This window comes from Sphingomonas sp. BL-S-25 (assembly GCF_055521555.1).
In genome coordinates this window covers 2,753,338-2,973,390 of the sequence record NZ_CM145486.1, presented here as the reverse complement: position 1 = coordinate 2,973,390, position 220,053 = coordinate 2,753,338, and the positions used below count along the sequence as shown (strand labels likewise).

Genomic DNA, 220,053 nt, shown 5'->3' with positions numbered 1-220,053 from the left:
CATAAAGGACGGCCGGGTCGTCCATGAAAGCTATCGCAACAACAGCGACCGGCGTACCCGCTTCATCGGCTGGTCGATGACCAAGTCGATCACCTCGGTCCTGGTCGGCTGCGCACTGGCCGAGGGGCGGATCCGGTCGCTCGACGATCCGATCACCGCCTATCTCCCCGAACTCAAGGGCGGGGGCTATGACGGCGTGTCGATCCGCCACATCCTTCAGATGCGGTCAGGCGTCGATTATGAGGAACGCTACGACTTCGACAATCCCGGCATCGCCGCGACCAATCACCTCGGCGCGCTGGTCAAGAACGTCACGCGCTTCGTCGATCCCGCGCGCACGGTGAAGCGGGTGCACGCGCCGGGTACGGTGTTCCAGTACAAGACGATCGACACCGCCGTGCTCGGCTGGCTGATCGAGCGCGTCAGCGGCGGCAGCACGATCGCTGCCTATGCGGCGCAGCGGCTGTGGGAACCGCTGGGCGCGGAGTCCGACGGCTTCTTCATCATGGACGGCCCGCCGGGTGTCGGCCGCGAGTTCAACGGCGCGGGCTATAACGCGACGCTGCGCGACTTCGGCCGGTTCGGGCTGATGATGCTGAACGGCGGCAAGGCGAACGGGCACCAGATCGTCTCGCCCGAATGGGTGGCGCAATCGACGCGGCCGACCGATCCGGCGGAGCGCGGGCCGCTGGGATACGGCATGCAATGGTGGACCTTGGGCAACGGCGCCTATTCGGCGATCGGGCTTCAGGGCCAATATGTCTTCGTCGACCCCAGGACGCGGACGGTGGTGGTGAAGCTCAGCTATTTCCCGCCGGGCAACCAGAGCGCCGACGAGGAGACGGTCGCGTTCCAGAAAGCAGCATCGGCCTGGTCGCCGCGCTGAGCGGCTGGCGCGCAAATCTGGTCGGGCCGAGCGTCGTGAAGCCCGACCGCAACCCGGATTGCAATCGATTTCTAACAGATATAACCTATAGCAATGAGTCGGTAACCGACCTTGTGCTCTTGGAGGGGAGAACATGATGGTTTCGCATCGCGCGTTCACGCTCGCACTGCTGTGCTGCACCGCCCTGGCAACACCGGCCATCGCCCAGGACGCCCCACCCCCTCCAGCCGAAAGCGACGAGATCGTCGTCACCGCGCAGCGGCGCGAGGAACGGCTACAGGACGTCGCCGCCGCCGCCACCGTGCTCAATTCCGACGGGTTGCGGGACAAGGGCGTGCAGCGGCTCGACGACCTGCAATATGCCGCGCCCGCGCTGTCGATCACCGATGCCGGGCTGACCCAGAGCGTCAACATCCGCGGCGTCGGCCTGGCCAGCGGGTCGCCGTCGGTCGCCAATGGCGTCGCGACCTATGTCGACGGCGTGTTTCAGCCACCGATCGTCTCGACCAACGGCTTTTACGACGTCGGATCGGTCGAGGTCTTCCGCGGACCGCAGGGCACGTTCGTCGGCTCCAACTCGACCGGCGGCGCGATCTTCATCAACAGCCGCAATCCCGTGCTTGGCAGCGTCGAGGGCTATGGCGAGGCAAGCGCGGGCAATTACAATGCGTTTGGCGTAGAGGGTGCGCTGAACCTGCCGGTCGGCGACACGCTCGCGCTGCGCGGGGCGCTGCGTTATCGCAAGCGCGATTCCTACTACACCGATATCGGCCCGCTGGGGAACGAACCCGGCCGGCTCGACGAGATCTCGGGGCGCGTCGGTGCGCTGTGGCAACCCGCCGACGCTTTCCGCGCGCTGCTGAAGGTCGAGCTGTCGGACCGCAGCACCGGCGGCTATGCCTATGCGCCCTTTGCGGGCTCGGCCTATGCCGCCTATCGCCCGCGCGACATCCGCACGATCGATTATGACAGCCCGACGCGCAACGACGAAAAGGCGCTGCAGGCGTCGCTCGAGCTGCGCTACGAATTTGGCGGCGGGACCACGCTGCGCTCGATCAGCGGCTATCAGAACAAGCGTGTCTGGAACCTCTATGATTCCGACGGGACCAACGCGGCGCGCTATTCGCCCGCCGACGCCGCCTTCCTTCAGGTGCAGACCTCCGACCAATATGTCCGCGAGCGCGTCTGGACGCAGGAGATCAACCTGATCTCATCCACCAGCGGCGCGCTCAGCTGGATCGTCGGCGGCTATTTCCAGCGCAACATCATCGATGTCGACATCACCGGCCGGTCGAACGGCTTTCCGACCGATATCGACATCCTGACGAAGAAGACGACCACCGGCATCTTCGCCCAGGCGACCTATCGCTTCTCGCCGAAGCTCGCGCTCGATGTCGGCGGCCGCTATTCGCATTATTCGGTCGACGGACCCGGCTCGGTCCGGATCGGCAACGGCATTCCCGGCTTCCCCGCCGGCGGGCTGGCGGTCGCGGACCTGTCGGGCGAGCATCAGGACGGGCGGGCGACCGGCAAGGTGTCGCTGAACTGGACGCCCGATACGAACAACCTGATCTATGGCTTCGTCGCACGCGGCTACAAGCCGGGCGGCTTCACCTCGCCCACCAACGCGTTCCGCCCCGAAACGGTGATCGATTACGAGATCGGGTGGAAATCGACCCTGGCCGGCGGCCATGTCCGCACCCAGCTCAGCGCCTTCTACTACGACTATAGCAACTTCCAGTTCGACATTCTCGACCCCGCCACCGGCCAGGTGAACCCGACCAATCTGGCCGACGCGACGATCAAGGGGATCGAGGCGCAGGTCCAGGCGCATCTGGGCGGCTTCACCTTCGATGCCGGTGCCGCCTATGTCGATTCCGCGCTGGGCAATGTCCAGTTCGTCGACCAGCGCGCGGTGTCGCGCGCCTTTCCGGGGGCGACCTTCGTGCCGCAATGCCCGACGGGCCAGCCGACCACCCTGCCCGGCTGCATCAACTACACGCCGTTCGTCCGCGACACCGATGGCGGGCCCAATCTGTTCTCGCCCAAATGGACGTTCAATGTCGGCGCGCAATATCGCTTCGATCTGGCGGGCGTCGAGGTCACGCCGCGGATCAACTATGCCTATGTCGGGCCGCAGTTCACCTATATCGGCTATTCCCCGATCAGCGATCGGATCGACGGCCGCGGCCTGTTGTCGGCGCGGATCACCGCGCGGACCGGCAAGGTCGAGTTCGAGCTCTATGGCACCAACCTGGCCAATGTCGACTATGTCAGCGGCCAGAGCGGCAACAATGAATTCTACGGCGCCCCGCGCGAATATGGCGTCCGCGCGCGGCTGGATTTCTAGTCCGCCATAGTGATGGAGCATATCTGATGGCCAAGCGGCTTTTCGGCCCCTCGCTGACCGCGCTGATGCTGGCGTCGAGCTGCGCCACGCCTGCCCCGGATCCCGCGCCGCGCAGCGCTGGACCTGCGGCTGCTGCGCCGGTCGCGGCGGGCGACTGCGCCGCGCTGGGTGCGGCCGGAATCGGCTGGCCCGATCCGACGATGCGGATCCTGTCGGCAAAGCCGGTCGCGGCGGGCGCGACGGTCGATGCCGGCTTCGGGGGCAAGAGCCCGCCGCTGCCCGCGCATTGCGAGGTCGACGGGATCCTGGCCGAACGCACCGGGCAGGACGGCCAGAGCTATGCGATCCGCTTCAAGATGCGGCTTCCCGCCGACTGGAACCGATGCTTCCTGTTCCAGGGCGGCGGCGGCACCAATGGCGAGATCGGCAATGCATTGGGCATGGTCGCGCCCGGCGCGCCGCCTGCGCTGGCGCAGGGCTTTGCCGTCATCAGCCAGGATTCGGGCCATTCCAACGCGATCAACGCCGATCCGGCGAAGGGCGGCGCGGTCGCCTTCGGCTTCGATGCGCAGGCGCGCGCCGATTACGGCCATGCGTCGCTGAAGCGCAGCTATGACGCGGCACGCACGATCCTGACCCGCTTCTATGGCGGCGATCCGGCGCATTCCTATTTCGTCGGCTGTTCCAAGGGCGGCCAGGAGGGCATGGCCTTTGCCCAGCGCTATCCGGAAGCGTTCGACGGGATCGTCGCCGCCGCGCCCGGCTTCTCGCTGCCCAAGGCGGCGGTGCAGGAGGCGTGGGACACGCGCACCTTCGCCGCGGTGGTGCGCCCGGCGGGCGGCGCGCCGATGTCCTTCGAGCGGCTGGCGGACAGCTTCACCGACGCCGACCTTGGCCTTGCGCGCGACGCGGTGCTGGCGGCGTGCGACGCCGATGACGGGCTGAAGGACGGCATCGTCGGCGCCTTCGCCCAATGCACCACGGCCAGGGTGCGCCCGCAATTCGCGGCGCGCCAGTGCAAAGCGGGCAAGACCGCCGGCTGCCTGAGCGCTGCGCAGATCGGCGCGCTCGAAACCTCGTTCGGCGGGGCGCGCACCAGCAAGGGCGAGCCGCTCTATGCCAGCTTCCCCTGGGACAGCGGCCTGGCCGATGCGGGCTGGCGCATCTGGAAGATCGGCTTTCCGGCGCAGGGCGGCCGGCCCGCGGCGCCGGCGATCAACGTCGCGATGGGCGCCGCGTCGCTGGCGACGATCTTCTCGACCCCGCCGCGGCTGCTGCCTCCGGGGCCGCAGGGCGGGTTCGACTATCAGATCGGCTATGACTTCGACCGCGATGCGAAGGCGATCTTCGCGACCGGCCCGGGATTCCCGCGCTCGGCCTGGGACGATATCGGCATGCGCTCGCCCGACATGCGGCGCTTCCAGGCGCATGGCGGGAAGATGATCGTGCCGCAGGGCGTGTCCGACCCGGTCTTCTCGATCAACGACACCATCGCCTGGTGGGGTGAGGTCGATGCGCGCAGCGGCGGCCGTGCCGCGTCCTTCGTCCGCCTGTTCCCGGTGCCCGGCATGGGCCACTGCGCCGGCGGCCCGGCGACCGACCAGTTCAACGCGCTCGACGCTTTGGTCCGCTGGGTCGAACAGGGCCAGGCGCCCGAGCGGATCGTGGCAACCGCCGGCCCCGCCTCACCCTGGCCCGGCCGCACCCGCCCGCTATGCCCCTACCCGCTGGTCGCCCGCCCGGTCGCGCCGGGCGAGGGGTCGGAGAAGGCGGAGGGGTTCGTCTGTAGGCGCTAGGTTGCGCGCCTAGTCATAATGCTCGGCCCCCTCGGCGGCGATCGTGACCCAGCTGTGGCTGCGGCTCTCGTAGACCGAGTATTGCGGGGCGGGGAAATCGGGGTCGGCAAAGGCGCCGATCGCGACTGCGGTCAGGCCGGGCATGCCCTCACTGGCATAGACGACGGTCGAGCCGCAGTCGGGACAGAAGCGGAAGGTCGCCGGCGTCCCGCTGTCGCCGGTCGTCGTCCAGGCCCGGGACTCGCCCGACAGCACCACCTGCGCGTCCGGCCAGCGCGCCTGCGCCGCGAACGAACTGCCGCTGCGCCGCTGGCAGTTCAGGCAGTGGCAGACCGAGATCCGCACGGGCTCGCCGGTGCAGGTGGCCCTGAACTGTCCGCAACGACAGGTGGCGATGCGCTGGGTGGCGGAGTCGGTCATGGGCGCGAGGGTGGCAGCGCCGAAGGGGCGGGGCAAGCGAAGGTCCACCGCCTCACGGCCGGGAGACGAGCCGGGCCCGGCTGAGCCGAATTACCTTTTCTCTTTGTGCCTTTGTGTCTTTGTGCGAGATTTTTGCCCGCCCGCCCGGAAAGGCTCGTGCGAGATTTTGCTCGCACAAAGACACAAAGCCACAAAGGTCGTGAAGAAGGGACCCCCTTCTCTTCGTAACTTCGTGGCTTCGTGTGATCCCCTAACCCGGCCTGCCGGCGCGCCTCGGCGAAGGGATGCTCACACGAAGACACGAAGCCACGAAGACCCGGTGCAAAGATGACGTAGATCCTGCGCTATCGCGCCATATGCCTTATTCCGCGCGCCACAGCTTCAGGTTGCGGAACAGCCCGCGTTCGTCGAGCGCCTCGAACATCTCCTCGGGGCCTTCGGGGTCGAGGATCTGGTGGTCGGCCAGCCATTCCTCGACCGAGCTCATGTCGGGCACCTCATAGTCGCGCAATGTGCAGCGACGGTCCTTGGCGTTCTTTCTGCCCGAGAAGCGCAGGCTCTCGATCGCGGCGATCAGCGAGCCCTTCGCCTCGATCGCCTTGGCCACCGCCGCCGCGGTCACGCCCAGATGCTCGGCGATCAGGTCGTTTCGGACCATCGCGATCGCGGCGCTGCAATCGGCATTGGCCGGCGCGCTGCAGTCGATCGCGACGTCGCATTCGGTGTCCAGCCGCATCGAGCGGTTGTTCATGTTCGACGATCCGACGCGCAGGATCATGTCGTCGACGATCATGATCTTGGCATGGACATAGATGGGCGTGCCGTCGCGCGTATAGGGGTGATAGAGGCGCAGCCGGTCGTGCACGTCGCGCGTGCGCAGCGCCTGGACCAGCCGCGCGCGCGCCGTGTCCATCGCCAGCGGCTCCAGCCAGCCCTCGGCCGTTTCCGGGTTGATCAGCACGATCTCCGGCCCGTCAGGCTCGTCCAGCCGCCGCGCGATCGCCTCGGCGATGCGGCGCGAGGCGAAATACTGGCTCTCGGCATAGATCCACCGCTTCGCCCGGGCGATCTGTTCGAGGTACAGCGCCTCGATCTCGGTCACCTCGCGCTGATCGTCCATCTTCGGCGCGGTGCGCGAGATGGTGACCTCGACATCCTCGAACTGCACCGGCAGGTCGTCGGGCCAGCATTCATGCTTGGCGCGGATCGCCTTCAGGCCCTCGCCCCCCGCCCGCTTCCACCGGTCGCGGGCATGGCGGCCCAGCGCCGCTGCCGCCGGTCCCTGCAGCGCGGTGCTCGCGTCGTGCCACGGATCGGACGGGGCGCCGCCTGGACGCACCCGATCGGGCTCGTCGTCGCGGTGGGCGCGCGTATCCCAGCGATCGGCGGTCATGTCGATCCCGCCGCAAAAGGCGAAGCTGTCGTCGATCACCACGATCTTCTGGTGATGCGAGGCGGCGGGCGGATGGTGCCCGTCCAGCATGACATGGATGCGCGGATGCGCGGCCCATTTGGCGACGGTAAGGATGGTCTTGCCGCGGAACAGCGACTTGAGCGCGCCCAGGTCCCAGCGCAGCAGATAGACGTCGAGATCGGGATTGCGCTCGACCAGCCAGTAGATCAGGTCGCCGACGCTGGTCGGGGCGCCCGACGCCTCGCCGTCATCGGGCTCCGGCCCCTCGCCGCGCACCAGTTCGATCCGGGCGTCGAAGTCCCAGCCGATCAGCATGATCCGCCGCCGCGCCTTCAGCATCGCCGCGCGCGCCAGGCGGAAATAATCCTCGGCGTCGACGATCACGCTTGCCTTGTCCGCCCGCGCCGCGCGCCAATAGCTGCGCTTCATCGGCGGCCTCGCCCGGTGCGAAGGGGACCAGGGCGGGAATCGGATGCGTCTGTCACGCCGCAGGCTGTACCCGCGGGCAGGCGCGGGTGACAACCATGCTCGACGCCCTCACCCGACGATCCGCTCCACCTTCGGCTCGGGCGACCCGGCCCAGGTCATGCGGTGGACGTCACCCTGCGCCACCGATTGGACCGCATGCGGAAACAGGGCCGCGATGCAGGTGCCGCCGGCCGCGCGGACCGAGGGGTAGAGGATGCCGTTCAGCCCGCGCGCCCGAGCCGCATCGGCCAGCGCATTGCCCGCGGGATAGCCGAGCCGCGGATCGGGATGGAGCGACGGGTGATCCGGATCCTGGCGCAGGTCGACGAACTCGCCGGCGAAGCTCGCGAACAGCTCCGCATAATCGACCACCGCCTCGAACACGCCGGTATCGGCCAGGAAGGCGGTGAGGTGATAGCCGACCTCCGCCAGGCAGGTCTCGACCGCCAGCGCGGCATACCAGGCGCCGCGGTCCGCCCCGTTGAAGCGGTTCGGCGCGCGCGGCCGGGCATAGGCGAAGGCGGCGTTGATGAAGACCGCGCCGGGCACGCCATAGACCAGCTCGTGCGAGGCGACATCGCCGCTGCCGCGCGCCTGCGCCATCAGCCGGCTGCTCGTCGCGCCCTCGATCTCGGCCAGCGCGGCCTGGTCCTCGGCATCGGCCAGCCCCAGCAGCACCGTCTCGCGCAGCCGCGCGGTCGACACCAGCCGCACCGTGCGCGGCAGCGCCTCGCGCGTGATCGTCAGCGCCTCGGCCACCGAGTCAGAGCCCGCCGCGGACCGCATCGACATGGCGCCGCGTCTCCAGCATCACCGGGATGCCGCCCTCGATCATCGCCTCGACCGGGCTGCGATGGCGGAACAGCGGCCCGCGATTGGGCAGCTTGGGCCAGCGATCGGCCATGGCATCGGCGAACAGCAGGTGCAGCCCCTTGTACACGCCGATCGCGGCGGAGGCGCGGGTCAGCTGGTCCTGAGACAATGGCTGTTCCTTCGCGCCGCGCTTGATCCGGTCCCAGCTGCTGTCGCTCACCCCCAGCAGCGCCGCCGCCTCGCCATTGGACAGCCCCCAATGCCGCGCGAGCGCACGATAGGCCTTCAGCGCCACCCCCGACAGCCGCGCGCGGTCTTCGGCGCGGGCAAAGCTCTGCACCTCCCCCGGGAGGGGCGGCAGTGCGGTAGGAAGGGCAGCGAGTTCGGCCATGGCGGCTTCCTTTCGGAGCCAATATGCGCGTCATATGGTGCGAGTTCAAGCGTCATTTGATGATCAAATTATTCCTCTCCCGGAGGGAGAGGGGGACCATGCGCAGCATGGTGGAGAGGGAATAGCCCCACACGGGACGCGCCTTTCCTGGACACCCCCTCTCCACCGCTTCGCGGTCCCCCTCTCCCTCCGGGAGAGGATTTTCCTTTTTAAATCATTGGCTTGGCGTAGCTTTCGGCAGAGGTGAGCCACGGCCCCACCGTGCGATCCAAAAAAATTTCACCACCCACCCAAGGATCTTCCCCGGACCCGCGTCGAAGGATGTGGCGGATATGTGGACCGCCGGATTCAAGGGAGAAGATCATGCCCCGCCTTCACCAGATTCTCGTCACCGGCGTCGCCCTCGCAGCGCTCGCCGCCTGTGCCGAAAGCGGCCGCGATACGCGGGTCGCCTCGACCGAAACCCCCGCGCCGGTCGTCGTCGCGGAGCCCAGTGCTGCGCCGCAGATTGCGGCAACCGAAGCCGAGCCGCCGAGCGATATCGTCGTGACCGGGATCCGTCATCCGAGCTCGGAATCGGCCGCGCCGGTTCGGTCGAGCAGCATCACCGTCCAAACCGTCGAGGCTCTGGCAACGGAGGAGGTCGTGGTTACCGGCACCAGCGTCGGGGGCAAGGCCGCGCCGGTAGGGCGCATGCGCGCGCCGGTGATGATGGCGCCGTCGGTGCGGTCGGCCTATATGCCCGACCGCCGCCTGCCGCCCTATTATCGCGACGAAGGCCGCGACCAATTCACCGCCTTTTCCGAGAACCCGTTCAAGGTGGCGAAGCAGGATCCGGTGTCGACCTTCTCGATCGATGTCGACACCGCCGCCTACAGCTTCGTCCGCGCCTCGCTGTCGCGCAACGTCCTGCCCCAGCCGGCGGCGGTGCGGACCGAGGAGATGGTCAATTATTTCCCCTATGACTATGCCGCGCCGCGCAGCACGGCGCAGCCCTTCGCGACCGACATCGCGCTCTACCCCAGCCCGTTCACGCCCGGCCGCCAGATGGTGCGGATTGCGATCAAAGGGCATGAGGTCCAGCGCGCCACGCGTCCGCCCGCGAACCTTGTGTTCCTGATCGACACGTCGGGATCGATGGACGAGCCGAACAAGCTGCCGCTGGTCAAGCAGTCGCTGGGCCTGTTGCTCGAGACGCTGGACGCGCGCGACAGTGTGGCGATCGTCGCCTATGCCGGGTTGGCCGGCACCGTGCTGGAGCCGACGCGCGGCAACGAGAAGGCCAAGATTCGCGCAGCGATCGACCGGCTGGGCGCGGGCGGCGGCACGGCGGGGGCCGAGGGCATCCGCCAGGCCTATGCGCTTGCCGAGCAGAATTTCGCCGCGGACAGCGTCAACCGGGTGATGCTGGCCACCGATGGCGACTTCAACATCGGCGTGCGCAATACCGACGAGCTGAAGGGCGTGATCGAGCGCGAGCGGACCAAGGGCATCTTCCTGTCGGTGCTCGGCTTCGGCATGGGCAATTACAACGACGCGCTGATGCAGGCGCTGGCGCAGAACGGCAATGGCACCGCCGCCTATATCGACACGATCGCCGAGGCGCGGAAGACGCTGGTCGAGGAAGCCAGCTCGACCCTGTTCCCGATCGCCAAGGACGTGAAGATCCAGGTCGAGTTCAACCCCGCCCGCGTCGCCGAATATCGCCTGATCGGGTACGAGACCCGCGCGCTGAACCGCGAGGATTTCGACAATGACAAGGTCGATGCCGGCGAGGTCGGATCGGGCCAGAGCGTGACCGCGATCTACGAGATCGTGCCGGTCGGCGGGCCGCTGGCCAACGGGACGTTGCGCTATGCCGGCGAGGTCGCGGCGCCCGCGTCTCGCGACGGCGAGCTGGGCTATGTGAAGATCCGCTACAAGCTGCCCAAGTCGGACACCAGCCGGCTGATCTCGACCCCGATCGAGGCACGCAGCGCGGTCGCCCGGTTCCAGGACGCGCCGCGCGAGGCACGGTTCGCCACCGCGGTGGCCGGCTTTGCCGAGCTGCTGCGCGGGGGCAAGCATAGCGGCGCACTCAGCTATGACGACGTCATCGCGATGGCGCTGGCGGCGCGCGGCGACGATCCGTTCGGCTATCGCGCGGGCTTTGTCGATCTGGTGCGCACGGCCAAGACCGCGCGGTCGCTGGCCGCGCGCTGAACTCCGGCGGGGGGGGTGAGCCGGGGCGGGACCGCCGCGCGCGCGTTGCGTGTTGCGCGCGGCGGTCCTGTTTCGGCCCGCGCTTCGCCTGGCACATCATGCCTTAGACGGGTCGGCAAATGCAGCTATAGGTTCGCTCCAATGTCCATACGCCGCCTTTTCCCCTCCCCCGCGCGCCGCATCGCTGCGCCCGCGGGAGCGGCGGAAGCGGTGCGGGTTGCGACGCGCCTTACCCGTCACCCCGGCCGCAGTGCCGGGGTCCACCGGGAAGCGCGTCCCGGAGCCGCAGGTCGGACGGCACGCTTTGGTCGGGCGGCGCTACTGGGCAAATTCCACGGGTCTACCGAGAGCGCTGGATGGAGGACGAGTGGACCCCGGCACTTCGGCCGGGGTGACGCTGAGAACTGGGGCCAGGCCATGCCCCCCCCAAGTGCGGCGACGTCCAAGGGGCGGACTACGACGCCCCCCACCACCCGTCACCCCGGCCGAAGTGCCGGGGTCCACCGGGAGGCGCATCCTGGAGCCGCAGGTGGGACGGCACGCTTTGGTCGGGCGGCGCTACTGGGCAAACGCCACGCATCTGCCGAGAGCGCAGGATGGAGGACAAGTGGACCCCGGCACTTCGGCCGGGGTGACGGGGTGTTTGGGGTCAGGCTGCGGCTGCCGATAGGGGCATCTGATGGCCGGTGACGAGGATCTCGGCACGCTGTTGCCGCAGCCGCCCGAGCCGCGGGCGGAGCGGCGCGAGGCTGCGCTGGCGGCGGCGATGCGGCGGTTCGACGGGCAGGCTGAGCCGGATACCGCGCCCGCTGAGACGGCACGGCCCGCCAATGACGATCGCCCCTGGTGGCGGCTGAGCGGGCCGCAGGCAGGCGTTGCGGCATCGATCCTGCTGGTGGCGATGGTCGGGATTCCGGTGACGCTGATGGCCCCGCGCGACGAAGTGGCGGAGCAGGTCGCGGCGAACCGCGCCCCTGCCCCCGTGCCACCGGCCGCCCCGGCCGCGCCGCAGCCTCGCCCCGCCCCGCGAACCGCCGACGCGCCGATGGCTCGGCCCGAGCAGAAGACCGCGGCACCGCCGAGCGTCGCCAGGCTCGCGCCCCCGCCACCACCGACGCGCGAGGAAGCGACCGTGCCGCCCGCCGCCGTCCCGATGCCCCCGCCCGAGACAGGGCCGGTCGCCGAGCCTCAGCCTGATCCCCGGGCCTTGGCTCGTCGCGCACCATCGCGCCCCATGCCGGCAAACGATGCACGTATGTCGGCGGCGCCCAACGCCGACAGCGCACAGGAAATCGTCGTCACCGGCCAGCGCGTGGCGCGCGGACGCGAGGAAATGTCCCCAAATGCAGTGAGCAGCGTCACCGCGCTCACCGTCGAAGACATTGCCCCCACACCCGCAACGCGGCGGGGCGACTGGAATGCCTGCACGGTCGACGACCCTGCGCGCAGCCTGCCGATTTGCCGCCGCGCGATCGACGCAGACGCCGGCGGGGCAAAGGGAGAGGCAGGCGCCGCGCTGGCCGAGGGCCTGAGGCGCGCATGGCAGGGCGAGTGGCGCCAGGCGATCGCCGCGTTCGACCGGGCGATCGCGCGCGATTCGCGCAATCCGCTCGCCTGGCTCAATCGCGGGCTGGCGCATTGGCGCAGCGGCAACCCGGGGCGCGCCCGCGCCGACCTGGACGAGGCGATCCGGCTGGCGCCGCGCACCGCACGCGGCTGGTATGCGCGCAGCCTGTTGCGGCGCGAGCAGGGCGATGCCGAGGGTGCGCGCCAGGATGCCGAACGGGCGATCCGGCTGAACGGCCGTTACCGGGCGCTGCTCGACTGATACGGCCGGCGACAAGGCGATCTTCGCCATGCGCCCCTTGAAACCATGATATAATGTATCATATTCGCAGCTCGCCCTGCCTTTCCCTCGCCTGCCCGACTGGACATCATGGTTCGACAATCCTGGCTGGACGGCGTCGCGACCGCGCTGTCGCTGACCTGCCTGATCCATTGCCTCGCCCTGCCGCTGCTGCTCGCCGCGCTGCCGGTGCTGGGCGCGGTGCTGCATTTGCCGGAAAGCTTTCACGGCTTCGTGCTGGCGGCAGCCGTTCCGGTCAGCCTGCTCGCGCTGCGATCGGGGCATCGGCGGCACGGGCGCAGCATCGTGCTGGGGCTGGCGATCTCGGGACTGTCGCTGATGGCGCTCGGCTATGCCGGGCCGGTCACGCCGCGCGGCGAGACGGTGCTGACGGTCGCGGGCAGCATCGCGGTGGCGATCGCGCACATCACCAACTGGCGCATCACCCGCAGCCGCGGCACCTGCACGGCGCCAGAAGCGGCATCCTCCGCCTCGCGCTGACGGGCAAAGCGCCCGCCAGCAACAAAAGCTTACCAAATCGCGCTTTGGGCGAAACATGCCCGCGCTATCTGGATCTCACCCGGGCGTCGCCTGCCAGCACCCAGTCGGCGTCCGGGACCATCCCCTTCAGCAGCAGCGCCGCTCGGTCACTTGCCCTTGGGCGGATCAAACGGACATTCGTCGACACCGTTCAGCGGCCGGCCGATCGCCGGGAACCACCGCGCGGTCGTGCCATTGAAATAGCAGACGCGCGCCGACATCCGGCCCGGATCGACCAGGATCGCCCAGTTGCGCGCGTCACAGGCATGGGCCTGGCATCCGACCGCGACGATCTCCGCCCCCAGGCGATAGATTGCGGGCGACGGGCTGTCATTCGCCTGCAGCACCCATTTGCGGACCTCGGCATCCTTCACCACGGCCTCGACCGCAGCGCGCACCTTCGGGTGATCGAGGAACGCGACGCCGTCGACCTTGTCGAACGGATATTTACCGACATAGCGCTCGATCGCCGGCGCCGCGGCCTGCGGAGCGATCGGAGCCGGGGCGGGCGCCTCGGCGATCGGCATCGCTGCCGCCATCTGCGTCAAGAGGATCGCGATCAGGTTCATGTTCTACTCCTGTCCAACGGGTCGGAACCTTCGGCGGCGGGAAGCCGTTCTCGGCCGATCGACCGGATATTGACACCGTTCAATTCGACCGCAAAGCATTACCGATAATGCAGCAGAGAGTTCCCGCCCGATGATCACGCTTGCCTTGGCCCTGCTGGCCGCAACCGGCCTGACCCCGATGACGACGCCCGTTCCGGACGCGGTGATGGCCGGCACGCATGCGGCAAATGCGCAGGGCAGCTGTCCCGGCGGCGACTTCGACAGCTTCGTCCAGGAATTCATCGCGTCTGCCGATGTGCGCAAGAGATACACGCCCGCGACGATCGAGGAGCGCAGCTTCGCCGCGCCGTCGCGCGCCGGCGCCACTCGCCCCGCAAATCCGGAGGCGTTCGAGATCACGACGGTCGACTATGCGTGGGCCGACCGGGCGTCGGTCCTGCGCTGGGAAAAGGACCAGACCCCCTTCACCGAATTCTCGATCGACATCAGCGAGCTGCCGGGCGGCGCGGGGCGGATCGAGTATCGGCCCGGCCTGTTCAAGGATGAGGGCGAAGGCGATGGCAGGACGCTGATCCGCCACACCGGCAAGCCGCGCGCCTATGTCTTCAACCGCGTCGGCGACTGCTGGCGGCTGGCGCAGTGGCTGAAGTGAGGCGGCAGCGTTCGGGGGTGGGGTCGTAGAATTCGCGCAGAGGCGCTGAGGCGCAGAGACGGCGGCCCTCCGCCGTCTACCCATCCTCCATCCAGGACATGCGATGGCGCAAACGGTCACCCGGTGCGATCCGCATCGTGCAACCTCACCGGGATGTGCCGCGCCGTGGACCCCGGCATTGCAGTGTTTAGACTGGAGACAAGGCGAACAGGTGTGCGGGGACATGGTGGACGGATATACCGCCAACTAGCGCAGATCGATCTGCGCTAGTTGGTGGTGGCGATAGCATAGGTCGAAGACACCATCGGTTTCGGTCGCGCGTAAGGCGACATACCGGCCGGCGAAGGCCTTGCAGGTGCTCAGATTGCGTCCCTTGAAGCTAACAGCGCCGTTTCCGCGTACCTTGCGGACATGGGCCTGGGGCTCATATTCCGGCGGAACGATGCGGCCCGGCATCGAGCGGGGACTTGGGCGGTAGCGCGCGGCCGGGGTTTGCAGACCAAGCGCCTCATGCGGTCGCCTGGTGTTGTAGACGTGACGCCAGGCGTCGAACGCCTTCTGCGCCTCGGCCAGGGTCTCGAAGATGCGCCCGTCCAGCACTTCGCCCTTGAGTGTCCGATGGAAGCGTTCGTCCTTGCCCTGCGTCTGCGGATGGTAAGGCCGGCCATGCGTCACCACCATGCCAAGGTCCATGAGCCAGACGGTGAGAACTGTATGACGCTCGCTGCTTCCCGCCGTTCCCCAAGGCGAACCATTGTCGGTCAGGATGCGTCGCGGCAGGCCATGGCGTTCGAACAGCCTCGTCAGATGAGCCTGCACCGTCGCCGTCCGCTCATTGTCGCACGCACCGATCGTCAGCGAGTAGCGGGAGTGGTCGTCGAGCACTGTCAACGGATGGCAGCGACCCTCGCGCATCGCGAAATGACCCTTGAAATCCATCTGCCACAGATCGTTCGGTTCGGCATGCTCGAAGCGCGTCCAGTGACGGACATCCCCGGCTCCTGGCCCATCGAGACGGCCATGGCGACGCAGGATGTCCGTGATCGTCGAGGCAGAGGGCACCTCGGCGACACCGTCATCCTGCAAGACACGCCTGATCTTGCGACCACCCCACTTCGGATGCTCGGCTCGCACCGCCAGGACCTGCGCCTCCAGATCCTTCGATGTCCGGTTCGGACTCCTCGTCGGGCAGCGAGACCGATCCGAAAGACCCGCTGCTCCTTCAACCCGATAGCGTCCAAGCCACTTGTAGCCAACGCTCGGGCTGATCCCGAACCGGCGGCATAACTCACGCCGATTACTGCCAGCCAAACCAGCCAAGCGGCAAAACTCTTCCCGCTCCGACATCCGCGAACACTCCTTGAACGGCATGGCTTTCCTCCATGCCCGATGTGTCCACCATGTCCCCGCACACCTGTCCACCATGTCTCCGGTCTGTACACTTGAGGGCAGGGGTGACGGTTTGACGCATCGCCACGCCTTATCCAGCATCATGGAACGCAAATGACCGACACCGCCTTCCCCGCCGACTGGCAAATCCCCGCGCATGACGCGGTCGTGCTCGCCGAGCGCCGCCACGATCACGTCCTCGTCATCCCCGTCATCAACGAGGGCGAGCGGATCCGCGGGCAGCTTCGCCGCGTTGCGGAGGCACAGCTGCCGGTCGATGTCGTCGTCGCCGATGGCGGATCTACCGATGGCTCGCTCGACCTCGACTTCCTGCGCAGCGTCGGCGTGCGCGCGCTGCTGACCAAGACCGGGCCGGGCAAGCTCAGTGCACAGTTGCGCATGGCCTATGGCTGGTGCCTGGCGCAGGGCTATGAGGGGATCGTCACGATCGACGGCAACGGCAAGGACGGGGTCGAGGCGGTCCGCACCATGGTCGAGAAGCTTCGCGCTGGCTTCGACTATGTCCAGGGATCGCGCTACGCGCCCGGCGGCGTTGCCGAAAACACGCCGCTCGAACGCACCCTCGCCAATCGCGGCATCCATGCCCCGCTGCTCAGCCTTGCGGCGGGCAAGCGCTACAGCGACACGACCAATGGCTTTCGCGGCTATTCCAGCCGCTATCTGCTCGACCCGCGCGTCGCGCCGTTCCGCGACGTCTTCATGCGCTACGAGTTGCTCTTCTACCTGACCACCCGCGCCAACCAGCTGGGCTATCGCAGCTGCGAGATCGGCGTGGTCCGCCGCTATCCCGCAGGCGAGCCGACCCCGACCAAGATTTCAGGCTCGGGTGCGAAGCTCGACGTGCTGAAGCAGACCTTCAACGCGGCGCTCGGCCGGTACAAGCCCGACGCGCGGTAGGAAGATGGCCCGCTGCTCGGCGCGGGACGAAGAAGGAAGCGCTTCGGGAAATCCGATGCACCGTCGCTTTTCGGGCTTCGGACGATTCGAGTTGTAACAATTCATTGCCATAGGGCTGCCAGGGCAAGGGTAACTCTGGGGTTCGCAGACATGGCGACGATCACCAGGCTTCCGTTCGGGCTGGATCCGGCGGACTTTTCTGCTTCGACTCCCTCGATTCCTGAGCGGATCACCGATCGGCGACGCTATCGCGCGATCTGGATTTCGGACGTCCATCTTGGCACGCGCGGTTGCGCTGCCGAACTGCTCATCGACTTTCTCGACCATGTCGACAGCGAGACGCTGTACCTGGTCGGCGACATCATCGACGGCTGGCGGCTGAAGAAGAAGCTCTACTGGCCGGCAACGCATAACGATATCGTCTGGCGCGTCTTGAAGCGGGCGAATCGCGGCACGCGGATCATCTATGTCCCCGGCAATCATGACGAGATGTTCCGCCAGTTCTCGGGCCTGAGCTTCGGCGGGGTGGAGATCCACCGCACCGCGATCCACGAGACCACCGACGGACGCCGCCTGCTGGTCATGCATGGCGACGAATTCGACGCGGTCATGCTGTCGCACCGCTGGCTCGCCTATCTGGGCGACGCTGCCTATGAAATGATGATGGCGCTCAACCGCGGGCTCAACTGGGCGCGGGCGCGGATGGGCCTGCCCTATTGGTCGATCAGCAAATACGCCAAGGCCAAGGTCAAGAATGCGGTCGAATTCATTTCCAAGTTCGAGGAGATCGTCGCGCGCGAAGCCGGCGCTCGAGGCGTCGACGGCGTCGTCGCTGGCCATATCCATGCTGCGGATATGCGGTCGATCCAGGGCGTTGAATACTATAATGATGGTGACTGGGTCGAAGGCTGCACGGCATTGGTCGAGCATTTCGACGGCCGGATGGAGATACTGCACTGGGCGGACGAAGTAGCGGCACGGGAGAGACCCAGGGAAGCGGAGGCGCGGGCGGCGGCCTGACCGAGCATCCGCCCGTGCGCATCGCCATCGTCACCGACGCTTGGGAACCCCAGGTCAACGGCGTGGTCCGCACCCTCCAGGCGGTCCGCGAGGTGCTCGAGGCGCATGGCCACAGCGTACTCGTAATCTCTCCCGACCTGTTCCGTTCGCTTCCCTGCCCGACCTATCCCGAGATCCGCCTGGCGCTGGCCAGCACCGGCAGCGTCGGCGCGATGCTGGAGGCGTTCCAGCCCAATGCGATCCACCTCGCGACCGAAGGACCGCTGTGCGTCGCCGCGCGGCGCTGGTGCCTGCGCCACGACCAGCCCTTCACCACTGCCTATCACACCCAGTTCCCCGACTATGTCTCGGCGCGGTCGGGCGTGCCGGCGGAATGGATCTGGCGCTATATTCGCTGGTTCCACGGCCCCAGCTACGCGATCCTGGCCTCGACCCCGTCGATCCGCCAGTCGCTGATCGACCACAAGCTGCCGCAGGTGAAGCATTGGGGTCGCGGCGTGGACCTGGCCAATTTCCGCGCCGGCCTGGCGCGGCATCCGGCCATGGCCGATCTCCCGCGGCCGCTTCAGCTCTATGTCGGCCGGGTCGCAGTCGAGAAGAACCTCGAAGCCTTTCTCAAGACCGATCATCCGGGCACCAGGGTGGTGATCGGCGATGGCCCGGCCCGCGCTTCGCTGGCCGCCCGCTATCCCGATGCGAAATTCCTGGGCGCGATGTTCGGCGAGGAACTGGCATCGGCCTATGGCACTGCCGATGTGTTCGTGTTCCCAAGCCGGACCGATACGTTCGGGCTGGTGATAATCGAGGCGCTGGCCTGCGGCACGCCGGTCGCCGCCTATCCCGTCACCGGGCCGATCGACATCGTTACGCCCGAAACCGGCGCGCTCGATACCGACCTGACCAGCGCGATCGCCGAGGCGCTGACGCGCGACCGCGATGCCTGTGCCCGATATGGCCGCAGCTTCACCTGGGAAGCCAGCGCGGCGCAGTTCCTGCACGCCCTGTGCCCGATCGGGGAAGAGGCGGAAGCAGCCTGACAGGGTCGAGCCGCCCAAAATCCTTGCCCCGGCGGGCAATGCAGACTAGATCGGTCCGCTAGACGGCCGCTCCGGAAGGGGCGGCCCTTATTGTTTTACGCTGTTTCGGAGACGTCCCGTGGCCCAGCCGCTGATGCCGCATGCGACCGCTTCCTGGCTGGTCGACAATACTTCGCTGTCGTTCGACCAGATCGCGGAATTCTGTGGCCTTCACATTCTCGAAGTCCAGGCGATTGCCGACGACACCGCCGCCACCAAGCTGACCGGCCGCGATCCCGTCCGCGCGCACGAACTGACGATGGACGAGATCGAGAAGGGTCAGGCCGATCCCAACTACAAGCTCAAGATGCTGAAGGGGCCCGAACAGGTCCGCCGCACCAAGGGCCCGCGCTACACCCCGGTGTCGAAGCGCCAGGACAAGCCGGACGGCATCGCCTGGATCCTGCGCCACCATCCGGAAATCTCGGACGGCGCGATCGGCAAGCTGATCGGCACCACCCGCACCACCATCGCCGCGATCCGCGATCGCAGCCACTGGAACATCGCCAACATCGTGCCGAAGGACCCGGTGACGCTTGGCCTGACCTCGCAGCGCGAGCTCGACGCGATCGTCGCCAAGGCTGCCAAGGCAGCCGGCATCGAGGCACAGCCGGACAGCCGCCTGGAAGGCGACCGCGAGGCACTGATCGAGCAGCTGCGCGCCGAGCGCGAAGCGGCCAGCCGCGGCGAAGAGGTCGAGGGCGAGACCGAAGGCGTGATCGACCACGCCAAGACCTATGGCTTCGTGGATCCGTTCAAGAAGTAAGCCGCGTCCCACGCGTCAGGCAAGGCAGCGGCCGGGGCATCGCCCCCGGCCGTTTCCATTTTAGGGACTCGCTTCGGTCGCCTCGTCCGGAAACAGCTCGGCATGGCGCGCCACGACCCGGGGCCATAACCGCTCCACGCCCGGCACCTCCAAGCCGAACCGATCGCGCAGCATCGCGACGAATGCCTGCTCGTCCGCCAGCCGTCGCATCGACTGGCCGCCTGCCCAGCGTTCCAGCAGGACCCGCCCGCGCAAGCTGACATGCCGGTCGCCCTGGCGCTGCTGAACCACAAGATTCTGGACGAACACCGAGCCAGCATCGGTCTGCTGCGTCAGGCACTGGCGTGAGAACAGATCTTCGTCGGCAGGATCGGCAAGGAAATCATAGCTGAACGGCTCGGCGGTGCCATAGCGTTCCTCGAACCGCCAATAGCCGTCCGGCTGCTGCGTCAGGGAAATGGCGAAGGGGGCCTGTTCCCCGGTCGCTGCCGCCAGTGTGATCGGCTCGGCCATCGATCCCCCGAACCCGACATCGACCAGCCAGGGCGCGCCGTCGATCGTCACGATCAGCGTCAGGTGATTGCCCAGCGCCGCATCGCCGCGCGCGATGCGCATGACGCCGCCCGAGACGCGCCGCACCTCGAAGCCGACCTCACCCAGCGCCCAGCCGAACAGGCCATTATTCTCATAGCACCAGCCGCCCCGCCGGCGCGTCACCAGCTTGTCGAAGATGCCCGGAAGCGCGGTGGAGCTGCGCACGCCCATCTGGACGTCGATATTCTCGAATGGGATCGCACCGACATGCGCATGCATCATCGCCGTCAGCGTCGCCAGATCGGGCGTCCGCGGCCCCGAATAGCCGATCCGTTCGAAATAGGCGTCGAGTTCCATGCCGCCGAGCCTGCCCCAATGCCGCGACGGCGTCCACGGCCTTGCAGGCGCTGCACCGGCGCACCACTCTAGCGCCATGACCAGGCTCAAGGACCGCTATCCGCTGTACCTCAACAACGAGGCGCACTTCCCCAATGCGGATCTGGAAGTGACCGACAAGTTCACCGGCGAGGTCGCGTTCCGCGTCGCGATGGCGACGCCCGATATCATCGATGCCGGCATTGCCGGGGCGGTCGCCGCGGCCGAGCCGATGGCGCGCCTGCCCAGCTATCGGCGCCAGGCGGTTCTGCAGCACTGCGTCGACCGCTTCACCGAACGCTCCGAAGAGCTCGCCTACGCCCTGTGCGTCGAGGCGGGCAAGCCGATCAAGGATTCGGAAGGCGAGGTCGCCCGCCTCATCGACACCTTCCGCATCGCCGCCGAGGAATCGGTTCGGATCACCGGCGAGGTCCAGCCGCTCGACATCTCGGCGCGGGCGAAGGGCTATCAGGGCATGTGGCGGCGCGTGCCGATCGGCCCGTGCAGCTTCATCTCGCCGTTCAATTTCCCGCTCAACCTCGCGGCGCACAAGGTCGCGCCCGCCATCGCCGCAGGCTGCCCGTTCGTGATGAAGCCCGCCAGCCGCACGCCGCTCGGCGCGATCATCATGGGCGAGGTGCTTGCCGAGACCGACCTGCCCAAGGGCGCCTTCTCGATCCTGCCGGCGCACCGCGAGGGCGCCGACCTGTTCACCACCGACGATCGGCTCAAGCTGCTCAGCTTCACCGGATCGGCTGCCGTCGGCTGGGACCTGAAGGCGAAGGCAGGCCGCAAGAAGGTCGTGCTCGAGCTGGGCGGCAACGCCGCAGTGATCGTCGACCGCGACGCCGATCTGGACGACGCGCTCGATCGGACGATCTTCGGCGCCTTCTACCAGTCGGGCCAGTCCTGCATCGGCGTTCAGCGCATCCTGATCCACCGCGAAATCTATGACCGCTTCCGCGACATGCTGGTGGCGAAGACGAAGACGCTGGTCGCCGGTGATCCCAAGGACCGCGACACCTTCATCGGGCCGATGATCTCCGAAAAGGAAGCGGCGCGCCTCGACGGCTGGATCCAGGATGCCGTCAGCGCCGGCGCGACCCTGTTGTGTGGCGGCAAGCGCGAGGGCGCGATGCTCGAGGCGACGCTGCTGGAAGGCGTGCCGAACGACACCAAGCTCAACCGCGAGGAAGCGTTCGGCCCCGCCGCCTTCCTGATCCCGTTCGACACGTTCGAGCAGGCATTACACATCGTCAACGACAGCAAGTTCGGCCTGCAGGCGGGCATCTTCACCCGCGACCTGTTCCAGGTCCTCGACGCCTGGGACCGGCTGGAGGTCGGCGGCGTGATCGTCAACGACGTGCCGAGCTACCGGGTCGACAACATGCCCTATGGCGGGGTGAAGGAATCGGGGCTGGGCCGCGAAGGCGTCCGCTTCGCGATTCAGGACATGACCGAGATCCGCAACCTGGTGATCCGCCGCCGCTAGGCGCTCAGCCGGCGTTGCGCTCGGCCGCCATGGCGCGGATCATCGGCTGCATCCGGGCATCGAACCGGCCGATCGGGGCCGCATCCTCGGCAAAGGCGAAGAAGCTGGTCAGCATCTCCCCGTGCCAGCGGTGCAGCGCGTAGCCGGGCCGATCGGCGACGACCAGCGCGCGCTGGTCCGGCGTGTCGATCGCCATCGGGCGCAGGTCCAGCGCGGCTCCCGGCGCCGTCGCCGGGCAGATGATCGCGGTCGCGCCGTGCCAGCTGCTGACGATCGGGCGATGGACATGACCGCTCAGGATCGCCCGCACCTGGCCATGGCCCTCGATCGCATCGGCGAAGCGGCGCACCCAGGCCTCCCGGCCATCGGTGCGGATCCACTCGATCCCGACATCGATCGGCGGATGATGCATCGCGATCAGGGTGGGCGTGTCGGGCGCCTCGTCCAGCCGGTCGCGCAGCCAGCTCGCCCGCGCCGCGCAAAAGGCGCCGCCGGTCCGGCCGGGCTCGGTCGTGTCGAGCATCAGGATGCGCAGCCCCGCAAGCCCGTCGACCGCATATTGGACGAAGCCGCCCGGCGTCGGCACATCGGGAAAGGCGCGCGACAGCGCGGTCCGGTCGTCATGATTGCCCGGCAGGACATGGCAGGGAAAGGGACAGCGCGCGAACAGGTCTCCAAGGCGGCGATAGCTGGCCGCGTCACCATGCTCGGTCAGGTCACCGGTGACCAGCATCAGGTCGGGCCGGTTCGGACCGTCGACGATCTCCTCCAGCACGCGCAGCAGGCGGGTCTCGTTATAGTCCTGCCCGACCGGTCCGAAGCCGAGATGGGTGTCGGTTATCTGCGCGATCAGCATGCCACGCCCTTTCTACGCCGGGAGGATGGCTCGGCCATCCCGGATTTAACCGCTATGGATGCATTGCGGAAGCTTCGCGATGTTGCAGCCAAGCCGAGGCGGCTTTATTCAACACGCGTGGCTGACAACGCGATCATCCATATCGTCGATGACGACGCGTCACTACGCGCGGCGCTCGAGAGTCTGTTCCGCTCGGTCGGCCTGCAGGCCCGCGGCCACGCCTCGGTCGCCGACTTCCTGGCGGCGGAGCGGGAGGACGCGCCCGGTTGCCTGGTGCTCGATGTCCGGATGCCGGGCATCAGCGGCCTGGATTTCCAGGACCGGCTCGACGAACTCGGCATCTCCCTCCCCGCGATCCTGATGAGCGGTCATGGCGACATCCCGATGAGTGTCCGTGCGATGAAGGCGGGCGCGGTCGATTTCCTGGTCAAGCCGTTCCGCGACCAGGACATGCTCGACGCAGTCGCGACCGCGGTGGAGCGCGACGCCCGCCGCCGCGCCGAGGCCAGCGACGACGCCGGCCTGCGTCAGCTATACGCGACCCTGTCGCCGCGCGAGCGGCAGGTGATGACGCTGGTCACCGCCGGCAAGCTCAACAAGCAGGTCGCCTATGATCTCGATCTCAGCGAAGTCACGGTAAAGATCCACCGCGGCGCCGCCATGCGCAAGATGGGCGCCCGCACGCTTCCCGATCTGGTTCGGATGGCCGGAAAACTGGGCCTCTCGAACGCCTGAGACCCGTAAAAGCCCCTAACACTATCGCGTTATATCGCTCGACGCCGGCAAGGCGCACAAGCGCGGCACAAGGCGACGGTCAAGCCGCCCAGTCGTACAGAAAGTCCGGTCGCGTGCCCGCCAAACCCCTGATCGCCATCGTCGAGGACGACGAGTCGCTTCGTCCCGCGCTGATCGGTTTCGTTCGCTCGCTCGGTTACGAGGGCGAAGGCTTCGTCTCCGCCGAAGCGTTCCTCGCCGGCGATGCATGCGCCCGTGCCGACTGCCTCGTGTCCGACTATCAACTGCCCGGCATCGACGGGATCGAACTGGCGACGCAGCTGCGCGGACGATTGCCGGTCATCCTGGTGACCGCACGGACCGAGCAGGGGATCGAGACGCGCGCAAAGGCGGCCGGGATCGGCCGGGTGTTGCGAAAGCCGTTCGACACCGATCTGCTCGAGGCCTGCCTGCGCCAGGCGCTGGACTCCTGAGCCGCCCTGACGGACAAGAACGGGCGTGGACACGCCGCCCGACATTCTCGACCTGGTGCATGAAAGCATCGTGACGCGCGATGCGCAGGGACGCGTCCTGTCCTGGAACCGCGCGAGCGAACAGCTTTACGGCATGGCGGCGGCAGACGCACTCGGCCGCGACTTTCAGGCCTTGGTCCAGACCCGGCATGAACGTCCGCTCGCCGAGCTCGAAACCGTCCTGCACGAACAGGGGCGCTGGGAGGGCGAGCTTGCCCGGACGACCGCGGGAGGCGAACCGCGCATCCTCGACGTTCGCTGGACGGTCGAGCGCGATGCGGCGGGCGGGGTGGTGCGGATCATCGAAACCGCGCGCGACATCACCGGTCGCAAGACCGCCGAGGACGCGCTGCGAATGAGCGAATATCGCTATCGCAACATGTTCCAGGCGATGGCGGTCGGTTTCTGGGAAGTCGACTTCACCGGCGTCGGTCAGATGCTGATCCCGCTGCGCGACCAGGGCGTGACCGACCTCCATGCCTATCTCCACGCCAACCGCGATTTCGTACGCGAGACGATGAACCACGCGGTCGTCGGCGACCTCAATCCCAAGGCGCTCGAACTGTTCGGAGCGACCGAAATGGATCAGATGCGCGGCCACCCGATCGCTGCCTTCTGGCCGCGCGAGAGCGAGCCCGTCTATATCGAGTCGCTGGTCGCGACGATGACGCGCCAGCCCTGGCTGGTGTCGGAAACGCGGCTGAACCGGCTCGACGGCAGCCAGTTCGACGCGCTGTTCACCGTCTCGCTGTCGCCCGAAAATCGCAAGCGGGGCGTGATGCTGATCGGCGTCATCGATGTGACCGCCCGCCGCGCGGCGGAAGCGGCGCTGCGCCGGGTCCAGTCCGAATTCGCCCATGCCGCGCGGGTCTCGATGCTGGGCGAGCTGACCGCCTCGATCGCGCATGAGGTCAACCAGCCCCTGGCGGCGATCGCCACCAGCGGGTCGGCCGCCTCACGCTGGCTGGCAAGCGATGAGCCGGATCTGGGCGAGGTTCGCGGGCTGGCCGAGCGGATCGTCGCCGATGCGCGCCGCGCCGGCGACATCATCGCCCGGGTGCGCGCGATGGCCGAACGACGCGATCCCGAACGCCTGGCGCTGTCGCTGAACTCGGTGGTCGAAGAGGCGCTGCTGTTCCTCGGCCATGAGCTTCAGGGGCGACTGGTGATGGTCGAGCGGCATCTGACGCCCGACCTGCCCGCCACGCTTGCCGACCGCACCCAGCTTCAGCAGGTGCTGGTCAACCTGACGGTCAACGCGATCCAGGCGATGGCGGAGGCCGGAACCGCCGACCCGCAGCTGCGGCTCGCCACTGCGGCCGGACCAGACGGCACGCTGATACTGACCGTCGAGGATAACGGCCCCGGCCTGGGCCCGACGCCCGGCGCGCTGTTCGAGAGCTTCTACACCACCAAGCCCAGCGGGATGGGCATGGGCCTGCCGATCTGCCGCAGCATCGTGGAGGCGCATGGCGGCACGATCACCGCGCGGAACGGCGATGTCGGCGCCAGGTTCATCGTCGTTCTGCCCGCCGTCGCCAAATCCCGATAAGCCCGACCGGCATCGCGCTCATACCATCGGATGAACCGGCCGACTGCGCGTAGAATATCGCGTCGAAGCGATGCGGATCACTCTGCGGACATGGACGGGATCAGCAGGATGACCGTCCGATCAGCGGAAGGTTGGATCCATGTCGAAGACCATCATGCTCATCCACGGCGCCTGGCTGAATTCGAAGAGCTGGGAAGGCTTCAAGGCGCGGTACGAGGCGCAAGGCTACCGCGTCGTCACACCCGACTGGCCCTATGACGACCGCGATCCCGCGCTGCTGCGCGCCAGTCCCGATCCCCGGCTGAAGTTTCTCGGTCAGCGTCAGATCATCGATCATTATCAGGATGTCATCCGCACCCTGCCGGAGGAGCCGATCCTGATCGGCCATTCGCTGGGCGCGGTCGTGGTCCAGCACCTGCTCGACCGCGGCCTGGGCGTCGCCGGCGTGGCGATCAACCCCGCCCCCACCCCGGGCGTCGGCCTGGGCCCGCATGCGATCCGCTCGGCACTGCCGGTGTTTCTCGATCCGCTGAGCTGGCGCAAGGCGAAGACGATGTCGCGGCACTTCTTCCGGACGCGTTTCGCCCAGACGGTGCCTGAGGATCAGGCGGATGCGATGTACGACCGATACATCGTGCCCACACCGGGGCGCGTCTATTGGAACGGCGTCGTCGGCAAGATCCCGATCGACTGGAAGAACCCGAAGCGCGCGCCGCTGCTGATGATCTCGGGCGAGATCGACCTGATCGCCGACGCATCGATGGTCCGGGCAATCTACGAAAAGCAGCGCCAGGCGCCGTCGCTGACCGAGTATCGCGAACTTGCCGGCCGTTCGCACTGGACCGGAATCGATCCGGGCTGGGAGGCAGTCGCCGACCTGGCGCTCGACTGGGCAGTCGAGAACGCCCGGCCCGCGCGCATACGCTCGATTTCCAGGGCGGCCTGACCCCCGGCCCGCCCTGCGCACGCCCGGACGGCAGCCCCCTCTTCGCCGTCCGGGCACTGTTTTACGATCGTACAGGAGACTGATCATGGCGTTCATCACGACCGACGATGGCACGAACCTCTTCTACAAGGATCACGGCAACGGACAGCCGGTGCTGTTCTCGCATGGCTGGCCGCTCAGCGCCGACGCCTGGGACGCGCAGATGGTGTTCATGGGCAGACACGGCTTCCGCGTCATCGCCCATGACCGCCGCAGCCATGGCCGGTCCGACCAGACGTGGGACGGCAATCATATGGACCGCTATGCCGACGACCTGGCCTCGCTGATCGAGCAGCTCGATCTGCGCGACATCATCCTGGTCGGCCATTCGACCGGCGGCGGCGAGATCACCCATTATGTCGGTCGCCACGGCACCGATCGCGTCGCAAAGATGGTGCTGGTGGGGGCGGTCCCGCCGCTGATGGTGAAGACCGATGCCAATCCGGAAGGTCTGCCGATCGAGGTGTTCGACGGCATCCGCAAGGGGACGTTCGACGACCGCTCGCAATTCTACCGCGACCTGTCGCTCCCCTTCTACGGCTATAACCGTGACGGCGCGACGATCTCCGACGGCGTGCGCGAGAGCTTCTGGCTGCAGGGGATGATGGGCGGGCTGAAGGGCCAGCTCGACTGCATCCACGAATTCTCGGAAGTCGATTACACCGCCGGGCTTCGGCGGATCGACGTGCCGACGCTGTTCATCCATGGCGACGACGACCAGATCGTGCCGATCGGTGCCGCGGCGCTGAAGGCGCATCCTCTGGTCCCCGGATCCGAACTGAAGATCTATCAGGGCGGCGCCCACGGGCTGACCGCGACCGAGCAGGATCGGTTCAACGCCGATCTGCTCGCCTTCGCCACCGCCGATATGCGCCAGCCGGTGGCGGCCTGAGACCGTCATGGCGGACATCGCCCTGATCCATGGCGCCTGGGTGACCATCGCCAGCTGGGACGCATTCCGCCGACCGTTCGAGGAAGCGGGCCATGTCGTGCACCTCCCGACATGGCCCGGCCTTGCCGGACGCAGCGCCGCGGAGATCAACGCGGCCCCGCCGCCCGGTTTCGGCGGCCTGACCGTCGGACGCATCGCCGACCATCTCCAGCAGCAGATTCCGCCCGGCGCGATCCTGCTCGGTCACAGCTTTGGCGGACTGCTGACCCAGATGCTGCTCGATCGCGGGGTCGGCCGCGCCGGGCTGGCGATCAACCCGGTGCCGATCGGCGGAATCGTGCCAAGCCCCGTCCCGATCGGCGCGATCCTGCCGATCGTGCTGCGGCCGGGGGGCTGGAACCGCTCCTATGCCTTTACCCGCGACCGCTGGTACCGTCGCTTCGCCAATGGCGCGCCGCGCGCCCAGTCCGATGACGCCTGGGACAGCTTCGTCATTCCTGCACCCGGCCGCATCTTCTATCAGGCGGCGACCGGCATCGGCACACGCATCGACTCGCGCCGACGCACCCAGCCGCTGCTGATCACCGGCAGCAGCCTCGACCGGCTGGTCACGCCCCATTTGTCGCGCGCCGCCTTCGCCATCCAGCGTCGCTCGGCGGCACGGACCGACTATCTCGACCTGGGCGCACGGTCGCACTTCCTGCTGAACGAGCCCGGCTGGGAGGATGTCGCGAAAGCCTGTCTCGATTGGATCGCCGCGCTGCGCTAAGGACGTGCGATGAGCGAGAAATTCGAACGCCACCGCCAGCCCTGGCGCCCCGACGAGATCCAGAAGCTGCACACGCTGGCGAAGAAGGGCATGGCGCTGAAGGCGATCGCCAAGGCGCTGACCCGCAGCGAGGAGTCGGTCAAGGATCGCGCCAAGCTCGACGGCCTGAACATCGCCAAGCTGCGCTGACACCCATAATCGGTGCCCGCACCCCGTTTCTATGATGCGATCATCCTCGGCGGCGGCGCCGCGGGGCTGATGTGCGCGGCGATCGCCGGCCAGCGCGGGCGGCGGGTGCTGCTGCTCGATCATGCCGACCGGGTAGGGAAGAAGATCCTGATCTCGGGTGGCGGGCGGTGCAACTTCACCAATATCGGCACCGCGCCCGATCGCTACCTGTCGCAGAACCCGCATTTCGCCAAGTCCGCGCTCAGCCGCTACACCGCACAGGACTTTCTCGACCTGGTCGAGCGCCACCGCATCGCCTGGCATGAAAAGACGCTGGGCCAGCTGTTCTGCGACGGATCGGCGCGGCAGGTCGTCGACATGCTGCTCGATGAGTGCGAGCGCGGATCGGTCGAGATCGTCACCGGGCGTTCGGTTGGCGAGATCGATCATGCCGATGGCCGGTTCCGCGTCGGCGATGCACAGGCACGGTCGCTGGTCATCGCCACCGGCGGGCCGTCGATCCCGAAGATGGGGGCAACCGGCTTCGCCTATGATCTCGCCCGCCGCTTCGGCCTGAAGGTCGTCGAGCCGCGCCCGGCGCTGGTCCCGCTGACGCTCAGCGGCGAGGAGGCGCTGTTCCGCGATCTCTCCGGCGTGTCGACCGACGTCGTCGCCGCCGCCGGCAAGGCGCGCTTCCGCGAGGCGGCGCTGTTCACCCATCGCGGCCTGTCCGGCCCCGCGATCCTCCAGGTGTCGAGCTATTGGCGACACGGCGAACCGATCGCCATCGACTTCCTCCCCGCTGCGGCACCGGGCTGGCTGATCGCCGCAAAGAAGGCCCGCCCGCGCACGACACTGCGCAAGCTGCTTGACGAAGCGCTGCCGGGCCGGCTGGCCGAGACGCTGGCCGATCGCTTAGGTCTGGCACAGGAACTCGCCAACAGCCCGGACCGCGCGCTGGCCGAGGCCGAGAAGCGCCTCGCCGCCTGGGCCTTCCGCCCCAATGGCACCGAGGGCTTCGCCAAGGCCGAGGTCACCGTCGGCGGCATCGACACCGCGGGGCTCAGCTCGCAGACGATGGAGGCCCGCAAGGTTCCCGGTCTCTACGCGATCGGCGAAGCGGTCGACGTGACCGGCTGGCTCGGCGGCTACAATTTCCAATGGGCCTGGGCCAGCGGCGTCGCCGCGGGTCAGGCGGTGTAACCTCCAAAAGCACCCTCTCCTCCCCAGGAGCCTGCGGCTCCGGGGGAGGAAACGGGGTCGCTGCGTGCCCTAAGGGAAAGTTCAGTCTTGCCCTTGCGCCTTCATGCGCCCATGTGGGCGGTTCCATGACATTCGAGTCCCTCCCCGCGCTTCTCGGCGAAGCGCTATCCGCGCGCGGCTATTCCGCGCCCACCCCCGTCCAGGCCGCCGTGCTCGAGCCCGAGGCAGTGGGCCGCGACCTCATCGTGTCCGCGCAGACGGGCTCCGGCAAGACCGTCGCCTTCGGCCTGGCCATGGCCGCCGAGCTGCTGCAGGGCGACCGCGTCGAGCCCAGCCGCGAGCCGCTGGCGCTGATCATCGCGCCGACCCGCGAACTGGCGCTGCAGGTCAGTCGCGAGCTGATGTGGCTGTACGGCAATGCCGGTGCGCGCATCGCGACCTGCGTCGGCGGGATGGACGCGTCGAAGGAGCGCCGCAACCTGAGCCACGGTGCGCATATCGTCGTCGGCACGCCGGGCCGCCTTCGCGACCATCTCGAGCGCGGCGCGCTCGACCTGTCGGCGCTGCGCGTCGCCGTGCTCGACGAAGCCGACGAGATGCTCGACATGGGCTTCCGCGAGGATCTGGAAGAGATTCTCGACGCGACCCCGTCCGAGCGCCGCACCCTGTTGTTCTCGGCAACGATGCCCAAGCCGATCGTCGCGCTTGCCCGCCGCTATCAGCGCGACGCACTGCGCATCTCGACCGTCGGCGAGGATCGCGGGCATGGCGACATCTCGTACCAGGCGGTGCCGGTCAGCCCGTCGGACATCGAGCATGTCGTGATCAACCTGCTGCGCTTCCACGAGGCGGAGACCGCGATCCTGTTCTGCGCCACGCGCGACAATGTCCGCCGGTTGCACGCGACGCTGGTCGAGCGCGGCTTTGCCGCGGTCGCCCTGTCGGGCGAGCATTCTCAGTCCGAGCGCAACCATGCGCTCCAGGCGCTGCGCGACCGCCGCGCCCGCGTCTGCGTCGCCACCGACGTGGCGGCCCGCGGCATCGATCTGCCGACGCTCAGCCTGGTGGTCCATGTCGAGCTGCCGCGCGATGCCGAGACGCTTCAGCACCGTTCGGGCCGCACCGGCCGCGCGGGCAAGAAGGGCACCGCCGTCCTGATCGTCCCCTATCCGCGGCGCCGCCGCGTCGAGCAGGTGCTGCGCGGCGCGCGCATCGCGTTCGAATGGATCGACCCGCCCACGCCGGAGACGATCCGCGCGCAGGACCGCGAGCGGCTGCTGACCACGTTGCTCGAGCCGATCGAGTATGACGAGGAAGATCGCGCACTGGGTGAGCGCCTGCTCGCCGAGCGCAGCCCCGAGGAGATCGCGGCAGCGCTGGTCCATTCCTATCGCGGCAAGCTGCCCGAGCCCGAGGAATTGCTCGAGCGCTCGCATTCGGACAATCGCGAAGAGCGCCAGTCGCTCCACCGCCCCGGCTTCGACCAGGTCAGCTGGTTCCGGATGGACATCGGCCGTCGCCAGAATGCCGATCCGCGCTGGATCCTGCCGCTGCTGTGCCGCCGCGGCCACATCACGAAGAACGAGATCGGCGCGATCCGCATCGGCCCCAGCGAGACCTATTTCCAGGTCCCGACCGCGATCGCCGCAAAGTTCAGCGCTGCGCTGCTGCGTACTGCGGACGAACATGGCGAGGACGAGAATGGCGTCCGCATCGAGCCGTCGGCCACCGGCCCCGGCGAGGATGGCGGCCGCCCGCAGCGCAACGGACCGAACCGGCCGAGCGGCAATCACCGGCCGCATCGCCCGTCCGGCCCCAGCCGCCCGGCCGGCGGCCCGCCGCGCCACCATGCCAAGCCGTTTCGCAAGGGTCCGCGCCCCCAGTGAGCCTGCGCGTCCTGGTCGATGCCGACGCCTGTCCGGTGAAGGAAGAGATCTACAAGGTCGCCTGGCGCCATGAGGTGCCCGTGACCCTGGTCGCGAACAGCTGGCTGCGAATCCCGCAGCATCCGCTGCTCGACCGGGTGACGGTCAGCGACGGGTTCGACGCGGCGGACGACTGGATCGCCGAGCAGTCGAGCCCGGACGCAGTGGTGATCACCGCGGACATCCTGCTGGCGGATCGCGCGCTGAAGGCCGGGGCGACGGTGCTCGCTCCCACCGGCAAGCCGTTCACCGCCAATTCGATCGGCAGCGCCATCGCGACGCGCGCGATCATGGCTGACCTGCGCGCCGGCGGCGAGCAACTGGGCGGCCCCGCTCCCTTCTCGAAGACCGACCGGTCGAGCTTCCTGCAGGCGCTCGACCGGACTCTGGTAGCGCTCAAGCGCCGCTGAGCGCGTCAGCCAAGGGCTCGCTACCGATAGCGGCGCTCAGGCAACCGCGGGCTTTTTCCGGAACGGCACCTTCCAGCTCGTATAGGTCGCCGCGCGCCACAGCCACTCGATCGGGCCGTACTGGAACCGAGCGAGCCACCATTTCGCGAGCAGGATCTGCGCGATGATCGCGGTGATGCCGACCCAGAAGCGGGTCGCCGCGTCCCAATCGTCATGCACGCCCAGGCCGAAGCCGTAGAAGACCGGCACGAAGACCGCCGACTGGGCGATGTAGAAGGTCAGCGTCAGCCGGCCCATCGGCGCGAAGACGCTCAGCAGACGCCGGCCCCAGCCCTGCCACAGGGCGATCAGCAGCAGCGCCCAGACGGCGGTCGCGGCCAGATCGAGCCAGACGCCGGTCAGCGTCCACAAGGCCCGCTGCGCGCCGGGATTATAGCCCATCGAGCCAGCCAGCAGGCGCAGCGGCTCGCGTGCGAAATACAATGCCAGCGTCAGTGCGACCGCCGCCGCCAACGCGATCGCCCGCCCCTTCCAGAAAGCGCCGGGCCGCTCGAAGAAGCCGATCCGACCCAGCACCATTCCGAGCAGGTAGAGGCCGAAGATCTGCGGCAGGCGGCCATATTCGATGAAGAACAGGAATTTCGGCACCTGGCCGGGCCACAGATTGACCCTGAGCACATCGAGCCATGTGCCCGAAATATAGACCGGCATCCCGGGATCGACCGACGACCCGGCCGCCTGATTGGCCCAGGCGGCACCGGCATTGGCGGCAAGGAACTGGACGATCAGCGTGGGCCCGAGGAAACAGAAGACCGCGAGCGCGATCAGCAGGCGGTTGTTCTTCACCCGGTGCGCCAGCAGCAGCAGGAAGCCCATCCCGGCCAGCACCATGATGATGTCGCCGCGATAGATCAGCCCGTGGAGATAGCCGATCCCGGCCAGCACCAGCAGCCGCCAGGCGAAGCGGCGAGTGAAGTCGACCCCGCGTTTGGCCGCCCGGTCCATGAGGATGAAGAAGCTGAACCCGAAGCACAGTGCCAGCAGGGTGAACGACTTGCCCATCAACAACAGATAGACCGCATCGACCAGCCGGCTCTTGTCGGGATGCGCCCAGTACAGCTCGTAGCTTTCCACCATATGGACGAGGAACAGCCCCGCCAGCGCGAATCCGCGCAGCACGTCGACCACGTCCAGCCGCGTGCTCGCGACCTGCGGAGTCACCGCCTGCTTTTCGCCATCCGTCATGCCTGCTCCCGAAACTGCTGCCGGCGCTTTAGACGGATGCGGCGCGATAACAAAACCCCCCGAAGCGTGCGGTCATCCTGCGATTTTCTGCAGTAACCAGCCCGATTTAACCCGATGTTACGATTGGTGCGCTAGCACCCCTGCCATGGGAGTCCGACTGATCCTGGCGATTGGCGCCTGGCTGTTCTGCGCCGGACTGCTGACGGCCGCGCCGGCAGCGGCGCAGCGGAACTCGGGGGAGGCGCTCCAGGTCTGCGTCCTGCGCGACAGCGGCGGGATGGATCCCGCCATACTGATCCGCCAGCCGGCGCGGTTCGACTGCGACACGCAGCAGCATCTGCTGGGGGCAGGCGACTTCTGGGTCATCAGCGAGGACATCGGCAACCGCACGCGCGCCGGCCAGCCGCTCGCCATTCGCTGGGCGAGCCTGTGGCAGTCGGGGATCGACATCCACCTGCTTCATGACGGCGGGCGGGTGACGACCGTCCGCAGCGACCGCCGCGGCATTGCGCCATGGCTTCAGCTGGGTGCGATCGCGGAACATGCGCTGGGTGACCCGGCGGCGCCGGTCACCCGCATTTTGTGGCATGTGCGCGGCGCGGCCAATATGCGCGGGATCATCCTCGGCCCGCGGCTCGCGACTCAGGCACAGAGTGTCCGAGCGAACCTGCTGATGGCGACGCTCTATGCCGGGTTCATGGGACTGTGCCTGGCCCTGCTGGTGTATAATCTGGCGCTGTGGGCCGCGATGCGGCACCGGTTCCAGCTCTGGTACAGCGCGATGACAGCCGGGCTGCTGGGCTATTGCGTGACCTCCTCCGGTGCGCTTGTCTGGCTGTTGCCCGACATCGCCAACAATGATCGAATCCGACTGAATTATCTGCTGCTGGGGGCGCTGGGCGCCGCCGCGATCATGTTCGCCCGAACCTTCTTCGAAAGCCGCATCTATCGCGGCTGGCTAGGCCGGACGGCAGAGGTGGTCGCGGCGCTGATGGCTGGGGCCGGAGTGATGTTCCTGCTGGCGCCGGAGGTGACGATCAGGATCGCGGACCAGATCTTCACCTGCGTGTTCACGGGGCTCGCGCTCGTCGTCCTGCCGACCCTCTGGCGGGCGTGGCGGTCGCGCAGCAACTATCTCTGGCTGTTCGCCATCGCCTGGGGCGCGCCGATCATCGCCGCGATCCTGCGCATGCTCGGCAACCTCCATCTGATCCCGTGGAGCTTCTGGCTCGACAATTCGACGATCTTCGCGATGGCAGCCGAGGCCCTGCTCTCCAGCGTTGCCATCGCCTACCGCATCCGCCTGCTCAGCCGCGAGCGCGACCGCGCGAGGGAGGGTGAGGAATATGCCCGTCGCCTGGCCGATATCGACCCGCTGACCGGACTGCTCAACCGCCGCGCGTTTCTGGAGCAGGCGATCGGCCGCCCGGGCGAACAGGTGCTGCAGATCGCCGATCTCGACCATTTCAAGCGGGTCAATGACACGCTGGGCCATGACGGCGGCGACGAGGTGCTGCGCGTCTTCGCCCGGCTGCTGCGCAATGCCGTCCCGACCGGCGCGCTGGTGGCGCGGATGGGGGGCGAGGAGTTCGCGATCCTCGCCAGCCCCGACGAAAAGGTCGAGGCTGAGACGATCCTTGCCCGCCTGCGCAGCACCCGCATGCCGTTCGGCGTCCGGGTCACCGCCAGCATCGGCACCTGCAGCGGTCCCTTGCAAACCGAGGCGGAGTGGAAGTCGCTCTATCGCGGTGCCGACCGCGCGCTGTTCGAGGCCAAATCGGCCGGACGCGACCGGGTCCGCGATGCCGCAAATCGCAAGGCGGCATAGTCGGCTTTGTTACGATCGCGCAATTTCGGACGGGTTGGTGCCTTGCGGGATAGCCTGCACAGGCGTATGCAACTTGCCATGGAAAGGGGCCGTCGAAAGTTCATCGTGATCGCGGTCGCCGCAGCGTTCCTGCTCGCGGCATGGTCCGCACCGTCCCATCAGGCGCGCATCGAAATCCTGACGCACGACCGTCAGGACGCGAACCCGCACAAGATGCAGGCTGCGGTCAACATCGGCATGATCGGCTTCTCCTTCCTCTATACCTGGACTTCGAAGCTCGGTCGCTGATCGACTTGCGGCCCCTGCCGTCGTTGCTTACACCTGTGTAAATGAGCGACCCCGAAACGGCCTGGCGCACCGCCTATCTCCACCCCGGTCCCTGGGACCAGGTCCTTCCGCCGCTGTCGATGGTCGACCTGTTCGAAGCCAGCGCCACCGCCCATCCCGATGCGCCGCTGCTCGATTTCCTGGGTCGCAAATACAGCTATGGCGAGACGATGGACGGGGCGAACCGCGTCGCCTGCGGCCTGAAGGCGATGGGCTATGGCCCGGGCGACCGGATCGGCCTGTTCCTCCCCAACGTCCCGCATTATGTCGCTGCCTATTACGGCATCCTGAAACTGGGCGCGACGGTGGTGAACTTCTCGCCGCTCTACACGGTCGACGAGCTGTCGCAGCAGGTGGCCGATTCGGGCACGAAGCTGCTCTTCACCATCTCGGCCACCGCCCTCCTCCCGACCGCGCTCGCGGTGCTGGAAAAGAGCCATCTCGAACGGCTTGTCGTCGGATCGGTCGCGGGGGCGCTGCCGACGGCCAAGTCGCTCTTCTACCGCCTGTTCCGCGGCAGCGAGGTGGCGCCGCGCCCGGCCGATCCGCGCATCTCGGCCTTCTCGGAGCTGATCCGCAACGACGGCCTCTGCGACTCGCCTGCGCTCGATCCCGAGCGTGACCTGGCGCTGATCCAATATACCGGCGGCACCACCGGCACGCCCAAGGGAGCGATGCTGACGCACCAGAATCTGTCGGCCAATGCCCGCCAGGTCGCCCGGCTCGATCCCGGCGCCGGCGAGGGCGTCGACCGGATCATGGGCGTGCTGCCCTTCTTCCACGTCTTCGCCAATACCTGCGTGCTGAACCGCACCGTCGTGACCGGCGGCGAGATCGTGATGCTGCCGCGCTTCAACGCCAAGCAGACGCTGGCCGCGCTGCGCCGCACCCGCCCGACCGCCCTTCCCGGCGTACCGACCATGTACCAGGCGCTGCTCGACACGCCGGGCATGGCCCGCGCCGATTTCCAGTCAGTCCGCTTCTGCATTTCGGGTGGCGCCCCGCTGGCGGCAGAACTCAAGGCGCGATTCGAGGATGCGACCGGCGCGCGCCTGGTCGAGGGCTATGGCCTGTCCGAAAGCTCGGGCGTGGTGTCGTGCAATCCCTATGAGGCGCTGAACAAGCCCGGTACGATCGGCCAGCCGATCCGGTCGACCCGCGTCCGTCTGGTCGACAAGGAGGATCCGACCCGCCCGGTGCCGCCGGGCGAGCCCGGCGAGCTGGTCGTGTCCGGCCCGCAGATCATGAAGGGCTATTGGAACCGACCCGATGCCGATGCCAAGGTGTTCGTCGACGATCATTGGCTGCGCACCGGCGACGTCGCGACGATCGACGAGGACGGTTTCATCCGCATCGTCGACCGGCTGAAGGACATGATCGCCGTCGGCGGCTTCAAGGTCTTCCCCAGCCAGATCGAGGCGGTGCTCTACCATCACCCGGCGGTGAAGGAGGCGCTCGTGATCGGCATTCCCGATCCCTATCATGGCGAGATGCCGCGGGCCTATGTCACGCTGCACGAGGATGCCACCGACACCGGCGAGGCGATCCGCGCCTGGCTCAATCCGCAACTCGGCAAGCATGAGCGGGTCGACGAGGTGGTGGTGCGCCTCAGCCTGCCCAAGACGATGATCGGCAAGCTGAGCCGCAAGGATCTGGTCGCCGAGGTCCTGCCCGCCTGAAACGGTCCATTAATGCGTCACCCGGTTGCAATCCCCCGCCCCGCTGCCGCATAGCGGCGCCATGGCAGAGGACGCGCAGATCGCCGGGCTTTCCTTCGAGGAAGCCCTGAAGGAACTCGAACGAATCGTGAGCCGCCTCGAAAGCGGCGAGGCGGCGCTGCAGGAGGCGATCGACCTGTACGAGCGCGGCGACCAGCTGCGCCGCAAATGTGCCGAGCGGCTCGACGCGGCCCAGGCGCGGATCGAGGCGATCCGCCTCGATTCCGAAGGGCGCCCCGCCGCCACCCAGCCCTTCTCCGCCGGTTGAGAGGCACCGCCATGGCCGAAGCAAGTCCCGCCCTGCTCACCGCGCTGCGGGAGGTTTCGGAGGAGATCGATCGCGAGTTCGACGCGCTGCTGCCGGTACCCGGCGACGCGCGCGCTAACCTGTACAAGGCGATGCGCCACGCGGCGATCGGCGGCGGCAAGCGGCTGCGCCCGTTGCTGGTGTCCGCGACCGCGCGGCTGTTCGGGGTCGATCGCGTGTGCATCGCCCGCACCGGAACCGCGATCGAGGCGATCCATGTCTATTCGCTTATCCATGACGACCTGCCGGCGATGGACGATGACGACATGCGCCGTGGCAAGCCGACCGTACACCGCGTCTTTGACGAGGCGACGGCGATCCTCGCCGGCGACTGCCTGCACGCGCTGGCGTTCGAGATCCTGGCCGAGGAGGAGACGCATGGCGACCCGTTCGTCCGCGTCGAGCTGATCGGTGCGCTCGCCCATGCCTCCGGCCCGTCCGGCATGGCCGGCGGCCAGATGATGGACCTGGAGGCGGAGAAGTCGAGCTTCGACCTGGCCACCGTCACCCGGCTTCAGGCGATGAAGACCGGCGCGCTGATCGCCTGCGCCGTCGAGATGGGCGCGATCCTCGGCCGGGTTCCGGTCGAGGGGCGTACGGGCCTGCGCGGCTATGCCCGCGATGTCGGCCTCGCCTTCCAGATCGCCGACGACCTGCTCGACGCCGAGGGTGACGAGGCGCTGGCGGGCAAGAAGCTGCGCAAGGACGGCGATGCCGGCAAGGAGACCTTCCTCAGCCTGCTGGGCGTCGACCGCGCCCGCGAACAGGCGCATCTGCTGGTCGACCAGGCGATCGAGCATCTCCACCCCTATGGTCCCGAAGCCGATGTGCTGCGCGACATCGCCCGCTATACGCTGGCGCGCGACAAGTGACCCCCCGGCGCGCCGTAGTCGGCGCGCTGGTCCTAGCCCTGCTCGGCGTGGCGATCTGGCAATGGGCCATATCCTGGCGGCCGAGCCCGAGCCTCTATCCGCGCCAGGGAATTGACGTCTCGCACCATCAGGGCGCGATCGACTGGGTCGCGGTCGCCGAGAGCGACCAGGTCCAGTTCGCCTATATCAAGGCGAGCGAAGGCAGCGACCATCGCGACCGCCGCTTCCTCGGCAACTGGGCGGCGGCCGGCGAGGCCGAGATCGCGCGCGGCGCCTATCATTTCTTCACCCTGTGCAGCCCGGGGGACACCCAGGCCGCCAACTTCATCGCCGCCGTGCCGAAGACGCCCGCCATGCTGCCGCCCGCGATCGACCTGGAGTTCGGCGGCAATTGCGCCGGCCGCCCCACGCCGGACGCGTTCCTGGTCGAGCTGATGGTCTTCATCCGCGCGGTCGAGGCGCATTATGGCCAGCGCGTCATCCTGTACCTGACGCGCGAGTTCGACGCAGGCTACCGCGTCAGCGCCCGGATCCCGCGCAAGCTGTGGCTGCGCGGCATCTTCTTCGAGCCCGACTGGGCCGCGCGCCCCTGGACCATGTGGCAGGCATCCAGCTTTCGCCGCGTGCCCGGCATCAGCGGCCGGGTGGACTGGAACGCGGCGCGCCCCTGACACGCCGTGCTTGACTCGGCGCCTTCGCAGCCGCAGCAATGCCGCCGTCGCGAGTGGCGGGGAGAGGCAGGCGAATGACCACGCGTATCGGTGTGTATCCGGGCACCTTCGATCCGATCACCCTGGGCCATATGGACATCATCCGGCGCGGCGCGAAGCTGGTCGACCGGCTGGTGATCGGGGTCACCACCAATCCGTCCAAGTCACCGATGTTCTCAGTCGAGGAGCGGATGGCGATGGTCGTGCGGGAGACTGCCGAGCTGGCCGGGCGGATCGAGGTGGTCAGCTTCGATTCGCTGCTGATGGACTTTGCCGAGCGCCAGGGCGCCAGCATGATCGTGCGCGGCCTGCGCGCGGTCGCCGATTTCGAATATGAGTATCAGATGGCGGGCATGAACCAGCAGCTGAACGACCGGATCGAGACGGTCTTCCTGATGGCCGACGTCTCGCTCCAGCCGATCGCCAGCCGCTTGGTCAAGGAAATCGCCGTCTATGGCGGCGACATCCGCAAGTTCGTCAGCCCCGAGGTGAAGGCCGACGTGGTCCGCCGTGTGGCGGAAACCGGACGCAAGGGCAGCTGAGCCACGCCGGCGGGCTTTGACCTGCCACAATCTTGCACTAGACCTGCGCGCGCACCCGATCTGGGAACTGGAGAGTCGATGCGTTTCGTTGCCACGATGGCCGCCATGGCCGTGATGTTCACTGCCCTGCCTGCCACCGCCCAGCAGGAGCCGGCCCCCGCGCCGGCCCAGACCGCACCGGCGGAACCTGCACCGGCTCAGCCCGCACCGACTCAACCCGCTCCGGCACCTGCGCCCACCCCGGCACCTGCGCCTGCCGCAGCGCCTCAAGCCGCCCCCGCGGCCGCGGCACCGGCCAAGCCTGCCGAGCCCGAGATCCGCACCGTGCCGATCGTCGTGCCCGCCGATCCCGAGAATACCTGGGTGCTCGACCTGTCGACCGGCGGCCGCGTGCTGGTCCGCCTGCGCCCCGATGCCGCGCCCCAGATGGTCGAGCGGATCAAGACGTTGACCCGTCGCGGTTTCTACAACAACACCATCTTCCACCGCGTGATCGACGCGCCGGAAAGCATGGCGCAGGGCGGTGACCCGCGCGGCAACGGCACCGGCGGCTCCGAGCTGCCGAACCTGCCCGCCGAGTTCAACAACCTGCCCCATGTCCGCGGCTCGGTCTCGGCTGCACGTGCGCAGGATCCGAACAGCGCGAACAGCCAGTTTTTCATCATGTTCGGCCCGCGCCTGGGCTTCGACCGCAACTATACCGTGTTCGGCCGCGTGGTCGGCGGCATGGAATGGGTCGACAAGATCGAGCGCGGCGAGCCGCCGGCGAACCCGAGCCGGATCGTCCACGCCTATATCCAGTCGGACAATCCCCCCGCCTATCAGAATGCGGCGCCGGCCCCGATGCAGCTGCCCGCGGGCGAGACCCCGGTAGTCCTGCCCGAGACTGCCCCGCGCAAGTGACGCGCGGGGGCATCGCCCCATGAACGTAGATCTGTTCGATTTCGACCTCCCGCCCGAGCGGATCGCGTTGCGGCCGGCAAGCCCGCGCGACTCCGCGCGGCTGCTGGTGCTGCACGGCGACGAGACGCGCGACGCGACCGTCGCCGACCTGCCCAAGCTGCTCCGCGCGGGCGACCTGCTGGTGTTCAACGACACCCGGGTCATTCCCGCCCAGCTCGAGGGGCGCCGCGGCGAGGCGAAGATCGGCGCGACGCTGCACAAGCGCGAGGGGCCGCGCCGCTGGCGCGCCTTCATCCGCAACGCCAAGCGGTTGCGCGACGGCGACACGATCGATTTCGGCCAGGGCGTCACCGCGACCGCGGGCGACCGCGCCGAGGATGGAAGCTTCGCGCTCGACTTTGCCGGCGACGAGCCGGTCGAGCTGCTGCTGGAGCGCTGTGGCCGGATGCCGCTGCCGCCCTATATCGCCTCGAAACGCCCGACCGACGCGCGCGACGCCGACGATTATCAGACGATGTTCGCCGACGAGCCCGGGGCGGTCGCCGCGCCGACGGCGGCGCTGCACTTCACGCCCGACCTGATCACCGCGCTCGACGCCGCCGGGATCGGCCATGCGACGCTGACGCTCCATGTCGGCGCAGGCACCTTCCTGCCGGTCAAGGCCGAGGATACAGACGAACACCGGATGCATGCCGAATGGGGCCGCATCGATGCGGCCACCGCCGACCGCCTCAATGCGGTGCGCGCCGCGGGCGGACGGGTCATCGCGGTCGGCACCACCAGCCTGCGCCTGATCGAGAGCGCCGCCGGCGAGGACGATGTGATCCGCCCGTTCGAGGGCGACACCTCGATCTTCATCACCCCCGGCTATCGCTTCAAGGGGATTGACGGACTCATCACCAACTTCCACCTGCCGCGCTCGACCCTGTTCATGCTGGTGTCGGCGCTGATGGGACTGGAGCGGATGCAGGCGGCCTATGCCCATGCGATCGCCGACGGCTATCGCTTCTATTCCTATGGCGATGGGTCACTGCTGCTGCCGTGACCGGCCGAACGACGCTCATCGCCCGATAAACGCCGCCAGTTCCTCGGGCGCGCCGGTCGGGAACGCCTGTTTCAGATGATCGAGGAACGCCGACACGCGCGCGCTCAGCAGCCTGCGCGAGGGATAAAGCGCCCATAAAGCGATATCCGGCGCATCGACATCGCCCCAGCGGATCAGCGTCCCCTCGGCCAGATCGCGGCTGACGAGCGACACCGGCAGCCGCGCCGCACCCACCCCGGTCCGGACGGCATCGCGCACCATGACCAGCGACGCCAGCCCCAGCACCGGCTCGACTGCGATCGAAGACGCGCCGTGTTCGCCGCGGATGGTCCAAACGGCGCGATCGAGGCCTGACCGCACCACCGCCGGGACAGTCGCTCCCTCCGCAGGTCGCGGCAGATCCGGACTGGCCACGACCACCAGCCGGTCGTGCAGGAAGGCGCGGCCGACCAGGCTTTCATCCGGATCGGGATTGACCCGGATCACTAGGTCATAGCCCTCCTCGACCATATCGACCGCGCGATCCTCGTTGGTGACCTCGAGCCGGACCTCGGGATAGCGGGCAGCGAACAGCGCCGCGATCTTGCCCATCGCGATCTGCGAGAAGAGCAGCGGGGCGCTGATCCGCAGCCGTCCGCGCGGGTTTTCGCCGCCCGAGGCGATCGCCGCCGCAGCTTCCTCCAGCTCGACGAGCAGGCGACCGGCGCGCTCGAACAATGCCCGCCCCTCCTCGGTCAGCCTGAGCGCCCGCCCGCCGCGCTCGAACAGCCTCAGCCCAAGGCTGGCCTCGAGTTCGGCGACCCGGCGCGACAGCGTCGCCTTCGGCCGGCCGGCCTCGCGCGAGGCGCGGCCAAAGCCACCATGGCGGGCGACGAGGGTAAAATCGGCAAGCGCGAGCAGATCCATGTGTTCCACCAGTGAGACAGTGCGTCCATATCTAGCGGCTTCCGGGCCGGATGTGGATCGCTCATTTTGCTCTGGACGGGCCCGATGCCCGCCCCAGCAAAGGACCAAGGACATGATCTATTCGACCGCCACCGTCGCCGTGAATCCCGAAGGCCAGACCCCGCTGACTCGCGAGCAGGTGTGGCGAGGTCTGGAGTTGAAGGCACGCGACGCGCGCCTGTTTCTCCCGGCTGGCCTGTGCACCCGCTGCGACGTGACCGAAGAGAGCGCGACCCATTTCGTGCGCGAGGCAACGATCGCCGGCGCCGATCTGCGCGAGATCATCACGCTCGAACGGGCACGCAGGGTCACCTTCTTCCAGGCGACGGGCCCGCGTGAGGGCGCGATCGTCAACGAGCTGTTCGAGGATGCAACAGGCGAGCTTCAGCTGCGCTTCTACTGCTATCTCGGCCTGCGCGACAAACTGCCCGGTGGGCCGGAGGAGCAGGCCGAACAGGCGCAGTTCGACGGCGACACCGGCTACCGCGCCGCCCTGCTCTCGACGCTTGCCCGCACCCGCGACCTGCTCGCCCAGGGCCGGCTGTAACCGCCGGCCCCTTCACCACATCCCATCAGGAGACATGACATGACCGACCTCTGGTCCCCCATCACCGTCGGCGCCATGCGCCTGCCGCATCGTCTGGCGATGGCGCCGATGACCCGCAGCCGCGCAAAGCCCGACGGCGCGCCCGGCGACCTCGCGCCGCTCTATTACCGCCAGCGCGCCACCATGGGCCTGCTGATCAGCGAGGGCACCCAGCCCTCGGACGATGGACAAGGCTATCTGGCCACGCCGGGCATCTACACCGATGCCCATGTCGCCGGCTGGCGCAGGGTTGCCGACGCCGTCCACGATGCGGGCGGGCATCTGTTCATCCAGTTGATGCATGTCGGTCGCCTCTCCCACCCCGACAACACGCCGCTTCATCGCGAGCCGGTTGCGCCATCGGCAATCGCGCCGGGCGTCGACATGTTCACCATGAACGGCATGCAGCCGATCCCCGAGCCACGCGCGCTGACGACTGCGGAGGTCGAAGCGACGATCTTGGACTTTGCCCATGCCGCCCGGCGCGCGGTCGAGGCGGGCGCCGACGGCGTCGAGGTGCATGGCGCCAATGGCTATCTGGTTCACCAGTTCCTCTCACCCGACGCTAATCATCGCACCGACGCCTATGGCGGATCGATGGAGGGACGCGCGCGGTTCGCGATCGAAGTGGTGCGCGCCATCGCCGATGCGATCGGCCCCGAGCGGACCGCCATCCGCCTGTCGCCGGGCCTGCCCACCAACGGCATCGCGGAAGGGGAGGCGAATGACGATCTCTATCGCCACCTGGCGACCGAGCTGGGGCGGATGGGGCTGGCCTATCTCCACCTGCTTCACGCCCGAAGCGACGCGCTGCTCGCCGATCTTCGCGCGCGGTTCGGCGGAGTCGTGATCGTCAATCGCCCGGGGCGGCAACGCGAGGACATCGGCTCCGATGTCGCCGCGGGACGCGCGGATATCGAGGCGCTGGGCGTGATGGCGCTGGCGAACCCGGATCTGGTCGACCGTCTGAAGACCGGCGCGCCGCTGAACGAGGTCAGGCCTGCCCTGTTCTATGCCGGGGGCGGCGCCGAAGGTTATACCGACTATCCGGATCTTGACGCGGCTTGATCACGCGCGGGTGGGTTGCTCCCACCCGCTGCCTTGCGTCAGCTACCAGGGAAGCGCCGGTTCCGGCAGGCGCGGCCCGGTGGGCTCGGCGGCATTCGGCCCGGCCCAAACCGGCGGCTGCACCGCGTGCGGGTCCTGACCGGAAACCGAAGCCGGCCGCAGCGACGACCAGTAATCCTTGGCGATCAGGTCGAGCGCATTATAGGCGACCCATGACGACGGCACCTGCCCGCGGCACAGAAGCTGCCACGCAGTCGTCGCCAGCGAGGGATCGGGCGCACCGGTGGGTGGGCGATAGGGGAGCCAGTAAGGTGCCAGGTCCGGCTGAAGCTCCACCCGGTCGATCGCGGCGAAGACGCCCTGCTCGTACAGGCGCAGACGTCCGCCGGCGCAATCCAACGCGATCCTCTGCACCCTGCCCAGTTTGAACCCGGTCTCGGTGAACTCCGGGGTCGGGCTGAACTCCCATACCCGGATCGACCGTGTACCGCCTTCCTCGCTCATGCTTTCCATGTCGAAGGCGATCGCGCCTTCGGCCCGCGCGCCGACCGCATAGTAGCGCACCGGCTCAGCGTCGCGGCCACGGGATTGCGCCGGCAGGGCGCCGACCGGCATCGACAGCGCCAGCACCCCGAGCAGGCGGGGAAGTTGCAGGGAGCCAAGCGCCGACAATGCCATGGATGCAGAGATGACATGGCCGGTTTGGCCGCGCAATCACCCCCTTGCAGCAAGCCACCCGCTATTGCTCGTTGCGCGGCGGCAACTGTCTTGCCAAGGTGGGTCACCTCTTCAGGGATGGACCGCCATGCGCCGACTCTTTCTCGCCGTCCTGCTCGCTGCCACCGCCCCCGTCGCCGCCCTTGCCCAGACGCCCAAGGAACAGCTGATGACCGCGCCCGCCGGTGCGCGCCATTACACGATCAGCTCGACCGCGGGGAAACATGGCGATGTCTGGTCCTGGACGCTGCCCGACGGTCGCATCGCCTATCGCATGTCGATGTCGCTGCGCGGCTGGGTGACCGAGACCGACCAGGTGACGACGCTGGACGCTCAGAAGCGCCCCGTGGCGATCGCGATCCGCGGCTTCACTGATGCCGGCGGCGCCGATGAACAGTTCAGCGTGGACGCAAACGGCATCGGCCGGTGGAAGACGTCGGTCGACGCCGGCTCCGCGCCGATCGCGGGCAAGCGCTACAACAGCTATGGCGGCCCCTGGCTGGCGGGCGAGAAGGACGTCGAGGCGCTGGTCGCCGCCGGCCCGGCGGGGATCGATCTGCTCCCCACCGGCCATGCCAGCCTGACCATCGGCAAGTCGGTGCAGATCGATGGGCCCGCGGGCAAGAAGACGGTCAAGCTGGCCTTCATCACCGGCTATGGCTTCTCGCCCTCCCCGGTGTGGCTCGACGAGAATAACCGCTTCTTCGGCAACGTCGGCGGCATCTCGCTGCTGCCCGAAGGCTATGAGCCGGTCGGCCCGAAGCTGAAGGACATCCAGGAACAGGCGACGGCGGACATGACGCGCGATATCGCGCACCGCTTCCTCAGCCCGGCCAACCGGACGCCGACGCTGATCGACAATGTCCTGCTCTTCGATTCGGTTGCCGGGACCTATCTGCCCGACCGCGCGGTGCTCATCGCCGACGGCAAGGTCGTCTCGGTCGGGGCCGCCGGCTCGCTGAAGGCGCCGGCCGGTGCGACGGTCGTCGATGGCCGCGGCAAGACGCTCCTCCCCGGCCTGTGGGATGCGCACCAGCATGTCGGCGACGACTGGAACCTGCTCCAGAACCTCGCCACCGGCATGACCAATTATCGCAGCCCCGGCTCGATGATCGACGAGGCACAGAGCATCCTGAAGCGCCGTGCCGCGGGTGACCTGCTCGCCCCCGACGGCAGGATCTCGGTGATCGTCGACCGAAAGGATCCGCTCGCCGCGCAGGGCGCGCTGACCGTCTCGTCCGAGGCCGAGGCGATCGAGGCGGTCCGCAAGGTGAAGGCGGCGGGCATGTGGGGCGTGAAATTCTACACCTCGATGAATCCCGCCTGGATCGCTCCCGCGGCGGCGGAAGCGCACAAGCTGGGCCTGTGGGTGCACGGCCATGTCCCCGCGGGCATGCGGCCGCTCGATGCGGTCCGCGCGGGCTATGACGAGGTCACCCATATCAACTTCATCATGATGCAGGCGATGCCGCAGTCGGTGGTCGACAAGGCGAACACCGCCGCGCGGCTGGAAGGACCGGCGCGCTACGGCAAGGATGTCGACCTGGATTCGCCCGAGCTGAAGGCATTCTATGCCGAGCTTGCCAAGCGCGGCACCGTGATCGACCCGACGCTGACCGTATGGGAACCGCTGATGACCTCGGACGGTACGGCGTTGCCGCCCGAATATGCGCCCTTTGCCGAGATCGCGCCGCCCTCGGTCGCGCGTGGGTGGAAGGTCTCGGGCTATCCGCTGTCCGAAGGGCTGACGCGCGAGGATTATCGCAAGAGCTTTCGCAAGATGGTCGATCTCGTCGGACGGCTGCACAAGGCGGGCGTACGGATCGTCGCGGGCACTGATGGCTATGGCCTCGAACTGGTGCGCGAACTCGAACTCTATCAGCAAGCCGGGCTGACCAATGAAGAGGCGCTGCAGACCGCGACGATCATCCCCGCGCGCATCACCGGCATGGACGGCGTCGCCGGCTCGATCGCGCCCGGCAAGAATGCCGACATCATCCTGGTCGACGGCGACGTGTCGAAGGACATCACCCGCCTGCGCCAGGTCGATCTCGTGTTCCTCGACGGCTATCGACTGAAGGGCGCGGAACTGCGTACCGCCAGCGGGCTGAGCGGGATGCCGAAGTAACCCGACGCTCAATTCGTCCGGGATCGGGCAGACGGTATGACGACGCTTCGCCAACTTCATTATCTCGTGACGCTGGCCGATGCGAAATCCTTCGTCGAGGCCGCGCGCATCGCCAACGTCTCGCAACCGACGCTCAGCCAGCAGATCAAGTCGCTCGAACAGCGGCTCGGCGTCACTCTGCTCGAACGCTCGACCTCCGGCGCGGTGCTTACGCCGATCGGGCGCACCATCGTCTCCAGGGCGCGGGCGGTGCTGGGCCAGGTGCGCGACATCGAATCGCTCGCGAAGAGCGCGACCGCCGGGCTGACGGGTACGCTGCGGCTGGGGACGACGCCGACGCTCGGGCCCTATCTGCTTTCGCCGATCATCGCCGATCTCCACCGATCGGCACCGGGACTGCGCCTCTATGTCCAGGAAGGCATTCCGGACACACAGGCGCTGGCCCTGTCGCGCGGCGATCTCGACATGATGCTTGGCCCGATGCCGATCGCCGGCGACGATCTGGAGATCGAGCCGCTGATGCGCGAGCCGCTCTATCTGGTGTCGGCGGTCGACGACATGCTGGCGACCGGCAGGCCGGTCACGCCTGCCGCGCTGGAAGGCCGCGCGTTGCTGTCGCTCGATCCCAGGCACAATCTCCACCGCCAGACTGTCATGATCGCGACGCGCTACGGCATGTCGCTGATGCCCGATTATGAGGGGACCAGCCTCGACAGCCTGCACCAGATGGTCGCGAGCGGACTGGGCCTCAGTGTGCTGCCGGCGCTGTACCTCGCCTCCGATGTCGGCGGATCGGCGGGGCTTGCGATCCTCGATGTGGTCGGATGGCGCGAACATCGATCGATCGCGCTTGCGCGTCGGCGGGGGTCGAGCATCGAGGCAGCCTTCGGCGTCATCGCCGAACAGCTGATCGGATCCGCGCGGCGCCTGCTTGGGCCCTCATCGCAACCCGCCTCCCCGCCCGACACCTCCCGCTCGACCTCGCCATAGTCTCAGCCTATGGCGGCACCGGGCGCCTTTCGATTGGGCGGGGCCGGTCGCCCCGCCTATCTCCGAACCACGACGCCGACCCCGATATCCGGGCGATCGGCGGGTCGCATAAGGAGACAAGAACGATGCTCGACAAATCGCTCTCGCGCCGCACACTGGTTGGCGGCGCCCTGACCGCAGCCGCGATCGGCGTAGCGCCTGCCGGGGCTCAGGACGCCGGCGGCGCCAAACAGGCGCTGGCGCCGGTCAAGGATGGCAAGTCGGCCCTTACCCCCGATCAGGCGCTCGAGTTGCTGATCCAGGGGAACCGCGCGTTTCTCCGGGACGAGCTTCCCGCTGTCGACCTCAGCCCGCGTCGCCGGCTTGATCTGGCCAAGGCCCAGGCACCGTTCGTCGCCTATATCTCCTGTTCGGACAGCCGCGTGCCGCCGGAACTGCTGTTCGGCCGAGGGCTCGGCGAGCTGTTCATCATCCGCAACGCCGGCAACACCATGGATTTGGTCGCGCAGGGCTCGCTCGAATTCGCGGTCGCCAAGCTCGGCGTGCCGCTGGTCGTCGTGATGGGTCACGAAAGCTGCGGCGCGGTCGAGGCGGCAATGGCGGTGGTGCGCGACAATGCCCGCTTCCCCGGCGCGATCGATCGCATGATCGAACCGATCGTGCCGGCGGTGCTCGAGGCACGCGGTCGCCCGGGCGATCCCGTCGCCAACGCGGTCAAGGCCAACGTGTCCCGCGTCGTGCGCACGCTTCGCACCGGCAGCGACATGCTGATGATGAAGCCCCAGGCAGAGGGCAAGCTGAAGGTGATCGGTGCTTATTACGAACTCGCCACCGGCCATGTCGACTTTTTCGACCGGCCCTGAATTGTTGAGAGGTTCCATGTTTCGAATTGCCGTCGGCACCCTTGCTCTGAGCTGCGCCAGCGCCGCCCCCGCCTTCGCCTCCGACGAAGACGAGCAGATCTGGGCCTCGGTCACCGCGACTGTCGCGGTGTCGGAGACGGTCGACGCTACGCTGGAGGTCCATGGCCGCCAGACCGACGACGTGTCGCGACTGGGCCAGGTCCTCGTCCGGCCCAGCCTGACACTGAAGCTCGGCAACGGCTGGTCCGCCGCGGTCGGCTATGCCTATGCTCATACCCGCTTTGCCGGCACGGCCGCCAATGACGAGCACCGCGCCTGGCAGCAAATCGCCTATAGCTTTCGCCAGGATCCGGAGACCGGCCTGGCGGTGACCGGCCGGACGCGCATGGAACAGCGCTTCCGGCCGGATGCGAGCGGCACCGGCTGGCGCCTGCGCCAGCAGCTTCGCGCGCAAATTCCCTTCTCGTCGGCGACCAAGGTCCGTGCGGTGATCTGGAACGAGACGTTCGTCGGATTGAACACGACCGAATGGGATCGACACCCGGGCGTCGATCAGGTGCGCACCTTCCTCGGCATCAGCGTGCCCGTCGCCAAGGGCATCACCGCGGAGCCCGGCTATCTCAACCAGACGATCTTCCGGATCGGCCCCGACCGGATCAACCATATTCTCGCGGTCAATCTGTTCGCCCGTTTCTGACTGGGACCAGCCCGCCGGCGAATAACTTCACCAGCGGCTGTGTCATCGCTGGTCTCTCAGGAGATAAAAAATCTGACACCGTTAATTTTCCATTTGGAAATCATTTTGGGTATATCGGCGCGACAAACTCGCCTGAAACCGCGCTCGTTTCGTCATCGACATGACATCATCGACGGCGAAAATTACGTAGGTTACCGGACTTGCCAAATCCACGCTGGTTGACGCGCGCCTGAGTTCGCGGTTTACCCCTGCAACGTATAAGTAACAGGGGCTTTTCATGACCAAATTGGCAAAGACTGGTGGCGGCGTATCGCGTCGTCTGCTTTCCGGCACTGCACTGGCAAGTGCCGCGGCCTGCGCACTGATTGCAACTCCGGCGTCTGCCCAGGAAGAATGCGGTCCCACGACCGAGGGAACGGTGACCTGCACCGCTGCAGACAATCCCTATCCCAATGGCATCTTCTATTCGTCGCCGGCCGTCGATCCGCTGCAGGATCCGGGCCTCGATCCCGACGCCCCGGTCTATGATCTGACGGTCAACCTGGGAACCGGCGTAGCGATCGATACGGGCGCGATCAATCCGGGCGTGGCCCTGATCGGCTTCAACGATGGCGCGGTAACGCTCAATTCGTTCGGCGATACCTCGATTACCGTCACCGGCACCGGCGCGCAGGGCGTGCTGGGCCTCACAAATTACGGCGACCTGACGATCAACACCGACAGCATCACGGCAACGGGCCGCGCGTCGGGCGGGATCAACGCCAACTCGAATCAGGGCAACATCACGATCGATGCCGACACGACGACGGTCACCGGCAACGGCTCGGCCGGGATCAGCGCCAATTCCTTTACCGGGAATGTCGACGTCACCGCGGGCACGGTGACCGCAGACGGTCTCGCGTCCAGCGGCATCGTCGCCTATTCGAACCAAGGCGATGTCACGATCAACGCCGGCACGGTCGCGACCACTGCTGATGGCGGCTATATCGGTATCAATTCCGCCGCGATCGAAGCAGTTTCGGTTCAGGGCACGACCAATGTCACGGTGGACTCGGTGTCGACGACCGGCGTCTATGCCGCCGGGATTAGCGCGTATTCCGGCGTGTCCGCCAACGTGACTGCCGACACGATCAGCACAACGGGTTACGCATCCTATGGCGCCATCGTGCAATCGCGCGGCGACGCCTCGCTGACCGTCGGCTCGATCTCTACTGCCGGCGATTATAGTACAGGCGCGTTCGTGCAGACGCTGAACGGGACCGCCAGCCTCACGTCCACGGGTTCGATAACGACGACCGGAGACAACTCCATTGGCGTATTCGTCGACAGCATCGCCGGCGACGCGACGGTAGTCGTGAACGACGTATCGACCACGGGCGACAATTCGACGGCCGTCTATGCCGATGGCGACATCGTCGACGTCACCATCAATGGCGACGTGTCGACCCAGGGTCTCGCATCATTTGGCGTCGACGCATTCGGGACCGACACGGTCACGGTTACGAACAACGGCACCATCACCACGGCCGGGGACGGCAGCATCGGTGTCCTGGTCACCGGCGTCAATGGCGCGGTGGTCGACGGTTCCGGGTCGGTCAGCACCAGCGGCGACAATGCGCGCGGCATCTCGATCCGCTCGGTGTTCGGCGATGCCGACGTCACCGTCGGCGATGTGACGACAACCGGCGCGAATTCGGCGGCGGTCGTCGCGACCAGCGATTTCGGCAATGTCTCGGTCACCAACACCGGGGCAATCGATACGTCCGGCGACGCGTCCGCCGGAATTCGGGCCGTGGCGTTCACCGGGAATGCGGCCGTCGCCAATAACGGAACGGTCACCACCACCGGCCTCGGCAGCACCGGCATCTATGCCGGTGCCTATGGCGACGTGACGGTAACGGGCGCCGGCTCGGTCGCGTCCAGCGGCGTCAGCATCGAAGCCTACAGCGTCGCGGGCAGCATCGACATCACCCATGGCGATATCGCCACGACCGAGGACGGTGCCTCGGGGATCGTCGCCGAGACGGGCAATTACAATTACGCCGCGGGGAACATCACGATCGATGTCGGCGACATCACCACGACCGGAGACAATGCCGACGGCATCAATGCCTCCGCGCTCAGCGGCGGTACGATCGACATCACTCACGGCGCGATCACGACCAGCGGGACCAACGCGTTCGGCGTCTTCGCCATTGGCGTCGACGACGTCAGCATCAGCGGAACCTCGGCCACTACGACGGGTGAAGACGCAGCAGGCGTCTATGGCGTCAGCCTGCTCGGCGACGTCACCATCGATGTCGGCACCGTCAGCACCGCTGGTGAATATGCGCCCGGCGTCGTCGGCGCCGCAGTGCTCGGCGGCGACGTCTCGATCACTGCGGGCACCATCACCACCACGGGCGACACATCGAAGGGTGCCTATGGCCTGTCACAATATGGCAGCACTGACATCACCGTCGGTAACGTCACCACCAGCGGCGACTATTCGATCGGCGTCGACGCCTATGCCTATTATGGCGCGTCGGTCACGGTGAACGGCACCGTCGCCACCAGCGGCGACTATGCTCCGGGCGTGAACGTCTATGCGGTCGGCCTCGGCGGGACCGACGTCGACAATAACGCGACCGTCGTCAACAACGGGGCGATCCGCACCAGCGGCATCGAATCCAACGGCATCACCGCCGAGGCGGCGTTTGGCGACGTCGTGATCAGCGGGACCGGGTCGGTCGCGACGACCGGCGACTTCTCTACCGGAATCCTGGCGCGCAGCACCTATGGCGCGGTCGACATCACCGCGGGCACCGTGACCACCACGGGCATTGCATCGGGGATCGACGCCTATGCCAGCGGCGGCGTTTCGGTCACCGTCGACACCGTCCGCACGGCGGGCGCGGATTCGAACGCGATCAACGCCGGCGGTTTCTACAGCGTCGACGTGACCGCGAACACGGTCTCGACCACGGGCGCCTCGGCCAACGGCATCGACGCGGTCAGCTTCGGCGGCGACGTCACCGTGGCAGCCGGCTCGGTGCTGGTCAGCGGCACCGACTCGACCGCGATCCGCGCACTCGGCTTTGGTGGCGGCACCAATGTCTCGGTCAGCGGCGCGGTTCGTTCGACCAGCGGCACCGCGATCGACATCCGCGCGGCGGGTGCCGGCGGTGCTGGCGGACCGGCGGTCGGGGATCCTGCCAATGACGGCATTGCCCGTGTGCTGGTCGGTGCCAATGGCTCGGTCCAGGGCGGCACCAACGCCATCACCACCGATGCGCTCAACGGGACGCAGATCACCAATCGCGGATCGATCATCGGCGGATCCGGCTATGCCATCGAGGCGAGCGGCGGCGCTGCCACGATCACCAACATCGGCAGCATCACCGGCCGGCTGTTGCTGACCGACAATGCCGATACGCTGACCAATTCGGGCATTTTCACCCTGATCGGCAACAGCGACTTCGGCGGCGGCAACGACCTGCTGACCAACAGCGGCACGGTCCGCTTCGGCAGCGCCGCGGGCGCGCAGGACATCACACTGCTCGGGCTGGAAAGCTTTGCCAACTCGGGTCTGGTCGATCTGCGCAACGGCGTCGCGGGCGACCGCCTCACGCTGGCTGCCTATACGGGCAGCGGCCCTGCCGCGCTCGGCCTGGACATCGCCTTCGGTGCCACGCCGACGGTCGATCGTCTGAACGTCACCACGGCGACGGGCAGCACGTCTGTGGTGCTCAATGCGGTCAACGGCCCGGCAACGCTGATCCCCACCACCACGCTGGTCCAGGCAAGTGCCGCATCGTCGGCGACTGCCTTCACCCTGTCGGCCGGATCGCAGTTCAACGGGCTGATCCAATATGACCTGGTCTATAACCCGACCAGCTTCGCCTATCAGCTGATCAGCGCACCGAACGCGACCGTCTATCGCCAGGCCAAGCTCGGCGAGGGCATCTCCACGCTGTGGAACCGCTCGGCGGATGCGATCACCGCGCATCTTGCCGCCGATCGTGACTCGGGCTGGGGCGCACCGACGGCCGACTCTGCGGGCCGCATCTGGCTCCAGATGTTCGGCGAAGTGAACAAGCGGGACGAGACGCGCAGCTTCGGCTTCGACGGCCTGGCCCAGAACGATGTCGACCTGGGGTATAAGCAGGACGTGTTCGGCGGCCAGATCGGCTTCGACCTGTATGGCACGCGCAGCGACACCGGCGGCTTCACCGTCGGCGTGTCAGGCGGCTATGCCAGCTCGGTCATGCACTTCGCGGGCAATGACCGGTTCCAGATCGATGCGGTCAACGGCACGCTGTACGCCGGATTCCGTGCCGGCGGCCTGTTCCTCAACGGCCTGGCCAAGTACGACTATGCCTGGATCAAGAACCGCGGCAACGCACCGGTTTCGACGTTCAACCTGGAAACCAAGGCGCAGACCTGGGGCGGCAAGGTCGAAGCGGGCTTCCGCTTCGGATCGAACAGCTTCTTCATCGAGCCGGCGGCCAGCATCGCCTATACCAGCACCGACATGGACCGGTATGGCGTGTATGGCGGCACCTTCGACTTTGACGACTTCACCGGCCTGCGCGGCAAGGCAGGCGCCCGGATCGGCGGCTCCACGCCGGTCGGCTCCTCCACGCTGGTCTTCTATGCCGGCGCGGCGGCGGTGCACGAGTTCAAGGGCGAGGACGGCCTTCTGTTCAGCAGTGGCGGCCAGACCGTCCGCCTGACCAACGACCGCCTGGGCACCTATGGCCAAGGCACGCTGGGCCTGAACATCGTCACCAGCAGCGGCGTCACCGGCTTCATCGAAGCGCATGGCGAGTATAATGACGAGTATAGCGGTGGCGGCGGTCGCGCCGGCATCCGCATCAAGTTCTGACCTTTGCACCTTTGGGGCCCTGCCCCTAACAACAGGGCTCGCGGCAACCACCGCGGGCCCTTTTGCTACCTGCAGCCACGATGGAAGTGGAACACGATATGACCACGGCACCCACGCCGGATCCGGCAGCCCCGAACGCTGCCGCCGACGCGCCGACGGCCGCCGCCGCCCGGCAGCCCGCGACCAACCTGACTGTCTCGCGCGGCTTTGCCGACTGGCTGCGCGCCAATCGCCTCAGCCTCGCTTTCACCTCCTACCAGACCGGCCAGCTGTTCCTGGTGGGCGTGATGCCCAACGGCACCGTGTCGTTCAATCAACAGAATTTCTCCCGCGCGATGGGCGTCTCGTACAAGCCCGGCCGGCTGTATCTCGGCGCGCTGCACCAGATCTGGCGGCTGGAAAACATGCTGCGCCCCGGCCAGGTGGGCAACCGCAACTTCGACATGGTGCTGGTGCCGCGCAACGCGCAGACGACCGGCGATGTCGACGTGCACGAGGTCGGCACCGACGAGGCCGGCCGCGTCATCTTCGTGAACACCAAATATAGCTGCCTGGCGACGCTTGACCTGAACGACAGCTTCCGTCCGATCTGGAAGCCGCCCTTCATCTCGAAACTGGCGCCCGAGGATCGCTGCCATCTGAACGGCATGGCGATGGACAAGGGCAAGCCGCGCTACGTCACCGCGGTCAGCCGCAGCGATATCCTGACCGGCTGGCGCGAACGCCGGCACGAGGGCGGCGTGCTGATCGATGTCGAGACCGACCGGATGGTCACCGACCAGCTGTCGATGCCGCACAGTCCGCGGGTCTTTGGCGATCATGTCCTGGCGCTCGATTCCGGGCGCGGCCAGATCATTCGCATCGACCCGGCGACCGGCGACCGGACCGACATCGCCTTCTGCCCCGGCTTCCTGCGCGGCATGTCGATCCATAACGGCCATGCGCTGGTCACGGTGTCGAAGCCGCGCAACGGCACCTTCGCCGGCCTGGCATTGGACGAGGCGATGCGCGCGCGAGATGCGGAGCCGTGGTGCGGCGTGCTGGTCGTCAACCTCGCCTCGGGCGATATCGTCGAGTGGATCAAGCTGGACGGCTTCATCACCGAATTGTTCGACGTCGCGGCGATGCCCGGTGTGGTCTGCCCGATGTCCATCGGTCCCGACACGCTCGAGATCCGCTCGACGATCAGTTTTAACCCTGAAATCGTCCCCTTGAACTAATGCTGCGCTCCGCGGCCATGCCGCGGAGCGTTTTCTTGTTCAACGGCGGGACTTTGGCAGGTCGAGCAGCCCGAGCGCCACGACATGATCGTTCCAGAACAACGCGCGCGACGCTTCGGGTAGCAACGCGTCGCGGGTCTCGCGCCATCGGCGGATCAGCGATTCCGGATCGGCGGGATGCCCGAAATCGGCCTGCACCTTGGCCTTGTCGAGATTGCCAAGTTTCGCCCAATGCATCGAACAGGGGATACGCGCGCGCTCCAGCGCCGCGCGAACCGCCTCGGCGCCCTTTTCCACCGTCGTCGATAGTGCGCGAAGGGCCGCAAGCAACTCGCCCGCCTGCGGCTCCGACGGATCGATCCCCGCCGCGGCGATCTCGCAGATCAGTCCCGACAGTCCGTCGATCTCGATCACCGCATTTTCCTCGAACCGGGTAAATGCCAGCGTCCCCGCCGCCCGCGAGACGAACCGCACCGAGAACACGAAGGAAGGTTCGAGATGCGAGACGGCGGTGCAGATCGCCGGGATTGCAGCGGACAGATCTTCGCGCGGGATCGCGAAGGAGGCGTTGTAGAGCGCACCCGGCTTGTCGCCTGTAATCTCGTCACCGTGCAGCGTGCCCCAGTCATAGCCCGGCCGCGCCGGATCCTCGGGATCGAACGGGTCCGAATTCGGCTCGAATTTCCCGAGCGCGCGATAATAGGCGAACGCGGAATGCTCATCCTGCAACAGTCTGCGCAGCACACGCTGCACCGCGTTGTCGGGATCGCCCCCCTCCGCGACCAGTGCCTCTCCCGAGGCGGACGCGCGGGTCGCCTCGCTGCGTGCCAGCCACTGGCCCAGCAGGCCGATCGCGTCCGCGGGCCGCACGATGTCCGCATCGCCCGGGGGAAGCAGCGCGCTCGCCGCGCGCGGCACGTACATCAGATGGGTTGCCTCGTCGTCGAACGGGGCATGGGGGTTGAGCGTGATCTCGTAAAAGACCGGCGACACTTGGCACTGCAGACGAACTGCCGCACGGTCGAACGCACCGTGCGCCAGCTCATCCAGCCAGGCCGCGTCCAGCTTCGCGCGCCGCCGCAGCAGCGCAAAGGTCTCGATCGGGACCATCTCGACCGCGACGCCATTGACGATCCCCATCGACCCCAGGTGAATCAGCGCATCCTCGAACCGATCGTCGTCGCGGATGACGCGCAGCGTGGCGTCCGGCACTTCCAGCCGTGCCGCACCCCGTGCGTTCAATACGGGACTGGACGCGCGTTCGATCCAGACGTGATCGGTGGCGCCGGTGATCAGGTGCATGCCGATCACCATGTTCTGGATCCCGCCATAGCCAAGCCGCGACCCATGACTGGCCGTGCCTGCCGACCCGGCGACGCTCGCGCCAAGATGAGTGCCGCTGGTCCTGATCGTGAGTCCCAGGGGCCTGCCCCAGTTCACCAGTTCGCGCAGCCGCGTACCCCCGCTGGTCAGCGCGATCCGGTCGGCCGGAACGGTGCAGGCCGGGTCGCGCTCCGCTTCCTCGAGGCCCGCGGTCCCTGTGAGCCCCTTGCAGGACAGTTGCGAATGGGGTGTCCCGATCAGCGGGCTGAAGCTCCAGGCGCACCCCGTCATTCCCGCCGGCGCGGGCATTCGCGGCCCTTCGGCGACGAGCATCGCCAAATGCCGCATCAATGGTGCCGCAGTCGCGGCGAAGCGCTCCAGCCCCGGCAGGCTGGCGACATCGGCCGCATCGACCTGACCCAGCCGGTCGATCGTCAGCGACGGGGTCGGATTGCCCGGGCTGCGGGTGCCCAGCGTCAGGTGATAGTTGGACCAGGCAACCGGTCCGTCATAGGCGATGGAAGGCATGCAGGACTCCTGTCAGAGAAAATGGCTTGGGAGATCAGCGGGAGCGAAAGCTGGTGTCGTCCAGCTCGATCCAGTCGAAGCTGCGCGCCTTTTCCCCACCCCAGGCGATCAGGCAGTGCATGAAGCGCGGATCGAACACCGCCTCTGGACGCGGCCCGCATCGGTCGGGATTGAGCGGTCCGTCGAATCCGTCGGCGGTCATCACCCGGATCGAACCCCTTGGATAGTTGAGGCGAAGCGCGGCGATCGACATCAGCTCGCTCTGGTTGACGATCGTCGAATAGCCGCGCAGCCCCACCCGGCCGATATCGGGTCGCGCATCGACCCTGGCCTCTCCCGTCGCCGGGTCGATCGCATCGCGAAAGACGATGGTCGGCCCGTTGCGGATCACATAAAGTTCGGGTGCCGATGCCCCGTTCGACGCCTTGTCGGCAAAGGCAAGGCGTTGCGCGACGCCCGCGTCGAACACCGAGCTGCGGACACCGCCGTCGAAATAGGTCTTTCCGTCGATCCGAACGGGCGTCAGCCGAACCGGGATCGAGCTCGACGCCAGCGTGACGCCTGCAACGCAGTCGGTCAGCGCCTCGATCCGGGCGGCACCCGGAGGTCCGTCGGCATAGACCGAACGCACCATGTCGCTGACCGCAACGACCTTCATGTCGCCGCTGCCCGCCTCGACCATGCCGATGAACAATGCCGGGCCGCCGGGCCGCGCCATCCGCTCGAAGGGAAGCGTCCCGCCCGAGCGATCGGTCAGATAGGCCATCAGCTTGGCGCGAAGCGGCCGGATGTCATATTGCGATCCCTTGCGCAGCAGGCCGAGCGTGGAATTGGCGCGGGCAAGCTCCGCCTCGTCGCCGATGCCATATTCGCGGACCATGCGGTCATAGTCGCCCGCCGCGACGAACAGCGCCTGCAGCGACCCCGTGCTGATCCCGGTGACTGCCGACCAGTCGCGAATGCCCTTTTCGCGCAGGAACCCGGCACCGAAGGCGCCCCAGCTTCCTCCGCCCGACAGCATCAGTGTCCGCCGGGGTCCGCCAGCCAGCCGCATCGGCCCGTCGCCAAGCGCCCGAACCAACGGATCGTCTGCCGTGACGCGCTCATAGGTCAGGCCCTGGCCCTCGATCAGCGCCTCGCCCTGATCATGGCCGGCATCGCGCTGCAGCTGTCTGAACAGCGGCGTCGGCTGATAGGTCGTCACATGCGGCGCCAGCATCGAGCCGCAGGTGAAGGTCATCGGTCGGGCGTCGAGATGGAGGCAGCCGCCCAGCCCCAGCGCCACCCCAGATGCGCACAGGGCGCGGACAATCCACATGGCCATGATCGTTCCTCGATCAGATTTCGCTGTCGCGCTTCCTGAGGTCGCCGCCGTCCGAAAAGCGTGAAAGTCCCCAGTTGCCCGGGGTCGATTTTCGAATAAGCTCGTCGTGGGGGAAGAGATGGAACGATACCGGCTCAATCTGGTCGGTCCGTTTGGCCTGTTCGCGCCTGATGGCCGGCGGATCGAAATCAGCAGTCAGAAGGGCATGGCGCTCTTCGCACTGGTCGTCGGCGCGCCGGGCGGCGTCCGGTCGCGGCGAAAACTGGAATCGATGCTGTGGGGCAGCCGGGGCCAGAAGCAGGCACAGGACAGCCTGCGTCGCGAGCTCTCCAATCTGCGCGCTTTGCTTGCCGCCAATGATGCCGGTCATCTGCTGATTACCGAGACGAAGCGCGTCGCGGTGGCGATCGACCGGATCGATGTCGACATCTTCGCGCTGGGCCTCGGACCGCCCGACCGGCGCACCCTGCGTACCGCCGATTTCCTCGAGGGGATCGACCTGCCCGACTGCGACGAATTCGAGGACTGGCTGCGCGACGAGCGAGAGCGGATCCGCGCGATGATCGAGCTGCACGTTCCCGAACCCGCCGCTGCCGCCAGCGCGAGCGAGGTTTTCGGCGGCACCGTCCCGCATGCCGAGGAGGCACTGGCCGAGGCCGCGCCCCGGCTGCCGCCCAAGCCGTCGCTTGCCGTCCTCCCGTTCCAGGTCGTCGGCGATGCCGGCAAGGCCTGGCTGGGCGCGGGCATAGCGGACGAGGTGAGCGTGTGCCTCAGCGCCTTTCCCCAGCTCTTCATCGTGTCGAGCAATGCCGCACGGCTGCTGGCCGAACAGGAGGTCGCCCGGCCCGAGATCGGACGGCGCCTTGGCGTGCGCTATCTGCTCGAGGGGTCGGTGCTGCGCGACGCCGACCAGTTGCGTGTCTCGGTCGCACTGATCGAAGCAGCGGGCGGCGAGCAGACTTGGGCAGGCTCTTTCATCGGCGAGGCCGATGGCAGCTTCACGCTCCAGAACCAGATCGCCGAGCGGATCGCGCCGCAAATCTGGTCGAAGGTGGATCATGCCGAGCGTCAGCGCGGCCTGCGGCGGATCGGGCCGGTTTCGGGCGACTATGAGCGCTACTGGCGCGCCAATGCCGTGTCGCGCAGCTGGGACCGCGAATCGATCGCGGAAGCGATCGCGCTCAGCATGGAGTTGGTCGAGTCCGACCCGACCTGTCCCTGGGCAACCTCGCTCGCCGCCTATTGCAACAGCATCGACTGGATGCTGCACCACAGCCCCGATCGCGAGGCGGTGCTCCGCCGCGCGATCCGCTATTATCAGGCGGCGATGCGCTACGGCCCCGACAATGTCGAGGCGCTGGGCTATTGCGCCGGCACGCTCGTCAACATCCGCGGCGACATGGACATGGCCGACCGGATCATCGCCAGCGCGCTGCACCTCCTCCCCTCGCATCAGCCGGCCCTGTTCTGGGGCGGCTGGGTCGATGTCGTGCGCGGCGAGCCGGCACGCGCCACCGAACGCTTCGAACTCGCGCTGCGGATCAATCCGGTCAGCGGCGTGCAGGGCCAGACGCTGACGGGCATCGGCTATGCCGCGCTCCAGCAGGGCGACCCGCACCGCGCGCTGCGCCTGCTGATCGAGGCCGACCGGGCGACGGCGGGCTTCCCGCCCACCCATCTCGGCTTGTGCGTTGCCGCGCAACTGGCCGGCCAGGACGCGCTGGCCACAAGTCTCGCGAGACCCCTCATCGACGGGGGTGGACGGCAGTTGATCGACATGCTGCGCCGCGAGCGGGACCAAATGTTATTCACCCGCGCGCTGGAGGCGGCGGCGAGCGACTGATCCGCCCATCGCCGCTCACCGACTTTTTTTCACGATTGCGCGACGCCGCCGTCACGCGAGGCAGGCGCCACGACACCTAATCGGGGGACCTCAGTTCACCGAAAGGACCCGTCATGGCCGAAGCCTGCCAAGCCGAAAGAGAAACGCTCCACTCCCTGGTCGAGGAGCTGGGCGGCGCCCTCTCCACCTCGATCAAGGCGATCAGCGACCGCTACCAGCCCGAATTCGATCGCATCAGCGATGATGCACCCGACGGCGGCGGCGTCGATGCGATGGTCAATCTCGAGATCGACGTCGACTGGGAGACGATCACCATCGCGCTCGACCTGCCCGAGGTGACGATGACGCTCCAGAGCTGGTCGCTCGACCTGCCCCAGGTGACGATGAAGGACAAGCGTATTGTCTTCCATACGCCCTCGGTGCGGATGGTGCGCAAGAAGATCGGACAGTATCCCCAGTTTCACGGCTTAAAGATCAAGTGGAAGAACATCTACGCCGACGTGCCCGAGACGTTCATGCAAAAGCACGAGATCGTCATGGGCATCCCGGAGGTCCGGATGGACCGGACCGAGATCAAGCTGGACGTGCCCGAATTCGCGATGCGCACCCAGCAGCTGAAGTTCGATGTGCCGCAGATCACGGTGAAGAGCATCAGCGTCGAGGCCGCCGAGCTGAAGGAGGATGCCGAGGACAAGGCAGCCGAGATGCAGTCCGAAATCGCTGCGACCAAGGAAACGCTGTTCGGCACCGCGCGCGAGCGGATCGCCGGATCGGCCAGCACCTATTTCACCTGCATGCGCACCCAGATCCAGATGAAGCGCGACGAGATCGCCGGCGCGTTCGAGCCTGGCATCGCCATGGCCCGCCAGGCGCTGAGCAAGCTCGAGGACGTCAAGGCCGGCGCCGAGGCCGAGGAGACGCGCGCGCGCCTCGCTGACCTGATCGCCAAGCGCGACGCGGCGACCGTTCAGTTCGATGCCGCGGTCCAGCGCATCGCAGACGAGGAAAAGACGATCGTCGAGGGCCTGCTGCGCAGCCTGCGCGGCGTCGCCTGAGCGTCATCCGGGAGAAGGATCATGCGCTACAAGGTCACTGCGCACGGACTATTCCTGCGCAAGGAGCCCCGTCAGGAGCCGGGCAACGAGCGGGCGGTGCTGCCCGAAGGCTGCGAGGTCGAGGTCCACGAACGCAGCGGCAAATGGTGCCGCGTCACCGGCAAACTCGATGGGGCATCGTTCGACGGCTGGGTGTCGGGCAAGTACCTAGCCCCGGCCGACACGGTGTCCTTCGCCACCGCGTCGCGCCTCGTCCCGGTCCATTGGCGGGAGGGCAATGCCGGCTCGACCCGCGCCGGTCCGGCTTCGGCCAGCCCGCTCGGCGAGGCAGGCATGCCGCGCAATGCGCCGCATGCCGTCGCCGCGCTCGACACGTTGATCGCCTGGCTTCAGGTCGAACAGAGCAAGCGTTATCGCCCCGGCGGCGGCAAGACCTATTGCAACATCTACGCCTATGACGTCGCCTATGCCTCGGGCGTCTATCTCCCGCGCGTGTGGTGGACCGACAAGGCCATCGCCGCGCTGGAGGCGGGCCAGAGCGTCGCTGCGCAATATGACGTGACGGTTCGCGAGATGAACGCGAACGCCATCCACAATTGGCTGATCGATTACGGCCCGCGTTTCGGCTGGAAGCGCAGCTTCTCGCTCACCGACCTTCAGGAGTGCGCCAATCGCGGGGGTATCGCGACGATCTGCGCGCGGCGCAAGGACCTCGCGCGGTCGGGCCATATCGTCATCATCGCGCCCGAGACGGCGTCGGTGAAGGCGCGACGCGATGCCGCCGGCCGGGTGACGATGCCGGTCCAGTCGCAGGCGGGCAGCGTCAATTTCTCGCGCGGCGTACCCGCATCGCCCTGGTGGTCCGATGCGCGGTTCAGCAGCTTCGTCCTCGCAACCAACGGCTGATATCGGGAGCGATTGTCATGGCAAGTTTCGCCACCAATTTGTCGAGGGCGCTTCAGGAACGCGCCACCGATCTCGCCGCGGCCGACGATCCCGCCAAGGTGCAGGAGATCGTCGCCGATGCCGAGCGGGAGGCGATAAGGCGCAGCGTCATTCCCAACACCTTCGTCTACAAGGCGACGGTCGTGGTGCTGGGGGGTCAGTGTCCTGGCGGTGATCGCCGCGCAGATGTGGATCGCGCTGGTCAAGACCCAGGGTGACATTCCCGACGGGCTGATCGCGATCGGATCGGCGGCAATCGGCGCGCTCGCCGGACTGCTTGCGCCGACCCCGTCGAAATAGCGGCGTATCGCGCGCGATTGGCCGCGACCCGCGCACGGTGTAGATCGTCCGGCGCCCTCCAGTGCCGGACGATCCCGTGACCGACCTGCCAGACGCCCCGCCCCGCCCTTCCCGCCGCCCGCGCGGCCGGCGGATCGCGCTCGCCGCGCTGCTGCTGGCGATCCTTGGTTTTGTGCTGATGCCGCAGGGCCGGCTTGCCTGTGCCGAACCCTATATCCCGCCCGAGCGCAGCCCCGATGGCGCATGGACGCTGACGCTGTGCCCCCGGCCGATGGTCTTCGCCATGCCCGGCGGGTCGAGCGACGCGCCAGGCTGGCTGGTGCTGCGCGATCGCCACGGCGCAATCCGCGGGGTCGCCGAACTCGAGATGCTCCAGCTCTACGGCGCGGCGGGGCCGGGCACCGAAACCGAGTGGGGCGCGAGCCGCGTGTCGCGCACCTTCGTCGTCGATCTGCCGCTGGTCGAGGCGTCGGGACCGGTAGACCGATGGCTGGTCGACCGGCTTTGGCGGCTGCGCGCGATGCTCGGCCTTACCCCCTCGAGCGACAGGCTGCGCTAGGCGCGCGACGGACCGCCGATGCAACCAAGCGAACCATGATAGGTTAAATGCGGTGCATAAAAGAGGGAGTACCGCATGATTTCCAGGACGCAGTCCACCGCGCTTTGCCTCGCGGTCGGGCTTTCGCTCGGCCTGTCCGCCTGCGGCGGCGGCGATGCCGGGTCCAACGCCGCGGCTGACAAGGGTGCCGCCACGCCGGCGGCCGGAGCCGCGGCAGGACCTGCCACGACGACCGAGACCGCCAGCGCCAATGTGCCGACCCTGGCCGAGGGCCCCGATGTCTGCTTCCGCGCCATCGCCAAGCATCTCGGCGCCGATACCAAGGTGTCCGAAATCTCGTCCTTCTTCAGCTCGGGCAGCGAGATCGACAGCAGCGACGACGAGCCCCAGGGCCAGATGACGCTCTGCACGGTGCAGTATCAGAACCCCAGCGATCCGCGGAAGCTGCTCGACACGACGCTCGACGTGAAGACGGGCACGTTCAGCGAGCCCCGGCCGGTCGAGATTTCGGTAATGGGCGGCGATGCGTCCAAGTTCAATCTCGAGGATCATCTGATCCCGCTGTCCCAGGTGAATGCCGCCGCCTTGAAGGGCGTGATGGACGGCGAGAAGCCGAAGCTGGACGGAGTCTATAGCCGCTATGCCTGGTCGGGCGTCCGCCTGTCCTCGCCCGACGCGTTCAGCAACAAGCACACGCTGCGCCTCGATGTGGAGGGCCGCCTGAAGTCCAACGACATCAAGGAAGACGGCTATGCCTCGGTCAGCACCGACGGCAAGACGATCACGACGAACCACCTGCTTCCGTAATCGGAAGATATGCGGATCACCGGGCGCCCGATGCGGCGCCCGGTGACACCGACCTTATTGAACCGGCAGCTTCGCCTCGGGCAGTGCCGCCAGCTGTTCCTTCGTCATCGTCGTCGACAGGTCGGTATCGGTCCCGCGGGTGACGACCGTCAGGCCGTTGATCGGCACCTGCACATGCCGCTCGGGATTGCTGTCCTCGACCTCGACGACCAGCCCCTCGACCGCGCCCGACGGGCCGCGGACGAGGCTGTTAACGTCGCCGAGCTCGACATTGTTTGCGCCGACCAGATTGGCGTCGAGCAGCTGGGCCTCGCTCAGGCCCAGCGCGACCGGGGTCGGGCCGGCGGCGGCGGCGTTCGCCTCGGCCCTGTCTTCCATGCGGTCGGCGGCGGCCTCATTGGCATTCTCGCCGCAGCCGGCAACCAGCACGGCCGGTGCGAGCGCGATCAGGATCTTGTTCAATTCAGCTCTCCGAACAGGGGATGATCGGGATCAACCGGGGGCGCGCCCATCCGTTCCCCCAGGCGTACCGCTCACTCCCATCCGGCGTCCGACATTACTGCGTCAATGCAGTGCCTTCGCTGCGCGGATCGGCGGCGCCCTGCCAGCGGTCGCCGATGCGCTGGACGGCGTTGACCTTGGACCCCAGCGACGCCTCGCGCGCATTGTGTCCCTTGGCGCGAAGCCCCGCGACGATCGCCCCGGTCCGCGCCGAGCGCTCCATCAGCACGGTGTTCCCGTCGAAGAACAGATTGGGCAGCGCGATCGCCTCGTCGGCGGACAGGCCGAAGTCGAGCACGCCGATCAGCGTCTTGGTCACATGCATGATGATGCGCGGGCCGCCTGCCGAACCCAGCGCCAGGATCGGACGATCCTGTGCGTCATAGACGATCGTCGGCGACATCGACGACAGCGGCCGTTTGCCCGCCTGCACCCTGTTCGCGACCGGCAGCCCGTCGCGGACCGGCGCCAGACTGAAATCGGTCAGCTCGTTGTTCAGCATCATGCCGTTCGCCATCAACTGGCTGCCCCAGATGTCCTCGATCGTCGAGGTCATCGCGACGACATTGCCCTCGGCATCCACGGCGGAGAAATGCGTCGTCCCTTTCTCGGTCGACTTGCTCGGCGTTCCGCGGGGCGCGGCGCCCGGCGGGGTACCGTGACGGACGGACGGCAGCGCGCGATCCATCCGGATCAGCCGCGATCGCTGCGCGAGATAGGCGGGATCGATCAGTCCGGTCAGCGGCACCGCGACGAAATCGGGGTCGCCAATATAGTGGCCGCGATCGGCATAGGACAGGCGCATCGCCTCGGCGATCACATGCCAGGCATCGGGCGAGTCGGGTCCCAGTTTCGCGAGGTCGAACCGCTCGATCATGCCGAGGATGCCGAACACGGTCGTCGCCCCCGACGAGGGCGGGCCCATGCCGCAGATCTTGTAGACGCGATAGCGGGTGCACACCGCATTGCGCGGCGTCGCGGTATAGCCGGCAAGATCATCCGCGGTGATCGCCGCGGGGTTCAGCCGCGATCCGCCGGCGGCGGCGATGATCGCTTCGGCATTGTCGCCGCGGTAGAAGGCAGCCGGCCCCTCGGCGGCGATCCGCTTCAGCAGCGCGGCCAGCTTCGGATTGCGCACCGTCGCGCCGACCGTGAGCGGTGTGCCGCCGGGCGCGTAGAGCGCCTGGGTCTCGGGGAAATCGCGCCACCGCTCGGCGGATCCGGCAATGAACCGCGCCATCATCGGCGAGACGGTATAGCCCTGCTCGGCATGGCGGATCGCCGGTTCGAACAGCCGCGCCCAGGGCAGCTTGCCCCAGCGGCGATGCGCTTCCTCGGCCAAGCGGATATTGCCGGGAATGCCGACCGACAGTCCGCCGGGATAGGCGCGGTCATAGGGCAAGGGCTTGCCGTCCGCGCCCAGGAACCGGTCGGGGCCTGCCGCCGCCGGCGCCCGCTCGCGCCCGTCGATCGTGTCGATCAGCCCACGCCGCGCATCGTGATGGACGAAGAAGCCGCCCCCGCCGATCCCGCTCGACTGCGGCTCCACCACGGTCAGCGTCAGCATCATCGCCAGCGCGGCGTCGGCGGCGCTCCCGCCGGCGCGCAGCATCTCGACGCCAGCCTCAGACGCGCGCGGATCGGCAGCCGACACCACGCCCTGCGCCCGCGCCGCCTGCAGCCCCGCGATCGTCAGGATCAGCAGCAACAGCGTCGCCAGCGCCATGCGCACCCGCGCCATCCGCTCGCCCCGCACCGATGCGTTTCGCCCTGTCATGCCGCTGTCCTCCCTGCCCGTCCTGCGCCCTCCCACCGGCCTGCAGCGGGTAGGGTTCTGAATCGATCCATGGTCGGGCGCCGCGCCGCCAGCCAGCGGTAATGTTTCGCAGGCGTCAAACCTGCGGTTATAGCCTGGCCCACATTCGCTTCCGCTTGCAGCGAGGGTCGGAGCGGCGCCTGTCCAAACCGGGCTCGTTCTGCCGGACCGCGACCAACCACCCCCGACCCCAACGTCCTTGACCGACCCCGCCCCCGCCCCGCAAAGCTGCCGCCGATCGACAGCACCAGGAGACAAGCGATGGACGCCGACCGCAGGGGAATGATGAAGTCAGTGGTCGCAGCCGGGATCGCCGGCGGCGCGGCGCTCGCCGCCACCCAGGCCGCCGCAGCGCCCGCAACCCGGGCCGCCAACGCCAGGCTGATCCATCACGTCTTCTTCTGGCTCAACAATGCCGGCTCCGCCGCCGATCGCGCCGAACTGATCGCCGGCCTGCGCACGCTCAAGCAGATCGAGGTGATCCGCGACCTCCATATCGGCGTCCCGGCCTCGACCGAACAGCGCGACGTCGTCGACAACAGCTATGACGTGTCCGAACTGATGTTCTTCGACAGCACCGCCGACCAGAAGACCTATCAGGACCATCCGATCCATCAGGCGTTCGTCGCCAAATGCAGCCATTTGTGGCGCAAAGTCGTGGTGTACGACACGATGGCGGTGTGAGCGGCCTGGCAAGGCGGCCCGCCCCTTTCTCCGCGCCGAATGGCGGTAAATGGGAGGAGTGCCGAGCATCGGCACCCTGGGACTTGGCAGCGCGACGCGATTGCGCGATCCTGTCGCGATGAAGGCGGCGGACTGTACCACCATCACCGTGCTTCCGCGTCGATGACGCGGAAAGCCGGGCAGGCGACCTAGCGGATCGCCTGCCTCCGCTCATCCGGAAGCTCCGGGTGAAGGGTTGCCGCGTCTGCGGCCCGCGAACTCATGGTAGCCATCACGCACAATGTCTTCGAAAGCCCGTTCAAGGGCATCACGCTCGATCGGATCGTGACCAATCCCAACATTCAGGTCGGGCGCTACAGCTATTATTCCGGCTTTTATCACGGTCATGGTTTCGATGACTGTGCCCGGTTCCTGACCCGGGACGAAGGGGCCGACCGTCTTGTCATCGGCTCATTCTGCTCGATCGGCTCGGGAGCGGCCTTCATCATGGCCGGAAATCAGGGGCATCGTACCGACTGGATCAGCACCTTTCCCTTTTTCTGGATGCCCGACGTCCCCGCTTTTTCCGGCGCACGCGATGGGTTCCGGCCCGCGGGCGATACCGTCATCGGCAACGATGTATGGATCGGATCGGAGGCGATCATCATGCCGGGCGTCAGGATCGGGGACGGCGCCGTGATCGGCACACGCGCCTTGGTCTCGAAAGACGTCGAGCCCTATGCGATCGTCGGCGGCAATCCCGCCAGCGTCATTCGCAAGCGGTTTGACGAAGGCCAGATCGAGCGCCTGCTCGAACTGCGCTGGTGGGACTGGAGCGACGACGATCTGGCCGATGCCATGCCGATCCTCACCAGCGGGGACATCGACGCGCTTCATCGCCACTGGCGATCGGTCATCGCCACCGTGGTGTAACGGGTCTCCCGCCTACTCCGCCTCGGCCCCGTCCTCGGCACCGTCGCGTCCCGCTTGAGGCATGACGAAGCGCACCAGGTCCACACACCCGCTCCGCCCGGCAGCCGACGGCGCCTGGCGCGCGCCCATGACGATCTCGCGCGCCCGGTCGCCAAAGGCAGCAGCGGGCTCGGCAGCCAGGACGCGGACATTGCCCGTCTGGCCCCAGGGCGCGACGTCATAGCCGATGACCGCCCATCCCTCGACCCGGCGCGTGGCGAAGCCTCGCGGAAAGACGAGCCGCGGCATCGAGAGCCAGGCGGTATCCGCCGCCGGGCACCGCGCATCGGCCGGAGTCAGCGCGGCCTTGTCCGGCGTCGCGGGCGCGGGCAGCGGCACCTCGCTGGTGCGCCAATAGGGATAGGTGCAGCCCTGCCGTGCCTCGGGCGCGAAGCGCGATCGCCGGACGCTGTCGACCGAGGCGCGATCCAGTGCGGCATTGCCGTCCGATTCGACGATCCTGACCCCGGTCGGCCGGCCCTGGCGGTCGATATCGAACCCGACCATCGCATAGGCCCGGCCACCCGGCTCGATCGGAATCGTCTCGAATGCCGGCATGGCGCGCATCCGTACCTTCGGCGACCCGGCACCGAGACAGTCGCTATCGGCCGGGTGGGCGCGGCGGAAGAACGCTTCCTCACCCCAGCCCCTGGAATGCGGCGAGACCAGATAGCGTCGCACCAGCGCGACAGGCACCTCGTCGGCGGTGAAAGCGCGCGCGGCAACGGTCATGCTGCACCGGTCCCGCGCCTGTCCCGCGGCAAAGCGCGACGCTGCCAGCGCGGGCACCAGGTCGGAGCCGGTATAATAGAACCGCCCTCCGCCCGTCATGGGTGCCGGAGTGACGATCGCCGCCTGGCTGATGCCAAGTGCCCGTCCCTGAGCATCGATGCGGAAATGCAACCGCATCGGCGTCACGCTCCAGCCCGGTTGCCCCTCGACCCGCACGGGGAAGGGCTGCTCCAGCCGCACCGGCTGGACCGCGGCGGGGCCAACCCCGTCATCGCACCGCACGGCCCCGGGGACGAGTTCTATGAGCATCGGTTGCGGAGCGACCGGTGGCGCGGGCGGCACCGAGATCGGCGGAACCGGTTGCGCGCGGGCGACAGCCGACACGAGACTCAGCGCGAGCGCGCTACAGGCAGGTCTGATCATGCACCAAACCTGCCCTGCCTCGGCCACCCCGCGCAACCGGATCGCTCCGCTTTGGCGCAGTCTCCGCCGTGCGGATCAGGATGTCAGGACTGCGTCGCGGCTTCCGACAGCTTGTACATCGCCTCGCCCATATAGGCGCGCAGCGTCGCACGGCTGAACTGGAACGCCTTTCCCTCGGGAAGGCACTGTTCCAGCATCGGCTGCAGCGCCCGAACTGCATCATCCTCCTTCTTCGAATAGGGTGTTGCGGTCAGCAGCGCGTGCACCGACTGCGGCGACTGGCGCGAGACGCAGTCGCCCAGCGCGCGGCCCGGCCGGTAAGACGCCGGCAGCGTGGCCAGATCTTCGGCGAACTCGCCTGCAAGCTGCAGCGGCGGCACCGCGGCGAGACCCGCCGGCGGCCCCCGCTTGCCGAAGTCGCGCCGGTACAGCGCCGGGTAGAGCGCCTCGCGATATGCTTCGGGCTGGATTCGCATGACCAGCTTCGACCGCTGCCGTGCCGCCGCCGCGTTCAGGCAGCTCAGATCCGCGGCCTTCAGTCCATTATCGTAGAAATCGGCGCTTCCAGGCACCGTACGCAGAAAGGTCGTCACCGGTGCGCGATAGGCCTTTCGCGCGACGACGCAGTCCGAATAACCGGCCAGCGCAATCTCCGCGTCCCGGGTGGGCAGCGTCTGTGCCGATGCGGTCCCCCCGACCAGCATCGCGGCAATCACGCAACAGGCAGATAGACCGACTCGCATCACGGCAATCCTCCCCGAACCTCTGTGTCGAGTGATGCTATCAGCGCTCCCGGGAACCTGTCGAGCGTCTCGGCACTTGATCGGGATCAACGCGGCCCCGCTCCGATCGGGCCAGCATCGCAACCGTCACAGGAGGCAGCCATGACGACCCCCGACACCCGATTGCTGATCACCCGCGACGGCGTTCGCCTCAACGTCCGCCCGGCGCGCGGCGACGACGAGGCCCGGCTTGCCGACTTCTTCGCCCGGGTGACACCCGAGGATCTGCGCTTTCGCTTCCTGACCGGCATCGGTGAGGTGAGCCGCGACCGCCTTGCCGCGATGACCCGCACCGACGACGATCGTACGCTCAGCCTGATCGCGCTGGACGACGACGGTTCGATCCTCGCCGCCGCGATGCTGGCGGGCGACGACGCGGGCGAGACCGCGGAGGCGGCGATCGCGCTGCGCGGCGACATGAAGCAGCGCGGCATCGGCTGGACGCTGCTCGACCACCTCGTCACTCAGGCGCGCGACCGCGGCTATCGCACGCTGGAGGCGATCGAGGACCGCGAGAATCGCACCGCAATCACGATCGAGCATGAGATGGGCTTCGAGCGTCACCCGATCGACAATGATCCGACGCTGGTGCGGCTCAGCAAGACGCTCGGCAACGGGTAATCCCTGCCCGACAAAGACCATAGGATGCGCGGGTGACGTGGCTCTGCCGGTGGCGCTGTCCGCTTTTGGCCGCCGGCAACCGATTTCGATATCTCGCCAAAGACCATTACCCGAACATTTGCGTGAACTTGCAATCGCTCCCGCAACGGCGCAACTGTTCGTACCGGCAGTCGCGCTCGACTTTGTTCGGTTGATGGCTTGGGGGGACACAGGATGCTCGTTTCACTGGTTGCGCTTGTCCTCGCTCAGGCGGCGCCGGACTCCTTCTCGGCGGCAACGCCGACCAATCTCGGCAATTGGCTGGAGGTTGACGAGTATCCGACCCGCGCGGCCGGTCTCGACCAGTAGGGAGTCACCCAGGCCGATATTTTCGTCGGCCCCGACGGGAAACCGCAGGCCTGCTATGTCGCGGTCAGCAGCGGCGTCACGGATCTGGACGCGCAGGCATGCGGCGCGGCAATGAAGCGCGGGCGGTTCAAGCCGGCGACCGATGACGCGGGCAATCCGACGAACGGGGTTTACCGGTTTCGTGCCATCTGGGTGATGGTCGACCGGACCCGACCGAAGCTGCCGGCGGACGTCACGCTGTCGGTGTCGAAGCTTCCCGAAGGCGGCACCTCCGCCCGCGTGACTCTCAAATATCTGGTGGACGAGACCGGGCGGATCACCCGCTGCGCGGTCAGCGACAGCAGCGGCTCGCCCAAATTCGACCAACTGGCCTGTCGCGCGATGCCGGCACGATACAGTTTCGCACCGGCCCGCGACGCCGCGGGCAAGGCCTGGCCGGTCGTCCGGACGCAATCGGTCGGGTTCGAACTCGACCACTGAGGCTGGATCGGCGCCGCGGCACCACTCACCGGATTTGCGGTTGCCATGCCGCCTGCCATCCTCGACACCGCCCTCCACGCATTCGCGTCGACGGCGCCCGCCGGCGGCGCTCCGGTTGAAAGGTTCTGTGTGTCGCTCGACGGTCCCCGCCTCGCCCCTTTGTCCGGCTCCAGTCCGGACGCGCTCGTCATCCTGATCCATGGCTATGGCTCGAATGGCGACGACCTGATCTCGCTGGCGCGGATGATCCAGCCGGTCCTGCCCGGTGCAGCCTTCGTCGCGCCCAATGCCCCGTCGCAACTGCCGCGCATGGCCGCGGCCTATCAATGGTGGCCGATCGAGACCTTCTCGATGGCCGAGCGCGCCGCCGGCGCCGCCGCGGCCGCGCCGGTGCTCGACGCCTTCATCACGCACGAGATGGATAAGGCGGGACTGACCGCCGACCGCGTCCTGCTCGTCGGGTTCAGCCAGGGCACGATGATGGCGCTCCATGTCGGCCTGCGCCGCGCCGAGCCCGTCGCCGGGATCATCGGCATGTCCGGCATGCTGGTCGCGCCCGAAGCGCTCGAGTCCGAAATCAGGAGCCGCCCGCCGGTCCTGCTGATCCACGGCACCCAGGACAATGTCGTCCCCTTCCGCTCGATGGACCTGGCCGAGAAACAACTGACAGCTGCCGGCCTCGCGGTCGAAACCCATGCCTCGCCCGGCATCGGCCACAGCGTCGACCAGAGCGGCCTCGCCGCCGCCGCCGCATTCGCGATGCGCGTGCTGGCGTAGATAAATCCTCCAACCGGCTAACCCCGATCAACGCCCGCGATAGGGCTCGCAGGCAATGCCGTCAGCGTCGCGGTCGAGCCATTCGCGATATCCCGGCTCGCCGCGGTAGATCGGCGCGGTCCCTGCCGCGCGAGCGGAGTCGCAGTTGCGCCATTCATCTCCGGCTTGGGGCGCCCGCCGCCGAACCACCCCCATTTCGATCGCGATCGAGCGAGCGGCCTCCGATAACCGCTGACGCCCGGTTTCAGTCGTAGCCGCGCTGCCGACACCCAACGTCAACCCACCAAGGGCAGCACCAGCAATCCAACTAATCACGCGTTTGCGAGCACGCCTCGCATCATTGGGCCGATAGTGCCGACCACGCCGGATCGGTGCTGCCCGAACCGTCTTTCGAAGACCCATCACCTATCTGCCTGTCGCAACTATTCTCGGCCCACGCTACCGCAAGTGCGTTAAGATATTCCACGCGATCCCTGAGCACCGGACGCTCGCTCGTCCTGCCACTCCAGTCGATGCCAAGGGGGACCTCGACGCAAAAAAATGGCACCACGCGCGAAGGGTCTCAGCAGGCTCGAAATACGAAAGGGCAAAGGCCATGAAGTTGTGGATGTTGGGTGTCGGAACACTCACGATGTTCGCCACCCCGGCCGCCGCTGCGCCCTGGTGGTATGCCGGGCGCGACGACCATTCGGCGGTGTTCGTCGATATCGGCTCGATCGAGCGCGACGGCGGGATCATACGCTTTGCCGCTCGCCAGGTCATCCGCCGCCCAGGGGACCCGGTCGCGATGACGCTCGACTTCGTGCAGGTCGATTGCGCGCGGTCGCGCATCGGCTGGGTCGGCATCCAGCGGTTCGGCGACGACGATCAGGTGATCGACACCTCGACGCGCGCCGACGCCGAACTCGCGCCGCCAACCACCGCGATCGATCGCGCCCAGCTCGACTTCGTCTGCGCCGATGCGGCCGCACGCGAGCGCGCCGGCTTCTTCCCGCTGCGGATCGACGATGCGGCCTTTACCGATGCGCTGCTCGGCACGACCGGCAACGGCATTTCGCCGCGCATGCTCCATGACCGGATGGCGGCGTCGCCCGAGACGCCGGTGATCCGGTCGACCGCGCCGCCGCCCGCGACCTTCGGAACGGTGCAGACCGTCGCGGTTGGCCAGCCGATCGTGCCGCCGCGCGACTATTCCAAAGGCACCCAGATCCCCGACCCGGCCGACTATCCCGCGATCGAGGTTGGCCGCATCTACGACATCGCCTTTCAGGGGATAAAGGGCGGCGAGATCCAGTTCGAGATCCGCGGCTATTCGATCGACGACCTCGTCCATCCCGGCTCGGGCCAGACCGATACGCTGCCGGTTGGCCAGCGCAGCATCACCATCCGCGACCTGGCGATCACCATCCGCAAGGCAACCCCGGACCAGCTCACCTATTCGGTCGCGATCCAGAAGGCGCCGCCACCCGAGCCGCCCTGTATCGAGGGTTGCGCCGAGGTCGTGGAGAGCGCGGCCCCGACCCCCTGATCGCGCCGCGCGGACAGGCTCGCGCACATCACCGCCGCCGCATCTCCGGCCACCGTTTTCAGGCTTCCCACGCGGAGCCAATCACCCGCCGGCGCGTCCTGCGCGGACACGCCATTTGATGGAGCAGCGACGATGAAGGCGATCCAGTCCAACGGCAGCTTAGGGCTCGACGGCCTGCGAGCGATCGACCTGCCCGACCCCGGCCAACCCGGCCCCGGCGAAATCCGCGTCCGCCTCCACGCCACTTCGCTCAACTTTCACGATCTCGGCGTCGTCACCGGCCGGATGGGCGCCGCCGACGGCCGCATCCCGATGTCCGACGGCGCCGGCGTGGTCGAGGCGGTGGGCAGCGGCGTCACCGAATTCGCAGCCGGCGATGCCGTCGTGTCCACCTTCTTCCCCGACTGGCTGGGCGGCGATCCGGTGCTCGATGATTTCTCGCGCACGCCTGGTGACGGGATCGACGGCTATGCCCGTGAGGCTGTGATCGCCCCGGCAACCGCCTTCACCCATGCGCCGGCCGGCTACAGCCATGCCGAGGCGGCGACGCTGACGACCGCCGGGCTCACCGCGTGGCGGGCGCTGATCGTCCATGGCGGGCTCAAGGCTGGCGACACCGTGCTGATCCTCGGCACCGGCGGCGTGTCGATCTTCGCGCTTCAGCTGGCCCGGGCGATGGGCGCGCGGGTGATCGTCACCTCCTCCTCGGACGAGAAGCTCGAACGGGCTCGCGCACTCGGCGCCGAACACGGCATCAACTACCGCGAGGTCGAGAATTGGGGCGCCCGCGTGCGCGACCTGACCGACGGCCGCGGCGTCGATCATGTGGTCGAGGTCGGCGGCCCGGGAACGCTGGCCCAGTCGATCCAGGCCGCGCGCGTCGCCGGCCATATCGCCCTGATCGGCGTCCTGACCGGCGCCGCCGGCCCGGTGCCCACCGCCGCGCTGATGGCCCGTCATCAGCGGCTGCACGGCCTGATCGTCGGCAGCCGCCGCCACCAGCAGGACTTTGTCCGCGCACTCGACGCGACCGGCATCCGCCCGGTCATCGACCAAAGCTTCCCGCTCGATGCCCTGGGCGACGCCTTCCGGCTCCAGGCCTCGGGCGGGCATTTCGGCAAGCTGGTGGCCGAATGGTAGGCGGCTGAGGCGAAGATCGGCCACCGGCCCCACGCGGACCCGGTCATTCGAGCAGAGGCGCGCCCGTGACGCTGATCGACCCGTCGCGCGCAAACGCAATGTGCGGTCTCGGCATCGGAAACGGGTCTCAGCGCTTCACGAGTTCGACGCGCCGGTTCCTCGCTCGGCCCTCTTCCGAGCCATTGTCGGCGATCGGCTTGTCCTGGCCATAGCCCCTGGCGACCAGGCGATCGGCGGCGATGCCCTGCGCCCGCAACGCGGCGACCACCGCCGCCGCGCGGCCTTGCGACAGCGTCACATTATGGGCCGCCGTGCCTGCGGTGTCGGTATGCCCCTGCACCTCGAGCTTCAGCGAGGGGTCGGCCTGGAGCAGCTTGACGATCTCGGCAATGACCGGCTGCGCCTCGGGGCGGATCGCGGCCTTGTCGGTATCGAAGTTCAGATAGAGTGCGACGTGACCCGCACTGTCGAGCCCGCGTTTCAGCTCGTCGGCAGGCACCAGCCTCACCTTCACCTCCAGCGCCTTCTTCTCGACGATGGTCAGCCAGTAATTCTTCGAATTGTCTTCCCAAGGATGATAGACCTCGACCCAGATCTGGCTGGTCGGGGTGCGCAGCATGTACACGCCCATCTGGTCTTCTTCATAGACATAGTTCGCCCGGAACCTCTTGTCCTGGAACATCAGCCTATTGTCTTTCAGCGGCTTGCCCGACCCCTCGTACACGGTGACGCCGCCCAGATCGTGGACCAGCTTCTCATAGGTCTTCTGCACCTGGAAGAAGGACGCGCTGCTGCCCTTGCCGCCAGTGATGATGGTGCGGCCCTCGACCGGGATCAGCTTGTGCCCGTCGAAGAATTCCCAGCGATCATAGGGAACGTCCTCCAGGAACCGGGCGCCGTCCGACGTCGGCATGATCTCTGGCCGGAACTTCTCATACCCGTCCATGATCCCGAAATAGGGCCAGGCGCCAAGCTTCGCATCGACGACCGGCGCCGTGTCCGGGTCGAAGCCCGGCTGCACGGCGACCTCCGCAGTCGGCGCAGCACTGGGGGTCGCGGCGGGCGCCGCGACCGCCTCGGTCGCGGCAACGTTCGCCAGCGCCTTGGGATCGGACTCGGGCGACTGCGACGAGCAGGCGGCAAGCGCGAGCAGGCTCAGCGCGGCGATATGGCGACTGGTCATGTGGATACCCCCTGTGCGGTCACGAGATCATGCAGGTTTCGCCGGCGAACAGGCCGATCACCCGTGCGCCCGGCCTGGTGCCGTCGAGAAAGCCCGAGGGTCCGTCCTCCCGGGTGAACATGACACCCAGCGACCCGTCATCGACCTCGGCATCCGGATAGGCCTTCATCACCGCGGTGCGGGTCGACCCGATCGCGATGCCGGCGGGCGTCTTCAATCGCGGATCGGCCGGCGGGTCGATCGACCAGCCCGAGAATTTCCCCTTCAGGAACTGCAGCGTCAGCCCGCCCTTGTAGCTGACCAGCACCATCGGCACGCCCTGCCCGCAATCGGGCGAGGTCTGGCTGGAGGTCGGTTTTCCCAGCGCAGCACTCACTGCCGCAGTCGCCGCCGCGCGCGAGATGCCGAACCGCAGCAGCTGCTGCCGGCCGGCGACCGTCCGCCCCAGCCCGTCGCCCCTCAGCACCCAAGGGGCACTCGGCCCCGGCACGGGTGCCGCGGCGGTCAGCGTCATCGCCAGCGCCGTCCCAATCAGGATCGCCCGCATCGCTCAGGCTCCCAGCGCGCGGGCAAGGGCGATCGCCGCTGCCTTCTGATCGGGGGCCCCGACCTTGTACAAGGTCAGTGCGAGGTACCGCCTGTCTCCCATGAACACGTAGAGGCCATGCAATTCCGGGTTCCACAACGCCGCCTTGCCGAGGCCGGAGACCGCTTCGGCAGCTGTGCTGGTGGCCATCCCCATCTCGCCGCGCATGCTCTCGACCTGCTCGGCGATGCTCGGAGTACCGTGGGAAATGCCGGTCCCGACGATCAGCATGTTCATCCCGCCAAAATTGAACGCGCATTGCGAAAAGCGGTCACCATTGCCGGCGCTGCCGTCGCGCACTGCGCTCAGTTCCGCGCTGTGGATCGTGACGCCCAGGCTGCGTTCGATCGCCGCCCGGTCGATATGCGCGCAGGCGTCGAGGACCGCCTCGCTGACCCCTACCTCGGTCGCACCTCCTGGTTGCGCCGCGGTGCCGGCCGTGTTGCCGGAGGCGCCCCCACCACATGCCGTCAGCATCGCCGCCAGCCCGATCGCCGCCATGATGCGTGTCATCCGACCCTCCTCGTCCACGCGCCAGAGGCGCTCCTGCATCCCTGAACGAGAAGCCGTCACACGATCGGACATGGGGGTTGCAAAAAGCCGGTACGCCGCGCGCAGCCCGCGGCGGTCAGCGCCTGCCTGGCCCAGGCGTGAGCATCACCATTGACGCGAGATCAGTCGACGCCAGCGAATCCGCTGCCAAGTTGTCGTCGATACCGCGATCAGCGTCTGGCCTGCGCCTCGGCGAGCAGGCCGACAAGCCCGCTGATCGTTTCGCGCAGCGCGTCGAGCTCGCCCGGATCGTGACCGCGAGACATGGTCGCAGGAACGCTGACCGCGCGGGCGCGCAGGTCGCGGCCGGCCTCGGTCAGCCGGACCTGGACCCGGCGCTCGTCGCTACGGTCGCGCTCGCGGCGGACGAGGCCCAGCGCTTCCATGCGCTTGAGCAGCGGCGTGACCGTGCCGCTGTCGAGATGCAGCCGCCGGCCGAGCGCGCCAACCGACAGGCCGTCGCCTTCCCACAGCACCAGCATCACCAGATATTGCGGATAGGTCAGCCCCAACTCGCCCAGAACCGGTGCGTAGAGGCGATTGATCAGGTTGCTCGCCGCATAGAATTGGAAGCAGAGCTGGCGATCGAGTGCCAGCGGATCGGCCTCGACTGCCGCTTCGGTTGCTGCCGGGCTCATGCCTCTCCACCCGCTTTAGTACCGGCTCGGCGCACCGCACCCGCAGCAAGCCCCGTCCGTTCGACACAATCTCGGGAGAAACATCGCATATCCATGACGATAGCCTGAAATCTCCACAAAGCCACTTGCAATAATATTGTACACAATCGAATTGCCTGCAAGGAACCTTCCGATGGGTTCAGGGCTTTTGATCGGCAGCGGCCTGCGGGTCGTTTGAACCCCTGACAGCAAGGTTGATCGATGCGGCAGCTGGCCGATCAGTTCTGGAACTTTCGCGGCAGCTTCAAGATCGGCGGCATCCTCGATGTCGGCACCCAGATGTCGCTGATCCGGCGCGCCAATGGCCGATATCTGCTGCTCGACAGCTATTCGGTCAGCGACGACGACAAGGCCGGCCTGCTGGCGCTGACCGACAATGGCGCCGCGATCGAGGCGATCATCAACGTCCACCCGTTCCACACGCTCCACTGCCAGGCGGCGCATCGCCTCCTCCCCCACGCGCGCCTGATCGGGACTCAGCGCCACCGCGATCAGGTGCCCGAACTCCCTTGGGAAACCGGCGTGATCGAGGACGCGGCGACCCAGGCCGAGTTCGCCGACGATCTGGCGTTCGCCGTTCCCGACGGGCTCCGGCTCGTTACCGGCGACGACAGCGTCCATGCCGCATCGGTGCTGGTGCGGCACCGCGCCAGCGGGATCGTCCATGTCGATGACACGCTCAACGTCCTGGCCGCGCCGGGGCTGCTGCGAAAGATCCTCCCACAGTCGCGCCTGCGCTTCCACCCGATGCTGGGCAAGGCGCTGGAGCCGCGTGCCGGCGCCGCCGATGCCTTTGCCGGCTGGGCGCGCGACCTTGCCGATCGCTGGTCCGGCACGCCGATCGTCTGCGCCGCCCATTCGGCGGTCCGCCGCCTGCCCGATCAGGGCTGGCGCAGCGAAGTCACAAGGGCGCTGTCCGACGTCGAAAAGACGCTCGCCGCCCATCGTTCGCGGCACGGCTGACCCGCCTGCCGCCCTCCCCCCCACGTCTCGCAAGGATCCCGATTTCATGAGCGATACCCAGTTCCAGACGATCAATCCGCTGACCGAGCAGGTGATCGAGACCTACAGCTACATGTCGGACGACGAAGCCGCCGGCATCGTACAGGCCAGCCATGACGCCTTTCTCGACTGGCGGCTGCGCAGCCTCGAGGATCGCGCCCAGGTCATCGCCGCCATCGGCCAGGGTCTGCGCGACGCGAAGGAGGACTTTGCCCAGTTGATGACGCGCGAAGTCGGCAAGCTGATCGGCGACAGCCGCGACGAGGTCGATCTGGTCGCCGCGATCTGCGACTATACCGCCAAGCACGGCCCCAAGGTCCTGGCCGACGAGACCCGCGAGGGCGGCGGCGCCACCGCCTATGTCACCCATGCCCCGCTCGGCGTGATCTACGGCATCCAGCCCTGGAACTTCCCCGCCTATCAGGCGGTGCGCTATTCGATCGCCAGCCTGATGGCGGGCAATGGCGTGCTGCTGAAACATGCCGAGAATTGCACCGGCAGCGGGCTGTTCCTGCGCGACCTGTTCGAACGCGCCGGCCTGCCCAAGGGCCTGTTCGGCGTGCTGATCATCACCCATGACCAGTCGGACAAGATCGTCGAGAACGACCTGGTGCGCGGCATCACCCTGACCGGCAGCGACCGCGCCGGCCGCGCCGTCGCGGTCAAGGCGGCCGAGGTGGTGAAGAAGACCGTGCTCGAGCTGGGCTCGAACGATGCCTATCTGGTGCTCGACGATGCCGATCTCGACCTGGCGGTGAAGACCTGCGTCGCCGGTCGCCTCTACAATAACGGCCAGACCTGCGTGAACGCCAAGCGCTTCATCGTCACCGACAGCAACTACGATGCCTTCGTGAAGGCCTATGCCGACAGCTTCGCGGCGATCCGCATCGGCGACCCGACCGACAGCGCGACCCAGCTCGGCCCGCTCGTCAGCCGCCGCCAGCGCGACCAGCTCCACAAACAGGTCGAGGAAAGCGTCGCCAAGGGCGCGCGCGTCCTCGTCGGCGGCGAGATCCCCGACCGCACCGGCTGGTTCTACCCCGCAACCGTCCTCGTCGATGTCGCCCCGGGCCAGCCCGCCCATGACGACGAGCTGTTCGGCCCGGCCGCCGCGATCATCCGCGCGAAGGATGACGAGGACGCGATGCGCATCGCCAATGGCAGCCGCTACGGCCTGGGCGGCGGTATCTTCAGCCGCGACGTCGACAAGGCGCGCGAGCTGGCCGCGAAGCATTTCGACACCGGCATGGTGTTCATCAACAGCTTCGACGTCGCCTCGCCCGACCTGCCCTTCGGCGGGGTCAAGAATTCGGGCTATGGCCGCGAGCACGGTCCGGAGGGGCTGAAGGAGTTCGTCAACGTCAAGTCGATCAAGATCGGCGGCGCATGATGGCAAAGGCGATGCAGTGCGACGTCGCGGTGATCGGGGCCGGCACCGCCGGCCTCGCTGCCGAGCGGGCGGCGCGGAAGAACGGGGCCTCGACGCTGCTCATCGACCCCGATTTCACCGGCACCACCTGCGCGACCGTCGGCTGCATGCCGTCCAAATTGCTGATCGCCGCGGCGAAGGAAGCGCATGCGATCGGCCGCGCCGACCTGTTCGGGATCGAGGTCCAGGGCGTGCGGATCGACGGGCCCGCCGTGCTCCGCCGCGTCCGCAGCGAGCGCGACCGCTTCGCCGCATTCACCCGCAAGTCGATCGAGCGCCTGCCCGATGGCGTCGCCATCCGCGCCCGCGCCGCGTTCGACGGCCCCAACCGGCTGGTGCTGGACGACGGCCGCACGATCGAGGCGCGAGCGATCGTCATCGCCACCGGTTCCGCCCCGGTCCTGCCCGATCCGTTCAAGGCGCTGGGCGATGCCGCGCTTACCAGCGACACCGTGTTCGAGCTTCCCGACCTGCCCAAGCGGCTGGCGGTGGTCGGCTCGGGCGCGATCGGGCTGGAGCTGGCCCAGGCCTTCGCCCATCTCGGCGTCGAGGTCGCGCTGTTCGACAAGGGCCGCCATCTCGCCAAGCTGCGCTGCCCCAGGGTCCACGCCACCTTGCGCGAGGTGCTGGAACGCGACCTCGCGCTGCACCTCGGCGTCCAGGTCACGCCCGAACCCGCCGAGCAGGGCGCCCGCCTCCACTGGACCGGCGACGACACCGGCGAGGCGGTCTTCGACAAGATCCTCGTCGCGGTCGGCCGCAAGCCGCAGCTCGGCGGCCTCGCGCTCGACAAGACCGGGCTCGAGCTCGACGACGACGGCGTGCCCCTGCACGACCGCGCGACGATGCGCTGCGGTGACAGCGCGATCTTCCTCGCAGGAGACGTCGCCGCCGACCTGCCGCTGCTGCACGAGGCCTCGCACGACGGCGCCATCGCCGGGCGCAACGCCGCCGCCTGGCCCGCGCCGATCAAGACGGATCGCAACACCGCCTTCAGCATCACCTTCACCGAACCCGCGCTCGCCACCATCGGCCAGGCCGAGGCCGATAGCGCGGTCACCGGCACCGCCGATTTCGGCGACCAGGGCCGCGCCCGGGTCGAGGGCCGCAACGAAGGCGTCCTCACCCTCTACGCCGCCGCCCCCCATGGCCGCCTGATCGGCGCCGACCTGATCGCGCCCGGCGGCGAGCATCTCGCGCACATGCTCGCCTGGGCGATCCAGCGCGGCCTCACCGCGACCGAGCTGCTCGAACTGCCCTTCTATCACCCGACGATCGAGGAGGGGCTGAAACAGGCGCTGCGCACCATCTGCCGCTCGACGCCGATCCCGCTGCCCCAGGACCAGGACAGCGGCACCCCGTCCGGCGCCTGACGCCGCTTCAGTCGTCGCTGCGCCGCTTGCAGACGTCAGGCTGCGGCGCCCCTCGCGGCGGACAGAAGCTGAACCCCGGCACCGCCGCGTCCACGTCCAGCTCGGGGCTGACCGTCAACCTGGCCACGTCCGCCGTCCTGCCCCCGCCAAAGCGCACGCCGCCATAATGGAGCACCGGCGCACCCGTCAGGTCGTTCAGGAACGGGAACGCCGCGCGAATGTCCGCCCGGTCGACCCATGCCGGCCGGTCGCCGATCGTGTAGTTGAACCGCATCACCGGCAACGGGTTCACGCTGCCATCGGTCTCCAGATAGACCCAGCCCAGCTTCGGCCGGCCATAGCAAAGCTCGACGACGCGCCGCTCCCCGAGCGTGCGAACCGACAGATAGGGTGCGGCGGCCCGCGTCGTGCGGAACACCGGATTGCGTACGCCCTCGGGCTGTTCGCCCGCGGGCACCCGCTCGATCAGCCCCGCCGCCAGCAGCGCCTGGACGCTCGGCAGCGTCGCCGGATCGCGATAGCTCTCGAACGGCTCGATCCCGCCCAACAGCGGCGCGCACGCCCGCTGCTTCGCCAGCTGCGCCGACACCGCCTTCGCCGCCGACCCGTCGTCCACCGCCCCCTGCGCCAGCCGGACCGGATCGGAATACCATTGCTTGATCGACCAGGCCCCGACCAGCGCCAGCGCCACCAGCACGGCCAACCCGACCCGCCGGGCAATGCCCCACGTCACCGTCCGCCAGCCCCGCCCGGCCACCACCTGATCACGCGCCTCGTCCATCGCCCCAGCCTACAGCGCGAACCCCGCCAGGCAAGCACTCACCCGCCCACCCGAAGCGCGGCGGCGATCATCCGCGCCAGCCGCTCGACATGCGCCCGGTCCGATCGCCCGCCCAGCACCGCCAGCCGCCAGTAGAGCGGCGCCCCGACCAGGTCCGCCGCGGTCTCGCGGTCCAGCGCCGCCGACACCTCGCTGCGCGCGATCGCCCGGTCGATCAGCGCATCCATCCGCTCGCGCCGCGCCCGCTGGAACGGCCGGATCGCCCGCTCCAGCGCCGGCGTCCGCCCGATCTCGGCATGAAGGTCGACCAAGATCCGCCGCACCATCGCATGGCGCAGCACCCGGCGGATCGCGAACAGCATCGCCGCCAGGTCCGCCTCCAGCGATCCCTGCTCACCCACATCGGTGATCGTCAGCCCGACCTGCGACAACAGGTCGCTCGCCATCGCGGCCTTGTCGGGCCAGCGCCGGTACAGCGCCGCCTTGCCCACCCCCGCACGCCGCGCCACCCGCTCCAGGCTCAGCCCGGCATAGCCCGTGCGCGCCCATTCCTCGAAGAAGGTCCGCGTCAGCCTGTCGGTCACGTCGCTGCGCATGACCGCCGCGCCGCTGGGAACGCGGGACCCGCTTCCGCGTTCGTCGGAACGGTTGCGTTCCATCGATGCGCTCCTATATCTCGGATGGAACGCGATCGTTCCGTCGAACCTTGGAGATAGGGAATGACAGACGAGATTGAAAGCTTTTCGGCGCTCCTGCGCCTGGCGCTGGGCGACCGCATCGCCGCGGACGCGACCAGCTTCCTCGACATGCTGGCCGACGACGCAGTGATGGACTTCCCCTATGCGCCCCCCGGCATGACCACCCGCCTCGACGGCAAGGCGGCGATCGCCCGCCATCTTCAGGATCTGGGCGGCCGGATCGCCTTCGACCGCATGGGCCGGCCCACCGTGTTCGCCACCACCGACCCCGATGTCACCCTGGTCGAGTTCGACGGCTTCGGCCGCGGCCTCTCGACCGACGAGCCCTATGACCAGCGCTATATCTCGATCATCCGCACCCGGGACGGACGCATCGTCCACTATCGCGACTACTGGAACCCGCTGGTCCTGCTGCGCGCGCTTCGCGGCGGCGCGGTCGTCGATGCGCTTGCCGGCGAGGGCGCCGATCATGGCTGATCGCATCCTGGTCACCGGCGGCACCGGCACCACCGGTTCGATCGTCGCCCGGCTGCTCGCCGATCGCGGCATCGACACGCGTATCGCCACCCGCAGCCCGAGCGCGCCCGACCAGATCCGCTTCGACTGGAGCGACACCGCGACCCACGCCGCCGCGCTCGACGGCGTCGACGCGCTCTACCTCGTCGCCCCCACCGACCGCAGCGACCATCTCCCCGTCATGCGCCCGCTGCTGGAACGGGCGCTCGATCGCGGCGTCGCCCGCTTCGTGCTGCTCAGCGCCTCGTCCCTCCCCATGGGCGGCCCGATGATGGGCCAGGTCCACGCATGGCTCCACGCCAACGCGCCCCGCTGGACCGCGCTGCGCCCGACCTGGTTCATGCAGAATTTCGTCACCCAGCATCTCCCCGCGATCCGCGACGAGGCCGCCATCTACTCCGCGACGCAGGACGGCCGCATCCCCTTCATCGACGCCGCAGACATCGCCGCGGTCGCGGTTCAGGCGCTGACCGACCCGGCGCTGGTGCCCGGCGATCGCCTGCTGACCGGCCCCGAGGCGCTGTCCTATGACGATGTGGCGCGGCACCTCTCCGCCGTCGCCCCGCACCCGGTCCGCCACATCCACCTGTCGGTCGACGATCTCGCCCGCCGCCACATGGCCCACGGCCTCCCCGCTCCCTATGCCGAGACGCTCGCCCGCATGGACGAAGCGATCGCGCAAGGATCGGAGGACCGCGTCTCCGCCCAGGTCGAACAGGTCACCGGCCGCCCGCCGACCCGCCTCGCCGACTTCCTCGCCGCCCACCGCGCTGCCTTCCACCAGCCCGCCGCCGCCTGAGCGCTTACGGTTTCGCCCGCACCGGCAGCCGGAACGGCGCGCCCAGCCGGTTGAACGCGTTCATCGCCGCGATCGCCAGCGTCAGGTCGACCAGATCCTTCGGCGCGAACGCCGCCGCCGCGGCGGAATAGGCCGCGTCCGACGCATGCGTTTCGGGCAGCAACGTGACCTCCTCCGCCCATGCCAGCGCCGCGCGATAGGGCTCGGGAAACAGATGCGGCACCTCCGCCCAGACGGGCACCAGCGCCACCTTCTCCGCCGCCATCGTCTTCATCAGGTCGCGCGTGTGCAGGTCGATGCAATGCGCGCACCCGTTGATCTGCGATACGCGCAGAAAGACCAGGTGAATCATCTCCTCGGGCAACCCGGTCTCGTGCATCAGATACTGGTGAATGCCGAACAACGCCTTGGCCCCCGCGGGCGCCACCTCATGCCAGGTCAGTCGAGCCGTCGAACCCATGATCTGCTCCTCGTCGCGCGCCGACCATCGGCGCCTCCAGGATCATGACGAGACAGCCCCCGCCGCTGTGACATGGCCCGCGGAAATTTTCCCGCCGATCCGCGTTCACGCCTCCAGCCCGCCCCGGGCACAGGCGGATCCTTGCGCACCCCCCGCGCAGGGTCCACAGCCTGGTCATCCACCCCGGCCCCGGCCGCCAAAGGAGCCCCCGATGCGTCCCCTGCTGAAGCCCCTTCTCCTGATCGCAACCGCACCGTCGCTCCTGCTCCCTGCCGCTACCCTCGCCGCGCCCGCCGCCGCACCCGCCCGCGTCGCCCCGGCGCCAGCCGCCCCAACCCTCGCGGACGCCCGCTTCGACCGTTTCTTCGACGCCTTCCGCCAGGCTGTCCTCGCGAACGACCGGCAAAAGGTCGCCGACATGGTCGCCCTCCCGTTCAAGGATTTCAGCGGCACCGAACCCGCCCGCTCCGCCACCACCCGCGCCGGGTTCCTCGCCCACTATGACGCGATCTTCACCCCGGACGTGATCGCCGCCATCCGCGACCGAAAGCTGCGCGCGTTCCAGCCTGGCGCCGACGACGGCGAAGCCCCCGGCCCGATCCGCAAGGGCGAAGTCCTGCTGGTGGTCGAGGACCTGACCCACCAGCTCATCTTCGCCCCCCGCGGCAACGGCTACGCGCTCAACCGCATCCCCTTCTACTCCTGACGCCGCGGCAGGGCGGCGACACGCCAGCCGCCCCCTGAGGTCAGGGCGGTTACCCCTCGCCCAATCCACCCCGTGCTCCGGCGAAGGCCGGAGCCCAGCCAGCTGAGCCCGCGCTAGTCGCGAAAGGCGAACGGCGCCCGGCCACCGCCCCGGCCTCGAAGACTGGTTCCATTCGGACCAGTCATCCGGATGGCGATTGCGCCCCGGCAAAAAGCTGCGCAACGATCGCGGAGAAGCAACGGTCGGGCCACCCGAACGCCGTTCGCGCCGAAGGGGGACCAGAACCGATGCACGCACTGCTGATTGCCTTGATCCTCGGCCAGGAAGCCCCCGCACCCTTCGCGCCGCCCTCGCCGACCAACGCGAAGGAATGGCTGGTCCCCGGCGACTATCCGCTTCGGCCCGCCATCCTGGACAAAACCGGCTTTACCGAGGCCGACATCTTCATCGGTGCCAATGGCAAGCCCCAGGCCTGCTACATCGCCTTCTCCAGCGGCTGGGAGGATTTCGACGGACAGGCCTGCGCCGCGGCGATGAAGCGCGGCAAGTTCAAACCGGCGACGGACGAAGCTGGCAAGCCGATGAACGGCATCTACCGCTTCACGGTCAGCTGGATCCTCGAAAAGAGCGACAGCAAACGGAAGTTTCCCGCGGACGTGTCCCTGACCGTATCGAAACTGCCGGGCGACCCCGACGCCCGCGTCACCCTCGACTATCTGGTCGACGAAACCGGCCGCATCACCCGATGCGCAGTCGCCAAGAGCAGCGGCTCACCCAAATTCGACGCCCTCGCCTGCCGCGCCATGCCCACCCGCTACACCTTCGCCCCGGCCCGCGACGCCGCAGGCAAGGCCTAGCCGGTGGCGCGGTCGCAGACGGTAGCGTTTGAGTTGGGGAAGTGAGGGGACGTCGGGCCGATTGCCCACTCAGTCTCGCAAAGCGGGGAACTAGCTTGCAAGATCGGCTCCCGCGTTGTCGTCAATCGACTGACAGGGATTGGGCCGGTTACGGACTGGCGGGTTTCGGGCGACGAAAGTGACATAGCTGCCGTTCCAGTCCGACAGCAGCTTTCGACCAGAATGCGACGTTCGTAGGCTGCGGCTCTAACGGCAGCTTTACCGCTTTACCCGACAGTTGACGTCCAGCACTTCCCAGCCAATGAATGGCGTCTGCCCTAAAGTGGGTCGGATTGCCGACCACCTGCTTCGAGGCAACTTAGGCCGGGAAGCGTAACCGTGGCGTGAAGGCCGCCTTGCGGTGGTAGCGAGCAGTCATACGAGTGCTCGTATGAGTGGTCAGATTGAGATTGTGGGGCGCGTTTCAGGCCGGCGGCGCTGGACGGTGGAGCAGAAGCTGCTGATCCTGGGCGATGCCTTTGGTCCTGGCGGTTCGGTGCGCGGGGCGATTGAGCGCCATGAGGTCAGCAGCGGATTGCTCTACACGTGGCGACGCCAGGCGATGTCTGGGGCGTTGGCGAGCCCGACCCGGCAACCGCAGCAGGTCAGTCTCGCCGAGGTCGAGGTCACCGAACCCGTGATACTGCCGCCGCCCTCGCGTGCATCGGGCGTGGGGCAGATCGCGATCGAGCTGCGGTCGGGCATCCGCATCACCGTCGATAGCGCGGTCGATGCGGAAGCGCTGTCGCGGGTGATCGCCGTGCTCGGGCGATGATCCCGCTTCCTGCGTCGGCCCGGGTGTACCTGGCGTGCGGCGCGACCGATATGCGGAAGGGGTTCGATGGCCTGGCGGTGCTGGTGCAGCAGGTGCTGGAGGCGAGCCCGCATTCAGGCGCGCTGTTCGCGTTCCGGGGCAAGCGCGGCGATCTGGTCAAGCTCTTGTGGTACGATGGCCAGGGGCTGTGCCTGTTCTCGAAGCGGATGGACCGGGGCCGGTTCGTGTGGCCGATGACGAAGACGGGCAAGGTGAGCCTCACGCCTGCGCAGCTGTCGATGCTGCTGGAGGGTATCGACTGGCGTCGGCCGGAACGCGCGGCAGCGCCGCTGCTGGCGGGATAAAAGCCTCGGATTCCCGTGGTTTTTGTGGCGTTGGACTGGCGCATCCGGTAAGGATTCATCGTGTCGGATCGAGCCTATTCTCCCATCGACAAGGATGCCCGGATCGCCGAGCTCGAAGCCGCTTTGGCCGCGCGTGACACGCTGATCGAGACGCTGCGGTTCCAGCTCGCCCAACTCAAGCGGATGGCATTCGGCCAGTCTTCGGAGAAGCTCGCGCTCCAGATCGAGCAGCTCGAGCTGGCACTCGAAGAGCTGGAAGGCGAGGCCGAGGCCGTTGCTGCCGGCAAGCCGGCGACGGCAACCCGCGGCGAACGTCCCGCGCCGATCCGCCGGCTTCCCGATCACCTTCCCCGCGTCGAACGCCGGATCGAGCCCGAAGCGGGAAGCTGCACCTGCCCCGATTGCGGCGGTACGCTGCGCCCGCTTGGGGAAGACAGCGACGAGATGCTCGACGTGGTGCCGGTACAGTGGCACGTGATCCGCACGCTGCGGCCCAAGTACAGCTGCCGGTCGTGCGAGCGGATCGTCCAGGCGCCGGCTCCGGCCAAGGCGGCCGCGCGCGGCAAGGCCAGCTTCGCCACGCTCGCCCATGTGGTGGTGAACAAGTTCGACCATCACCTGCCGCTCTACCGCCAGGCCGAGATGATGGCGGCGCAAGGGATCGAGATCGATCGCTCGACGCTGGCCGGATGGGCGGGCCAGGCCGCCCAGCTGCTCGATCCCATCGTCGCGCGCATCCGCGACGAAGGTCTCAAGGCCGGCAAGCTCCACGCCGACGACACGCCCGTGCCGATGCTGGTGCCCGGCAAGGGCAAGACCGCGCAGGCGCGGCTGTGGACCTATGTCGTCGACGACCGCGCATCGGGCGGCGTCGGGCCGGCGCTGGTCTGGTACCGGTTCACGCCCGACCGCAGCGGCATCCATCCGCAGACCGAGCTCAAGCGCTTTGCCGGTCTGCTCCAGGCCGATGGCTATGCCGGTTATGACCGGCTCTACGCGAACGGCCGGGTACGCGAGGTCGCCTGCTGGGCGCACTTCCGGCGCAAGATCTTCGAGTGCCACCAGACCAGCCCGACGCCGCTCACCGCGGACCTGCTCGAACGGATCGCCGGGCTCTACCGGGTCGAGGAGGCGATCCGGGGAAGCCCGCCCGATGTCCGCCGGCGGCACCGGCAGGAACGAAGCCGGCCGCAGATCGAGCAGCTGCGCGCCGCCATCGACGATGCGCTGTGCCGCCTGTCGCCCAGATCGGCAATGGCTAAGGCGCTCGCCTATGGCCGCAGACGCTGGGATGCGCTCACTCGCTTCCTCGACGAGGGCGCGGCGGAGATCGACAACAACATCGCCGAGCGCGCGATGCGCGCCGTCGCCATCGGACGCAAGAACTGGCTGTTCGCCGGCTCCAAGGCGGGCGGCGAGCGTGCCGCCGCGCTCTACTCGGTCATCGAGACGGCGAAGCTCAACGGCCTCGAGCCGCAGGCCTATATTGCCGACGTCATCGAGAAGATCGCCTCAGGCTGGCCGGCCTCGCGCTGGGACGAACTCATGCCCTGGAACTGGACAGCCGGCGGCACCCCAGTCAGCATGGCGGCATGACCGAGACCATCGCGCGCCTGCACGTCGCGCTCGCCGATACCAACCCGCTCATCTGGCGCCGCGTCGAGGTGCCCGTCGACGCCAACCTCAAGATGCTCCACGACGTCGTCCAGGGCGCGATGGGCTGGCTCGACTATCATCTCTGGGAGTTCGAGGCCGACGACAGGCGTTACGGGGTGCCCGACCCCGAGTGGAAGGACGACAGCCTGTTCGCGGCGAAGAACACCAAGCTCAAGACCCTGCTCGACCGCGGAGTCCGCCGCTTCCTCTACACCTACGACATGGGTGACAGCTGGGAGCACATCGTCACCGTCGAAGCGATAGAAGACGGGCAGCCCGCAACCAAATATCCCCGATATGTCGACGGCGAGCGCCGCGCTCCGCCTGAGGACTGCGGCGGTACGCCCGGGTTCGAGGCGTTCCTCGATGCCATCGCCAATCCCAAACACCCCGAGCACAAGGACGCCACCGAGTGGCACCGTGGCTGCTATGGCCACGCCTTCGATCCCGATACGATCGACGAACTCGACGCAAAGCTCGCTATCGGCGCCATCGCCAAACGACGCGCCGCCGGAAAAGCCTCACAGGCCAAGAAATCCGCCTGACAAGGCGGCCTTCAGGCCACGCTTACGGGAAGCGGACATTCGTTCAGGAGGACCGAGGAACCGCTAAGAACCGGTTTCGGGAGTTCAGGGCATCTACGAGCACTCCCGAATCAGGCGTAGGTTCAGCTACCGAGTTGCACTGGACGAGCCGGTGAGCTCTTACCCCTTCAGGTTTCCGCCCCGTCTAAGCCATTCATATTCATCAAGACCAACCCGCCCAAGAGCGCTGGCCATCTCACCTGCCGCTCGTTGCGCCTTGAGCTGATCTAGGTCTGCAATCCAAGTGTATTTCATTCCGCTAAGGTCCTCAAAGACGAACTTGCCAGTCTCCGGCTCGAACCCCGCAGTGATCTTTTGAGATTCGCCGTTCGGTTTGAAGCCGGCAAAATGTCGTGTGGAGGCTGCAGTCAGAAGGTTCATTCTCAGTTTTACGTGCTGCTTATTGTCCCGGACCACCAGCCAGAAGTCCTCACCCTGACCCGACGGTGTCAGCGTCGTGAAAGAGAAGAACGTATTCTTCTCAAGGCGAACGGTATCGCAGATGGGCTGAGTGCAAAGCATGTATGTGCCAAGCTCCGCGTTGTCAGGTCTCATCCACACGATCGAACCAATAGTGAGGTGAGGAGCCCACCCGGCAGGAGACGGGGTAAATCCCTCGGCCTCTCGCGCGTGCGAACTGAGACGAGCCAACTCGGAAGCCCTTTCCTGCTCGATGCCATCAGAGGGACCTTCAGTAAGGTACAGACCGCGGTGCAAGAGCTTGACCTTTTCATTCCCCTGAACCTTGGTCTTTGCGTCACCGTCAGTAAGGCTCGCTCTTGCGTCGTTGGCAGGGATGTGATGCTCGCCGAGGAAGGTCCCCAACGCACCCTTCTCATAGTGATCGAACCAGGCTGAAATTGTGCCGGGGCTGAGCACCTTATCCAGCTCGGGGTTTCGCGTGAGAAAACCCTTCATCTGGAGCAGTAGGACACTAAGCAGGAATTCGCCCGTGTCTGATGGTTCACGGAGAACCATGCGATGCCCTAGCAGAGCGGGATCGAGATTTTTCCGAAACAACGATAGAATATGATGCGTGCCATCACGAAGCGCTGCCACGGCCGACACTGCGAAAGCGGGCATCAATCCTTGCGTTTCTTTTGCGAACTCGGTGATCGCCAGCATTGGAAGATCAGCAACCTTGGTGCCCTCCTTTCCCCAACTCTTCTCCGCGAATACGATACGAGTCGAGCCGACCTTCAGGGTGGGCTGGGAGCCATCTAGTCGTTCGAACGCAAATTCTTCTGCCTGCAGGCGGCTCTCTAGGTCGCTCCGACGATCTATTAGGGGGATGGCACTGGTGTAGACGATCACGAGACGCATGCGACCATTCTGCTCGCGGTCCTGCCGGAGCAGATCGATGAGAGCGCGCTGAGACAGGTCAGCGTTGCCTTTACGAAGGAACCAGTCAAGAATGACGATGTCAGCGTTCGTGCAGGCCGTCGTCGCCCGCTGGACGATCGCGTCATCCTCATCCTTTTGCGCAGGCTTCAGGACGGCACAGATGATGCGATGATCGAGGAAAGCGTCGGCCAGCGGCTTCAGATCGACGTCGGACGATCGCTCCCCTTCGCCCGCGTTCGCGGACCGCACACCACCGGCTACCAGTTCAGCACTGGTATCCTGTTCACTCCGCCTGGGCTCGGCTGCCCCCGCCCCTAAAAAAACCGGCTCGCTTAACGGCTCATGTAGTGGCGGAATCTCACGATCGACGAAGGCTTCGTCGTCGATAAGGATTGCGGTGCGTAAGAAGTCCTTCGTCACTCCGAGGCAGATTGAAGGAAAGTCCAGAACCTCAGTCATCACCCCTCCGACGCTTCAATGGCCGGTGGCGTGATGAGGAACAGCGGGTGCTGTCCGGCTCCTACACGCGACAGGCGGATGTCCATCCCCTCTCTCTTGAGGGCCTCACGTGAGAGGTATAGCCCCATGCCACGCCCTCCCGGCTTGGTGGTTTCACCGAACTGAAAAATCCGTTCGGCATCGCGCTCATCGATGCCAGGACCTGTGTTGCCGATGAGAAAGCCTTCAGGCCCCGCATCCAAGGTGATCACCCGGTTTCCATCGCGAAGCGTGCCAAGCCAGTGGACGGCATTGTCCACCACGTTCACGAACACCGGCATCAGCGTGGAGGGATACGCCACCATGGTATGGGTCCGGAATTCGGAGGTGGCTAGCAATGTGACGGCATGCCGTTCCAGGCGGGGCTCAAAGATCGTTCTGACAAACTCCTCGATCTCGGACCCACTGACCTCAACACGGCTGCGACTTAGGCGCCGATTGAGCGGCACAAATAGCTGCAAATAGGACTCCAAGTGCTCAAAGCTAATCCGCAGGCGTGAGTACAAACCCTCGAGCGACTTGTTACGGTCGGCCCAAGGACGCAATGCATCCAACCCGCGGTTAATGTTCCGGACCTGTCCTGTAAACTCGTGCTGTACCAGTCCGAGTGCCATGCCAACCTGCGCGAGATCGGCATATTGATCGACTTGTGCCTTCAAGTCATCGTTTTCACTTTCCAGCGCGGCAGTAACGTCCACCGTAAGCATGTCATCGCCCAAAGCAGTGAGTATCGAGCTCAGCTGTACATCCAGACCCTGCATCAGGCGGAGCGAGCGTTCGCTGGTTTCCCTGATGTCCGAGATTAAGCGGTCCCTGCGCCGCTCGAGCTCCGCCGCATCGAGCTCCGCGACGTTGGTACGGGCCAGATCCGCCTTCACGGTTTCCACCCGACGACCGAGGCTCGTCCAGCTTGAATTTATCGTAGCCCTGATCTGCTTCTCGAATTCGATGAGCGCAGTCGACGTTGAGCGGCGAGCGCTGCCCACGGCTGAAAGCGCGGTCTCGCTCTCCTCCTCGACGGGCTGATCGAGACGAAGGCGGAGCTCAAACCGGACCTCTCCTGCTTCCGCCATCTCCCGCACCACCTCAGCAATGTGCTCACGAAGGGGCTCGACGTTATCGACCAGCTGACGCCTTCTCTCAGCGCCGTACGCTTCCCAGTCCTGCTTCTGGCGCTTGTTCAGCCCGAACGCCCTAGGTCGGGTAACCCCCATCGCCCCCTCGACGCCTGCGAGAGCGCTTCGTATCTCACTCTCGAGCCTTAGAAGTTGGTCGCCGGCTTCGACGGGATCGGGGTTGTTCTTGATAGCCGACACCCTGCGATTGAACTCCTCGCGGATGTCTTCGCAACGGTTTGAAAAGACACCGGCCCTCGCCTGTTCGAAGAACCTCTCCAGCGAGCGGTCGAATGTCCGGCGCAGGCCAGCCACCTGCTTTGCCCGCTTTTGAAGCAGTTCGTACTCGCGCTGCTTGATGGCGCGGATCTGGTTGAAATCCGTGGTGAGCCGCGCGTTTTCACGGAAGAAATCGGTCGCTAGCCGCTTGAAGAGTTCCTCAATTAGTGTCGCGAACTGCCGGTACGCGCGGTTCTGGCGGAAGCCCTCACGCCCCGCCTTCTCGACGAGGCTCCCGTTGTCGCGGTGGGTTATTTCCACCGCCCCGAACAGCCGTCGGTAGGAGAAGAACCAGTCCTTGGCGGCTAAGGTCCGCCGCCGTTCGATGTTGAGCCAGTCGTTATCGGAGTTGCCGTAGGGGAGGACACGGATGCCGTCGCGGTAGATGTAAAGACCACCAATACGATCGCATTTGTCAGTCAGTCTCTTCCACTCGTCCAAGGGCATGCGGGTGTCGCGGGCGGCGCCCTGGACGTAGGCAAAGTTGATCGCAAAGGGCCCGCACGCGGTGCCTCCCCGTAGGTCGGAGGGAGGTGCGACCACGAACTCGTGATCGACGGTGCCGTAGATCCGCACGGTACCTCGGAAGGTGCCAAACTCGTCGAAGGTACCCTCAACATGGTGATCTGCGGATCCGAACTCATCCGGTGTGAAGAAGCTGCGGGGTCCAATCAGGTCCTCACTTGAGCCATCTGCGCGGTGCTCCCAGAACTCGGCTGTGATCGGCGGAGCGGCCGCCTCACCCCGCATGGTGTTGCCAAATCCCAGAAGATAGCGTTCGAGCGAAGTCACCCCGTCCGCGCCGGTAATCGTTTGGTTGACGATGAGGTCCATGACCAGCTCGGGACTGGTTGGCTTCACAATGAAGTGGGTGCCGTAGGATCTTTCATCCAGCGCAGAAGGCCCCAACGCTGCGTAGATGGTGCCAGGATCGAAGGCGAAGGCATCAAGTTCGCGGCGGATGAAGCCTCTCGTCTCTCCGCCGATAACGTCATCGAGTTCATCCAGGTTGCGTGCTGCGGCGGCGATCAGACCAGCGATGTCCTCTTCGGTTGGTCTCCGACCGCCGGACAGAGTGAGCATCGGAATCTCAATACGATCCAGGTCTAACCCTGGCTGCTCGAACAACGACCAGTTTACGAACCCGAGAACGGGGTCGGGGTTCGCGTCCTTCCGGACGGCTCGACTGTAGACGAGCACCTGTGGCCCAATGGCAGCGATTGCGAGGCGCCCGATCCCCTTCTCACCGAGACTGGTCCGACGGGGAAGACCCTCGGGGCCGGTCCAAACCGCACGATTGGGATCGTTCTCAAAAACCTTGCTCTCGGTACCGAGCGTCAGCCACTTCGTCTCGAAGTCTTCGGCACTCATACCGAGCCCGTCGTCGCGCAGGAGCAGCAAATCCAACGAATGGATGTAGTCTACGCGGACGAGGTGCGCATAGGCGTCGTGAGCGTTTTTAAAGAGTTCGTGGATGGCAGTCGGTATGCCGGCGATCTGCTGGCGCCCCAGCATATCGACGGCGCGAGCCCTGACCCTAACCTTTGCCACTCAGTGCCTCTCCTGCTCGTCCCGCAGGTTCGCTGTGGCGACCAGGACGACACTCATCATCTCGCCAACCGAGAAATGCTCCAATAGTCGGATCACCGTCCAGTACCTAGCACACAGATGATTGTCGGTCGCTGCATCCCGTGACCCATCCCCTTCTAGCATTGCCGCCCACCAACTGCTGTTGAATGCAGAAACTCTCCCGTGCTCCGGGCAACCGTGCCAGAAACAACCGTCGATGAATACCGCCAAGCGGTGCCGGGGGAAGGCAATGCCAAAGGGAGCCGGGCTCGACCAAAACGGGTAGTGCATCCGCAAGCGCTCACCGAAACGATGAGGACATCGACGTAGGTCCAGCTCCAGGCAAGTGTCACGCGAGAGCTGTCGGCTCATCCTGCGGAAACTGCTGTTAGTTTGGTCAGCATTCGACCGACAGATCGAGCGCTGCCCGGAAACCACGGGCGAGCTCGGTGATCATCAATGGCGGGACCGCATTGCCGATCTGCCGGGCTAGCTGGGTCGAGTTCCCTATGAAGACGTACTCGTCCGGGAATGTCTGCAGCCGCGCCGCTTCTCGGGGTGTAATAGACCGATCCTGATCAGGGTGCGCGAAACGACCCTTGGTTACGTCGGTGCACCCTGTCGTGAGGGTCGGGGCGACGGTCGACCAAGACATGCGTCCGTACACATCTGGAAAGGAACCGTCTTCCGAATGGCAAGCCAGCCGTAGGGCGGGCGGAAGGCTGCGGCGACTGCCACCATCCCTTGGAATCGCCCGTAGCCGCTGGAGAGCCAATGGACTGTGCCGGCGGGCGCGGTGCAGCGGATCGGTCCGGGATTGCTCGCCTGGGCCGAGCGGGGAGAGATCGCCGATAGCCTCCAGCACCGATTTGCGCGGGGCAGAAAGGTCAAGCGCCTTGAACAACTCAACCGCCTCGCGGCAGCGGGAGGCCAGCATGATGCAACGTCGGCGTCGCTGGGGAACGCCGAAGTCTGCGGCATCCCTGACCAGAGGGCCCGAGAGGTGGTAGCCAAGCCCGGCCATCTGATCCGTGAGCTCATGGAGTATCGCCGAGTGCCGCGGGGAAGCCAGCCCAGGAACGTTCTCGAAGAATACGATGCGCGGTTGGATGAGCTCCAGCAGCGCAACCGAGCGCACAATCAGCTGATCGCGGCTGTCAGCTTTTCCACTCCTGTTCTGACTGCTGAAGGGCTGGCAGGGCGCACAGACGACCATCAGGTCTACCGGGGCATGTCCTATTGCCACTCCCAGTCGGGCACCGATGCCCTCGTCGCGGATGTCCTCCTCGAGCAGGACGACCTCAGGATGGTTCGCACGGTACGTTCTCGCCGCGACAGGGTCGTTGTCGACGGCTGCAAGGATTCTCCATCCCGCCACCTTGAGCCCGGCGGTCACGCCGCCCGAGCCACAAAAAAGATCAATTACCGTACCAGTCACGGCTGCATGACTTAGCCGGTCGTTGTCGCATTCGGGAATAGGTAAAATCGAGCAGTCCATTCTTCGTGAGCCAGCGACCTCTACGTCACCCCTTTCGACCGTAGGGTCGAGGTGCGCGTACCGATACTCGCTGGGCGATCTTTGAAGTTGCCCGCGGCAGTGTCGCTGCGGATCACGCTCAACCCGGATCCCGCCGGGGGAGAAAGGCGCTCGGCATGGGGCTGTCAGCCTGCCGCCCGTTCAATCAGCCGGGTCAGCTGTCATACAACCGCCGGTGCGAGACCGCGGCCACGTGCTTCGACTGCTGCCTGAGCCAGGAAATCCTCGATGGCGGCAACGGAGTGCTGACGACATAGGTTCTGGGCTTCGACTTTGGTGAGGCAGTCGAGTCCGTGCCCGAACTAGCGTGCCAGAGGTCTTCGAGGTCTTGGCCATATTCATCCCTTAGCATATCGGCCATGTCGACTAGAGCCGTCCAGCCGGCATGTTACCGCCCCGACCTCCGCAAGACCTCGATCACCCGCCCATCCGCGTCTGCCACCTGAAGCGAAACCCCGGACCCGCGGGTGGCGCTATCGAGAAACCACACCACGCCATCCTCGGTGTCCGCAACATCCCAGACTACCAGCGGCGTCTCCGCCCAGAAGCCATCCCCCGCCAGAGCCTCCCGCGCAATCTCCAGCACCTGCGCCTCCGTCAGCCGCGCCTCGGGCCGTTTCGGCGCGGGCGCGAAGCCGATCAGGCCGGCCGCCCAGTTCAGGAAACGCCGTGTCATCGCCGACAGCTTCTACGCCCGATCCGCCGAACCACCGACAGCAATCGCAAGCGCCGCAGCCCCGGCCGCCCCGCCGGCGATCAGCCCACCCGACCAACCCCCACCCCGTCCCTCACTCCGTATCCACCCGCACCACCACCGACAGCCCAGGCCGCAGCTGCTCCACCCCCGCCTGGCCCGGATCGATCGCGATGCGCACCGATACGCGCTGGGCGATCTTGATGAAGTTGCCCGCGGCGGTGTCGCTGCGGATCACGCTGAACTCGGATCCCGTCGCGGGGGAGATGCGCTCGACCTTGCCGGTCAGCTTGCGCCCGCCCAGCGCGTCGACGCTGAACGTCACGGGAAGGCCGACGCGGACATTCTTCATCTGCGTCTCCTTCAGGTTCGCGACCACCCACAGCTGATCGGGGACCAGCGTCGTCATCTGGGTGCCCACCGCCACCTGCTGGCCCTGGCGCACGGTCACCTCGCCCAGCCGGCCGTCGCGCGGGGCGCGGATGCGGGTATTGTCCAGGTCGATCTGCGCCAGCTTCAGCTTGGCCTGCGCATTCTCCACCGCCGCCTCCAGCGATCCGCGGCCCACCACCGCGCTGGTCACGCCGGTTTCGGCCACGCCTTCGGATGCGCGCGCCTGGGCCAGCGCCGCCTCGGCCGACAGGCGCGCGGCGCGCACCGTGTCCAGCTGGTTGCGCGTCACCCATCCTTCCTTGGCCAGCTTCTCGAACCGCGCCGCCTCGGACCGGGCACGCGCCAGCTCGGCCTCGGCGCCGGCGATCGTCGCCTTGCGCTGCGCCACGTCGCCGCGCGCGCTCGCCTGGGTCTGGCTGCTGTTGGCCAGCGCCACCTGTGCCGCGTGCAGGTCGGCGGTCGCCTGCTCCACCCGCTGGCGATAGATGCGGTCGTCGATCGTCGCCAGCACCTGGCCGGCGCGCACCGTCTCGTAATCCTGCACCGCCACCTTGGTGACATAGCCCGTCACCTGCGGGCTGATCACCGTCACCTGGCCGCGGACATAGGCATTCTCGGTCCGCTCGGTATCGCCGGCGAAGGGCGGCAGCTCCCAGGCGCGCAGCACCAGCAGCACGCCGGCCAGCGCGATCAGCACCAGCGCCACCCGCCATGCCAGCCGGCCATAGCGCCGCTCCTCGTCGGGCGTCTCGCGCTCGGGCCGGTCGGCCGCCGCCGGAGCCGCGGGCGCAGGGGCCACTGGCGGTGCCGGGGATGCAAGGGGCACCGGCGGCACTGCCTGTGCCACGGGCTCGGGTGCGGTTGTGGGTGTAGGCACGGGCGCGGGCACGGCCGCGGGCCTCTCCCCTGCCCCTGGCTGGGCGGGGGTCGGGGCCGGTGTCGCGGGCCGGGGTGCGGGCGCGGGCGCGGGAACGGGGTCGGTCGGTTCGCTCATGGTGTCAGTCCGTGGGTTTGGCCGCGGCCGGCGCGGGGCGCCGGCGCAGATGCTCGAACGCCATCCACACCGCGCCGATCGCGGCGATGACGGCAATCATCTGGAAGATATCGTTATAGGCGAGCGCCGCTGCCTGCTGCGCCACCTGCTGCTGGAGCAGGGCAAAGCCGCTCGCCTGGCGCAGCGCGGGGTCGCCGATCGTGTGGGCATAGGCGCCGCCCAGCTGCTGCAGCCGCTGCACCACCAACGGGTCGCCCGCGCCGATCGTCTCGGCCAGGTGGTTGGCATGTTCGCGCGCGCGGATCGTCTCGACGCTGCCGACCAGCGCCGATCCGGCCAGGCTGGCCAGGTTCTGCATGGTCGAGAAGGCGACGATGAAGCTCACCATATGCCGCGCGCCGCGCGCGATCAGCGGCCCGAAGCCGAGCAGCAGCGTCGGCCCGATGAACAATGCCGCGGCAAAGGCGAGCAGCGCCTGGCTCAGATACAGGTTCTGCGGCCGGGTCAGCACCGATGCCTGGCTGTCGATCGCAGCACCCACTGCGATCATCGTCAGCGCGATCGCGATCGGCAGGTACAGCCGCTGCAGATTGACCGTCAGCGCGCTGGCCAGCGTGCCCGCCGCGCTCGCGACCAGCACGATGGTGAACAGCCCGTGGAGCTGGTCCGGCCCCACCCCCATCGTCTGGAGGAATCCGACCGCGCCGGTCACCTGTTCGGACAGCACGATGCGCACCACCAGGATCGCGAACACCATCCGCGCAATGTCGCCGGTGGTCACCCATCTCAGGTCGATCAGCGGGCGCTTGCGGCCATGCTCGATCAGGAAGCTCGCGGACAGCAGCACGATCGCCCCGACCAGCGCCCATCCGATCCACGCCGCCTCGGTCCACCACAGCACCCGGCCCAGCCCCAGCACCGCGCACAACAGGCCGATGCCCGGCGCGAACAGCGCGACCGTCAGGAAGTCGAGCGGCTGGAACACCTTGAACCGCTCCGACAGCGGCAGCCGCAGCGCGAAGACCGCCGCCAGCGACAACAGCGCCAGCCCAAGCTCGAGCCAGTGCACCCCCTGCCAGCCATGGAATTCGATCAGCGCGGGCGAATAGAGCCGCGCCGCGGGCGCCGAGATGCCGGCCAGCCCCACCGCCAGGATCAGCCCCTTGATCCGGTGCGCCGGCGGGAAGACCTGCATCATGTACAATATGCCCAGCGTCGACAGTCCGGTGGCACAGATGCCCGCGATCGCGCGCGCCACCAGCAACGTCTCGAAATCGGGTGCCAGCAGGTGGCCCAGCGTCACCGCGACGAACGCGACCAGGATGATCTCGCTGAACAGCCTCAGCCCGAATTGCTGGCGAAACCGCACCAGGAGGAGGTTGGCGGTCGCGTTGGTCATCACGAACAGCACCGGCGCCCATGCCGCCTCGGCCTGGGTCACGCCGTAGCTGCCGGCCAGGCTCTGCTGGTTCGCCAGGATCACCGCCGCGCCCAGCCCGCCGGTCAGCGTCACCAGCGTGCCGACCGCGGCATAGGCCAGCCGCAGCCGCAGCGGATGGTCGGGCGTCGCCGGCGATCCCGCCAGCGTCGGCCGCTCATGCGGCTTCAGCGTGGCGACATAGGCCTCCCAGTCGTCCGGGCTGCGCGAACGGTCGCTCATCCGATCGTCCTCGACCGCGCATTGGTCCCGCCGCACCGCGCCTCGATCTCGCCCAGCACCCGCACCGCCGCCTCGACATCGGCCGGCGGCAAATCGCCCAGCAGCTCGATCCGCAGATCGGCCAGCGCCGCTTCCATCCGCTCGGCCAGGTCGAAGCCGCTATAGGTGATGTGCACCTCGTTCGCGCGCCGATCGCCCTCGACCCCGCGCCGGTAGACGAAGCCCAGCTTCTCGGCCTGGTCCAGCGTGCGGACCATCGCGCCGGGATTCACGCCGATCGCATCCGCCAGTTCCGACTGCCGCATCGCCGCCTGCTTGCGCCCCAGCAGCACCAGGACCAGCGCCAGCGGCAGCGCCAGGCCGAACCGCTCCAGCGCGCGCGTGATCTCCTGCGTCCAGGCCCGGCGCGCGGGCTGGAGCGAGCTGGTCAGCGCGAACAGGCTCGACTCGAGCGGGCTGGAACTAGGTTTCGACATGAAACGCATTTATGCCGCCATACGAGATAGTTCAATAGGCAATGATTGCCTATTGAATAGGATTTTTCTTACGGTCGGTTTCGGACCGGTTCGTGCAGAACGGTTCGCCACGCAATCGCCACACAGTAACGCTGTTAGGGTGGCGCAGTGTCCGCGATTCCGCCGGCCGCCACGGAGTTTCCCTGCCCGATGCGTCTCATCCCCCTCCTGGCCGGCCTCCTCCTCGCCGCGCCCGCGCTCGCGCAGACCACTCCCACCCCGCCCCCCGCCACCCCCCTCCCCGGCCAGCGCCCACCCCAGCCGACACCCACGATCATCGTCGAGCCTGTCGCAATGATGATCGCCGCCTTCGACCGCGACGGCGACGCCCGCGTCACCCGAGCGGAGTTCGAAGCCGGGCTCGAGGCAAGCTTCAAGGCGGTCGACACCGCCGGCCGCGGCTCGCTCAGCTATATCGGCTTCTCCGACTGGGCGCTGATGTGGCTCGGCGATCGCAACGCCCTGCCCGGCGCGTTCGAGGTCGATACCGATGGCGACAACCGCATCACCCTGGGCGAGCTGCGCGCGCGATTCACCTTGTTCTTCAATCGCTTCGATGCCGACAAGGACGGGGTGATCGTCCGCTCCGAACTGGTCACCGTGCGCACGCCGCAGGCGCTGCCCGATCGTGGCCAAGGCGGCCGCGGCGGCGGCCGGCGCCGCCTGCAATAAATGCGATCCATGTCCTAGCATCACCCGCCCCCGACCCGCTAAGACTCGCGCGATGGCAGCGCATCACGACCACAGCCACGCCCCCGCCGATTTCGGTCGGGCCTTCGCCATCGGCACGCTGCTCAACCTGGGCTTCGTCGCGATCGAGGGCGCGGCCGGCTTCATCTTCGACTCGGTCGCGCTCCTCGCCGATGCCGGGCACAATCTGTCCGACGTCCTCGGCCTGCTGATTGCCTGGGGCGCCGCCGAACTGGCCAAGCGCCCCGCCTCCGCGCGCTACACCTATGGCCTGCGCAACTCCTCGATCCTCGCCGCGCTCGCCAATGCGCTGCTGCTGCTGGTCGCGGTCGGCGCGATCTCGCTCGAGGCGGTCCAGCGGCTCGGCAACCCGCCGCCCGTCCCCGGCGGCACCGTCATGCTCGTCGCCGCGGCCGGCATCCTCGTCAACCTGACCACCGCCGTCCTGTTCATGCGGGGCCAGCACGACCTCAACGTCCGCGGCGCCTATCTCCACATGATGGCCGACGCCGCGGTCTCCGCCGGCGTGGTCATCGGCGGCGCCATCATGCTGGCGACCGAAGCGGCATGGATCGACCCGGTCATCAGCCTGGTGATCGTCGTCGTGATCCTGTGGAGCACCTGGGGCCTGGGCCGCGAATCGCTGCGCCTCGCGCTCAACGCCGTCCCGCCCGGCATCGATCCCGACCAGGTGCGCGCCGCGCTCGCCGCGCTTCCCGGCGTCACCCGCGTCCACGATCTCCACATCTGGCCGATGAGCACGACCGAGGCGGCGCTGACCGCGCACCTCGTCATGCCCGGCGGCCATCCCGGCGACGATTTCCTCACTGACCTCCAGCACCGGCTGGCGCACGACTTCCGCATCGACCACACCACCGTCCAGATCGAACTGGGCAACGGCGCCGAGTGCCGGCTGCACGGCGACGGCGCGGACTGCGCCTCGATCAAGGCCGCACCGCACGCGCACAGCCACGGCCACGGTCATGACCATCACGGACACAAGCATGACTGACCGCCCGCCGGTCCGTCTCGTCATCTTCGATTTCGACGGAACCCTGTCGGACAGCGGTGACTGGTTCCTGTCGGTGATCGACGACCTCGCACGCATGTTCCGCTTTCGCACCGTCGCGCCCGACGAGGTGAAGATGCTGCGCCACAAGACCTCGCGCGAGGTGATCGAGTATCTCGGCATCGCGCGGTGGAAGTTGCCGCTGCTCGCCTGGTATGTCCGCCGCCTGGTCGGCCGCAATGTCGGCCGGATCGAGCTGTTTCCCGGCACCCCCGACCTGCTCGAGCGGATCCGCGCGATGGGCATCCGCATCGCGCTGGTCACCTCGAATTCCGAGGCGAACGCTCGCGGCATCCTGGGCGCCAAGCATGCCGCACAGATCGAATGCTTCGCCTGCGGCTCGTCGCTGTTCGGCAAGGCGCCCAAGTTCCGCAAGGTGCTGCGCCGCCTCGGCGTCGACCCCGCCCACGCACTGGCGATCGGCGATGAGACGCGCGACGTCGATTCGGCGCGCGAGGTCGGCATGCAGGTCGGCTCGGTCCTGTGGGGCTATGCCGCCGAGGAAGCGCTGGCCGACGCCCGGCCCGACGCGCTGTTCCGCGAGCCGCAGGACATTCTCGACTATCTCGAACGCCAGCAAGCCGGCTGAGCCCCGCTCAGTCGAAGTGCAGCGCCAGCCAGACGGTGGCGCGATCCTTCGCGGTCCAGGTCACCCAATGCTTCTGCCCCGCCGCGATCCGCAGATGATCGCCCGGCCCCAGCTGGACCTCGGCCGAATCCTCGATCCGCAGCCCCGCGCGGCCTTCGAGCACGACCACCCATTCGTCGCGGTCCTGAACCATCGGCGCGTCCGCCGGCGTCGCCTGGCCGCGTGACACGATCCGCTCCAGCCGAAAGCCGGGCCGGGTCAGCAACTCAGCGAAATCCTCGTCCGGCTTCGCGGTTGGCAGCTTCGTCAGCAGGTTCGCGACCTCGGGCTTGAAGCGCGGCTTGGGCGGCGGCGCCGGTTTCGGCTTGGGCTTAGCAGCGGCTTTCTCGCTGGGCGCGGACGCTGCCTTCGCCTTCGGTTTCGCCGGAGCAGGCTTCGCCTTCGACCTCGCCGCCGGCCGCGCCTTGGTCGTCGCTTCCGACGTGCTCCAGGTCGCCCGGATCGCATCGCGCAGGAATCCCTCGATGTCGTCCGCGCTCGCGGTCATCGCGCCATCCGCGACCCCGAACACCGGCTGGCCGTCCGCGTCGTGCAGCGCATAGCAGCCGAAATCGCCGCCCGGTTTGCGGCGGCGCGACTTGACCAGGCGATAGCCGCGGTGCCGCGCCATCTCGCGCAGCGCCGCGTCGCGCGCCTTGCCCTCGTCCGGTTCGCTCCCGCCTGCCATGCCGCCTCCAACGCCTGCCCCCAAGTTGCGCTCCGCGCCCGAACGGGGCAAGGGCCGGCCATGGCTCCCCGCTTCGACTTCACCATCCACGCAACCGACGGCAAGGCGCGCCTCGGCGAAATCGCGATGCGCCGCGGCACGATCCGCACGCCGGCCTTCATGCCCGTCGGCACCGCCGCCACCGTCAAGGCGGTGAAGCCGCAGGACGTGCGCGCCAGCGGCGCCGACATCCTGCTCGGCAACACCTACCACCTGATGCTGCGCCCCAGTGCGGAGCGCGTCCACCGGCTGGGCGGGCTGCACAAGTTCATGGGCTGGGACCGGCCGATCCTGACCGACTCGGGCGGCTATCAGGTGATGAGCCTCTCCGAGCTGACCAAGCGCAATGAAGAGGGCGTCTCGTTCAAGTCGCACCTCGACGGCACGAGGCACATGATCAGCCCGGAGCGGTCGATGGAGATCCAGCGGCTGCTGGGATCGGACATCGTCATGGCGTTCGACGAGCTGGTCCCGACCACCTCGACCCGCGAGGTACGCGGTGCGGCGATGGAGCGGTCGATGCGATGGGCGAAGCGCTCGCGCGACGCGTTCGACGCGGGCGACGACCATGCCGAGAGCGCCGCGCTGTTCGGCATCCAGCAGGGCGCGCTCGACCAGGATCTGCGCAAGGAGAGCGCCGACGCGCTGCTCGACATCGGCTTCGACGGCTATGCGGTGGGCGGTCTGGCGGTGGGCGAAGGCCAGGAAGCGATGTTCGGCGTGCTCGACTTCGCGCCGGGCCAGCTCGACGCCACCAAGCCGCGCTATCTGATGGGCGTGGGCAAGCCCGACGACATCGTCGGCGCGGTCGAGCGCGGCATCGACATGTTCGATTGCGTGCTGCCGACCCGGTCGGGCCGCACCGGCCAGGCGTTCACCCGCACCGGCCCGATTAACATCCGCAACGCGCGCTTCGCCGAGGATACCGGCCCGCTGGATCCGGCATGCGCCTGCCCGGTCTGCGCGACGTCGAGCCGTGCCTATCTTCACCATCTGGTCCGCGCAGGCGAGATCCTGGGCGCGATGCTGATGACCGAGCATAATCTCTATTTCTACCAGGCGCTGATGGCAGACCTGCGCGCGGCGATCGGCGACGGCACGCTGACCCGCTTCGCAACCGCGTTCCGCGCCGACTACCTCGCCAAGCCGGACAGCTGAGCGCGCCTAAAGCTTGCGTTAACCATCGACCGCTTCGACGCGGTACAGCGGCAAATCCGGAGGCGTAATCCGCGGCTGGCGCCGAAAGTCATTTCTGCCCGGTGATCGTCGACGGGTGTCTGCCGCGCGCGCCCGTCCCTCATATATCGAGCGGAGCGTGCGATCGGTGTCCCAACGGCAAAGATGCCCGCCATCGCCGACCGGTCTATCCCGACCTGCCAGCCACGGCGTTCAAACCGGCTCTCCCAACCATCGTCAGCAGCCATCCCATCAGCACCGCCGCGACGATCGCTGACACGATGACGATGACCGGGACGAACGGGTCGATCCTGCCGCAGCCATCATCGATATAGCAGCTCGAAAACAAACGTTCGAAGGACAGCCACGCCCAGACAGGAGCGGATATAAGCGATATCGCGATGATCGGCTTATACATACCCGACATTATGACTTATCTCTCCGATCCATGTGATTGTCTTTCGACCCACGAGCCAGTTTGATCGTCATCTTGTTGCATATCGGTTGAAGCGAAGCCAGGAACTTCGAAAGATCATCACGGGCATCGGTCTGACGATCGCCCAGGCGCAGGCGCGCGCGACCGGCGGGGAGTTGGCGGTCAGCAATCATCCTGACGGAGGCCTGCTGGTCCTGTTGCGGCTGGCGAACTAGCCAAGCCGGTCTTCCCACTCCAGGTCGATCGCGGCGAGAACTCCTAGAGCGCATCCCCGGACCCTGAACGCAAAGGGCCCCGCCGTTGCTGGCGAGGCCCTCCTGCGTATCGCCCTGGGGCGAGATTAGCGGCGATAGCCGCCGCGGCGGTGGTCGCGATCGTTCTTCTGGATGCGGATGCGGCGCTCGAGGGCGTCGAAGCGGCGATCCAGGTCGCGACGCTCGGCCATGGTCAGACCGGGGCGCGAGGCGCGGTAGCGGTTCTCGAGACGCGAGATCTCGCGGAACTCGTTGCGCAGGCGGGCAGCCTCGGGGCGGGTCAGCGCGCCGGAGCGGATGCCCTGGTTGATGCGGTTCTCGATCCGGGCCTGGCGGGCATTGATGTTCTGCCATGCGCCGCCCTGGGCGTAGCCATAGCCCGGCGCGGGAGCCGCTGCCATGGCGGTGGCGGGGATGGCGGTGGCGGCGATGCCGAGGCCGGCGAGCATCAGGGTGAACTTCTTCATTGTGTGTCTCCTCACTCAATACTGAACCGCCTTTGCGGTCGAATGACGGTATCGAACGCCGATGTCGCGGACTTGTGCCGCGCGACCGGTTTTTCTGTCGCAAGGTGTGTCGGGAGCGAGCGCTTCGTTCAGCTTGATCCGCGAAACCCCGAGAATCCGCGCTTTGTGCGCCGACGCACCAACGCGCTGAATCATGTAACGATAGACCAGTTTGTATTTTAAACCTGTTGATGTATACTGGGAGTCGCTCGGTGCCGCGCCGATCGACTGCGCGATCCCGGGATATGGGAGACCGCAATGATCGAAACTGTCCGAAATCCCGCGACACAGCGGGTCCATGCGCTGGACGCGGTACGCGCCGGCGCACTGATGCTGGGGGTGGCGTTCCATGCCAGCCTGTCCTTCCTGCCCGGCCCGCAGATCTGGGTGGTGCGCGACGTGCCGAGCGACGCGGTGGCGACGTTCGGCTTCGTCACCCACCTGTTCCGCATGACCTTGTTCTTCGTCATCGCCGGCTATTTCGGCCGAATGCTGGTCGAGCGGCGCGGCGTCGGCGGGTTCGTGCGCAATCGCGCGACGCGCATCCTGGCGCCGCTGATCGCCTTCTGGCCGCTGATCATGGCGGGTCTCGTCGCCTGCTTCGTCTGGGGGGCCGCGACGATGAACGGCGGCACCCTGCCGGTGAACGCCCCGCCCCCGCCGCCAATGACGCTGGCAACCTTTCCGCTGACCCATTTGTGGTTCCTCTATGTGCTGCTGCTCTTCTACGCCGCGGCCCTGGCGATCCGTGGGCTGGCCGGAGCGGTCGATCGCCGGCATCGGCTCTCCGGACCGATCGACGCAGCGATGCGCGCGCTGGTCGCGACCCCGATCGGGCCGGTCGCGCTGGCTGCGCCGCTGGCGGTCGCGCTGACCGCATTGCCGGTCTGGTTCGGCTGGGGCGGGATCCCCACGCCCGACACCGGCTTCGTGCCCAATATGGCGGCGCTCACGGGGTATGGCGTCGCCTTCGGCTTCGGCTGGCTGCTGCAGCGCCAGGCAGTGCTGCTCGATTCGTTCAAGCGCTGGTGGCCGATCCATCTGGTGGCGGCCGCCCTGCTGACGATCGCCTGTATCGCCCTGCTCGGCCAGTCGTCACCGATCGTCCCGGTGGCCGGAAGGTCGCACAAGACGATCTATGCGATCTGCTATGCGCTGGCGGTGTGGAGCTGGACCTTCGGCCTGATCGGCGCGGCGCTTCGCTTCCTGACGCGGGAGCGGCCGGTGGTTCGCTATCTCGCCGATGCTTCCTACTGGGTCTATATCGTCCATCTGCCGGTGGTGATGGCGATGCAGGTGCTGGTGTTCGCGCTTCCCCTGCCGGCACTGATCAAATGGGCGCTCGTGGTTGCCGCGTCTTCCCTTATCCTGATCGCCAGCTATCACCTGCTGGTTCGTCACAGCTGGATCGGCGCGTGGCTGAACGGACGCAAGCTGCCCTGGCGTCGGCAGGCGGCGGCACTGGAGATGCAGACGGCATGAGGGACCCGACCGAACGCGCGCGCGACGACCTGGCCTTCGTGCGCGCGCTCGTCTCCGAAGGCGGCCAGGCGCAGGCGTCGCTGGGGCGCGCGCTGGTCGCCGGCGGCCTGTGCTACGGCCTGCAATGCATGGCACAGTGGCTGTTCGCGCTGGGCGTGCCCGCGCCCGACTGGCTTCAGCTTGCGGTCGGCGCGCTGCCCACGGTGATCTTCATCACGCTGCTGATCGTGTTGATGCAGCGCGACAAGGCGCAGAGCCAGCACGGCGTCGCGACCCGCGCGCTGAACGCCGCGTTCGGCGGTGCCGGCCTTGCCGCGATGACCACGTCGATCGTCTTCGGCTATGTGTCGTGGCGACTGCAGCAGTTCACCATCTTCCTGTTCCACCCGATGATGGTGTGCGTGGTTCAGGGTACCGTCTGGTACATCGCCTTCGCGATTCGGCGGCGCGGCTGGCTGGGGCTCGTGTCGGCGGGCTGGTTCGGGGCCGCGATCGGGCTGGGCCTGTTGCTGGGCAGCGGGGACGCCGCGCTGATCCACTGGTTCGTACTGCTGATGGGGCTTGCGCTGCTCGGCCTGATGGCGCTGCCCGGCTGGGTCCTGATGCGCACCGCCCGCGCACCCGCGCTCGGTTGACGACCCCGGCCATGTCCGCTTTCGATATCGGTCAGATCGACGACGTGATCCACGGGCGCATGCGCCTGGGGATCATGGCCTATCTGGCCGATGCCGAGGCCGCCGACTTCAACGAGCTGAAGGCGCTGCTCCAGGCGACGCAGGGTAATTTGTCGGTCCATCTGCGCAAGCTGGAGGATGCCGGCTATATCGAGATCGAGAAGAGCTTTGCCGGACGCAAGCCGCTGACCCGAGCGCGGATCACGCCGTCGGGGCGCGCGGCGTTCGCGGCATATCTCGAAGCGCTGGGGAAGCTGATCGGGTGAGATCCCCTTGCCCCCGGAGCCGCAGGCTCCCGGCGAGGAGATTAGGCAGGTTCGATCAGTCGCTTCGCCTGGGCGCGGGCTTCTTCGGTGATCTGGGCGCCCGACAGCATGCGGGCGATTTCCTCGCGGCGCTGGGCGGGGTCGAGCGGGGTGACGCCGGTGCGGGTGACGAAACCGTCATGGCTCTTCGCGATCAGCAGGTGGCGGGTGCCGCGGGCGGCGACCTGGGGGCTGTGCGTCACGACCAGCAACTGCGCAGTGCCGGCCAGGCGCGCGAGGCGATCGCCGATCGCGCTGGCGACCGCACCGCCGACGCCGCGATCGATCTCGTCGAAGATCAGCGTGCGGGCGCCGCCTTCCTCGGCCAGCGCGACCTTCATCGCCAGGATGAAGCGCGACAGTTCGCCGCCCGATGCGATCTTCATCAGCGGGGCGAAGGGTGCGCCGGGATTGGTCGATACCTCGAACTCGATCCGGTCCATGCCGGCGGCGCTCCACTGCGCCTCGGCCATCGGCTCGATCATGGTGCGGAAGCGCGCGGCGTCGAGCTTGAGCGGGCGCAATTCGGCCTCGACCGCGGCATCGAGCCGGACCGCGGCCTGGCGACGATGGTCGGACAGCGCCCGCGCCGCGTCGAGATAGGCGGCATGCGACTGGCGGACCGCCGCCTCCAGTTTGGCGATGCCCGCGCCACCGCTCTCAAGCCGGTCGAGCTTCGCGCCCAGTTCCTCGGCGAGCGCAGCCAGATCGTCGGGCTGGACCCGGTGCTTGCGCGCCACCCCGCGCAATTCGAACAGGCGCGCCTCGTCCGCCTCCAGCGCATTGGGATCGAAGGCAAGCGCCTCGGCGGTACGATCGACCGCGTCCTGCGCCTCGCTCGCCTCGTTCAGCGCGCGGTCGACCGCGGCCAGCGCTTCGGCAAGTGTCTCATGATCGTCGGATACGCGTTCCAGAATTCGCGCCGCCTGACGCAGCCGGGCAAGTGCGCCGTCTGATCCCTCGAGCAGTTCGGCGATCCCCTGAAGCTCGCCCGCGATCTTCTCCCCACGCTGCATCGTCGCGCGGCGATCGGCCAGTAGTTCCTCCTCGCCCGCCTCGGGCGCCAGCGCGCGCAGTTCGGCAACGGCATGTTCCAGCCATTCGCGATCGCGCTCGGCCGTGTCCTGCTCGGCCCGGGCAACCGCCAGCGCCTCCTGCGCATCGCGCCACGCGCGATGGGCAGCCGCAACCGCACCGGTATCGGCGCGCGCGAAACTGTCGAGCAGCGCGCGGTGGCCGCGCGGATTCAGCAGGCCACGATCGTCATGCTGGCCATGGATCTCGACCAGATGGACGCCCAGGTCGCGCAGCAGCCCGGCCGATGCCGGCTGGTCGTTGACGAAGGCGCGGCTGCCGCCATCCGCCTTGACGATGCGGCGGACGATCAGCGGCTCGCCGGCGTCGAAGTCCAGTCCGTTCTCGGCCATCAGCTCGGCAACGGCGCCGGTCGAGGGCAGGTCGAAACTGGCGGTGACGACTGCCTGGGTCGCACCCTGGCGGACCAGGCTGCTCTCTCCGCGTGCGCCGAGTGCCAGGCCGAGCGCGTCGAGCAGGATCGACTTGCCGGCGCCGGTCTCACCGGTCAGCACGCCCAGTCCCTCGCCGAATTCGAGGTCGAGCGCCTCGATCAGCACAACGTCGCGAATGGAAAGCGCGGTCAGCATGCCGCGCCTTCATACAGGAACGGGAAGGGAACGGAAGCTGCCTTGTGCGTGCCGGTGGCGTTACGGCTTGATACCGTAACGCGCATAATCCTCGTCGATCCGCGGCGACATCATCCGGGCTCCTCTCGGATCAGCGGGCATGGAAGAAGTCATGCAGTTGCTGCGCCATCGCCTTCGACACGCCGGGTGCGCGCTGCAGGTCCTCCAGGCTGGCGGCGCGGACGGCGCGGGCGGTGCCGAAATGCATCAGCAGCGCCTTCTTGCGCGCCGGGCCGATGCCCGGCACCTCGTCCAGCGGGCTGGCGCCGATCGCCTTGGTCCGCTTCGCCCGGTGCGCGCCGATCGCGAAGCGGTGCACCTCGTCGCGCAGCCGCTGGAGATAGAACAGCACCGGCGAGTTGACCGGCAGGGTGATTTCGCGGCCGTCCATCAGGTGGAACACCTCGCGCCCCTCGCGGCCATGATCCGGCCCCTTGGCGACGCCGACCAGGCAGACATCCTCGATCCCGAGAGTCTCGAGCACGCCCATGACCGCGTTGAGCTGGCCGCGGCCACCGTCGATCAGCACGAGATCCGGCCAGTCGCCCTGGGTCCGGTCGGGATCCTCGCTCTGCGCGCGGCTGAAGCGGCGCTCGAACACCTCGCGCATCATGCCGTAATCGTCGCCGGGGACGGTCTCGGCACGCTTGATGTTGAACTTGCGATACTGGTTCTTGATGAAGCCCTCGGGCCCGGCAACGACCATCGCCCCCAGCGCATTGGTGCCCTGGATATGACTGTTGTCATAGATCTCGATCCGCTGCGGCGGCTCGGGCAGTTCGAACAGGTCGGCGACCTCGGCCAGCAGTCGTGCCTGGGTCGTGCCCTCGGCCAGACGCCGGTCGAGCGCCTCGACTGCGTTGCGCTTGGCCTGGTCGAGCAGGCGGCGGCGCGGGCCGCGCTGGGGAACGCCGATCGCCACCTTGTGCCCTGCCCGTTCGGCCAGCGCCTCGGCGAGCAGCTTCGCATCCTCCAGGTCGCGGTCGACGAAGATCGTGCGCGGCGGCGGCACCTCTTCATAGAATTGCATCAGGAAGGCGGAGAACACCTCGTCCTCGGGCACGTCGTTGGTGTGCGCGGGAAAGAAACTGCGATGCCCCCAATTCTGGCCGCCGCGGATGAAGAAGGCCTGGATGCCCATCGTCCCGCTCTTGCAGGCGAGCGCGAAGATATCGGCGTCGCCGACGCCCTCGGCGTTGATCGCCTGGCTGCCCTGGATGAAGGTGAGCGCCTTCAGACGGTCGCGCAGCACCGCGGCCTGCTCGAAATCGAGTTGCTCCGCGGCAGTCTGCATCGCCTCGCCCAGCTTGGCCTGGACCTTGGTCGACTTGCCCTGGAGGAAATCTCGCGCGTCCTGCATCAGCTCGTCATAGCCGGCCGGATCGATGCGACCGACGCACGGCGCCGAACAGCGGCGGATCTGGTACAGCAGGCACGGTCGGTCGCGCGTCGCGAAGAAGCCGTCGGTGCAGGAGCGCAGCAGGAAAAGCTTCTGCAGCGCGTTGAGCGTCTTGCGCACCTGCCCTGCCCCGGCGAACGGACCGAAATAGTCGCCCTTCGCTCGCCGCGCGCCGCGATGGAGCTGGACGCGTGGATATTCATGATCGCGGCGCAGCAGAATGAAGGGGAAGCTTTTGTCGTCGCGCAGCAGGACATTGTAGGGCGGGCGATAGCGCTTGATCAGCTGAGCCTCGAGCAGCAGCGCCTCGGCCTCGCTGTTGGTGGTGACGATCGTCATGCCGCGCGTCTGCGCCACCATGCGCTGAAGCCGCTTCGACAGGCGCTGGACTTGGGTGTAGTTGTTAACCCGGTTCTTCAGCGCACGCGCCTTGCCGACATAGAGAACGTCGCCGCGAGCATCCTGCATGCGATAGACGCCGGGACGCGCCGGCAGCGTCTTCAGCACATTGCGAATCGCGGCGACGCCGGCGTCGAGATCGGGTGTCTCGCTGCCGCGCACCGCGTAGGTCGCCTTTTCCTCATTGAATCGATTGGGGGAATTGGGATCGGACATGCCCGGCTGATTTAGGCATGGACGCGCCCCACGGCCAGCGCCGCAGCGACTTTTCCGGCAGATCCCTATCCTCGGTGGCATGAGCCAACGAAAAAGGGGCGAGACGGCATCCCGTCTCGCCCCTTTTTTTCCAGGCCCGCCGAAGCGGATCGGAGGATCAGTTGATCCGACCGAGCCCGGCAATGGTTCGATCGACCAGCGCCTTGTCGGCGGCCGCGCCATGCTTCTCGGCGATGATCGCCGCGGCAGCGCGGGTCGCCGCGTCGGCAGCGCGGGCACGGACCTCGGCAATCGCCGTACGTTCGGCAGCGGCGATCTTGTCCTCGGCCATCTTGGCGCGGCGTGCGGTCAGGTCCTGCGCATCGGCTTCCGCCTTGGCGATCAGCGCTGCAGCTTCCTGGTCGGCATGCTGCAGCATCGCCTGGGCCTCGGCCTCGGCGCCGGCGATCTTCTTCGCATATTCGTCGCGCAGCGCCTCGGCTTCGGCGCGCAGCGCCTTGGCTTCGTCGAGCCGCGCACGGATCGCCGCGATCTGGCCGTCAAGCCCGCGGGTGATCAGACCCGGCACCTTCTTCCAGATCAGGATGCCGATGAACACCGCCATCGCGATCGAGACCCAGACGGTCGCATCGAGACCGAACACCGACGGATCGGGATGCTCCTCGCTCGGGCCACCATGCTGAATCGTGACGGCGTGCGCTCCGGTGTCAGGTACGGGCATGCCCTCGCCCTTCTTGGCCTCGCTCAGATTCTGCGCGACCGTATCGGCCGCAACCTGCGGATTAGCCATGGAGCACCGCCTTCACTGCCTGCTGCGCCTCGGCTGCGGTCACGGTCGTTCCGGCGAGGCGGGCGACGATGTCCTGAGCGGCTTCGGCTGCGACGGTTTCGATCTGCGCGGCAGCGGCGGCGCTTGCGTCCGCAATCTGTGCCTCGGCAGCCGCCACCTTTGCCTCGATCTGCGCATTGGCCGCGGCAAGCGTCTTCTCGCTTGCAGCCGCACCGGTCGCCCGGCCCTCGGCCACGCGCTTCTGGGCAGCTTCGCGCGCCGCATTCTCGCGAACGCGCCACGCTTCTTCCTGCGCATCGGCGGCAGCGCGGGCGGCTTCGGCGGCGGCCAGATCGTCGGCGACGGTCTTGTCGCGCTGATCCACCGTTGCCTGGACCTTGGGCGCCATGCCCCGGCCAATGACGAAGAAGACGATGCCGAACGTCAGCAGCAGCCAGAAGAGCTGCGACGCGAACGTCTCGGCGAGCTGTGAGATCTGAGGCATTTCTATCCTGTCTCGATGCGGGCCGGGACAAGCCCGGCCCGAACGGAGAATGTTAGGCGACGAAGATCAGGATCATCGCGACGACGAACGCGAGCAGACCGAGAAGCTCGGCGGCCGCGAAGCCGATGAACAGGCGGCCCTGCTGGCCGTCAGCCGCGCCCGGATTGCGCAGCGCGCCCTCGAGGAACGAGCCGAAGACATTGCCCACACCGATGGCAGCCATGCCGGCGCCGATTGCCGCGAGACCTGCACCGATCAGCTTTGCTGCTTCTGCGTCCATTTCAATTCACTCCTGCGTGTATTTCGGTTGGTAGATAATCTGGAAACTCAGTGCAGATGCTCGGCGTCGTGGATGTACAGCGACGTCAGCAGTGCAAAGACATAGGCCTGGATACCGGCGACCAGCACTTCAAGTGCGGAAACGCCGACCATCAGCACGAAGCTGGGAACGCCGACCACGCCGCCCCAGATCGGGCTGGCATTGGCCGAGTTGATGACGAAGCCCGCCAGCACCTTGAGAAGGATGTGCCCGGCGATCATCGCGACGAAGAGTCGCAGGCCGAGGCTGAACGGGCGGAAGAGGAACGACACCAGCTCGATCGGGAAGATGATCAGCACCATCGGCAGCGGCGTGCCCTTGGGCACGAACAGGCTGAAGAAGTGCAGGCCATGCTTCCAGAAGCCGACGATCAGGACGATCGAAAAGCTCATGATCGCCAGCGCACCGGTGACGGTGAAATGGCTGGTGAAGGTGAAGGGGTGGACGCCGAGGATGCCCAGCGGCAGCAGGCCGAGCAGGTTGGCGAACAGGATGAACATGAACAGCGAGAAGATGTAGGGGACGTACTTGCGTCCGCCATGGCCGATATTGTCGTCGACCAGCTTCACGACGAAGCCGGTGAAGTTCTCGACCAGCATCTGCCAGCGACCCGGCACCTGCTGCCGCTTCATGCCACCCAGCATGAAGGCCCACAGCACGATGACGGCCGCGACCATCCACAGCGCCGAATTGGTGAAGGCGATCTGATGGCCGGCAATGGAGAAGCCGTCCCAGATCGTCTGCACCTCGAACTGGTGCATCGGGTCGATCTTGCCTGATTCAGCAGCCACGTGCGATCCGTTCCGTCCTGTAACCAAAGCGCCCGAAGGTTACTTCGAGCGCTGGTTTGAAATCCTGATGATGTTCCTGAAAGCACTGGCGATTCCGAGGAAAAGCAGCACCAGCAGGAGCCATGGCGAGGTTCCCAGCCAATAGTCGAGCGCACCGCCGACCACGGCCCCTCCGACCATTCCCCCAATCAGTTCCGCCAGCACGCGGTTGCCGAGACGGTATCCGTCGTCGCCCTTGCCCCGTGCCTCGCCGGTCCTGACCGCTTCGTCCGACTTTGCCTGCCGCAGTCTCGCATCGAGCGAGTTGAGGCGGGCATCCTCCTGAAGGGGTTCCGATCCGGGCTCGTTCTCGGCCATTTCACTTCTCCACAAGCCGTTTCCGGCACGGGCCAAGCGCATGCGCCAAGCGGCGAGCCCGCCAAGGCACGCGCGCTTTAGGAAGGGGTGAAGGCCGAGTCAACAGCGCATGCCCCGTACGACCGGGTGCCGGCCCTGCCCGCAGCGACGAGCGCATGACGAACCGGAAAAGCTGAGATACATCCGACTCATGTCCGACGCCTCAGATAATAATGGCCATCGCGCGCGCCTGCGCCAGCGACTATTCGAGGGCGGACCGGACGCGCTGCTCGACCATGAACTGGTCGAGTATCTTCTGGCTCTGGCCATTCCGCGCCGCGACACCAAGCCGCTTGCCAAGCGCCTGTTGCAGGAATTTGGCGGCATTGGCGGGCTGTTCACGGCGGATGCGCAGGCGATCGCGCGGATCGAGGGTATGGGGGAAACCAGCGTCGCGGCGCTGAAGGCAGCGCAGGCGACCGCCCTGCGACTGTTGCGCGCGGAGGTGAAGGAGCAGCCGATCCTGTCGAACTGGCAGGCGCTGCTGGACTATCTGCGGGCGGACATGGCGCATCACACGATCGAGCGCGTACGCGTGCTGCATCTCAATTCACGCAATATGCTGATCCGCGACGAACTGATGAACGAGGGTTCGGTCGACGAAGCACCCGTCTATGTCCGCGAGGTGATCCGGCGCGCACTCGAGCTGGGATCGGCAGCACTGATCCTGGTGCACAACCACCCATCGGGCGACCCCTCCCCCAGCCGCGCCGATATCGACATTACCCGCGCAGTCGCGGCCGCCGCGAAACTGCTGAACATCGCGCTGCACGACCATATCGTGATCGGCCGCAACGGCCATGCGAGCCTGAGGGCGCAGGGCCTGATCTGAGCGATCGCAGACGATGCCCCTATAAAGAATGCGGCCGCCGGGGGAGATCCGGCGGCCGCATCGGAGAAAGTCGTTACCCCGTCAGGGCTGCGACATTAGGACCCGCTGGTCTTCGGGGTCAGGAATGCGGTCAGCTCGGTATTCGTCACCGTCGCATTCTTGTCCGAGTCCGCCTGAGCGAAGGCCTGGGTCAGCCACTGCTGGTTGGCCGGGGCCTCGGCCTGGAAGCTCGCATCCGACGCCTTGCGCAGTTCGTTCATCCAGGTGGCGAACTCGGTCTTGTCGAGCGTGCCGTTCTTGTCGGCATCGAACTTCGCGAATTCGGCATTCACCACCTGAGCGACCTGATCCTGACTGGTCGCGGGGCCCTGTGCGGGCTGCGCCTGGGCCGATTGTGCAGGCTGCGAACCCGGCTGTGCCGGCTGGCTGGGCTGCGCCGTTTCGGTCGCCGGCTGGGTCGGCTGCTGCGGGGTTGCCGGCTGAGCGGTCTGCGCCGGGGCCTGCTGACCCGTCACGTCCTGAGCAGGTGCAGTCGAAGTCGTCGTCTGCGCATCCTGAGTCGGCGCAGCAGTATCGGCAGCAGGCGCATCCTGAGCCAGCGCCGGTGAAGCAATTGCGACACTAGTTGCAAGAAGAATATACTTCAGCATTTCCTAATTCCTTTCGCGACTAATTAAATAGATCACGCCGCCGTTCGGTGGGGATCAATGAATGCTCGAACTATCAACTATTCACGATCTCGTAGGTTTCAAGGCTATAGTCACCTCGTCGTCAGATGCCTTCATTTCGTCGCATTTGGCTTGGCCTGTGACATTCAGGTCACGGCGTCAGTCCTGAAAATGAATGCGGCCGCCGGAGGATTCCGGCGGCCGCAATGGTGATCCTAGGATCGACCGGTCAGCGCGGCTTGCGCTTCTTCTTGTGATCGCCGTCCGAATGTTCGGGCGGGGCTGCCGCGGTATCTTCAACAGCCGATGGCTCGGATGGTGCCGGCTGCGTGGTTGCAGCAGCGTCCGCGCCCGGCGCGGGCGTCGCGACATCCGCGGGCGCAGTCTGCTCGGCAGGTGCGGTCGGCGCCTGTTGCTGAGCGGGTGCCGCCGTGTCGGCCGGCTCGGTCGACTGCGCAAACGCAGGAACGGCCATGACAAGCGCCGACGCGGTCAGAATGGATTTCAACATGATATGCTCCCGTAGCTCACATGCGCCTACCCCGACGCATGCCCATTACCCCTGCCGCAGTGTCGAACCAGGACGATAAGCCTGCCGTTCCCTGTTTCCCAGCCGGCTCGTCCTTGTTAGGGGGCGGCCGAACCGCGCACCGGTACGGGAGCGCGACGAACCGCCAACTTACCGAAAGGCCCGCCAATGGTTCCCCGCTATTCGCGTCCGGAAATGACCGCGATCTGGTCCCCCGAGACCCGCTTCAGCATCTGGTTCGAGATCGAGGCGCATGCGACCGACGCGCTCGCCGAACTGGGCGTCGTGCCTGAAAGCGCCGCAAAGGCGCTGTGGACCTGGTGGAACACCAAGCCGGCGATCGACGTCGCCGCGATCGACGCGATCGAGGCAGTGACCAAGCATGACGTGATCGCGTTTCTGACCTGGGTGGCGGAGAATGTCGGCGACGAGGCGCGGTTCATGCACCAGGGCATGACCAGCTCCGACGTGCTCGACACCTGCCTGGCGGTCCAGCTGGCGCGCGCCAGTGACATCCTGCTCGCCGATCTCGACGCACTGCTCGAGGTGCTGAAGCGCCGGGCGCTGGAGCATAAGCTGACCCCGACGATCGGCCGCAGCCACGGCATCCATGCGGAGCCGGTGACCTTCGGCCTGAAGCTTGCCGAGGCCTATGCCGAGTTCAAGCGCAACCGCGAGCGGCTGGTCGCCGCGCGTGCCGACATCGCGACCTGTGCGATCTCCGGTGCGGTCGGCACCTTCGCCAATATCGATCCGCGGGTGGAAGCGCATGTCGCGCAGAAGCTGGGCCTGTCGGTCGAGCCGGTATCGACCCAGGTGATCCCGCGCGATCGCCACGCGATGTTCTTCGCCACGCTCGGTGTGATCGCCAGCTCGATCGAGCGGCTGGCGGTCGAGGTTCGCCACCTGCAGCGCACCGAGGTGCTGGAAGCCGAGGAATATTTCTCGCCCGGCCAGAAGGGCTCGTCGGCGATGCCGCACAAGCGCAACCCGGTGCTGACCGAGAATCTGACCGGCCTGGCCCGCATGGTGCGCAGCGCGACCATCCCCGCAATGGAGAATGTCGCCCTGTGGCACGAGCGCGACATCAGCCACTCGTCAGTCGAGCGCTATATCGGTCCCGACGCGACGATCACGCTCGACTTCGCGCTGGCGCGGCTGACCGGAGTGATCGACAAGCTGCTCGTCTATCCCGAGCGGATGCAAAAGAATCTCGACCGGATGGGCGGGCTGGTCCACTCGCAGCGCGTGCTGCTGGCGCTGACCCAGGCGGGTGTGAGCCGCGAGGACAGCTATCGCCTGGTCCAGCGCAACGCGATGAAGGTGTGGGAATCGGACGGGCAATTGTCGCTGCTCGAACTGCTCAAGGCAGACGAGGAAGTGACCGCGGCGCTCTCCCCCGAGGAGATCGAGGCGCGGTTCGACCTCGACTATCATTTCAAGCATGTCGACACGATCTTCGACCGCGTCTTTGCATGATGCGACGGGGCGCCCATTGCACACCAGCGAAGGGGTGCCCCATCCCGCCGTCACGGAACGGTTTCGGCCCAACGATCATTTATGCGGCGTGATTTCCGTGATCTATCGTCCCCCCGCATGACATCCGCTCACTGCGCGCTGCGCGACGCAACCTCATCCGCGCACGAGCGCGTCGATGCCACATTCGGGCAATATGACCTTGCCGACCGGACGGGCTATGCCGCGTTTCTGCGTGCGCATGCGGAAGCGTTTCTGCCGATCGAGGCTGCGCTGGATGCCGGCGGCGCCGAGCGGCTGATCGAGGACTGGCCGGCGCGCCGACGCAGTGGCGCGATCCGCCAGGATCTCGACGCGCTTGGCGAAGCCGTTCCGACATCGACGGGCGAGGAGCAGCCGGCGCCGCTCAGCGACGCACAACTGGCCGGCGCGCTCTATGTTTTGGAGGGGTCGCGACTGGGTGGAAAGTTCCTCGCGCGGCGCGTCCCCGAAGCGTTCCCGCGCGCTTATCTTGATGCAGATCAAGTAGCTGGAAACTGGCGCAAATTGCTGGATCGGCTGGATTCAATCCTGTACGACGCGGCAACTATGAAGTCCGCGATTGGCGCAGCCCTGGAGGCCTTTGCCGCGTTTGAGCGCTCGGGCGAGCGCTGGTTGGAGGGATAAGGGTTTGGCGCAAGGCGAATTCGATGTCGATCTGACCAATTGCGACCGCGAACCGATTCACGAACTTGGCGCCGTTCAGTCGTTCGGCTTCCTGATCGCCCTATCGACCGACTGGCTGGTTCGTCGCGCTTCGGCAAATCTCGAACAGTTTCTGGGCATCTCGGCGGACGATGCGCTTGGCACGCATGCGACCGCTTATCTGGGCGACCAGGTCACCCACGCCATCCGCAATCGCCTGACGATGCTTCGCGGCCCCGACGCCATTGAACGGCTGTTCGGACTGCATCTGCCCGACGGCCGGCGATTCGACTTCGCGGTTCATATGATCGGCGACGCGATCGTCGTGGAGGGGGAACCGAGCCAGGAGGAAGGCGCGTCCGACGCGGCGAGCGCGATCCGCGCGATGATGGGTCGGCTGGACGAGACGAGCGACGGGACTGCCTTCTATCGCGAGGGTGCACGCCAGGTGCGCGCGCTTACCGGGTTCGACCGGGTGATGGTCTATCGCTTCGACCAGGACGGTTCGGGCGTGGTGGTCGCCGAGGCTGCGCGTGCCGGCATCGGCAGTTTCCTCGACTTGCGCTATCCGGCCAGCGACATCCCCCAACAGGCCCGCAAGCTCTATCTGCGGACACCGTTTCGGATCATCGCCGATGTCGAGGCCGCGCCCGTGCCGATCCTGCCGCGGCTGGACGAGACGGGCGCGCCGATCGACCTGTCGCTGTCGGTGCTGCGGTCGGTGTCACCGATCCATATCGAATACCTGCGCAACATGGGTGTCGGCGCGTCGATGTCGATCTCGATCATCGTCGAGGGGCGGCTGTGGGGCCTGTTCGCCTGCCATCATTATTCGGGCGCCCGTTGTCCCGGCTTCGAGCGGCGCAGCATTGCCGAACTCTTCGGCCAGATGTTCGGGCTGAAGCTGGAAAGCCGCGAGCGCAAGGAAATGGCGGGCTATGAACAGCGCGCCCGCGCCAATTCCGACCGACTGCTCGCCGCGGTCGCCAAGGACTCAAGCCTGCTCGACAATCCCGAATGGCTGGGATCGTCGCTGCGCGAAACAGTGCCGTGCGACGGCATCGGTATCTGGATCGACGGACGGCTGGCACGGTCGGGGATGACCCCGCCGCCCGACGCCTTCCCGCTGCTCGTGCGCCGACTGAACGCGATGGCGGCGGGACGGATCTACGCCACCGACCATATTGCGGGCACCATCCCGCAGGCCGCGGAATATGACGATGTCGCCGCCGGCCTGCTGGCGATCCCGATCTCTCGGTCGCCGCGCGACTATGTGCTCCTGTTCCGTCAGGAACGGATTCGCACCGTCAAATGGGCGGGCGATCCGCACAAGCCTGCGATCCTTGGCCCCAACGGTCCGCGGCTCACGCCACGCAACAGCTTCGAAACCTGGAGCCAGGAAGTACGCGGCCGCTCGGAGCCGTTCCTGGAGGCCGAGGTCCGCGTCGCCGAGATGCTGCGCGCCTCGCTGATCGAGGTGGTGCTGCGCCTGTCCGACGACGCCCAGGAAGAGCGCAGGCGCTTTTCCGAGCGGCAGGAGCTGCTGATCGCGGAACTGAACCACCGCGTGCGCAACATCCTGAGCCTGATTCGCGGCCTCGTGCGCCAGTCGCGCAATCCGGACGGCGATGCCGGCGAGATCATCAACCTGCTGGAAGGCCGGATCGAGAGTCTGGCGCGTGCACACGACCAGATCACGCAGGACAATTGGTCCCCGGCACCGCTGGCACGTCTAATTGAGACCGAAGCCGCCGCCTACCTCTCCGGCAAGGCCGGGCGGCTGCGTGCCGATGGCGAGCCGGTGCTGTTGCACCCGCACGCCTTTTCCACGGTCGCGCTTGTGCTGCACGAGCTGATGACCAACTCGGCCAAATATGGCGCGCTCAGCGACAGCGGGTCGATTTCGGTCGAATGGCGACTGGACGAGGATGGCAGCCTGCTGATCGACTGGCGCGAACGGGGCGGACCCGCGGTCCAGCCGCCCAAGCGGCAAGGCTTCGGCACGACGATCATCCAGCGCTCGATCCCCTATGACCTGGGCGGTCTTGCGGAGGTTCGCTATCCGCTGACCGGTGTCCAGGCGCATTTCTGCATCCCCTCGCGCCACATCGCCTTCGACGAAACGCCGCGGTCGCTTGCACCTGCGGCCGCCCCGGCCGCGGCTGGCCAACCGGAAGCGGCTGTGCTTTCGGGCGTCGCGCTGCTGGTCGAGGACAGCCTGATCATCGCGATGGATGCCGAGGATATCCTGGCGCAGATCGGCGCGACTCGCGTCGTGACCGCCGCCAGCATCGCTACCGCACTGGACGAGATCGCCCGCGACACGTTCCAGGTCGCGCTGCTGGACGTCAATCTGGGCGAAGAGACCAGCCTGCCGATCGCCGACGCGCTGCGTAACGCGGGTATCCCCTATATCTTCGCGACCGGCTATGGCGAGCAGCTGAAGCTGCCCGACGACCACGCCGAGGCGGGGGTGATCCAGAAGCCCTATACGCGCGCCAGCATCGCATCGGCACTGAAGCGGCTACTGGGCTGAACGGAGAGAGCGTCAGGCCGCCATCCGAAGCCGTTCGGCGGTGCGGTCATCAGCCGGGTAGAAAGCCTCGATCGCCAGTTCATCGAGCGTCACGTCAAGCGGCGTTCCGAAGACGGTGGTGGTACTGATGAAATCGAGATCGCCCGCAGGCGTCGCCAGGCGCAGCGGCACGACGACGCCGGCCAGCGCATCGGTCGTGCCGGCGCCCTCGCGCGTCGGATAGGCCGAGAGTTCTGCGAGTAGCATCTCGAGCGATGGATCAGCAGTCGCGGCAATTTGTCGCCGAAGCCGTTCGAGCAAGTGGCCGCGCCATTCGCCGAGATTGCGGATCGCCGGTGCCAGCCCCTCGGGATGGAGGCTCAGGCGCAGGACATTGACCGGCGGCTGAAGCAGATGGAGCGCCGCCGCACCGATCAACCTGGATAGCGCGGCGTTGGCGGCAATCAGCGTCCAGTGGCGATCGATCGCAAGCGCCGGATAGGGCTCATGCCCCTTCAGCACCAGGTCGATGGCGCGCCGGGCGCCGGCCAATTGCGGATCGTCGAGCGACCGCTCGGCATGGAGCGGGGCATAGCCCGCGGCCAGCAGCAAGGCGTTGCGCCCCCTGAGCGGAACATCAAGCGTCGCTGCAAGGCGCAGCACCATCTCACGGCTCGGCTGGCTGCGTCCGGTTTCGATGAAGCTGAGATGCCGGGTGGACATCTCGGCCTCCAGCGCAAGTGCCATCTGGCTCATCCGCCGATGCCGTCGCCAATGCCTGATCTGGTCGCCTAGCATGGTTTTCATCGCCGTCTCCTCCAGCCGAGGTCTAGCCGCTTGCCGGGGCGCCGCCCATTACCCCCCGGGTAATCGACGCGGCGCGGTCGTTGGCGATGATCAGGCATCGTCACTGAGGAGATGCGACATGACCCAGACCCAGTTTACTCATCGGATCCTCGTTCTCGACGCGATCACCTGCTTTGCCATGGGCGGCTTGTTGCTTGCCGCCGCCACGCCACTAGCCGGGGTGCTCGACATTCCTCGCGCCATCCTGTTCGACGCGGGACTGATCCTCATTCCTTTCGCGGCGTTCGTCCTGTGGGCAGCCCACCGGCTCGGCGAGTCCACCGTTCCGACACGGGCGGTGGCCTGGATCAATCTGGCATGGGTCGCGGCAAGCGCCGCGCTGTGCGCCGTCATCGCCCCCAATGCGCTCGGCACGACCTTCGTTCTGGCGCAGGCCAGTGCGGTCGCGGCCCTTGCCCTCCTGCAACTGAAGGGCATCGCTCGAACCCGACTTGTCGTCTGACGGGCCTGAAACGAGAAAGGGCCCGGTCGCTGGAGACGACCGGGCCCTTCCCGTTCAGGCCAGGGAGCCTGACTTAGCGGCAGCGGCGACCACCGCTGCTGCCGCGTTCGATCTCGCGGCCGGCAAGGGCGCCAAGGACGCCGCCGAGAACGGTGCCGACGGTACGGTCACCGCGGGTATCGATCGTGCGACCGACCAGGGCACCGCCGACCGCGCCGACCAGAAGACCGGTCGTTCCGTCCGAACGGCGGCAATATTGGCGGCCGTCACGGCCGCGCCACGACGGACCGTTATAATAGCCGCGGCGGTCATAATGACGATCATAGCGGCCATCGCGATAGTCGCGCTCGTAGCGACCGTAATTCTGCGCTGAGGCCGGGGTCGCGATCGAGACCGAGGGAACTGCGACTGCGAGGGCCGTGAGGCCGAGAAGGATCTTTCGCATGGGTTTTTCTCCTCTGAATTTTTCGGCGTCTTCGCCGTGTGTGAGGAGGAATTAGGCGATTCGGATTGAGCGGAGTCTGAACTCAATCGACAGCGTTCGTTCAGTGAAACGAACGCTGCGGGTCGGGACATGGAAAAAGGGGCGCTTCCACTGGAAACGCCCCTAAAAAAAAGGAAATCAGCCCAATGCCTGCTTGAGCTTGGCAAAGAAGCCGGTCGCTTCGGGACATTCGTCACCCGTCTCGGTCGCGCGGAACTCCTCGAGCAATTCGCGCTGGCGGGCGGTCAGCCGGGTCGGCATCTCGACCTCGATATGAACGACCAGGTCGCCGCGGCCGCGGCCCTGGAGGACCGGCATGCCCGCGCCACGCTGACGAACCTCGCGGCCGCTCTGCGTGCCGGGCGCGATGCGGATCGTGTGGCGCGTGCCCGATGGATCGGGAATCTCGATCTCGCCGCCCAGCGCAGCGGTGGTGAAGCTGATCGGCGCGCGCGCATGAAGCGTCGTGCCTTCGCGCTCGAACAGCGCATGCTTGGCGACGTGGAGGAAAATGTACAGGTCGCCCGGAGGCGCGCCGCGCTGGCCTGCCTCACCCTCGCCGCTCAGGCGGATGCGGGTGCCGTCGTCGACGCCGGGGGGCACGTTGATGCTGAGCGTCTTGGTCTTGTCGATCCGACCGTCGCCGCGGCAGCGCGCGCACGGATCCTGGATCACCTCGCCCTGGCCGTGACAGGCCGGGCAGGTCCGCTCGACCATGAAGAAGCCCTGCTGGGCACGCACCTTGCCATGGCCGTTGCACTGGGTGCACGACTTGGCCTGGGTGCCCGGCGTCGCGCCGGACCCGTCGCAGCCGTCGCAGGGCGCGGAGACGTCGATCGTGATCTCGGTCTGCTTGCCGTGGAACGCGTCCTCGAGGCTGATCTCCATGTCGTAGCGCAGATCCGCGCCGCGCCGCTGCTGGCGCTGGCCGCCGCGGCCACCCATGAATTCGCCGAAGACGCTTTCGAAAATGTCGCTGAAACCGCCGAAATCCTGGCCGCCGCCATGGAATCCGCCGGCTCCGCCCCCGCCCATGCCCTTGGTATAGGCCGCGTGCCCGAACCGGTCATAGGCCGCACGCTTCTGGGGATCCTTCAGACAGTCATAGGCCTCGTTGATAGCCTTGAACTTGGCCTCGTGATCCCTGCACCCGGCATTCTTGTCCGGGTGATATTTGATCGCGAGCTTGCGATAGGCGGACTTCAGCGTCGCCTCGTCCGCAGTACGCTCGACTTCGAGCAATTCGTAGAAATCGACTTCGGTGGTCATACCCGCCCCGCAACACTTCCGCCGTCACCCCGGCCGAAGCCGGGGCCCGGGAGGAGGACCGATACGCCGTCCTCCCCCGGGTTCCGGCAACAGCCGGAGTGACGCGGAAAATCCATGGCTTACGCCTTGTGGTCGTCCACCTCGGAGAACTCGGCGTCGACAACGTCTTCGCCGCCGGCCGCCGAGGAAGCACCCTCTGCCGAAGGCGAAGCCTCGGCCTGCTGCTGCTTCTCATAGATCGCCTGGCCCAGCTTCATCGCCACCTGGGCGAGGTTCTGCGCCTTGGCCTGCATGTCGTCGGCGTCACCGCCCTCGATCGCAGTCTTGGTCTCGGCGATTGCCGCCTCGATCTCCGCCTTCAGCGCGGCGTCGACCTTGTCGCCATTCTCCTGGAGCTGACGCTCGGTGGTGTGGACGAGGCTGTCCGCGTTGTTGCGGGCCTCGGCCGTGGCGCGACGCTTCTTGTCCTCCTCGGCGAACTGCTCGGCGTCGCGGACCATCGATTCGATGTCCGAGTCGCTGAGGCCTCCCGAGGCCTGGATGCGGATCTGCTGTTCCTTGCCGGTGCCCTTGTCGCGCGCCGACACGTTGACGATGCCGTTGGCGTCGATGTCGAACGTGACCTCGATCTGCGGCACGCCGCGCGGCGCCGGCGGGATGCCGACCAGGTCGAACTGGCCCAGCATCTTGTTGTCCGCCGCCATTTCGCGCTCGCCCTGGAAGACGCGGATCGTCACCGCCTGCTGATTGTCATCGGCAGTCGAATAGGTCTGCGACTTCTTGGTCGGGATCGTCGTGTTGCGGTCGATCATGCGGGTGAACACGCCGCCCAGCGTCTCGATGCCCAGCGACAGCGGGGTCACGTCGAGCAACAGCACGTCCTTGACGTCGCCCTGGAGCACGCCGGCCTGGACCGCCGCACCGATCGCGACGACCTCATCGGGGTTCACGCCGGTGTGCGGCTCCTTGCCGAAGAAGTCCTTCACGACCTGACGGACGCGCGGCATGCGGGTCATGCCGCCGACCAGCACGACTTCGTCGATCTGGGCGGACTTCACGCCGGCATCGGCCAGCGCCTTGCGGCACGGTTCGAGCGTGCGCTGGACCAGATCCTCGACCAGACGCTCCAGTTCGGCGCGGGTCAGCGTCTTCACCAGATGCTTCGGCCCATTGGCGTCGGCAGTGATGAAGGGCAGGTTCACCTCGGTGCTCTGCGCCGACGACAGCTCGATCTTCGCCTTTTCGGCAGCTTCCTTGAGGCGCTGCAGAGCCAGCTTGTCCTTGGTGAGGTCGATACCCTCTGCCTTCTTGAACTCGTCGGCCAGGAACTGGACGATCTTCGAGTCGAAGTCCTCGCCACCCAGGAAGGTGTCGCCGTTGGTCGCCTTCACTTCGAACACGCCGTCGCCGATCTCGAGGACCGAGATGTCGAACGTGCCGCCGCCGAGGTCGTAGACGGCAATGGTCTTGCCGTCATTCTTCTCGAGGCCATAGGCGAGCGCGGCCGCGGTCGGCTCGTTGATGATGCGAAGCACCTCGAGCCCAGCGATCTTGCCGGCGTCCTTGGTCGCCTGGCGCTGCGCGTCGTTGAAATATGCGGGAACGGTGATCACCGCCTGGGTGACCGTCTCGCCAAGATAGCTCTCGGCGGTTTCCTTCATCTTCTGCAGGATGAAGGCCGAGATCTGGCTGGGCGAATAATCCTCGCCGCCCGCCGTGACCCAGGCATCGCCATTGGAGCCGCGCGCGATGGTGTAGGGCACCAATTCGGTGTCCTTCTTGGTCACAGGATCGTCGAAGCGACGGCCGATCAGGCGCTTCACCGCGAAGATGGTGTTGTCGGGGTTCGTCACCGCCTGGCGCTTGGCCGGCTGGCCGATCAGACGCTCGCCATCCTTGGCGAACGCGACGATCGACGGCGTGGTGCGTGCACCCTCCGCATTCTCGATGACCTTGGGCTTGCCGCCCTCCATCACCGCAACGCACGAGTTGGTCGTGCCGAGATCAATACCGATTACTTTAGCCATGGTCCCTCGTTGGCCCCTCACTACGAATTGCAATTCAAACCCGGCCCGCGTCCCAGAAGAGGCGGCGCAGGCGCTAACCGGAGGTCGATATAGGTGGGCTTACGCTTGCCGCAAGGCGGACGCACATCTAGGGCGTTTCACGGATTGGGAGAGCGTGGAAATGCGTGCTTTTGCGGGCCTTGTCGCCCTGACGATGCTGGCAGCCTGCCAGCAGCAACCGGTCGAGACCAAGGCTGACGGCGCCTGGGTGCGGCTGCCCGCGGTCTCCGGCAACCCCGGCGCCGCCTATTTCACGATTCGCGGCGGCAGCGAGCCGACGACGCTGGTGGCGGTGAAGGCGCCCTTCGCGGTGCGCGCCGAACTGCACGAGACCATGAAGGCGGGCGGCGATGCGGCATCGCACGACGGTCATGCCGGCATGAAGGGCGGCGCCATGTCGATGCAGCCGGTCAAGGACGTGCCGGTGCCGGCGCGCGGCACGGTCGAGTTCGCGCCGGGCGGCAAGCATGTCATGCTGTACGACATCGGCCCGGCGGTGAAGGCGGGCGAGCGCGCGCCGATCACGCTGAGCTTCGCCGACGGCAAGACGATCGAGGTCAAGGCGATCGTGGTGGCCGCAGGCGACCCGGCACCGCGCGACTGAGCGACCGCGCGCGCCGCCACGGCCCGCAATGGTTGATGCGGCCGGCACACACGCTATCCTGATGTCGGTGCAGCGAGGGAGTCAGCGCATGCCGAACGTGATCGACCGGTTTCGCTCTTCAACCTGGGGATGGCTGCGCGGCAGCCTTGCCGGATGGGGCACGCTGCTGCTGTGCCTGGTGCTCGTCGGCTTCGTCATCATCCTGGTGAAATGGATCGCGAACCTGTCGACGACCTATGAGCTGACCGACGACCGGCTGATCCTGCACAAGGGCATCTTCACCAAGTCGATCGACGAGATCGAGCTCTACCGCGTGAAGGATGTCCGCATCGACTTTTCGCTGATCAACCAATGGGCGGATATCGGCACGCTCACCATCGCCTCGTCCGACGAGACCACGCGTGACGGCGACCTGGTGATTCGCGACGTCGATCAGGCGCGGGCGCGGCGCGAGACGCTGCGCGACCTGGTCAACACGGCGCGACGCAGCCGCGGCGTGCGCGAGATCGACATGGTGCGCGAGGATTTCTGAACCGGAGCCGCCGCGCGGGGTCTAGCGGAAGGCGCGCGCCAGCACCCGCTGTTCGTCGGTCCGGTAGCGCCAGCCCTGCGGCACCTCGGCCGCCGTCAGCCGGGCGATGAGCGCCTCGCCCCTGCCCTCACCGAGCGCGGCGGCAGGGATCGGCAGCGGCTCATATTGGTCGAGGTAGAGGATCAGCCCGGCATCGGTCGCGATCCAGCCATGCAGGTCGCGCCAGGCATAGCTGCCGAAGCCCTCGCTGCCCGATACGATCAGCGTGGTATCGGTCCACTGAACGCGACGTCGCCCCGGGCGCTTCCACTGGGCATAGGCGCGAGGCAGATGTCGCCAGCTCAGGCGGTAATGGACGATTCCCCCCAGCGCGATGATCGCCGCCAGCAGGATGAAGGCGGGTATCGCCAGCATGAACGCGCCGGCGCCCCATTGCAGGCCGGTCATCAGCGATCCGGTCTGGGCCCGGCGCACGAGGATGACCGACAGGGTGACGAAGGCGATGAGGCCGGCATAGATCCGCCACCGCTCCAGCGCGCTGGCGAGCAGCCATTGCAGGATCGGCGGCTCCTCAGGCCGTCCGTCCGCCACCGCAACCTCAAGCGCGCGGCGATACTCAGCCACGGTGACGTCGAACGCATCGCTTTCGCAGCGGTCGTTCGACGCACTTGGCATTGCGGTTCGGCCCGAAGCGACCGGCTGTTCGTCGTTCATCCCCGCGTCCCCGGCGTCATCGCATGGCGCGACTTGGCCGGGGTTGTGCATGTCTGTCACCGATCATCGGACCGGCGGGTATTGCCCTCGACCCGCGCCGGGCGCGGCTGTGGTGCAGCGCGCGGCGGCGGGGGCGGTGCCGCCCGTGGCGGGGGCGGCGGCGGAGGTGCAGCCCGCGGCGGCGGCGGAGGGGGCGGCGCCTGATAGCGCGGCGGCGCGGGCTGCGCCGACGGGGCAGGGCGTGCCGGCGGCTGGTAGCCGGGCCGCGGTGCAGGGCTCATCCCGCCGCGAGGCCGACTGAAGTCCGGGCGCGGCGCGCGTTCGGGACCGCCCTCGCTGCCGCGCGGATCGAAGCGCGGTCGCGTCGGGCGCGGCATTCCGGGCTGTGGCGCCGGACGCGGCGACGCGGCGGGCGGCGGCCCGGACGGCGTGTCCGATGGCATTGGCGGCTGCACCCCCGGCTGGCCCGGCGGCAGTCCGGGTCGCGGCGTCGGGCGCGGGCCACCCCAGCCCGGGCGATCCGGCCGGACCGGACGATCAGGACGCACCCAGCCCCCGGGACGGCCAGGCTGCCCCGGACCGGCATTGGGCCGGTCAGGACGGTCGGGACCATCAGGCTCGCCGGGCCGAACGGGACGGCCTGGACGCCCCGGCCGGTCGGGACGCACCCAGCCGGGCGGACGCACGCCGGTATCGGCAGGCGGAAGTGCGGGCACCGTTCCGGGCTGCTGGCCGTCGGGTACGCGCGGCGGAAGCGGCGGGCGCCCGGGGCGGCCCGGCCGGCCCGGTGGGCGCGTCGGCCTGCCCGGAAGCGTGGTGCCGGGCGGTGGCGGGACGAAACGGCCCGGGGGCGGACCGCGCCAACCGCCATGGCCCCAGCGCCCGAAGCGCTCCCACATTTCGGCGCGACGGATCCGCTCCTGCCGCCAGCGATCGCGATGCGCGATGGCGCGCGCATTGCGGCGGAAATTGCGCCATTGCGGGATCTGTTCGCGACCATAGACCCAGTCGTCGTTCCAGGCCCACAGGCTGGGGCTGAACAGGATCCAGTTGTTCACCTGGACGTCCTGCCACTGGTCGCGCCGCGCCATGTCACGCTTCAATCGGCGCCCGCGCTCATAGCCGCGCACGGCGTCGACCAGATAGGGCGTGGCGACATCGCGCGGCATTGCCTCGCCATCCGCACCATACACGACGGCGACCTGCCCCTCGATGAAGCCGAAGCTCATCTCCGGATCGCGGACCAGGAACGGCGCATCGGATCCGCTCTCGAAATAATAGCTGTGAAGGCCGTCGTCCCGCTGTTCGACCAGCAATAGCGAGCCGTCCTCGAGCGTCCACGCCCAGGGCGCTCCGTCCGAGACATTGAAGGTCGCGTCGGGCGGCGACTCGCCGATCGCGTCGCTCATCGCCTCGGCGCGGTCGATCCATTCATAGGTGTCGAAATTGGCAAGATCCGCCCATGACGGCGCCGCCTGCAGCGCGGGCATGCCGTAATCATAGCCATAGTCGATCGGCGTACATGCCGACAACGCCACCGCCGCCGTCATGACGCCGAATGCGAAGATCAGCCTCTTGCCTCTGCCTTGCACCATCGCCCTCGCCTCTCTCCTGCCCGCTTCACTCTAGCTAGAGCCCACGCCGATGAACTGTGACTGAAGATCGATCAGTCGAAGTCTTCACCCCGTCGCCGCCGAACCGAATTCGCGGACTCGCCCGAACGCCGCATCCCCGGGAAATCACGCAACTGGCGAACGGGGTCCACCGTTCCTATCTCCAGTCTGGCATTCCCTTCAGAACAAAGATAGAACTACCGGCATGGCACTCACCACCATTTCCGTCCGCGGCGCGCGCGAGCATAATCTCAAGGGAGTCGATATCGACATCCCGCGCGACACGCTGACGGTGATCACCGGCCTGTCGGGTTCCGGCAAGTCGTCGCTCGCGTTCGACACCATCTATGCCGAAGGCCAGCGCCGCTATGTCGAGTCGCTGTCGGCCTATGCCCGCCAGTTTCTCGAGCTGATGCAGAAGCCCGATGTCGACCATATCGAGGGCCTGTCGCCAGCGATCTCGATCGAGCAGAAGACGACGTCGCGCAATCCGCGCTCGACGGTCGCGACGGTGACCGAGATCTACGACTATATGCGCCTGCTCTGGGCGCGGGTCGGCGTTCCCTATTCCCCGGCGACCGGCCTGCCGATCTCGGCGCAGACGGTCAGCCAGATGGTCGACCGGGTCCTCGCCCTGCCCGAGGGAACGCGGCTGCTGCTGCTCGCACCGGTCGTGCGCGGCCGCAAGGGCGAGTATCGCAAGGAACTGGCCGAATGGCAGAAGGCAGGCTTCCAGCGTGTCCGCATCGACGGCGAGATGTACCTGATCGAGGAAGCGCCGGCGCTCGACAAGAAGTACAAGCACGACATCGAGGTGGTGGTCGATCGACTGGTGGTCGGCGGCGACATCGCGACCCGGCTCGCCGAAAGCTTCGAGACGGCGCTGAAGCTGGCCGAAGGACTGGCCTATGTCGATCTGGTCGACGGCACGGTCGCCGAGACGACCGGATCCAGCGTGCGCGAGGCGCGGCAGGAATTCCAGGTCGAGGGCGCGACCAGCCTGGGGTCGATGAAGGGCGCGGGCATCCCCGACAACCGCATCGTCTTTTCCGAGAAGTTCGCCTGCCCGGTCAGCGGCTTCACGATCGTCGAGATCGAGCCGCGGCTCTTCTCGTTCAATGCGCCGCAGGGCGCCTGCCCGGCCTGTGACGGACTGGGCGAGAAGCTGATCTTCGACGAGGATCTGGTCGTCCCGAACCATGAGCTGACGATCAAGAAGGGCGCGATCGTACCCTGGGCCAAGTCGAACCCGCCCAGCCCCTATTACATGCAGGTGCTCGGCAGCCTGGCGCGCGAGTTCGGCTTCAACCTCGAGACACCGTGGAAGGACCTGCCGGGCGAGGTGAAGCTGATCATCCTGCACGGCACCGGCGGCAAGCCGGTCACGCTGACCTTCATCGACGGCAAGAAGAGCTACGACGTCCGCAAGCCGTTCGAGGGCGTCATCGGCAATCTTAACCGCCGCATGCTTCAGACCGAAAGCGCCTGGATGCGCGAGGAGCTGAGCAAATATCAGGCGGCGCATCCGTGCGAGACCTGCCATGGCGCGCGACTGAAGCCCGAGGCGCTGGCGGTGAAGGTCGCCGGCGAGGACATCAGCCATGCGACCCGCCTGTCGGTGGTCGATGCGCTTGAGTGGTTCAAGGCGCTGCCGGCGCATCTGACCGATCAGCAGCGCGAGATCGCGCGCGCGATCCTGAAGGAGATCGACGAGCGGCTCGGCTTCCTCAACAATGTCGGGCTCGACTATCTCAATCTCAACCGGACCAGCGGTACGCTGTCGGGCGGAGAGAGCCAGCGCATCCGGCTGGCCAGCCAGATCGGGTCCGGCCTGTCGGGTGTCCTGTACGTGCTCGACGAGCCGTCGATCGGCCTGCACCAGCGCGACAATGACATGCTGCTCGCCACGCTGCGGCGGCTGCGCGACCTGGGCAATACCGTGCTGGTCGTCGAGCATGACGAGGATGCGATCCGCACCGCCGACTATGTCATCGACATGGGGCCGGGCGCGGGCGTCCATGGCGGCCAGGTCGTGGCGCAGGGGACGCTGGACGAGGTGCTTGCGACCGAGGGCAGCGTCACCGCCGATTATCTCAACGGCACCCGCGAGGTGCCCGTTCCGGCCAAGCGCCGCAAGGGTACCGGCAAGAAGCTGACGGTCCACAATGCGACGGCCAACAACCTGACCGGCGTGACCGCCAGCATCCCGCTGGGCACCTTCACCTGCATCACCGGAGTGTCGGGATCGGGCAAGTCGAGCTTCACGATCGACACCCTCTATGCCGCCGCGGCGCGGACGCTGAACGGCGCCCGGGTGCTGGCGGGCAAGCATGACAAGATCACCGGGCTCGAGCATCTCGACAAGGTCATCGACATCGACCAGTCGCCGATCGGCCGCACGCCGCGATCAAACCCGGCGACCTATACCGGCGCCTTCACCGCGATCCGCGATTGGTTCGCCGGCCTGCCCGAGGCGCAGGCGCGCGGCTACAAGCCCGGCCGGTTCAGCTTCAACGTCAAGGGTGGCCGGTGCGAGGCATGCCAGGGCGACGGCGTGCTGAAGATCGAGATGCACTTCCTGCCCGACGTCTACGTCACGTGCGACGTGTGCCACGGCGCGCGCTACAATCGCGAGACGCTGGAGGTGAAGTTCAAGGGCAAGAGCATCGCCGACGTGCTGGACACGACGGTCGAGGACGCGGTCGAGTTCTTCAAGGCGGTGCCGCCGATCCGCGACAAGATGGCGATGCTCGCCGAAGTCGGCCTGGGCTATGTCAAGGTCGGGCAGCAGGCGACCACCCTGTCGGGCGGCGAGGCGCAGCGCGTCAAGCTGGCCAAGGAACTGGCGCGGCGCGCCACGGGTAACACGCTGTACATCCTCGACGAGCCGACCACTGGCCTGCATTTCGAGGATGTGCGTAAATTGCTCGAAGTGCTGCATGCGCTGGTCGAGCAGGGCAATACGGTGGTGGTGATCGAGCATAATCTCGACGTCATCAAGACGGCCGACTGGGTGCTCGACCTTGGGCCCGAAGGCGGTGTGAAGGGCGGCGAGATCGTCGCCCAGGGCACGCCGGAGACGGTGGCGAAGGAGCCGCGCAGCTATACCGGCAAATATCTTCTCCCCTTGCTGGAGAAGCGGACGAGCGCAGCACCGATGGGAGGGGAAGCCGTCGCGGCCGAATGATCGTGCCCGAGTCACCCGGAGCTGGCGGGGGGACGGGAAATCGTCCACGCTGGCTCCGGGGGGAGTTTTGCCATGGGTCATGCGTTCTGGGTCGTGTTAACGGTCGTCGCGCTGCTGTTTCCCTTCGCCATGATGCCGTTGCTCTGGCGGCGGATGAAGCGGGTGCGCAGCGAAGCCTATCGGCGCACCAGCCGCGACACGCGGCCCGAGGCCCCCTGGCAGGAAGCGATCGAGACTCGCGACGGCGTCGACCTGACGCGCACCAGCAGCCCCAATGACGCGCTGATCCATCTCGGCGAGCGCGGTCGCCACGCCCGCTGGCCGCTCGACAACGCCTGACACCGAAGCATTGGCCGCCGGAACAGCTGCGGGTGCCGCCCGTTTCCAAGGACACGTTCAATAATCATGGAGTGTCCCATGGCCACCCGCCAGAATTCGACCAAAGCTCGCGCATCGTCCAACTCGAAAGGCGCCACCGCCACGCCGGCCCGCCGCCATCGCGCCACCCAATTGATCGGCATCGCCTCGGTCGCCGCCGCCGCCGTCGCGATCGGTGCAGGCATCTTCGAGGTGGCGCGTCGCATGCTGGCACCGGGCAACGCCGAACATGACGCGCCCGACCTGGCACTCGACCAGCCGCATCCCGGTCCGCAGGATCGCGCGCCCGAAGCGTTCCGCCCCGATCCGACCGCGCCGGTGCCGGCGAACGAACGCGAGGGCCTGCGTCCCGCAACCGGCCCCGCCCCCAGCCTGGTCCGTGACGACGCGGCCGATCTCGACACCATTCACTGAGGCGAAAGGGCCGGAACGCAACTATCCGGCCGCTCGCGCATTCCTCCCCCATCCCTAGACAAGGCTCAGGAGAGCGAGATGCGTATCTTAACCCTTGGCGTGATTGCGGCCGCAGCGCTCGGCACCACGGCATGCACCGGCTATGATGATGGCCGTCCCGGTTATGCCGGCCGCGGCTATTCCAGCTATGACTGGAACCGCCCGGACCCCAATTATGGCGGCTATTATGCCGACCGTTATTATCGCGAGGATAATCGCCGGTACCGTGAGCGCCGGTTGAGCCGCAACGACCGCGTCTATCGCGGCCAGGACGGTCGCTACTATTGCCGCCGTTCGGACGGCACCACCGGCCTGATCGTCGGCGGCGTCGCTGGCGGCCTGCTGGGCGCGGCGATCGCCCCGGGCGGCTCGGAAACGCTGGGCGTGCTGCTTGGCGCGGCTGGCGGCGCGGCGCTGGGTTCGTCGGTCGACCGCGGCGAGGCACGCTGCCGCTAAGGATAGCGTGAACCAGACCAACGGATGATGGTTTTCGGGGCGTCGGTGATCGTAGATCGTCGGCGCCCCATTCTTGTGGCCGAACGATCAGGAGAGTTGAGATGACCACCCGCACCGCAACCGCACGCTATACCGGCTTCGGCAAGGACGGCCGCGGCGCCGTCACGACCCAGTCGGGGGTGCTGACCGACCAATATTATGGATTCAATTCGCGCTTCGAGGACGGCAAGGGCACCAATCCCGAGGAGCTCGTCGCCGCCGCCCATGCCGGCTGCTTCACCATGGCGCTCAGCTTCGCGCTGGCCCGCGCCGGCTTCACCGACGGCACGCTCGAGACCAAGGCGGCGGTCAAGCTCGAGCAGGACGGCGAAGGCGGCTTCACCATCACCCGCTCCGACCTGACGCTCACCGCCGAAATCCCGGGGATCTCGCAGGATCAGTTCGCCGAACTGGCCAAGGGCGCCGAGAAGAACTGTCCGGTCTCGAAGCTGCTGAAGGCCGAGATCACGCTCGACTACACCTTGCGCTGAGGTGCGCCGCCGCCGCGCACGCGGTGGCCAGACGCAAAAGGGGCCGGCATTGCTGCCGGCCCCCGTGTCGCCGATCTTCGGCAGTCGGGTTCGAAAACCCTCGCGCCTGGTTTCAGCGGCTGCTTCGCCCGCGCCGGCAAGGGCATGCGGGTTCCGCGTCGATCATCGCTTCGCATCTCTCCCCTGCCGCAAACGGCAGGCGGGACATTCGTCTCGATGACCCGCTTCGAGCGTTGCCGGACGGCAACCCGTCGAAGCCTTGGTCGATGCGTGATCCGATCTTGGTTCCTCCCGATCGGCCCCTTTCGAGGTCAATCGTTCGGATCGTCGCGCCCCGCTGCCGGAGCGTCTCGCCGGTTCCCTGGCTCGCCTCTCGGCGGTCCCGGATCTCCAGCCTCAATCGGCGCATCCCGAGCTGAGTATCGTGGTTTCCAGAAGGCACCTACGGTCCATCATCTCGTGTAAGCTTCTGGTTTTGCTTTGGTTTCCCGCCGCCAAACCGTCTTCTTACAGTCATGAAGCTGTCACGGATCGACCGACCTGAGAAGCGGCAAAACGGCGATGACACCCTGTGGATAACGTGGATAACGGGGACAACTCAGTCCCGATCGACGCCCTGTGGCGCCCAGCCCGGCGGCGCCAGTTCGAACCCGGAAAAGTCAAATCCCGGAGTCACGGTGCAGCTCACCAGAGCCCAGCCCGATCCGGCTTCCGCCGATTGCCACCGGCCCACAGGCACCAGAGCTTGCGGAGCCTGACCGGAGGCAATGTCGCTGCCCAGGGATGTCCAGGCGACCGTTCCATCCTCCTGCTCGACGCCCAGGTCGATCGGGGCACCGGCGTGCCAGAACCATAGTTCGTCGGCATCGACCCGGTGCCAGTGCGACCGCTGGCCGCGTTCGAGCAGAAACAGGATCGCCGTTCCGGCCGATCGCGGCCCTGCCGCAGCAGGCGCACGCCAGGTCTCGCGATACCATCCGCCTTCGGGATGAGGCTGCAGATCGAGCGCGGCGATCAACGCAGCGGCATCATTATCCATCAGCTGGCTGGCTTCTCGGCGGATTTGCTTGCCGCGGCCTTGCGGGTCGCGGGCTTGCGCGCGGTCGTCGTCTTGGCCGCAGCTGCCTTGGCAGGCGCCGCCTTTTCCGGTGCAGCGGGGGTCTTGGCGGCGCGCGGGGTCTTCGCCTTGTCTGCGGCAGGCTTGGTCTCGGCGGTCGCAGGGGTCGCCACTGCGGCCTTGCGCGCCGGGGGCGCCTTGCGCGCTGTGGAGGGAGCTGGATCGGCCGCGGCCGCCGGCTTCGCAGCAGTCGTCTTGCGCGCGGCCGTTGGCTTACGGGCGGGCGCAGCAGGCTTGGGCGCTTCACTCACCGTTGCGGCGACATCGGTCGCGGATTGGGCAAGGTGCGATGCAGCCTCGGCGACATCGGTCGCTGCCTGACCTGCGGCATCCTTGGCCTTGGCAGCTGCCTGGCGAACCTTGGGGCTGGTGCTGACCTTGGCCGCGAGCGCGACGAGACCCGCCGCGATGACGTCGGCGACCAGCGGGTTCTTGGCGAGCTTCGCCAGCGTGCCCGCCTGATCACGCAGCGCCTTGGGCAGCTTGATCCCGTTGAAATATTTGGCGGGCTTCTTGTCTTTCTTCGCAGCCATGTCCTGAGCCTTCCGAGTTCGTGACACCTGTGTCACGATAAGGACGCGCAACTGTCAACGTGGTTCCCGCCAGCGCCCCGCGCCGCTGGATGCGAAACCGCCCCGGACGCATCAGCGACCGGGGCGGCAAATCCGCCAAAGTGGACGGCACGGTCAGACGGGGCGCGTCCCTCCCCGATCCCGGGAGGAACGATGCGCCCCTCAAACCCGATTAGCGGCAGCGACGACGCGAGCTGCTGCGGTCGATCTCACGACCGGCCAGGCCGCCAGCGACTGCGCCGAGCACGGTACCGGCGGTACGGTCACCTCGGGTGTCGATGGTGCGGCCGACCAGTGCGCCGCCGACGGCGCCGACGACCAGACCGGTTGTACCGTCCGACTTGCGGCAATAGCGACGGCCGTCACGACCGCGCCATTCGCGATAGCGATAGCGGCGACGCTGATCATAGGCGTTGGTGGTCGTGTCGCCGAACACCGACACGCCCGGCTCCGCGAAGCTGCTCGCATAGCTGGCGAGCGAGGTGCTGATCTCGGTCTTCGCAACCGGCTCTGCCATGGCGGCCGGAGCGGCAACGGTCATCGCGCCAAGCGCAATCAGAAGGGTACGCATGTTACTTTCTCCACTGAAGGGGGCCTGTGTCGGCCATTCGGGGGAGTAACGCCAGTCGTATCGGATCAGTTTCAATCTTGCGCTCAAGTGAACAGCATGTTCACAGGGGATACAAGGCCCCGATAATCCAGCGTTTTTCGGCACGAAGGACCCCCCAGGCGCGTGCCGCGGCCCGACTGTCCATGATTTCGAGTCCGATATTCCGTGTAGCAAGTGCGGCGACCAGAGGCCGTGGCGGATGCACCAGCGCGGAACCGGTGCCCAAAATGACGAAGTCGGGCGTCGGATCGATCGTCAGAACGGATGAAAGGTCGGCTTCGGACAGTTGCTCGATCGGCGGGGGAGTCCAGCCATCGGCACGCAGCGGGCTGATCAGCAGCCCGTGATAGACACCGCCATCAACCTTGAAGCCGCCCGCCGAGAAGCCGGAGATCACCGGCCCCTCGACGGCGCTTCGCAGCATCTCCATCGATCAGCGCCCGGCCCGCGGCGTCATCCGTTCGGCCTTTTCCTTGGCGGCTGCCGCCTCGGCCCGCTCTTCGCGCACGCCGGGCTTCAGGCCGAGCGTGATCAGCAGCGAGGAGGACACGTATACCGACGAATAGGTGCCGACGACGATGCCGAGCATCATCGCCGCGGTGAAGCCCTGAAGCACATGGCCGCCCCAGATCAGCAGCGCGCCCAATGCCAGCATGATCGTGACCGAGGTCATGACGGTGCGCGGCAGCGTCTCGTTGACCGACTGGTCGATCAGCTCGCGCATGCCCATCTTGCGGTACTTGCGCATATTCTCGCGGATGCGATCGTCGATCACCATCTTGTCGTTGATCGAATAGCCGATGATCGTCAGCACCGCGGCGACGATGTTCAGGTCGAACACCATCTGGGTCAACGCGAAGAAGCCGAGCGTCATCACCACGTCGTGGACGATCGCGACCGCGGTCGAGACGCCGAACTGCCATTCGTAGCGCAGCCACGAGAAGATCGCGATGCCAATGATCGCGAGCAGCACGGCCAGCCCGCCCCGCCAGACCAGCTCGTCCGACACCTTGCCCGACACGGTCGAATAGTTGCTGAACGTCGCGCCGGGGAATTTGGCCTTCAGTGCGCCTTTCACCTGCTCGACCATCTTGTCGACGGCGTCGGGCGCGCTCGATTCGGGCAGCGGCAGGCGGATGGTGACGTTGTTCGGGCCGCCCAGCTGCTGCAGCGTCGCCTCACCCAGGCCAAGCGCGTTGACGGTGGAGCGCACCTCGTCGAGCGGCGGCGGCGAGGTGAATTTCTCCTCGATCGACACGCCGCCGGCAAAGTCGACGCCCATGTTCAGGCCGCGGGTCACGACCAGGGCAATTGCCGCGATCGTGAGGACCAGGGTGATCGCGAAGGCGATGTGGCGAACGCGGACGAACCCGATATTGGTATTGTCCGGAACGATCTTGAGGAGCCGCATGAGTCTCGCGTCCCGTTAAATATTGATGGTGGTGGGCCGGTTACGGCGCACCCAGGTCGACGTCAGCAGGCGAGTGAACACCACGGCGGTGAATACCGACGTTGCGATGCCGATCAGCAGAACGACCGCGAAGCCCTTCACCGGGCCGGAGCCCAGCGCGAACATGATGAACCCTGCGATCGCGTGAGTCACGTTCGCCTCGAAGATTGTGCGGCTGGCTTCCTTATACCCCAGCTCGATCGCCTGGGTCACCCCGCGGCCGCGCCGTCGCTCTTCGCGGATACGCTCGTTGATCAGGACGTTCGCGTCCACCGCGGTACCGATGGTCAGCACGAAGCCGGCGATACCCGGCAGCGTCAGCGTCGCGGTCAGCAGACCCATGACGCCGACGATGATCAGCACGTTGAAGATGACCGCCAGCGTCGCATAGATGCCGAACCGGCCATAGGTCAGGATCATGAAGCTGATAACAGCGACGATCGCGATGATCGATGCAGTCACGCCCGCGTTGATCGAGTCCTGGCCCAGTTCGGGGCTGACGGTGCTTTCCTGCACGACCTTCAGCGCGACCGGCAGCTTGCCCGAGCGCAGCGCGATCGCCAGCCGGGTGGCACTGTCGGTGGTGAAGCTGCCCGAGATGCGCGCGGAGCCGCCCAGAATGGGTTCGTTGAACGACGGCGCCGAGATCACCTTGTTGTCGACGATGATGGCGAAGCGCTTGCGGACATTCTGGGTCGACAGGGTCGCGAACCGCTTGGTGCCGGCGCCATTGAACTGGATGCTGACGCCCGGCGCGTTGGTCTGCGGATCGAAGTCGAGCGCAGCATTCACCAGCTGATCGCCGCTCAGCGAAACCGGCGAATAGACGGCAATGCGGCCGCCACCCTCTTCATAGGGCAGAACCTGCGTGCCGACCGGGACATTCCCCTGGAGCAGCTGCTGCGGATCGACGGTCTCGTTGACCAGCTTGAACTCGAGCTTGGCGGTCTGGCCGATCAGCTCCTTGAGCTGGGTCGGGTTCTCCAGGCCAGGGACCTGGACGACAATCCGGTTGGAGCCCTCGCGGATGATCGTCGGCTCGCGCGTGCCCAGCGCGTTGATGCGCGTCTCGACCACTTCGCGGGCGTCGCCCATCGCAGTGTTGATCGCCTCGTCCAGACCAGCCTTGGTCGGGGTCAGGACGAAGGTGTTGGAGTTGACCACCTCGATGTCCCACACCCGCTGGCCGGTCATGCCCGCGCCGCTGCCGGTGACCGCCAGCAGGCGTTCGCGCACGGCGTCGACCTTGCCGGGGTCGCGAACCATAAAGCTCAGCTTGCCGTCGGCGATCGCGATGTCGCCGATCGCAATCCGCGGATCGCGCAGCAGCTCGGAGCGCACCTGTTCGCGCATCTGCTCCAGCCGCGCCTCGGCGACCTGGCTGGTATCGGCCTCGAGCAGCAGATAGCTGCCGCCGGCAAGGTCGAGGCCGAGGTTGATGGTCGGCTTCGGCATCCAGGCCGGAAGCTGGTTGAGCACCGTCTTCGGCAGGAAGCTCGGAACGGCGAGCAGGCTGAAGAACACGATCGGGAGGATCGTGGCCCACACCTTCCAGCGGGGAAAATACAGCATCAGTCGTTCGCAGGCTTGGCGCCGCCGATCGGCTGAACCTCGGCGAGCGTTGCCTTCACCGCGCGGACCTTCACGTTCGGCGCCAGTTCGATCTCGACGGTCGTATCCTCGACCTTGGTGACCTTGCCCATCAGGCCGCCTGCGGTGACGACCGAGTCGCCCTTCTTCACCGCCGCCACTGCGTTCTGCAGCGCCTTCATCCGCTTCTGCTGCGGACGGATGAGCAGGAAGTAGAAGGCGACGAACAGCAGCACCATCGGCGCGAACTGGATCAGGCCCATGGCGCTGGAACCTTGAGTTGCGGTCTGGGCGTAGGCTGGCGAGATGAACATGAGGTCCCTGAATGCCTTGGATTAGGGCGGATCGATCCGCATTTCTTCAAGCGCGGCGCGCTATCATGCGGGGGGAAGGCGTGCAACTCTTGTAAGGAACCCGTCCTCACCCATGGAAGCGGGCCGGCACGACCCCGCACAGGCAATTTTCCCCGTTGCATCCCCAGCCGCTAAGGCCTAGACGCCCCAACCTCGGTCGGGGCGTAGCGCAGCCTGGTAGCGCATCACACTGGGGGTGTGGGGGTCGCAGGTTCGAATCCTGTCGCCCCGACCAAGTTTTAAGGGAAGTGCGTGGCGGATAGCCCCTTCCCTTCAGCCCAATCCACATTGCGACTCGCCGGCACCCGTATGTCGAGCGTCACTGCAGGCGACCCGCCAATGAGCAGGCCCGAAGCGATGGTCGTTCGCTTCGGGCCCCTCGTAACTTCTTCTCGTTTCAGTTCGCGGAGCTTGCCGCCGGCTGCGGCACCGGCGTCTCCCAACCGCCGCCAAGCGCCAGGAACAGCGTAACGGTTGCATCGGAGAATTGGCCCTCCGCCTGCGCAAGCAGCGATTCGGATCCGGCCAGCGAACGCTCGGCGTCCAGCACGATCTGAAAGTCTTCGGCACCCGCCTGATAGCGCAGGCGGGCGATCCGTGCCGCCTCGCGGCCGGCATCGCGCGCACGGCGCAGCGTGGCGACGCGCTGGCCGATGGAGACATATTGGGTCAGCGCCGTCTCGGTCTCGCGCAGCGCGGTCAGCCAGGTGCCGTCGAACGTCGCGAGCGCCCCGTCGGCCGAAGCCTCGGCCTGGCGGATTCGCGCACGGGCGGCGGCGATGTTGGGGAAACTCCACGACACCAGCGGCCCCAGGCTGAAGCGCAGGCTGTCACCGCTGAACAGATTGCCGACCGATGTGGCCGTCGTGCCGATGCCCGCACCGAACGAGATGTTCGGATAGAGATCCGCCGTCGCCACCCCGACCCGCGCGGTCGCCGCCGCAAGGCGACGCTCGGCTGCGCGGATGTCCGGTCGCCGGGCGAGCAGCGAACTGCCGCTCCCGATCGGGATCGCGCTGCGCGCCACCGGCGGTGTCGTGCAGGTCTCGACCTCGGCAGGATATTCGGCCGGCGGACGCCCGGTCAGGGTCGCGAGCCGGAACAGCGCCGACTTGCGCTGCGCTTCGAGCACCGGCACGTCGGCGCGCGTCTGTTCGAGCAGCGACGACGCCTGGCTGGTGTCCAGCGCAGTACCGCGCCCTCCCTCGACCCGGCGACGGGTCAGGTCGAACGTTTCCTCCTGCACGCGCAGCGTATCGCGGGCCACACCTAGCTGACGGCCCGAGGCGCAGGCATCGGCATAGGCACGGATCGTTTCCGCCACCACCGTCACGCGGGTCAGGTCGTAGGTCGCCTGGACGGCCTCAAGATCGGCGCGGCTGGCCTGGATCGTGCGCGCAATCTTGCCGAACAGGTCGAACTGGTAGCTTGCGTCGATCCCGACATCATAGGTTTCGAGCCTGGGTCCCGCGCCGGTCACGCCGAACGGCGCCAGCGTTGCTCCCGACTGCTGCGAATAGGTGTAGTTGCCGGAGATGTTGGTCGAAGGCAGCCGTGCGGTCCGCGCTTCGCTGAGCGAGGCCCGCGCCGCCCGCAGGTTTGCCGCGGCGACGCGCAGGTCGGTATTGGCTGCCAGCGCATCGGCCACGAGCCGATCGAGGATCGGCGCATCGAGCAACGTCCACCAGTCGGCCGGCGGCTCGGCCGGCACGAATGAGGGCGAATTGCCGCTGGCAAAGTCCTGCTGGGCCGGCGCCTTGGGGGCCGGCGAGACATAGTTCGGACCAACCATGCATCCCGACAGCGCGGCACAGGACAGCAAGAGGGTAAGGCTGCGCTTCATCATGCGTCTCCCACGATCGGCTGGGCCGGATCGGCAGCGGGCGGTGGGGGCGGAGCCTTCTTCCTGCGGGTCAGTCCCCCCAGCTTGCGCATCAGCACATAGAAGATCGGGGTGAAGATCAGGCCGAAGATCGTCACGCCCAGCATGCCGAACGTCACCGCGGTGCCGAGCGACTGGCGCATCTCCTGACCCGGACCGGTGGCAATCGCCAGCGGGATCACGCCGAAGATGAACGCGAACGAGGTCATCAGGATCGGACGCAGACGGGAGCGGGCAGCGTGGATCGCGGCTTCGTACAGGTCCATGCCCTCGTCCTCGCCCTGCTTGGCGAATTCGACGATCAGGATCGCGTTCTTTGCCGCCAGAGCGATCAGCACAACCAGGCCCACCTGGGTGAGAATGTTGTTGTCCATCCCTCGCAAACTGACGCCGAGCAGCGCCGCCAGGATACACATGGGCACGATCAGGATGACCGCCATCGGCAGGGTCAGCGCCTCATATTGCGCCGCCAGCACGAGGAACACGAACACCACCGCCAGCACGAAGATCAGCGCCGAGCTGCTGCCCGCCTCCTTCTGCTGATAGGCCAGGCCGGTCCATTCATAGCTGTACCCCTGGGGCAGGACCTTGGCGGCCATCGCTTCCATCGTTGCCAGCGCCTCGCCCGACGACACGCCCGGCCCCGCCTCGCCCTGCAGTTCGACCGCCGGCAGCAGGTTGTAGCGCACCACGCGCTGCGGCCCGCTGTCGCGGATGAAACTGGCGACCGAGGAGAGCGGCACCATCTCGCCGCTGCGCGAACGCACCTGAAGCCGGCCGATATCGGCAACGTCGTCGCGCTTGTCGGGCTCGGCCTGGGCGGTCACGCGGAAGGTGCGGCCGAACAGGTTGAAGTCGTTGACATAGGTCGAGCCGATATAGGTGCCGATCGCGTCGAACACCTGGCTCGGCTCGACGCCGACCAGCTGGGCGCGGTCACGGTCGACCTCGGCGCGGATGCGCGGGGTACCGGTGTTGAACAGCGAGAAGACCTGGCTGACCTTCTTCTCGCCCATCGCCGCGCCCATCATCTGGCCCGTCACGCCTTCCAGCGCGCGATAGCCAGCATTGGCGCTGCGATCCTGGATCATCATCACGAAGCCACTGCCATTGCCGAGGCCCTGCACTGCAGGCGGTGCGATCATGAAGATATTGGCGCCGTCGATCTGACCGAGCGCACCCGTCAGCTTGCCCGCCAGCGCCTGAGCCGAATTCTCGGATCCGCGTTCGGACCAGTCGCTCAGCTTCAGGAACATCACCGCCGAGTTGGAGGCCTGGCTGAAGCTGGCGCCGTCGAGACCAGCAAAGGCGACGCCGTCGATGACGCCGGGCGTCTTGCTGGCGATGCCATAGGCGCGGTTCAGCACAGCTTCGGTCCGGTCGAGCGACGCGCCCGGCGGCAACTGGATGACACCGATCAGGAAGCCCTGATCCTGTTCGGGGATGAAGCCGGTCGGCGTGGCGGTCAGGCGCCAGCCGGTCAGCGCCAGCAGTCCGGCATAGATCAGCATCATGATCAGGCCCATGCGGATCACCCGGCCGGTGAACCGGCCATAGCGGTCCGACAGCCAGTCGAAGCCCTGGTTGAACTTCTGCGCGCCGACGCGAACCGGCCGCAGGAAGCGCGGACCATGGTCGACGCCGTGATCCTTGTGCGGCTTCAGCAGCAGCGCGGCCATTGCCGGCGACAGCGTCAGCGACACGATCAGCGAGATCGCCGATGCCGCCGCGATCGTCACGGCGAACTGGCGATAGAAGATGCCGGGAATGCCCCCGACCATCGCGGTCGGGATGAACACCGACACCAGCACCAGGCCGATCGCGATCAGCGCCCCGGACACTTCCTTCATCGTCCGGTGCGCGGCCTCGCGCGGACTGAGCCCGTCGCGAATATGTTTCTCCACCGCCTCGACCACGACGATCGCGTCGTCGACGACGATGCCCACGGCGAGCACCAGCGCGAACAGCGACAGCGAGTTGATTGAGAAGCCGAGCGCGTACTGGACCGCGAAGGTGCCGACCAGCGCGATCGGAATCGCCACGATCGGTATGATCGCCGCGCGCCAGGTCTGGAGGAACACCAGCACGACGATGACGACCAGCACGATCGCCTCGACCAGCGAATGCTCGACCGCCTCGACCGACGAGGCGACATATTCGGTCGGGTTGTACGGGATGGTGTATTTCAGGCCGGCCGGGAATTCCTTCGAGAGCGTCTGCATCTCGTCGAGCACCAGCTGCGCTGCGTTCAGCGAGTTCGCGCCCGGCTGCTGGATCACGGCAAGCGCGATGCCGCGCTGTCCGTTGAACGAGCCGCGGATCGAATAATCCTGGCTGCCCAGCTCGATGCGGGCGACGTCGCGCAGCTTGGTGATCGAGCCGGTGGCCGGATCGCTCTTCAAGGTGATGTCGCCGAATTGCTCGACCGACTTCAGGCGACCCTGAACGTCGACCGGCACCTCGAACGACGGGTTGCGGTTGCCCGAGGGCGACTGGCCCAGCGCACCGCCCGAGGTCTGGATATTCTGCGCGCGGAGCGCGGCGATGATCTCGGTCGCGGTCAGATTGCGCGTCGCCGCCTTGTCCGGATCGATCCAGACACGCATCGAATAGTTGCCGCCACCGAAGACCTGAACGCCGCCGACGCCTTCGAGACGAAGCAGCCGGTCGCGGATCGAGGTGTTGGCGTAGTTACCGATATAATCGACGTCGAGGCTGTTGTCGGGCGACGTCAGCGCGACGATCATCAGGAAGCCCGATTCCTGCTTGTTCACCGTGACGCCGACCTGGCGCACCTGCTCGGGCAGGCGCGGCTCGGCGAGCGCGACGCGGTTCTGGACCAGCACCTGCGCCGCATCGAGATCGGTGCCGGGCTTGAAGGTGACGGTCACCTGTGCCGAACCCTGGCTCGCCGACGAGCTGAGGTACAGCATGTTCTCGACGCCGTTGATCTCCTGCTCGAGCGGGGCCGCCACCGTCTCGGCGACGGTTTCGGCCGAGGCGCCGGCATAGGCAGCCTGGATCACGATCGTCGGCGGGGCGATTTCGGGATATTGCGACAGCGGAAGCAGCGGGTAGCAGAACGCGCCGATCAGCGTGATGAACACCGAGATCACGGCCGCGAAGATCGGCCGCTCGATGAAGAAGCTGGATATGTTCACTGATCGCTCCTCAGCGGCCCGCCGGCTGCGCTGTCGACGCGGGCGGCGCATTCGACGACGGGGGCGCCGAAGCCGGCGCGGCCTGCTGCTCGATCTTGCCCGGCTGCGGCTGGACCTTCTGGCCCGGTCGCGCGCGCTGGATCCCGCCGATGATCACCCGGTCACCAGCCGCGATGCCCGAACGGATCACGCGCAGCCCGCCGATCAACGGACCAGTCTGGACCGGACGCGCCGCGACCGTCCCATCCTTGGCGACGACATAGAGCAGCTGGCGCGCCGCATCGGCGACCACGGCGGTATCGGGAACCAGCAGCGCGGGATAAGGCCGCGACCCTTCGAGCCGCAAATTGCCCGACATGCCGGGCTTCAGGAATCCATTGGCATTGGGCACCAGCGCGCGGGCGCGGATCGTGCCCGCCTGGGCATTCACCGCGTTGTCGACAAAGTCGAGCGTACCCGAATGCGAATAATCGCTCTCGTCGGCCAGCTTGATGCGCACCGGCGTTCCGGTCTGGGTGCCGGCATTCTCGCGCTGATATTTCAGCAGCAGCGCCTCCGATCCCTGGAAGACGAAATGGAGCGGGCTGACCGACACCACGGTGGTCAGCACCGTCTGGTCGGCGGCGACAGAATTGCCCGGATCGACCAGTCGTTCGGAGATGCGACCGCTGATCGGCGCGGTCACGCGGGTGAAGCCGACATCGAGCTGTCGGGCGCGAACGACCGCCTGCGCAGCCGCGACCTGCGCCTGTGCCGAGCGCAGCGCCGCGCGGCGCGATTCGACTTCCTCGGTGCTTGCGGCGCGCGATGCGGCAAGCGTCTCTGATCGGGCGAGTTCGGTGCGGGCGTTGACCAAGGTCGCCTGCGCCTGGGCCAGCTGGCCCTGCGCCTGGGCGAGCGCGGCCTGCGCCTGGCGCGCATCGATGGTGAAGAGCAACTGGCCCTTGCGCACCATCTGACCGTCGCGGAAATGCGATGCGACGACATAGCCCGAGGCGCGCGGACGGACCTCGACCGTGTCGATCGCCTCGAATCGGCCGACATATTCGTCCCAGTCGACCACATTCTGCTGCAGCGGAGTCGCGACCGTCACCGGCGGCGCTGCAGGCGGCTGCTGCTGCGCCGAGTCGGCGCCACCGCCGCACGAGGCGAGCGCAAGCGAGGCAGCAAGCGCCGCAGTCGCGACGAACGAACGATAACCCTTTGAATTCATGCAGAAGCGTCCCTGGTCCGATGCCGTCCGACTCGCCTCCCCCAACGCCGTCAGATCCGGTATTTTCCGGCCTTGACCGACTGGTGGCTAGGCCGGGCGGCGGCGCTTGTCAACGAGTGTGGACTTATTTGTCAACAGCCGTTGACGAAAAAGGTTCTCGCGGATAGCAAAGCGCATCATGTTGCCACCCAACCCCGGGGCACCGCGCCTTCGCAACGCGGCTGCCACCCGCGATGCGATCCTCGCATCGGCCTGTCGGCATTTCGCACGCGACAGCTACGAAAAGGTCGGCGTGCGCGACATTGCCCGCGATGCCGGCGTCGACCCTGCGCTGGTCAATCGCTATTTCGGCAGCAAGGAACAGCTGTTCCGCCAGGCGCTGGTCTGCGAGGGCCCGATCAGTTTCGAGGGCATGTCTCCGCAGGAGCTTCCCGAACATCTCGCGACGCTGCTGCTGGCCGACGATGGCTGCGGGGAGCCGAGCGAGCGCCTCGACTGGGTCATGATCATGCTGCGCTCCGCCGCGTCGCCGGCAACGATCGAGCTGGTGCGCGAGGCGATGCACGTCAATCTGCTCGATCCGCTGAGCCAGATCCTGGGCGACGACGACGATGCCAAGATCCGCGCCGGCATGGCGTTCGCGATCATGCTGGGCAGCGACATTCTGGGCGCGGTCTATAGCGACAGTCCCAAGCCGCCGGGCCTCGACGAACAGCTCCACCGCCGGCTGACCAGCCTCTTCACCGCAGCATTGCTCGGCGACTGAATCGCTGCTCGAAACGCGGCAGGGGCTTGGCAATCGCGCAGCCCCCTCCCCATATCGCGCGCCATGAGCGGCAAAGACACTGCGTGGCACGGCACGACCATTCTCTCCGTGCGCAAATCGGGCAAAGTCGTGATCATCGGGGACGGGCAGGTTTCGGCCGGCAATACCGTGATGAAGCCGAACGCCCGCAAGGTTCGCCCCCTGGGCGATGGCAAGGTGATCGCCGGGTTTGCCGGCGCCACCGCCGACGCCTTCACCCTGTTCGAACGGCTGGAAGCCAAGCTGGAGCGCCATAACGGCCAGCTGCTGCGGGCAGCGGTCGAACTGGCCAAGGACTGGCGCACCGACAAATATCTCCGCAATCTCGAGGCGATGCTGATCGTCGCCGACAAGGAAGTGACCCTCGTGGTCACCGGCAATGGCGATGTGCTCGAACCCGAAGGCGGCGTGGCCGCGATCGGATCGGGCGGCAACTTCGCCCTCGCGGCGGCGCGCGCGCTGGTCGACTATGAAGCGGATCCCGAGAAGATCGCCCGCCAGGCGATGAAGATCGCCGGCGAACTGTGCGTCTACACCAATGATCGCCTCACGATCGAAATCCTCGACAGCGTCTCCTGACGCCAAACGAAGTGACCCAATGAACGACAATCTGACTCCCAAGACCATCGTCGCTGCGCTCGACGCGCACATCATCGGACAGAAGGATGCCAAGCGCGCCGTGTCGGTCGCGCTTCGCAACCGCTGGCGCCGCCAGCAGCTGAGCCCCGACCTGCGCGACGAGGTGACGCCGAAGAACATCCTGATGATCGGGCCCACCGGCTGCGGCAAGACCGAGATCAGCCGCCGCCTGGCGAAGCTGGCCGACGCGCCGTTCGTGAAGGTCGAGGCGACCAAGTTCACCGAGGTCGGCTATGTCGGCCGTGACGTCGAGCAGATTGCCCGCGACCTGGTCGAGGAGGCGATCCGGCTCGAGAAGGAACGCCGCCGCGCCGCGGTGAAGGACAAGGCCGAGGAAGCCGCGATGCAGCGGCTGCTCGACGCGCTGACCGGCAAGGATTCGAGCACCGCCACGCGCGAGGCGTTCCGCCAGCGCTTCAAGGACGGCATGCTCGACACCACCGAGATCGAGATCGAGGTCGAGCAGGCCCCGTCGATGCCGTTCGACATCCCCGGCGGTGCGCCGCAGATGATCAACCTGTCCGAGATGATGGGCAAGGCCTTCGGCGGCCAGCAGCTCAAGCGCCGCAAGCTCAGCGTTCCCGCCGCGTGGGAGAAGCTGGTCGAGGAAGAGGCCGACAAGCGTCTCGACCAGGACGAGGTCAGCCGCGCCGCGCTCGCCGATGCCGAGGCGAACGGGATCGTCTTCCTCGACGAGATCGACAAGATCGCGGTCAGCGACGTGCGCGGCGGATCGGTCAGCCGCGAAGGCGTCCAGCGCGACCTGCTGCCGCTGATCGAGGGCACTACGGTCGCGACCAAATACGGGCCGATGAAGACCGACCATATCCTCTTCATCGCCTCGGGCGCCTTCCATGTCGCCAAGCCGTCCGACCTGCTGCCCGAGCTTCAGGGCCGCTTGCCGATCCGGGTCGAGCTGAAGGCGCTGACCGAGGAGGATTTCGTCGCGATCCTGTCCGACACCAAGGCCAGCCTGGTCGCGCAATATGCCGCGCTGCTGGGCACCGAGGGCGTGAAGATCGACTTCACCGATGACGGCATCCGCGCAGTCGCGCGGATCGCGGCCGAGGTGAATGCCGAGATCGAGAATATCGGCGCCCGCCGTCTGCAGACGGTGATGGAGAAGCTGCTGGAGGACGTCAGCTTCGATGCGGAGGATCGCAAGGGCGAGACGCTGCTGATCGACGCTGCCTATGTCGACGGCCAGCTGGCCAGCGTCGCCCGCAACACCGACCTCAGCCGCTACGTTCTCTAACGTGCTGCCATGATCCAATCCTCCCTCGCCGAGCGGGGGAGGATTTGGCAGGCTCTGTCCGTGCGAGTCGCACGGGAGTTTGCCGATGAAGACGCTGTTCGCCGCCCTGTTCCTGTCCGCATCGGCGATTGCCGCGGCGGGTGCTCAGACCGCTCCCCCCGTCGCGGCGCCGCAACCGCCGGTCGCCGCGAAGAAGCCTCACGAGGTGAAGGCTCCGTTCGGTGCGGTTCGCCAGGATGAATATTACTGGCTGCGCGACGACACGCGGAAGAATCCCGAGATGCTCGCCTATCTGACGGCGGAGAACGCCTATGCCGACAGGGTGCTGGCGCCCAGCCGGCCGCTGGCGGACATGATCTATCGCGAGACGATCAGCCACATCAAGCAGGACGACAGCACCGTCCCGAGCCGCAAGCGCGGCTATCTCTATTATTCGCGTTTCGACGCGGGCGCGAGCTACCCGATCCTCGCGCGCAAGGCAGATGGCACCGGCGCCGAACAGATCCTGCTCGACCAGCCGAAAATGGCCGAAGGCAAGGGCTTCTTCCAGATCGGCGGCTGGGAAGTCAGCATGGACAATCGCTATCTTGCCTATGCCGAGGACACGGTTGGCCGCCGACAATATACGCTGCGGATCAAGGATCTGAAGACCGGCGCATTGTTGCCCGACACCATCCCCAACATGGACGGTGGCGGGGCCTGGTCCACCGACGGCCGCACGATCTTCTATGTCGACAAGGATCCGGTCACGCTGTTGTCGAAGCGGATCAAGGCACATGTGATCGGCACGCCGGCAAGCAGCGACCGCGTCGTGTATGAAGAGAAGGACGACAGTTTCTATATCGGCGTCGGCCGCACGAGCGACGACAAGTTCATCTGCATCGTGATGGAGTCGACCGTCAGCAACGAGGCGCGCTGCGCCCCTGCTGCGAACCCGACCGAATTCGCGACGCTCGCACCGCGCGAGCGCGACTTCAAATACACGGCCGACCATGTCGGCGGCCGCTGGATCATCCGCACCAACTGGAATGCGAAGAACTACAAGCTGATGATGGTGGGCGACGCGCAGGCGTCCCGCGGGCGGGCCGCATGGAAGGACCTGGTGCCGCACAGCGACACGGTGTTCATCGAGAATTTCCAGCCCTTTACAGGCTTCATCGCGATCGAGGAGCGGGCCGGCGGCAACAAGCGGCTGCGCATCCTGACCGATGCCGGCAAGTCGAACCCGGTCCAGGCCGACGAGCCCGCCTATGCGATGAGCCTGTCCGGCAACAGCGAGGTCGACACGCCCTGGGTGCGCTACACCTATGATTCGCTGGTGACGCCGACGACCACCTACGAAACCAATGTGCAGACCGGCGAGCGCCGCACGCTGAAGGTCCAGCCGGTCCCCGGATATGACCCGTCCAACTATGTGACCGAGCGTGTCTGGGCGACCGCGCGCGACGGGACACGGGTTCCGGTCAGCCTGGTCTATCGCAAGGGCTTCAAGAAGGACGGCAGCGCCGCGCTGTTCCAGCAGGCCTATGGCAGCTATGGCTATTCGTCAGACCCGCATTTCTCCGCAGCCAATCTCAGCCTGCTCGATCGCGGCATGGTTTATGCCATCGCCCATATTCGCGGCGGGCAGGAGATGGGCCGAGGCTGGTATGACGACGGCCATCTGCTCAACAAGAAGAACAGCTTTACCGACTTCATCGACGTCACTCGCTATCTGGTCGATCAGGGCTATGCGAAGAAGGGCCGGGTCGCGGCAATGGGCGGCAGCGCCGGCGGACTGCTGATGGGCGCGGTCGCGAACATGGCGCCGCAGGACTATGGTGTAATCATCGCCCAGGTGCCGTTCGTCGATGTGGTGACCACCATGCTCGACGCGTCGATCCCGCTGACCACCAACGAATATGACGAATGGGGCAACCCGGCGGACAAGCGCTATTACGACTATATGCTGTCCTATTCCCCCTACGACAATGTGAAGGCGCAGGCCTATCCGGCGATGTATGTCGGGACTGGCCTGTGGGACAGCCAGGTGCAATATTACGAGCCGGCCAAATGGGTTGCCCGCCTACGCGCGAAGAAGACCGACGCCAACCCGCTGGTCTTCCGCGTGAACATGGAGGCCGGCCATGGCGGCAAGTCGGGCCGGTTCGAACGCTATCGCCAGCAGTCTGAGTGGATGGCGTTCATGCTGGAGACGCTGGGGGTCAAATAAGCCCGCGCAGCACGCTTGGGACGCGGAGCGCTCCGCGTTCCGGCGTCAGTCCTTTGCCTTGCGATAGGGCGTGAAGCTGCCCAGCTGGCAATAGGCGCCAGGGATAGACGTTCCCGGCTGCAGCGACCGGAACCGGTCGTTTCGGCACAGATTGCTGCCATAGACTTCGCTGATGATCGTGTCGTTGCGGTCCAGCGACGGACAGGCGGCCGGCAGCCGATTGACATAGACCGTGCCCATATCGGTGTAGACCAGGGTCTGGTTGTCGATGATCTGCGGGCCGCCGGCCCGGTTGATCGGGACGCAGTCCTGCGGCTTGCCGGCGACGCGGCCCTCGGTCGCCTTCGCCAGGTCGCGGGCGGCCTCCGCCTCCTGCGAGCGTTGCGATGCTGCGCTGGCGGTGCAGCCAGCCAGCGCGACGGCGAGGATGAGGACCTGTTTCATGGGCGCGAGTACGGCACGAAGTCGCCGAGTGCGCAAGAGCCGGTGAAGAAACCGGAGCTGCGCGACCGCAGCTGGATGATGTCGCCCCGGCAATAGCTGCCACCGCTCGTCCGCGACACGATGATATCATCCCGCCGATTATCGCAGCCGCCAAGCGTCTGGTTGGTCCAGATTCGGCTCCTGCCCTGCATATAGACCGCAGTTCCGTTGTAGAGCTGGATGTCCTGAATATTCTGGACGGGGATACAGGCCACCGGCTTGCCGGCGCTCAAACCATCGAGCCGCTTTGCGAGTTTCGCGTCATCCGTCGCCTGAACACCGGTGCCGCCGGGCGCGGACCCGCCGGCGCTGGCGGATACCGCCGCCGCCATCAGCGTCAGGGCCGTGAGTTGCTGGATCATCGGCACATTCCTCGTCCGTCCAAAGACTCAACGCGCCTAGCCGCGAAAACTATCCTTGGCCGCGCGACGCTCAGCTAACACTTGCGCAGATGTCGCGCGCATGAACGGATTGGTCGCGCGCTCGGCCGCGATCGTGGTCGGCACCGTCGGCTGGCCCTCCGCCCGCTTCCGGTCGACCTCGGCCATCCGGGTGCGGATCGCCTCGTTCTCAGGCTCGGCGACCAGCGCGTATCGGCCGTTCGACTGGGTATATTCATGCGCGCAATACACCTCGGTGTCCTCCGGCAGCGCAGCCAGCCGCACCATATTGTCAAACATCTGCTCCGCCGTCCCCTCGAACAGCCGGCCGCAGCCCATGGCGAACAGCGTGTCGCCCACGAAGACGACGCCGTCCTCGGCGAAATGGAACGCGATATGGCCCGCCGTATGCGCCGGCACCTCCAACACGACCGCCTCATGCGCGCCCAGCGCGACGCGGTCGCCCTCGCCGACCAGCCGGTCTGCGGTCGGTATCCGCTCGGCTTCCGCGCGCGGCGCAATGACCTCGCACCCGGTTGCCGCCTTGATCTCGGCGTTTCCGCCCGTGTGGTCGGGATGCCAGTGGGTGTTCCAGATCGCATCGATAGTCCACCCGCGCGCCTCGGCCTCGGCAAGCACTGCTTCCGCCACCGCCGGATCGACCACCATGGTGCGGCCACTCTCGGGGTCGTGCACCAGCCAGATATAATTGTCGCTGAGCGCGGGGATGCGGACGATGTCGAGTCTGGTCATGCCGGCGATTGTGCCAGTGCCGCGGCCTCCGCCGCAAGCGTGCGCGTCAGCGCCTCGGCACCCAGTGCCCGCACCCGGGCGGCACCGGCGCCGGCCCAGAGAGGCGAATAGTCGCCCCGCCCCTCGGCCTCCGCCTTCGAACGAAGCGGCGCAAGCGCGTCGGAGCCATAGGGAAAGGCAGGCACCTCGGGCCGTGTCGGTCCCAGATCGCGCATCAGCCGGTTGCGGATGCCCCGCGCCTCGCGCCCGGAGAACAGGTTGGTGAAAGCGGCGTCCGCGGCGGCCGGCGTCCCCAGCAGGTCGCGAAACGCGCCCGCGATCAAACTCTCCGGCGTGGCGAGATAGGCGGTGCCGATCTGCGCGGCGCTTGCCCCCAGCTGCAGCATATCGGCGATGCCCGCTCCGTCGATGATCCCGCCGGCGGCAATTACCGGCAGGTCGACCGCCCTCATGATTCCAGGCAGCAGATCGCTCAGCGGGGTCGGCCGATGGTGGCCGTCGAGAAACCAGCCCGCATGGCCGCCCGCCTCCGCGCCTTGTGCGATGATCGCATCGACGCCACGCGCCGCCAGCCAGCGCGCCTCCTCGACCGTCGTCGCATTGCCGAACACCGTCGTGCCCGTCGCCTTGACCCGGACCAGCAGTTGCTCATCGGGCAGCCCGAAATGAAAGCTAACCACCTCGGGCCGTATCGCCTCGACCGCCGCGCACATCGCTGCGTCGAACGGACGTCGCAGCGGCGGCGGCGGTCCGGGTGTCACGCCTTCCTCGCGATAATAGGGCTCGAGCAGGTCGCGCCACGCCACCTCGTCAGGTGGTTCGGGAAGCGTGTGGCAGAAGAAATTGAGGTTGAGCGGTCCCTCAGCGGCGGCACGAACCTCAGCCACCTGCGCTGCGACCTGGTCGGGGCCAAGCATCGCGCAGGGCAAGGACGCCAGTGCTCCTCCGCGCAGCGCGCCGATCGCCAGCGCGACCCCGCCCGCCCCGGCCATCGGCGCCTGCACGATCGGGACCGTCGCGCCCAGGCCGGCGAGCAGGACGGAACCGCTCATCTCACCGGCTCACCATTCGCCGGTGTTCGGCATCGATGCCCAGGGCTCCTGCGGCGGCAAATGGCCGTCCTGCAGCAGTTCGATCGAGATATTGTCAGGGGTGCGCACGAACGCCATATGCCCGTCGCGCGGCGGGCGATTGATGGTGACGCCCGCGTCCATCAGCCGCTGGCAGGTGTCGTAGATATTGTCGACGCGGTAGGCGAGATGCCCGAAATTGCGGCCGCCGCCATAGGGCTCGGGATCCCAGTTGTGCGTCAGTTCGACCTGCGCACCCTCGTCGCCCGGCGCCGCCAGGAAAATGAGCGTGAACCGACCCTTCTCATTGTTGAAGCGCCGGACCTCGCGCAGTCCGATCAGCTCGAAGAAGCGGACCGTGGCATCGGGATCCGTCACGCGGATCATGGTGTGAAGATATTTGGTCATGGCGATTGCTTCGCGCCAGCCGCGGCGGCCGTCAACCGAGCATGATGCTCGGCTGGGGCTCGGTGCCGCCATAGCTATATTCCGACACCTTCGCGCCTACAGCCCTCAGCGCCGCGGGTCGCTCATGGCTCCGCGCACCGAGGATCGCCGCTTCATAGGGCATGGTCGCGGCAAAGGCCGGATGCGCCCAGACGCGACCGATCCACGCCGCGCTTCGCGGCCATCGGTCCGCATCGATTTCCCAGCCCGCCAGCGCGGCATTCCGGAAGAAGCAGCCATAGCTGATGTCCGCGGTGCAGAGATGGTCGAACAGAAACCCGTCCCGCGGCGCCCGCGCCTCGATCCAGTCGAGCGCGCCGGGCAAGTCGACATCGGTAACGCGGGCAAGCGCCACAGGATCGGGATCGCGCCGGAAGACCCGCGGTCCGACCAGCTTGGCGAAGAACAGACGCCAAATGATCAGGTCGCCCAGCCGCGAATCAGCGAACTCCTCCATCCACCGCGCCCGCGCCCTGTCGGCGGGCGAGCGCGGCATCAGCGGCGGCTCTGGCCAGCGCTCGTCGATATATTCGGCGATGACGGTCGAATCGTTCAGCACCAGATCGCCGTCGATCAGTACCGGGATGCGCCGCAACGGGCTGACCTCGGTGAACTTCTCCGTGCCGTAAAAGGGCACGATCGGATCGATCTCATAATCGATCCCCTTGATATCGAGTGCGATCAGCACCTTGCGCGCATAGGGCGAGACGTGGTTGCCGATGACGAGCATTGAGCCTCCCTGACCGGCACCATAACCGCCGGGCCTGGACCGCATCATATTCACCCCTTGGCCTGATTGCGATGCTGGTTCTAGAAGCTCGCTCCATGACCGCACAGCGCACCGGGGGCAGGATCCTCGTCGACAATCTCGTGGCTCAGGGCTGCGATCGTATCTTCCACGTGCCGGGCGAGAGCTTCCTCGCCGTGCTCGACGCGCTGCACGATGTGCCGGCGATCGACGTCGTCACCTGTCGTCAGGAAGGCGGGGTCGGTTTCATGGCCTGTGCCGACGGAACCATGACCGGCCGGCCCGGCATCGCCTTCGTCACCCGCGGCCCAGGCGCGACCAATGCGTCGATCGGCGTCCATGTGGCGATGCAGGATTCGATCCCGATGATCCTCTTCATCGGCGATGTCGATCGCTCGATGCGCGACCGCGAGGGCTTTCAGGAAGTCGACTTCCCCGCCTTTTTCGGTCCCATCTCGAAATGGGCAACCCGGATCGAGGATGCGTCCCGCATCCCGGAATATGTTGCGCGCGCCTTCAACGTCGCCCAGTCGGGCCGTCCCGGTCCGGTCGTGATCGCGCTGCCCGAGGACATGCTGTGCGACGTCGTCGAGGCGATCGACCGGCCCAGGGTAGAACGGCTGGTTCAGGCGCCCGGTGCGGCCGCGCTTGCCCGTCTTGAAACGCTGCTCGCCGATGCGAAGAACCCGATCGCGATCGTCGGCGGCGCCGGCTGGAACGCCGAATGCGGCGCTGACTTCGCCGCCTGGGCGGAACGGATCGGCCTGCCCGTCGCGACTGCCTTCCGCCGGCAGGACTCGCTGCCGACCGGCAGCCCTGTCTTCGCGGGCAATCTCGGCTATGGGCCCAACCCCAAGCTGGTCCAGCGGATCAAGTCGGCCGACCTGGTGCTGGCGGTCGGCGCACGCCTGGGTGAGGCGACCACCGATGGTTATACGCTGATCACCCCCGATCATCCCGATCAGGTCCTGGTCCATGTCCATCCCGATCCCGAAGAACTGGACCGCGTCTATCGCACCGATCTGGCAATCTGCGCCGACATGGCCAGCTTCTCGCGCGCGCTGAAGGACTCTGCCCAGTCGGGTCGCTTTGCCGCTGCCGAAGCGCATGCCGAATGGCTCGAGTGGAATACGCCGCGGCCCCGCGACGGCGTCCAGCTCGACCTGGGCCAGTGCGTCGCAGCGATGCGCGAGCGGCTGCCTGCCGACGCGATCTTCTGCAACGGCGCCGGCAATTTCTCCGGTTGGTGGCATCGCTACTGGCCTTATGCCGCCTATCCTTCGCAACTGGCACCGACCGCGGGCGCGATGGGCTATGGCGTTCCCGCCGCGACGGCAGCCGCGATCCGCGCGCCCGATCGCGTTGCGGTGGCCCTGGCCGGCGACGGCGACTTCATGATGAACGGCCAGGAGATGGCAACTGCAGTCCAGCACGGTGCGGACCTGCTGGTGCTGGTCATCGACAACAGCACCTATGGCACGATCCGCATGCACCAGGAGCGCGAATATCCCGCGCGTCTGAGCGGGACGACGCTGCACAATCCTGATTTCGCCGCACTGGCCCGTGCCTATGGCGGCTGGGCAGAGACGGTGGATCGCACCGAGGACGTCGCTCCGTCGCTCGATCGGGCGATGGCGCAGAAGGGGTTGCGGCTCCTCCATCTGCGGACCGATATCGAGTTCATCACCGCCGCCACCACGATTACGGCAATCCGCAACCGCTGATCGCCGGCGACCACGAAAAAGGCCGCTCCGACTGACGGAGCGGCCCTGTTCGGTAGTGAACTCAGCCTATCATCAGATATCGTCGCCGAGCGCGCCCTTGATCTTGCCGCCGAGTTGCTGGGCCTTGCCCTTGGCTTCCTGACCGGCGCCCTCGGCGCGCGTGTCGGGATTGTTGCTCTCCTGCTTCAGCTTGCCGACGGCCTCGTTGACATTGCCTTTGATCTTGTCGACCAGTTCGCCCATGATGTCTCTCCGATTTGCAGTAATTTGCGTTCGGGAATCAAACGGATGGACGACAAAGCGGTTCCCTCGGGAGCACCGGCCAGCGCGGCGTCCGACCGGATCGCCGACCATTATTCGCGCCATGCCGCGGCGTTCGACGCGGTTCGGCAAACCCGCTTTGTTGAACAGCAGTGGATCGATCGCTTCCTGCGCGACGTGGCCCTTGGCAGCAGCATTCTTGACCTGGGCTGCGGCGCCGGTTTCCCGGTGGCGCGCCACCTGATCGAACGATGCTATCGGGTCACCGGGATCGATGCGGCCGCGCCGCTTATCGCCATGGCCCAGGCGCGCTTCCCGCAGCATCGCTGGCAGGTCGGCGACATGCGCACCGTTATGTTCGACGCCGATTTTGCCGGCATCATCGCGTGGGACAGCCTGTTCCACCTCGGGCACGCCGATCAACGCGCGATGATCGCCCGCTTGCCGGGCTGGCTGGAGCCCGGCGGCATGCTGCTGTTCAACAGCGGGCCCGACGAAGGTGAAGCGATCGGTAGCCAGTTCGGCGAACCGCTCTACCATGCCAGCCTGTCGCCCGACGACTATCGCGCCGGGCTCGAACAAGGCGGCATGCGCGTCGTCGCCCACAGAATGGAGGACGAAAGCGCGGGCGGCAGAACGGTCTGGCTAGCGCGAAAGGCCGATTAGACCCCCTTCGCGCCGCCTCAGATCAGGCCGGCCAGCGGGCTCGACGGATCGGCATAACGGCGCTTGCCCATGCGACCGGCGCGGTAGGACAGGCGGCCGGCCTCGACCGCAGCCTTCATCGCCGATGCCATCAGCACCGGGTCCTTCGCCTCGGCGATCGCGGTGTTCATCAGCACGCCGTCGCAACCCAGTTCCATCGCTACCGCGGCATCCGATGCGCTGCCGACGCCGGCGTCGACCAGCACCGGTACCGAGGCGCCCTCGACGATCAGGCGGATCGTCACCTGGTTCTGGATGCCCAGCCCCGACCCGATCGGCGCGCCCAGCGGCATGATCGCCACCGCGCCGGCATCCTCCAGCCGCTTGGCCGCGATCGGATCATCGACGCAATAGACCATCGGCAGGAAGCCTTCCTTCGCCAGGATCTCGGTCGCGCGCAGCGTCTCGACCATATCGGGATACAGGGTACGCGCCTCGCCCAGCACCTCCAGCTTCACCAACTCCCATCCGCCCGCCTCGCGCGCCAGGCGCAATGTGCGGATCGCGCTCTCGGCATCGAAACAGCCCGCGGTGTTGGGCAGATAGGTGATCTTCTTGGGATCGATATAGTCGGTCAGCATCGGCGCGTTGGGATCGCTGACGTTCACGCGGCGTACCGCGACGGTGACGATCTCCGCTCCGCTGGCCGCCACTGCAGCCGCGTTCTGCTCGAAATCCTTATACTTGCCGGTGCCGACGATCAGCCGCGAGCGGAAGGTCCGTCCGGCAACCGTCCAGCTATCGTCGCTGGTCAAGAGGACGGCATGATCGCCGCCGCCGACGAAGTGCACGATCTCCAGCTCGTCGCCATCCTCGACGATCACCTCGCCCAGCGTCGAGCGGGGCACGACCTCGAGGTTGCGCTCGACCGCCAGCTTGTGCGGCACGAGGCCAAGCTCCTCGGCGAGTTGCAGCAGATTGAGGCCGGCGGCGACGCGCTTGTGTTCGCCGTTCACGGTGATGGAGACGGTACCGTCGGTATGCACTGGGTTATCCGATTTGATCGCTGGGACCTCCTCATATAGGGAGGCAGGCGCGCACGCCGCAACCGAAAGGGGATCCATGGCCGCCACGATCTATGTTCTCAACGGCCCGAACCTGAACCTGCTCGGCCTGCGGGAACCCGAGATTTACGGCCACGACACGCTGGACGACATCGCGGGACAGCTCGAGGACCGTGCGCGCCTGCTCGATCTGGAAATCGACCTGCGCCAGTCCAATCATGAAGGCCATCTGATCGACTGGCTGCACGAGGCCCAGGCACGCGATGCCAAGGCGGTGCTGCTGAACGCCGGCGCCTTCACCCATAGCAGCCTGGCGCTGTACGACGCGATCCGGTCGATCCGCACGCCGGTGATCGAGGTCCATCTGTCCAATCCGCTCTCGCGGGAAGAATTTCGCCACCATAGCTATGTAGGCATGGCCGCCAAGGGAACCGTGGCCGGTTTCGGGGCGCTGTCCTACATGCTTGCGCTTGAAGCTGCCGCGCGACTCTGACACAGGGCGCGGTTTCATCGAAAGACGAGTCACAATGACCGACAAGAACAATAACGGAGCGATGCAGGTCGACATCGAGATCGTGCGCCAGCTGGCTGCCGTGCTCGACGAAACCCAGCTGACCGAAATCGAAGTGGAGGACGGCGAGCGCCGTATCCGCGTGGCACGCAAGGCGGCGCAGCAGGTCGTCCAGGCCGCAGCGCCCGTCGCCGCAGTTGGCCCCGCACCTTCAGCGGTCGCGGCACCCGCCGCTGCCGAAGCGGCCGCCGCCGCACCGGCAGCGTTGAACGCGGTGAAGTCGCCGATGGTCGGCACCGCCTATCTGGCGGCCAATCCGGAAGCCAAGCCCTTCATCAGCGTCGGCCAGAAGGTCGCCGCCGGCGACACGCTGCTGATCATCGAGGCGATGAAGACGATGAACCAGATCTCCGCGCCGGCAGCCGGCACGGTGACGGCGATCCTCGTCAGCAACGGCCAGCCGGTCGAATATGACCAGCCGCTCGTGGTCGTCGAGTAAGCCGACCCATGAAAAAGATCGAGAAGCTGCTGATCGCCAATCGCGGCGAGATTGCCCTGCGCATCCACCGCGCCTGTCACGAAATGGGCATCAAGACGGTCGCGGTGCATTCCACCGCCGACGCCGACGCGATGCATGTGCGCCTGGCCGATGAAGCCATCTGCATCGGGCCGCCCAGCGCGACCGACAGCTATCTCAACATCCCCGCAATCATCTCGGCAGCCGAGATTTCCGGCGCCGACGCGATCCACCCGGGCTATGGCTTCCTGTCGGAAAACGCCAAGTTCGCCGAGATCGTCGAGGCCCATGACATCATCTTCGTCGGGCCGAAGCCCGAGCATATCCGCACCATGGGCGACAAGGTGGAGGCGAAGCGCACCGCCGGGGCGCTGGGCCTGCCGCTCGTCCCCGGTTCGGACGGCGCGATCTCGGATGTCGAGGAAGCCAAGGCGCTTGCCGCGAGCATCGGCTATCCGGTGATCATCAAGGCGGCGTCGGGCGGCGGCGGACGCGGCATGAAAGTGTGCCAGTCCGAAGACCAGTTCGAGACGCTGATGCAGCAGGCGGGCAGCGAGGCGAAGGCGGCGTTCGGCGACGCCACCGTCTATCTCGAGAAATATCTCGGCAATCCGCGCCACATCGAGATCCAGGTCTTCGGCGATGGCGAGGGAAATGCGATCCATCTCGGCGAGCGCGACTGCTCGCTGCAGCGCCGGCACCAGAAGGTGCTGGAGGAAGCCCCCTCGCCGATCCTGTCGGCCGAGGAGCGCGAGCGGATCGGCGGCATCTGCGCCAAGGCGATGGCCGATATGGCGTATCGCGGAGCCGGCACGATCGAGTTCCTGTGGGAAGGCGGCGAGTTCTACTTCATCGAGATGAACACCCGCCTGCAGGTCGAGCATCCGGTGACCGAGGCGATCACCGGCCTGGACCTGGTGCGTGAGCAGATCCGCGTGGCCGAGGGCCATCCGCTGACGCTGCGCCAGGAAGACGTGCAGTTCCGCGGCCACGCGATCGAATGCCGCATCAATGCCGAGGACCCGCGCACCTTCGCGCCGTCGCCCGGCACGGTGAAGCAGTATCACGCCCCCGGCGGCATGAACGTTCGCGTCGATTCGGGGCTCTACGCCGGATACCGCGTCCCGCCCTATTACGACAGCATGATCGCCAAGCTGATCGTCTACGGCACCACCCGCCAGGGCGCACTGCGCCGCCTGCGCCGGGCGCTCGAGGAGTTCGTGATCGACGGGATGAAGACGACCATCCCGCTGCACCAGGCGCTGCTCGACGATCCCGATTTCCAGTCGGGCAATTACACGATCAAGTGGCTGGAGGAGTGGCTGGCACGTCAGGACCCGGCGGCGTGAAGGCGACGATCTGGCACAATCCGCGCTGTTCCAAGTCGCGCGAGGCGCTGGCGATCCTGAACGAGACGCCGGGCGTCGAGGTCGAGGTCATCGAGTATCTCAAGACTCCGCCGACTCGCGCGGAGCTGGCCGACCTCTATGCCAAGGCCGGGATCAGCCCGCGCGACTGCATGCGCAAGGGCGAGGATGCGGCCAAGGCATTGCCGAAGGACGCAGGTGACGACGCGATCCTCGATGCGATGGCGGCGAATCCGATCCTGATCGAGCGGCCGCTGGTTCGCACCGACCGCGGCGTGCGCCTGGGCCGGCCGCCGGAGAAGATTCGCGAAATCCTGTAATCCCGTCGGCGGGGTGGCCGATCGGCTGCCCCCGCCGGCGGCGATCGTCGCGCGCGATGCCGCGATGGGGTGACGAATCCCAAAGCCCCCGCTAAGGGCACGGGCCATGACCCAGATCACGCCCGAGATCGTTGCCGAACACGGCCTGAGCCCCGAGGAATATGAGCGCGTCCTGCACGCGATGGGACGCGAGCCCAATCTCACCGAACTCGGCATCTTCTCGGTCATGTGGTCCGAGCATTGCAGCTACAAGTCGAGCCGCATCCATCTGAAGAAGCTGCCGACCACCGGCCCGCAGGTCATCTGCGGCCCGGGCGAGAATGCGGGCGTCGTCGATATCGGCGACGGCCAGGCGGCGATCTTCAAGATGGAGAGCCACAACCACCCCTCGTACATCGAGCCCTATCAGGGTGCGGCGACGGGCGTGGGCGGCATCCTACGCGACGTGTTCACCATGGGCGCGCGGCCGATCGCCAACATGAACGCGCTGCGCTTCGGCCGGCCCGACCATCCCAAGATGCGACACCTGATCGCGGGCGTGGTTCACGGCATCGGCGGCTATGGCAATTGCGTCGGCGTGCCTACCGTGGGCGGCGAGGTGAATTTCCACCCGGCCTATGACGGCAACATCCTGGTCAACGCGATGACCGTCGGCATCGCCGATACCGACAAGATCTTCTATTCGGCCGCATCGGGCATCGGCAATCCGATCGTCTATGTCGGCTCGAAGACCGGCCGCGACGGCATCCATGGCGCAACCATGGCCTCGGCCGATTTCGGTGAGGATGCCGACGAGAAGCGCCCGACCGTCCAGGTCGGCGACCCGTTCACCGAGAAGCTGCTGATCGAGGCGTGCCTCGAACTGATGGCGTCGGACGCGATCGTCGCGATCCAGGACATGGGCGCTGCCGGCCTCACCTCCTCCTCGGTCGAGATGGCGTCGAAGGGCGGCGTCGGCATCGAGCTGATCATGGACGACGTGCCGCAGCGCGAAACCGGCATGACGCCGTACGAGATGATGCTGAGCGAGAGCCAGGAGCGGATGCTCATGGTGCTCAAGCCCGGCCGCGAAGATTTCGCAGAAGCGATCTTCCGCAAATGGGAACTCGACTTCGCGGTCATCGGCCATGTCACCGATACCGGGCGGATGGTGCTGAAGTGGCAGGGCGATGTCGTCGCCGACATCCCGCTCGCGCCGCTGGCCGACGAGGCGCCGCTCTACGACCGGCCGCACGTGCCCACGCCGGAGCGCGCCCCGCTGTCGGACGTGCCGGAAAGCACCGACCTGGCCGGCGATCTGGTCACGCTGATGGGCTCGCCCGACATCGCCAGCCGCCGCTGGATCTGGGAGCAATATGACCACATGGTCGGCGCCGACACGGTGCAGCGCCCCGGTGGCGACGCAGCGGTCGTTCGCGTCCATGGCACGCAGAAGGGCCTGGCGATCACGACCGACTGCACCCCCCGCTATTGCTTCGCCGACCCTGTCGAGGGCGGCCGTCAGGCAGTTGCCGAGGCGTGGCGCAACCTGACCTCGGTCGGGGCCAACCCGCTGGCGGTCACCAACTGCCTCAACTTCGCCAACCCGCAGCGGCCCGAGATCATGGGCCAGATCGTCGGCTGTCTCGAGGGGATGAGCGAGGCCTGTGTGGCGCTCGACTTCCCGATCGTGTCGGGCAACGTCTCGCTCTATAACGAAAGCAAGGCGACCGGCGGTGGATCGGCGATCCTGCCGACCCCGGCGATCGGCGCGATCGGCCTGCTGGCCGACTGGTCGAAGAGCTGCACGATCGGGTTCAAGAATGCCGGCGATACCGTCCTGGCGGTCGGCGAGCGCGGCGGCGATCTCGGCCAGTCGCTGTGGCTGCGCGAGGTGCACGGCCGCGAGGACGGCCCGCCCCCGCCGGTCGACCTGACCGCCGAGCGCCGCACCGGCGACTTCATCCGCAAGATGATCGAGAAGGGCGCCATCACCGCGTGCCACGACGTTTCCGACGGCGGCCTTGCCGTCACCCTGGCGGAAATGTCGCTTGCCTCCAATCTGGGCGTGCTGGTCAACGAACCCCAGCCCTTCGGCGTCGCGGGCAGCTTCTTCGGCGAGGACCAGGGCCTGTACGTCGTGACGGTGTGCGATACCTGCCTGGCCGATTTCATGGCCGCGGCCCATGCTGCCGATGTCCCCGCCGACCCGCTGGGCCGGGTGATCAAGGATCGCATGATCTTCGAACTCGAGGAAGGCGACTGGACCGTTACGCTCGACGAGCTGCGCGTCGCGCATGAGGGCTTCTTCCCCGCGCTGATGGGCGAGGACGGCGCGCTGACCTGATCGAAACCGGCCCGGTATCGGCGTTGCGGGCCGCCGATCGGCCGCAGGAAGTTTCCTGGGCTCAAGGCGCTGGAGTGTCGTCGCTCCAACCGGTATCCTGCGCCCCGAAAGGCCGCAGTCATGCACAGGGGTTGGAGCGCGAAACGACGGATCGTGACCGGGACTCTGGTCGCGGGGACGCTCGACCTGGCTGCCTCGATCGGCCTGACGCTGTATTTCGCCCATCGCACGGTACCCGAGATGCTGGCGAAGATCGTCGCCGCCGGACCGATCCCGGATGCCCGGGACTGGGGCACGCTGGGCGCTGCGTTGGGCATCATCGTCCACTATATCCTGATGGCGATCATGGTTTGGGCCTATGTCACCGCGGTCGACCGCTTCCCCGCGCTTCGGCGTAACTGGGTCACCTGGGGCGTGATCTATGGCCTGGGCACCTATGTCGTGATGAACCTGATCGTCCTGCCGCTGCGCTTCGGCACCCCGCTGCCGCCGCCGCCGACCGCGATCTTCACCCAGCTGTTCTGCCACATCTTCTTGGTCGGCCTGCCGATCGCCTGGATCGCGCGCCGGTGATCGAACCCGACCGGCCGCTCGTGCGGCTGCAATCGCTCGATACGGTCCGCGGGATCGCGGTGATGGGCATATTGCTGCTCAACATCGTGGGCTTCGCCATGCCCGAGGCTGCCTATTACAACCCGCGCGCCTATGGCGGGTCGGACGGGATCAACCTGGCAGTCTATCTGGTCAATTTCGTGCTGTTCGACGGCAAGATGCGCGGGCTGTTCTCGTTCCTGTTCGGCGCTTCGACGCTGATGGTGATCGAGCGCGCCGAGACGAAGGGCGAAAGCCCGGCGCGGGTGCATTTCATGCGGATGGCCTGGCTGTTCGTGTTCGGCCTGCTCCACCTCTATCTCCTATGGGTCGGCGATATCCTGGCGCATTATGCCCTGATCGGCATCCTCGCCTATTTCTGCCGCCACATGGCTCCCGCGCGGCTGATCGCGCTCGGCATCGTGCTGGTGCTCGTCCAGACCCTGTTCTTCACGCTGATGTTCCCGGTGCTGGTCCATGTGATCCAGAACGGCGCTCCCGAGGTCGGGGGCGCTCAGACGCTTGCCGGATATCAGCGCAGTTTCGGCATCCCGCCCTCAGACGAGATCGCCCGCGCGCTGGCGCTCCACCGCGGAGACTATGCCGGCCTGCTCGCCGATCGGCTCCGCCAGTTTCCGACGGGTCCGTTGCCGATGACGATAATCTTCGGTTGGGAGACCTTGGCCTATATGCTGTTCGGCATGGCGGCCCTGCGCACCGGCATGCTGCGCGGCGCGTGGAGCCGCACCGCCTATCGCCGCGCGGCCATGATCGGACTGGGGCTCGGCATCCCGGCCTATGCCGCACTGGCCGCCTGGCAGGTCGACGCCGGTTTCAGCCTGTTCTCGGTACTGACCGCCTTCACCGCGGCGGTGCCGCTGCGGCCGATCATGGTCGTCGGCTGGATCAGCCTGATCCTGTTGACGATGCGACCCGGCGGTGCCTGGACACAGCGTATCGCCGCCACGGGGCGGATGGCGTTCACTAATTATCTGGCCACCAGCATCCTCTGCACAACGATCTTCTACGGTTACGGTCTTGGCTGGTACGGCCATCTCGACCGTGCCTCGCTCTATCTAATCGTGTTCGCCATCTGGGGCTTGATGCTGCTCTGGTCCCAACCCTGGCTGGCACGGTTCCGCTATGGCCCGCTCGAATGGCTATGGCGCAGCCTCGCCCGATTGCGGCTCCAGCCGATTCGGGGCGGCGCTGCTTCAGCGGCCTGAAGGAATCACACGCCAAGTTGCGAAAGACACGCAATAGCCGTTGCGAATCACTCGCAGTATCCCCATAAGGGGCCGAGCGAAGGGTAAGAGGCTTCTGATGGTCGTTTGCGTTTGCAATGCGGTTCGGGAACGCGACGTTCGTGCGGCGGCACGGGACGGCGCCAAGAGCGCCTGCCAGGCCTATCGTTCCATGGGGTTGCAGCCGAAATGCGGCCAGTGCGTCCCCTTCGCCCGTGCGATCATCGACGCCGAGCGCGCTGCTGCATAAGCCTCGCAACGGCGAGAAATGCGAGCGATTGATTGGCGTTCGCAGCAAGCGAAAACCGCAGAAATCCGCCATTTTCCGGCTATTCCTGACGTCGCAAAGCGCCTAGATTCCGCCCCCTGATTTCAATCGAACCCAGGGGTAAGTTGCGATGAAGGGCGATCCGAAAGTCCTCGAATATCTGAACGAGGTGCTCAAGAACGAGCTCACCGCGATCAACCAGTATTGGCTCCACTACCGGATGTACGATCACTGGGGCGTCAAGAAGCTCGCCGAGTTCGAACGCCACGAATCGATCGACGAGATGAAGCATGCCGACCAGGTTGCCGAGCGCATCCTGTTCCTCGACGGCCTGCCCAATTTCCAGCTGCTGGGCCGCCTGCGCATCGGCGAGACCGTCGCCGAGATTCTCCAGGCCGATCTCGACCTCGAGATCGAGGCGATCGCAACGCTCAAGGACGCGATCGAGCATAGCGAGCGCGTGCGCGACTATGTCAGCCGCGACCTGTTCCGTCAGATCCTCGACAGCGAGGAAGAGCATGTCGATACGCTCGAGACCCAGTTCGAACTGATCGAGCGGATGGGCATCGAGAATTACGTCCAGCTCAACTCGAAGCCTGCGGGCGAGGGCGAGTAACCCGACCGCCGGGCAATCGTCCGGCCGCCAGGCATAGCAATGGCCCGCGCCGCTCCCGGCGCGGGCCGTTCGCTTATCAGACCGGGCTCAGAGGACCGGGCGACGCCCGAATGCGGCGGGCTTGCGCTCAACCAGCGGATTGGCCTCGCGCTCCAGCATCGCCAGCGTCGTGTCGAACAGCTTCCGCAGCTCGACGACATGGGCCAGTGCCTCATCGGGCGTATCGCGCTTCTCGACGCACAGGCGTGCGATCGTCTCGATCGTCTCGGCCACTTCGGACAGTGGCTCCGCCCCGAACTGAAGCGATTCGCCTTTCAGCGTGTGCGCGGGCAGCACCATTGCCGCGGCATTGTGCGACCGCATCGCTTCTTCGATCTGGAGCACCGACTTGGTGCCATCCTCGCGGAAATAGCCCAGGATCCGCACGAAGTTCGCTCCCAGTCCCGTCCGCGCCTGGGAGAACGCGTCCCAGTTTACCAGCGGACGCTGCTCGCTCGACATTCCAATACCCTCTGCGCAATCCCCGGAAGACCGGGTCGAGCCTTAGGGCAACTGCGTAAACAGCACGTTGATGCGCTAGCGCTTCAGTCGAAAAACCGGTCTGTCGTCTTCGCTTTCGGAATCAAAGCTCCAGCCTGCATGATCGGCCACAAGCCGCAATTCGCGCGGCGCCGCAGGATCGTCGGCCAGGATCTCGACTTCACCGCTGCCTTGGTCGCGCAGCGCCTTGGCCAGGCGGATCGCCGGCCAGGGGCAACGCATGCCCCGCGCGTCGATGCGGTGCGTCACCCCTTGTCGGTATCGAACGGATTCTTCGACGCTCGCATCGTGAAGCGAACCGGCACCGCGGCGAAGTCGAATTCCTTCCGCAGGCTGTTCACCAGATAGCGGCGATAGCTTTCGGGCAGCAGGTCGACGCGTGTGCCGAACATCACGAAGCTGGGCGGTCGGCTCTTCACCTGGGTGACATAGCGTGGCTTGATCCGCTTGCCGCCCGGCGCCGGCGGCGGGTTCGATTCGATCGCCCGTTCGAACCAGCGGTTGAGCTGGCCCGTCGAGACGCGCCGCGACCAGGCTTCACGTGTCTCGAACGCGACGCGGATCAGCACATCGAGGCCCTTGCCGGTCGCCGCCGACACGGTCAGCAGCGGGATGCCGCGCGCCTGCGACAATCCTTCCTCCAGCGCGCCCTTCACGCCGTTGAACAGGCTGGAGGCGTTCTCGGCAACGTCCCATTTGTTCAGCGTGATGATCAGCGCGCGGCCCTCCTGGAGCACGCGGTCCGCGATCTTCAGATCCTGGACCTCCAGACCCTTAGTCGCGTCGAGCAGCAGCACAACGACTTCGGCGAAATCTACCGCGCGGAGCGCGTCGGCGACCGACAGCTTCTCCAGCTTCTCGTGCACGCGCGCCTTCTTGCGCATGCCCGCAGTATCGATCAGGCGAACGCTGCGCCCCTGCCATTCCCAGTCGATCGAGATCGAATCGCGCGTGATCCCCGCCTCGGGCCCGGTGATCAGCCGGTCCTCGCCGAGCAGCTTGTTGACGAGGGTCGACTTGCCGGCATTGGGACGCCCGACGATCGCCAGCTTGAGCGGCGCGTCGGGAGACTCGTCGTCCTCCTCGATCTGCGGCGCATCCACGTCGCGATCGATATAGGGGAGCAGCCCCTCGAACAGGTCGGCCATGCCCTCGCCATGCTCGGCCGACAGCTGGACCGGATCGCCGAAGCCCAGCGCCATCGCCTCGATCACGCCGGTCTCGCCGGCGCGGCCTTCCGCCTTGTTGGCGACGATGACCACCGGCGTCGACGAGGCCCGCAGCCAGCGGGCGATTTCCTCGTCGAGCGGGACGATCCCTGCGCGGGAATCGATCAGGAACAGCGCGACATCGGCCTGCGCCACTGCGGCCTCGGTCTGCTGACGCATGCGGCCCGGCAGGGTGGCTGCGTCGAGATCCTCATAGCCTGCCGTGTCGATCACCCGGAAATCGAGGCCGAGCAGTGTCGCCTCGCCCTCGCGACGGTCGCGCGTGACGCCCGGCTGATCGTCGACCAGCGCCAGCTTCTTGCCGACGAGGCGGTTGAACAATGTCGACTTGCCGACATTGGGCCGGCCGATAATGGCTACGGTAGGTAAGGACATGGTTCAGCTTCTAGGGTCTTGAGGGCAGAATGGGAACGCCGAACGAAAAAGCGGCGGCAGGGTGTCCCCCGCCGCCGCCTGTTCATGGCGCTCCGCCAAGGCGAGCCGCTCACCGATAGGCGGTAAGCCGCCCCTTGTCGTCGAGCAGATAGAGCGTGCTGTTGGCCACCACCGGCGGCAGGGTCAGCGTCTCCTTGGTCCGGACGGTCGAGGTCACGCTGCCGTCCTTGATCGACGCGGAAACCATGTCGCCCTCGCTGCTGACCAGCAGCAGCCGGTTGCCGGCCAGGATCGGGCCGACCCAGTTGATCGGGTTCGTCTTCTTCTTTTCGTTGCGATAGCCGGGGAGCTGCGAGATCCACCGCACCTTGCCGCTGCCGCGCGACAGGCACATCAGCCGCGCATCGTCGGTCACGACGAAGATCCACTCGCCCGCCACCCAAGGGGTGGAGATGCCCGCGATATTCTGTTCCCACAGACGCGTGCCGCTGTTGATTTCCATCGCGACCATGCGTCCGCCCTGGCCGACGGCATAGACGCGCCCCTGGTCGATCACCGGTTCCGCGTCGATGTCGGACAGCGACGAGACCGAGGTCGAGATGCTGGAGCGCGACAGCACGTCGCCCCAGAGCGACCGGCCATTTTCGTAACGATAGGCGTTGAGCTCACCCGAGGAGAAGCCGGCGACGATCGTGCCTGCGGCCGAAGCCGGGGCGGCGACGCCGAAGACGCCCTGCGATTCCAGGCTGGCGGCGGCCGTCCAGACCACTTCGCCATCGGCCTGGTTCAGCGCGAATAGCTGATTGTCCTGGGTGACGACATAAATCTGGCCGTTGGCGATGCCGGGCGAACCGCGCAGCGGACCACCGGGACGCTTGCGCCACAACTCGGTGCCGTTGGTCGCGTCGAACGCAACGACGTCGCCCAGGCCGTTCGAGGCATAGACACGGCCACCCTCGACACTGGCGCCGCCGCCGAAGCGGGCGTTCTTGTTCTCGTCGCCCTTGATCGTGGTCGCAGTCCAGAGCTGAGCACCGGTATCCGCGGCGAAGGCATGGACCATGCCCTGCACGTCCATCACCACCAGGCGATTCTCGTCAATGGCAGGCGCGGCCGCCAGCCGCTCCTTCTTGTTGCCACCGGGAATGCTGACCGACCAGATTTTGGAGGGGTTCGCCGCCAGTTCCAGGTGGCCCATCGCCTTGGCGGCGTTGCCGCCCGGCTGGGTCCAGTTGGCATTGGGCGCGGCATCCGGCACCGTGACCTCGACGCCGGAGAGCGACGGATCGGCCAGAATCTCGTTCTCCGCCGCCAGGATCGGCACGCGCTGACCCACGGTCGGGGTCGTCTTCGTGCCGCCCTTGAAAATGCCGCAACCGCCCAGCGCCAGGAGCGCCGCGGCTGCCGTCGCTACCCTTAAACGGTTCTTCATTGAGCCTTCTTATCCTCGGTCTTGTCGTTCGCGTCCACGCCAAGTACGCCGGCCATCTGAACCGAGCGTTGACGGATCGTGTCGGGCACGAAGCCCTTGGACTGCGCGATCTGCGCGAAAATCTTGCCAGCCTCGAGCCGATTGCCCTGCTGCATATAGGCGGAGGCAACCAGCTCGCCCGCGGGGCCGAACCAGGGCGATTCGGCAATGGCGAGCGGCTTCATCCGGTCGATGATCTGCTGCGGCTGGAGCCCGTCATATTCGGCGATGGTCTGCTGGATCAGCGCGCGGTCGCGGAAGGGCTGCGGCAGCCTGGTGTCGGCGACCATTGCGGCGTAGAGCGCCGCGGCGCCCTTCGTGTCCTTCTTGTTCAGCAGCGCCTCGGCCTGGTTCAGCCGCGCCATCGCGCTGTAGCCGGGATTGCCATCCGCGGCGAGCTTGCTGAGGATCGGGTCGGCCTTGGTCGGCTGCGCGGCATCGGCCAGCGCCAGATCGAACTGCTCGCCCTGCTGGCCCGCGACCGCGTTGCTGCGGTGGCTGAAATAGAGATAGCCGGCGAACGCCACCAGACCGACGATGACCGCGCCCACCAGGATGCGGCCCCATTTGTTCCAGAAGCCGAGGAGTTGCTCGCGACGATATTCCTCGTCGACCTCGCGCATGAAGGTTTCTTCGGACGTGTTACTCGGGGGAAGCGCCAAGACTTACTCCATGGGTGGCATTCGATCGCGGCCGCAAGGCCGCCAGGATCGCCGCTGATAGCCCGTCAATCACGCGCCGCATAGACTTGTTCGGGTCCCGGAAAGGTCCGCGACCGCACGTCATTCGCATAGGTTTCAACCGCGGCGGAAATACGGCCGGCAAGATCGTCATATCGCTTCACGAACCGGGCGGTCCGTTCGAACATTCCCAGCATGTCGTCGATCACCAGAACCTGGCCGTCGCACTGGTTGGACGCCCCGATCCCGATGACGGGCACCGGCACCGCCGCGGTGATCTCGTTCGCCAGCGTCTCGACCACGCCTTCGGCGACGACCCCGAACGCGCCGGCCTCCGCGATTGCCCTGGCATCGTCGAGGATCTGGGCATGTTCGGCGTTGCTGCGTCCGCGCGCACCATAGCCGCCCAGCGCGTTGACCGCCTGGGGCGTCAGGCCGACATGACCCATGACCGGGATCCCGCGGCGCGTCAGGAACTCGACGACCGGAGCCATCGCCGTCCCGCCCTCCAGCTTGACGCCGGCGGCACCGGTTTCTGCCATCACCCGCGACGCGCTGGCAAAGGCGGCCTCCGGGCTCGCCTCGTAACTGCCGAACGGCATGTCGACGATCACCGCCGAACGATAGCTGCCCCGCACCACCGCCGCGCCATGTGCGATCATCATGTCCAGCGTGACCGGCAGGGTGGATGGAAGGCCATAGATCACCTGACCCAGGCTGTCGCCGACCAGCAGCATGTCGCAATGGGGGTCGAGCAGCTGCGCCATCCGCGTGGTGTAGGCGGTCAGCATCACGATCGGATCGCCACCCTTGCGATTGCGCAGTGCAGGAATCGTCACGCGCTTCTGCGGGCTGGGCGTCGGATTGGCGCGGCTGGTCGAGGTGTCGAGGGTCACATGGGACATGTGCCGCTCCTAGACCGGTCGCGCCCGCCGCACCAGTGGCGGGCATGTCCGCCCCGGCTCAGTTTCCCGCCGGCTGATTCACATAGAGGTTCATCGCGATCGAGATCCGCTCACCCTTGCCTTCATAGGGCCGGACGCCATGCCGCATCCAGGCAGGAAACAGGATCAGATCGCCGCGCCGGGGAGCGATGCGGAAGTCGGGATCCTGCGGCTGTCCATCGGTGCCCAGCGCACGAAAGCCGGGCCAGGTCATCTGCGGCAGGGGAAAGCGCGGATCCTCCAGATAGAGCTCACCGCCCTGCCCCGCCTCGCCCGTCGCGACATAATAGACCGCCGCCCACAGCACGCCGGGATGCGCGTGGCTCATGTTCAGCGCGCCGGGCGGGGAGACATTGGCCCACATCCGCACCGACCAGTCGGGCTGGGTCCCGGTGAAGTGCGACATGCGCTTCGCCGCGCGGATCGCCATGTCGGCCAGCTTCGCCGCGGCAGGGCCACCCCAATCGAGCATGTCGGTCCTGGAATGCCAGCCGCCGACATTGGACCGCGCGATCCCGGCGTCCGCATCGCGCCGCGTGCGGATCGCCGCTTCCAGCGCGGCGCTGAGCGGTTCGGAGTCCGTCAGTTGTCCATGGAGGATCGTCGTCTCGAACAGGCCGTGCTGGGCAGCGCGAACGCGGATCGACTCGAAGGCGGCTGGGTCGCTCATGCCGCCCCCTTGCCGCGTCGTGCCCCGCGCGTCACCCGGTTACAGGAGCGCGCGGGCGTAGAGATCCGGGTTGAACCCGATCAGCACCCCGCCGGGATATTCGAGTACCGGGCGCTTGATCATCGACGGCTGGTCCAGCATCAACGCGATCGCGCTGTCCCGATCGACCGCGGCCCGGACCTCGTCGGGCAGCTTGCGGAAGGTGGTCCCGGCGCGGTTGAGCACCGTTTCCCACCCCGCAGCCTCGATCCATTTGATCAGCCGCGCCCGGTCGACGCCTTCCTTCTTATAGTCGTGGAACTGATAGGCGATGCGATGCTCGTCCAGCCAGGTGAAGGCCTTCTTCATCGTGTCGCAGTTCTTGATGCCGTGGATCGCGATCATGATCCCTCCTTGCCGATGAAGCGACCAAGCGTCACCACCTTTTGCCGCTCGAGCCCGAGCGCCTCGTAAAAGCCGAGCGCGGCGGCATTGTCCTCGCGCACCATCAACTGGATCTTGGGCGCGCCGCAGTCGCGCAGCCAGTCCTCGGCCGCCGCCATCAATGCCCGGCCGATCCCGCCGCGCTGCCGATCCGGCGCCACCGCGAGATAATAGACCCAGCCGCGATGCCCGTCATAGCCGACCATGACGCTGCCGAGCAGCCCGGCGCCATCCCCTCCGTCATCGCGCATGACCAGCACCGCGGAGTCGGTGCCGGCCAGCGCCCGCGCGAAGTCCGCTGCCGAATCGTTCCATGGCCGCGTCAGCCCGCACTCCTGCCAAAGGGCAATCACGGCACCCTGGTCTGCCTCCGTTGCGGGAGCGATCACCGGAAGATGCAACTATTGCCCGCCCAGAGCCGGGTGACCGTGCCGGCGGGGGCATCCGCGGAGAGAAGGCCAGACAATCCACCCGTGTTGAACTCGACACTCAGACTGCTGTTCGCCTGGACATCGACGCTGGCCTTTTCGCGCATTGCCTTCAGCGTCGATCCGATGCCGACGCCAGATGAAGAGGTGAAGCTACCACCCCCGTCGGGCGCGACGTCCCACCCGGCAAAACGTCCTTCGAGAAAGTAGAGCGTCAGCCCGCCGTTGAACTCGGCCATGCCCATAGGACCCGCACCGCACTGATCATTATGGCTGACCCCGGTCTGCTCGCCCAGGGCACCGCGCACTGCGTCGAGCGTCTCGGCGCGCGGCGTATCGAACGCGACGAGGCGATCGCCGCCGCTGGCATCGGCGATCCGTAGCCCGCGGGCGGCCAGCTTCACCGACTCGGCCGAACCAACCGAGCCGTTGCCGATGGCATCGGCGCCATTGTCGACGATGCCATCGGGGACGATGAACTCACCGCCATTATCGGCCTGTGCGGTGATATTGCCCCTTTCGCTCTCATTGCCATCCCGGCCGCAGCCTGACAGCAGCGCAAGCGCGGCCAGGCCCGTGACGAGCGCCAAGCGTCTCATATCGTTCATCCTTTACGCCCGCCCCGCTGCGAACAACGCAGTCTCTCATCTGCGCGCGCCGCTGGCAACGATCCGCGCGGCGGTGGGACGATTTGCCCGGGTGGCTGTCAGACGGGGCGTGCCAAGTCCGTCCATATCGGTGACGATCCTGGTCCGCTCCGGCTCTGGCAGAGGAACCGGGCAAGTCCCGGCCCCGTTTCAGGTGGAAGCCGGAATTGGAGATGATGCGCCTGAGGTTTCCCGCACGAGCGTCAGCCGCATTGCTGATCGCTACGTTGGCATTGTCAGGCTGCCAGCCGGACTCGGGAGGAGAGATGCGCCCCGTCAAAACTGACGGGGTCACAATCGAGGACGGCAAGATGGCGGTGTTGACGGACGGCCATTTGGAAGCACGGATTACTGCGCGCTGGTCGGACACCGGCTCGAATTCGATGATCATCCGGTATCGCAACATCGGCATAAAACCGATGACTCTTGCGATGAAAGGCATCGGGATGCGTCACACGCTCGGTGAGGCGGGACTGCACACCGCCGTCGATGTAACCAATGTTGATCTGGCCGATTCGCGTGAAGATAATGATTTAGCCAGGACGCTCTATTCTCCTGATGGCAAAGCGTATGAAGGTGGCCTCGCGCCCGGGGTGCTGGAGGTGCCGATTGGCGCGACGCGCATCGTCGATGCTGATCTGACCCCCTTTTCCAACAGCAGGCGGGTTTTGCGCGGCGATCGGGTGATGGTCGTCATCCCGATGGCCTCTCGAAGCGTCGAGCTGCCCTTCACCGCAGTTCGGCCACCCTGGATGTTCTGGTGACGCTTCATGCTCACCGGGAGCGCAGCCCTATCGGGCCAATAATGCGCGCGTCAGCGATGCTAGCTGTCGCGGTGGCAGCGCTATCTGCCTGTCAGCCCGACTCGGGCGGAGACCTGCATCCGGTGGCGTCTGCCGGGATCAGGGTTGAAGACCGTAAGTTCGCTGTTCTGAACGACAGTGCGGTGGAAGCGCGAGTGAGCGCCCGCTGGTCCGACACCGGCTCGAATTCCATGGTGATCCGATATCACAACGGGGGGACGACGACCGTGAAGATTCCGGTCAAGGCCATCCATATGCGTCATGCTATCGGTGAGGCCTATGTGCGCACTGTGATAGACCGCACAGGCGTCGACATGATGGATAACCGCGAAGATAACGATCAAGGCAAGACGCTGTTCTCGTTGAATGGCGAGGCCGATGGCGGGGGGCAGGGAAGCGGTGTGCTCGAAGTGCCGGCCGGCGCAACGCGCGAAATCGACGCGTTTCTGACCAGCTTCGCAAATGAAGGACGCGTCGCTACCGGCGACCCTGTAACCGCAACTGTCCCACTGGTGGGGCGCAACGTCGAGGTTGCGTTCACCGCACGGGCGCCCTCGCTGCTACCCTGGACCCTTGATTGAAGTCGCTGGCGAGCCCGGCCGCCCCTGCGGAACGCTACAGGCCTTCCGACGCGCCCGGAGTTTCAAGAAGCAGGCGGGCCAGGGGGTTGGGAAAGCGCCGGGACATGGTGACCGCGTAGAAGGTCTCGACAATGCCAGGCAGTTGATCGCCCTCGACCAGCACGCCCGCCGCGATCTCGTCCTTGACGACGATCGGTGGAAGGACTGCCAGCCCGATATCCTCGCGGGCGAGGAGGCGCATCATTGCCATGTCCTCGACCTCGGCCACGATCTGCGGCCGTACGCCCAGGCGATCCGCAAGCGAGTCGAATCCCGTTCGGACGCCGGTGTCCATCGTTGGCAGGATGATCGGTTGGGTCGCCAGCCGATCCGCCAGGCTGGCGGCGTGCCCCAGGCGATCGGGCGTACCCACGAGGCTGACCGCGCGCTCGGCCAGCCGATGGGTGACAAACGGCGTCAGCGCGTCGCCCGGCGGTGCCTGGTTCAGCAATACGATATCCAGGTTCAGCGCCTCCAGCGCCCGTAGCAACTCGCCCGCACTGCCTGACCGGAGAATGAGGTCGATGTCGGTGCGGCCAAGGATGGGGCGCAGGAACTCCATCTGGAAATTGCGCGACAGCGTGGCGAGCGAGCCGACGCGCAGCGCCTGACGCGCTGCCCCTGTCTGTCGCAGCGTACCCAGCATGTCGTCGCCGGTCGCGAAGATCGCATCGGCATGGTCGAGGGCGATCTGGCCGGCCTCGGTCAGATGGAGTTGCCGTCCGCGACGGTCGAACAGGGCGTGGCCCAATTGTGCCTCGAGCTTCCGGATCTGCACCGAGAGCGCCGACTGGGTGAGGTTCAGCCGCTCCGCAGTTCGGGTCAGATTCCCGTCATGCGCGACCGCCCAGAAATAGCGGAGATGGTTGTAGTTGAGCCCGGCCATCGTTCGATATTAGCGAACGACACGGCGCCAACAATGCATTATTTTTTGCATTTGCCCGCGGCTACCGGAGGCGTCCCAAACACAAGAGACATGGGGTGCTGCCTTGTCGCCATATCTGTTACCGCTTTTTGCACCGCTGCTGCTGTTGACGGCCGCCGTCCCTGGACTGGTGTCCGCCGGCCGCCGCCCCGCCGCGGTGCCTTTCATCGCAGAGAGCGCCGCCTTCTGCGCGTTGATAATCGCGCTCGCTTCGCTCGCTCTGCTGTTCTGGCACGGCCCCGGAGAAAGCGCCCTGATCGGATGGCATGGCATCGGCCTGTCGGCACGGCTCGATGCAGTGAGCACCACCATGCTGCTCCTCGTGGCGTTCATCGGCTGGATCGTGGTGCGCTACGCACGCACCTATCTCGATGGCGAGGCGCGGCAGGGCTATTTCACCGGATGGTTGTGCACTGCGCTGGCGGCGGTCCTGCTGCTCGTCCAGGCGGGCAATCTGGTCCAGCTGGTCGGCGGCTGGGTCGCAACGAGCAGCGCGCTGCATCGACTGCTTCTCTTCTACCCCGAGCGGATCGCCGCCCAGCGCGCAGCCCGCAAGAAGCGTCTATTCTCGACGATCGGCGCGGTCGCACTCATCTGCACGGCCTTCTTGGTCTGGATCGACTACGGCACCACCGATATCGCCGCGATCAACACGCTGGCGAGACTGGGCGAAGGCTCGTGGCTGACTCCCGCGGCGGCGGCGCTGCTTGCGATCGCCGCGCTGCTGAAGTCGGCGCAGTTTCCGACCCAGGGCTGGCTGACCGAGGTGATGGAGGCGCCGACGCCCGTCTCGGCCCTACTCCACGCAGGAGTGATCAATGCCGGTGGCTTCCTGCTGATCCGGTTTGCCGATGTGATGGTCAGTGCCCCCGGCGTGCTCGCCGCGTTGGCAATGCTTGGTGGCTTTACCGCATTGTTCGGCGCATTGGTGATGCTGACCCAACCGGCGATCAAGACCTCGCTTGCCTGGTCGACGGTCGCACAAATGGGGTTCATGCTCCTTCAGTGCGGGCTTGCGCTCTTCCCGCTCGCCCTGCTCCACATCGTCGCCCACTCGCTCTACAAGGCGCACGCCTTCCTGTCCTCCGGCGGGGCGGTCGAGCAGGTGGCGGCCATTCGCCGACCCGGGCCGGTCGCGGTCCCTGACGCCGCGGCGGTCGGCAAGGCGTTCCTGATCGCGCTCGCGCTCTATGCCGGGATCGGTGCCGCCTTCGGACTTGCCTTCGGGTTCGAGCACAAGTCGCCTCAGGCGCTGGCACTCGGCGCCATCCTGATCTTCGGCGTCGCCTATCTGCTTGCCCAGGGGATGGCAGATTCGGCGCCTCGTCCGTTGCTACGCAAGACCGCAATCTATGCCGTCGCCGCAGCAATCGGATATTTCGCGCTCCAGACCGCAGCGGAATGGCTGACCGCCGGAGTTCTGCCGGCGACTCCGGCCCCCGGCCCCTTGCAATGGACGCTGATGGCGCTCGCGGTGCTCAGCTTCGGTCTGGTCGCGGTTGCCCAGGCGCTGTTCCCGCTCTGGGCACCCCACCCGGCCGCCGCGGGTCTCCGCGTCCACCTTTCAAACGGCCTCTACGCCAACGCCATGATCGACCGGATCCTGGGCGGCTGGAGCCTCGACACGCCGTCCAATCACACGCGCTAGGACTTTATCGATGCTGAAGACCCTCACCCCTTCGCGGCTGCTGTGTCCCGATCTCGTTATCGAGGCGGCCGACCGCGCGGCGCGTGCCATTCCGCCGCTCTGGCCGCTATCCTCGAATGTCGCCGTCAATCCCTTTCTCGGCCAGACGAGCGACCCGCTTGCAACTACCGCGGCGCGTTTGCGGCGCGTCGCCGGCGTCCACCTGACGATGCCGCGCCCCTGGTATGCCCAAAAACTTCAGTCAGGCGAGATTGCCGAGGAAGCGTTGAAGGCGTCGTTCGAAGCCGCTCCGGCGGCACTCCGGCCGCCGAGCTTCGCGGCGCTGAAGCACGCGGTGCAGAGCGAGCGCATCGCTGCCCGGGCGATGCCGACCCTTGCCGACCTTGCGGGCGATGCCACTGCAACCGACTGGACGGCCATCGTCAACGACCGCATCAGCCACTGGGCGGCTGGCCATTTCGACGAGGGCCAGGCGCTTTGGACCAGAGCAGGTGCGGACAGCGCCTATGACGCCTGGCGCATGGTGGCGACGCACGACCTGACGCCCGAGATCGCCGGACTGGCCGGATTTGCGCAGACCGTGGCCGATGCGCCGGGAGATGCCGAAGGCGCGCTGATCGAATGCGTCGCCAGGCTCGGGCTACCTGCGGCTGCGCTGGAAAGCTATTTCCACCGGCTGTTGAGTTCGATGGGCGGCTGGAGCCAACTCGCGCGCTATCGCCTGTGGCAGGCCGAACTTTACGGCGAAAGCGATAAGTCCGTGACGGATCTGCTCGCCATCCGGCTGATCTGGGAAACGGCCCTGCTGACTCAATTCGGATCCGCCATCGAACCGCAGTGGCAGGCGACTGTCGCCGCCTATGCCGAGCCTGTCGAGGCAACGCCCGACGATGTGATCGACGCGATCCTTCAGGAGGCAGCCGAACGGACGGCGCAGCGGCGACTGGCCGCCTGCCTTGCCGAGTCCTCGTCGACCCCGGCGCCCGAGGGTCGGCCCGAATTGCAGATGGCGTTCTGCATCGATGTCCGGTCCGAAGTGTTCCGCCGGGCGCTGGAAAGCCTCGATTCCGGGATCTCGACCTTGGGCTTTGCCGGATTCTTCGGACTGGGAATCGGCCATCGTCGCTTCGCCTCCGACATCGTCGAGGCACGGCTTCCTGTCCTACTGATTCCCGGCGTTGAGACCTGCTCGGGACACGCGACACCATCGGAAGATCAGGCGGATCTGGGTGCGCGGATCACGGCGCGCGCCTCACGCGCCTGGGGCCGCTTCAGGATGGCGGCGATTTCCTCCTTCGCGTTCGTCGAGGCTGCCGGTCCGACCTATATCGCGAAGCTCATCCGCGATGGACTGGCATTGAAGCACCGCGCCGCACCGGACGACCCCGCCCCTCGGCCGGCGCATGATCTCGATCTCGAGACCCGGCTCACGATGGCGACGAGCATCCTCAAGGCCATGTCGCTCACAAGCGGTTTCGCACGACTGGTTCTGCTGACCGGGCACGGTGCCAATGTGGTCAACAATCCCCATGCCAGCGCGCTGCATTGCGGCGCGTGTGGTGGCTATTCGGGCGAGGTGAATGCGCGGCTGCTAGCTTCGTTGCTCAACCAGCGCGATGTGCGGGCCGGTCTGAACAAGCGCGGCATCGCGATTCCGGAAGATACGCTGTTCGTGGGCGCGCTGCACGACACAACGACCGACGAGGTCAGGCTCTACGTCGCCGATCAGAACGTTGCCGATCATGTCGGAGACATTGCGCGGGCCGAGCGCTGGCTGAAGGCGGCGGGTGCACTTGCGCGCGCCGAACGCGCGCTGCGGCTCCCTCGCGCGTCGCACGGGCACGACGTTGCCTACCGGGCGCGCGACTGGGCCGAGCTTCGTCCCGAATGGGCGCTGGCCGGCTGCCAGGCCTTTATCGCGGCACCGCGGTCACGGACGTCCGGGCGGGATCTCGCCGGGCGGGCGTTCCTTCATGACTATGACTGGCGCAGCGACGAGGGCTTCGGCATCCTGGAGTTGATCCTCACGGCGCCGGTCGTCGTCGCCAGCTGGATCAGCCTGCAATATTATGGGTCGACCGTCGCGCCCGATGTCTTCGGAGCCGGCAACAAGCTGCTCCACAATGTGACCGGTGGCATCGGGGTGGTCGAGGGCAATGGCGGGCTTCTTCGTACGGGGCTGCCATGGCAGTCGGTCCATGACGGCGAGAAGCTGACGCACGAGCCCCTTCGGTTGTCGGTGCTGATCGAGGCCCCGCGCGAGGCGATCAGCGCGATACTGGAGCGCCATCCAGAGGTCCGCGCGCTGTTCGACAATCTCTGGCTGCATCTGTTCGCGGTCGATGAGCATGGCCGCATGGCCTGGCGCTACGTCGGCGACCTGCAGTGGGAGGGGTGCGATCGCCATCACCACGAGGTTCGACACCTTGAACCGGTGCCGGCGTGAGCGATAGTGAGTCGCGTCCTTTCGCCGCCCAGTCCGCTCCCTACGCCGGTCGGCATGCCGTTTTCGCCACCATGCACGGCAAGGAAGCGGCGGTCGCGAATATCATGCTCGACCGGCTCGGCCTGACGGTCGTACCTGCGCGCGGTATCGACACGGATGCGCTTGGGACGTTCACCGGAGAGATCGCTCGCGCCGGCACCATCCGCGATGCCGCGATCGCAAAGGCCAGGCTGGGGATGAAGGCGACCGGCCTGTCGCTCGGGATGGCGAGCGAAGGCAGCTATGGTCCGCACCCGCATATCCCGTTCATCCCGGGCGGGATCGAACTGATGGTCCTGGTCGACGACGCGCAGGGTCTCGTGGTCTCCGAATATCTGGTCGAGGACGCGCCGATGTTCGATCATGTCTTCGCGCGGCCGGAGGATAACCTGCACCCCTTTCTGGAGCGGGTGAGATTTCCCGATCATGCGCTGATCGTGAAGGCGGGCGAGAAGCCGTCGGGGCCGATCCACAAGGGTCTACGCCGCCACAACGATCTCGACTCAGCCATCAGGGAGTGCGCCGGGCGATCGCTGGACGGTCGTGCCCTGATCCAGACCGACATGCGCGCACACATGAACCCCACGCGGATGGCGACGCTTGCCAAGCTGGCGCAACGCCTTGCCGACCGGATCGCCATACCCTGCCCCGCATGCGCCATGCCCGGCTATGGGCATGTCGGCGTCGAAACCGGTCTGCCCTGCGCAGCATGCGGGGCGCCGAGCATCCTGGTCCGCCATCAGCTGTACGGATGCTCCAGCTGCGACCACCGGGAACGTCGTCCGCGACCCGATGGGCGTCGCCATGCCGATCCGGGGCATTGCCCCGAATGCAACCCGTGATCCGCTACCGATCAGCCCCGGCGCCGATCGTTGCGGTCACTCCCATTCGATCGTGCCGGGCGGCTTCGAGGTATAGTCGTAGGTGACGCGGTTGATTCCCTTCACCTCGTTGACGATCCGCGTCGCGACGCGGGGCAGGAAGTCGCCGGGGAACTGATAGGCGACCGCGGTCATGCCGTCGGTCGAGGTCACCGCGCGCAGCGCCAGCACCGAATCATAGGTGCGGCCATCGCCCATCACCCCGACGCTGCGCACCGGCAGCAGCACCGCGAACGCCTGCCAGATCGCATCGTAGAGACCAGCGTTGCGAATCTCCTCGAGGTAGATCGCATCGGCCTTGCGGAGGATGTCGCAGCGTTCCTTGGTCACTTCGCCGGGCATGCGGATCGCCAGGCCCGGCCCGGGGAACGGATGCCTTCCGACGAAGATGTCGGGCAGGCCAAGCTCGCGGCCCAGCGCACGGACCTCGTCCTTGAACAGCTCGCGCAGCGGCTCGACCAGCTTCATCTTCATCCGCTCGGGCAGCCCGCCGACATTGTGGTGGCTCTTGATCGTCACCGACGGGCCGCCGGTGAAGCTGACGCTCTCGATCACATCGGGATAGAGCGTCCCCTGCGCCAGGAAGTCGGCGCCGCCGATCTTGCGGGCTTCGTCGTCGAACACGTCGATGAAGGTCTTGCCGATGAACTTACGCTTGGCTTCGGGATCGGTAAGCCCCGCGAGACCCGACAGGAACAGGGTCTCCGCGTTCACATGGACCAGCGGGATATTGTAATGGCCGCGGAACAGGCTGACGACCTGATCGGCCTCGCCGCTGCGCATCAGGCCGTGGTCGACGAAAACGCAGGTCAGCTGCTCGCCGATCGCCTCGTGGATCAGCACCGCCGCGACCGCACTGTCGACGCCGCCCGACAGGCCGCAGATCACCCGCCCGCTTCCGACCTGATCGCGAATCTCCTGGATCTTGGCGGCGCGGAACTCCGCCATCGTCCAGTCGCCGCTGAGACCGCAGACATGACGCACGAAATTGGCGAGGAAGCGTGCGCCGTCGGGCGTGTGCACCACTTCCGGGTGGAACTGGGTCGCGTAATAGCGGCGCGCATCATCGGCGACGACTGCGAAGGGCGATCCCGGGCTGACCGCCACCGGACGGAAGCCGGGCGCAAGCTCGGTCACCTTGTCGCCATGGCTCATCCACACCTGATGCTTCTCGTCGACCTGCCACAGGCCGTCGAACAGCACGCACTCGTCCTGGATGGTGATATAGGCGCTGCCGAACTCGCCGCTGTCGCCCTGACGCACGGTGCCGCCGAGCTGTTCCATCATCACCTGCTGGCCATAGCAGATGCCGAGCACGGGAAGACCCGAGTCGAAGATTTCCTGCGGCACGCGCGGGCTGCCCTCGTCGAGGACCGAGGCGGGCGAGCCGGAGAGGATGATCCCCTTCGGCTTCATCCGGGCGAAAGCCTCGGCAGCGGTCGTGAAGGGGGCGATCTCGCTATAGACGCCCGCCTCGCGCACGCGGCGCGCGATCAGCTGGGTGACCTGACTTCCGAAATCGACGATGAGGATGGAATCGGCATGATGGTTCATGCCCTGCGCGCATAGCAGATGAAGGCGCGAGGGGAAGGGGCCGTCTGGCCCCCTCCCCCAATTTCGTCAGCGCTTCCTGACATCGAGGCCGGTCCAGCGTGCCGCGAAGGCATAGAGGTCCGAGGTTTCCTCGATGATCTTGTCGGTCGGCTTGCCCGAACCATGGCCGGCGCGGGTTTCGATGCGGACGAGATGCGGCTTGTCGCCGATATCGGCCGCCTGCAGCGCCGCGACATATTTGAACGTGTGCCCCGGCACCACGCGATCGTCGGTGTCGGCGGTGGTCGCCAGGATCGCGGGATAGGTCCGGCCGCCCTTGATGTTGTGATAGGGCGAGTAGCTGTAGAGCTTGCGGAAATCGGCTTCCTTCGACGGATAGCCATAATCGTCGACCCAGTAGCGGCCGGCGGTCCAGCGATCGAAGCGCAGCATGTCCATCACGCCGACGGCGGGCAGTGCGGCAGCGAACAGGTCGGGACGCTGGTTGACCACAGCGCCGATGAGCAGGCCGCCGTTCGAGCCGCCCTGGATCGCAAGCTGGCCCTTGCCGGTGATGCCTTCGCGGATCAGGAACTCGCCCGCGCCGATGAAGTCGTCGAACACATTCTGCTTGTTCTGCAGCCGGCCACCATCATGCCATGCCTTGCCATATTCGCCGCCGCCGCGGATGTTGGCGAGGACGAACACCCCGCCCTGTTCCATCCAGGCGATGCGCGAAGCGGAGAAGCTGGGCGTATAGGCGACGTTGAAGCCGCCATAGCCCCACAGCAGCGTCGGCGCCGGGCCGGTCGTGTTCTTGTGCCGCACGATGAACACCGGCACGCGCGTCCCGTCCTTCGACGCGAAGAAGCGTTGCTCGACCTTGTAGTCGTCGGGGTTGAAGGCGACCTTGGGCTGGGCCCAGACCGTCGCCTTGTTCGTGGCGACGTCATAGCGATAGACCGCGGTCGGCATATTGAAGCTGGTGAAGGAGAAGAAGGTCTCCGGCTTGTCCTGATCACCGCCGAAGCCCGACGCGGTGCCGATGCCGGGCAGGCTGACGACGCCGTCAGGCTTGCCCTCCATGGTGTAGCGACGGACCTCGGTCTTCGCGTCGACCAGATAGGACAGGATCAGCCGGCCGCCGACGATCGTGGCTTGGCCGAGCGTCGCCTTGCTTTCGGGCACGATCTCCTTCGGCGTCAGATCGTCCGAGGCGATGTCGATCGTCACCACCCGCTCGCGCGGGGCACCGGCATTCGTCGAGAAATAGAAGACCGAGCCGACATTGCCGATCGGGGTCCAGTCGTTCTTCAACTCGCCGATGATCTGCTTCGGCTTGAGCTGCGGGTCCTTCAGGTCGATGACATGGACGAGGTTGCGGTTATCGGTGCCCTCGGTCGTGCTGATGACCAGATAGCGGCCGTCATCGGTCAGATTGGCATAATGGCCAAGCTTCGGCTTGTCGGGCGTCTCGTAGATCAGCCGGTCGGCGCTCTGCGGCGTGCCGAGCTTGTGGAAATAGACCTTGTGGTTCTCGTTCAGCGCCTGGAACTTGGCGTCCGCCGGCGGCTCGGGATAGCGCGAATAATAGAAGCCCGAGCCGTCCTTGGCCCAGCTGGCGCCCATGCCGTATTTCGCCCAGCTGACCTCGTCGCCGGTCTCCTTGCCGGTGGCGACGTCGATCACCTTCATCGTCCGCCAGTCGCTGCCGCCGTCCTGGATCGAATAGAGCAGCAGCTTGCCGTCCTCGGAGGGCTGCCATTCGGCCAGCGCCGTCGCGCCGTCCTTCGACCAGCCATTGGGATCGATCAGCACCCGGCCCGGACCGTCGAGCGAGTCGCGCACCCACAGCACGGCCTGATTCTGCAGTCCGCTGTTGCGCGAATAGAAATAATGCGCGCCCTTGTGCGTGGGCGTTCCGAACCGCTCATAATCGAACAGCTGCTTGATGCGCTCGGCGAACAGGCCGCGCGCCGGCAGCGTCGCGAGATAGGCGTCGGTGACCTTGTTCTCGGCGGCGACCCAGGCGGCGACCTCGGCGTCGTTGCGGACGTCATTCTCCAGCCAGCGATACGGATCCGCCACCTTCACCCCGAACTGCTCGTCGACCACATCGACCCGGCGCGTCTCGGGATAGGCGATCTTCGGCATGGTCGCGGCTGACTCCTGAACGGTCTGGGCAATGACGGGGCTGGTGGTGACGAGCAACAGGGGTATCAGCGCGGAAAGGCGACGCATTCAGGATCTCCGGAGATGAATGTCCGCATCCTAGGGCGCCGATCCTCCCGACTCAATCACATGTGGTATCCGAGGTTACGAATCCGGGGGGCGCGCCTCAGCCGATGCCGAGGCCGGTCTGGGGCACCGCCCAGAGCAGCGCGCCAAGCGGCGCGAGCGCGAAGCCGATCGGGATGATGGCGCCGAGCAGCGGTGTCGGTGCGGGGTCGTGACGGGATTTCATCTGCTGTCTCCGCCGCGGCGCCTCACCAGATCAGGCGCGCCGTGGCCGAGCGTGGAGATGGGGACTGGATGAGATTTCGCTCTTCGACAAAAACTTGCGAACGCGAAACGAACACTATGTGCCCCCGCCCCTTGCAGAACAGAGAAAGGGCGGCCGCACCATCGTGCGACCGCCCTTCCCAGACTTCCTCAAGGTCGATCAGGCTGCCTGATCGAAATCCTCGTCGGTCAGCACCGGGCCCGAATCCTGGCCCTTGGCCGAGACGTCGCGGTCGACGAACTCGATGATCGCCATCGGCGACGCGTCCGAAGCGCGCGGGCCGGTCTTGATGATGCGCGTGTAGCCGCCGTTACGATCGGCATAACGCGATGCCAGCACGTCGAACAGCTTCACCAGCTGCGCATCGTCGAGCAGACGGGCGTGCGCCAGACGACGGTTCGACAGGCCACCCTTCTTGGCGAGGGTGATCAGCTTCTCGATATACGGACGCAGTTCCTTCGCCTTGGCAACGGTGGTGGTGATCTGCTCGTGCTTGATGAGCGCGGCGCTCATATTGCGGAACAGGGCCGCGCGATGGGCCGAAGTGCGCTGCAGCTTACGGCCGCCAACCTTATGACGCATGTGTCTTTCCTTCGTTCGTTAAGGGGCCGTTCGAGGTACCCCAGACCAGGCGGTGAGAAACGGGCCACCGCCCCTAGCCCTTGTTGTGGCCGCCGCGGCAAAGCCGCGTCGTCGGTCGGGTCAAGCCCGCCGGCCGGGCCTCGCGATCGACCCGGGACCAGCTTACGCTGATCCCGGACGCGAGGCTCAGCCCATGATTTCCTGCTCGAGCTTCTTGGCCATTTCCTCGATATTCTCGGGCGGCCAGCCGGGGATTTCCATGCCCAGGCGAAGACCCATCGACGACAGGACCTCCTTGATCTCGTTGAGCGACTTGCGGCCGAAGTTCGGCGTGCGCAGCATCTCGGCTTCGGTCTTCTGGACCAGGTCACCGATATAGATGATGTTGTCGTTCTTGAGGCAGTTGGCCGAGCGAACCGACAGTTCGAGCTCGTCGACCTTCTTGAGCAGGTAACGATTGATCTGCGCGGTGTCGCCTGCGCCGCCGTCGGTCGCCGCAGTGGCCGGAGCCGCCATGCCGATCGGGGCCGAACGGGTTACTGCCGAGTCGTCGAAGTGGACGAACAGCGCCAGCTGGTCCTGGAGGATCCGTGCCGCATAGGCGATCGAGTCTTCCGGGGTCACCGTGCCGTCGGTCTCGACGGTCAGCGTCAGCTTGTCATAGTCGAGGTCCTGGCCGACGCGGGTCGGATCGACCTTGTACGACACCTGGCGGACCGGCGAGTAGAGCGCGTCGATCGGGATCAGGCCGATCGGAGCGTCCGCCGGACGGTTGGCCGCGGCCGGGACATAGCCCTTGCCGGTGTCGGCGGTCAGTTCCATGTTCAGCGTCGCACCATCATCGAGATGGCAGATGACCAGATCGGGGTTCATGACCTCGATGTCGCCGGACACGGCGATGTCGCCAGCCTTCACTTCAGCCGGGCCGGTGGCCGACAGCTGAAGGCGCTTCGGGCCTTCGCCCTGCATCTTGAGCGCGATCTGCTTGACGTTCAGCACGATGTCGGTGACGTCCTCGCGCACGCCGGCGAGGCTCGAGAATTCGTGAAGAACATTCTCGATCTTGATCGACGTGACGGCCGCGCCCTGGAGCGACGACAGCAGCACGCGACGCAGCGCGTTGCCGAGCGTCAGGCCGAAGCCGCGCTCGAGCGGTTCCGCGATGAAGGCCGACTTGCGCTTGGGATCGCCGCCGGGCTTCTTTTCGAGGCCGCTGGGCTTCTTGAGTTCCTGCCAGTTCTTGGAATTGACGGACACTGGGCTTTCCCTCTCGTTGGGTGGAGCGGGAGCGTCTCCACCGAAAATTCAGCCGCCCGGGGACGGGTCCGCTCCCGAACCCGTCCCCGAAGCGGAACTTGATCAGACGCGGCGACGCTTCGACGGACGCACGCCATTGTGCGGGATCGAGGTCACGTCGCGGATCGAGGTGATCTGGAAACCGACCGCCTGCAGCGCGCGCAGCGCCGACTCGCGGCCCGAACCCGGACCCTTGACCTCGACCTCGAGCGTGCGGACGCCATGCTCGGCGGCCTTCTTGCCCGCGTCCTCGGCCGCAACCTGCGCGGCGTACGGGGTCGACTTGCGCGAGCCCTTGAAGCCCATCATGCCAGCCGACGACCACGAGATCGCGTTGCCCTGGGCATCGGTGATCGTGATCATGGTGTTGTTGAAGCTGGCGTTCACATGAGCGACGCCTGCGGTGATGTTCTTGCGTTCGCGACGGCGAAGACGCTGCGGTTCACGTGCCATTGTTCAGCGCTCCCTTACTTCTTCTTGCCGGCGATCGGCTTCGCCTTGCCCTTGCGGGTACGGGCGTTGGTGTGGGTGCGCTGGCCACGGACGGGCAGGCCCTTGCGATGACGCAGGCCGCGATAGCAGGCCAGGTCCATCAGGCGCTTGATGTTCATCGCGGTCTCGCGACGAAGATCGCCTTCCACCGTGTAACCGGCGTCGATGGTCTCGCGGATCTGAAGGACCTCCTGGTCGCTCAGGTCCTGCACGCGACGCTCGCTGGCGATGCCCAGCTTCTCGGTGATTTCCTTGGCCTTGGTCGGGCCGATGCCGTGGATATAGGTAAGCGCGATCACTACGCGCTTGTTGGTCGGGATGTTAACACCCGCAATACGTGCCATGGAATTTATCTCCCAGCTCCACGAGAGGCTGCATGGCTGCCGGCCCCCCATCTCATCGCGTTGATCCGAGACGCACGATAGACGGCATGCGCGCGAGGCACAGCCGGACGACCGGGGTATCGGAAGAAGCGCGACATATGCAGCTGCGTCGACGCTGTCAAGCATCGAGCAGCAAGGTCGCCGTGATGCGCGTGATATATACCTTTACCGAAGGGGTGCCAAGCGTGGCGTGAGATCGCTTCCGGTGTCGCGACTCGCAGTGCCATGTCTGGACCGCCCCGCTGTCCGTGCCGAGTCGCGGCAGAACGCAATGTGGCCGACGGGAGGGGCGTCCCGCCGGCCACGATCTCCCGAGGGCAGGGAGGGAGACGAGAAGAAGGGGGTCCTTCCCGTCGCGGACCGGCTGGCCGGTCCGTTGCGCCCGCTCTACGGGATCGCGCCGCCATGGAGGGTGACCGCCACATGAACTTTTGGTCATGATCCGCTGTCCTACCGGCCCGAGCGGCGCGGCTGCAGAAACGCAGAAAGGCCGCTCGTCGGTCGAGCAGCCTTTCCTTTGTCTCCGAAGCTGGTCGGCGGCGGCGGCTTCGTCAGGCCTTGCCGTCGAGAATCGCCTCGATCTGCGCGGTCACGACCGCGATGTCGGCCATGCCGTCGACGCGGTGGACCAGGCCCCGCGCCTCGTAGATCGGCAGGATCGGCGCGGTCTTGGCGCGATACTCGACCATCCGCGTGCGGACGGTCTCGGCATTGTCGTCGGGACGGCGCTTGAACTCATGATTGCCGCACACGTCGCAAATGCCCTCGACCTTGGGCTGCTTGAACACGTCATGATAGCCGGCGCCGCATTTGGCGCAGGTGAAGCGGCCGGTGATGCGCTCGACCAGCGCCTCCTCGTCGACTGCCAGCTCGATCACATAATCGAGCTTGCGGTCCCGCTCGGCGAGCAGCGCATCGAGCGATTCGGCCTGTGCCGCGGTGCGCGGATACCCGTCGAAGATCGCTCCGGCCTGGGTGTCAGGCTGGTCCAGCCGCTCACCGATGATGCCCGAGACGATCTCGTCGGAAACGAGCTCGCCCGCCTCCATCACGGCCTTGGCCTTCAACCCGACCGGCGTGCCGGCCTTCACGGCCGCGCGAAGCATGTCGCCGGTCGACAGCTGAACCATGCCGCGATCGGACTCGAGCCGGCTCGCCTGGGTGCCCTTGCCCGCCCCCGGGGGCCCCAGCAGGATGATGTTCAACACAACTCTCCCCTTACGTCGGCGCACCTCAGCGCTGACGGCCCTTCAGCTTCGCCTTCTTGATCAGATCGCCATACTGGTGCGCCAGCAGGTGCGACTGGATCTGCGTTACCGTGTCCATCGTTACGTTGACCACGATCAGAAGGCTAGTGCCGCCCATCAGGAAGCTGATCCCCGCCGATGCCGTGATATATTCGGGCACCAGGCAGATGAAGGTCAGATAGGCCGCACCGATCACGGTGATCCGGGTCAGGACGTAATCGAAATAGGCCTCGGTGTTCTTGCCCGGACGGATGCCGGGGATGAAACCGCCGTGGCGCTTCAGATTGTCCGCCGTCTCCTCGGGATTGAACACCACTGCGGTGTAGAAGAACGAGAAGAAGATGATGCCGAGGCCATAGAGCGCCATGTAGATCGGCGAGCCATGACGCAGATAGGTGTTCAGGAACACCAGCGTCTCGCCCCACCACCCCTCGGTCGTCTGCGCCTGGCCGGCGAACTGGCTGATCGTCAGCGGCAGCAGCAGCAGCGAGGAGGCGAAGATCGGCGGGATCACGCCGGCGGTGTTGAGCTTGAGCGGCAGGTGGCTGCGCTCGGCCTGCACACCGCGCGCCGTCTGGCGCTTCGGATACTGGATCAGGATCCGGCGCTGCGCCCGCTCCATGAAGCAGATGAACAGCACCAGTGCGGCAATGCCGATCAGGATGACGAACAGGTACAGGCCGTTCATCGAGCCGGTGCGGACCTGCTCGAACATCTGCAGCACGGTGGCAGGCAGTCGGGCGACGATGCCCGCCATGATGATCAGCGAGATGCCGTTGCCGATGCCGCGGCTGGTGATCTGCTCACCCAGCCACATCAGGAACAGCGTGCCGCCGATCAGCGAGATGACTGCGCCGATCCGGAACATATAGCCCGGCTCGATCACCGGGGAGACCCCGCCGGCGACCGCATGCTCGAGGCCGGTGGCGATGAACCAGCCCTGGACCGCGGTCAGCGCGACCGTGCCGTAACGTGTATATTGGTTCAGCCGCTTGCGGCCGCTCTCGCCTTCCTTCTTGATCGCGGCCAGCGTCGGCGACAGCGAGGTCGCGAGCTGAACGACGATCGAGGCGGTGATGTAGGGCATGACGCCCAGCGCGACGATCGAGGCGCGGTTGAGCGCGCCGCCGGTGAAGCTGTTGAAGAAATCGAGGACGCCGCCCTGGACCTGGTTGGTCAGGACGCCGAGCTGGGTTGCGTCGATGCCCGGAATCGGGACGTAGCTCAGCAGCCGGAACACGATCAGCGCGCCGATGGTGAACCACAGGCGCTTTTTCAGGTCGGTGGCCTTGCTGAACTTGGCCAGGCTTATGCTGGATGCGAGTTGGTCGGCTGCGGATGCCATGAGTTCTCAAGTCCCGGAAACAAAAACGGCGGTCGAGCGTTTGCCGCCCCCCGCCGCTCATATAGGTTGTCCTGCGTCGAGGACAATCTGATCCCAGCCCCGAACGGCCCGAAGCTGGGCCCCGGCCCGAAGGCCGGGGTCAGCAGGTTATGCCTTTGCGGCCTTCTTGGCGGCCAGGGTCTGGCCCTTCTTGGCCTTGGCCTTCTCGGCCGCCGGAACGATCTCCGGGATCGTCACCGAACCACCGGCCTTCTCGACCGCCTCGATCGCGCTCTTCGACGCGCCGGCGACGGTGAAGCTCAGCTTCGCGCTCAGCTCGCCCTTGCCGAGCAGACGCACGCCGTCCTTGCCGCCGCGTGCCAGGCCGGCGGCCTTCAGCGCTGCGTGGTCGATGTCGCTGCCGGTCAGCTTGCCCGAGTCGATCGCCTTCTGGATCGCGCCCAGGTTCACCTCGGCATAATCCTTGGCGAAGATGTTGTTGAAGCCACGCTTCGGGATGCGCATGTGGAGCGGCATCTGACCGCCCTCGAAGCCCTTGATCGAGACGCCGCTGCGGCTCTTCTGGCCCTTCTGACCGCGACCCGCGGTCTTGCCCACGCCGGAACCGATGCCGCGGCCCACGCGCACGCGGCTCTTGCGGGCGCCATTATTGTCGGTGAGGTCGTTCAGCTTCATGATATGCACTCGCTTTCGCTTTTGTCGCGCTGGAGAAATCGGAAGGGGGGCCGATAGCCCCCCTTCGCTTGTTTGTCACCCGGATTCGGGTAGCTGATCGAGTCGACCGGGCCTTAGCCCAGCACCTCGACCATGTGCTGCACCTTGCGGATCATGCCGCGAACCTCGGGGGTATCCTCGAGCTCCGACACCCGGTGCATCTTGTTGAGGCCCAGGCCGATCAGCGTTGCGCGCTGATCGCTGGTGCGGCGGATCGGCGAACCGGTCTGCTTGATCTTGATCTTCGCCATGTCGATTACTCCGCGATCGCGGCCGCATCCGCCTCGGCGGTCTGCGACCCACCGCGGCCGAGCAGGTCGGCGATCTTCTTGCCGCGCCGCTGGGCGACCGACTTCGGCGAAGTCTGGTCACGCAGCGCCTCGAAAGTGGCGCGGATCATGTTGTACGGGTTGGACGTGCCGACCGACTTGGTCACGACGTCGGCAACGCCCAGGCTCTCGAAGACGGCGCGCATCGGGCCGCCTGCGATGATGCCGGTGCCCTGCGGCGCCGAACGGAGGGTCACCTTGCCCGCACCGAAATGGCCATTGCCATCGTGATGCAGGGTGCGGCCTTCCTTGAGCGGGATGCGGACCATGGTCTTCTTGGCAGCGGCGGTCGCCTTCGAGATGGCTTCCGGCACTTCGCGCGCCTTGCCATGACCGAAGCCGACACGGCCCTTGCCGTCGCCCACGACGACCAGCGCCGCGAAGCCGAAGCGCTTGCCGCCCTTCACCGTCTTCGAGACGCGGTTGATGTGAACCAGCTTCTCGATCAGCTCTTCGCCACCGTCCTCGGCGTTGCGGCGATCGTCGCGACGACCACGATTGCCGTCACGGCCGCCACGGCCGGGGCCCCGATCGTTACCACCACGGCCACGGCCACGGCCACGAGCCTGCTCCTGGCCGGCGTCCTGCGCCTCGACGGCGCCCTCGGCGGGTGCCTGATTGATTTCGTCGGCCATTCTTAGAACTCCAATCCGCTTTCACGCGCGGCTTCCGCCAGCGCCTTGACGCGACCGTGGAACAGGAAGCCACCGCGATCGAACACGACCTGGGTGACGCCGGCCTGCTTGGCGGCTTCCGCCACGCGTTTGCCGACTTCCTGAGCCGCTGCGATCGTCGCGCCGGTCGAGCCCTTGGCGCCCTTGTCGATGGTCGAGGCAGACGCGACGGTCTTGCCTTCGGCGTCGTCGATCACCTGGGCATAGATGTGCTTGCCCGAACGATGCACCGAGAGACGCGGACGGCCACCGGCACGCGCGCGCAGCGCGGTACGGTTGCGACGGCGGCGCTTCTCGAAGAGAGAGAGACCCTTGGTCATTACTTCTTCTTCCCTTCCTTGCGGAAGATATACTCGCCGTCGTACTTGATGCCCTTGCCCTTGTAGGGCTCAGGCTTCCGCCAGCGGCGAATCTCGGCCGCGATCTGGCCGACCTTCTGCTTGTCGATACCCGAGATCTCGACCGTGGTCTGATCCGGCGTCTTAATCTCGATGCCTTCCGGCACGTCGATGTCGACATCGTGCGAATAGCCGAGCTGAAGCTTCAGCTTCTTGCCCTGCGAGCTCGCGCGGTAACCGACGCCGGAGATCAGCAGCTTCTTGGTGAAGCCGTCGGTCACACCGGTGACCAGGTTCTGAACCAGCGTGCGCTGCATGCCCCAAAAGGCACGGGCGCGCTTGGAGTCGTTGGCCGGCTTCACCGAAATGCCGCCGTCCTGGACCTCGTAGCTGATGTCTTCGGCCAGCTGCAGCGACAGGGTGCCCTTGGGGCCCTTCACGCTCAGCACGCCGTCAGCGATGTTCGCGGTCACGCCCGACGGGACGGTGACTGCCTTCTTGCCGATGCGGCTCATCAGAAGACCTCCGCAAGCACTTCGCCGCCGACATTCTGCTCGCGTGCTTCCGCATCCGAGAGAACGCCCTTCGGCGTCGAGACGATGGTGATGCCGAGGCCGTTGCGGACGCGCGGGAGTTCCTGCGAGCCCGAATAGACACGGCGGCCGGGCTTCGAGACGCGAGCGACGTGCTGGATCGCCGGCTGGCCCTCGAAATACTTCAGTTCGATGCGGATGCCGGCCGCGGGGCCCATCTGCTCGTCGCTGTAGCCACGGATATAGCCTTCACGCTGAAGCACGTCGAGCACACGGGCACGAAGCTTCGACGCCGGCGTCAGGACGCTGTCCTTGCGGGCGCGCTGGCCGTTGCGGATGCGGGTGAGCATATCACCCAGGGGATCGGTCAATGCCATGCTTCGTGATCCTTACCAGCTCGACTTGGTGACGCCGGGGATCAGGCCCTTGTTGGCCAGATCGCGGAGCATCACGCGAGCGAGACGGAACTTGCGGTAATAGGCGCGCGGGCGGCCAGTCAGCTCGCACCGGTTGCGAATGCGGGTCGGGTTGCCGTTGCGCGGCACCTCAGCCATCTTCAGGCGCGCGATCAGACGCTCGGTCTCATCGAGCGACTGGTCCTTCGCCATCGCCTTCAGCTTCGCATAACGGCCGGCATACTTCTTCACCAGCTTCTTGCGACGCTCATTCTTGTTGATCGAACTCAGTTTCGCCATGACTTAAGTTCTCTTTCCCTTACGCTGCCTGGGCCTGGTCGGCCTGCTGCCCGATGAACGGGAAGCCGAAAAGACGGAGAAGCTCACGGGCTTCATCGTCGGTCTTCGCAGTGGTGGTCACGATGATGTCCATGCCGCGCACCTTGTCGATGCGGTCATAGTTGATCTCGGGGAACACGATCTGCTCGCGGATGCCCATGGCATAGTTGCCACGGCCGTCGAACGAGTTCGCATTCAGGCCACGGAAGTCGCGGATGCGGGGCATCGCGATCGTCACGAGGCGATCGAGAAACTCGAACATGCGCTCACGGCGGAGCGTCACCTTGCAACCGATCGGCATGCCTTCACGCAGCTTGAACTGCGCGATCGACTTCTTCGCCTTGGTGACGACCGGCTTCTGACCGGCAATCAGCTCCATCTCGGCTGCGGCCTGTTCGACCTTCTTCTTGTCCTGGGTGGCCTCGCCGACGCCCATGTTCAGGACGATCTTCGAGATCTTCGGGACTTCCATGACGTTCTTGTAACCGAACTTCTCGGTCATCGCCTTCGCGATGGTCTCGTCATAGAGCTTGCGCATGCGCGGGGTGTAAGCGTCAGCCATTGATGACCTCCCCGGTCTTGACCGCAACACGGACCTTCTTGCCGTCGCGGATTTCGAAACGAACGCGCGTCGCCTTGCCGTCTGCGGTCACGTGAGCGACCTTCGAAACCGGCATCGGCGCGGGAGCGCGCTTGATGCCGCCCTGCGGGTCGCCCTGGCTCGGCTTGGTGTGACGAGCATGGACGTTGATGCCGTCGACGACGACCTTGCCGTCCTTGGGCAGCGACTGGATGACGTCGCCGGTGCGGCCCTTGTCCTTACCGGACAGGACGATCACGCGGTCACCCTTCTTGATCTTGGCGGCAGCCATTACAGCACCTCCGGCGCGAGCGAAATGATCTTCATATATCCCTTCGAGCGCAGCTCGCGGACGACCGGGCCGAAGATACGGGTGCCGATCGGCTCCTCGTTCTTGTTGACCAGCACCGCGGCATTGCCGTCGAAGCGGATCACCGAGCCATCGGCGCGGCGAATGTCCTTCGCGGTACGCACGATCACGGCACGGTGGACGTCGCCCTTCTTAACGCGACCGCGCGGCTGTGCTTCCTTGACGCTGACGACGATCACGTCGCCAACGCCGGCCGTGCGACGCTTAGAGCCGCCCAGCACCTTGATGCACTGCACCCGCTTCGCGCCGCTGTTGTCTGCGACGTCGAGATTGGACTGCATCTGGATCATCGATCCGGTTCCTTCTCGTTTGGCCTGCCGGGACGCGCCCGGTGGTTCCAGTTAAAGTGTCAGGCTTCGGTCGACTTGGCGGGGGTCGCGTGGGTGTTCACCCGCTCGACGACCGTCCAGGTCTTCAGCTTCGAGATCGGCTTGGTCTCTTCGATCCGGACCGTCTCGCCAGCCTTGTATTCATTCGCCTCGTCATGGGCGTGGTACTTCTTCGAGCGGCGAATGATCTTGCCGTAGAGCGGGTGCTTGACCTTACGCTCCACCAGCACGACCACGGTCTTGTCGCCCTTGTCGGAAACCACGTTCCCGGTCAGCACGCGCTTCGGCATGGTTTCGTCCTCTTACTTGGCAGACGAGCGCGAGCGCTCGTTCTGCAGCGTCTTGATACGGGCGATGTCCTTGCGGACCTCCTTCACGCGCGACGGCTTCTCGAGCTGGCTCGTGGCAGCCTGGAAGCGCAGGTTGAATGCCTCGCGCTTCAGGTTGCCGAGCTCGTCGGAGAGCTGGTCGTCGGACTTTGCCCGAAGATCGGTTGCCTTGGTCATCTTATCAGCCCTCCAGGTGCGACGTGTCGCCGAGGCGGGCCACGACCTTGGTACGAATCGGCAGCTTCATCGCGGCGCGCTCGAACGCTTCCGCTGCGAGCGGGCCGGGAACGCCGTCCAGCTCGAACAGGATGCGGCCCGGCTTGACGCGTGCCACCCAGAATTCCGGCGAGCCCTTGCCCGAGCCCATGCGGACTTCGGCCGGCTTCGACGACACCGGCACGTCCGGGAAGATGCGGATCCACAAACGCCCCTGGCGCTTGATGTGACGCGTGATCGCGCGGCGAGCCGCCTCGATCTGACGCGCGGTGATCCGCTCCGGCTCCATTGCCTTCAGGCCATAGGCGCCGAAGTTGAGCGTCGCGCCACCCTTGGCGTCGCCATGGATGCGGCCCTTGAAGGCCTTGCGGAACTTGGTGCGCTTCGGTTGCAGCATTGTCTCTAGTCCTTAGCGACGGTCGTCGCGCGCGGGGCGCACGCCGGAGGTCTGAGCCTCCATGTTCAGACGGTCCTGCGCCATCGGATCGTGACCCAGGATCTCACCCTTGAAGATCCAGACCTTCACGCCGCACACGCCGTAAGCGGTGTGGGCCTGGGCCTCGGCATGATCGATGTTGGCGCGCAGCGTGTGCAGCGGCACGCGGCCTTCGCGATACCATTCGGACCGGGCGATCTCGGCACCGCCGAGACGGCCGCCGCAGTTGATCCGGATGCCTTCGGCGCCCAGGCGCATCGCCGACTGGACCGCACGCTTCATGGCGCGGCGGAAGGCGATACGACGCTCGAGCTGCTCGGCAATGCCCTGCGCGACGAGCTTGGCGTCGACCTCGGGCTTGCGGATCTCGACGATGTTCAGCGACACGTCCGACGAGGTCATCTCGCCCAGCTTCTTGCGAAGCTTCTCGATGTCCGCGCCCTTCTTGCCGATGATGACGCCCGGACGGGCGGCATAGATCGAGATGCGGCACAGCTTGGCCGGACGCTCGATCACGACCTTCGAGATCGCGGCCTGCGGCAGCGTCTTGAGGATGTACTGGCGGATCTTCAGATCCTCGACGAGGAGACGGCCGTAATCGGCGCCCTCGGCGAACCAGCGGCTGTCCCAGGTCCGGTTGATCTGGAGACGCAGACCGATCGGGTTGCTCTTGTGACCCATCTTAAGCCTCTTCTTCCTGCTCGCGGACGACGATGCGAAGGCGCGAGAACGGCTTCAGGATGCGGGTGGACTTGCCACGGCCGCGGGTCGCGAAGCGCTTCATCGTGATCGACTTGCCGACCGAAGCCTCGGCAACGACGAGTGCGTCGACGTCGAGGTTATGATTGTTTTCCGCATTGGCGATCGCCGAGGCGAGAACCTTGCGGGCGTCGACCGCCATCGCCTTCTTCGAGAAAGCGAGGATGTTCATCGCATCGCCAACCTTGCGGCCGCGGATCAGGCCCGCAACCAGGTTGAGCTTCTGCGCGGAGCCGCGGATCTGCGTGGCCACGGCCAGCGCTTCATTGTCGCCAACGCGACGCGGAGCTGCCTGCTTGGACATCAGCGCTTACCCTTCTTGTCGGCTGCGTGGCCCGGGAAGAAGCGGGTGGGAGCGAACTCGCCCAGCTTCATGCCGACCATGTCCTCGTTGACCGAGACCGGCACGAACTTGCGGCCATTATAGACGCTGAAGGTCAGGCCGACGAAGTCGGGCAGGATCGTCGAGCGGCGCGACCAGGTCTTGATCGGCGCACGCGCGTTGGTCTCCTGCGCGGTCTGCGCCTTCTTCAGGAGGTGGAGGTCCACGAACGGACCCTTCCAGACGGAACGAGCCATGAGCGGTTAGCCCTTCTTCTTGGCGTGACGCGAACGGATGATCATCTTGTCCGTCGCCTTGTTGTGGCGGGTGCGCGCACCCTTGGTCGGCTTGCCCCACGGGGTGACCGGGTGACGGCCGCCCGAGGTACGGCCTTCGCCGCCGCCGTGCGGGTGGTCGACCGGGTTCTTCGCGACACCACGGGTCAGCGGGCGGATGCCCTTCCAGCGGTTGCGACCGGCCTTGCCCAGGTTCTGGTTCTGGTTGTCCGGGTTGGACACCGCACCGACCGTGCCCATGCAGGCTGCGTGGATGTAGCGCTGCTCACCCGAATTCAGGCGAACGATGACCATGCCGCGATCACGACCGACGACCTGCACATAGGTGCCTGCCGAACGTGCGATCTGACCGCCCTTGCCCGGCTTCATCTCCACATTGTGGACGATGGTGCCGACCGGCATCTGGCCCAGTTCCATGGCGTTGCCCGGCTTCACGTCGGTCTTCTTGCCCGCGATCACCTTATCGCCGACGCCGAGGCGCTGCGGTGCGATGATGTAGGCGACGCGATCCTTGCCCGCTTCGTCGGCACCATAGTTCACCAGGGCGATGAAGGCGGTGCGGTTGGGATCATATTCGATGCGCTCGACCGTGCCTTCGACGTCCCACAGGCGACGCTTGAAGTCGATGATGCGATAGCGCTGCTTGTGACCGCCCGCGATACCGCGCGAGGTCACGTGACCCTTGTTGTTACGGCCGCCGGTCTTGTTCTTGCCTTCGGTCAGCGCCTTGACGGGGCGACCCTTGTACAGGCTGGAGCGATCGATCAGGATCAGTCCACGGACGCCAGGCGACGTCGGATTATAGTTCTTGAGTGCCATTGCCTCAGATCCCCGTCGTCACGTCGATCTGATCGCCTTCGGCGAGCGTCACGATCGCTTTCTTGATGTCAGACCGGGTGTAGGGCTTGCCCTTCCACTTCTTGGTCTTGCCCTTCTGGACGATCGTGTTCACGCCCAGCACCTTGACCGAGAAGAGCGCCTCGACGGCAGCCTTGATCTCGGGCTTGGTGGCGTCGCCGGCAACCTTGAACACAACTGCGTTGTGCTCGGAGACGAGCGTCGACTTCTCGGTGATGTGCGGCGCGACGATCACGTCATAATGACGGTTGTCGACGGCCTGCGTCTGCTTCTTAGCCATTGAAGCGCGCCTCCAGCTTCTCGACGGCAGCGCGGGTCAGGACCAGCGTGTCGTGCTTCAGGATGTCGTAGACGTTGGCGCCCAGCGCGGGCAGCACGTCGACGTAGGGCAGGTTGCGGGCAGCGAGCGCGAAACCGTTCTCGACGGTCTCGCCGTCGATCACCAGCGCCGACTTGCCGAAGCCCAGCTTTTCGAACTGACCCTTGAGCGACTTGGTCTTCTCGCCGGTCAGCGTGTCGAGGACGATCAGCGAACCCGCCTTGGCGTGGCTCGACAGCGCCATCTTCAGGCCCAGCGCGCGGATCTTCTTGTTCAGCGACGGATTGAAGTCGCGAACGCGAGCGCCGTGCGCCTTACCACCGCCGATGAACACCGGAGCGCGGCGATCGCCGTGACGGGCGGTGCCGCCGCCCTTCTGGCGACCGAACTTCTTGCCGGTGCGGGCAACGTCCGAACGCTCACGCGTACCGCGAGCGGTCGCACGGCGCTTTTCCAGCTGCCAGGTGACGACGCGGTGCAGAATGTCGGCGCGGGGCTCGAGGCCGAAAATCTCGTCCTTGAGCTCGATGTCGCCGCCTGCGTTGGCGTCGAGGGTCTGTACCTTGACCTTCACGTTCAGCCCTCCTGGCCGTCGGTCGCTTCCGGAGCCGCAGTCTCTTCAGACGGCGTCTCGGCGGGAGCGGTGTCGTTGTTGTTCGCGACCTGCTTCAGGCCGGCGGGGAACGGCGCGTCGGCCGGGCGGTCGATCTTCACCGCGTCCTTGACGAACAGCCAGCCACCCTTCGAGCCGGGCACCGAGCCCTTCACGAAGATCAGGCCGCGCTCGACGTCGGTGCCGACGATCTCGAGATTCTGCTGGGTGCGATACTTGTCACCCATGTGACCGGCCATCTTCTTGTTCTTGAAGACCTTGCCGGGATCCTGGCGCTGACCGGTCGAACCGAGCGAGCGGTGCGAGACCGAGACGCCGTGCGTCGCGCGCAGACCGCCGAAGCCCCAACGCTTCATGCCGCCCTGGAAACCCTTACCCTGGGTACGACCCTGGATGTCGACGAACTGGCCGGCGACATAATGGTCGGCCGAAATCTCGGCGCCCACGTCGAGCAGACCGTCGTCGTTCACGCGGAATTCCGCGAGGATCGCCTTGGGCTCCACTTCGGCCTTGCCGAACTGGCCGCGCTGCGGCTTGGCGACATTCTTGACCTTGGCGGTGCCGGCGCCCAGCTGAAGCGCGACATAGCCGTCGCGATCCGCGGTACGCTGGCCGACGACCTGCAGGCCTTCGAGCGAAAGAACGGTGACCGGCACGTGGCGGCCATCATCCTTGAACAGTCGGGTCATCCCCAGTTTCTTAACGATCACGCCAGTGCGCATGACCAAGCACTCCTATACAGAGGCCCCCACGAGACGATTCCCGCAGGGGCGTGCTCCAGCCCGAAAATGATGCATGCCCCGTCCCGGGCTGGTGCCCCCGCCGAAGCGGGAACGTGACGGGGGACGCAGGCCCGGGTCAGGTCGAAACCTGCCCGGCGGTATCCCTATCGTGTCGAGGTCTTACCCTCCGGCGCCTTGCGTTGGACCTGTATCGGTCCGGTCGAGGCACCTGCCCTCACCCTTGCGGGGAGCGCGAATCTCTAGTGGAAGCGGCGCATTACGCCAGCTTGATCTCCACGTCAACGCCGGCGGCGAGGTCCAGCTTCATCAGCGCGTCGACCGTCTGCGGGGTCGGCTGAACGATGTCCAGCATGCGCTTGTAGGTGCGGGTCTCGAACTGCTCGCGCGACTTCTTGTCGATGTGCGGGCCGCGGTTGACGGTGAACTTGTCGATGTGGGTCGGCAAGGGGATCGGACCACGGATGAGCGCGCCGGTGCGGCGGGCGGTGTCAGCGATGTCGCCGGCAGCCTGGTCGAGCACTCGGTGATCGAACGCTTTCAGGCGAATGCGGATATTCTGCGTTTCCATGGGTCCTGCCAATGCGAAAGAGCGGGCCTCGTTGTCACGAGACTCTTGCTGTTCAAATACTCAACGGAGGCGGGCCAATGCCCGATTCTCCAACAAAAAGCAACCGCCCGGCGATCCTTTTCAGGACCGCCGGGCGGCTGTCATTCTAGCTTACTTGTCGATCGTCGCGACGACGCCGGCGCCGACGGTACGGCCGCCCTCGCGGATCGTGAAGCGCTGACCGATGTCCATGGCGATCGGTGCGATGAGCTTCACGCCCAGCGGCACGTTGTCGCCCGGCATCACCATCTCGGTGCCTTCCGGCAGCTCGATCGTGCCGGTGACGTCCGTGGTGCGGAAGTAGAACTGCGGACGATAGTTGGCGAAGAACGGCGTGTGACGGCCACCCTCGTCCTTCGACAGCACGTACACTTCCGACTGGAAGTCGGTGTGCGGCTTGATCGAACCCGGCTTGGCCAGAACCTGGCCACGCTCGACTTCGTCACGGCCGACGCCGCGGATCAGCGCGCCGATGTTGTCGCCTGCCTGACCCTGGTCGAGCAGCTTGCGGAACATTTCGACGCCGGTCACGGTGGTCTTGCGGACGGTCGGCTGGATGCCGACGATCTCGACTTCCTCGCCAACCTTGACGATGCCGGTCTCGACGCGGCCGGTCACGACGGTGCCGCGGCCCGAGATCGAGAACACGTCTTCGATCGGCATCATGAACGGCTTGTCCAGCGGACGCTCCGGCTGCGGGATCGACTCGTCGACCGCTGCCATCAGCGCCAGGATCGCTTCCTTGCCGAGCTTCGCGTCCGAACCCGACAGGGCGGCGGTCGCCGAGCCACGGATGATCGGAATGTTGTCGCCGTCGAATTCACGCTTCGACAGCTCTTCGCGGATCTCCATCTCGACGAGCTCGAGGATTTCCTCGTCCTCGACCAGGTCGACCTTGTTCAGGAAGACGACCATCGTCGGCACGCCGACCTGACGCGCGAGCAGGATGTGCTCCTTGGTCTGGGGCATCGGGCCGTCGGTGGCGGCGACCACCAGGATCGCGCCGTCCATCTGGGCTGCGCCGGTGATCATGTTCTTCACATAATCGGCGTGGCCCGGGCAATCGACGTGCGCATAGTGGCGGTTCTGGGTCTCGTACTCGACGTGCGCGGTCGAGATCGTGATGCCACGCTCGCGCTCTTCCGGCGCCTTGTCGATGTTCTCGAAGTCGACCTTCTCCGACAGGCCTTCCTCGGCCAGGATCTTGGTGATCGCTGCGGTCAGCGAGGTCTTGCCGTGATCGACGTGGCCGATGGTGCCGATGTTGAGGTGCGGCTTGTTCCGCTCAAACTTTGCCTTCGCCATTGTTTTCCTACCTTCTAAGTCATTTCCGCGCCGCTGAAGGGACTCGCCGGAACGCGGCCCCATAGCGGCTGATTTCGAGTTACGCCAGCTTAGCCTTCACTTCGTCGGCCACATTCTGCGGCACTTCGTCGTAATGGCTGAACTGCATGCTGTACTGCGCGCGGCCCTGGGTGAACGAGCGGAGCTGGTTCACATAGCCGAACATGTTGGCCAGCGGGACCATCGCCTCGACCGTCTGCGCGTTGCCGCGGCTGTCGGTGCCCTGGATCTGTCCACGACGGCTGTTCATGTCGCCGATGACGTCGCCGAGATAATCCTCGGGGGTGACGACCTCGACCTTCATGATCGGCTCGAGCAGCTTGATGCCCGCCTTCTGTGCCGCTTCGCGCATTGCGCCGCGAGCACAGATTTCGAACGCCAGCGCCGACGAGTCGACGTCGTGGTACTTACCGTCGATCAGGTGCACCTCGAAGTCGATGATCGGGAAGCCGATCAGCGATCCGGTCTGCGCCGTCTCGCGGAAGCCCTTCTCGACCGACGGGATATATTCACGCGGAATATTGCCGCCCTTGATCTCGTCGAAGAACTGGAAGCCCGAACCCCGCTCGCCCGGCTTCACCTGCACCTTGACCTCGCCGAACTGGCCCGAGCCACCCGACTGCTTCTTGTGGGTGTAGGTCAGCTCGACCGGCTTCGCGAGATACTCGCGATAAGCCACCTGCGGTGCACCGACATTCGCCTCGACCTTGAACTCGCGCTTCATGCGGTCGACCAAGATCTCGAGATGGAGCTCGCCCATGCCCTTGATGATGGTCTGGCCCGACTCATGGTCGGTCGAAACGCGGAACGAGGGATCCTCGGCTGCCAGGCGGTTCAGGGCGATGCCCATCTTCTCCTGGTCGGCCTTGGTCTTCGGCTCCACCGACAGCTCGATCACGGGCTCGGGGAATTCCATACGCTCGAGGATGATCGGGTGCGCGGTATCGCACAGCGTGTCGCCGGTCGTGGTCTCCTTGAGACCCGCGATCGCGACGATGTCGCCGGCGAATGCCTCGTTGATGTCCTCACGCGAGTTCGCGTGCATCAACAGCATGCGGCCGATCTTTTCCTTCTTGTCCTTCACGGAGTTCAGGTACTGGCCCTTTTCGAGCTTGCCCGAATAGATGCGCGCAAAGGTGAGCGAGCCGACGAACGGGTCGTTCATGATCTTGAACGCGAGCAGCGACATCGGAGCATCGTCGGCCGGCGGACGCGAATCGACGGTCTCGCCGTCCAGCTTGACGCCCTGGACGTCGGGAATGTCGAGCGGGCTCGGCAGATAGTCGACGACGGCGTCGAGCAGGGGCTGCACGCCCTTGTTCTTGAACGCCGAGCCGCACAGCACCGGCACGAACGAGAAGTTCAGCGTGCCCTTGCGGATCAGCTTCTTCAGCGTCTTCGCATCAGGCTCGTTGCCCTCGAGATACGCTTCCATGACCGCGTCGTCCTGCTCGACGGCCATTTCGATCAGTTCGCTGCGCGCGGTTGCGGCTGCGTCCTGCAGGTCCTCGGGGATGTCGCGATATTCGAACTTCGCGCCCAGCGACTCGTCGAGCCAGATGATCGCACGGTTCTCGACCAGGTCGACCAGGCCCTTGAAGCCGCCCTCGATGCCGATCGGGAGATACAGCACCGCCGGACGCGCGCCCAGGCGATCCTTGATCATCTCGACGCAGCGCTCGAAGCTGGCACCGGTACGGTCCAGCTTGTTGACGAAGCACATGCGCGGAACCTTGTACTTCTCGGCCTGACGCCAGACGGTCTCCGACTGCGGCTCGACGCCGGCAACGCCGTCGAAGCACGCGACCGCACCGTCGAGCACGCGCAGCGAACGCTCGACTTCGATCGTGAAGTCGACGTGGCCCGGCGTGTCGATGATGTTGATCAGGTGCTCTTCGCCCTTGCCCTCTTCGGCGCGCCACTTGCAGGTGGTCGCCGCGGACGTGATCGTGATCCCGCGCTCCTGCTCCTGCTCCATCCAGTCCATCGTCGCCGTGCCTTCATGCACTTCGCCGATCTTGTAGGACTTGCCGGTGTAGTAAAGGATGCGCTCGGTCGTCGTCGTCTTGCCGGCGTCGATGTGCGCCATGATGCCGATATTGCGATAACGGTCGAGCGGATGGCTGCGGGCCATGATCGTGGTTCCTTAAGAATTTGGGGAGCCGCTTTGGACGGCTCCCCGATATATAGGTGGCGTTTTTACCAGCGGTAGTGGCTGAAGGCGCGGTTCGCCTCGGCCATACGATGGGTGTCTTCGCGCTTCTTCACCGCGTTGCCGCGGTTGTTCGACGCGTCGAGCAGCTCGCCCGACAGACGGGCGGCCATGGTGTTCTCGCTGCGGTTGCGGGCCGAGGCGATCAGCCAGCGAATCGCCAGCGCCTGGGCACGCTCCGGACGCACTTCAACCGGAACCTGATAGGTCGCACCGCCGACGCGGCGGCTGCGGACCTCGATGCCCGGCTTGATGTTGTTCAGCGCGTCATGGAACACGCCGATCGGCTCGCGCTTCGCGCGCTGCTCGACGGTGTCGAGCGCCGTATAGACGATGCCCTCGGCCACGGACTTCTTGCCGTCCAGCATGACCGAATTCATGAACTTCGAAAGCACCACATCCCCGAACTTGGGATCGGGCAGGATTTCCCGCTTCTCGGGACGACGACGACGAGCCATTGGCTTCTTCCTTCCTTAGTACCGAGACAGCTTACTTGGGACGCTTCGCGCCGTACTTCGAACGGCTCTGCTTGCGATCCTTGACGCCCTGCGTGTCGAGCACGCCGCGCAGCACGTGGTAGCGCACACCGGGAAGGTCGCGCACACGGCCGCCACGGATCAGGACCACCGAGTGCTCCTGAAGGTTGTGGCCTTCACCGGGGATGTAGCTGATGACTTCGCGGCTGTTGGTCAGGCGAACCTTCGCAACCTTGCGAAGTGCCGAGTTCGGCTTCTTCGGAGTCGTCGTGTAGACGCGGGTGCAAACACCACGCTTCTGCGGATTCTGTTCCATCGCAGGGACCTTCGACTTGGTCTTCTGCGGTTCGCGGCCCTTGCGGACCAACTGGTTAATCGTCGGCATGAAGCCCTTCACCTTTCAGACGGTTACTTTGCTGGAGCCCAGAAACATAAAGAATACGAAAAGGCCCCGATGGTCTTGCGACCCCCCGGGCCATTGCGTCTCCAGCAACGTTCAGCTCAAAGCGTCTCGACAAGCCAAGCCGGAATCGGCCGCTTCTCGGGACGCGGCGCCTATAACCGTGGGCGTCGCACGGGTCAATGGGCCGACACCATCCTGACGGGACCAATGGTTGACAGCCCGCGCCGGGCAGCAGAGCATCGGCGCGATCGGATCTTTTGGGGGAAATTCCGTGACATCGACTCGATTCGGCGTCGCCGCGCTGGCAGCGTCCTGGTGCGCGCTCGCCGGCCTGACGGCCCCGCCCGAGCCGGCCCCGCCAGCGGCAATGGCCCCTGCCCCATCAGGCACGCCACGCGACTTGGTCGGCCAGGTGGCTCCGGAATTCACCCTGCTGACCTATTCGCGCAAGTCGATTACCCTGTCGAGCCTGCGCGGGCAGGTCGTCGTGCTCAATTACCGGGCGACATGGTGTGTGCCGTGCCGAACCGAGATCCCGATGCTCGACACCTATTTCCGCAGACACAGCGATCGCGGGCTCAGGATATTCGCCATCACCACCGAGGATTCGGTGCCCGCCTACAAGCTGCGCGACCTGTCCAGGGAGCTCGCCTTCCCGCTGGTCCTGAAGATGCGCGGACGCCATTACCTGCCGACCGACGGCCTGCCGACCAATTTCGTGATCGATCGCAAGGGCGTGCTCCGCTACGCGAAGGCGGGCGCCTTCACCTATGAGGAGTTCGATGCGCTGATCCGCCCGATGCTCGACGAGCCGGCCTGAGCGCGTCGCACATCGAATCGAAAGATTTCGACTCTAGCATCGCCGCGCAGGGGCAGTCGGTCCCGGCCGGCTGCCGCCCGGTCCTGCGATATGGCAAGGCGGATGCGGGACCGATTCCGGGGAAATGGGGGATCTAACATGTTCATCAGCAGCAAGGGACGCGACGATCGCGCCGCGGGGTCATCGATCGCGACCTTCCAGAGCTCCGGGTCTAAACGAGGCATGTTCTCGGTCATCGGCCCGGACGTCACGCTGGCCGGCAATATCTCTGCGATCGCCGATCTCCATATCGACGGCCGGATCGAAGGCGACGTGACGTGCGGCACGCTGGCCCAAGGCGCCGACAGTAGCATCCTGGGCAGCGTGACTGCCCAAACTGCTCGGCTTGCCGGAACCGTCGAGGGCACGGTGCGCGTGAAGCAGCTCACGGTCGAGCGCAGCGCGCGGATCGTCGGCGACGTCGAATATGAGACCATCACGATCGAGCTGGGCGGCCAGATCGACGGACGGATCGGCCGCGTCACCGAGCTGACTGCTCAGCCCGCGGTCGCCACGGTCGCCACGCTGATTCGCCCCGCCGACGCGGACGAAAGCGAGAAGGCAGCCTGATCGACTGCCAAAGGCGATAGCGGCGCGACCCCGAAGGGCCACGCCGCTATCGGACGATCACATCGCCTGCAGCCGCTCCAGGTGCGACTTGACCACCGACTGGGTGCTCGAGGCGAAGTCGCGCAGCGTCGCCGAGTCGCCGGCCTCGGCATAGGCCTGCATCGCGGCGAGCGCCTTCTGGTGCGCCGCGGTCTGCTGTTCGCGGTACAGCCGGTCGAACTCGGCACCGGTGGCGCCGCGCAGCGCCTCGAGATTGGCCGTCTGCTCGGCATCCAGCTTCGGTGCCGGCGTCAGCGCGGGGCTTGCCTTGCCCGCGGCGGTCTTCAACGCCTCGGTCGAGCGGGTGTGGTGATCGACCATCATCTTGCCGAAGTCCTTGAGCGCCTGGCTGGTCGCCTTCTGCTGCGCCAGCTTGCCCGATTCGATCTCGAACATGTTGCTGGACGCCGCGGTGTCGGCGAATTGCTGCGGTGTCATCGCCGGCGTGGCGATCGTGGTGTTCACCGTTCCGTTGTCGGTGTCGCTGCTGATCTCGGTCACGGCGGCGCCGTTATTGACGACGCTGGTATCGACGTCGGTATTGCCATTGCATGCCGCAAGCAGGGCAAGCGCAGGAAGCGTCAGGGAAAACAATGCGGTGCGAGTCATGGCCGTCTCCTTCGGCGGCCTCCAACGTCACCGACGTCAGCGCGTTCCATCGGCGAAAAACGACGGGTTTGCATAGCCTTGGAGCACACCAGGCCGTGGACGTCGGCGCCCTATCGGCGTAGCCCGCTACGCATGACTTCCCGACAGGAGAGAAGCTGTCATGCCCGGATGGACATTGCCGATGGAGGGAGGCTGCCGCTGCGGCAGGCTGCGATTCCGGATCAGCGCGGCACCGATCCTGACGATGGCGTGCCATTGCACCGGCTGCCAGCACATGTCGGCCAGCGCCTTCTCGACCAGCATCGCCGTGCCGAGCGACCGGTTCGAGATCCTATCCGGCGAGCCGGTGATCGGCGGCCTGCACGGCGAGATGTTGCGCCATCACCATTGCGATTGGTGCAAGAGCTGGGTCTTCACCCGGATCATCCCCGAACCCGGCTTCACCAATGTCCGCGCAACGCTGCTGGACGATCCGAGCTGGTACGCGCCGTTCATCGAGACCTATCGCAGCGAGGCCCTGCCCTGGGCGACGACGCCTGCGGAGTACAGCTATGACAGATTTCCAGAGATGGCCGACTATGGCCGGCTGATCGAGGCGTTCGCCGCCCGGGCCACCGCGGACGGCTGACCCGCATGCAAAACCCCTCCCGTTGCCGGGAGGGGTCGCAGGGTTCGTTTGCCCGGCCGGACCTGCCGGCCGCGAGGATCACATGTGCAGCACGCGTCCGAACGCCGCCAGCACGCCTTCGTGCATCGTTTCACTGATCGTGGGATGCGGGAACACCGTCTCCATCAGCTCTGCCTCGGTCAGCTCGCCGGTCTTGGCGATGGTATAGCCCTGGATCATCTCGGTGACCTCGGCGCCGATCATGTGTGCGCCCAGCAGCTCGCCCGTCTTCGCGTCGAACACCGTCTTCACGAAGCCCTCGGGCTCGCCCAGCGCGATCGCCTTGCCGTTGCCGATGAACGGGAAGGTACCCGCCTTCACCTCATAGCCGGCTTCCTTCGCCTTCTCCTCGGTCAGGCCGACGCTGGCGATCTGGGGGTGGCAATAGGTGCAGCCCGGGATGTTGCGCGGGTCCATCGCATGCGGATGCTTGCCGGCGATCGCCTCGACCGCGATCACGCCCTCATGGCTCGCCTTGTGCGCCAGCCAGGGCGGCGCGGTCACGTCGCCGATCGCGTACAGCCCGTCGACATTGGTGCGGCAGGCACCATCGGTGACGATATGGCCGCGCTCGGTCTTCACGCCCAGCGTCTCCAGGCCGATATTCTCGGTGTTCGGGACGATGCCGATGGCGACAATGACGTGGCTGAACTCCTCGGTCGTGACCTTGCCGTCCTTGCCCTTGATCGATGCCTTCACGCCATTGGCGCCGACGTCCAGCCTCTCGACGCCGGTCGAGGTCAGGATCGTCATGCCCTGCTTCTTGAACGCCTTTTCGAGGTGGGCGGAGACGTCCTTGTCCTCCACCGGCACGATCCGGTCGAGCATCTCGACGATCGTCACCTTCGCGCCCATGTCGTTGTAGAAGCTGGCGAACTCGACGCCGATCGCGCCCGATCCGATGACCAGCAGCTTGGTCGGCATCTCGCTGGGCGTCATCGCGTGACGATAGGTCCAGATGCGCTTGCCGTCGGCCTTGGCGAAGGGAAGGTCGCGGGCGCGCGCGCCGGTGGCGACGATGATGTTCTTCGCGCTCAGCTCCGTCGTCTTGCCGTCCTGCGCGGTGACGGTCAGCTTGCCCTTCCCCGTCAGCGTGCCGGTGCCCATGTGCACCGCGATCTTGTTCTTCTTCATCAGGTGTGTGACGCCCTGATTCAGCTGCTTGGCGACGCCGCGCGAGCGCTTCACCACCGCATCCAGATCGGCGCTGATCGCGTCGGCGACCAGCCCGTAATCCTTGGCATGCTGCATATAGTGATAGATCTCGGCCGACCGCAGCAGCGCCTTGGTCGGGATGCAGCCCCAGTTGAGGCAGATGCCGCCCAGCAGCTCGCGCTCGACGATCGCCGTCTTGAGGCCCAGCTGCGCAGCACGGATCGCCGCGACATAGCCGCCCGGCCCGGAGCCGAGCACGATCAGGTCATAGGATTCAGCCATTGTTCGCCATTCCGAGAGAGGTGAGGAACCAGCCCGCCAGGACCCAGACCAGGCCCCAGCCGGCACCGATCAGGATGCTCGCGCCGAGTTGATGGGCGATCTCGCCGCCGCTGCGGTTCGCCAAGCCCCGGCGCTGGGTGTAAAGAGTACCGATCAGGAGCGCGGTCGCCCCGATCAGCAGCGCGCGGCCGATCTCCATCGGTCCGAACACCGCGCCGTCGGCCCAATGCCCTTCGAACGGCAGGAAGACCAGCAGCGTGAACAGCGCGAAGACGGGGTAGACCGGCACCAGCAGCAGCGCGTCGCCGGTCGACAACCGGTGGCGCGTCGCGAACGCCATCGCCAGCCAGGGGGTCAGCACCACCAGCGAGACGATCAGCGCCTGCAGCAGCGAAAAGCCGATCGGGGGATAGCCGCTCATGCCTGGCCTCCCTCAACCGGTGCGACGGGTCGCGATTTCCGGTGTTCGTCGATCGCGACAAAGGTAAAGCGGGCTTCGGTAACCTTGTGCATCATTTCCTCATGGCGGTGGCGGCGCCAGGCCTCGACCTCGATCGTCATCGAGGTACGACCGGTTCGCACCAGCTCGGCATAGACCGACACCTCGTCGCCGACTGCGACGGGTAAGTGGAACTGCATCGCCTCGACCGCAATGGTCACCGCGCGGCCATGCGAATGGCGCGAGGCGATCGATCCCGCGGCAAGATCCATCTGGCTCATCAGCCAGCCGCCGAAGATATCGCCATAGGGATTGGCGTCGGCCGGCATCGCGATCACGCGGACGGTGGGCGCCCGCTCGGGCGGCATCGGGATTTCGTTCCGGTCACTCATCGACAGGCTTCTCGTCGTCTCGGGTCGCGCGCGATGCGCCCACCCCGCCCTGCTCGGCGCGGGCAAGCGTCTTGCGATCCTCCTGCCATGCGCGCCAGGTCGGCCGCGCGCCCATCGCGATTACCGCGATCATCGCGGCATAGGTCACCAGCCAGATGTCGCGATTGGCCAGCGGATAGGACCAGCTCGCGACCTGGCCGATGACCATAGCGGCCAGCAGCCCGATCACGATGTGCATCACTTCGATGAAGACTCGCATGGCCCTCGCTCGGTCGTTCAGGCGATCATGCCCATCGGCGATTCGATCAGGCCCTTCAGGATCTTCATCATCTCGGCGCCGTCGGCACCGTCGATCGCGCGGTGATCGAAGCTGCCGGTGACCGTCATCACCGTCGCGACGCCCAGCGCGTCATCGACGATATACGGGCGCTTCTCGCCCGAACCGACCGCCAGGATCATGCCCTGGGGCGGATTGATGACCGCATCGAACTGCTTGATTCCGAACATGCCCATGTTCGACAGGCTGGCGGTACCGCCCTGATATTCCTCGGGCTTCAGCTTGCCGTCGCGGGCACGCTCGGCCAGGTCCTTCATCTCGGCGGAGATGGCCGAGACGCTCTTGTTCGCCGCATCGCGCACGATCGGCGTGATCAGACCGGTCGGAGTCGACACCGCGACCGACACGTCGGCGCGGCTGTACTTGATCAGCTTCTCGCCGGTGTAGGTCACGTTGCACTTGGGCGCCTGGATCAGCGCAACGCCCAGCGCCTTGATCAGCAGGTCGTTGACCGACAGCTTCACGCCGCGGCCTTCCAGCGCCTTGTTCAGCTCGCCGCGCAGCTTCAGCAGCGCGTCGAGGCGCACGTCCACCGTCAGGTAGATGTGCGGCACCGTCTGCTTCGATTCGGTCAGGCGGCGCGCGATCGTCTTGCGGATGTTGCTGAGCTTCTCCTCCTCATGGGGAATGCTCTCGTCATACCACACCGCCTTGGGCTCGGCGGGCGCAGCGGCAGGCGCCGGAGCGGCCGACGGCGCCGGCGCGGGGGCAGCGGATGCAGCAGGTGCGGCAGCGCCGGGCTTGGCACCCTCGACATCCGCCTTGACGATGCGGCCATGCGGGCCCGACCCGGTGACGCCGGCCAGGTCGACGCCCTTGTCGGCGGCGATGCGGCGCGCCAGCGGGCTTGCCTTGACGCGGTCGCCCGATGCCTGCTGCGCCTGGGCAGGGGCCGACGCAGGGGTGGGCGCCGGAGCGACCTCGGCCTTCGCGGGCTCGCTCTTGGCTGCTTCGGCCGGAGCGGGTGCAGCCGCGGGTGCCGGCGACGCGGCGGCGTCGGACGCATCCTCGCCCTCGCCTGCCAGCACCGCGATCACGGTGCCGACCTTCACATTGTCGGTGCCCTCGGCGATCAGGATCTTGGCGATCACGCCTTCATCGACGGCTTCGAATTCCATCGTCGCCTTGTCGGTCTCGATCTCGGCCATCAGGTCGCCGGACTTGACCGTATCGCCTTCCTTGACGAGCCATTTGGCGAGCGTGCCCTCTTCCATCGTGGGCGAGAGCGCAGGCATCTTGATTTCGATGGGCATGGAAGATTCCGTCTTCTGTGTTCCCGGGGAGGGGATGTCCGCGCCCTCTTCGCGTCCGACCCGCCCCGGGTCAAGCCGCTTGCAAGCTTCGCGATCACAAGGCACCTACGGATCGGGGGAGAGGACTTGGCACGATGCGTACCTATCTGGTCGTCATAGATGAAAGTCCGGAAGCGGAGATCGCCATGCGCTTCGCCGCGCGCCGTGCGGTCAAGACCGGCGGCACGGTCGAGATCCTGGCGATCACTCAACAGACCGAATTCGTCCAGTGGGGCGGCGTCATGGCCGCGATCGAGGAAGAGACGCAGATGCGCGCCGAGGCACTGGTCGCGCGCGCAGCGGGAACGTTGCTTGCCGAATCGGGAATCAAGCCGGCGATCACCGTCCGCCAGGGAGACGGCGCCAAGATCGCGCGCGAGATGATCGCCGCCAATCCCGACATCGCCGCGCTGGTGCTCGGCGCCGCCGCCAGCGGCCCGCCAGGCCCGATGGTGTCGCATTTCACCGGCGCAGATGCCGGCGGGATGAGCGTCCCGGTGATGATCATTCCCGGCTCGCTGACCCCCGAGGCGATCGACCGGCTGAGCTGAAGACACAACCGGGTAGAAGGAGCGCGTCGAGCAGACTTGCCGACGGCCGAACCTACTCGGTCTTGAGTTGCGCCGCGAAACAGGCGGCGACTGCCCATCCCAGCAGGCCCGATCCGCCCAGCCACATGATGAAGGCAGCCGAGTCGCCGAGCAGCGCACATGCCAGTCCGGGCACGCAGGCGGCCAGCACCAGCAGCCACCGCTGGCCCGACGCGCTGCCATCCTTCACCCCGGCGGCCCGCCGCCGTTTCGGATCGCCGATACCCAGCAGCAGGATCGGGATCGCGGACAGCACGAGGGCGCCCAATGCGAGAAGGATCATGCTCATTCGGCGGGGCTCAGCATCGGCTCGGCTGCACGAGCCCGCCGCGGCAGCTGCATCCAGCAATCACGGATCAGCCAGGCGCCGGCTAGGACAAAAGCGAGGTCCAGCGCCGCGATGACGGGCTGACCCGCCGCCACAGCCTCGCCCCAGCCGGGCCCGCCGGAGACGAAGAGCCGCAGTAGCGGGAGCAGCAGCATGATGATCCCGGTCGCAGCCTTCAACAGCATCACTAGCCGATCGTTGCTGGGCGCGAGCACGCCCGCCAGGATTGCCGCGGCGGACGCGATCAGGAACGCCGCGGTCGTCCAGTAGACCGCCGAGCCGAGCGGCATCGTCACGAGAAACGCAGCGGCGGACGCGACGAGTCCCAGCGGCAGCCCGAATCCAACCACGGTCAGCGTCCGCTCGAGCGCGGCGAGCGCGCGCGAGTCCGCCCGGCGGCGCACGACCCACAGCCGCATCCCGGTATAGGTGACGTAGCACATGGCGAAGCCCAGCCCGAACCAGATGGCCTTGGACAGCATGCCCGCGAAGTTGCCGAAGTGCAGCGGCCCCATGATCCCGACCAGCGTCCCGCCGGCGGAGGGCTGCGCACCCACGACAGGCTTTGCGCGGACGAACTCGGCAGTCGCCCCCTTATAGAGCAGCGCTACCGGCTCGAGATCCCCCTCCTTGGGGTTGTGGTAGCTGGTGACGTCGGCGTCGGCGCGGCCGAACTTCTCGATCGCGATGAAGGTGGGCACCGCGCCGGTACGGCGGATCGCGTCGGTCGTGATCCGGTCGAGACTGCCGAGCGCGGCCGGGCGCGGATCGGGCGTGCCGGGATTGCCATAGACCGCCTCCGTCAGCGCTTCGATATCGCCGCCGAACGCCGCCATCGCGACGACGGGGACGCCGATCGTGCCGTAGAAGGAGAAGAAGCTGCCCGTGAACGCCAGGACAAAGGCGAAGGGCAGGCTCCACGTTCCCGCGACGCTGTGCTTGTCGCGGTTGACCAGCACCGGGCTGGCGCGGCGGCGCAGGGTGAAGATGTCCTTGAACAGATGGCGGTGGATCAGCAGCCCGGAGATCGCCGCGACCAGCATCGCCAGGCCGAGAATCCCGGTCAGCAACAGGCCCCAGGGATTGGGAACGTGCAGCCGGACATGGGTATCAACCAGGAAGGCGCTCAGCGCATCGTCGTTGCGCGGTCCGAAGATGTCATCGACCGAGCCCTTGACCGTATTGAGCAACCGCCCGCTGTTATCGAGCTGATAATAGATGCCGCTCTCGGTCGGAACGCCTTTCGCGTCGAGCTCGTGGCGGTGGAAGAACACGCCCAGCCCATGGTCGCCGATCTCGAACAGGTTCACCGCTTCGCGATATTGCGGCGGGGTCTGCTCGGTCAGGCGGCGCATCGTCGCGTCGATCGGCTGTTCGAAGGACGAGCGCGTGGCAAGGTGACCGGCCGACCAGGCGCCGATCTCGTGCGCGAACACTGCGGCGGCGCCGGTCAGCACGACCGCGTAGAGCAGCAGGCCGAGCAGGATGCCCGACCAGCCATGCACCGCGACCATCGCCTTGGTCTCGTTCTTGTCCAGATGGATCATCGCGCAACCCCGGCATCGGGTGAAGCGGCCATGAAGCGCGAGGCCACCATGCCGCCATGGACTAGAAACAGCGCCGCAGCCACCAGCGCCACCCGCGCAAGCCGGCGATCGAGGCAGGCGTGAAAGAACAGGATCGCCCAGATCAACGGGGCGAAGACCAGCGGAAAGGCAAGATTGTCGATCCCCGCCGAACCGCCCGGCAGCCACAGCGGCATGCCCGCCAACAGCGTCAGGGTCACGACGATTGCCCCCGGGCCCGCCAGCAGGATTCGCGCCCATCGATGGCGCGGCTGGGCCGGAAGCGGATGTAGCCGAGGAGACATGGCAACCGGATAAAAGCGACAGGCGGCCTTGGCAAGAAAAATGCTATTGATAATCTGTCGCAATTATTTAGGAGCGCCGCACATCGAATTGGATGATGTGAAGGGCGGACTCATGGGGAAGTTGATCGTTGCGGCCGGACTGGCGACCGTGCTGGCAAGCCAGGCGGCCTGGGCGCAGGAAGAGGAGCCAGTCTCCGCCGACAACGAGATCGTAGTGACCGGCGCCAATGCCGGCACCAAGACCGAGACCCCGCTGATCGAGCTGCCTCAGCCGCTGACGATCATCCCGTCGGAAACATATCTGTCGCAGGGCGCGATCAACATCAGCGATACGGTGAAATACGCCGCCGGCGTGCTGGCCAACCCCTATGGCCGCGATACGCGAGTCGACGGGTTCAACGTCCGCGGCATCAGCGCGCTGCAATTCCGCGACGGCATGCGCGACATCTTTTCCTATTATGCCAGCATCCCGTCCGACCCCTATAATTTCTCGCGGGTCGAGATCGTGCGCGGCCCGGCATCAGTGCTGTTCGGCCAGGGCTCGATCGGCGGTCTCGTCAACCTCGTGTCCAAGACGCCCGAGTTCCGCACCGGCGGCGAGGTGAACCTCGTCTATGGCAGCTATGATCGCAAGGAAGCGCTGGGCGACGTCAACATCGCGCTGAGCGACACGCTGGCGATCCGCGCCGTTGCCCGGGTGCGCGACGCCGACACCTATGTCGATCACGTGCCGGACGACCGCGTGATGTTCGCCCCGTCGATCCGCTGGCAGCCGACCGCGAGCACCGACATCGTCCTCACCGGCCTCTATCAGAAGGACAATACCGGCTCGACCTCGCAATTCCTGCCGATCGTCGGGACCTTCCTGCCGAACCCCGGCAATCCGGGCGCGCAACTCGATCCCTATACCTTTGTCGGCAAGGCGGGCTGGGACCGGTATAACGGCCGCTCGCTCCAGGGCGGCGGCACGCTGACGCATCGCTTCTCCGACAATATCCGCGTCAGCCTGAAGGCGCGGTACATCGACAGCGACCTCGAATATTTCACCCACTATGCCGACAGCTATACCAACCCGACCAACCCGTTCGCGGTCTATGGCACCGACGGCCGCACCATCGGCCTCTATGCCGACGCCAGCGATGCCCGGATGAACGTCTTCTCGACCGACAATAATGTCGAGTTCAGCTTCAACACCGGCGCGGCGGTCGAGCACAAGCTGCTGGTTGGCCTCGACTATAGCTGGAACAAGGTTGGCAAGCGCTATGCGGCGACCACGCTGGAAACGGTCGACCTATACGACATCGATTACGCGTCGCTGAAGAGCTACGACCCCAGCGGCCCGTTCGCCTATGTTTCGCAGAAGCAGCTGGGCGTCTATGTCCAGGACCAGATCCGCTTCTTCGATCGCATCTCGGTGATCCTCGGCGCCCGCCGCGACCATGTCACCAACTCGTCGGGCCAGACCGACAACGCCACCACCTTCCGCGCCGGCATCATCGGTGAGGTCGGCGCGGGCTTCTCGCCCTTCTTCAGCTACACCGAAAGCTTCCTGCCGATCGCCGGCCGACTGACCGGCCCAGGCGGCGTCCCGACCGACCCCTTCAAGCCGCAGACCGGCACGCAGTACGAAGCGGGCGTGAAGTGGCAGCCCGGTCCGCGGACCCTGGTCACCGTGACCGGCTTCCACATCAAGGAAAGCAACCGCGTCCTCTATCTTGCCAACAACGTCACGACCCAGTCGGGCGAGCTGACCACCAAGGGGATCGAGTTCGAGGCCAGCCATGTCCTGCCCGGCAATTTCGAGCTGCTGGTCAATTACGGCTATAGCGAGCTCGATTCCGAGGTGAACACCAGCCTCGATTACATGCCGCGCCATACCGCATCGATCTGGTCGACCAAGACCTTCGGCAATGCCGGCGGCCCGCAGCTGCGACTCGGCGCGGGCCTCGTCTATAGCGGCGAGAGCAAGTCGACCGGGCCGATCGACCCTTATGGCCTCAACCCGGCGATCACGCCCGGGACGCTCTACACCATCGTCACGCCCGAGCGGACCACGGTCGATGCACTGGCGGAAATCACCTGGGACAAGTGGCGGCTGGCGATCAACGCCACCAACCTGCTCGACGACCGCGCCTTTGCTTCCTGTCTCGCCCGCGGCGACTGTTTCATGGCTGCGCCGCGCAACGTGATGGCGACCCTGGGCTTCCGCTTCTGAGCCCTGCCGGGCCGATGCGGCGGTAATCGCATCGGCCCGGGCATCGCTACTGACACATCAGGACGTCACAAGAGTTCTTGCTGCGCCGCCTGCAGGACCGTGCGGACCTCGGCCTGAAACCCCAGGCTGCGTGCCAGCGACGCGTCGACATGCAGATACCATGGATCGCTTAGCGGCTCGGCCGACGGCGCCATCGTCGCACCGGCCAGCCCAACCAGTTCATAGATGGTCGTCGGTGCCTCGTCGGCGATATTGACGACCCGGCCGTCGAACGCCCCGTCGAGCGCCAGCGTCATCGCCGTTGCGATATCCCGATGATGGATCGTGCTCATGCGATGGGCCGGGTGAAACCCGAACGCGTCGAGATGCTCCGGCACCATTTCGAGATGGCCGTCCCCGTCACCATAGACGAACGGGAAGCGTAGTACCGCCCAGTTCAGGCCGCTGTCGCGCACGACGCCTTCCGCCGCCACCTTGCTGGCGGGATAGGCAAGTTCCGGCGCGACAGGATCGTCTTCCCGGCTCGGGTGGGGAGCCTGCCGATCGTATACGTTCGACGTGCTGGCCAGGATGAAGCGCGCGGCGGGGGCCGACGCCTGTGCCGCCGCGACGAGCTGCTGCGTCCCCTCCAGATTGGTTTTCCAGATCAGGTCGGTGTCGCGGGTGCGAAAGGCCGCGGCGAGATGGACGATGGCGGACACGCCCCCCACCGCGCGCGCCAGCGACGCGGGATCGAACAGATCGCCTTCCACCACCTGCACCCCCGCCGGCACCGCCTTGCCCGGTCGAACCAGGACCCGGCAGTCGAAACCCGCCGCGACGAGGCGCGGCACGAGCCGCTCGCCAACCAATCCGGTCACGCCCGTCAGGAGAATGGTCATGTCGTGCCTCCTTTCGATTGTTGCACGAGCCGCTCGGTCGCCGCCCCGAGGACCCGGATCACCGTCGCGATCTCGTCACCCGAAAAGCCGTCGAAGGCGGCACCCTGGATGAAGCGAAGGTCGGGCAGCTCGTCCCACAGCGCCGAACCCGCGGGGGTCAGGCGCAGCAGCTTCTGCCGCTGGTCGGTCGCATCCTGCACCTGCTCGACCAGATCCTTCCGGACGAGTGCCGAAATGACGATGCTGACGGTCGCACGTTCGATCTGGAGCATCCGCCCCAACTCGCGCTGCATGGTCGGCCCTTCCGTCGCCAACTGGTGCAGGACATACCACTGCGTTGCGCCAATGCCGTGAGGCCGAAGCGCATCGTCCATCAGTGTCCGCGCAGCAAAGAAGCAGCGCTTGACCCAGACGGACACCAACGCAGGATCAGAGGCAGGTTTATTGTTAGCCATCTGACAATAATGTCAGCTAGCTAACGTGGTGTCAAATCCAATCGCTGGCTCGAGTTGCCACGCGCTCAGCGGGGCGCGAGCAGCGCCGCAAGCGTGTCGGAACGGCCCGGGATCCGCTCGAGCCGGGGATAGCGCAGCGGCCCGACATAACTCACCGCGACATCCGATCGCCGACCGTCGCGCTCGATCGTCAGCGTGGTCGGTTGACTGACGGAGCTGCGAACCGCCGCCAGCAGCGCATCACGGCGATACGGCGCGCCGTTGACCGCGACGATTCGGATTCCGGCGCGCATGCCCGCGCGAAAGGCCGGCCCTTCCCACGCCACCGCCAGCACCGCGCCGTTATCGCGCACCGTCAGGCCGAGCGAATAGGTCAGATCGGTGCCCCCGCTCTCCGCTTCATTGGCCAGAAAGGCGGGTGTCGGCGTGTCGGTAAACACCAAGCGCCAGCCGTGCCGCTACAGCCCGCGGGTCGTGTCGAGTTCGTCATGCGCATCGATCCAGTCCCGCAGGATCCGCTCCCAGTCCGCCGGCGCGACCTGGCCCAGCGTGCGCGCAATGTCCTCGAACCTGTACGTCCGCGTCGGCGCACCGGGTGCCGCGCCGGCAAAGAACAGCCGCGCAAAATCGTCGATGCTGCGCCGCCCGCCGCTGCGTTCGCGCAACTCGGCATCGACCGCCAGCCACAGCATCACGCCTTCCGAATAATAATCCCGGCGACGCTGCCAGTCGCGCCACGGCACGGCCTGGCGCAGCATGAAGGCGGGATAGTTGACGTCGTCGGACAAGGATCGCCAGGCCCGCCCCGGGCGGTTGGCGATCTCCGCCGCCTCGATCGCCAGCCGGTCGCGCAGCTCGGCCGGCGTGA

General features: G+C 66.6%; 236 protein-coding genes and 1 tRNA gene (2 of these 237 cut by a window edge). 110 read left to right on the top strand and 127 right to left on the bottom strand.

Features of this window, described 5'->3' with window-relative positions:
* The 3 genes from ACZ1H8_RS14290 to ACZ1H8_RS14280 form a co-directional block, all read left to right on the top strand.
* On the top strand, positions 1–886 hold the 3' portion of the coding sequence (locus ACZ1H8_RS14290) for a serine hydrolase domain-containing protein (protein WP_465177842.1). 353 nt of this gene lie to the left of the window's left edge; the window shows 886 of its 1,239 coding nt (coding positions 354–1,239); the start codon falls outside the window, past its left edge; it ends in the stop codon at positions 884–886.
* 133 nt (positions 887–1,019) lie between these two features.
* Positions 1,020–3,236: a TonB-dependent receptor gene (locus ACZ1H8_RS14285; RefSeq protein WP_465177841.1), complete on the top strand. Its 2,217-nt coding sequence runs from the start codon at positions 1,020–1,022 to the stop codon at positions 3,234–3,236.
* 26 nt (positions 3,237–3,262) lie between these two features.
* On the top strand, positions 3,263–5,032 hold the full coding sequence (locus tag ACZ1H8_RS14280) for a tannase/feruloyl esterase family alpha/beta hydrolase (protein WP_465177840.1): 1,770 nt from the start codon (positions 3,263–3,265) through the stop codon (positions 5,030–5,032).
* 9 nt (positions 5,033–5,041) lie between these two features.
* Here the strand turns inward: ACZ1H8_RS14280 and ACZ1H8_RS14275 are convergent, their stop codons facing one another.
* The 4 genes from ACZ1H8_RS14275 to ACZ1H8_RS14260 all read right to left on the bottom strand — a co-directional run bounded on the left by ACZ1H8_RS14275 (position 5,042) and on the right by ACZ1H8_RS14260 (position 8,538).
* Positions 5,042–5,452 carry a GFA family protein gene (locus tag ACZ1H8_RS14275; RefSeq protein WP_465177839.1) on the bottom strand — a complete coding sequence of 137 codons (411 nt, stop codon included), beginning with the start codon at positions 5,450–5,452 and terminating at the stop codon, positions 5,042–5,044.
* Positions 5,453–5,813: 361 nt separating this feature from the next.
* Complete coding sequence (locus tag ACZ1H8_RS14270) at positions 5,814–7,295, bottom strand: phospholipase D-like domain-containing protein (RefSeq protein ID WP_465177838.1); 1,482 nt, start codon at positions 7,293–7,295, stop codon at positions 5,814–5,816.
* A gap of 108 nt (positions 7,296–7,403) precedes the next feature.
* Positions 7,404–8,126: an RES family NAD+ phosphorylase gene (locus tag ACZ1H8_RS14265; RefSeq protein WP_465177837.1), complete on the bottom strand. Its 723-nt coding sequence runs from the start codon at positions 8,124–8,126 to the stop codon at positions 7,404–7,406.
* A complete protein-coding gene (locus tag ACZ1H8_RS14260; RefSeq protein WP_465177836.1) occupies positions 8,098–8,538 on the bottom strand; it encodes an antitoxin Xre-like helix-turn-helix domain-containing protein in 441 nt (146 codons plus the stop codon). The genes ACZ1H8_RS14265 and ACZ1H8_RS14260 overlap by 29 nt, the downstream gene beginning before the upstream one ends.
* Positions 8,539–8,901: 363 nt before the next feature.
* On the opposite strand from ACZ1H8_RS14260, the gene ACZ1H8_RS14255 reads away from it, so the two are divergent.
* From ACZ1H8_RS14255 to ACZ1H8_RS14245, 3 genes are all read left to right on the top strand, one after another.
* Positions 8,902–10,740, top strand: a complete 1,839-nt coding sequence (locus tag ACZ1H8_RS14255; protein ID WP_465177835.1) for a vWA domain-containing protein — start codon at positions 8,902–8,904, stop codon at positions 10,738–10,740.
* A 679-nt stretch (positions 10,741–11,419) separates the two neighbouring features.
* The gene (locus ACZ1H8_RS14250) at positions 11,420–12,568 is read left to right on the top strand and encodes a tetratricopeptide repeat protein (RefSeq protein WP_465177834.1); all 1,149 of its coding nucleotides are present in this window, start codon (positions 11,420–11,422) and stop codon (positions 12,566–12,568) included.
* A gap of 108 nt (positions 12,569–12,676) precedes the next feature.
* Positions 12,677–13,087 carry a MerC domain-containing protein gene (locus ACZ1H8_RS14245; RefSeq protein WP_465177833.1) on the top strand — a complete coding sequence of 137 codons (411 nt, stop codon included), beginning with the start codon at positions 12,677–12,679 and terminating at the stop codon, positions 13,085–13,087.
* Between the two features lie 146 nt (positions 13,088–13,233).
* Here ACZ1H8_RS14245 and ACZ1H8_RS14240 read toward each other — a convergent pair whose 3' ends face one another.
* Positions 13,234–13,695, bottom strand: coding sequence for a hypothetical protein (locus tag ACZ1H8_RS14240; protein ID WP_465177832.1), 462 nt, complete (start codon positions 13,693–13,695; stop codon positions 13,234–13,236).
* A gap of 130 nt (positions 13,696–13,825) precedes the next feature.
* Here ACZ1H8_RS14240 and ACZ1H8_RS14235 point away from each other — a divergent pair, with 130 nt between their 5' ends.
* Complete coding sequence (locus tag ACZ1H8_RS14235) at positions 13,826–14,347, top strand: hypothetical protein (RefSeq protein ID WP_465177831.1); 522 nt, start codon at positions 13,826–13,828, stop codon at positions 14,345–14,347.
* Between the two features lie 246 nt (positions 14,348–14,593).
* On the opposite strand, the gene ACZ1H8_RS14230 is transcribed toward ACZ1H8_RS14235, so the two are convergent.
* Positions 14,594–15,718 carry an IS481 family transposase gene (locus ACZ1H8_RS14230; RefSeq protein WP_465177830.1) on the bottom strand — a complete coding sequence of 375 codons (1,125 nt, stop codon included), beginning with the start codon at positions 15,716–15,718 and terminating at the stop codon, positions 14,594–14,596.
* A 132-nt stretch (positions 15,719–15,850) separates the two neighbouring features.
* Between ACZ1H8_RS14230 and ACZ1H8_RS14225 the strand changes: the two genes are divergently transcribed.
* The 4 genes from ACZ1H8_RS14225 to ACZ1H8_RS14210 all read left to right on the top strand — a co-directional run bounded on the left by ACZ1H8_RS14225 (position 15,851) and on the right by ACZ1H8_RS14210 (position 19,516).
* Positions 15,851–16,654: a glycosyltransferase family 2 protein gene (locus ACZ1H8_RS14225; RefSeq protein ID WP_465177829.1), complete on the top strand. Its 804-nt coding sequence runs from the start codon at positions 15,851–15,853 to the stop codon at positions 16,652–16,654.
* A gap of 150 nt (positions 16,655–16,804) precedes the next feature.
* Entirely contained in the window at positions 16,805–17,674 is an 870-nt protein-coding gene (locus tag ACZ1H8_RS14220; RefSeq protein ID WP_465177828.1) for a UDP-2,3-diacylglucosamine diphosphatase, read from the top strand.
* 14 nt (positions 17,675–17,688) lie between these two features.
* A complete protein-coding gene (locus tag ACZ1H8_RS14215) occupies positions 17,689–18,711 on the top strand; it encodes a glycosyltransferase family 4 protein (RefSeq protein WP_465177827.1) in 1,023 nt (340 codons plus the stop codon).
* A gap of 133 nt (positions 18,712–18,844) precedes the next feature.
* Positions 18,845–19,516, top strand: a complete 672-nt coding sequence (locus ACZ1H8_RS14210; protein ID WP_465181402.1) for a cell cycle transcriptional regulator TrcR — start codon at positions 18,845–18,847, stop codon at positions 19,514–19,516.
* Between the two features lie 60 nt (positions 19,517–19,576).
* Here the strand turns inward: ACZ1H8_RS14210 and ACZ1H8_RS14205 are convergent, their stop codons facing one another.
* Positions 19,577–20,407 carry an arylamine N-acetyltransferase family protein gene (locus ACZ1H8_RS14205; RefSeq protein ID WP_465177826.1) on the bottom strand — a complete coding sequence of 277 codons (831 nt, stop codon included), beginning with the start codon at positions 20,405–20,407 and terminating at the stop codon, positions 19,577–19,579.
* Between the two features lie 76 nt (positions 20,408–20,483).
* On the opposite strand from ACZ1H8_RS14205, the gene ACZ1H8_RS14200 reads away from it, so the two are divergent.
* Positions 20,484–21,917: an aldehyde dehydrogenase family protein gene (locus ACZ1H8_RS14200; protein WP_465177825.1), complete on the top strand. Its 1,434-nt coding sequence runs from the start codon at positions 20,484–20,486 to the stop codon at positions 21,915–21,917.
* A 4-nt stretch (positions 21,918–21,921) separates the two neighbouring features.
* Here ACZ1H8_RS14200 and ACZ1H8_RS14195 read toward each other — a convergent pair whose 3' ends face one another.
* Positions 21,922–22,773 carry a phosphodiesterase gene (locus ACZ1H8_RS14195; RefSeq protein WP_465177824.1) on the bottom strand — a complete coding sequence of 284 codons (852 nt, stop codon included), beginning with the start codon at positions 22,771–22,773 and terminating at the stop codon, positions 21,922–21,924.
* A 117-nt stretch (positions 22,774–22,890) separates the two neighbouring features.
* Here ACZ1H8_RS14195 and ACZ1H8_RS14190 point away from each other — a divergent pair, with 117 nt between their 5' ends.
* From ACZ1H8_RS14190 to ACZ1H8_RS14145, 10 genes are all read left to right on the top strand, one after another.
* Positions 22,891–23,508 carry a response regulator transcription factor gene (locus ACZ1H8_RS14190; protein ID WP_465177822.1) on the top strand — a complete coding sequence of 206 codons (618 nt, stop codon included), beginning with the start codon at positions 22,891–22,893 and terminating at the stop codon, positions 23,506–23,508.
* Between the two features lie 113 nt (positions 23,509–23,621).
* A complete protein-coding gene (locus tag ACZ1H8_RS14185; protein ID WP_465177821.1) occupies positions 23,622–23,981 on the top strand; it encodes a response regulator in 360 nt (119 codons plus the stop codon).
* Between the two features lie 25 nt (positions 23,982–24,006).
* Positions 24,007–25,572 carry a PAS domain-containing sensor histidine kinase gene (locus ACZ1H8_RS14180; RefSeq protein WP_465177820.1) on the top strand — a complete coding sequence of 522 codons (1,566 nt, stop codon included), beginning with the start codon at positions 24,007–24,009 and terminating at the stop codon, positions 25,570–25,572.
* 139 nt (positions 25,573–25,711) lie between these two features.
* On the top strand, positions 25,712–26,518 hold the full coding sequence (locus ACZ1H8_RS14175; RefSeq protein WP_465177819.1) for an alpha/beta hydrolase: 807 nt from the start codon (positions 25,712–25,714) through the stop codon (positions 26,516–26,518).
* Between the two features lie 85 nt (positions 26,519–26,603).
* The gene (locus tag ACZ1H8_RS14170; RefSeq protein WP_465177818.1) at positions 26,604–27,449 is read left to right on the top strand and encodes an alpha/beta fold hydrolase; all 846 of its coding nucleotides are present in this window, start codon (positions 26,604–26,606) and stop codon (positions 27,447–27,449) included.
* A 7-nt stretch (positions 27,450–27,456) separates the two neighbouring features.
* Positions 27,457–28,218 carry an alpha/beta hydrolase gene (locus ACZ1H8_RS14165; protein ID WP_465177817.1) on the top strand — a complete coding sequence of 254 codons (762 nt, stop codon included), beginning with the start codon at positions 27,457–27,459 and terminating at the stop codon, positions 28,216–28,218.
* A 9-nt stretch (positions 28,219–28,227) separates the two neighbouring features.
* Entirely contained in the window at positions 28,228–28,407 is a 180-nt protein-coding gene (locus ACZ1H8_RS14160; RefSeq protein WP_110152382.1) for a hypothetical protein, read from the top strand.
* Positions 28,408–28,476: 69 nt separating this feature from the next.
* Entirely contained in the window at positions 28,477–29,589 is a 1,113-nt protein-coding gene (locus tag ACZ1H8_RS14155; RefSeq protein ID WP_465181401.1) for a BaiN/RdsA family NAD(P)/FAD-dependent oxidoreductase, read from the top strand.
* A gap of 125 nt (positions 29,590–29,714) precedes the next feature.
* Positions 29,715–31,475, top strand: a complete 1,761-nt coding sequence (locus ACZ1H8_RS14150; RefSeq protein WP_465177816.1) for a DEAD/DEAH box helicase — start codon at positions 29,715–29,717, stop codon at positions 31,473–31,475.
* 2 nt (positions 31,476–31,477) lie between these two features.
* Positions 31,478–31,924, top strand: coding sequence for a YaiI/YqxD family protein (locus tag ACZ1H8_RS14145; protein WP_465181400.1), 447 nt, complete (start codon positions 31,478–31,480; stop codon positions 31,922–31,924).
* Between the two features lie 36 nt (positions 31,925–31,960).
* Here the strand turns inward: ACZ1H8_RS14145 and ACZ1H8_RS14140 are convergent, their stop codons facing one another.
* Positions 31,961–33,169: a DUF418 domain-containing protein gene (locus ACZ1H8_RS14140; protein WP_465177815.1), complete on the bottom strand. Its 1,209-nt coding sequence runs from the start codon at positions 33,167–33,169 to the stop codon at positions 31,961–31,963.
* A gap of 145 nt (positions 33,170–33,314) precedes the next feature.
* On the opposite strand from ACZ1H8_RS14140, the gene ACZ1H8_RS14135 reads away from it, so the two are divergent.
* The 9 genes from ACZ1H8_RS14135 to queA all read left to right on the top strand — a co-directional run bounded on the left by ACZ1H8_RS14135 (position 33,315) and on the right by queA (position 41,421).
* Positions 33,315–34,997, top strand: a complete 1,683-nt coding sequence (locus tag ACZ1H8_RS14135) for a GGDEF domain-containing protein (RefSeq protein ID WP_465177814.1) — start codon at positions 33,315–33,317, stop codon at positions 34,995–34,997.
* Positions 34,998–35,102: 105 nt separating this feature from the next.
* Entirely contained in the window at positions 35,103–35,285 is a 183-nt protein-coding gene (locus ACZ1H8_RS14130; RefSeq protein ID WP_465177813.1) for a hypothetical protein, read from the top strand.
* A 41-nt stretch (positions 35,286–35,326) separates the two neighbouring features.
* Complete coding sequence (locus tag ACZ1H8_RS14125; protein WP_465177812.1) at positions 35,327–37,003, top strand: long-chain-fatty-acid--CoA ligase; 1,677 nt, start codon at positions 35,327–35,329, stop codon at positions 37,001–37,003.
* 61 nt (positions 37,004–37,064) lie between these two features.
* Positions 37,065–37,310 carry an exodeoxyribonuclease VII small subunit gene (locus tag ACZ1H8_RS14120; protein WP_110152387.1) on the top strand — a complete coding sequence of 82 codons (246 nt, stop codon included), beginning with the start codon at positions 37,065–37,067 and terminating at the stop codon, positions 37,308–37,310.
* 11 nt (positions 37,311–37,321) lie between these two features.
* A complete protein-coding gene (locus tag ACZ1H8_RS14115; RefSeq protein ID WP_465177811.1) occupies positions 37,322–38,221 on the top strand; it encodes a polyprenyl synthetase family protein in 900 nt (299 codons plus the stop codon).
* Positions 38,218–38,892, top strand: a complete 675-nt coding sequence (locus ACZ1H8_RS14110; RefSeq protein ID WP_465177809.1) for a GH25 family lysozyme — start codon at positions 38,218–38,220, stop codon at positions 38,890–38,892. Before ACZ1H8_RS14115 ends, ACZ1H8_RS14110 begins: the two co-directional genes overlap by 4 nt.
* 74 nt (positions 38,893–38,966) lie before the next feature.
* Entirely contained in the window at positions 38,967–39,473 is a 507-nt protein-coding gene (gene coaD, locus ACZ1H8_RS14105; RefSeq protein WP_465177808.1) for a pantetheine-phosphate adenylyltransferase, read from the top strand.
* A 78-nt stretch (positions 39,474–39,551) separates the two neighbouring features.
* Entirely contained in the window at positions 39,552–40,376 is an 825-nt protein-coding gene (locus ACZ1H8_RS14100) for a peptidylprolyl isomerase (protein WP_465177807.1), read from the top strand.
* 19 nt (positions 40,377–40,395) lie between these two features.
* Positions 40,396–41,421: a tRNA preQ1(34) S-adenosylmethionine ribosyltransferase-isomerase QueA gene (gene queA, locus ACZ1H8_RS14095; RefSeq protein WP_465177806.1), complete on the top strand. Its 1,026-nt coding sequence runs from the start codon at positions 40,396–40,398 to the stop codon at positions 41,419–41,421.
* Between the two features lie 15 nt (positions 41,422–41,436).
* On the opposite strand, the gene ACZ1H8_RS14090 is transcribed toward queA, so the two are convergent.
* Complete coding sequence (locus ACZ1H8_RS14090) at positions 41,437–42,327, bottom strand: LysR family transcriptional regulator (protein WP_465181399.1); 891 nt, start codon at positions 42,325–42,327, stop codon at positions 41,437–41,439.
* Between the two features lie 112 nt (positions 42,328–42,439).
* Between ACZ1H8_RS14090 and ACZ1H8_RS14085 the strand changes: the two genes are divergently transcribed.
* Positions 42,440–42,913 carry an AtaL-like protein gene (locus tag ACZ1H8_RS14085; protein ID WP_465177805.1) on the top strand — a complete coding sequence of 158 codons (474 nt, stop codon included), beginning with the start codon at positions 42,440–42,442 and terminating at the stop codon, positions 42,911–42,913.
* Positions 42,914–42,952: 39 nt separating this feature from the next.
* Positions 42,953–44,020 carry an alkene reductase gene (locus ACZ1H8_RS14080; RefSeq protein WP_465177804.1) on the top strand — a complete coding sequence of 356 codons (1,068 nt, stop codon included), beginning with the start codon at positions 42,953–42,955 and terminating at the stop codon, positions 44,018–44,020.
* Between the two features lie 42 nt (positions 44,021–44,062).
* On the opposite strand, the gene ACZ1H8_RS14075 is transcribed toward ACZ1H8_RS14080, so the two are convergent.
* On the bottom strand, positions 44,063–44,698 hold the full coding sequence (locus ACZ1H8_RS14075; protein ID WP_465177803.1) for a hypothetical protein: 636 nt from the start codon (positions 44,696–44,698) through the stop codon (positions 44,063–44,065).
* A 127-nt stretch (positions 44,699–44,825) separates the two neighbouring features.
* Between ACZ1H8_RS14075 and ACZ1H8_RS14070 the strand changes: the two genes are divergently transcribed.
* The 6 genes from ACZ1H8_RS14070 to ACZ1H8_RS14045 all read left to right on the top strand — a co-directional run bounded on the left by ACZ1H8_RS14070 (position 44,826) and on the right by ACZ1H8_RS14045 (position 55,502).
* Positions 44,826–46,865: an amidohydrolase family protein gene (locus ACZ1H8_RS14070; protein WP_465177802.1), complete on the top strand. Its 2,040-nt coding sequence runs from the start codon at positions 44,826–44,828 to the stop codon at positions 46,863–46,865.
* 36 nt (positions 46,866–46,901) lie between these two features.
* Complete coding sequence (locus ACZ1H8_RS14065) at positions 46,902–47,855, top strand: hydrogen peroxide-inducible genes activator (RefSeq protein ID WP_465177801.1); 954 nt, start codon at positions 46,902–46,904, stop codon at positions 47,853–47,855.
* Between the two features lie 125 nt (positions 47,856–47,980).
* A complete protein-coding gene (locus ACZ1H8_RS14060) occupies positions 47,981–48,718 on the top strand; it encodes a carbonic anhydrase (protein ID WP_465177799.1) in 738 nt (245 codons plus the stop codon).
* Positions 48,719–48,734: 16 nt separating this feature from the next.
* Complete coding sequence (locus ACZ1H8_RS14055; RefSeq protein ID WP_465177798.1) at positions 48,735–49,415, top strand: DUF2490 domain-containing protein; 681 nt, start codon at positions 48,735–48,737, stop codon at positions 49,413–49,415.
* Positions 49,416–49,692: 277 nt separating this feature from the next.
* A complete protein-coding gene (locus ACZ1H8_RS14050; RefSeq protein WP_465177797.1) occupies positions 49,693–54,282 on the top strand; it encodes an autotransporter in 4,590 nt (1,529 codons plus the stop codon).
* 98 nt (positions 54,283–54,380) lie between these two features.
* The gene (locus ACZ1H8_RS14045) at positions 54,381–55,502 is read left to right on the top strand and encodes a TIGR03032 family protein (RefSeq protein ID WP_465177796.1); all 1,122 of its coding nucleotides are present in this window, start codon (positions 54,381–54,383) and stop codon (positions 55,500–55,502) included.
* Between the two features lie 39 nt (positions 55,503–55,541).
* Here ACZ1H8_RS14045 and ACZ1H8_RS14040 read toward each other — a convergent pair whose 3' ends face one another.
* Positions 55,542–57,353: a hypothetical protein gene (locus tag ACZ1H8_RS14040; protein ID WP_465177795.1), complete on the bottom strand. Its 1,812-nt coding sequence runs from the start codon at positions 57,351–57,353 to the stop codon at positions 55,542–55,544.
* A 34-nt stretch (positions 57,354–57,387) separates the two neighbouring features.
* Positions 57,388–58,677, bottom strand: coding sequence for a patatin-like phospholipase family protein (locus ACZ1H8_RS14035; RefSeq protein WP_465177794.1), 1,290 nt, complete (start codon positions 58,675–58,677; stop codon positions 57,388–57,390).
* Positions 58,678–58,795: 118 nt separating this feature from the next.
* Between ACZ1H8_RS14035 and ACZ1H8_RS14030 the strand changes: the two genes are divergently transcribed.
* The 6 genes from ACZ1H8_RS14030 to ACZ1H8_RS14005 all read left to right on the top strand — a co-directional run bounded on the left by ACZ1H8_RS14030 (position 58,796) and on the right by ACZ1H8_RS14005 (position 64,186).
* Positions 58,796–60,520, top strand: coding sequence for a hypothetical protein (locus tag ACZ1H8_RS14030; protein ID WP_465177793.1), 1,725 nt, complete (start codon positions 58,796–58,798; stop codon positions 60,518–60,520).
* A 113-nt stretch (positions 60,521–60,633) separates the two neighbouring features.
* Positions 60,634–61,575 carry a hypothetical protein gene (locus ACZ1H8_RS14025; RefSeq protein WP_465177792.1) on the top strand — a complete coding sequence of 314 codons (942 nt, stop codon included), beginning with the start codon at positions 60,634–60,636 and terminating at the stop codon, positions 61,573–61,575.
* Between the two features lie 21 nt (positions 61,576–61,596).
* Positions 61,597–62,481: an SH3 domain-containing protein gene (locus tag ACZ1H8_RS14020; protein ID WP_465177791.1), complete on the top strand. Its 885-nt coding sequence runs from the start codon at positions 61,597–61,599 to the stop codon at positions 62,479–62,481.
* Positions 62,482–62,498: 17 nt separating this feature from the next.
* Positions 62,499–62,738: a hypothetical protein gene (locus ACZ1H8_RS14015; protein WP_465177790.1), complete on the top strand. Its 240-nt coding sequence runs from the start codon at positions 62,499–62,501 to the stop codon at positions 62,736–62,738.
* Positions 62,739–62,896: 158 nt separating this feature from the next.
* The gene (locus ACZ1H8_RS14010) at positions 62,897–63,379 is read left to right on the top strand and encodes a hypothetical protein (protein ID WP_465177789.1); all 483 of its coding nucleotides are present in this window, start codon (positions 62,897–62,899) and stop codon (positions 63,377–63,379) included.
* A 75-nt stretch (positions 63,380–63,454) separates the two neighbouring features.
* Positions 63,455–64,186, top strand: a complete 732-nt coding sequence (locus ACZ1H8_RS14005) for a hypothetical protein (protein ID WP_465177788.1) — start codon at positions 63,455–63,457, stop codon at positions 64,184–64,186.
* Positions 64,187–64,240: 54 nt separating this feature from the next.
* Here the strand turns inward: ACZ1H8_RS14005 and ACZ1H8_RS14000 are convergent, their stop codons facing one another.
* Together ACZ1H8_RS14000 and ggt are read right to left on the bottom strand one after the other, a co-directional pair.
* Positions 64,241–64,648 (bottom strand): PRC-barrel domain containing protein, encoded by a 408-nt coding sequence (locus ACZ1H8_RS14000; protein WP_465177787.1) that lies wholly within the window; start codon positions 64,646–64,648, stop codon positions 64,241–64,243.
* 94 nt (positions 64,649–64,742) lie between these two features.
* Positions 64,743–66,464, bottom strand: coding sequence for a gamma-glutamyltransferase (gene ggt, locus ACZ1H8_RS13995; protein WP_465177786.1), 1,722 nt, complete (start codon positions 66,462–66,464; stop codon positions 64,743–64,745).
* Positions 66,465–66,764: 300 nt separating this feature from the next.
* Here ggt and ACZ1H8_RS13990 point away from each other — a divergent pair, with 300 nt between their 5' ends.
* Positions 66,765–67,187, top strand: coding sequence for a Dabb family protein (locus ACZ1H8_RS13990; RefSeq protein WP_465177785.1), 423 nt, complete (start codon positions 66,765–66,767; stop codon positions 67,185–67,187).
* A 261-nt stretch (positions 67,188–67,448) separates the two neighbouring features.
* Positions 67,449–68,099, top strand: a complete 651-nt coding sequence (catB, locus tag ACZ1H8_RS13985) for a type B chloramphenicol O-acetyltransferase (protein WP_465177784.1) — start codon at positions 67,449–67,451, stop codon at positions 68,097–68,099.
* A 12-nt stretch (positions 68,100–68,111) separates the two neighbouring features.
* Here catB and ACZ1H8_RS13980 read toward each other — a convergent pair whose 3' ends face one another.
* Positions 68,112–69,179: a TonB family protein gene (locus tag ACZ1H8_RS13980; RefSeq protein WP_465177783.1), complete on the bottom strand. Its 1,068-nt coding sequence runs from the start codon at positions 69,177–69,179 to the stop codon at positions 68,112–68,114.
* A 197-nt stretch (positions 69,180–69,376) separates the two neighbouring features.
* A complete protein-coding gene (locus ACZ1H8_RS13975; protein ID WP_465177782.1) occupies positions 69,377–70,009 on the bottom strand; it encodes a hypothetical protein in 633 nt (210 codons plus the stop codon).
* 168 nt (positions 70,010–70,177) lie between these two features.
* Between ACZ1H8_RS13975 and ACZ1H8_RS13970 the strand changes: the two genes are divergently transcribed.
* The 4 genes from ACZ1H8_RS13970 to ACZ1H8_RS13955 all read left to right on the top strand — a co-directional run bounded on the left by ACZ1H8_RS13970 (position 70,178) and on the right by ACZ1H8_RS13955 (position 72,301).
* Complete coding sequence (locus tag ACZ1H8_RS13970) at positions 70,178–70,696, top strand: N-acetyltransferase family protein (protein ID WP_465177781.1); 519 nt, start codon at positions 70,178–70,180, stop codon at positions 70,694–70,696.
* Positions 70,697–70,909: 213 nt separating this feature from the next.
* Entirely contained in the window at positions 70,910–71,044 is a 135-nt protein-coding gene (locus ACZ1H8_RS13965) for a hypothetical protein (protein ID WP_465177780.1), read from the top strand.
* Between the two features lie 18 nt (positions 71,045–71,062).
* Positions 71,063–71,524: a TonB family protein gene (locus ACZ1H8_RS13960; RefSeq protein ID WP_465181398.1), complete on the top strand. Its 462-nt coding sequence runs from the start codon at positions 71,063–71,065 to the stop codon at positions 71,522–71,524.
* Between the two features lie 45 nt (positions 71,525–71,569).
* Entirely contained in the window at positions 71,570–72,301 is a 732-nt protein-coding gene (locus tag ACZ1H8_RS13955; protein WP_465177778.1) for an alpha/beta hydrolase, read from the top strand.
* 27 nt (positions 72,302–72,328) lie between these two features.
* Here ACZ1H8_RS13955 and ACZ1H8_RS13950 read toward each other — a convergent pair whose 3' ends face one another.
* Positions 72,329–72,496 carry an excalibur calcium-binding domain-containing protein gene (locus tag ACZ1H8_RS13950; RefSeq protein WP_465177777.1) on the bottom strand — a complete coding sequence of 56 codons (168 nt, stop codon included), beginning with the start codon at positions 72,494–72,496 and terminating at the stop codon, positions 72,329–72,331.
* 400 nt (positions 72,497–72,896) lie between these two features.
* Between ACZ1H8_RS13950 and ACZ1H8_RS13945 the strand changes: the two genes are divergently transcribed.
* Positions 72,897–73,829, top strand: coding sequence for a hypothetical protein (locus tag ACZ1H8_RS13945; RefSeq protein WP_465177776.1), 933 nt, complete (start codon positions 72,897–72,899; stop codon positions 73,827–73,829).
* Positions 73,830–73,961: 132 nt separating this feature from the next.
* Positions 73,962–74,969: a zinc-dependent alcohol dehydrogenase family protein gene (locus tag ACZ1H8_RS13940; protein ID WP_465177774.1), complete on the top strand. Its 1,008-nt coding sequence runs from the start codon at positions 73,962–73,964 to the stop codon at positions 74,967–74,969.
* 127 nt (positions 74,970–75,096) lie between these two features.
* Here ACZ1H8_RS13940 and ACZ1H8_RS13935 read toward each other — a convergent pair whose 3' ends face one another.
* The 4 genes from ACZ1H8_RS13935 to ACZ1H8_RS13920 all read right to left on the bottom strand — a co-directional run bounded on the left by ACZ1H8_RS13935 (position 75,097) and on the right by ACZ1H8_RS13920 (position 77,928).
* Positions 75,097–76,152, bottom strand: a complete 1,056-nt coding sequence (locus ACZ1H8_RS13935) for an OmpA family protein (RefSeq protein ID WP_465177773.1) — start codon at positions 76,150–76,152, stop codon at positions 75,097–75,099.
* Positions 76,153–76,171: 19 nt separating this feature from the next.
* A complete protein-coding gene (locus ACZ1H8_RS13930) occupies positions 76,172–76,699 on the bottom strand; it encodes a hypothetical protein (RefSeq protein ID WP_465177772.1) in 528 nt (175 codons plus the stop codon).
* Between the two features lie 3 nt (positions 76,700–76,702).
* Positions 76,703–77,323 carry a hypothetical protein gene (locus tag ACZ1H8_RS13925; protein WP_465177771.1) on the bottom strand — a complete coding sequence of 207 codons (621 nt, stop codon included), beginning with the start codon at positions 77,321–77,323 and terminating at the stop codon, positions 76,703–76,705.
* A 137-nt stretch (positions 77,324–77,460) separates the two neighbouring features.
* A complete protein-coding gene (locus tag ACZ1H8_RS13920) occupies positions 77,461–77,928 on the bottom strand; it encodes a MarR family winged helix-turn-helix transcriptional regulator (RefSeq protein ID WP_465177770.1) in 468 nt (155 codons plus the stop codon).
* A 240-nt stretch (positions 77,929–78,168) separates the two neighbouring features.
* On the opposite strand from ACZ1H8_RS13920, the gene ACZ1H8_RS13915 reads away from it, so the two are divergent.
* From ACZ1H8_RS13915 to ACZ1H8_RS13905, 3 genes are read left to right on the top strand one after another with little or no spacing between them, the layout of a single operon-like run.
* Positions 78,169–78,930: a hypothetical protein gene (locus ACZ1H8_RS13915; RefSeq protein ID WP_465177769.1), complete on the top strand. Its 762-nt coding sequence runs from the start codon at positions 78,169–78,171 to the stop codon at positions 78,928–78,930.
* 46 nt (positions 78,931–78,976) lie between these two features.
* Positions 78,977–80,359 carry an NAD-dependent succinate-semialdehyde dehydrogenase gene (locus ACZ1H8_RS13910; protein WP_465177768.1) on the top strand — a complete coding sequence of 461 codons (1,383 nt, stop codon included), beginning with the start codon at positions 78,977–78,979 and terminating at the stop codon, positions 80,357–80,359.
* Positions 80,356–81,771, top strand: coding sequence for a dihydrolipoyl dehydrogenase (locus ACZ1H8_RS13905; protein WP_465177767.1), 1,416 nt, complete (start codon positions 80,356–80,358; stop codon positions 81,769–81,771). The genes ACZ1H8_RS13910 and ACZ1H8_RS13905 overlap by 4 nt, the downstream gene beginning before the upstream one ends.
* A gap of 7 nt (positions 81,772–81,778) precedes the next feature.
* Here the strand turns inward: ACZ1H8_RS13905 and ACZ1H8_RS13900 are convergent, their stop codons facing one another.
* Complete coding sequence (locus ACZ1H8_RS13900; RefSeq protein WP_465177766.1) at positions 81,779–82,552, bottom strand: hypothetical protein; 774 nt, start codon at positions 82,550–82,552, stop codon at positions 81,779–81,781.
* A gap of 38 nt (positions 82,553–82,590) precedes the next feature.
* Positions 82,591–83,211 (bottom strand): TetR/AcrR family transcriptional regulator, encoded by a 621-nt coding sequence (locus tag ACZ1H8_RS13895; RefSeq protein WP_465177765.1) that lies wholly within the window; start codon positions 83,209–83,211, stop codon positions 82,591–82,593.
* 60 nt (positions 83,212–83,271) lie between these two features.
* On the opposite strand from ACZ1H8_RS13895, the gene ACZ1H8_RS13890 reads away from it, so the two are divergent.
* Both ACZ1H8_RS13890 and ACZ1H8_RS13885 read left to right on the top strand, forming a co-directional pair.
* A complete protein-coding gene (locus ACZ1H8_RS13890) occupies positions 83,272–83,727 on the top strand; it encodes a nuclear transport factor 2 family protein (protein WP_465177764.1) in 456 nt (151 codons plus the stop codon).
* A complete protein-coding gene (locus ACZ1H8_RS13885; protein ID WP_465177762.1) occupies positions 83,720–84,565 on the top strand; it encodes an NmrA family NAD(P)-binding protein in 846 nt (281 codons plus the stop codon). Before ACZ1H8_RS13890 ends, ACZ1H8_RS13885 begins: the two co-directional genes overlap by 8 nt.
* 4 nt (positions 84,566–84,569) lie before the next feature.
* On the opposite strand, the gene ACZ1H8_RS13880 is transcribed toward ACZ1H8_RS13885, so the two are convergent.
* The gene (locus ACZ1H8_RS13880; RefSeq protein ID WP_465177761.1) at positions 84,570–85,025 is read right to left on the bottom strand and encodes a carboxymuconolactone decarboxylase family protein; all 456 of its coding nucleotides are present in this window, start codon (positions 85,023–85,025) and stop codon (positions 84,570–84,572) included.
* A 211-nt stretch (positions 85,026–85,236) separates the two neighbouring features.
* On the opposite strand from ACZ1H8_RS13880, the gene ACZ1H8_RS13875 reads away from it, so the two are divergent.
* The 6 genes from ACZ1H8_RS13875 (at position 85,237) to ACZ1H8_RS13850 (ending at position 89,947) form a co-directional block, all read left to right on the top strand.
* Complete coding sequence (locus tag ACZ1H8_RS13875) at positions 85,237–85,731, top strand: hypothetical protein (protein WP_465177760.1); 495 nt, start codon at positions 85,237–85,239, stop codon at positions 85,729–85,731.
* A gap of 287 nt (positions 85,732–86,018) precedes the next feature.
* Positions 86,019–86,588, top strand: a complete 570-nt coding sequence (locus ACZ1H8_RS13870) for a TonB family protein (protein WP_465177759.1) — start codon at positions 86,019–86,021, stop codon at positions 86,586–86,588.
* 430 nt (positions 86,589–87,018) lie between these two features.
* Positions 87,019–87,402, top strand: coding sequence for an IS66-like element accessory protein TnpA (gene tnpA / locus ACZ1H8_RS13865; RefSeq protein WP_465177758.1), 384 nt, complete (start codon positions 87,019–87,021; stop codon positions 87,400–87,402).
* The gene (tnpB, locus tag ACZ1H8_RS13860) at positions 87,399–87,746 is read left to right on the top strand and encodes an IS66 family insertion sequence element accessory protein TnpB (protein ID WP_465177757.1); all 348 of its coding nucleotides are present in this window, start codon (positions 87,399–87,401) and stop codon (positions 87,744–87,746) included. Before tnpA ends, tnpB begins: the two co-directional genes overlap by 4 nt.
* A gap of 60 nt (positions 87,747–87,806) precedes the next feature.
* Positions 87,807–89,342: an IS66 family transposase gene (gene tnpC, locus ACZ1H8_RS13855; RefSeq protein WP_465177756.1), complete on the top strand. Its 1,536-nt coding sequence runs from the start codon at positions 87,807–87,809 to the stop codon at positions 89,340–89,342.
* Positions 89,339–89,947, top strand: coding sequence for a plasmid pRiA4b ORF-3 family protein (locus ACZ1H8_RS13850; RefSeq protein ID WP_465177755.1), 609 nt, complete (start codon positions 89,339–89,341; stop codon positions 89,945–89,947). Before tnpC ends, ACZ1H8_RS13850 begins: the two co-directional genes overlap by 4 nt.
* Positions 89,948–90,106: 159 nt before the next feature.
* On the opposite strand, the gene ACZ1H8_RS13845 is transcribed toward ACZ1H8_RS13850, so the two are convergent.
* The 8 genes from ACZ1H8_RS13845 to ACZ1H8_RS13810 all read right to left on the bottom strand — a co-directional run bounded on the left by ACZ1H8_RS13845 (position 90,107) and on the right by ACZ1H8_RS13810 (position 100,545).
* Positions 90,107–91,789, bottom strand: a complete 1,683-nt coding sequence (locus ACZ1H8_RS13845; protein WP_465177754.1) for a response regulator receiver domain — start codon at positions 91,787–91,789, stop codon at positions 90,107–90,109.
* A complete protein-coding gene (locus ACZ1H8_RS13840) occupies positions 91,789–94,737 on the bottom strand; it encodes an ATP-binding protein (RefSeq protein WP_465177753.1) in 2,949 nt (982 codons plus the stop codon). Before ACZ1H8_RS13840 ends, ACZ1H8_RS13845 begins: the two co-directional genes overlap by 1 nt.
* A gap of 36 nt (positions 94,738–94,773) precedes the next feature.
* Entirely contained in the window at positions 94,774–95,163 is a 390-nt protein-coding gene (locus tag ACZ1H8_RS13835; protein ID WP_465177752.1) for a hypothetical protein, read from the bottom strand.
* Positions 95,164–95,188: 25 nt separating this feature from the next.
* A complete protein-coding gene (locus tag ACZ1H8_RS13830; protein ID WP_465177751.1) occupies positions 95,189–96,289 on the bottom strand; it encodes a DNA cytosine methyltransferase in 1,101 nt (366 codons plus the stop codon).
* A 427-nt stretch (positions 96,290–96,716) separates the two neighbouring features.
* Positions 96,717–97,004: a hypothetical protein gene (locus tag ACZ1H8_RS13825; RefSeq protein ID WP_465177749.1), complete on the bottom strand. Its 288-nt coding sequence runs from the start codon at positions 97,002–97,004 to the stop codon at positions 96,717–96,719.
* A gap of 112 nt (positions 97,005–97,116) precedes the next feature.
* On the bottom strand, positions 97,117–98,214 hold the full coding sequence (locus ACZ1H8_RS13820) for an HlyD family secretion protein (RefSeq protein WP_465177748.1): 1,098 nt from the start codon (positions 98,212–98,214) through the stop codon (positions 97,117–97,119).
* 199 nt (positions 98,215–98,413) lie between these two features.
* Complete coding sequence (locus ACZ1H8_RS13815; RefSeq protein WP_465177747.1) at positions 98,414–100,069, bottom strand: MFS transporter; 1,656 nt, start codon at positions 100,067–100,069, stop codon at positions 98,414–98,416.
* On the bottom strand, positions 100,066–100,545 hold the full coding sequence (locus ACZ1H8_RS13810) for a MarR family winged helix-turn-helix transcriptional regulator (RefSeq protein ID WP_465177746.1): 480 nt from the start codon (positions 100,543–100,545) through the stop codon (positions 100,066–100,068). The genes ACZ1H8_RS13815 and ACZ1H8_RS13810 overlap by 4 nt, the downstream gene beginning before the upstream one ends.
* Positions 100,546–100,734: 189 nt before the next feature.
* On the opposite strand from ACZ1H8_RS13810, the gene ACZ1H8_RS13805 reads away from it, so the two are divergent.
* From ACZ1H8_RS13805 to ACZ1H8_RS13795, 3 genes are read left to right on the top strand one after another with little or no spacing between them, the layout of a single operon-like run.
* Positions 100,735–101,256 (top strand): EF-hand domain-containing protein, encoded by a 522-nt coding sequence (locus ACZ1H8_RS13805; RefSeq protein WP_465177745.1) that lies wholly within the window; start codon positions 100,735–100,737, stop codon positions 101,254–101,256.
* A 52-nt stretch (positions 101,257–101,308) separates the two neighbouring features.
* Complete coding sequence (locus tag ACZ1H8_RS13800) at positions 101,309–102,286, top strand: cation diffusion facilitator family transporter (protein WP_465177744.1); 978 nt, start codon at positions 101,309–101,311, stop codon at positions 102,284–102,286.
* Positions 102,279–102,932, top strand: a complete 654-nt coding sequence (locus tag ACZ1H8_RS13795; protein ID WP_465177743.1) for an HAD hydrolase-like protein — start codon at positions 102,279–102,281, stop codon at positions 102,930–102,932. Before ACZ1H8_RS13800 ends, ACZ1H8_RS13795 begins: the two co-directional genes overlap by 8 nt.
* A 7-nt stretch (positions 102,933–102,939) precedes the next feature.
* On the opposite strand, the gene ACZ1H8_RS13790 is transcribed toward ACZ1H8_RS13795, so the two are convergent.
* On the bottom strand, positions 102,940–103,659 hold the full coding sequence (locus tag ACZ1H8_RS13790) for a cupin domain-containing protein (RefSeq protein ID WP_465177742.1): 720 nt from the start codon (positions 103,657–103,659) through the stop codon (positions 102,940–102,942).
* Positions 103,660–103,719: 60 nt separating this feature from the next.
* On the opposite strand from ACZ1H8_RS13790, the gene tgt reads away from it, so the two are divergent.
* Positions 103,720–104,856 (top strand): tRNA guanosine(34) transglycosylase Tgt, encoded by a 1,137-nt coding sequence (gene tgt, locus ACZ1H8_RS13785; RefSeq protein WP_465177741.1) that lies wholly within the window; start codon positions 103,720–103,722, stop codon positions 104,854–104,856.
* A 205-nt stretch (positions 104,857–105,061) separates the two neighbouring features.
* Here tgt and ACZ1H8_RS13780 read toward each other — a convergent pair whose 3' ends face one another.
* The gene (locus ACZ1H8_RS13780) at positions 105,062–105,292 is read right to left on the bottom strand and encodes a hypothetical protein (protein ID WP_465177740.1); all 231 of its coding nucleotides are present in this window, start codon (positions 105,290–105,292) and stop codon (positions 105,062–105,064) included.
* Positions 105,293–105,378: 86 nt separating this feature from the next.
* Here ACZ1H8_RS13780 and ACZ1H8_RS13775 point away from each other — a divergent pair, with 86 nt between their 5' ends.
* Positions 105,379–105,525, top strand: a complete 147-nt coding sequence (locus ACZ1H8_RS13775; protein WP_181402008.1) for an ATP-binding protein — start codon at positions 105,379–105,381, stop codon at positions 105,523–105,525.
* Positions 105,526–105,650: 125 nt separating this feature from the next.
* Here the strand turns inward: ACZ1H8_RS13775 and ACZ1H8_RS13770 are convergent, their stop codons facing one another.
* Positions 105,651–106,031 carry a hypothetical protein gene (locus ACZ1H8_RS13770; RefSeq protein ID WP_465177739.1) on the bottom strand — a complete coding sequence of 127 codons (381 nt, stop codon included), beginning with the start codon at positions 106,029–106,031 and terminating at the stop codon, positions 105,651–105,653.
* Positions 106,032–106,328: 297 nt separating this feature from the next.
* Between ACZ1H8_RS13770 and ACZ1H8_RS13765 the strand changes: the two genes are divergently transcribed.
* From ACZ1H8_RS13765 to ACZ1H8_RS13755, 3 genes are read left to right on the top strand one after another with little or no spacing between them, the layout of a single operon-like run.
* Positions 106,329–107,552, top strand: a complete 1,224-nt coding sequence (locus tag ACZ1H8_RS13765) for an acyltransferase family protein (protein ID WP_465177738.1) — start codon at positions 106,329–106,331, stop codon at positions 107,550–107,552.
* Positions 107,549–108,187: a hypothetical protein gene (locus ACZ1H8_RS13760; protein WP_465177737.1), complete on the top strand. Its 639-nt coding sequence runs from the start codon at positions 107,549–107,551 to the stop codon at positions 108,185–108,187. The genes ACZ1H8_RS13765 and ACZ1H8_RS13760 overlap by 4 nt, the downstream gene beginning before the upstream one ends.
* 11 nt (positions 108,188–108,198) lie before the next feature.
* A complete protein-coding gene (locus tag ACZ1H8_RS13755) occupies positions 108,199–108,492 on the top strand; it encodes a winged helix-turn-helix domain-containing protein (RefSeq protein ID WP_110151791.1) in 294 nt (97 codons plus the stop codon).
* A 41-nt stretch (positions 108,493–108,533) separates the two neighbouring features.
* Here ACZ1H8_RS13755 and recN read toward each other — a convergent pair whose 3' ends face one another.
* The 7 genes from recN to ACZ1H8_RS13720 all read right to left on the bottom strand — a co-directional run bounded on the left by recN (position 108,534) and on the right by ACZ1H8_RS13720 (position 114,989).
* A complete protein-coding gene (gene recN / locus ACZ1H8_RS13750) occupies positions 108,534–110,195 on the bottom strand; it encodes a DNA repair protein RecN (RefSeq protein WP_465177736.1) in 1,662 nt (553 codons plus the stop codon).
* 130 nt (positions 110,196–110,325) lie between these two features.
* Positions 110,326–112,248, bottom strand: a complete 1,923-nt coding sequence (uvrC, locus tag ACZ1H8_RS13745) for an excinuclease ABC subunit UvrC (protein ID WP_465177735.1) — start codon at positions 112,246–112,248, stop codon at positions 110,326–110,328.
* Positions 112,249–112,405: 157 nt separating this feature from the next.
* Entirely contained in the window at positions 112,406–113,038 is a 633-nt protein-coding gene (locus ACZ1H8_RS13740; protein WP_465177733.1) for a F0F1 ATP synthase subunit B family protein, read from the bottom strand.
* Positions 113,031–113,522, bottom strand: a complete 492-nt coding sequence (locus ACZ1H8_RS13735; protein WP_465177732.1) for a F0F1 ATP synthase subunit B family protein — start codon at positions 113,520–113,522, stop codon at positions 113,031–113,033. The genes ACZ1H8_RS13740 and ACZ1H8_RS13735 overlap by 8 nt, the downstream gene beginning before the upstream one ends.
* Positions 113,523–113,574: 52 nt before the next feature.
* Entirely contained in the window at positions 113,575–113,802 is a 228-nt protein-coding gene (locus ACZ1H8_RS13730; protein ID WP_044330387.1) for a F0F1 ATP synthase subunit C, read from the bottom strand.
* A 47-nt stretch (positions 113,803–113,849) separates the two neighbouring features.
* Complete coding sequence (locus ACZ1H8_RS13725) at positions 113,850–114,632, bottom strand: F0F1 ATP synthase subunit A (RefSeq protein WP_181402009.1); 783 nt, start codon at positions 114,630–114,632, stop codon at positions 113,850–113,852.
* Positions 114,633–114,671: 39 nt separating this feature from the next.
* Positions 114,672–114,989 (bottom strand): AtpZ/AtpI family protein, encoded by a 318-nt coding sequence (locus ACZ1H8_RS13720; protein WP_110151778.1) that lies wholly within the window; start codon positions 114,987–114,989, stop codon positions 114,672–114,674.
* A gap of 190 nt (positions 114,990–115,179) precedes the next feature.
* Between ACZ1H8_RS13720 and radC the strand changes: the two genes are divergently transcribed.
* On the top strand, positions 115,180–115,860 hold the full coding sequence (gene radC, locus ACZ1H8_RS13715; RefSeq protein ID WP_465177731.1) for a RadC family protein: 681 nt from the start codon (positions 115,180–115,182) through the stop codon (positions 115,858–115,860).
* Between the two features lie 95 nt (positions 115,861–115,955).
* Here radC and ACZ1H8_RS13710 read toward each other — a convergent pair whose 3' ends face one another.
* Together ACZ1H8_RS13710 and ACZ1H8_RS13705 are read right to left on the bottom strand one after the other, a co-directional pair.
* Positions 115,956–116,510, bottom strand: a complete 555-nt coding sequence (locus ACZ1H8_RS13710) for an EF-hand domain-containing protein (protein WP_465177730.1) — start codon at positions 116,508–116,510, stop codon at positions 115,956–115,958.
* A 247-nt stretch (positions 116,511–116,757) separates the two neighbouring features.
* Positions 116,758–117,039 (bottom strand): hypothetical protein, encoded by a 282-nt coding sequence (locus ACZ1H8_RS13705; protein ID WP_465177729.1) that lies wholly within the window; start codon positions 117,037–117,039, stop codon positions 116,758–116,760.
* 186 nt (positions 117,040–117,225) lie between these two features.
* On the opposite strand from ACZ1H8_RS13705, the gene purB reads away from it, so the two are divergent.
* The 3 genes from purB to ACZ1H8_RS13690 all read left to right on the top strand — a co-directional run bounded on the left by purB (position 117,226) and on the right by ACZ1H8_RS13690 (position 121,753).
* Positions 117,226–118,536 (top strand): adenylosuccinate lyase, encoded by a 1,311-nt coding sequence (gene purB, locus ACZ1H8_RS13700; protein WP_465177728.1) that lies wholly within the window; start codon positions 117,226–117,228, stop codon positions 118,534–118,536.
* An 81-nt stretch (positions 118,537–118,617) separates the two neighbouring features.
* Entirely contained in the window at positions 118,618–119,199 is a 582-nt protein-coding gene (locus tag ACZ1H8_RS13695; protein WP_465177727.1) for a biliverdin-producing heme oxygenase, read from the top strand.
* A 4-nt stretch (positions 119,200–119,203) separates the two neighbouring features.
* Positions 119,204–121,753 carry an HWE histidine kinase domain-containing protein gene (locus ACZ1H8_RS13690; protein WP_465177726.1) on the top strand — a complete coding sequence of 850 codons (2,550 nt, stop codon included), beginning with the start codon at positions 119,204–119,206 and terminating at the stop codon, positions 121,751–121,753.
* Positions 121,754–121,765: 12 nt separating this feature from the next.
* Here ACZ1H8_RS13690 and ACZ1H8_RS13685 read toward each other — a convergent pair whose 3' ends face one another.
* The gene (locus tag ACZ1H8_RS13685; RefSeq protein WP_465177725.1) at positions 121,766–122,539 is read right to left on the bottom strand and encodes an MmyB family transcriptional regulator; all 774 of its coding nucleotides are present in this window, start codon (positions 122,537–122,539) and stop codon (positions 121,766–121,768) included.
* Between the two features lie 118 nt (positions 122,540–122,657).
* On the opposite strand from ACZ1H8_RS13685, the gene ACZ1H8_RS13680 reads away from it, so the two are divergent.
* Positions 122,658–123,041, top strand: a complete 384-nt coding sequence (locus ACZ1H8_RS13680; RefSeq protein WP_465177724.1) for a hypothetical protein — start codon at positions 122,658–122,660, stop codon at positions 123,039–123,041.
* 73 nt (positions 123,042–123,114) lie between these two features.
* On the opposite strand, the gene ACZ1H8_RS13675 is transcribed toward ACZ1H8_RS13680, so the two are convergent.
* From ACZ1H8_RS13675 to dnaK, 3 genes are all read right to left on the bottom strand, one after another.
* Positions 123,115–123,486 carry a glycine zipper 2TM domain-containing protein gene (locus ACZ1H8_RS13675; protein ID WP_465177723.1) on the bottom strand — a complete coding sequence of 124 codons (372 nt, stop codon included), beginning with the start codon at positions 123,484–123,486 and terminating at the stop codon, positions 123,115–123,117.
* Positions 123,487–123,663: 177 nt separating this feature from the next.
* Complete coding sequence (gene dnaJ, locus ACZ1H8_RS13670) at positions 123,664–124,794, bottom strand: molecular chaperone DnaJ (RefSeq protein ID WP_465177722.1); 1,131 nt, start codon at positions 124,792–124,794, stop codon at positions 123,664–123,666.
* Positions 124,795–124,913: 119 nt separating this feature from the next.
* Positions 124,914–126,821, bottom strand: coding sequence for a molecular chaperone DnaK (gene dnaK, locus ACZ1H8_RS13665; protein WP_465177721.1), 1,908 nt, complete (start codon positions 126,819–126,821; stop codon positions 124,914–124,916).
* Positions 126,822–126,981: 160 nt separating this feature from the next.
* Here dnaK and ACZ1H8_RS13660 point away from each other — a divergent pair, with 160 nt between their 5' ends.
* The gene (locus ACZ1H8_RS13660; RefSeq protein WP_465177720.1) at positions 126,982–127,464 is read left to right on the top strand and encodes a copper chaperone PCu(A)C; all 483 of its coding nucleotides are present in this window, start codon (positions 126,982–126,984) and stop codon (positions 127,462–127,464) included.
* A gap of 88 nt (positions 127,465–127,552) precedes the next feature.
* Positions 127,553–127,996 carry a PH domain-containing protein gene (locus ACZ1H8_RS13655; RefSeq protein WP_465177719.1) on the top strand — a complete coding sequence of 148 codons (444 nt, stop codon included), beginning with the start codon at positions 127,553–127,555 and terminating at the stop codon, positions 127,994–127,996.
* A gap of 21 nt (positions 127,997–128,017) precedes the next feature.
* Here ACZ1H8_RS13655 and ACZ1H8_RS13650 read toward each other — a convergent pair whose 3' ends face one another.
* Positions 128,018–128,710, bottom strand: a complete 693-nt coding sequence (locus ACZ1H8_RS13650) for a YcxB family protein (protein ID WP_465177718.1) — start codon at positions 128,708–128,710, stop codon at positions 128,018–128,020.
* Positions 128,711–128,766: 56 nt separating this feature from the next.
* The gene (locus ACZ1H8_RS13645; protein ID WP_465177717.1) at positions 128,767–130,305 is read right to left on the bottom strand and encodes a hypothetical protein; all 1,539 of its coding nucleotides are present in this window, start codon (positions 130,303–130,305) and stop codon (positions 128,767–128,769) included.
* Positions 130,306–130,528: 223 nt separating this feature from the next.
* Between ACZ1H8_RS13645 and uvrA the strand changes: the two genes are divergently transcribed.
* From uvrA to ACZ1H8_RS13620, 5 genes are all read left to right on the top strand, one after another.
* Positions 130,529–133,510, top strand: a complete 2,982-nt coding sequence (uvrA, locus tag ACZ1H8_RS13640) for an excinuclease ABC subunit UvrA (protein ID WP_465177716.1) — start codon at positions 130,529–130,531, stop codon at positions 133,508–133,510.
* 72 nt (positions 133,511–133,582) lie between these two features.
* Positions 133,583–133,849, top strand: coding sequence for a hypothetical protein (locus ACZ1H8_RS13635; RefSeq protein WP_465177715.1), 267 nt, complete (start codon positions 133,583–133,585; stop codon positions 133,847–133,849).
* Positions 133,850–133,927: 78 nt separating this feature from the next.
* Entirely contained in the window at positions 133,928–134,302 is a 375-nt protein-coding gene (locus tag ACZ1H8_RS13630; RefSeq protein WP_465177714.1) for a hypothetical protein, read from the top strand.
* Positions 134,303–134,380: 78 nt separating this feature from the next.
* A complete protein-coding gene (locus tag ACZ1H8_RS13625) occupies positions 134,381–134,797 on the top strand; it encodes a hypothetical protein (RefSeq protein ID WP_465177713.1) in 417 nt (138 codons plus the stop codon).
* Between the two features lie 101 nt (positions 134,798–134,898).
* Positions 134,899–135,327 carry an OsmC family protein gene (locus ACZ1H8_RS13620; protein ID WP_465177712.1) on the top strand — a complete coding sequence of 143 codons (429 nt, stop codon included), beginning with the start codon at positions 134,899–134,901 and terminating at the stop codon, positions 135,325–135,327.
* 598 nt (positions 135,328–135,925) lie between these two features.
* Here ACZ1H8_RS13620 and ACZ1H8_RS13615 read toward each other — a convergent pair.
* The 7 genes from ACZ1H8_RS13615 to yajC form a co-directional block, all read right to left on the bottom strand.
* Entirely contained in the window at positions 135,926–136,366 is a 441-nt protein-coding gene (locus ACZ1H8_RS13615; RefSeq protein ID WP_465177711.1) for a cupin domain-containing protein, read from the bottom strand.
* Positions 136,366–136,977, bottom strand: coding sequence for a hypothetical protein (locus ACZ1H8_RS13610; protein ID WP_465177710.1), 612 nt, complete (start codon positions 136,975–136,977; stop codon positions 136,366–136,368). The genes ACZ1H8_RS13615 and ACZ1H8_RS13610 overlap by 1 nt, the downstream gene beginning before the upstream one ends.
* A gap of 211 nt (positions 136,978–137,188) precedes the next feature.
* Positions 137,189–137,587: a glycine zipper 2TM domain-containing protein gene (locus tag ACZ1H8_RS13605; protein ID WP_465177709.1), complete on the bottom strand. Its 399-nt coding sequence runs from the start codon at positions 137,585–137,587 to the stop codon at positions 137,189–137,191.
* Positions 137,588–137,687: 100 nt separating this feature from the next.
* Complete coding sequence (locus ACZ1H8_RS13600; RefSeq protein ID WP_465177708.1) at positions 137,688–138,056, bottom strand: Mth938-like domain-containing protein; 369 nt, start codon at positions 138,054–138,056, stop codon at positions 137,688–137,690.
* Positions 138,057–138,059: 3 nt separating this feature from the next.
* Positions 138,060–139,037, bottom strand: coding sequence for a protein translocase subunit SecF (secF, locus tag ACZ1H8_RS13595; protein ID WP_465177707.1), 978 nt, complete (start codon positions 139,035–139,037; stop codon positions 138,060–138,062).
* 15 nt (positions 139,038–139,052) lie between these two features.
* Entirely contained in the window at positions 139,053–140,648 is a 1,596-nt protein-coding gene (secD, locus tag ACZ1H8_RS13590; RefSeq protein WP_465177706.1) for a protein translocase subunit SecD, read from the bottom strand.
* The gene (gene yajC / locus ACZ1H8_RS13585) at positions 140,648–140,980 is read right to left on the bottom strand and encodes a preprotein translocase subunit YajC (RefSeq protein ID WP_465177705.1); all 333 of its coding nucleotides are present in this window, start codon (positions 140,978–140,980) and stop codon (positions 140,648–140,650) included. Before yajC ends, secD begins: the two co-directional genes overlap by 1 nt.
* A 197-nt stretch (positions 140,981–141,177) precedes the next feature.
* Between yajC and ACZ1H8_RS13580 the strand changes: the two genes are divergently transcribed.
* Positions 141,178–141,254: transfer RNA gene (locus ACZ1H8_RS13580), tRNA-Pro, on the top strand.
* Between the two features lie 162 nt (positions 141,255–141,416).
* Here ACZ1H8_RS13580 and ACZ1H8_RS13575 read toward each other — a convergent pair.
* The 3 genes from ACZ1H8_RS13575 to ACZ1H8_RS13565 are packed head-to-tail and all read right to left on the bottom strand — an operon-like array spanning position 141,417 to position 147,275.
* Entirely contained in the window at positions 141,417–142,862 is a 1,446-nt protein-coding gene (locus ACZ1H8_RS13575) for an efflux transporter outer membrane subunit (RefSeq protein ID WP_465177704.1), read from the bottom strand.
* Positions 142,862–146,062: an efflux RND transporter permease subunit gene (locus tag ACZ1H8_RS13570; RefSeq protein ID WP_465177703.1), complete on the bottom strand. Its 3,201-nt coding sequence runs from the start codon at positions 146,060–146,062 to the stop codon at positions 142,862–142,864. Before ACZ1H8_RS13570 ends, ACZ1H8_RS13575 begins: the two co-directional genes overlap by 1 nt.
* Before the next feature lie 10 nt (positions 146,063–146,072).
* Complete coding sequence (locus ACZ1H8_RS13565) at positions 146,073–147,275, bottom strand: efflux RND transporter periplasmic adaptor subunit (RefSeq protein WP_465177702.1); 1,203 nt, start codon at positions 147,273–147,275, stop codon at positions 146,073–146,075.
* Positions 147,276–147,453: 178 nt separating this feature from the next.
* On the opposite strand from ACZ1H8_RS13565, the gene ACZ1H8_RS13560 reads away from it, so the two are divergent.
* From ACZ1H8_RS13560 to ACZ1H8_RS13545, 4 genes are all read left to right on the top strand, one after another.
* Positions 147,454–148,041: a TetR/AcrR family transcriptional regulator gene (locus ACZ1H8_RS13560; RefSeq protein ID WP_465177701.1), complete on the top strand. Its 588-nt coding sequence runs from the start codon at positions 147,454–147,456 to the stop codon at positions 148,039–148,041.
* 63 nt (positions 148,042–148,104) lie between these two features.
* Positions 148,105–148,659, top strand: coding sequence for an ATP-dependent protease subunit HslV (hslV, locus tag ACZ1H8_RS13555; RefSeq protein ID WP_465177700.1), 555 nt, complete (start codon positions 148,105–148,107; stop codon positions 148,657–148,659).
* A gap of 19 nt (positions 148,660–148,678) precedes the next feature.
* Positions 148,679–149,974 carry an ATP-dependent protease ATPase subunit HslU gene (gene hslU, locus ACZ1H8_RS13550; protein WP_465177699.1) on the top strand — a complete coding sequence of 432 codons (1,296 nt, stop codon included), beginning with the start codon at positions 148,679–148,681 and terminating at the stop codon, positions 149,972–149,974.
* A gap of 85 nt (positions 149,975–150,059) precedes the next feature.
* On the top strand, positions 150,060–152,186 hold the full coding sequence (locus ACZ1H8_RS13545; protein ID WP_465177698.1) for a S9 family peptidase: 2,127 nt from the start codon (positions 150,060–150,062) through the stop codon (positions 152,184–152,186).
* Between the two features lie 45 nt (positions 152,187–152,231).
* On the opposite strand, the gene ACZ1H8_RS13540 is transcribed toward ACZ1H8_RS13545, so the two are convergent.
* From ACZ1H8_RS13540 to ACZ1H8_RS13515, 6 genes are read right to left on the bottom strand one after another with little or no spacing between them, the layout of a single operon-like run.
* Positions 152,232–152,630 (bottom strand): hypothetical protein, encoded by a 399-nt coding sequence (locus tag ACZ1H8_RS13540; RefSeq protein WP_465177697.1) that lies wholly within the window; start codon positions 152,628–152,630, stop codon positions 152,232–152,234.
* Complete coding sequence (locus tag ACZ1H8_RS13535; RefSeq protein ID WP_465177696.1) at positions 152,627–153,031, bottom strand: hypothetical protein; 405 nt, start codon at positions 153,029–153,031, stop codon at positions 152,627–152,629. Before ACZ1H8_RS13535 ends, ACZ1H8_RS13540 begins: the two co-directional genes overlap by 4 nt.
* 36 nt (positions 153,032–153,067) lie before the next feature.
* The gene (gloB, locus tag ACZ1H8_RS13530; protein WP_465177695.1) at positions 153,068–153,802 is read right to left on the bottom strand and encodes a hydroxyacylglutathione hydrolase; all 735 of its coding nucleotides are present in this window, start codon (positions 153,800–153,802) and stop codon (positions 153,068–153,070) included.
* A complete protein-coding gene (locus tag ACZ1H8_RS13525; RefSeq protein WP_465177693.1) occupies positions 153,799–154,854 on the bottom strand; it encodes an NAD(P)H-dependent flavin oxidoreductase in 1,056 nt (351 codons plus the stop codon). Before ACZ1H8_RS13525 ends, gloB begins: the two co-directional genes overlap by 4 nt.
* A gap of 9 nt (positions 154,855–154,863) precedes the next feature.
* Entirely contained in the window at positions 154,864–155,280 is a 417-nt protein-coding gene (locus tag ACZ1H8_RS13520) for a VOC family protein (RefSeq protein WP_465177692.1), read from the bottom strand.
* 31 nt (positions 155,281–155,311) lie between these two features.
* Positions 155,312–156,049, bottom strand: coding sequence for a glutathione S-transferase family protein (locus ACZ1H8_RS13515; RefSeq protein ID WP_465177691.1), 738 nt, complete (start codon positions 156,047–156,049; stop codon positions 155,312–155,314).
* Between the two features lie 95 nt (positions 156,050–156,144).
* Between ACZ1H8_RS13515 and ACZ1H8_RS13510 the strand changes: the two genes are divergently transcribed.
* A complete protein-coding gene (locus ACZ1H8_RS13510) occupies positions 156,145–157,791 on the top strand; it encodes a thiamine pyrophosphate-binding protein (protein WP_465177690.1) in 1,647 nt (548 codons plus the stop codon).
* Between the two features lie 72 nt (positions 157,792–157,863).
* Here ACZ1H8_RS13510 and ACZ1H8_RS13505 read toward each other — a convergent pair whose 3' ends face one another.
* The gene (locus ACZ1H8_RS13505) at positions 157,864–158,034 is read right to left on the bottom strand and encodes a CsbD family protein (RefSeq protein WP_465177689.1); all 171 of its coding nucleotides are present in this window, start codon (positions 158,032–158,034) and stop codon (positions 157,864–157,866) included.
* Positions 158,035–158,079: 45 nt separating this feature from the next.
* Here ACZ1H8_RS13505 and ACZ1H8_RS13500 point away from each other — a divergent pair, with 45 nt between their 5' ends.
* Positions 158,080–158,718 carry a class I SAM-dependent methyltransferase gene (locus ACZ1H8_RS13500; protein ID WP_465177688.1) on the top strand — a complete coding sequence of 213 codons (639 nt, stop codon included), beginning with the start codon at positions 158,080–158,082 and terminating at the stop codon, positions 158,716–158,718.
* Between the two features lie 17 nt (positions 158,719–158,735).
* Here ACZ1H8_RS13500 and thiS read toward each other — a convergent pair whose 3' ends face one another.
* Positions 158,736–159,743 carry a sulfur carrier protein ThiS gene (gene thiS / locus ACZ1H8_RS13495; protein WP_465177687.1) on the bottom strand — a complete coding sequence of 336 codons (1,008 nt, stop codon included), beginning with the start codon at positions 159,741–159,743 and terminating at the stop codon, positions 158,736–158,738.
* A 76-nt stretch (positions 159,744–159,819) separates the two neighbouring features.
* On the opposite strand from thiS, the gene aroQ reads away from it, so the two are divergent.
* From aroQ to bfr, 9 genes are all read left to right on the top strand, one after another.
* The gene (aroQ, locus tag ACZ1H8_RS13490) at positions 159,820–160,254 is read left to right on the top strand and encodes a type II 3-dehydroquinate dehydratase (protein WP_465177686.1); all 435 of its coding nucleotides are present in this window, start codon (positions 159,820–159,822) and stop codon (positions 160,252–160,254) included.
* Positions 160,255–160,288: 34 nt separating this feature from the next.
* Positions 160,289–160,771 carry an acetyl-CoA carboxylase biotin carboxyl carrier protein gene (gene accB, locus ACZ1H8_RS13485; protein WP_465177685.1) on the top strand — a complete coding sequence of 161 codons (483 nt, stop codon included), beginning with the start codon at positions 160,289–160,291 and terminating at the stop codon, positions 160,769–160,771.
* Positions 160,772–160,779: 8 nt separating this feature from the next.
* The gene (gene accC, locus ACZ1H8_RS13480; RefSeq protein ID WP_465177684.1) at positions 160,780–162,138 is read left to right on the top strand and encodes an acetyl-CoA carboxylase biotin carboxylase subunit; all 1,359 of its coding nucleotides are present in this window, start codon (positions 160,780–160,782) and stop codon (positions 162,136–162,138) included.
* Entirely contained in the window at positions 162,135–162,476 is a 342-nt protein-coding gene (gene arsC / locus ACZ1H8_RS13475) for an arsenate reductase (glutaredoxin) (protein ID WP_465177683.1), read from the top strand. Before accC ends, arsC begins: the two co-directional genes overlap by 4 nt.
* 106 nt (positions 162,477–162,582) lie before the next feature.
* The gene (purL, locus tag ACZ1H8_RS13470) at positions 162,583–164,802 is read left to right on the top strand and encodes a phosphoribosylformylglycinamidine synthase subunit PurL (RefSeq protein ID WP_465177682.1); all 2,220 of its coding nucleotides are present in this window, start codon (positions 162,583–162,585) and stop codon (positions 164,800–164,802) included.
* 153 nt (positions 164,803–164,955) lie between these two features.
* Complete coding sequence (locus tag ACZ1H8_RS13465) at positions 164,956–165,375, top strand: hypothetical protein (RefSeq protein WP_465177681.1); 420 nt, start codon at positions 164,956–164,958, stop codon at positions 165,373–165,375.
* Positions 165,372–166,619 carry a DUF418 domain-containing protein gene (locus ACZ1H8_RS13460; protein ID WP_465177680.1) on the top strand — a complete coding sequence of 416 codons (1,248 nt, stop codon included), beginning with the start codon at positions 165,372–165,374 and terminating at the stop codon, positions 166,617–166,619. The genes ACZ1H8_RS13465 and ACZ1H8_RS13460 overlap by 4 nt, the downstream gene beginning before the upstream one ends.
* A gap of 97 nt (positions 166,620–166,716) precedes the next feature.
* The gene (locus ACZ1H8_RS13455) at positions 166,717–166,887 is read left to right on the top strand and encodes a (2Fe-2S)-binding protein (RefSeq protein WP_346248260.1); all 171 of its coding nucleotides are present in this window, start codon (positions 166,717–166,719) and stop codon (positions 166,885–166,887) included.
* A gap of 148 nt (positions 166,888–167,035) precedes the next feature.
* On the top strand, positions 167,036–167,521 hold the full coding sequence (bfr, locus tag ACZ1H8_RS13450; RefSeq protein WP_465177679.1) for a bacterioferritin: 486 nt from the start codon (positions 167,036–167,038) through the stop codon (positions 167,519–167,521).
* 87 nt (positions 167,522–167,608) lie between these two features.
* On the opposite strand, the gene ACZ1H8_RS13445 is transcribed toward bfr, so the two are convergent.
* The 10 genes from ACZ1H8_RS13445 to ACZ1H8_RS13400 all read right to left on the bottom strand — a co-directional run bounded on the left by ACZ1H8_RS13445 (position 167,609) and on the right by ACZ1H8_RS13400 (position 174,880).
* The gene (locus ACZ1H8_RS13445; protein WP_465177678.1) at positions 167,609–168,022 is read right to left on the bottom strand and encodes an Hpt domain-containing protein; all 414 of its coding nucleotides are present in this window, start codon (positions 168,020–168,022) and stop codon (positions 167,609–167,611) included.
* Between the two features lie 75 nt (positions 168,023–168,097).
* Complete coding sequence (locus ACZ1H8_RS13440; protein WP_465177677.1) at positions 168,098–168,310, bottom strand: sulfurtransferase TusA family protein; 213 nt, start codon at positions 168,308–168,310, stop codon at positions 168,098–168,100.
* Entirely contained in the window at positions 168,307–169,665 is a 1,359-nt protein-coding gene (der, locus tag ACZ1H8_RS13435) for a ribosome biogenesis GTPase Der (RefSeq protein ID WP_465177676.1), read from the bottom strand. The genes ACZ1H8_RS13440 and der overlap by 4 nt, the downstream gene beginning before the upstream one ends.
* A gap of 109 nt (positions 169,666–169,774) precedes the next feature.
* Positions 169,775–171,097, bottom strand: a complete 1,323-nt coding sequence (locus ACZ1H8_RS13430; protein ID WP_465177675.1) for a PQQ-like beta-propeller repeat protein — start codon at positions 171,095–171,097, stop codon at positions 169,775–169,777.
* Entirely contained in the window at positions 171,094–171,798 is a 705-nt protein-coding gene (locus ACZ1H8_RS13425) for a tetratricopeptide repeat protein (RefSeq protein ID WP_465177674.1), read from the bottom strand. Before ACZ1H8_RS13425 ends, ACZ1H8_RS13430 begins: the two co-directional genes overlap by 4 nt.
* 65 nt (positions 171,799–171,863) lie before the next feature.
* Entirely contained in the window at positions 171,864–172,721 is an 858-nt protein-coding gene (panB, locus tag ACZ1H8_RS13420; protein WP_465177673.1) for a 3-methyl-2-oxobutanoate hydroxymethyltransferase, read from the bottom strand.
* 58 nt (positions 172,722–172,779) lie between these two features.
* On the bottom strand, positions 172,780–173,430 hold the full coding sequence (locus ACZ1H8_RS13415) for a TIGR02466 family protein (protein ID WP_465177672.1): 651 nt from the start codon (positions 173,428–173,430) through the stop codon (positions 172,780–172,782).
* A 39-nt stretch (positions 173,431–173,469) separates the two neighbouring features.
* The gene (locus ACZ1H8_RS13410; protein WP_465177671.1) at positions 173,470–173,814 is read right to left on the bottom strand and encodes an ArsC family reductase; all 345 of its coding nucleotides are present in this window, start codon (positions 173,812–173,814) and stop codon (positions 173,470–173,472) included.
* Positions 173,811–174,242 carry a GNAT family acetyltransferase gene (locus tag ACZ1H8_RS13405; RefSeq protein WP_465177670.1) on the bottom strand — a complete coding sequence of 144 codons (432 nt, stop codon included), beginning with the start codon at positions 174,240–174,242 and terminating at the stop codon, positions 173,811–173,813. Before ACZ1H8_RS13405 ends, ACZ1H8_RS13410 begins: the two co-directional genes overlap by 4 nt.
* Complete coding sequence (locus ACZ1H8_RS13400; protein ID WP_465177669.1) at positions 174,239–174,880, bottom strand: hypothetical protein; 642 nt, start codon at positions 174,878–174,880, stop codon at positions 174,239–174,241. The genes ACZ1H8_RS13405 and ACZ1H8_RS13400 overlap by 4 nt, the downstream gene beginning before the upstream one ends.
* Before the next feature lie 314 nt (positions 174,881–175,194).
* Here ACZ1H8_RS13400 and ACZ1H8_RS13395 point away from each other — a divergent pair, with 314 nt between their 5' ends.
* Together ACZ1H8_RS13395 and ACZ1H8_RS13390 are read left to right on the top strand one after the other, a co-directional pair.
* Positions 175,195–175,692 carry a hypothetical protein gene (locus tag ACZ1H8_RS13395; protein WP_465177668.1) on the top strand — a complete coding sequence of 166 codons (498 nt, stop codon included), beginning with the start codon at positions 175,195–175,197 and terminating at the stop codon, positions 175,690–175,692.
* 41 nt (positions 175,693–175,733) lie between these two features.
* On the top strand, positions 175,734–176,312 hold the full coding sequence (locus ACZ1H8_RS13390; protein WP_465177667.1) for a hypothetical protein: 579 nt from the start codon (positions 175,734–175,736) through the stop codon (positions 176,310–176,312).
* Positions 176,313–176,346: 34 nt separating this feature from the next.
* Here the strand turns inward: ACZ1H8_RS13390 and ACZ1H8_RS13385 are convergent, their stop codons facing one another.
* Positions 176,347–177,237, bottom strand: coding sequence for a LysR family transcriptional regulator (locus ACZ1H8_RS13385; protein ID WP_465177666.1), 891 nt, complete (start codon positions 177,235–177,237; stop codon positions 176,347–176,349).
* A 145-nt stretch (positions 177,238–177,382) separates the two neighbouring features.
* Between ACZ1H8_RS13385 and ACZ1H8_RS13380 the strand changes: the two genes are divergently transcribed.
* The 3 genes from ACZ1H8_RS13380 (at position 177,383) to ACZ1H8_RS13370 (ending at position 182,251) form a co-directional block, all read left to right on the top strand.
* A complete protein-coding gene (locus tag ACZ1H8_RS13380) occupies positions 177,383–178,924 on the top strand; it encodes a proton-conducting transporter transmembrane domain-containing protein (protein WP_465177665.1) in 1,542 nt (513 codons plus the stop codon).
* A gap of 10 nt (positions 178,925–178,934) precedes the next feature.
* On the top strand, positions 178,935–181,370 hold the full coding sequence (locus ACZ1H8_RS13375) for a YbcC family protein (RefSeq protein WP_465177664.1): 2,436 nt from the start codon (positions 178,935–178,937) through the stop codon (positions 181,368–181,370).
* Positions 181,371–181,441: 71 nt separating this feature from the next.
* Positions 181,442–182,251 (top strand): DUF6671 family protein, encoded by an 810-nt coding sequence (locus ACZ1H8_RS13370; protein WP_465177663.1) that lies wholly within the window; start codon positions 181,442–181,444, stop codon positions 182,249–182,251.
* Between the two features lie 36 nt (positions 182,252–182,287).
* Here the strand turns inward: ACZ1H8_RS13370 and guaA are convergent, their stop codons facing one another.
* The 34 genes from guaA to rpsL all read right to left on the bottom strand — a co-directional run bounded on the left by guaA (position 182,288) and on the right by rpsL (position 206,187).
* Positions 182,288–183,844, bottom strand: coding sequence for a glutamine-hydrolyzing GMP synthase (gene guaA / locus ACZ1H8_RS13365; RefSeq protein ID WP_465177662.1), 1,557 nt, complete (start codon positions 183,842–183,844; stop codon positions 182,288–182,290).
* Positions 183,845–183,910: 66 nt separating this feature from the next.
* On the bottom strand, positions 183,911–186,064 hold the full coding sequence (locus ACZ1H8_RS13360; RefSeq protein ID WP_465177661.1) for a prolyl oligopeptidase family serine peptidase: 2,154 nt from the start codon (positions 186,062–186,064) through the stop codon (positions 183,911–183,913).
* Positions 186,065–186,161: 97 nt separating this feature from the next.
* Complete coding sequence (locus ACZ1H8_RS13355) at positions 186,162–186,287, bottom strand: hypothetical protein (protein ID WP_465177660.1); 126 nt, start codon at positions 186,285–186,287, stop codon at positions 186,162–186,164.
* Positions 186,288–186,485: 198 nt separating this feature from the next.
* The gene (gene rplQ, locus ACZ1H8_RS13350; protein ID WP_465177659.1) at positions 186,486–186,908 is read right to left on the bottom strand and encodes a 50S ribosomal protein L17; all 423 of its coding nucleotides are present in this window, start codon (positions 186,906–186,908) and stop codon (positions 186,486–186,488) included.
* A 186-nt stretch (positions 186,909–187,094) separates the two neighbouring features.
* Positions 187,095–188,165: a DNA-directed RNA polymerase subunit alpha gene (locus ACZ1H8_RS13345; RefSeq protein ID WP_465177658.1), complete on the bottom strand. Its 1,071-nt coding sequence runs from the start codon at positions 188,163–188,165 to the stop codon at positions 187,095–187,097.
* Positions 188,166–188,267: 102 nt separating this feature from the next.
* Positions 188,268–188,657: a 30S ribosomal protein S11 gene (rpsK, locus tag ACZ1H8_RS13340; RefSeq protein ID WP_017979464.1), complete on the bottom strand. Its 390-nt coding sequence runs from the start codon at positions 188,655–188,657 to the stop codon at positions 188,268–188,270.
* A 14-nt stretch (positions 188,658–188,671) separates the two neighbouring features.
* Positions 188,672–189,040 carry a 30S ribosomal protein S13 gene (gene rpsM / locus ACZ1H8_RS13335; RefSeq protein ID WP_465177657.1) on the bottom strand — a complete coding sequence of 123 codons (369 nt, stop codon included), beginning with the start codon at positions 189,038–189,040 and terminating at the stop codon, positions 188,672–188,674.
* Between the two features lie 590 nt (positions 189,041–189,630).
* Complete coding sequence (locus tag ACZ1H8_RS13330) at positions 189,631–190,284, bottom strand: adenylate kinase (RefSeq protein ID WP_465181397.1); 654 nt, start codon at positions 190,282–190,284, stop codon at positions 189,631–189,633.
* Between the two features lie 28 nt (positions 190,285–190,312).
* Positions 190,313–191,671: a preprotein translocase subunit SecY gene (gene secY / locus ACZ1H8_RS13325; protein ID WP_465177656.1), complete on the bottom strand. Its 1,359-nt coding sequence runs from the start codon at positions 191,669–191,671 to the stop codon at positions 190,313–190,315.
* A 147-nt stretch (positions 191,672–191,818) separates the two neighbouring features.
* Positions 191,819–192,346, bottom strand: a complete 528-nt coding sequence (rplO, locus tag ACZ1H8_RS13320; protein ID WP_465177655.1) for a 50S ribosomal protein L15 — start codon at positions 192,344–192,346, stop codon at positions 191,819–191,821.
* Positions 192,347–192,459: 113 nt separating this feature from the next.
* Complete coding sequence (gene rpmD, locus ACZ1H8_RS13315; protein WP_465177654.1) at positions 192,460–192,636, bottom strand: 50S ribosomal protein L30; 177 nt, start codon at positions 192,634–192,636, stop codon at positions 192,460–192,462.
* 5 nt (positions 192,637–192,641) lie between these two features.
* Complete coding sequence (gene rpsE / locus ACZ1H8_RS13310) at positions 192,642–193,349, bottom strand: 30S ribosomal protein S5 (RefSeq protein ID WP_465177653.1); 708 nt, start codon at positions 193,347–193,349, stop codon at positions 192,642–192,644.
* Positions 193,350–193,351: 2 nt separating this feature from the next.
* Positions 193,352–193,708, bottom strand: coding sequence for a 50S ribosomal protein L18 (gene rplR / locus ACZ1H8_RS13305; protein ID WP_346248237.1), 357 nt, complete (start codon positions 193,706–193,708; stop codon positions 193,352–193,354).
* Entirely contained in the window at positions 193,708–194,241 is a 534-nt protein-coding gene (rplF, locus tag ACZ1H8_RS13300) for a 50S ribosomal protein L6 (RefSeq protein ID WP_465177652.1), read from the bottom strand. Before rplF ends, rplR begins: the two co-directional genes overlap by 1 nt.
* Positions 194,241–194,636 carry a 30S ribosomal protein S8 gene (gene rpsH / locus ACZ1H8_RS13295; protein ID WP_346248234.1) on the bottom strand — a complete coding sequence of 132 codons (396 nt, stop codon included), beginning with the start codon at positions 194,634–194,636 and terminating at the stop codon, positions 194,241–194,243. Before rpsH ends, rplF begins: the two co-directional genes overlap by 1 nt.
* Before the next feature lie 12 nt (positions 194,637–194,648).
* A complete protein-coding gene (gene rpsN / locus ACZ1H8_RS13290; protein ID WP_346248232.1) occupies positions 194,649–194,954 on the bottom strand; it encodes a 30S ribosomal protein S14 in 306 nt (101 codons plus the stop codon).
* A gap of 19 nt (positions 194,955–194,973) precedes the next feature.
* The gene (rplE, locus tag ACZ1H8_RS13285; RefSeq protein WP_465177651.1) at positions 194,974–195,555 is read right to left on the bottom strand and encodes a 50S ribosomal protein L5; all 582 of its coding nucleotides are present in this window, start codon (positions 195,553–195,555) and stop codon (positions 194,974–194,976) included.
* A complete protein-coding gene (rplX, locus tag ACZ1H8_RS13280) occupies positions 195,548–195,865 on the bottom strand; it encodes a 50S ribosomal protein L24 (protein WP_465177650.1) in 318 nt (105 codons plus the stop codon). Before rplX ends, rplE begins: the two co-directional genes overlap by 8 nt.
* Positions 195,865–196,233, bottom strand: a complete 369-nt coding sequence (rplN, locus tag ACZ1H8_RS13275; protein ID WP_346248229.1) for a 50S ribosomal protein L14 — start codon at positions 196,231–196,233, stop codon at positions 195,865–195,867. Before rplN ends, rplX begins: the two co-directional genes overlap by 1 nt.
* A 59-nt stretch (positions 196,234–196,292) precedes the next feature.
* Positions 196,293–196,562: a 30S ribosomal protein S17 gene (rpsQ, locus tag ACZ1H8_RS13270; protein WP_346248228.1), complete on the bottom strand. Its 270-nt coding sequence runs from the start codon at positions 196,560–196,562 to the stop codon at positions 196,293–196,295.
* Between the two features lie 12 nt (positions 196,563–196,574).
* On the bottom strand, positions 196,575–196,778 hold the full coding sequence (gene rpmC / locus ACZ1H8_RS13265; RefSeq protein ID WP_346248227.1) for a 50S ribosomal protein L29: 204 nt from the start codon (positions 196,776–196,778) through the stop codon (positions 196,575–196,577).
* A 4-nt stretch (positions 196,779–196,782) separates the two neighbouring features.
* On the bottom strand, positions 196,783–197,214 hold the full coding sequence (gene rplP, locus ACZ1H8_RS13260) for a 50S ribosomal protein L16 (protein ID WP_264943983.1): 432 nt from the start codon (positions 197,212–197,214) through the stop codon (positions 196,783–196,785).
* Between the two features lie 12 nt (positions 197,215–197,226).
* Complete coding sequence (gene rpsC / locus ACZ1H8_RS13255; protein ID WP_465177649.1) at positions 197,227–197,934, bottom strand: 30S ribosomal protein S3; 708 nt, start codon at positions 197,932–197,934, stop codon at positions 197,227–197,229.
* 1 nt (position 197,935) lies between these two features.
* On the bottom strand, positions 197,936–198,316 hold the full coding sequence (gene rplV, locus ACZ1H8_RS13250; RefSeq protein WP_465177648.1) for a 50S ribosomal protein L22: 381 nt from the start codon (positions 198,314–198,316) through the stop codon (positions 197,936–197,938).
* Positions 198,316–198,591 carry a 30S ribosomal protein S19 gene (gene rpsS, locus ACZ1H8_RS13245; protein ID WP_029936458.1) on the bottom strand — a complete coding sequence of 92 codons (276 nt, stop codon included), beginning with the start codon at positions 198,589–198,591 and terminating at the stop codon, positions 198,316–198,318. Before rpsS ends, rplV begins: the two co-directional genes overlap by 1 nt.
* 6 nt (positions 198,592–198,597) lie before the next feature.
* A complete protein-coding gene (rplB, locus tag ACZ1H8_RS13240) occupies positions 198,598–199,449 on the bottom strand; it encodes a 50S ribosomal protein L2 (RefSeq protein WP_346248223.1) in 852 nt (283 codons plus the stop codon).
* Positions 199,450–199,453: 4 nt separating this feature from the next.
* Positions 199,454–199,768 carry a 50S ribosomal protein L23 gene (locus ACZ1H8_RS13235; RefSeq protein WP_346248222.1) on the bottom strand — a complete coding sequence of 105 codons (315 nt, stop codon included), beginning with the start codon at positions 199,766–199,768 and terminating at the stop codon, positions 199,454–199,456.
* Positions 199,761–200,381 carry a 50S ribosomal protein L4 gene (gene rplD, locus ACZ1H8_RS13230; protein ID WP_465177647.1) on the bottom strand — a complete coding sequence of 207 codons (621 nt, stop codon included), beginning with the start codon at positions 200,379–200,381 and terminating at the stop codon, positions 199,761–199,763. The genes ACZ1H8_RS13235 and rplD overlap by 8 nt, the downstream gene beginning before the upstream one ends.
* Positions 200,382–200,383: 2 nt before the next feature.
* The gene (gene rplC / locus ACZ1H8_RS13225) at positions 200,384–201,142 is read right to left on the bottom strand and encodes a 50S ribosomal protein L3 (protein ID WP_465177646.1); all 759 of its coding nucleotides are present in this window, start codon (positions 201,140–201,142) and stop codon (positions 200,384–200,386) included.
* 277 nt (positions 201,143–201,419) lie between these two features.
* Positions 201,420–201,731: a 30S ribosomal protein S10 gene (gene rpsJ, locus ACZ1H8_RS13220; protein ID WP_010545719.1), complete on the bottom strand. Its 312-nt coding sequence runs from the start codon at positions 201,729–201,731 to the stop codon at positions 201,420–201,422.
* Positions 201,732–201,881: 150 nt separating this feature from the next.
* Positions 201,882–203,075, bottom strand: a complete 1,194-nt coding sequence (tuf, locus tag ACZ1H8_RS13215; protein ID WP_465177645.1) for an elongation factor Tu — start codon at positions 203,073–203,075, stop codon at positions 201,882–201,884.
* A 79-nt stretch (positions 203,076–203,154) separates the two neighbouring features.
* Positions 203,155–205,248: an elongation factor G gene (gene fusA / locus ACZ1H8_RS13210; protein ID WP_465177644.1), complete on the bottom strand. Its 2,094-nt coding sequence runs from the start codon at positions 205,246–205,248 to the stop codon at positions 203,155–203,157.
* A gap of 65 nt (positions 205,249–205,313) precedes the next feature.
* A complete protein-coding gene (gene rpsG, locus ACZ1H8_RS13205; protein ID WP_465177643.1) occupies positions 205,314–205,784 on the bottom strand; it encodes a 30S ribosomal protein S7 in 471 nt (156 codons plus the stop codon).
* Between the two features lie 31 nt (positions 205,785–205,815).
* Complete coding sequence (gene rpsL / locus ACZ1H8_RS13200; RefSeq protein WP_346248215.1) at positions 205,816–206,187, bottom strand: 30S ribosomal protein S12; 372 nt, start codon at positions 206,185–206,187, stop codon at positions 205,816–205,818.
* Positions 206,188–206,476: 289 nt separating this feature from the next.
* Here rpsL and ACZ1H8_RS13195 point away from each other — a divergent pair, with 289 nt between their 5' ends.
* Both ACZ1H8_RS13195 and ACZ1H8_RS13190 read left to right on the top strand, forming a co-directional pair.
* A complete protein-coding gene (locus ACZ1H8_RS13195) occupies positions 206,477–207,025 on the top strand; it encodes a TlpA family protein disulfide reductase (protein ID WP_465177642.1) in 549 nt (182 codons plus the stop codon).
* 222 nt (positions 207,026–207,247) lie between these two features.
* Positions 207,248–207,634 carry a bactofilin family protein gene (locus tag ACZ1H8_RS13190; protein ID WP_465177641.1) on the top strand — a complete coding sequence of 129 codons (387 nt, stop codon included), beginning with the start codon at positions 207,248–207,250 and terminating at the stop codon, positions 207,632–207,634.
* Between the two features lie 57 nt (positions 207,635–207,691).
* Here ACZ1H8_RS13190 and ACZ1H8_RS13185 read toward each other — a convergent pair whose 3' ends face one another.
* Positions 207,692–208,282, bottom strand: coding sequence for a DUF4142 domain-containing protein (locus ACZ1H8_RS13185; protein ID WP_465177640.1), 591 nt, complete (start codon positions 208,280–208,282; stop codon positions 207,692–207,694).
* A gap of 160 nt (positions 208,283–208,442) precedes the next feature.
* On the opposite strand from ACZ1H8_RS13185, the gene ACZ1H8_RS13180 reads away from it, so the two are divergent.
* Positions 208,443–208,910 carry a GFA family protein gene (locus tag ACZ1H8_RS13180; RefSeq protein WP_465177639.1) on the top strand — a complete coding sequence of 156 codons (468 nt, stop codon included), beginning with the start codon at positions 208,443–208,445 and terminating at the stop codon, positions 208,908–208,910.
* A 78-nt stretch (positions 208,911–208,988) separates the two neighbouring features.
* Here the strand turns inward: ACZ1H8_RS13180 and lpdA are convergent, their stop codons facing one another.
* From lpdA to ACZ1H8_RS13155, 5 genes are read right to left on the bottom strand one after another with little or no spacing between them, the layout of a single operon-like run.
* Entirely contained in the window at positions 208,989–210,386 is a 1,398-nt protein-coding gene (gene lpdA / locus ACZ1H8_RS13175; protein WP_465177638.1) for a dihydrolipoyl dehydrogenase, read from the bottom strand.
* Complete coding sequence (locus ACZ1H8_RS13170; RefSeq protein ID WP_465177637.1) at positions 210,379–210,807, bottom strand: hypothetical protein; 429 nt, start codon at positions 210,805–210,807, stop codon at positions 210,379–210,381. The genes lpdA and ACZ1H8_RS13170 overlap by 8 nt, the downstream gene beginning before the upstream one ends.
* Positions 210,804–211,217, bottom strand: coding sequence for an acyl-CoA thioesterase (locus ACZ1H8_RS13165; protein WP_465177636.1), 414 nt, complete (start codon positions 211,215–211,217; stop codon positions 210,804–210,806). Before ACZ1H8_RS13165 ends, ACZ1H8_RS13170 begins: the two co-directional genes overlap by 4 nt.
* Positions 211,210–211,476, bottom strand: a complete 267-nt coding sequence (locus ACZ1H8_RS13160; RefSeq protein WP_465177635.1) for a hypothetical protein — start codon at positions 211,474–211,476, stop codon at positions 211,210–211,212. The genes ACZ1H8_RS13165 and ACZ1H8_RS13160 overlap by 8 nt, the downstream gene beginning before the upstream one ends.
* A gap of 17 nt (positions 211,477–211,493) precedes the next feature.
* Positions 211,494–212,807 (bottom strand): pyruvate dehydrogenase complex dihydrolipoamide acetyltransferase, encoded by a 1,314-nt coding sequence (locus ACZ1H8_RS13155; protein ID WP_465177634.1) that lies wholly within the window; start codon positions 212,805–212,807, stop codon positions 211,494–211,496.
* Positions 212,808–212,941: 134 nt separating this feature from the next.
* On the opposite strand from ACZ1H8_RS13155, the gene ACZ1H8_RS13150 reads away from it, so the two are divergent.
* On the top strand, positions 212,942–213,397 hold the full coding sequence (locus ACZ1H8_RS13150; protein ID WP_465177633.1) for a universal stress protein: 456 nt from the start codon (positions 212,942–212,944) through the stop codon (positions 213,395–213,397).
* A 52-nt stretch (positions 213,398–213,449) separates the two neighbouring features.
* Here the strand turns inward: ACZ1H8_RS13150 and ACZ1H8_RS13145 are convergent, their stop codons facing one another.
* The 3 genes from ACZ1H8_RS13145 to ACZ1H8_RS13135 are packed head-to-tail and all read right to left on the bottom strand — an operon-like array spanning position 213,450 to position 215,634.
* The gene (locus ACZ1H8_RS13145; protein WP_465177632.1) at positions 213,450–213,725 is read right to left on the bottom strand and encodes a hypothetical protein; all 276 of its coding nucleotides are present in this window, start codon (positions 213,723–213,725) and stop codon (positions 213,450–213,452) included.
* Entirely contained in the window at positions 213,722–215,311 is a 1,590-nt protein-coding gene (locus ACZ1H8_RS13140; protein ID WP_465177631.1) for a PepSY-associated TM helix domain-containing protein, read from the bottom strand. The genes ACZ1H8_RS13145 and ACZ1H8_RS13140 overlap by 4 nt, the downstream gene beginning before the upstream one ends.
* Positions 215,308–215,634 carry a hypothetical protein gene (locus tag ACZ1H8_RS13135; RefSeq protein WP_465177630.1) on the bottom strand — a complete coding sequence of 109 codons (327 nt, stop codon included), beginning with the start codon at positions 215,632–215,634 and terminating at the stop codon, positions 215,308–215,310. The genes ACZ1H8_RS13140 and ACZ1H8_RS13135 overlap by 4 nt, the downstream gene beginning before the upstream one ends.
* A gap of 112 nt (positions 215,635–215,746) precedes the next feature.
* Here ACZ1H8_RS13135 and ACZ1H8_RS13130 point away from each other — a divergent pair, with 112 nt between their 5' ends.
* Positions 215,747–217,849, top strand: a complete 2,103-nt coding sequence (locus tag ACZ1H8_RS13130; protein WP_465177629.1) for a TonB-dependent siderophore receptor — start codon at positions 215,747–215,749, stop codon at positions 217,847–217,849.
* Between the two features lie 65 nt (positions 217,850–217,914).
* On the opposite strand, the gene ACZ1H8_RS13125 is transcribed toward ACZ1H8_RS13130, so the two are convergent.
* The 4 genes from ACZ1H8_RS13125 to ACZ1H8_RS13110 all read right to left on the bottom strand — a co-directional run.
* Positions 217,915–218,730, bottom strand: coding sequence for an NAD-dependent epimerase/dehydratase family protein (locus tag ACZ1H8_RS13125; protein ID WP_465177628.1), 816 nt, complete (start codon positions 218,728–218,730; stop codon positions 217,915–217,917).
* Positions 218,727–219,149, bottom strand: a complete 423-nt coding sequence (locus ACZ1H8_RS13120) for a MarR family winged helix-turn-helix transcriptional regulator (RefSeq protein WP_465177627.1) — start codon at positions 219,147–219,149, stop codon at positions 218,727–218,729. Before ACZ1H8_RS13120 ends, ACZ1H8_RS13125 begins: the two co-directional genes overlap by 4 nt.
* Before the next feature lie 101 nt (positions 219,150–219,250).
* Positions 219,251–219,625, bottom strand: a complete 375-nt coding sequence (locus ACZ1H8_RS13115; RefSeq protein ID WP_465177626.1) for a hypothetical protein — start codon at positions 219,623–219,625, stop codon at positions 219,251–219,253.
* Positions 219,626–219,643: 18 nt separating this feature from the next.
* Positions 219,644–220,053: the 3' end of a M61 family metallopeptidase gene (locus tag ACZ1H8_RS13110; protein WP_465177625.1), read on the bottom strand. It continues 1,081 nt past the right edge of the window; 410 of the gene's 1,491 nt are visible here — the last part of the coding sequence; the start codon falls outside the window, past its right edge; it ends in the stop codon at positions 219,644–219,646.

Coding starts and splice junctions, on each gene's coding strand:
- rplE (WP_465177651.1), bottom strand. CDS start 195,555: ATGGCTGACGCTTACACCCCGCGCATGCGCAAGCTCTATGACGAGACC.
- rpmD (WP_465177654.1), bottom strand. CDS start 192,636: ATGGCGAAGATCAAGATCAAGCAGACCGGTTCGCCGATCCGCCGCACC.
- ACZ1H8_RS13615 (WP_465177711.1), bottom strand. CDS start 136,366: ATGGATAATGATGCCGCTGCGTTGATCGCCGCGCTCGATCTGCAGCCT.
- ACZ1H8_RS13160 (WP_465177635.1), bottom strand. CDS start 211,476: ATGCGAGTCTTCATCGAAGTGATGCACATCGTGATCGGGCTGCTGGCC.
- ACZ1H8_RS13620 (WP_465177712.1), top strand. CDS start 134,899: ATGACCACCCGCACCGCAACCGCACGCTATACCGGCTTCGGCAAGGAC.
- ACZ1H8_RS13545 (WP_465177698.1), top strand. CDS start 150,060: ATGAAGACGCTGTTCGCCGCCCTGTTCCTGTCCGCATCGGCGATTGCC.
- bfr (WP_465177679.1), top strand. CDS start 167,036: ATGAAGGGCGATCCGAAAGTCCTCGAATATCTGAACGAGGTGCTCAAG.
- ACZ1H8_RS14090 (WP_465181399.1), bottom strand. CDS start 42,327: ATGGATCTGCTCGCGCTTGCCGATTTTACCCTCGTCGCCCGCCATGGT.
- ACZ1H8_RS13235 (WP_346248222.1), bottom strand. CDS start 199,768: ATGGCTAAGAAGCAGACGCAGGCCGTCGACAACCGTCATTATGACGTG.
- ACZ1H8_RS14265 (WP_465177837.1), bottom strand. CDS start 8,126: ATGTCGATGCGGTCCGCGGCGGGCTCTGACTCGGTGGCCGAGGCGCTG.
- ACZ1H8_RS14260 (WP_465177836.1), bottom strand. CDS start 8,538: ATGGCCGAACTCGCTGCCCTTCCTACCGCACTGCCGCCCCTCCCGGGG.
- ACZ1H8_RS13355 (WP_465177660.1), bottom strand. CDS start 186,287: ATGAAATCCCGTCACGACCCCGCACCGACACCGCTGCTCGGCGCCATC.
- ACZ1H8_RS14255 (WP_465177835.1), top strand. CDS start 8,902: ATGCCCCGCCTTCACCAGATTCTCGTCACCGGCGTCGCCCTCGCAGCG.
- ACZ1H8_RS13150 (WP_465177633.1), top strand. CDS start 212,942: ATGCGTACCTATCTGGTCGTCATAGATGAAAGTCCGGAAGCGGAGATC.
- ACZ1H8_RS13705 (WP_465177729.1), bottom strand. CDS start 117,039: ATGTTGAAATCCATTCTGACCGCGTCGGCGCTTGTCATGGCCGTTCCT.
- ACZ1H8_RS14245 (WP_465177833.1), top strand. CDS start 12,677: ATGGTTCGACAATCCTGGCTGGACGGCGTCGCGACCGCGCTGTCGCTG.
- ACZ1H8_RS13680 (WP_465177724.1), top strand. CDS start 122,658: ATGACCCAGACCCAGTTTACTCATCGGATCCTCGTTCTCGACGCGATC.
- ACZ1H8_RS13770 (WP_465177739.1), bottom strand. CDS start 106,031: ATGAAGAAGTTCACCCTGATGCTCGCCGGCCTCGGCATCGCCGCCACC.
- der (WP_465177676.1), bottom strand. CDS start 169,665: ATGTCCTTACCTACCGTAGCCATTATCGGCCGGCCCAATGTCGGCAAG.
- ACZ1H8_RS14140 (WP_465177815.1), bottom strand. CDS start 33,169: ATGACGGATGGCGAAAAGCAGGCGGTGACTCCGCAGGTCGCGAGCACG.
- ACZ1H8_RS14045 (WP_465177796.1), top strand. CDS start 54,381: ATGACCACGGCACCCACGCCGGATCCGGCAGCCCCGAACGCTGCCGCC.
- ACZ1H8_RS14035 (WP_465177794.1), bottom strand. CDS start 58,677: ATGGCCATGTGGATTGTCCGCGCCCTGTGCGCATCTGGGGTGGCGCTG.
- tnpB (WP_465177757.1), top strand. CDS start 87,399: ATGATCCCGCTTCCTGCGTCGGCCCGGGTGTACCTGGCGTGCGGCGCG.
- ACZ1H8_RS13825 (WP_465177749.1), bottom strand. CDS start 97,004: ATGACACGGCGTTTCCTGAACTGGGCGGCCGGCCTGATCGGCTTCGCG.
- ACZ1H8_RS13925 (WP_465177771.1), bottom strand. CDS start 77,323: ATGTCCGATCGTGTGACGGCTTCTCGTTCAGGGATGCAGGAGCGCCTC.
- ACZ1H8_RS13765 (WP_465177738.1), top strand. CDS start 106,329: ATGATCGAAACTGTCCGAAATCCCGCGACACAGCGGGTCCATGCGCTG.
- ACZ1H8_RS13575 (WP_465177704.1), bottom strand. CDS start 142,862: ATGAAGCGCAGCCTTACCCTCTTGCTGTCCTGTGCCGCGCTGTCGGGA.
- ACZ1H8_RS13500 (WP_465177688.1), top strand. CDS start 158,080: ATGGACGACAAAGCGGTTCCCTCGGGAGCACCGGCCAGCGCGGCGTCC.
- ACZ1H8_RS13815 (WP_465177747.1), bottom strand. CDS start 100,069: ATGAGCGACCGTTCGCGCAGCCCGGACGACTGGGAGGCCTATGTCGCC.
- panB (WP_465177673.1), bottom strand. CDS start 172,721: ATGTCCCATGTGACCCTCGACACCTCGACCAGCCGCGCCAATCCGACG.
- ACZ1H8_RS14125 (WP_465177812.1), top strand. CDS start 35,327: ATGAGCGACCCCGAAACGGCCTGGCGCACCGCCTATCTCCACCCCGGT.
- ACZ1H8_RS13830 (WP_465177751.1), bottom strand. CDS start 96,289: ATGGACTGCTCGATTTTACCTATTCCCGAATGCGACAACGACCGGCTA.
- ACZ1H8_RS14165 (WP_465177817.1), top strand. CDS start 27,457: ATGGCGGACATCGCCCTGATCCATGGCGCCTGGGTGACCATCGCCAGC.
- ACZ1H8_RS14115 (WP_465177811.1), top strand. CDS start 37,322: ATGGCCGAAGCAAGTCCCGCCCTGCTCACCGCGCTGCGGGAGGTTTCG.
- rplV (WP_465177648.1), bottom strand. CDS start 198,316: ATGTCCAAGCAGGCAGCTCCGCGTCGCGTTGGCGACAATGAAGCGCTG.
- ACZ1H8_RS13360 (WP_465177661.1), bottom strand. CDS start 186,064: ATGCGTCGCCTTTCCGCGCTGATACCCCTGTTGCTCGTCACCACCAGC.
- uvrA (WP_465177716.1), top strand. CDS start 130,529: ATGGCACTCACCACCATTTCCGTCCGCGGCGCGCGCGAGCATAATCTC.
- ACZ1H8_RS13385 (WP_465177666.1), bottom strand. CDS start 177,237: ATGGCCGGGCTCAACTACAACCATCTCCGCTATTTCTGGGCGGTCGCG.
- ACZ1H8_RS14040 (WP_465177795.1), bottom strand. CDS start 57,353: ATGCCTTCCATCGCCTATGACGGACCGGTTGCCTGGTCCAACTATCAC.
- ACZ1H8_RS13600 (WP_465177708.1), bottom strand. CDS start 138,056: ATGGAGATGCTGCGAAGCGCCGTCGAGGGGCCGGTGATCTCCGGCTTC.
- ACZ1H8_RS13610 (WP_465177710.1), bottom strand. CDS start 136,977: ATGGCTGCGAAGAAAGACAAGAAGCCCGCCAAATATTTCAACGGGATC.
- ACZ1H8_RS13970 (WP_465177781.1), top strand. CDS start 70,178: ATGACGACCCCCGACACCCGATTGCTGATCACCCGCGACGGCGTTCGC.
- ACZ1H8_RS13840 (WP_465177753.1), bottom strand. CDS start 94,737: ATGCTGGGGCGCCAGCAGATCGCCGGCATACCGACTGCCATCCACGAA.
- ACZ1H8_RS13740 (WP_465177733.1), bottom strand. CDS start 113,038: ATGGCTAATCCGCAGGTTGCGGCCGATACGGTCGCGCAGAATCTGAGC.
- ACZ1H8_RS13945 (WP_465177776.1), top strand. CDS start 72,897: ATGAAGTTGTGGATGTTGGGTGTCGGAACACTCACGATGTTCGCCACC.
- rplC (WP_465177646.1), bottom strand. CDS start 201,142: ATGCGCACTGGCGTGATCGTTAAGAAACTGGGGATGACCCGACTGTTC.
- ACZ1H8_RS13155 (WP_465177634.1), bottom strand. CDS start 212,807: ATGCCCATCGAAATCAAGATGCCTGCGCTCTCGCCCACGATGGAAGAG.
- rplO (WP_465177655.1), bottom strand. CDS start 192,346: ATGAAGCTGAACGACCTCACCGACAATAATGGCGCCCGCAAGAGCCGC.
- ACZ1H8_RS13540 (WP_465177697.1), bottom strand. CDS start 152,630: ATGAAACAGGTCCTCATCCTCGCCGTCGCGCTGGCTGGCTGCACCGCC.
- ACZ1H8_RS13565 (WP_465177702.1), bottom strand. CDS start 147,275: ATGAATTCAAAGGGTTATCGTTCGTTCGTCGCGACTGCGGCGCTTGCT.
- ACZ1H8_RS14055 (WP_465177798.1), top strand. CDS start 48,735: ATGTTTCGAATTGCCGTCGGCACCCTTGCTCTGAGCTGCGCCAGCGCC.
- aroQ (WP_465177686.1), top strand. CDS start 159,820: ATGGCCGCCACGATCTATGTTCTCAACGGCCCGAACCTGAACCTGCTC.
- ACZ1H8_RS13895 (WP_465177765.1), bottom strand. CDS start 83,211: ATGGAACGCAACCGTTCCGACGAACGCGGAAGCGGGTCCCGCGTTCCC.
- tgt (WP_465177741.1), top strand. CDS start 103,720: ATGGCTCCCCGCTTCGACTTCACCATCCACGCAACCGACGGCAAGGCG.
- ACZ1H8_RS13845 (WP_465177754.1), bottom strand. CDS start 91,789: ATGACTGAGGTTCTGGACTTTCCTTCAATCTGCCTCGGAGTGACGAAG.
- ggt (WP_465177786.1), bottom strand. CDS start 66,464: ATGACAGGGCGAAACGCATCGGTGCGGGGCGAGCGGATGGCGCGGGTG.
- ACZ1H8_RS13940 (WP_465177774.1), top strand. CDS start 73,962: ATGAAGGCGATCCAGTCCAACGGCAGCTTAGGGCTCGACGGCCTGCGA.
- ACZ1H8_RS13950 (WP_465177777.1), bottom strand. CDS start 72,496: ATGGGGGTGGTTCGGCGGCGGGCGCCCCAAGCCGGAGATGAATGGCGC.
- ACZ1H8_RS14200 (WP_465177825.1), top strand. CDS start 20,484: ATGACCAGGCTCAAGGACCGCTATCCGCTGTACCTCAACAACGAGGCG.
- ACZ1H8_RS13735 (WP_465177732.1), bottom strand. CDS start 113,522: ATGCCTCAGATCTCACAGCTCGCCGAGACGTTCGCGTCGCAGCTCTTC.
- rplR (WP_346248237.1), bottom strand. CDS start 193,708: ATGACCAAGGGTCTCTCTCTCTTCGAGAAGCGCCGCCGTCGCAACCGT.
- ACZ1H8_RS13140 (WP_465177631.1), bottom strand. CDS start 215,311: ATGATCCATCTGGACAAGAACGAGACCAAGGCGATGGTCGCGGTGCAT.
- ACZ1H8_RS13125 (WP_465177628.1), bottom strand. CDS start 218,730: ATGACCATTCTCCTGACGGGCGTGACCGGATTGGTTGGCGAGCGGCTC.
- ACZ1H8_RS13720 (WP_110151778.1), bottom strand. CDS start 114,989: ATGGCCGAGAACGAGCCCGGATCGGAACCCCTTCAGGAGGATGCCCGC.
- ACZ1H8_RS14005 (WP_465177788.1), top strand. CDS start 63,455: ATGATTTCCAGGACGCAGTCCACCGCGCTTTGCCTCGCGGTCGGGCTT.
- ACZ1H8_RS14060 (WP_465177799.1), top strand. CDS start 47,981: ATGCTCGACAAATCGCTCTCGCGCCGCACACTGGTTGGCGGCGCCCTG.
- ACZ1H8_RS13885 (WP_465177762.1), top strand. CDS start 83,720: ATGGCTGATCGCATCCTGGTCACCGGCGGCACCGGCACCACCGGTTCG.
- ACZ1H8_RS13915 (WP_465177769.1), top strand. CDS start 78,169: ATGCGGCAGCTGGCCGATCAGTTCTGGAACTTTCGCGGCAGCTTCAAG.
- rplQ (WP_465177659.1), bottom strand. CDS start 186,908: ATGCGTCATAAGGTTGGCGGCCGTAAGCTGCAGCGCACTTCGGCCCAT.
- radC (WP_465177731.1), top strand. CDS start 115,180: ATGTCCGACGCCTCAGATAATAATGGCCATCGCGCGCGCCTGCGCCAG.
- ACZ1H8_RS13370 (WP_465177663.1), top strand. CDS start 181,442: ATGCACGGCAAGGAAGCGGCGGTCGCGAATATCATGCTCGACCGGCTC.
- ACZ1H8_RS14075 (WP_465177803.1), bottom strand. CDS start 44,698: ATGGCATTGTCGGCGCTTGGCTCCCTGCAACTTCCCCGCCTGCTCGGG.
- ACZ1H8_RS13880 (WP_465177761.1), bottom strand. CDS start 85,025: ATGGGTTCGACGGCTCGACTGACCTGGCATGAGGTGGCGCCCGCGGGG.
- ACZ1H8_RS13795 (WP_465177743.1), top strand. CDS start 102,279: ATGACTGACCGCCCGCCGGTCCGTCTCGTCATCTTCGATTTCGACGGA.
- rpsS (WP_029936458.1), bottom strand. CDS start 198,591: ATGGCTCGTTCCGTCTGGAAGGGTCCGTTCGTGGACCTCCACCTCCTG.
- ACZ1H8_RS13675 (WP_465177723.1), bottom strand. CDS start 123,486: ATGCGAAAGATCCTTCTCGGCCTCACGGCCCTCGCAGTCGCAGTTCCC.
- ACZ1H8_RS14135 (WP_465177814.1), top strand. CDS start 33,315: ATGGGAGTCCGACTGATCCTGGCGATTGGCGCCTGGCTGTTCTGCGCC.
- ACZ1H8_RS13905 (WP_465177767.1), top strand. CDS start 80,356: ATGATGGCAAAGGCGATGCAGTGCGACGTCGCGGTGATCGGGGCCGGC.
- ACZ1H8_RS13955 (WP_465177778.1), top strand. CDS start 71,570: ATGCCGCCTGCCATCCTCGACACCGCCCTCCACGCATTCGCGTCGACG.
- ACZ1H8_RS14240 (WP_465177832.1), bottom strand. CDS start 13,695: ATGAACCTGATCGCGATCCTCTTGACGCAGATGGCGGCAGCGATGCCG.
- ACZ1H8_RS13890 (WP_465177764.1), top strand. CDS start 83,272: ATGACAGACGAGATTGAAAGCTTTTCGGCGCTCCTGCGCCTGGCGCTG.
- ACZ1H8_RS14070 (WP_465177802.1), top strand. CDS start 44,826: ATGCGCCGACTCTTTCTCGCCGTCCTGCTCGCTGCCACCGCCCCCGTC.
- ACZ1H8_RS13900 (WP_465177766.1), bottom strand. CDS start 82,552: ATGGACGAGGCGCGTGATCAGGTGGTGGCCGGGCGGGGCTGGCGGACG.
- coaD (WP_465177808.1), top strand. CDS start 38,967: ATGACCACGCGTATCGGTGTGTATCCGGGCACCTTCGATCCGATCACC.
- accC (WP_465177684.1), top strand. CDS start 160,780: ATGAAAAAGATCGAGAAGCTGCTGATCGCCAATCGCGGCGAGATTGCC.
- ACZ1H8_RS14235 (WP_465177831.1), top strand. CDS start 13,826: ATGATCACGCTTGCCTTGGCCCTGCTGGCCGCAACCGGCCTGACCCCG.
- ACZ1H8_RS13780 (WP_465177740.1), bottom strand. CDS start 105,292: ATGTATAAGCCGATCATCGCGATATCGCTTATATCCGCTCCTGTCTGG.
- ACZ1H8_RS14015 (WP_465177790.1), top strand. CDS start 62,499: ATGGCAAGTTTCGCCACCAATTTGTCGAGGGCGCTTCAGGAACGCGCC.
- ACZ1H8_RS14020 (WP_465177791.1), top strand. CDS start 61,597: ATGCGCTACAAGGTCACTGCGCACGGACTATTCCTGCGCAAGGAGCCC.
- ACZ1H8_RS14220 (WP_465177828.1), top strand. CDS start 16,805: ATGGCGACGATCACCAGGCTTCCGTTCGGGCTGGATCCGGCGGACTTT.
- ACZ1H8_RS14285 (WP_465177841.1), top strand. CDS start 1,020: ATGATGGTTTCGCATCGCGCGTTCACGCTCGCACTGCTGTGCTGCACC.
- ACZ1H8_RS13710 (WP_465177730.1), bottom strand. CDS start 116,510: ATGCTGAAGTATATTCTTCTTGCAACTAGTGTCGCAATTGCTTCACCG.
- ACZ1H8_RS14250 (WP_465177834.1), top strand. CDS start 11,420: ATGGCCGGTGACGAGGATCTCGGCACGCTGTTGCCGCAGCCGCCCGAG.
- ACZ1H8_RS13510 (WP_465177690.1), top strand. CDS start 156,145: ATGACCGCACAGCGCACCGGGGGCAGGATCCTCGTCGACAATCTCGTG.
- ACZ1H8_RS13535 (WP_465177696.1), bottom strand. CDS start 153,031: ATGATCCAGCAACTCACGGCCCTGACGCTGATGGCGGCGGCGGTATCC.
- rpsE (WP_465177653.1), bottom strand. CDS start 193,349: ATGGCCGACGAAATCAATCAGGCACCCGCCGAGGGCGCCGTCGAGGCG.
- ACZ1H8_RS13515 (WP_465177691.1), bottom strand. CDS start 156,049: ATGCTCGTCATCGGCAACCACGTCTCGCCCTATGCGCGCAAGGTGCTG.
- guaA (WP_465177662.1), bottom strand. CDS start 183,844: ATGAACCATCATGCCGATTCCATCCTCATCGTCGATTTCGGAAGTCAG.
- ACZ1H8_RS13135 (WP_465177630.1), bottom strand. CDS start 215,634: ATGTCTCCTCGGCTACATCCGCTTCCGGCCCAGCCGCGCCATCGATGG.
- ACZ1H8_RS14275 (WP_465177839.1), bottom strand. CDS start 5,452: ATGACCGACTCCGCCACCCAGCGCATCGCCACCTGTCGTTGCGGACAG.
- ACZ1H8_RS13430 (WP_465177675.1), bottom strand. CDS start 171,097: ATGAAGAACCGTTTAAGGGTAGCGACGGCAGCCGCGGCGCTCCTGGCG.
- ACZ1H8_RS14120 (WP_110152387.1), top strand. CDS start 37,065: ATGGCAGAGGACGCGCAGATCGCCGGGCTTTCCTTCGAGGAAGCCCTG.
- rplX (WP_465177650.1), bottom strand. CDS start 195,865: ATGGCTGCCGCCAAGATCAAGAAGGGTGACCGCGTGATCGTCCTGTCC.
- accB (WP_465177685.1), top strand. CDS start 160,289: ATGACCGACAAGAACAATAACGGAGCGATGCAGGTCGACATCGAGATC.
- ACZ1H8_RS14160 (WP_110152382.1), top strand. CDS start 28,228: ATGAGCGAGAAATTCGAACGCCACCGCCAGCCCTGGCGCCCCGACGAG.
- ACZ1H8_RS13870 (WP_465177759.1), top strand. CDS start 86,019: ATGCACGCACTGCTGATTGCCTTGATCCTCGGCCAGGAAGCCCCCGCA.
- secF (WP_465177707.1), bottom strand. CDS start 139,037: ATGCGGCTCCTCAAGATCGTTCCGGACAATACCAATATCGGGTTCGTC.
- ACZ1H8_RS13850 (WP_465177755.1), top strand. CDS start 89,339: ATGACCGAGACCATCGCGCGCCTGCACGTCGCGCTCGCCGATACCAAC.
- ACZ1H8_RS13655 (WP_465177719.1), top strand. CDS start 127,553: ATGCCGAACGTGATCGACCGGTTTCGCTCTTCAACCTGGGGATGGCTG.
- ACZ1H8_RS13760 (WP_465177737.1), top strand. CDS start 107,549: ATGAGGGACCCGACCGAACGCGCGCGCGACGACCTGGCCTTCGTGCGC.
- ACZ1H8_RS14175 (WP_465177819.1), top strand. CDS start 25,712: ATGTCGAAGACCATCATGCTCATCCACGGCGCCTGGCTGAATTCGAAG.
- ACZ1H8_RS14050 (WP_465177797.1), top strand. CDS start 49,693: ATGACCAAATTGGCAAAGACTGGTGGCGGCGTATCGCGTCGTCTGCTT.
- ACZ1H8_RS14205 (WP_465177826.1), bottom strand. CDS start 20,407: ATGGAACTCGACGCCTATTTCGAACGGATCGGCTATTCGGGGCCGCGG.
- ACZ1H8_RS13685 (WP_465177725.1), bottom strand. CDS start 122,539: ATGAAAACCATGCTAGGCGACCAGATCAGGCATTGGCGACGGCATCGG.
- ACZ1H8_RS13980 (WP_465177783.1), bottom strand. CDS start 69,179: ATGCTCATAGAACTCGTCCCCGGGGCCGTGCGGTGCGATGACGGGGTT.
- ACZ1H8_RS14195 (WP_465177824.1), bottom strand. CDS start 22,773: ATGCTGATCGCGCAGATAACCGACACCCATCTCGGCTTCGGACCGGTC.
- dnaJ (WP_465177722.1), bottom strand. CDS start 124,794: ATGACCACCGAAGTCGATTTCTACGAATTGCTCGAAGTCGAGCGTACT.
- uvrC (WP_465177735.1), bottom strand. CDS start 112,248: ATGTCCGATCCCAATTCCCCCAATCGATTCAATGAGGAAAAGGCGACC.
- ACZ1H8_RS13965 (WP_465177780.1), top strand. CDS start 70,910: ATGCTCGTTTCACTGGTTGCGCTTGTCCTCGCTCAGGCGGCGCCGGAC.
- ACZ1H8_RS14085 (WP_465177805.1), top strand. CDS start 42,440: ATGATCTATTCGACCGCCACCGTCGCCGTGAATCCCGAAGGCCAGACC.
- ACZ1H8_RS13520 (WP_465177692.1), bottom strand. CDS start 155,280: ATGACCAAATATCTTCACACCATGATCCGCGTGACGGATCCCGATGCC.
- ACZ1H8_RS13165 (WP_465177636.1), bottom strand. CDS start 211,217: ATGAGTGACCGGAACGAAATCCCGATGCCGCCCGAGCGGGCGCCCACC.
- ACZ1H8_RS13455 (WP_346248260.1), top strand. CDS start 166,717: ATGGTCGTTTGCGTTTGCAATGCGGTTCGGGAACGCGACGTTCGTGCG.
- rpsQ (WP_346248228.1), bottom strand. CDS start 196,562: ATGCCGAAGCGCGTGCTGACCGGGAACGTGGTTTCCGACAAGGGCGAC.
- ACZ1H8_RS13375 (WP_465177664.1), top strand. CDS start 178,935: ATGCTGAAGACCCTCACCCCTTCGCGGCTGCTGTGTCCCGATCTCGTT.
- rpsM (WP_465177657.1), bottom strand. CDS start 189,040: ATGGCACGTATTGCGGGTGTTAACATCCCGACCAACAAGCGCGTAGTG.
- ACZ1H8_RS13755 (WP_110151791.1), top strand. CDS start 108,199: ATGTCCGCTTTCGATATCGGTCAGATCGACGACGTGATCCACGGGCGC.
- rplB (WP_346248223.1), bottom strand. CDS start 199,449: ATGGCACTCAAGAACTATAATCCGACGTCGCCTGGCGTCCGTGGACTG.
- yajC (WP_465177705.1), bottom strand. CDS start 140,980: ATGTTCATCTCGCCAGCCTACGCCCAGACCGCAACTCAAGGTTCCAGC.
- ACZ1H8_RS14150 (WP_465177816.1), top strand. CDS start 29,715: ATGACATTCGAGTCCCTCCCCGCGCTTCTCGGCGAAGCGCTATCCGCG.
- lpdA (WP_465177638.1), bottom strand. CDS start 210,386: ATGGCTGAATCCTATGACCTGATCGTGCTCGGCTCCGGGCCGGGCGGC.
- ACZ1H8_RS13920 (WP_465177770.1), bottom strand. CDS start 77,928: ATGAGCCCGGCAGCAACCGAAGCGGCAGTCGAGGCCGATCCGCTGGCA.
- rpmC (WP_346248227.1), bottom strand. CDS start 196,778: ATGACCAAGGCAACCGATCTTCGGGCAAAGTCCGACGACCAGCTCTCC.
- rpsJ (WP_010545719.1), bottom strand. CDS start 201,731: ATGGAAACGCAGAATATCCGCATTCGCCTGAAAGCGTTCGATCACCGA.
- gloB (WP_465177695.1), bottom strand. CDS start 153,802: ATGACCAGACTCGACATCGTCCGCATCCCCGCGCTCAGCGACAATTAT.
- ACZ1H8_RS14230 (WP_465177830.1), bottom strand. CDS start 15,718: ATGCCGTTCAAGGAGTGTTCGCGGATGTCGGAGCGGGAAGAGTTTTGC.
- tuf (WP_465177645.1), bottom strand. CDS start 203,075: ATGGCGAAGGCAAAGTTTGAGCGGAACAAGCCGCACCTCAACATCGGC.
- purL (WP_465177682.1), top strand. CDS start 162,583: ATGACCCAGATCACGCCCGAGATCGTTGCCGAACACGGCCTGAGCCCC.
- ACZ1H8_RS13660 (WP_465177720.1), top strand. CDS start 126,982: ATGCGTGCTTTTGCGGGCCTTGTCGCCCTGACGATGCTGGCAGCCTGC.
- ACZ1H8_RS13800 (WP_465177744.1), top strand. CDS start 101,309: ATGGCAGCGCATCACGACCACAGCCACGCCCCCGCCGATTTCGGTCGG.
- ACZ1H8_RS13445 (WP_465177678.1), bottom strand. CDS start 168,022: ATGTCGAGCGAGCAGCGTCCGCTGGTAAACTGGGACGCGTTCTCCCAG.
- ACZ1H8_RS13190 (WP_465177641.1), top strand. CDS start 207,248: ATGTTCTCGGTCATCGGCCCGGACGTCACGCTGGCCGGCAATATCTCT.
- ACZ1H8_RS13805 (WP_465177745.1), top strand. CDS start 100,735: ATGCGTCTCATCCCCCTCCTGGCCGGCCTCCTCCTCGCCGCGCCCGCG.
- ACZ1H8_RS13145 (WP_465177632.1), bottom strand. CDS start 213,725: ATGAGCATGATCCTTCTCGCATTGGGCGCCCTCGTGCTGTCCGCGATC.
- rpsL (WP_346248215.1), bottom strand. CDS start 206,187: ATGCCGACGATTAACCAGTTGGTCCGCAAGGGCCGCGAACCGCAGAAG.
- rplP (WP_264943983.1), bottom strand. CDS start 197,214: ATGCTGCAACCGAAGCGCACCAAGTTCCGCAAGGCCTTCAAGGGCCGC.
- ACZ1H8_RS14155 (WP_465181401.1), top strand. CDS start 28,477: ATGTGCGCGGCGATCGCCGGCCAGCGCGGGCGGCGGGTGCTGCTGCTC.
- ACZ1H8_RS13935 (WP_465177773.1), bottom strand. CDS start 76,152: ATGACCAGTCGCCATATCGCCGCGCTGAGCCTGCTCGCGCTTGCCGCC.
- ACZ1H8_RS13645 (WP_465177717.1), bottom strand. CDS start 130,305: ATGGTGCAAGGCAGAGGCAAGAGGCTGATCTTCGCATTCGGCGTCATG.
- ACZ1H8_RS13130 (WP_465177629.1), top strand. CDS start 215,747: ATGGGGAAGTTGATCGTTGCGGCCGGACTGGCGACCGTGCTGGCAAGC.
- ACZ1H8_RS13835 (WP_465177752.1), bottom strand. CDS start 95,163: ATGAGCCGACAGCTCTCGCGTGACACTTGCCTGGAGCTGGACCTACGT.
- secY (WP_465177656.1), bottom strand. CDS start 191,671: ATGGCATCCGCAGCCGACCAACTCGCATCCAGCATAAGCCTGGCCAAG.
- ACZ1H8_RS14170 (WP_465177818.1), top strand. CDS start 26,604: ATGGCGTTCATCACGACCGACGATGGCACGAACCTCTTCTACAAGGAT.
- secD (WP_465177706.1), bottom strand. CDS start 140,648: ATGCTGTATTTTCCCCGCTGGAAGGTGTGGGCCACGATCCTCCCGATC.
- ACZ1H8_RS13990 (WP_465177785.1), top strand. CDS start 66,765: ATGGACGCCGACCGCAGGGGAATGATGAAGTCAGTGGTCGCAGCCGGG.
- ACZ1H8_RS13185 (WP_465177640.1), bottom strand. CDS start 208,282: ATGACTCGCACCGCATTGTTTTCCCTGACGCTTCCTGCGCTTGCCCTG.
- ACZ1H8_RS13605 (WP_465177709.1), bottom strand. CDS start 137,587: ATGCGTACCCTTCTGATTGCGCTTGGCGCGATGACCGTTGCCGCTCCG.
- ACZ1H8_RS13625 (WP_465177713.1), top strand. CDS start 134,381: ATGCGTATCTTAACCCTTGGCGTGATTGCGGCCGCAGCGCTCGGCACC.
- ACZ1H8_RS13730 (WP_044330387.1), bottom strand. CDS start 113,802: ATGGACGCAGAAGCAGCAAAGCTGATCGGTGCAGGTCTCGCGGCAATC.
- ACZ1H8_RS13790 (WP_465177742.1), bottom strand. CDS start 103,659: ATGGCAGGCGGGAGCGAACCGGACGAGGGCAAGGCGCGCGACGCGGCG.
- ACZ1H8_RS13415 (WP_465177672.1), bottom strand. CDS start 173,430: ATGAGCGACCCAGCCGCCTTCGAGTCGATCCGCGTTCGCGCTGCCCAG.
- ACZ1H8_RS13875 (WP_465177760.1), top strand. CDS start 85,237: ATGCGTCCCCTGCTGAAGCCCCTTCTCCTGATCGCAACCGCACCGTCG.
- rplF (WP_465177652.1), bottom strand. CDS start 194,241: ATGAGCCGCATCGGCAAGAAGGCAGTCACCGTCCCGTCGGGCGTGACC.
- ACZ1H8_RS13810 (WP_465177746.1), bottom strand. CDS start 100,545: ATGTCGAAACCTAGTTCCAGCCCGCTCGAGTCGAGCCTGTTCGCGCTG.
- rpsG (WP_465177643.1), bottom strand. CDS start 205,784: ATGGCTCGTCGTCGTCGTCCCGAGAAGCGGGAAATCCTGCCCGATCCC.
- rpsN (WP_346248232.1), bottom strand. CDS start 194,954: ATGGCGAAACTGAGTTCGATCAACAAGAATGAGCGTCGCAAGAAGCTG.
- purB (WP_465177728.1), top strand. CDS start 117,226: ATGGTTCCCCGCTATTCGCGTCCGGAAATGACCGCGATCTGGTCCCCC.
- fusA (WP_465177644.1), bottom strand. CDS start 205,248: ATGGCCCGCAGCCATCCGCTCGACCGTTATCGCAATATCGGCATCATG.
- ACZ1H8_RS14080 (WP_465177804.1), top strand. CDS start 42,953: ATGACCGACCTCTGGTCCCCCATCACCGTCGGCGCCATGCGCCTGCCG.
- dnaK (WP_465177721.1), bottom strand. CDS start 126,821: ATGGCTAAAGTAATCGGTATTGATCTCGGCACGACCAACTCGTGCGTT.
- recN (WP_465177736.1), bottom strand. CDS start 110,195: ATGCTGACCGCGCTTTCCATTCGCGACGTTGTGCTGATCGAGGCGCTC.
- ACZ1H8_RS13180 (WP_465177639.1), top strand. CDS start 208,443: ATGCCCGGATGGACATTGCCGATGGAGGGAGGCTGCCGCTGCGGCAGG.
- rpsK (WP_017979464.1), bottom strand. CDS start 188,657: ATGGCACGTGAACCGCAGCGTCTTCGCCGTCGCGAACGCAAGAACATC.
- ACZ1H8_RS13525 (WP_465177693.1), bottom strand. CDS start 154,854: ATGAGCGGTTCCGTCCTGCTCGCCGGCCTGGGCGCGACGGTCCCGATC.
- rplN (WP_346248229.1), bottom strand. CDS start 196,233: ATGATCCAGATGCAGTCCAATCTCGACGTCGCAGACAACAGCGGCGCG.
- ACZ1H8_RS13630 (WP_465177714.1), top strand. CDS start 133,928: ATGGCCACCCGCCAGAATTCGACCAAAGCTCGCGCATCGTCCAACTCG.
- ACZ1H8_RS13910 (WP_465177768.1), top strand. CDS start 78,977: ATGAGCGATACCCAGTTCCAGACGATCAATCCGCTGACCGAGCAGGTG.
- ACZ1H8_RS13170 (WP_465177637.1), bottom strand. CDS start 210,807: ATGAGCGGCTATCCCCCGATCGGCTTTTCGCTGCTGCAGGCGCTGATC.
- ACZ1H8_RS13395 (WP_465177668.1), top strand. CDS start 175,195: ATGCGCCCCGTCAAAACTGACGGGGTCACAATCGAGGACGGCAAGATG.
- ACZ1H8_RS14100 (WP_465177807.1), top strand. CDS start 39,552: ATGCGTTTCGTTGCCACGATGGCCGCCATGGCCGTGATGTTCACTGCC.
- ACZ1H8_RS13930 (WP_465177772.1), bottom strand. CDS start 76,699: ATGCGGGCGATCCTGATTGGGACGGCGCTGGCGATGACGCTGACCGCC.
- ACZ1H8_RS14210 (WP_465181402.1), top strand. CDS start 18,845: ATGCCGCATGCGACCGCTTCCTGGCTGGTCGACAATACTTCGCTGTCG.
- ACZ1H8_RS14270 (WP_465177838.1), bottom strand. CDS start 7,295: ATGAAGCGCAGCTATTGGCGCGCGGCGCGGGCGGACAAGGCAAGCGTG.
- ACZ1H8_RS13390 (WP_465177667.1), top strand. CDS start 175,734: ATGCGCGCGTCAGCGATGCTAGCTGTCGCGGTGGCAGCGCTATCTGCC.
- hslV (WP_465177700.1), top strand. CDS start 148,105: ATGAGCGGCAAAGACACTGCGTGGCACGGCACGACCATTCTCTCCGTG.
- ACZ1H8_RS14065 (WP_465177801.1), top strand. CDS start 46,902: ATGACGACGCTTCGCCAACTTCATTATCTCGTGACGCTGGCCGATGCG.
- ACZ1H8_RS13400 (WP_465177669.1), bottom strand. CDS start 174,880: ATGAGACGCTTGGCGCTCGTCACGGGCCTGGCCGCGCTTGCGCTGCTG.
- rpsC (WP_465177649.1), bottom strand. CDS start 197,934: ATGGGTCACAAGAGCAACCCGATCGGTCTGCGTCTCCAGATCAACCGG.
- ACZ1H8_RS14030 (WP_465177793.1), top strand. CDS start 58,796: ATGGAACGATACCGGCTCAATCTGGTCGGTCCGTTTGGCCTGTTCGCG.
- ACZ1H8_RS13695 (WP_465177727.1), top strand. CDS start 118,618: ATGCGGCGTGATTTCCGTGATCTATCGTCCCCCCGCATGACATCCGCT.
- ACZ1H8_RS13410 (WP_465177671.1), bottom strand. CDS start 173,814: ATGATCGCGATCCACGGCATCAAGAACTGCGACACGATGAAGAAGGCC.
- rpsH (WP_346248234.1), bottom strand. CDS start 194,636: ATGGCATTGACCGATCCCCTGGGTGATATGCTCACCCGCATCCGCAAC.
- ACZ1H8_RS13635 (WP_465177715.1), top strand. CDS start 133,583: ATGGGTCATGCGTTCTGGGTCGTGTTAACGGTCGTCGCGCTGCTGTTT.
- ACZ1H8_RS14225 (WP_465177829.1), top strand. CDS start 15,851: ATGACCGACACCGCCTTCCCCGCCGACTGGCAAATCCCCGCGCATGAC.
- ACZ1H8_RS14280 (WP_465177840.1), top strand. CDS start 3,263: ATGGCCAAGCGGCTTTTCGGCCCCTCGCTGACCGCGCTGATGCTGGCG.
- ACZ1H8_RS13505 (WP_465177689.1), bottom strand. CDS start 158,034: ATGGGCGAACTGGTCGACAAGATCAAAGGCAATGTCAACGAGGCCGTC.
- ACZ1H8_RS13650 (WP_465177718.1), bottom strand. CDS start 128,710: ATGAACGACGAACAGCCGGTCGCTTCGGGCCGAACCGCAATGCCAAGT.
- ACZ1H8_RS13560 (WP_465177701.1), top strand. CDS start 147,454: ATGTTGCCACCCAACCCCGGGGCACCGCGCCTTCGCAACGCGGCTGCC.
- queA (WP_465177806.1), top strand. CDS start 40,396: ATGAACGTAGATCTGTTCGATTTCGACCTCCCGCCCGAGCGGATCGCG.
- hslU (WP_465177699.1), top strand. CDS start 148,679: ATGAACGACAATCTGACTCCCAAGACCATCGTCGCTGCGCTCGACGCG.
- catB (WP_465177784.1), top strand. CDS start 67,449: ATGGTAGCCATCACGCACAATGTCTTCGAAAGCCCGTTCAAGGGCATC.
- tnpA (WP_465177758.1), top strand. CDS start 87,019: ATGAGTGGTCAGATTGAGATTGTGGGGCGCGTTTCAGGCCGGCGGCGC.
- ACZ1H8_RS14025 (WP_465177792.1), top strand. CDS start 60,634: ATGGCCGAAGCCTGCCAAGCCGAAAGAGAAACGCTCCACTCCCTGGTC.